211 protein-coding genes, 8 tRNA genes and 3 pseudogenes (2 of these 222 cut by a window edge) are annotated in these 223992 nt (G+C 66.8%); 120 read left to right on the top strand and 102 right to left on the bottom strand.

Annotated features, from left to right (window positions below; translation table 11 throughout):
- Positions 1-1060: the final stretch of a prolyl oligopeptidase family serine peptidase gene (locus DFO63_RS04070; protein WP_119006484.1), read on the top strand. It extends 1403 nt beyond the left edge of the window; only the last 1060 of its 2463 coding nucleotides appear in the window; its start codon lies off the left edge, out of view; its stop codon occupies positions 1058-1060.
- Positions 1061-1259: 199 nt separating this feature from the next.
- Positions 1260-1580, top strand: a complete 321-nt coding sequence (locus tag DFO63_RS04065) for a hypothetical protein (protein WP_049443221.1) — start codon at positions 1260-1262, stop codon at positions 1578-1580.
- Between the two features lie 10 nt (positions 1581-1590).
- Here DFO63_RS04065 and DFO63_RS04060 read toward each other — a convergent pair whose 3' ends face one another.
- A complete protein-coding gene (locus tag DFO63_RS04060; RefSeq protein ID WP_049443317.1) occupies positions 1591-2574 on the bottom strand; it encodes a hypothetical protein in 984 nt (327 codons plus the stop codon).
- Between the two features lie 138 nt (positions 2575-2712).
- On the opposite strand from DFO63_RS04060, the gene DFO63_RS04055 reads away from it, so the two are divergent.
- Together DFO63_RS04055 and DFO63_RS04050 are read left to right on the top strand one after the other, a co-directional pair.
- Positions 2713-3678, top strand: coding sequence for a DUF2268 domain-containing putative Zn-dependent protease (locus tag DFO63_RS04055; protein ID WP_014037711.1), 966 nt, complete (start codon positions 2713-2715; stop codon positions 3676-3678).
- A 49-nt stretch (positions 3679-3727) separates the two neighbouring features.
- The gene (locus DFO63_RS04050) at positions 3728-4510 is read left to right on the top strand and encodes an SGNH/GDSL hydrolase family protein (RefSeq protein WP_119006483.1); all 783 of its coding nucleotides are present in this window, start codon (positions 3728-3730) and stop codon (positions 4508-4510) included.
- Here the strand turns inward: DFO63_RS04050 and DFO63_RS04045 are convergent.
- Complete coding sequence (locus DFO63_RS04045) at positions 4485-5369, bottom strand: LysR substrate-binding domain-containing protein (RefSeq protein WP_049443223.1); 885 nt, start codon at positions 5367-5369, stop codon at positions 4485-4487. The genes DFO63_RS04050 and DFO63_RS04045 overlap by 26 nt on opposite strands.
- Positions 5370-5473: 104 nt before the next feature.
- Between DFO63_RS04045 and DFO63_RS04040 the strand changes: the two genes are divergently transcribed.
- Together DFO63_RS04040 and DFO63_RS04035 are read left to right on the top strand one after the other, a co-directional pair.
- Positions 5474-6604 (top strand): agmatine deiminase family protein, encoded by a 1131-nt coding sequence (locus DFO63_RS04040; RefSeq protein WP_119006482.1) that lies wholly within the window; start codon positions 5474-5476, stop codon positions 6602-6604.
- 67 nt (positions 6605-6671) lie between these two features.
- On the top strand, positions 6672-7394 hold the full coding sequence (locus tag DFO63_RS04035) for a hypothetical protein (RefSeq protein ID WP_259337400.1): 723 nt from the start codon (positions 6672-6674) through the stop codon (positions 7392-7394).
- A 3-nt stretch (positions 7395-7397) separates the two neighbouring features.
- Here the strand turns inward: DFO63_RS04035 and DFO63_RS04030 are convergent, their stop codons facing one another.
- Complete coding sequence (locus DFO63_RS04030; protein WP_012511531.1) at positions 7398-7943, bottom strand: thioesterase family protein; 546 nt, start codon at positions 7941-7943, stop codon at positions 7398-7400.
- A gap of 69 nt (positions 7944-8012) precedes the next feature.
- Between DFO63_RS04030 and DFO63_RS04025 the strand changes: the two genes are divergently transcribed.
- The 4 genes from DFO63_RS04025 (at position 8013) to DFO63_RS04010 (ending at position 10671) form a co-directional block, all read left to right on the top strand.
- Entirely contained in the window at positions 8013-8588 is a 576-nt protein-coding gene (locus DFO63_RS04025; RefSeq protein ID WP_119006481.1) for a TetR/AcrR family transcriptional regulator, read from the top strand.
- 53 nt (positions 8589-8641) lie between these two features.
- Positions 8642-9025, top strand: coding sequence for a nuclear transport factor 2 family protein (locus DFO63_RS04020; protein WP_049443226.1), 384 nt, complete (start codon positions 8642-8644; stop codon positions 9023-9025).
- Positions 9026-9178: 153 nt separating this feature from the next.
- Positions 9179-9958, top strand: coding sequence for a hypothetical protein (locus DFO63_RS04015; RefSeq protein ID WP_101765744.1), 780 nt, complete (start codon positions 9179-9181; stop codon positions 9956-9958).
- A 194-nt stretch (positions 9959-10152) separates the two neighbouring features.
- Entirely contained in the window at positions 10153-10671 is a 519-nt protein-coding gene (locus DFO63_RS04010; RefSeq protein WP_049443319.1) for a hypothetical protein, read from the top strand.
- Positions 10672-10717: 46 nt separating this feature from the next.
- Here the strand turns inward: DFO63_RS04010 and DFO63_RS04005 are convergent, their stop codons facing one another.
- From DFO63_RS04005 to hutI, 8 genes are all read right to left on the bottom strand, one after another.
- Complete coding sequence (locus DFO63_RS04005; protein WP_119006480.1) at positions 10718-12826, bottom strand: TonB-dependent receptor; 2109 nt, start codon at positions 12824-12826, stop codon at positions 10718-10720.
- A gap of 133 nt (positions 12827-12959) precedes the next feature.
- Complete coding sequence (locus DFO63_RS04000) at positions 12960-14396, bottom strand: serine hydrolase domain-containing protein (protein ID WP_119006479.1); 1437 nt, start codon at positions 14394-14396, stop codon at positions 12960-12962.
- Positions 14397-14669: 273 nt separating this feature from the next.
- Positions 14670-15326 (bottom strand): hypothetical protein, encoded by a 657-nt coding sequence (locus DFO63_RS03995; protein WP_147416391.1) that lies wholly within the window; start codon positions 15324-15326, stop codon positions 14670-14672.
- 93 nt (positions 15327-15419) lie between these two features.
- Complete coding sequence (locus tag DFO63_RS03990) at positions 15420-15641, bottom strand: hypothetical protein (protein WP_049443231.1); 222 nt, start codon at positions 15639-15641, stop codon at positions 15420-15422.
- 252 nt (positions 15642-15893) lie between these two features.
- Positions 15894-17561 carry a urocanate hydratase gene (hutU, locus tag DFO63_RS03985; protein ID WP_119006477.1) on the bottom strand — a complete coding sequence of 556 codons (1668 nt, stop codon included), beginning with the start codon at positions 17559-17561 and terminating at the stop codon, positions 15894-15896.
- Complete coding sequence (gene hutG / locus DFO63_RS03980; protein ID WP_119006476.1) at positions 17558-18412, bottom strand: N-formylglutamate deformylase; 855 nt, start codon at positions 18410-18412, stop codon at positions 17558-17560. Before hutG ends, hutU begins: the two co-directional genes overlap by 4 nt.
- Positions 18409-19950, bottom strand: coding sequence for a histidine ammonia-lyase (gene hutH, locus DFO63_RS03975; protein ID WP_119006475.1), 1542 nt, complete (start codon positions 19948-19950; stop codon positions 18409-18411). The genes hutG and hutH overlap by 4 nt, the downstream gene beginning before the upstream one ends.
- Complete coding sequence (hutI, locus tag DFO63_RS03970; RefSeq protein ID WP_119006982.1) at positions 19947-21170, bottom strand: imidazolonepropionase; 1224 nt, start codon at positions 21168-21170, stop codon at positions 19947-19949. Before hutI ends, hutH begins: the two co-directional genes overlap by 4 nt.
- Positions 21171-21237: 67 nt before the next feature.
- Between hutI and DFO63_RS03965 the strand changes: the two genes are divergently transcribed.
- From DFO63_RS03965 to DFO63_RS03950, 4 genes are all read left to right on the top strand, one after another.
- A complete protein-coding gene (locus DFO63_RS03965) occupies positions 21238-22608 on the top strand; it encodes a formimidoylglutamate deiminase (protein ID WP_119006474.1) in 1371 nt (456 codons plus the stop codon).
- A 28-nt stretch (positions 22609-22636) separates the two neighbouring features.
- Positions 22637-23365, top strand: coding sequence for a histidine utilization repressor (hutC, locus tag DFO63_RS03960; RefSeq protein ID WP_049422110.1), 729 nt, complete (start codon positions 22637-22639; stop codon positions 23363-23365).
- Positions 23366-23438: 73 nt separating this feature from the next.
- Positions 23439-23621, top strand: a complete 183-nt coding sequence (locus tag DFO63_RS03955) for a type II toxin-antitoxin system HicA family toxin (RefSeq protein WP_080347459.1) — start codon at positions 23439-23441, stop codon at positions 23619-23621.
- An 8-nt stretch (positions 23622-23629) separates the two neighbouring features.
- Entirely contained in the window at positions 23630-24022 is a 393-nt protein-coding gene (locus DFO63_RS03950; protein ID WP_049443237.1) for a type II toxin-antitoxin system HicB family antitoxin, read from the top strand.
- 181 nt (positions 24023-24203) lie between these two features.
- Here the strand turns inward: DFO63_RS03950 and DFO63_RS03945 are convergent, their stop codons facing one another.
- The 3 genes from DFO63_RS03945 to DFO63_RS03935 form a co-directional block, all read right to left on the bottom strand.
- Entirely contained in the window at positions 24204-25208 is a 1005-nt protein-coding gene (locus tag DFO63_RS03945; protein ID WP_119006473.1) for a restriction endonuclease, read from the bottom strand.
- Between the two features lie 236 nt (positions 25209-25444).
- On the bottom strand, positions 25445-25936 hold the full coding sequence (locus DFO63_RS03940) for a phasin family protein (protein ID WP_014037692.1): 492 nt from the start codon (positions 25934-25936) through the stop codon (positions 25445-25447).
- Positions 25937-26016: 80 nt separating this feature from the next.
- Positions 26017-26292 (bottom strand): polyhydroxyalkanoic acid system family protein, encoded by a 276-nt coding sequence (locus DFO63_RS03935; protein WP_005417302.1) that lies wholly within the window; start codon positions 26290-26292, stop codon positions 26017-26019.
- A 125-nt stretch (positions 26293-26417) separates the two neighbouring features.
- On the opposite strand from DFO63_RS03935, the gene DFO63_RS03930 reads away from it, so the two are divergent.
- The 4 genes from DFO63_RS03930 (at position 26418) to aroA (ending at position 31139) form a co-directional block, all read left to right on the top strand.
- Positions 26418-27224, top strand: coding sequence for an FHA domain-containing protein (locus DFO63_RS03930; protein WP_049443239.1), 807 nt, complete (start codon positions 26418-26420; stop codon positions 27222-27224).
- 194 nt (positions 27225-27418) lie between these two features.
- Positions 27419-28504, top strand: coding sequence for a 3-phosphoserine/phosphohydroxythreonine transaminase (serC, locus tag DFO63_RS03925; RefSeq protein ID WP_049443240.1), 1086 nt, complete (start codon positions 27419-27421; stop codon positions 28502-28504).
- Positions 28505-28555: 51 nt separating this feature from the next.
- Positions 28556-29755: a prephenate dehydratase gene (gene pheA, locus DFO63_RS03920; protein WP_049443241.1), complete on the top strand. Its 1200-nt coding sequence runs from the start codon at positions 28556-28558 to the stop codon at positions 29753-29755.
- A 76-nt stretch (positions 29756-29831) separates the two neighbouring features.
- Positions 29832-31139 carry a 3-phosphoshikimate 1-carboxyvinyltransferase gene (aroA, locus tag DFO63_RS03915; protein ID WP_101765738.1) on the top strand — a complete coding sequence of 436 codons (1308 nt, stop codon included), beginning with the start codon at positions 29832-29834 and terminating at the stop codon, positions 31137-31139.
- A gap of 158 nt (positions 31140-31297) precedes the next feature.
- Here the strand turns inward: aroA and DFO63_RS03910 are convergent, their stop codons facing one another.
- Both DFO63_RS03910 and DFO63_RS03905 read right to left on the bottom strand, forming a co-directional pair.
- A complete protein-coding gene (locus DFO63_RS03910; RefSeq protein ID WP_119006472.1) occupies positions 31298-31870 on the bottom strand; it encodes an energy transducer TonB in 573 nt (190 codons plus the stop codon).
- A gap of 119 nt (positions 31871-31989) precedes the next feature.
- Positions 31990-32628 (bottom strand): energy transducer TonB, encoded by a 639-nt coding sequence (locus tag DFO63_RS03905; protein ID WP_042359252.1) that lies wholly within the window; start codon positions 32626-32628, stop codon positions 31990-31992.
- Positions 32629-32741: 113 nt separating this feature from the next.
- Here DFO63_RS03905 and serS point away from each other — a divergent pair, with 113 nt between their 5' ends.
- Complete coding sequence (gene serS, locus DFO63_RS03900) at positions 32742-34022, top strand: serine--tRNA ligase (protein WP_049443244.1); 1281 nt, start codon at positions 32742-32744, stop codon at positions 34020-34022.
- A 175-nt stretch (positions 34023-34197) separates the two neighbouring features.
- Here serS and DFO63_RS03895 read toward each other — a convergent pair whose 3' ends face one another.
- Both DFO63_RS03895 and DFO63_RS03890 read right to left on the bottom strand, forming a co-directional pair.
- On the bottom strand, positions 34198-34548 hold the full coding sequence (locus DFO63_RS03895) for a ligand-binding protein SH3 (RefSeq protein WP_119006471.1): 351 nt from the start codon (positions 34546-34548) through the stop codon (positions 34198-34200).
- A gap of 136 nt (positions 34549-34684) precedes the next feature.
- Positions 34685-35272 (bottom strand): NAD(P)H-dependent oxidoreductase, encoded by a 588-nt coding sequence (locus DFO63_RS03890; protein WP_100442319.1) that lies wholly within the window; start codon positions 35270-35272, stop codon positions 34685-34687.
- 126 nt (positions 35273-35398) lie between these two features.
- On the opposite strand from DFO63_RS03890, the gene DFO63_RS03885 reads away from it, so the two are divergent.
- Positions 35399-36391 (top strand): LysR family transcriptional regulator, encoded by a 993-nt coding sequence (locus tag DFO63_RS03885; protein ID WP_005410175.1) that lies wholly within the window; start codon positions 35399-35401, stop codon positions 36389-36391.
- 55 nt (positions 36392-36446) lie between these two features.
- Here the strand turns inward: DFO63_RS03885 and DFO63_RS03880 are convergent, their stop codons facing one another.
- Positions 36447-37520 carry a DUF4241 domain-containing protein gene (locus DFO63_RS03880; RefSeq protein ID WP_119006470.1) on the bottom strand — a complete coding sequence of 358 codons (1074 nt, stop codon included), beginning with the start codon at positions 37518-37520 and terminating at the stop codon, positions 36447-36449.
- A gap of 124 nt (positions 37521-37644) precedes the next feature.
- Here DFO63_RS03880 and DFO63_RS03875 point away from each other — a divergent pair.
- Positions 37645-37734 (top strand) — tRNA-Ser (locus DFO63_RS03875).
- A gap of 137 nt (positions 37735-37871) precedes the next feature.
- Here DFO63_RS03875 and DFO63_RS22310 read toward each other — a convergent pair.
- Positions 37872-38302, bottom strand: a pseudogene (locus tag DFO63_RS22310) (IS3 family transposase); the annotation flags it as partial.
- A gap of 194 nt (positions 38303-38496) precedes the next feature.
- Here DFO63_RS22310 and DFO63_RS03870 point away from each other — a divergent pair.
- Positions 38497-39207 (top strand): hypothetical protein, encoded by a 711-nt coding sequence (locus tag DFO63_RS03870; protein ID WP_049444351.1) that lies wholly within the window; start codon positions 38497-38499, stop codon positions 39205-39207.
- Between the two features lie 84 nt (positions 39208-39291).
- Here the strand turns inward: DFO63_RS03870 and DFO63_RS22305 are convergent.
- Together DFO63_RS22305 and DFO63_RS03860 are read right to left on the bottom strand one after the other, a co-directional pair.
- Positions 39292-39468: pseudogene (locus DFO63_RS22305) on the bottom strand (integrase core domain-containing protein); the annotation flags it as partial.
- Positions 39469-39493: 25 nt separating this feature from the next.
- Positions 39494-42244, bottom strand: coding sequence for a UvrD-helicase domain-containing protein (locus tag DFO63_RS03860; protein WP_049444350.1), 2751 nt, complete (start codon positions 42242-42244; stop codon positions 39494-39496).
- Positions 42245-42432: 188 nt separating this feature from the next.
- Between DFO63_RS03860 and DFO63_RS03855 the strand changes: the two genes are divergently transcribed.
- Positions 42433-42642 carry a hypothetical protein gene (locus tag DFO63_RS03855; protein WP_101766421.1) on the top strand — a complete coding sequence of 70 codons (210 nt, stop codon included), beginning with the start codon at positions 42433-42435 and terminating at the stop codon, positions 42640-42642.
- 53 nt (positions 42643-42695) lie between these two features.
- Here DFO63_RS03855 and DFO63_RS03850 read toward each other — a convergent pair whose 3' ends face one another.
- Both DFO63_RS03850 and DFO63_RS03845 read right to left on the bottom strand, forming a co-directional pair.
- Positions 42696-43010 (bottom strand): hypothetical protein, encoded by a 315-nt coding sequence (locus DFO63_RS03850; RefSeq protein WP_246864215.1) that lies wholly within the window; start codon positions 43008-43010, stop codon positions 42696-42698.
- Between the two features lie 174 nt (positions 43011-43184).
- A complete protein-coding gene (locus tag DFO63_RS03845; RefSeq protein ID WP_049444346.1) occupies positions 43185-44174 on the bottom strand; it encodes an MDR family oxidoreductase in 990 nt (329 codons plus the stop codon).
- 101 nt (positions 44175-44275) lie between these two features.
- On the opposite strand from DFO63_RS03845, the gene DFO63_RS03840 reads away from it, so the two are divergent.
- From DFO63_RS03840 to DFO63_RS03820, 5 genes are all read left to right on the top strand, one after another.
- Positions 44276-44623: a helix-turn-helix domain-containing protein gene (locus DFO63_RS03840; protein WP_014037677.1), complete on the top strand. Its 348-nt coding sequence runs from the start codon at positions 44276-44278 to the stop codon at positions 44621-44623.
- A 487-nt stretch (positions 44624-45110) separates the two neighbouring features.
- Positions 45111-45518, top strand: coding sequence for a hypothetical protein (locus DFO63_RS03835; RefSeq protein WP_119006469.1), 408 nt, complete (start codon positions 45111-45113; stop codon positions 45516-45518).
- Between the two features lie 76 nt (positions 45519-45594).
- Positions 45595-46458 (top strand): hypothetical protein, encoded by an 864-nt coding sequence (locus DFO63_RS03830; protein ID WP_119006468.1) that lies wholly within the window; start codon positions 45595-45597, stop codon positions 46456-46458.
- A 24-nt stretch (positions 46459-46482) separates the two neighbouring features.
- Positions 46483-47808 (top strand): XVIPCD domain-containing protein, encoded by a 1326-nt coding sequence (locus DFO63_RS03825; RefSeq protein WP_049444340.1) that lies wholly within the window; start codon positions 46483-46485, stop codon positions 47806-47808.
- Between the two features lie 96 nt (positions 47809-47904).
- Complete coding sequence (locus DFO63_RS03820) at positions 47905-48360, top strand: hypothetical protein (protein ID WP_049444338.1); 456 nt, start codon at positions 47905-47907, stop codon at positions 48358-48360.
- Positions 48361-48489: 129 nt separating this feature from the next.
- Here the strand turns inward: DFO63_RS03820 and DFO63_RS03815 are convergent, their stop codons facing one another.
- The 7 genes from DFO63_RS03815 to DFO63_RS03785 all read right to left on the bottom strand — a co-directional run bounded on the left by DFO63_RS03815 (position 48490) and on the right by DFO63_RS03785 (position 55443).
- Positions 48490-48867 carry an EF-hand domain-containing protein gene (locus DFO63_RS03815; RefSeq protein ID WP_049444336.1) on the bottom strand — a complete coding sequence of 126 codons (378 nt, stop codon included), beginning with the start codon at positions 48865-48867 and terminating at the stop codon, positions 48490-48492.
- Between the two features lie 30 nt (positions 48868-48897).
- Entirely contained in the window at positions 48898-49284 is a 387-nt protein-coding gene (locus DFO63_RS03810) for a hypothetical protein (RefSeq protein ID WP_049444334.1), read from the bottom strand.
- Positions 49285-49375: 91 nt separating this feature from the next.
- A complete protein-coding gene (locus tag DFO63_RS03805) occupies positions 49376-51343 on the bottom strand; it encodes a MacB family efflux pump subunit (RefSeq protein ID WP_049444332.1) in 1968 nt (655 codons plus the stop codon).
- The gene (locus DFO63_RS03800; protein WP_119006467.1) at positions 51343-52542 is read right to left on the bottom strand and encodes an efflux RND transporter periplasmic adaptor subunit; all 1200 of its coding nucleotides are present in this window, start codon (positions 52540-52542) and stop codon (positions 51343-51345) included. Before DFO63_RS03800 ends, DFO63_RS03805 begins: the two co-directional genes overlap by 1 nt.
- 135 nt (positions 52543-52677) lie before the next feature.
- On the bottom strand, positions 52678-53100 hold the full coding sequence (locus tag DFO63_RS03795) for a hypothetical protein (RefSeq protein WP_259337399.1): 423 nt from the start codon (positions 53098-53100) through the stop codon (positions 52678-52680).
- A 319-nt stretch (positions 53101-53419) separates the two neighbouring features.
- Complete coding sequence (locus DFO63_RS03790) at positions 53420-54769, bottom strand: HAMP domain-containing sensor histidine kinase (RefSeq protein ID WP_119006465.1); 1350 nt, start codon at positions 54767-54769, stop codon at positions 53420-53422.
- On the bottom strand, positions 54769-55443 hold the full coding sequence (locus DFO63_RS03785; protein ID WP_049444326.1) for a response regulator transcription factor: 675 nt from the start codon (positions 55441-55443) through the stop codon (positions 54769-54771). Before DFO63_RS03785 ends, DFO63_RS03790 begins: the two co-directional genes overlap by 1 nt.
- 210 nt (positions 55444-55653) lie before the next feature.
- On the opposite strand from DFO63_RS03785, the gene DFO63_RS03780 reads away from it, so the two are divergent.
- Positions 55654-55935 carry a hypothetical protein gene (locus DFO63_RS03780; protein WP_049444324.1) on the top strand — a complete coding sequence of 94 codons (282 nt, stop codon included), beginning with the start codon at positions 55654-55656 and terminating at the stop codon, positions 55933-55935.
- A 54-nt stretch (positions 55936-55989) separates the two neighbouring features.
- On the opposite strand, the gene DFO63_RS03775 is transcribed toward DFO63_RS03780, so the two are convergent.
- Together DFO63_RS03775 and DFO63_RS03770 are read right to left on the bottom strand one after the other, a co-directional pair.
- Complete coding sequence (locus DFO63_RS03775; protein ID WP_119006464.1) at positions 55990-58131, bottom strand: TonB-dependent receptor; 2142 nt, start codon at positions 58129-58131, stop codon at positions 55990-55992.
- A 72-nt stretch (positions 58132-58203) separates the two neighbouring features.
- Complete coding sequence (locus DFO63_RS03770; RefSeq protein ID WP_119006463.1) at positions 58204-58848, bottom strand: TetR/AcrR family transcriptional regulator; 645 nt, start codon at positions 58846-58848, stop codon at positions 58204-58206.
- 82 nt (positions 58849-58930) lie between these two features.
- On the opposite strand from DFO63_RS03770, the gene DFO63_RS03765 reads away from it, so the two are divergent.
- Positions 58931-60460, top strand: coding sequence for an FAD-dependent monooxygenase (locus tag DFO63_RS03765; protein WP_049444318.1), 1530 nt, complete (start codon positions 58931-58933; stop codon positions 60458-60460).
- A gap of 45 nt (positions 60461-60505) precedes the next feature.
- Here the strand turns inward: DFO63_RS03765 and DFO63_RS03760 are convergent, their stop codons facing one another.
- From DFO63_RS03760 to DFO63_RS03745, 4 genes are all read right to left on the bottom strand, one after another.
- Positions 60506-60751, bottom strand: a complete 246-nt coding sequence (locus tag DFO63_RS03760; protein WP_119006462.1) for a hypothetical protein — start codon at positions 60749-60751, stop codon at positions 60506-60508.
- A gap of 124 nt (positions 60752-60875) precedes the next feature.
- Entirely contained in the window at positions 60876-61145 is a 270-nt protein-coding gene (locus DFO63_RS03755; protein WP_119006461.1) for a hypothetical protein, read from the bottom strand.
- A gap of 103 nt (positions 61146-61248) precedes the next feature.
- Entirely contained in the window at positions 61249-61725 is a 477-nt protein-coding gene (locus tag DFO63_RS03750; RefSeq protein ID WP_049444314.1) for a hypothetical protein, read from the bottom strand.
- A gap of 92 nt (positions 61726-61817) precedes the next feature.
- Entirely contained in the window at positions 61818-63056 is a 1239-nt protein-coding gene (locus DFO63_RS03745; protein WP_119006460.1) for an NADH:flavin oxidoreductase/NADH oxidase family protein, read from the bottom strand.
- Between the two features lie 89 nt (positions 63057-63145).
- Between DFO63_RS03745 and DFO63_RS03740 the strand changes: the two genes are divergently transcribed.
- A complete protein-coding gene (locus DFO63_RS03740; protein ID WP_049444310.1) occupies positions 63146-63625 on the top strand; it encodes a MerR family transcriptional regulator in 480 nt (159 codons plus the stop codon).
- An 18-nt stretch (positions 63626-63643) separates the two neighbouring features.
- Here the strand turns inward: DFO63_RS03740 and DFO63_RS03735 are convergent, their stop codons facing one another.
- Positions 63644-64855 carry an MFS transporter gene (locus DFO63_RS03735; protein WP_119006459.1) on the bottom strand — a complete coding sequence of 404 codons (1212 nt, stop codon included), beginning with the start codon at positions 64853-64855 and terminating at the stop codon, positions 63644-63646.
- Positions 64856-65076: 221 nt separating this feature from the next.
- Here DFO63_RS03735 and DFO63_RS03730 point away from each other — a divergent pair, with 221 nt between their 5' ends.
- From DFO63_RS03730 to DFO63_RS03630, 21 genes and pseudogenes are all read left to right on the top strand, one after another.
- On the top strand, positions 65077-65334 hold the full coding sequence (locus DFO63_RS03730; protein WP_049444463.1) for a hypothetical protein: 258 nt from the start codon (positions 65077-65079) through the stop codon (positions 65332-65334).
- Positions 65335-65369: 35 nt separating this feature from the next.
- Positions 65370-67049, top strand: a complete 1680-nt coding sequence (locus DFO63_RS03725) for a type IV secretory system conjugative DNA transfer family protein (RefSeq protein ID WP_101765726.1) — start codon at positions 65370-65372, stop codon at positions 67047-67049.
- A 431-nt stretch (positions 67050-67480) separates the two neighbouring features.
- A complete protein-coding gene (locus tag DFO63_RS03720) occupies positions 67481-67927 on the top strand; it encodes a hypothetical protein (RefSeq protein WP_042358796.1) in 447 nt (148 codons plus the stop codon).
- 89 nt (positions 67928-68016) lie between these two features.
- The gene (locus DFO63_RS03715; protein ID WP_101765725.1) at positions 68017-69063 is read left to right on the top strand and encodes a type IV secretion system protein; all 1047 of its coding nucleotides are present in this window, start codon (positions 68017-68019) and stop codon (positions 69061-69063) included.
- Positions 69060-69839: a TrbG/VirB9 family P-type conjugative transfer protein gene (locus DFO63_RS03710; RefSeq protein ID WP_101765724.1), complete on the top strand. Its 780-nt coding sequence runs from the start codon at positions 69060-69062 to the stop codon at positions 69837-69839. The genes DFO63_RS03715 and DFO63_RS03710 overlap by 4 nt, the downstream gene beginning before the upstream one ends.
- Entirely contained in the window at positions 69836-71089 is a 1254-nt protein-coding gene (locus DFO63_RS03705; RefSeq protein ID WP_101765723.1) for a TrbI/VirB10 family protein, read from the top strand. The genes DFO63_RS03710 and DFO63_RS03705 overlap by 4 nt, the downstream gene beginning before the upstream one ends.
- Before the next feature lie 14 nt (positions 71090-71103).
- Complete coding sequence (virB11, locus tag DFO63_RS03700) at positions 71104-72147, top strand: P-type DNA transfer ATPase VirB11 (protein ID WP_049444303.1); 1044 nt, start codon at positions 71104-71106, stop codon at positions 72145-72147.
- Between the two features lie 15 nt (positions 72148-72162).
- Positions 72163-72627: pseudogene (locus tag DFO63_RS22430) on the top strand (lytic transglycosylase domain-containing protein); the annotation flags it as partial.
- A 580-nt stretch (positions 72628-73207) separates the two neighbouring features.
- The gene (locus DFO63_RS03690) at positions 73208-73615 is read left to right on the top strand and encodes a TrbC/VirB2 family protein (protein ID WP_049444299.1); all 408 of its coding nucleotides are present in this window, start codon (positions 73208-73210) and stop codon (positions 73613-73615) included.
- Positions 73608-73916, top strand: coding sequence for a VirB3 family type IV secretion system protein (locus DFO63_RS03685; protein WP_080347493.1), 309 nt, complete (start codon positions 73608-73610; stop codon positions 73914-73916). The genes DFO63_RS03690 and DFO63_RS03685 overlap by 8 nt, the downstream gene beginning before the upstream one ends.
- An 81-nt stretch (positions 73917-73997) precedes the next feature.
- On the top strand, positions 73998-76445 hold the full coding sequence (locus tag DFO63_RS03680; protein WP_101765721.1) for a VirB4 family type IV secretion/conjugal transfer ATPase: 2448 nt from the start codon (positions 73998-74000) through the stop codon (positions 76443-76445).
- On the top strand, positions 76442-77293 hold the full coding sequence (locus tag DFO63_RS03675) for a hypothetical protein (protein ID WP_101765720.1): 852 nt from the start codon (positions 76442-76444) through the stop codon (positions 77291-77293). Before DFO63_RS03680 ends, DFO63_RS03675 begins: the two co-directional genes overlap by 4 nt.
- Before the next feature lie 61 nt (positions 77294-77354).
- Positions 77355-78500 carry a type IV secretion system protein gene (locus DFO63_RS03670; RefSeq protein ID WP_119006458.1) on the top strand — a complete coding sequence of 382 codons (1146 nt, stop codon included), beginning with the start codon at positions 77355-77357 and terminating at the stop codon, positions 78498-78500.
- A 33-nt stretch (positions 78501-78533) separates the two neighbouring features.
- Positions 78534-79082, top strand: a complete 549-nt coding sequence (locus tag DFO63_RS03665; RefSeq protein WP_223224465.1) for a DUF4189 domain-containing protein — start codon at positions 78534-78536, stop codon at positions 79080-79082.
- A gap of 42 nt (positions 79083-79124) precedes the next feature.
- Complete coding sequence (locus DFO63_RS22300) at positions 79125-79283, top strand: hypothetical protein (protein ID WP_223224464.1); 159 nt, start codon at positions 79125-79127, stop codon at positions 79281-79283.
- Between the two features lie 437 nt (positions 79284-79720).
- Positions 79721-80131: a DUF4189 domain-containing protein gene (locus DFO63_RS22295; protein ID WP_310648402.1), complete on the top strand. Its 411-nt coding sequence runs from the start codon at positions 79721-79723 to the stop codon at positions 80129-80131.
- Between the two features lie 506 nt (positions 80132-80637).
- The gene (locus tag DFO63_RS03650) at positions 80638-81177 is read left to right on the top strand and encodes a DUF4189 domain-containing protein (RefSeq protein WP_119006457.1); all 540 of its coding nucleotides are present in this window, start codon (positions 80638-80640) and stop codon (positions 81175-81177) included.
- 218 nt (positions 81178-81395) lie between these two features.
- Entirely contained in the window at positions 81396-81719 is a 324-nt protein-coding gene (locus DFO63_RS03645; protein WP_101765717.1) for a DUF4189 domain-containing protein, read from the top strand.
- A gap of 360 nt (positions 81720-82079) precedes the next feature.
- A complete protein-coding gene (locus DFO63_RS03640; protein WP_101765716.1) occupies positions 82080-82616 on the top strand; it encodes a hypothetical protein in 537 nt (178 codons plus the stop codon).
- Between the two features lie 57 nt (positions 82617-82673).
- Positions 82674-83681, top strand: a complete 1008-nt coding sequence (locus tag DFO63_RS03635) for an XVIPCD domain-containing protein (RefSeq protein ID WP_101765715.1) — start codon at positions 82674-82676, stop codon at positions 83679-83681.
- A gap of 521 nt (positions 83682-84202) precedes the next feature.
- On the top strand, positions 84203-85048 hold the full coding sequence (locus DFO63_RS03630) for a hypothetical protein (protein WP_233490786.1): 846 nt from the start codon (positions 84203-84205) through the stop codon (positions 85046-85048).
- 54 nt (positions 85049-85102) lie between these two features.
- Here the strand turns inward: DFO63_RS03630 and DFO63_RS03625 are convergent, their stop codons facing one another.
- Genes DFO63_RS03625 through DFO63_RS03615 form a run of 3 tightly spaced genes read right to left on the bottom strand, consistent with a single transcriptional unit; the run spans position 85103 to position 87781 of the window.
- Positions 85103-86431 carry an XVIPCD domain-containing protein gene (locus tag DFO63_RS03625; RefSeq protein ID WP_119006456.1) on the bottom strand — a complete coding sequence of 443 codons (1329 nt, stop codon included), beginning with the start codon at positions 86429-86431 and terminating at the stop codon, positions 85103-85105.
- Positions 86428-87081 carry a hypothetical protein gene (locus tag DFO63_RS03620; RefSeq protein ID WP_119006455.1) on the bottom strand — a complete coding sequence of 218 codons (654 nt, stop codon included), beginning with the start codon at positions 87079-87081 and terminating at the stop codon, positions 86428-86430. The genes DFO63_RS03625 and DFO63_RS03620 overlap by 4 nt, the downstream gene beginning before the upstream one ends.
- A 43-nt stretch (positions 87082-87124) precedes the next feature.
- Positions 87125-87781 (bottom strand): hypothetical protein, encoded by a 657-nt coding sequence (locus DFO63_RS03615; RefSeq protein ID WP_259337397.1) that lies wholly within the window; start codon positions 87779-87781, stop codon positions 87125-87127.
- A 261-nt stretch (positions 87782-88042) separates the two neighbouring features.
- Between DFO63_RS03615 and DFO63_RS03610 the strand changes: the two genes are divergently transcribed.
- Positions 88043-88549 (top strand): N-acetyltransferase, encoded by a 507-nt coding sequence (locus DFO63_RS03610; protein WP_049444279.1) that lies wholly within the window; start codon positions 88043-88045, stop codon positions 88547-88549.
- Positions 88550-88561: 12 nt separating this feature from the next.
- Here DFO63_RS03610 and DFO63_RS03605 read toward each other — a convergent pair whose 3' ends face one another.
- From DFO63_RS03605 to DFO63_RS03595, 3 genes are all read right to left on the bottom strand, one after another.
- Positions 88562-88768, bottom strand: a complete 207-nt coding sequence (locus tag DFO63_RS03605) for a hypothetical protein (RefSeq protein WP_049444278.1) — start codon at positions 88766-88768, stop codon at positions 88562-88564.
- Positions 88769-88825: 57 nt separating this feature from the next.
- On the bottom strand, positions 88826-89263 hold the full coding sequence (locus DFO63_RS03600; protein WP_049444276.1) for an acetyltransferase: 438 nt from the start codon (positions 89261-89263) through the stop codon (positions 88826-88828).
- A 68-nt stretch (positions 89264-89331) separates the two neighbouring features.
- Positions 89332-90099, bottom strand: a complete 768-nt coding sequence (locus DFO63_RS03595; RefSeq protein WP_119006453.1) for an NAD(P)H-dependent oxidoreductase — start codon at positions 90097-90099, stop codon at positions 89332-89334.
- A 78-nt stretch (positions 90100-90177) separates the two neighbouring features.
- On the opposite strand from DFO63_RS03595, the gene DFO63_RS03590 reads away from it, so the two are divergent.
- The 5 genes from DFO63_RS03590 (at position 90178) to DFO63_RS03570 (ending at position 94094) form a co-directional block, all read left to right on the top strand.
- Positions 90178-90537, top strand: coding sequence for a helix-turn-helix domain-containing protein (locus DFO63_RS03590; RefSeq protein ID WP_014037629.1), 360 nt, complete (start codon positions 90178-90180; stop codon positions 90535-90537).
- A 75-nt stretch (positions 90538-90612) separates the two neighbouring features.
- Positions 90613-91137 (top strand): tRNA adenosine(34) deaminase TadA, encoded by a 525-nt coding sequence (gene tadA, locus DFO63_RS03585; protein ID WP_119006452.1) that lies wholly within the window; start codon positions 90613-90615, stop codon positions 91135-91137.
- Between the two features lie 74 nt (positions 91138-91211).
- A complete protein-coding gene (gene orn, locus DFO63_RS03580; RefSeq protein WP_119006451.1) occupies positions 91212-91784 on the top strand; it encodes an oligoribonuclease in 573 nt (190 codons plus the stop codon).
- Between the two features lie 113 nt (positions 91785-91897).
- Positions 91898-92770, top strand: coding sequence for an EcsC family protein (locus DFO63_RS03575; RefSeq protein ID WP_119006450.1), 873 nt, complete (start codon positions 91898-91900; stop codon positions 92768-92770).
- A 208-nt stretch (positions 92771-92978) separates the two neighbouring features.
- Positions 92979-94094 carry an alkene reductase gene (locus tag DFO63_RS03570; protein WP_119006449.1) on the top strand — a complete coding sequence of 372 codons (1116 nt, stop codon included), beginning with the start codon at positions 92979-92981 and terminating at the stop codon, positions 94092-94094.
- A gap of 87 nt (positions 94095-94181) precedes the next feature.
- On the opposite strand, the gene DFO63_RS03565 is transcribed toward DFO63_RS03570, so the two are convergent.
- Together DFO63_RS03565 and ppsA are read right to left on the bottom strand one after the other, a co-directional pair.
- The gene (locus tag DFO63_RS03565; RefSeq protein WP_014037624.1) at positions 94182-95075 is read right to left on the bottom strand and encodes a mechanosensitive ion channel domain-containing protein; all 894 of its coding nucleotides are present in this window, start codon (positions 95073-95075) and stop codon (positions 94182-94184) included.
- A gap of 144 nt (positions 95076-95219) precedes the next feature.
- The gene (gene ppsA, locus DFO63_RS03560; RefSeq protein ID WP_014037623.1) at positions 95220-97598 is read right to left on the bottom strand and encodes a phosphoenolpyruvate synthase; all 2379 of its coding nucleotides are present in this window, start codon (positions 97596-97598) and stop codon (positions 95220-95222) included.
- Between the two features lie 144 nt (positions 97599-97742).
- On the opposite strand from ppsA, the gene DFO63_RS03555 reads away from it, so the two are divergent.
- From DFO63_RS03555 to DFO63_RS03535, 5 genes are all read left to right on the top strand, one after another.
- A complete protein-coding gene (locus DFO63_RS03555; protein WP_014037622.1) occupies positions 97743-98564 on the top strand; it encodes a pyruvate, water dikinase regulatory protein in 822 nt (273 codons plus the stop codon).
- Positions 98565-98712: 148 nt separating this feature from the next.
- Positions 98713-99222, top strand: coding sequence for a DUF1249 domain-containing protein (locus DFO63_RS03550; RefSeq protein ID WP_032956108.1), 510 nt, complete (start codon positions 98713-98715; stop codon positions 99220-99222).
- Between the two features lie 42 nt (positions 99223-99264).
- Complete coding sequence (locus tag DFO63_RS03545; RefSeq protein WP_101765708.1) at positions 99265-99753, top strand: 8-oxo-dGTP diphosphatase; 489 nt, start codon at positions 99265-99267, stop codon at positions 99751-99753.
- A 143-nt stretch (positions 99754-99896) separates the two neighbouring features.
- Complete coding sequence (locus DFO63_RS03540; RefSeq protein WP_101765707.1) at positions 99897-100514, top strand: DUF2239 family protein; 618 nt, start codon at positions 99897-99899, stop codon at positions 100512-100514.
- Positions 100515-100632: 118 nt separating this feature from the next.
- Positions 100633-101994 carry an MATE family efflux transporter gene (locus tag DFO63_RS03535; protein ID WP_119006448.1) on the top strand — a complete coding sequence of 454 codons (1362 nt, stop codon included), beginning with the start codon at positions 100633-100635 and terminating at the stop codon, positions 101992-101994.
- An 84-nt stretch (positions 101995-102078) separates the two neighbouring features.
- Here the strand turns inward: DFO63_RS03535 and DFO63_RS03530 are convergent, their stop codons facing one another.
- Positions 102079-102729: a class I SAM-dependent methyltransferase gene (locus DFO63_RS03530; RefSeq protein WP_119006447.1), complete on the bottom strand. Its 651-nt coding sequence runs from the start codon at positions 102727-102729 to the stop codon at positions 102079-102081.
- A 347-nt stretch (positions 102730-103076) separates the two neighbouring features.
- On the opposite strand from DFO63_RS03530, the gene DFO63_RS03525 reads away from it, so the two are divergent.
- The 15 genes from DFO63_RS03525 to DFO63_RS03455 all read left to right on the top strand — a co-directional run bounded on the left by DFO63_RS03525 (position 103077) and on the right by DFO63_RS03455 (position 121806).
- Positions 103077-103691 carry a CDP-alcohol phosphatidyltransferase family protein gene (locus tag DFO63_RS03525; RefSeq protein ID WP_014037616.1) on the top strand — a complete coding sequence of 205 codons (615 nt, stop codon included), beginning with the start codon at positions 103077-103079 and terminating at the stop codon, positions 103689-103691.
- A 22-nt stretch (positions 103692-103713) separates the two neighbouring features.
- Entirely contained in the window at positions 103714-104793 is a 1080-nt protein-coding gene (gene phaE / locus DFO63_RS03520; protein WP_119006446.1) for a class III poly(R)-hydroxyalkanoic acid synthase subunit PhaE, read from the top strand.
- Positions 104790-105857, top strand: coding sequence for a class III poly(R)-hydroxyalkanoic acid synthase subunit PhaC (locus DFO63_RS03515; RefSeq protein WP_049444248.1), 1068 nt, complete (start codon positions 104790-104792; stop codon positions 105855-105857). The genes phaE and DFO63_RS03515 overlap by 4 nt, the downstream gene beginning before the upstream one ends.
- A gap of 52 nt (positions 105858-105909) precedes the next feature.
- Positions 105910-106284, top strand: coding sequence for a YfeK family protein (locus tag DFO63_RS03510; RefSeq protein ID WP_119006979.1), 375 nt, complete (start codon positions 105910-105912; stop codon positions 106282-106284).
- A 67-nt stretch (positions 106285-106351) separates the two neighbouring features.
- Entirely contained in the window at positions 106352-106555 is a 204-nt protein-coding gene (locus DFO63_RS03505) for a PspC domain-containing protein (RefSeq protein ID WP_014037612.1), read from the top strand.
- Positions 106552-107004, top strand: a complete 453-nt coding sequence (locus tag DFO63_RS03500) for a hypothetical protein (RefSeq protein ID WP_014037611.1) — start codon at positions 106552-106554, stop codon at positions 107002-107004. The genes DFO63_RS03505 and DFO63_RS03500 overlap by 4 nt, the downstream gene beginning before the upstream one ends.
- A 759-nt stretch (positions 107005-107763) precedes the next feature.
- Positions 107764-107979, top strand: coding sequence for a hypothetical protein (locus DFO63_RS03495; RefSeq protein ID WP_006452005.1), 216 nt, complete (start codon positions 107764-107766; stop codon positions 107977-107979).
- 207 nt (positions 107980-108186) lie between these two features.
- On the top strand, positions 108187-110574 hold the full coding sequence (locus DFO63_RS03490; protein WP_119006445.1) for a Tex family protein: 2388 nt from the start codon (positions 108187-108189) through the stop codon (positions 110572-110574).
- A 207-nt stretch (positions 110575-110781) separates the two neighbouring features.
- Complete coding sequence (locus DFO63_RS03485; RefSeq protein WP_119006444.1) at positions 110782-112965, top strand: PAS domain-containing protein; 2184 nt, start codon at positions 110782-110784, stop codon at positions 112963-112965.
- Between the two features lie 95 nt (positions 112966-113060).
- On the top strand, positions 113061-113744 hold the full coding sequence (locus DFO63_RS03480) for a response regulator transcription factor (protein ID WP_014037608.1): 684 nt from the start codon (positions 113061-113063) through the stop codon (positions 113742-113744).
- Positions 113722-115101 (top strand): ATP-binding protein, encoded by a 1380-nt coding sequence (locus DFO63_RS03475; protein ID WP_049444241.1) that lies wholly within the window; start codon positions 113722-113724, stop codon positions 115099-115101. The genes DFO63_RS03480 and DFO63_RS03475 overlap by 23 nt, the downstream gene beginning before the upstream one ends.
- A 631-nt stretch (positions 115102-115732) precedes the next feature.
- The gene (locus DFO63_RS03470) at positions 115733-118951 is read left to right on the top strand and encodes an efflux RND transporter permease subunit (RefSeq protein WP_119006443.1); all 3219 of its coding nucleotides are present in this window, start codon (positions 115733-115735) and stop codon (positions 118949-118951) included.
- Positions 118944-120107, top strand: a complete 1164-nt coding sequence (locus DFO63_RS03465; RefSeq protein WP_119006442.1) for an efflux RND transporter periplasmic adaptor subunit — start codon at positions 118944-118946, stop codon at positions 120105-120107. Before DFO63_RS03470 ends, DFO63_RS03465 begins: the two co-directional genes overlap by 8 nt.
- Entirely contained in the window at positions 120094-121488 is a 1395-nt protein-coding gene (locus DFO63_RS03460; RefSeq protein WP_049443183.1) for an efflux transporter outer membrane subunit, read from the top strand. The genes DFO63_RS03465 and DFO63_RS03460 overlap by 14 nt, the downstream gene beginning before the upstream one ends.
- 78 nt (positions 121489-121566) lie before the next feature.
- Positions 121567-121806, top strand: coding sequence for a hypothetical protein (locus DFO63_RS03455; protein WP_233490784.1), 240 nt, complete (start codon positions 121567-121569; stop codon positions 121804-121806).
- Between the two features lies 1 nt (position 121807).
- Here the strand turns inward: DFO63_RS03455 and DFO63_RS03450 are convergent, their stop codons facing one another.
- Both DFO63_RS03450 and DFO63_RS03445 read right to left on the bottom strand, forming a co-directional pair.
- Positions 121808-122098 (bottom strand): putative quinol monooxygenase, encoded by a 291-nt coding sequence (locus DFO63_RS03450; protein WP_049443167.1) that lies wholly within the window; start codon positions 122096-122098, stop codon positions 121808-121810.
- Positions 122099-122160: 62 nt separating this feature from the next.
- Positions 122161-123249 (bottom strand): DUF5694 domain-containing protein, encoded by a 1089-nt coding sequence (locus tag DFO63_RS03445; protein ID WP_101765697.1) that lies wholly within the window; start codon positions 123247-123249, stop codon positions 122161-122163.
- Between the two features lie 154 nt (positions 123250-123403).
- On the opposite strand from DFO63_RS03445, the gene DFO63_RS03440 reads away from it, so the two are divergent.
- Both DFO63_RS03440 and DFO63_RS03435 read left to right on the top strand, forming a co-directional pair.
- Positions 123404-123949, top strand: a complete 546-nt coding sequence (locus tag DFO63_RS03440) for a GNAT family N-acetyltransferase (protein ID WP_049443169.1) — start codon at positions 123404-123406, stop codon at positions 123947-123949.
- Between the two features lie 254 nt (positions 123950-124203).
- A complete protein-coding gene (locus DFO63_RS03435; RefSeq protein WP_049443170.1) occupies positions 124204-126030 on the top strand; it encodes a methyl-accepting chemotaxis protein in 1827 nt (608 codons plus the stop codon).
- Here the strand turns inward: DFO63_RS03435 and DFO63_RS03430 are convergent.
- From DFO63_RS03430 to DFO63_RS03420, 3 genes are all read right to left on the bottom strand, one after another.
- Positions 126027-127466, bottom strand: coding sequence for a GGDEF domain-containing protein (locus DFO63_RS03430; protein ID WP_049443171.1), 1440 nt, complete (start codon positions 127464-127466; stop codon positions 126027-126029). The two genes, DFO63_RS03435 and DFO63_RS03430, sit on opposite strands and share 4 nt — an antisense overlap.
- A gap of 115 nt (positions 127467-127581) precedes the next feature.
- Entirely contained in the window at positions 127582-128124 is a 543-nt protein-coding gene (locus DFO63_RS03425) for a GNAT family protein (protein WP_119006441.1), read from the bottom strand.
- Positions 128125-128194: 70 nt separating this feature from the next.
- Positions 128195-128280 (bottom strand) — tRNA-Leu (locus DFO63_RS03420).
- 132 nt (positions 128281-128412) lie between these two features.
- Here DFO63_RS03420 and DFO63_RS03415 point away from each other — a divergent pair.
- Positions 128413-128793 carry a response regulator gene (locus DFO63_RS03415; protein ID WP_014037597.1) on the top strand — a complete coding sequence of 127 codons (381 nt, stop codon included), beginning with the start codon at positions 128413-128415 and terminating at the stop codon, positions 128791-128793.
- Positions 128794-128917: 124 nt separating this feature from the next.
- On the opposite strand, the gene DFO63_RS03410 is transcribed toward DFO63_RS03415, so the two are convergent.
- Positions 128918-129874, bottom strand: coding sequence for an SOS response-associated peptidase family protein (locus DFO63_RS03410; RefSeq protein WP_119006440.1), 957 nt, complete (start codon positions 129872-129874; stop codon positions 128918-128920).
- 76 nt (positions 129875-129950) lie between these two features.
- On the opposite strand from DFO63_RS03410, the gene DFO63_RS03405 reads away from it, so the two are divergent.
- Positions 129951-130364, top strand: coding sequence for a GNAT family N-acetyltransferase (locus DFO63_RS03405; protein WP_014037595.1), 414 nt, complete (start codon positions 129951-129953; stop codon positions 130362-130364).
- A 140-nt stretch (positions 130365-130504) separates the two neighbouring features.
- On the opposite strand, the gene DFO63_RS03400 is transcribed toward DFO63_RS03405, so the two are convergent.
- From DFO63_RS03400 to DFO63_RS03370, 7 genes are all read right to left on the bottom strand, one after another.
- Positions 130505-130580 (bottom strand) — tRNA-Glu (locus DFO63_RS03400).
- 47 nt (positions 130581-130627) lie between these two features.
- A tRNA-Ala gene (locus DFO63_RS03395) sits at positions 130628-130703 on the bottom strand.
- Between the two features lie 45 nt (positions 130704-130748).
- Positions 130749-130824: transfer RNA gene (locus DFO63_RS03390), tRNA-Glu, on the bottom strand.
- Positions 130825-130873: 49 nt separating this feature from the next.
- Positions 130874-130949 (bottom strand) — tRNA-Ala (locus tag DFO63_RS03385).
- 184 nt (positions 130950-131133) lie between these two features.
- A tRNA-Glu gene (locus DFO63_RS03380) sits at positions 131134-131209 on the bottom strand.
- Positions 131210-131263: 54 nt separating this feature from the next.
- A tRNA-Ala gene (locus DFO63_RS03375) sits at positions 131264-131339 on the bottom strand.
- A gap of 103 nt (positions 131340-131442) precedes the next feature.
- Entirely contained in the window at positions 131443-131841 is a 399-nt protein-coding gene (locus DFO63_RS03370) for a heavy metal-responsive transcriptional regulator (protein ID WP_049444459.1), read from the bottom strand.
- Positions 131842-132027: 186 nt separating this feature from the next.
- Here DFO63_RS03370 and DFO63_RS03365 point away from each other — a divergent pair, with 186 nt between their 5' ends.
- The 8 genes from DFO63_RS03365 to DFO63_RS03330 all read left to right on the top strand — a co-directional run bounded on the left by DFO63_RS03365 (position 132028) and on the right by DFO63_RS03330 (position 142002).
- Positions 132028-133095, top strand: coding sequence for a helix-turn-helix domain-containing protein (locus tag DFO63_RS03365; protein WP_014037593.1), 1068 nt, complete (start codon positions 132028-132030; stop codon positions 133093-133095).
- 81 nt (positions 133096-133176) lie between these two features.
- Entirely contained in the window at positions 133177-133980 is an 804-nt protein-coding gene (locus tag DFO63_RS03360; RefSeq protein WP_049444458.1) for a redoxin family protein, read from the top strand.
- A 30-nt stretch (positions 133981-134010) separates the two neighbouring features.
- A complete protein-coding gene (gene dsbG, locus DFO63_RS03355) occupies positions 134011-134853 on the top strand; it encodes a thiol:disulfide interchange protein DsbG (protein WP_049444457.1) in 843 nt (280 codons plus the stop codon).
- Positions 134854-135367: 514 nt separating this feature from the next.
- Positions 135368-136798, top strand: coding sequence for a DcaP family trimeric outer membrane transporter (locus tag DFO63_RS03350; protein ID WP_119006439.1), 1431 nt, complete (start codon positions 135368-135370; stop codon positions 136796-136798).
- Positions 136799-136875: 77 nt separating this feature from the next.
- Positions 136876-138228 carry an arginine/agmatine antiporter gene (gene adiC, locus DFO63_RS03345; RefSeq protein WP_014037589.1) on the top strand — a complete coding sequence of 451 codons (1353 nt, stop codon included), beginning with the start codon at positions 136876-136878 and terminating at the stop codon, positions 138226-138228.
- A gap of 20 nt (positions 138229-138248) precedes the next feature.
- Positions 138249-140537 (top strand): Orn/Lys/Arg decarboxylase N-terminal domain-containing protein, encoded by a 2289-nt coding sequence (locus DFO63_RS03340; RefSeq protein WP_101765690.1) that lies wholly within the window; start codon positions 138249-138251, stop codon positions 140535-140537.
- Positions 140538-140565: 28 nt separating this feature from the next.
- Entirely contained in the window at positions 140566-141468 is a 903-nt protein-coding gene (locus tag DFO63_RS03335; protein WP_049444453.1) for a cation diffusion facilitator family transporter, read from the top strand.
- Positions 141469-141567: 99 nt separating this feature from the next.
- Positions 141568-142002, top strand: a complete 435-nt coding sequence (locus tag DFO63_RS03330) for a RidA family protein (RefSeq protein ID WP_014037586.1) — start codon at positions 141568-141570, stop codon at positions 142000-142002.
- Here the strand turns inward: DFO63_RS03330 and DFO63_RS03325 are convergent.
- From DFO63_RS03325 to DFO63_RS03285, 9 genes are all read right to left on the bottom strand, one after another.
- Complete coding sequence (locus DFO63_RS03325; RefSeq protein WP_049444451.1) at positions 141999-142712, bottom strand: energy transducer TonB; 714 nt, start codon at positions 142710-142712, stop codon at positions 141999-142001. The genes DFO63_RS03330 and DFO63_RS03325 overlap by 4 nt on opposite strands.
- Positions 142705-143505 (bottom strand): ChaN family lipoprotein, encoded by an 801-nt coding sequence (locus DFO63_RS03320; RefSeq protein ID WP_049444449.1) that lies wholly within the window; start codon positions 143503-143505, stop codon positions 142705-142707. Before DFO63_RS03320 ends, DFO63_RS03325 begins: the two co-directional genes overlap by 8 nt.
- The gene (locus DFO63_RS03315) at positions 143492-145963 is read right to left on the bottom strand and encodes a TonB-dependent receptor (RefSeq protein WP_119006438.1); all 2472 of its coding nucleotides are present in this window, start codon (positions 145961-145963) and stop codon (positions 143492-143494) included. The genes DFO63_RS03320 and DFO63_RS03315 overlap by 14 nt, the downstream gene beginning before the upstream one ends.
- Positions 145964-146027: 64 nt before the next feature.
- On the bottom strand, positions 146028-146954 hold the full coding sequence (locus tag DFO63_RS03310) for a FecR domain-containing protein (protein ID WP_049444445.1): 927 nt from the start codon (positions 146952-146954) through the stop codon (positions 146028-146030).
- A complete protein-coding gene (locus tag DFO63_RS03305; RefSeq protein WP_049444443.1) occupies positions 146951-147460 on the bottom strand; it encodes a sigma-70 family RNA polymerase sigma factor in 510 nt (169 codons plus the stop codon). Before DFO63_RS03305 ends, DFO63_RS03310 begins: the two co-directional genes overlap by 4 nt.
- Before the next feature lie 122 nt (positions 147461-147582).
- Positions 147583-148089, bottom strand: coding sequence for a hypothetical protein (locus DFO63_RS03300; RefSeq protein ID WP_119006437.1), 507 nt, complete (start codon positions 148087-148089; stop codon positions 147583-147585).
- Between the two features lie 97 nt (positions 148090-148186).
- Entirely contained in the window at positions 148187-148411 is a 225-nt protein-coding gene (locus DFO63_RS03295) for a hypothetical protein (RefSeq protein WP_014037579.1), read from the bottom strand.
- Complete coding sequence (locus DFO63_RS03290; RefSeq protein WP_101765686.1) at positions 148408-149109, bottom strand: glutamine amidotransferase; 702 nt, start codon at positions 149107-149109, stop codon at positions 148408-148410. Before DFO63_RS03290 ends, DFO63_RS03295 begins: the two co-directional genes overlap by 4 nt.
- Complete coding sequence (locus DFO63_RS03285; protein ID WP_101765685.1) at positions 149106-149879, bottom strand: YggS family pyridoxal phosphate-dependent enzyme; 774 nt, start codon at positions 149877-149879, stop codon at positions 149106-149108. Before DFO63_RS03285 ends, DFO63_RS03290 begins: the two co-directional genes overlap by 4 nt.
- A gap of 76 nt (positions 149880-149955) precedes the next feature.
- Here DFO63_RS03285 and ptsJ point away from each other — a divergent pair, with 76 nt between their 5' ends.
- Positions 149956-151242: a transcriptional regulator PtsJ gene (gene ptsJ, locus DFO63_RS03280; RefSeq protein WP_101765684.1), complete on the top strand. Its 1287-nt coding sequence runs from the start codon at positions 149956-149958 to the stop codon at positions 151240-151242.
- Positions 151243-151344: 102 nt separating this feature from the next.
- Here ptsJ and DFO63_RS03275 read toward each other — a convergent pair whose 3' ends face one another.
- The 7 genes from DFO63_RS03275 to DFO63_RS03245 all read right to left on the bottom strand — a co-directional run bounded on the left by DFO63_RS03275 (position 151345) and on the right by DFO63_RS03245 (position 160107).
- Complete coding sequence (locus tag DFO63_RS03275; RefSeq protein WP_049443333.1) at positions 151345-151851, bottom strand: hypothetical protein; 507 nt, start codon at positions 151849-151851, stop codon at positions 151345-151347.
- Positions 151852-151932: 81 nt separating this feature from the next.
- Positions 151933-155043, bottom strand: a complete 3111-nt coding sequence (locus DFO63_RS03270) for an error-prone DNA polymerase (RefSeq protein WP_119006436.1) — start codon at positions 155041-155043, stop codon at positions 151933-151935.
- Positions 155044-155049: 6 nt separating this feature from the next.
- Complete coding sequence (locus DFO63_RS03265; RefSeq protein WP_119006435.1) at positions 155050-156459, bottom strand: DNA polymerase Y family protein; 1410 nt, start codon at positions 156457-156459, stop codon at positions 155050-155052.
- A 9-nt stretch (positions 156460-156468) separates the two neighbouring features.
- A complete protein-coding gene (gene imuA / locus DFO63_RS03260; RefSeq protein ID WP_087922892.1) occupies positions 156469-157083 on the bottom strand; it encodes a translesion DNA synthesis-associated protein ImuA in 615 nt (204 codons plus the stop codon).
- A gap of 287 nt (positions 157084-157370) precedes the next feature.
- The gene (locus DFO63_RS03255; protein ID WP_008266828.1) at positions 157371-158378 is read right to left on the bottom strand and encodes a cyclase family protein; all 1008 of its coding nucleotides are present in this window, start codon (positions 158376-158378) and stop codon (positions 157371-157373) included.
- 35 nt (positions 158379-158413) lie between these two features.
- Positions 158414-159064, bottom strand: a complete 651-nt coding sequence (locus DFO63_RS03250; RefSeq protein ID WP_119006434.1) for a DsbA family protein — start codon at positions 159062-159064, stop codon at positions 158414-158416.
- Between the two features lie 92 nt (positions 159065-159156).
- Complete coding sequence (locus DFO63_RS03245) at positions 159157-160107, bottom strand: LysR family transcriptional regulator (protein WP_182474386.1); 951 nt, start codon at positions 160105-160107, stop codon at positions 159157-159159.
- 131 nt (positions 160108-160238) lie between these two features.
- Here DFO63_RS03245 and DFO63_RS03240 point away from each other — a divergent pair, with 131 nt between their 5' ends.
- Entirely contained in the window at positions 160239-161129 is an 891-nt protein-coding gene (locus tag DFO63_RS03240) for a sterol desaturase family protein (protein WP_119006433.1), read from the top strand.
- Positions 161130-161138: 9 nt separating this feature from the next.
- Here DFO63_RS03240 and DFO63_RS03235 read toward each other — a convergent pair whose 3' ends face one another.
- Together DFO63_RS03235 and DFO63_RS03230 are read right to left on the bottom strand one after the other, a co-directional pair.
- The gene (locus tag DFO63_RS03235) at positions 161139-161843 is read right to left on the bottom strand and encodes an AraC family transcriptional regulator (RefSeq protein WP_119006432.1); all 705 of its coding nucleotides are present in this window, start codon (positions 161841-161843) and stop codon (positions 161139-161141) included.
- A 291-nt stretch (positions 161844-162134) separates the two neighbouring features.
- Positions 162135-162569 carry a glyoxalase/bleomycin resistance/dioxygenase family protein gene (locus tag DFO63_RS03230; RefSeq protein WP_014037567.1) on the bottom strand — a complete coding sequence of 145 codons (435 nt, stop codon included), beginning with the start codon at positions 162567-162569 and terminating at the stop codon, positions 162135-162137.
- Positions 162570-162907: 338 nt separating this feature from the next.
- Here DFO63_RS03230 and DFO63_RS03225 point away from each other — a divergent pair, with 338 nt between their 5' ends.
- On the top strand, positions 162908-165703 hold the full coding sequence (locus DFO63_RS03225; RefSeq protein ID WP_119006431.1) for a glycoside hydrolase family 3 C-terminal domain-containing protein: 2796 nt from the start codon (positions 162908-162910) through the stop codon (positions 165701-165703).
- Positions 165704-165803: 100 nt separating this feature from the next.
- Here the strand turns inward: DFO63_RS03225 and DFO63_RS03220 are convergent, their stop codons facing one another.
- Entirely contained in the window at positions 165804-166700 is an 897-nt protein-coding gene (locus DFO63_RS03220) for a LysR family transcriptional regulator (RefSeq protein ID WP_119006430.1), read from the bottom strand.
- A gap of 105 nt (positions 166701-166805) precedes the next feature.
- Between DFO63_RS03220 and DFO63_RS03215 the strand changes: the two genes are divergently transcribed.
- The 3 genes from DFO63_RS03215 to DFO63_RS03205 all read left to right on the top strand — a co-directional run bounded on the left by DFO63_RS03215 (position 166806) and on the right by DFO63_RS03205 (position 170613).
- Positions 166806-168164 (top strand): MFS transporter, encoded by a 1359-nt coding sequence (locus DFO63_RS03215; protein WP_119006429.1) that lies wholly within the window; start codon positions 166806-166808, stop codon positions 168162-168164.
- The gene (locus tag DFO63_RS03210; RefSeq protein ID WP_119006428.1) at positions 168164-168550 is read left to right on the top strand and encodes a DUF4440 domain-containing protein; all 387 of its coding nucleotides are present in this window, start codon (positions 168164-168166) and stop codon (positions 168548-168550) included. The genes DFO63_RS03215 and DFO63_RS03210 overlap by 1 nt, the downstream gene beginning before the upstream one ends.
- Positions 168551-168702: 152 nt before the next feature.
- A complete protein-coding gene (locus tag DFO63_RS03205) occupies positions 168703-170613 on the top strand; it encodes a CocE/NonD family hydrolase (protein ID WP_119006427.1) in 1911 nt (636 codons plus the stop codon).
- 122 nt (positions 170614-170735) lie between these two features.
- Here the strand turns inward: DFO63_RS03205 and DFO63_RS03200 are convergent, their stop codons facing one another.
- On the bottom strand, positions 170736-171689 hold the full coding sequence (locus tag DFO63_RS03200) for an AraC family transcriptional regulator (RefSeq protein ID WP_119006426.1): 954 nt from the start codon (positions 171687-171689) through the stop codon (positions 170736-170738).
- A 392-nt stretch (positions 171690-172081) separates the two neighbouring features.
- On the opposite strand from DFO63_RS03200, the gene DFO63_RS03195 reads away from it, so the two are divergent.
- From DFO63_RS03195 to DFO63_RS03165, 7 genes are all read left to right on the top strand, one after another.
- Positions 172082-172840 (top strand): SDR family NAD(P)-dependent oxidoreductase, encoded by a 759-nt coding sequence (locus tag DFO63_RS03195; RefSeq protein WP_101766417.1) that lies wholly within the window; start codon positions 172082-172084, stop codon positions 172838-172840.
- Positions 172841-172969: 129 nt separating this feature from the next.
- Complete coding sequence (locus DFO63_RS03190; protein WP_005410036.1) at positions 172970-173422, top strand: MgtC/SapB family protein; 453 nt, start codon at positions 172970-172972, stop codon at positions 173420-173422.
- 223 nt (positions 173423-173645) lie between these two features.
- On the top strand, positions 173646-175304 hold the full coding sequence (gene lldP, locus DFO63_RS03185) for an L-lactate permease (RefSeq protein ID WP_101765676.1): 1659 nt from the start codon (positions 173646-173648) through the stop codon (positions 175302-175304).
- Positions 175305-175357: 53 nt separating this feature from the next.
- On the top strand, positions 175358-176122 hold the full coding sequence (gene lldR, locus DFO63_RS03180; protein WP_012480578.1) for a transcriptional regulator LldR: 765 nt from the start codon (positions 175358-175360) through the stop codon (positions 176120-176122).
- Positions 176123-176126: 4 nt separating this feature from the next.
- A complete protein-coding gene (gene lldD / locus DFO63_RS03175; RefSeq protein WP_010485059.1) occupies positions 176127-177266 on the top strand; it encodes an FMN-dependent L-lactate dehydrogenase LldD in 1140 nt (379 codons plus the stop codon).
- Entirely contained in the window at positions 177263-178969 is a 1707-nt protein-coding gene (dld, locus tag DFO63_RS03170) for a D-lactate dehydrogenase (RefSeq protein ID WP_119006425.1), read from the top strand. The genes lldD and dld overlap by 4 nt, the downstream gene beginning before the upstream one ends.
- A 161-nt stretch (positions 178970-179130) precedes the next feature.
- Complete coding sequence (locus tag DFO63_RS03165; RefSeq protein ID WP_049443346.1) at positions 179131-180015, top strand: hypothetical protein; 885 nt, start codon at positions 179131-179133, stop codon at positions 180013-180015.
- A gap of 46 nt (positions 180016-180061) precedes the next feature.
- On the opposite strand, the gene DFO63_RS03160 is transcribed toward DFO63_RS03165, so the two are convergent.
- Positions 180062-180358 carry a hypothetical protein gene (locus DFO63_RS03160; RefSeq protein WP_014037553.1) on the bottom strand — a complete coding sequence of 99 codons (297 nt, stop codon included), beginning with the start codon at positions 180356-180358 and terminating at the stop codon, positions 180062-180064.
- Positions 180359-180529: 171 nt separating this feature from the next.
- Between DFO63_RS03160 and DFO63_RS03155 the strand changes: the two genes are divergently transcribed.
- Together DFO63_RS03155 and DFO63_RS03150 are read left to right on the top strand one after the other, a co-directional pair.
- On the top strand, positions 180530-181189 hold the full coding sequence (locus tag DFO63_RS03155) for a hypothetical protein (protein WP_049443347.1): 660 nt from the start codon (positions 180530-180532) through the stop codon (positions 181187-181189).
- Positions 181190-181257: 68 nt separating this feature from the next.
- Positions 181258-182037 carry a CDP-diacylglycerol diphosphatase gene (locus DFO63_RS03150; RefSeq protein WP_101765674.1) on the top strand — a complete coding sequence of 260 codons (780 nt, stop codon included), beginning with the start codon at positions 181258-181260 and terminating at the stop codon, positions 182035-182037.
- Here the strand turns inward: DFO63_RS03150 and DFO63_RS03145 are convergent.
- Positions 182034-182633: a GNAT family protein gene (locus tag DFO63_RS03145; protein ID WP_182474385.1), complete on the bottom strand. Its 600-nt coding sequence runs from the start codon at positions 182631-182633 to the stop codon at positions 182034-182036. The genes DFO63_RS03150 and DFO63_RS03145 overlap by 4 nt on opposite strands.
- A gap of 216 nt (positions 182634-182849) precedes the next feature.
- Between DFO63_RS03145 and DFO63_RS03140 the strand changes: the two genes are divergently transcribed.
- Positions 182850-185576, top strand: coding sequence for a TonB-dependent receptor (locus tag DFO63_RS03140; protein ID WP_119006423.1), 2727 nt, complete (start codon positions 182850-182852; stop codon positions 185574-185576).
- Between the two features lie 80 nt (positions 185577-185656).
- On the opposite strand, the gene DFO63_RS03135 is transcribed toward DFO63_RS03140, so the two are convergent.
- Positions 185657-186298, bottom strand: coding sequence for a hypothetical protein (locus tag DFO63_RS03135; protein WP_101765673.1), 642 nt, complete (start codon positions 186296-186298; stop codon positions 185657-185659).
- 185 nt (positions 186299-186483) lie between these two features.
- On the opposite strand from DFO63_RS03135, the gene DFO63_RS03130 reads away from it, so the two are divergent.
- Positions 186484-187644, top strand: a complete 1161-nt coding sequence (locus DFO63_RS03130; protein WP_119006978.1) for an amidohydrolase family protein — start codon at positions 186484-186486, stop codon at positions 187642-187644.
- Positions 187645-187759: 115 nt separating this feature from the next.
- Here the strand turns inward: DFO63_RS03130 and DFO63_RS03125 are convergent, their stop codons facing one another.
- Positions 187760-188197 (bottom strand): DUF3806 domain-containing protein, encoded by a 438-nt coding sequence (locus DFO63_RS03125; RefSeq protein ID WP_014037546.1) that lies wholly within the window; start codon positions 188195-188197, stop codon positions 187760-187762.
- A 137-nt stretch (positions 188198-188334) separates the two neighbouring features.
- Positions 188335-189216, bottom strand: coding sequence for a LysR substrate-binding domain-containing protein (locus DFO63_RS03120; RefSeq protein ID WP_101765672.1), 882 nt, complete (start codon positions 189214-189216; stop codon positions 188335-188337).
- A gap of 122 nt (positions 189217-189338) precedes the next feature.
- Here DFO63_RS03120 and DFO63_RS03115 point away from each other — a divergent pair, with 122 nt between their 5' ends.
- Together DFO63_RS03115 and DFO63_RS03110 are read left to right on the top strand one after the other, a co-directional pair.
- Positions 189339-190040 (top strand): ankyrin repeat domain-containing protein, encoded by a 702-nt coding sequence (locus tag DFO63_RS03115; protein WP_049443350.1) that lies wholly within the window; start codon positions 189339-189341, stop codon positions 190038-190040.
- A gap of 51 nt (positions 190041-190091) precedes the next feature.
- Positions 190092-191549 carry an amidohydrolase family protein gene (locus DFO63_RS03110; protein ID WP_119006422.1) on the top strand — a complete coding sequence of 486 codons (1458 nt, stop codon included), beginning with the start codon at positions 190092-190094 and terminating at the stop codon, positions 191547-191549.
- A 93-nt stretch (positions 191550-191642) separates the two neighbouring features.
- On the opposite strand, the gene DFO63_RS03105 is transcribed toward DFO63_RS03110, so the two are convergent.
- Entirely contained in the window at positions 191643-192572 is a 930-nt protein-coding gene (locus tag DFO63_RS03105; protein ID WP_119006421.1) for a LysR family transcriptional regulator, read from the bottom strand.
- Between the two features lie 93 nt (positions 192573-192665).
- Here DFO63_RS03105 and DFO63_RS03100 point away from each other — a divergent pair, with 93 nt between their 5' ends.
- Positions 192666-193859, top strand: coding sequence for an MFS transporter (locus DFO63_RS03100; RefSeq protein ID WP_101765669.1), 1194 nt, complete (start codon positions 192666-192668; stop codon positions 193857-193859).
- A 614-nt stretch (positions 193860-194473) separates the two neighbouring features.
- On the opposite strand, the gene DFO63_RS03095 is transcribed toward DFO63_RS03100, so the two are convergent.
- Both DFO63_RS03095 and DFO63_RS03090 read right to left on the bottom strand, forming a co-directional pair.
- Positions 194474-195127, bottom strand: coding sequence for a response regulator transcription factor (locus tag DFO63_RS03095; RefSeq protein WP_049443353.1), 654 nt, complete (start codon positions 195125-195127; stop codon positions 194474-194476).
- Positions 195120-198149: a sensor histidine kinase gene (locus DFO63_RS03090; protein ID WP_119006420.1), complete on the bottom strand. Its 3030-nt coding sequence runs from the start codon at positions 198147-198149 to the stop codon at positions 195120-195122. Before DFO63_RS03090 ends, DFO63_RS03095 begins: the two co-directional genes overlap by 8 nt.
- A 96-nt stretch (positions 198150-198245) precedes the next feature.
- Here DFO63_RS03090 and DFO63_RS03085 point away from each other — a divergent pair, with 96 nt between their 5' ends.
- From DFO63_RS03085 to DFO63_RS03055, 7 genes are all read left to right on the top strand, one after another.
- Positions 198246-198578 (top strand): hypothetical protein, encoded by a 333-nt coding sequence (locus DFO63_RS03085; protein WP_049443355.1) that lies wholly within the window; start codon positions 198246-198248, stop codon positions 198576-198578.
- A gap of 77 nt (positions 198579-198655) precedes the next feature.
- A complete protein-coding gene (locus DFO63_RS03080) occupies positions 198656-199072 on the top strand; it encodes an AraC family transcriptional regulator (protein WP_233490782.1) in 417 nt (138 codons plus the stop codon).
- A complete protein-coding gene (locus DFO63_RS03075) occupies positions 199069-199725 on the top strand; it encodes a hydrolase (RefSeq protein ID WP_049422794.1) in 657 nt (218 codons plus the stop codon). Before DFO63_RS03080 ends, DFO63_RS03075 begins: the two co-directional genes overlap by 4 nt.
- A 2-nt stretch (positions 199726-199727) precedes the next feature.
- Positions 199728-200153 carry a DoxX family membrane protein gene (locus DFO63_RS03070; protein WP_101765666.1) on the top strand — a complete coding sequence of 142 codons (426 nt, stop codon included), beginning with the start codon at positions 199728-199730 and terminating at the stop codon, positions 200151-200153.
- Positions 200154-200272: 119 nt separating this feature from the next.
- Positions 200273-202120, top strand: a complete 1848-nt coding sequence (locus DFO63_RS03065) for an amidohydrolase (protein ID WP_182474412.1) — start codon at positions 200273-200275, stop codon at positions 202118-202120.
- A complete protein-coding gene (locus DFO63_RS03060) occupies positions 202099-203382 on the top strand; it encodes an alginate export family protein (protein ID WP_119006418.1) in 1284 nt (427 codons plus the stop codon). The genes DFO63_RS03065 and DFO63_RS03060 overlap by 22 nt, the downstream gene beginning before the upstream one ends.
- The gene (locus tag DFO63_RS03055; protein ID WP_049443360.1) at positions 203376-205025 is read left to right on the top strand and encodes an MFS transporter; all 1650 of its coding nucleotides are present in this window, start codon (positions 203376-203378) and stop codon (positions 205023-205025) included. Before DFO63_RS03060 ends, DFO63_RS03055 begins: the two co-directional genes overlap by 7 nt.
- A 104-nt stretch (positions 205026-205129) precedes the next feature.
- Here the strand turns inward: DFO63_RS03055 and DFO63_RS03050 are convergent, their stop codons facing one another.
- Positions 205130-205954 carry an alpha/beta hydrolase gene (locus tag DFO63_RS03050; RefSeq protein ID WP_119006417.1) on the bottom strand — a complete coding sequence of 275 codons (825 nt, stop codon included), beginning with the start codon at positions 205952-205954 and terminating at the stop codon, positions 205130-205132.
- A gap of 186 nt (positions 205955-206140) precedes the next feature.
- Between DFO63_RS03050 and DFO63_RS03045 the strand changes: the two genes are divergently transcribed.
- On the top strand, positions 206141-206527 hold the full coding sequence (locus DFO63_RS03045) for a hypothetical protein (RefSeq protein ID WP_119006416.1): 387 nt from the start codon (positions 206141-206143) through the stop codon (positions 206525-206527).
- Between the two features lie 75 nt (positions 206528-206602).
- Here DFO63_RS03045 and DFO63_RS03040 read toward each other — a convergent pair whose 3' ends face one another.
- The 13 genes from DFO63_RS03040 to DFO63_RS02980 form a co-directional block, all read right to left on the bottom strand.
- Entirely contained in the window at positions 206603-207307 is a 705-nt protein-coding gene (locus tag DFO63_RS03040) for a DUF2968 domain-containing protein (protein ID WP_049443363.1), read from the bottom strand.
- Between the two features lie 105 nt (positions 207308-207412).
- Positions 207413-209563 carry a TadG family pilus assembly protein gene (locus DFO63_RS03035; protein ID WP_119006415.1) on the bottom strand — a complete coding sequence of 717 codons (2151 nt, stop codon included), beginning with the start codon at positions 209561-209563 and terminating at the stop codon, positions 207413-207415.
- An 8-nt stretch (positions 209564-209571) separates the two neighbouring features.
- Entirely contained in the window at positions 209572-210033 is a 462-nt protein-coding gene (locus DFO63_RS03030) for a DUF3613 domain-containing protein (RefSeq protein WP_101765659.1), read from the bottom strand.
- Positions 210030-210920, bottom strand: a complete 891-nt coding sequence (locus DFO63_RS03025) for a Flp pilus assembly protein TadD (RefSeq protein ID WP_119006414.1) — start codon at positions 210918-210920, stop codon at positions 210030-210032. Before DFO63_RS03025 ends, DFO63_RS03030 begins: the two co-directional genes overlap by 4 nt.
- Entirely contained in the window at positions 210920-211855 is a 936-nt protein-coding gene (locus tag DFO63_RS03020; protein ID WP_101765657.1) for a type II secretion system F family protein, read from the bottom strand. The genes DFO63_RS03025 and DFO63_RS03020 overlap by 1 nt, the downstream gene beginning before the upstream one ends.
- A 28-nt stretch (positions 211856-211883) precedes the next feature.
- On the bottom strand, positions 211884-212840 hold the full coding sequence (locus tag DFO63_RS03015; protein WP_101765656.1) for a type II secretion system F family protein: 957 nt from the start codon (positions 212838-212840) through the stop codon (positions 211884-211886).
- Between the two features lie 2 nt (positions 212841-212842).
- Entirely contained in the window at positions 212843-214192 is a 1350-nt protein-coding gene (locus tag DFO63_RS03010; protein ID WP_101765655.1) for a CpaF family protein, read from the bottom strand.
- Complete coding sequence (locus DFO63_RS03005; RefSeq protein WP_049443370.1) at positions 214177-215433, bottom strand: fimbrial protein; 1257 nt, start codon at positions 215431-215433, stop codon at positions 214177-214179. The genes DFO63_RS03010 and DFO63_RS03005 overlap by 16 nt, the downstream gene beginning before the upstream one ends.
- A gap of 27 nt (positions 215434-215460) precedes the next feature.
- The gene (locus DFO63_RS03000) at positions 215461-216819 is read right to left on the bottom strand and encodes a type II and III secretion system protein family protein (RefSeq protein ID WP_101765653.1); all 1359 of its coding nucleotides are present in this window, start codon (positions 216817-216819) and stop codon (positions 215461-215463) included.
- A gap of 18 nt (positions 216820-216837) precedes the next feature.
- Entirely contained in the window at positions 216838-217872 is a 1035-nt protein-coding gene (cpaB, locus tag DFO63_RS02995; protein ID WP_101765652.1) for a Flp pilus assembly protein CpaB, read from the bottom strand.
- A 25-nt stretch (positions 217873-217897) separates the two neighbouring features.
- Entirely contained in the window at positions 217898-218374 is a 477-nt protein-coding gene (locus DFO63_RS02990; RefSeq protein ID WP_075677890.1) for a TadE/TadG family type IV pilus assembly protein, read from the bottom strand.
- The gene (locus tag DFO63_RS02985; RefSeq protein ID WP_101765651.1) at positions 218371-218916 is read right to left on the bottom strand and encodes a prepilin peptidase; all 546 of its coding nucleotides are present in this window, start codon (positions 218914-218916) and stop codon (positions 218371-218373) included. Before DFO63_RS02985 ends, DFO63_RS02990 begins: the two co-directional genes overlap by 4 nt.
- 89 nt (positions 218917-219005) lie before the next feature.
- Positions 219006-219194 (bottom strand): Flp family type IVb pilin, encoded by a 189-nt coding sequence (locus DFO63_RS02980; protein WP_014037517.1) that lies wholly within the window; start codon positions 219192-219194, stop codon positions 219006-219008.
- Positions 219195-219886: 692 nt separating this feature from the next.
- Between DFO63_RS02980 and DFO63_RS02975 the strand changes: the two genes are divergently transcribed.
- Positions 219887-220867 carry a helix-turn-helix domain-containing protein gene (locus DFO63_RS02975; protein WP_101765650.1) on the top strand — a complete coding sequence of 327 codons (981 nt, stop codon included), beginning with the start codon at positions 219887-219889 and terminating at the stop codon, positions 220865-220867.
- 235 nt (positions 220868-221102) lie between these two features.
- On the top strand, positions 221103-223992 hold the 5' portion of the coding sequence (locus tag DFO63_RS02970) for an ESPR-type extended signal peptide-containing protein (RefSeq protein ID WP_119006413.1). The gene runs 2492 nt beyond the window's last position; the window shows 2890 of its 5382 coding nt (coding positions 1-2890); its start codon is at positions 221103-221105; its stop codon lies off the right edge, out of view.

Here is a 223992-nt window from a genome sequence, read left to right as displayed (position 1 = left end):
GCAGGGCGATCGTCCGTTCCTGGACCGCCTGGACCTGGGCACGCTGAAGAGCGAGCGCCTGTTCCGCAGCAGCGCCGATGCCTACGAACAGTTCCTCGGTTTCAGCAACACGCCGGGCCGCTACCTGACCTGGCACCAGTCGGTGATCGATCCGCCGAACGCCTTCATCCGCCAGCAGGGTGAGGCAGTGGCCGATGCGAAGGCCGGCGAGCCGCAGTTCGCGTCGACCACGACCGCGCTGACCAAGCTGGTCGACCCGACCCCGGAAGTGCGCCAGATCAAGAAGCAGCTGGTGACCTACAAGCGTGCCGACGGCGTGGACCTGTCGTTCACCCTGTACACGCCGCCGGGCTACAAGGAAGGCCAGCGCGTGCCGGCGATCCTGTACGCCTACCCGGCCGACTTCGCCAACGCCGCGCAGGCGGGGCAGGTGTCCGGTTCGCAGCAGACCTTCACTCGCCTGCAGCCGTACCGCCTGATGCTGCTGGCCGGCTACGCGATCATCGACAACGCCTCGTTCCCGATCGTGGGTGACCCGAAGAACGCCTACGACACCTACCTGGAGCAGCTGGAAGCCGACGCCAAGGCGGCAGTGGACAAGGCCGTGGACATGGGCGTGGTTGACCGCAACCGCATCGGCGTGACCGGCCACAGCCATGGCGGCCTGATGACCGCCAACCTGATCGCGCACACGAAGCTGTTCAAGGCCGGTGTGGCGACCAGTGGTTCGTACAACAAGACCTTTACGCCGTTCGGCTTCCAGAACGAGCGTCGCTCGGTGTGGCAGGCGCAGGACGTGTACCTGAAGGCCTCGCCGTTCTTCTATGCCGACAAGATCAAGCTGCCGCTGCTGCTGGTCCACGGGGAGGACGACGCCAACCCGGGCACCGAACCGTTCCAGTCGCGCAAGCTGTACCAGGCGATCCGCGGCAACGGTGGTACCACGCGTCTGGTGATGCTGCCGAACGAGCCGCACTGGTACACCGCGCTGGAATCGAACGAGCAGCTGGTGTCGGAGATGCTGAACTGGTTCGACACCTACGTGAAGAACGCCAAGTAAGGCAACGGGAAGGCCGCCGCAGGGCGGCCTTCCTGCCTCCGGTAGAGCCGAGCCCATGCTTGGCTGCCTGTTCGCATATAAACAGAGGCAAGCGCTCTGCAATCAACTGTGGAGACTCGGTAACGACGTGTTACCGGCACATTCCCGCGTCATGCAAATGGGCTAGGCTGAGGCCGTGTGCTCGTTCCAGGTCGGTGCAATGAAAGCCATCCTCCTTGCTGCAATGCTGTCGTTGGCCCTGGTCTCCACTGCATATTCCCAGCCGTTGCCCACCGAACTGGCACAGTTGGGCATCGTCGCCGGCATGCCCTATGCCAAGGCCAAGCGCCTGCTGGATGCGGCAGGGTGGCAGGCGAGTCCCGCACAGGGCGCCCCCGAGTCACTTGAGGGCTTTCCGGAAGTCGGATGCCAGAAGGGCGGAAAGCAGTGCGCAACGACCTTCGAGAAGGGCGGGCAGCAGATCGCGGTGCGGCTGGGCACTACCCTGGCAGGGCAGCCGTTCGTGCAGGGCGCTGACTGAGCATCCGCCCTCACGCCAGCGGTAGGCGGTCCTGCGCGTGCGACAGGCGATCGTGCAGTTCGCGCACATGCTCCGCCTTGGCATGCACCCGGGAAGTGTCGCCGAAGCTGCGCAGATAGGCACAGGCCGCGAAGCCGGCACTCTTCTTTTCGTACTCGGCAATCCAGGCCAGTCGATCCGGATTGTTGGCCTGTTCGGCTGACCACGCGGCCACCGGCGGCCGGATGCGGTACTTCAGGCCAACGCGCCACGGCTTCGGTGTCAGTCGCGCACGGAAGCAATGCTGCAGCCGGCACATGCGCGCGTACAGGGTGTCGGTGCCCAGTGCCTTGAAGAATGCCTGCAGCTGCTCGTCCTCAGGTGAGAACGTGGCATGCATCGCCAGCACGCGCAGCCCCGCTGGTGTGCGGTAGGCCCGCAGGTGCCAATCGGGATGCTGTTCGCTGAAGGCGTCCACGCGCTTCAGCGCAAGCCCTTCAGCACCACCGGCAGCGGCCAGGCGCTGCTTCCGCCGCATCAGCAGTGCCGCGTTGACCAGCAGCACTGCCGCCACGCCCAGTACCAGGCCCACCAGCCAATGCCAGAGCACTGTGCCGATGATGGCGCCGGCAAGCAGCACGGCCGCAGCGACGATGGCCGGTATCACGCATCCGGCCGGCGGCTGCGCATGGTCGATGTCGGCAAACAGCACGTCGGGGCTGTTGAGGCACAGCGCGCCATAGCTGTTGCGGGTGATGATGACATCGCCGTCGCGCTGCACGATCTGCTCGCGGATCGGTACGCCCTCCACACCGTAGTTGCTGCGCACTTCGCGACGCGGCAGCACCTGCCCGGCGATGATGGCGTTGAGGGCTTCATGGGCACGTGCGTCGGCGTGGGCCTGGGCTTGGGCAGGTCCCTCGTCGGACCAGCCGAAGCGGCGCACGACCACCGGCCGGCCACGGAAACGGGCCTGCAGGCGGGCTTCGGCCCAGTACGCGGGAACGATCATCATCGTGCGGTGCTCCATCATCCATGGCAGGTGCCTGAGTGAGTCTGGCACAGCCTCGAAGGGCCTGCATGTACCCGCTGCGGTGGCCGGGGCGGAGTGGTAGATTGCGCGCTTCGCATGCACTCCACCAAGGACGGAGCGATGTCCAGTTTCCTGCGTTGCCTGCTTGCCCTGGCCTGTGCCGGGGCGGTCGGCGTGGCGTCGGCGGGTACCCCGCCGGGGCCGCAGATCCTCACCACCGATGCCAGCCGCTTCTACGCGCTCTACGACAGTACCGGCGGCAAGCCCAGCGTCGCCCAGTTGGCCGGTTACCTGGCCGAAGGCAGTACGGGCCTGGGTGAATTGGCGAAGGCGCGACGGGTCACGCCCGAGCGTATTGCCGAGGCCATTGCCAGCCAGCCCGAAGTGTATGCGCAGGGCCGCGCTTGCCTTGCGGAGCTGCCGGCGGTGAAGCAGCGCCTGGTGCAGGTGTTCGCCAATCTGCAGGCGATCTACCCGCAGGCCACGTTTCCGCCGGTGACCATCGCGGTCGGCCGTGGCCGGCCGGTCGGGCTGACCTCGAAGAGCGGCGTGATCATCGGCCTGGAAGCGCTGTGCGCAGCCGATTTCATGAATCCCAATGTGCAGGACCGCTTCGTGCACGTGATCGCGCACGAGTACGTGCACATCCAGCAGACCGGCCTGACCGATTTCGAGCCGGGCGACCCGCATGCGACGGTGCTGCGTGTTTCGCTGGGCGAAGGCATTGCCGAGTTCATCGCCGAACTGATTTCCGGCAACGTCGGCAACGGCCGGCACGCCGCCTGGACCCGTGGCCGGGAGGTGCATATCGAAAGCGCCTTCGCGTTGGATGTGGACAGCACCGATCTGTCGCCGTGGCTGTACAACTACAAGCCGGGCTCGCAGGAGCCTTACGACCTGGGCTACTGGGTGGGCTACCGCATCGCCAAGGCCTATTACCTGCAGGCCAGGGACAAGCGCGATGCGGTACGTGCGCTGATCCAGCAGGACAATCCGAAGGCGATCCTCGCCGCCAGCGGCTGGACGCCAGGCATGTGGATGCCGGCAAAGGTGACCGGTGTGGCGGCACGGTCGGCGGCACGCTAGGCGCGGGGCCGCGCGCTAGACTGGCCCCGACATTCCAGGGAGAGACCCCATGCGTTCCTTGTCCGGCGGTGTGGCCGCGGTTGCCCTCGGTATCGCGCTGAGCGCCCATGGGGTGGCCGCCGATGGGCCCGCCATCAACCCGTTGCTGGTGGAACCTGTCGAGCGCCTGCGCCCGGACGAGGTGCGCTTCATGCAGCAGCGCCTGGCCGATTGGCCGGAACTGCAGCGATACCGCGACGCCAACGCACGTCTGCCTGCCGCCGTACCGGGGCAACCGCGCGTGGTGCTCTTCGGTGACTCGATCACCGAAGGTTGGGGCAGGGAGGGCAGTGCGGCGTTCTTTCCCGGCAAGGGTTGGCTCAACCGCGGTATCAGTGGCCAGACCACGGCGCAGATGCTGGTGCGCTTCCCACAGGACGTGCTGGCACTGAAGCCGCAGGTGGTGGTGATCCTGGCCAGCACCAACGACATCGCCGGCAACACCGGCCCGTCCACGCAGGCGATGATCGAAGACAACCTGCACGCGATGGTGGACCTGGCCCGCGCACACGGCATTCGTGTGGTGCTGGCATCGGTGCTGCCGGTCAGCGATTACCCGTGGCTGCCGGGCACGGCACCTGCGCCCAAGGTGCGTGCATTGAACGCGGCATTGAAGCGCTATGCCGATGCGCAGCAGCTGGTCTATCTGGACTACTACACGCCGATGGCCAATGCGGCCGGCGGGCTCGACCCGCAGTTGGCCGACGACGGCGTGCATCCCACGGCGAAGGGCTATGCGGTGATGGCACCGCTGGCCGAGGCGGCGGTCAAGCGCGCGCTGCGGCAGAAGTAGCTCGGGCGGGCAGGTTCGCCAACAGCCACTCACAGAAACTGATCACCAGCGGATCTGCCGCGCTGTCCTCATGCACCAGCCAGCTCCAGCGCGGGCCGCGCACGCGTGCATCATCCAGCGGTTGCAGCAGGCCTTGTTCGCAGGCGCGTGCCGCCAGCAGCTCGCTGACCAGCGCGATACCGAGCCCTTGGCACGCGGCATCCAGCAGCTGCCCGGGCTCGGAGAAGTTCATGCCCTCGCGGCGCTGGCCGACATCGGCGCCGCCCTGCACCTGCCACTGGCTCCAGTCCATTTCGCGCTCGCCATGCAGGGTCAGGCGTTCGTGCACGGGCGTGGCCAGCAGCTTGGGATGGCAGGCCGGAAAGAGGCGGTCGTGCAGCAGCACGCGGTGCTGGCACTGCGCCTGTGAGTCGAGGTCGTCACGTACCGCCACGTCCAGCGTCTGCGTGGTCATGTCCGGCGCTTCCTCGCTGGTCAGCAGCCACAGATCGGCGTCGGGATGCAGCCGATGGAAGCTGGCCAGGCGTGGCACCAGCCAGTGTCGGGCGAAGGCCGGGCTGGTGTTGACGATCAGTTGATTCGGCTTGCGGTACTGATCGAGCCGGCGGATGCCGCTGGACAGCTGCCGCAGCAGTGACTGGGTGGTTTCCAGCAGGTCGATGCCGGCGTCGGTGAGGGTGACGCTGCGGCCTTGCCGGAAGAACAGTGGTTGTTGCAGCGACGCCTCCAGCCCGCGGATCTGCTGGCTGATGGCCGACTGGGTCAGGTGCAGTTCCTCGGCCGCCCGGTGGAAGCTGCCCAGGCGGGCGGCGGCCTCGAAACCACGCAGCGCGTTCAGCGGGGGCCAGTGCTTGAGCATTCTGATAAGGAAAACTGTTCAGTTGATGGCTGAATCTATCGTTTGTTCTTATGGATGGGCAAGCGCAGCATAGCGCCCATCCCACACCGGCCATGGAGCCTGTCATGACCAACCGTCGTCACTTCCTCACCCAACTGGCGGGCGTCGCCGGCCTTGGTGGCCTGGCCGCGCTCGGCCTGGCCGGGCTGCCGGGTCGCGTATCCGCAGCAGGGCCAGGTGCGGGGACTTGGCGCATGCCGGACGAGCACGGCCCGCAGGAGCGCGTGTTTCTGGCCTTCGCCGCGCAGCCGCGGGTGTGGGGCGCGCAGGCCGATGCGGTGAACGCCGCCGTGGCGCGGCTGGCCCGTACCATCGCCCGCCACCAGCCGGTCAGCGTGCTGTGCCGCCCGGCGCAGTTGAAGCAGGCGCAGGACCGCTGCGGCCGCGACAACATCGAGTTCCTCGAGGTGCCGCTGGATGACATCTGGGTGCGCGACTACGGCGGGTGCTTCGTCACCGATGGCCAGGGCGGGCTGGGCCTGGTCGACTTCAACTTCAATGGCTGGGGCGGCAAGCAGAGCGCGCGCAACGATGGCGCGGTGGCACCGTGGCTGGCGCAGGTGACCGGTGCCACGCTGCTGGAAAGCGATCTGGTCGGCGAGGGCGGCGGTATCGAAGTCGACGGCCATGGCACGGCCATCCTTACCGAAAGCTGCTGGGTCAACCGCAATCGCAATCCGGACTGGTCGCGTGCCGATATCGAGGCCGAGCTGAAACACCACCTCGGCCTGCGCAAGGTGATCTGGCTGCCCGGTATCGCCGGCAGGGACATCACCGATGCGCACGTGGACTTCTATGCCCGTTTCGTGCGGCCGGGCGTGGTGATCGCCAACCTGGACAACGATCCGGAGTCCTACGATTACGATCTGACCCGCGAACACCTGCAGATCCTGCGCGGGGCCACCGATGCCGATGGCCGTCGCCTGCAGGTGCACACCCTGCCGCCACCCCTGGACGGGCGCGACAACGTGCATACCCGCGACAACGACGATCTGGCCATGGGCTACATCAACTACCTGCCGATCAACGGCGCCGTGGTCGCGCCGCAGTTCGGTGACGATGCAGCCGACGGCTTCTGCCGTGAACTGCTGGAAGACATGTATCCGGGCCGCGTGATCGAACAGGTGGATATCGATGCGATTGCCGGCGGCGGTGGCGGCATCCATTGCGTGACCAAGAACATACCGAAGGTCTAGTCCGTCACGGTACAGTGGCGCGGAAGCCGGCCACGCAGGGTGGCCGCCAGGGACGATGGAGTGGGTGATGCGGAAGGGAATCCAGGGCTGGCTGCGCCGCGGCGGCGCAACGATGGCAGTGCTGCTGGCCGCCGTGCCGGCGTTCAGTGCGGACACGGCGGCGCCTTCGCCGCTGACGCGTGAACCGGTGGGCGGCGTTTCGTTGGCCGAATGGACCGCCCGGTGGTGGCGGTGGGCCGATGGCCAGGGCGGCGCGCCCTATCTCGACCCGGATGGCCGCGTATGCGATGTGGGCCAGGAAGGCCCGGTCTGGAACCTGGCCGGCACCAACGGCCGTTTCCGGCCACATCGCGAATGCGTGGTGCCGGCTGGCAAATACCTGTTGCTGCCGATCATCAACATGGCGCACTTCCAAGTGGATGAGCGTGTGACCTGCAAGGAGCTGCAGGCCGGGGCAGCGGTCAACAACGATTACCTGATCAGTGCGGTGGTGCTGCTGGACGGCCAGCCACTGGGCGACATGCGCAGGCATCGGGTCCGCAGCGAAGGCTGCTTCCGCATGGATGCCGATGACGAACACTCTCGGCTGGCTGCCGCCGATGGGTATTGGGTGATGCTCAAGCCGTTGCCGCCGGGACGGCATACCCTCAGCGTGGGCGCCAACTACGGCGTACCGGATGGTGGCGCGTACAGCCGCATGCGGCAGTCATTCGAGTACGTGCTGCACGTGGGAGGGCGTACCCAGGTCGTATCGCGCGGACAGCCCACGATGCCGGTGGCGGCTCCCTGAGGCTCAGGCATCGTCCTGCTTCAACGCCGCATCGGCGGCCAGCAGCGCTTCGGCGGCCGCACTGAGCGGCGGCGACGGCGGGGCGACCACGCCGATCGCTTCCATCATCTTCGGCATGCCGAGGAACTGCCGCGCGCGGCGGTCGTAGATGCCGGTGACCAGCAGCGCGCGCGTGGCGATCTTCTGCTCGGCACCGATCAGCACCCGCTGCTCCATGATGCCGCGGGAGCCGACCCAGCCAACCAGCCGCGTCTCCAGGGTGAAGCGCTGGAACGGCTTGAGCTCGCGACGGAACTGGATGGTGCCGGCACCAACGATCGGTGCCCACTTCTCGCGCAGCGCCACCCGGCCCAGGCCCATGCGCAGTATCAGGTCCAGCCGGCCCAGGTCGAAGATGTTCCAGTAGCGGCCGTTGGTCATGTGCAGGTTGCTGTCCAGGTCATTGGGCAGTACCCGGAACTGCAGCCGCGAGACCCCGAACGGGGCCTCCAGCTTCGGCCGGAACAGGCTGCACAGCAGCAGATGGAGCAGGCGGAACCAGAGATTCATGGCTATGACGACTGTTATAGAACGGCCGGTACGCTAATCTATGACGACTGTCTTAGCAAGGAGCCTGCCGTGAGTCGGCGACCCTCTGATGCGCCTCAACGCGTGATGGATGCTGCGGCACAGATGCTGGCGCGCGTGGGCCTCAATGCCACCAGCATCCGTGAAGTGACGAAGCTGGCCGAGGCGCCGCTGGGCTCCACCTACCACCACTTTCCCGGCGGCAAGCAGGAGCTGCTGGCGCGCGCCACTCACATGGCCGGCGACAAGGTGGAGGCGCTGCTGGTGGAGCTGCTGAAGGGTGGGGCGATGCAGGGCCTGCAGCAGTTCCTGGCGCTGTGGCGCGAGCGCCTGCTGCGCACCGGTTTCCGCGCCGGCTGCCCGGTGCTGGCCGCTGCCGTGGAGGAGCCGGTGGAGGCCACGCCCAGTCAAGCCCGCGCGGCGGCCGCCGAGGTGTTCGCGCGCTGGCAGGGCCACCTCGCCTCGGCATTCGTCGCCGAAGGACATGCCCCTGCAGCGGCGGGTGAGCTGGCCAGCCTGGTGATCGCCAGCGTGGAAGGCGCGGTGGCGATGTGCCGCGCGCTGCAGGACATCGCCCCGTTCGATCAGGTGGCCGCGCAGCTGCTGAAGGCTGCCGCGCGGCCTTGATCGGCCGGTGCTGGCAGGCGAGACTCGCCAGCAGCCCACGACTGGATGCCGCCATGGACGAACCGCACCGCCGTCAGTTGATCGAGCACTACCTGCAGGCCTACAACCGCTTCGACATCGACGCCATGCTGGCGGTGCTGGCGCACAACGTGCGCTTCGAGAACCACAGTAATGGCCAGCTGACGATGGTCACCGAAGGCATCGATGCCTTTGGCGAACTGGCACGGCAGTCTGCGCGCCTGTTCCGGGAACGCGAACAGCGCTTGCTGGCGCTGGTGTTCGATGGTGATCGGGCGACGGCGACGATTGGCTGGCGCGGCGTGTTCGCGCAGGATATTCCCGATGGACCGCATGCGGGCACCGAGCTGGAACTGCAGGGCCAGAGCGAGTTCGTGTTCGCTGGTGGCCGCATCGAACGGATCACCGACCGCAGCTGAGGATCGGCCGCTTGGAACCGCCGTCTGGACAGCGGACCTGCCCGCGGTAGAATCCGCCCATCACCGCTTACGCGTGCCCGGCAAGGATGTCCGCATGCAGTATCAGGTTCCCGACGTTCCCGGTCGCCATGCCTCCCGCCCGCTGGCGGCTGCATGAAGCGCTCGCGCCACTTTTCACGCAGCCCGCTGAAATTGCCCGTGAACCGCGGCGGCGAAGTCGTGCGTGCGCGCCGGCACCTGCAGCAGCGTGGTTGGCCACGCCTGCAGATGGCGCTGATCGTCGCCCTGACCGGTGCGGCCGGTTTCCTTGCCTCGTACCTGCTGCGCCTGGCCGGTATCGACGCGATGCTGCTTCGCTACCCGATGGCCGTGCTGCTGGCCTATGGCGTGTTCCTGCTGCTGATGTGGGTCTGGATCCGCTGGCGTTGGGACAACGTGCTGGATGGGCTGTCGCCGGATGTAGGCGGTAGTGGCGCATCGCCGCGCGGTAGTGCCATGGAATCCCCGTGGAGCGGCGCCGGCGGGCGTTCCGGCGGTGGTGGTGCATCGGCGTCGTGGAATGAGTCGGTGCCGGCCGGTGGCGGCGATGCCGGAGAGCTGCCGTTGACCGGGCTGGCCGAAGACGAAGCGGGCCTGCCGTTGCTGGCCATCCTGGGCCTCGTCGCGCTGGTGGCGACCGTCCTGCTGGCCAGCGTGTGGGTGGTGTGGTCGGCGCCGGTGCTGATGGCTGAGCTGCTGGTGGACGCGGCCATCGCCGGAGGCCTGTACCGGCGCATGCAGGGCATGCAGCAGCAAGGGTGGTGGCGGGTATGCGTGTCGCATACGATCTGGCCGCTGCTCGGGCTGCTGCTGTTCTTCGCGATGCTGGGCTGGCTCGCGCAGGAACTCGCGCCAGGTGCGAGCCATCTGCTGCAGGTCATTCAAGCGCTGTAGCTGGGGTGCGTACTTCATATGGCCAGCCCCGGCCCGTTTTCAGCGGCAATGGACAGTGGGCTATGATCGCGGTCGCCCAGGATTCGTGTCCGGGTGGTTTCACCTATCGGGAGCTTGTCGTACTGCATCTGGAACAGGGGCGCTGGATATCCGAACGCCCGCTGGGACACACAACCACTGACGAGGAAGAGCGCATGGATGTCGCTGCACGCAGGAACAGGTCGTTGTTTCGTTGGATCATGGTGACGCTGCTGGCGGTGTTGTTGCCGTTTGCAGCACTGGCGCAGCCCGAAGCCGGGCAGGCCGAGGGCGCCGAAGCCGCCACTGCCGCGGAAGAGGCGCAATGCCGCGCCTGTACCTATGAGCGCATTGGACCCAAGGTCGATATCGGCCTGGTGGCACTGGTGTCGCTGCTGGTGGTCGGCCTGCTGATTGCCGCGTCGCGGGAATGGGGCACCACCTCGCAGCGCTGGACCTGCCGCACGCTGGCCCTGCTGCTGGTGGGCATCGGCGCAGCGTTGCTGTGGTGGGCCGGCAGCATCCTCTACCTGGGTTACAACCCCTGGCAGGAGCAGCTCGCACCCGGCGACGGCTCGCTCGGTGCCACGCTGCTGAGCACGTCGCCGAAGTGGCTGGCGGCACTGGTGCTGATCGGCTTCGCGCCTTCCATCTGGAAGCGCAGCGAGCGCCTTCCTGCCTGGCGCATCGGCTAACCCTGGAACGGCGGCGCCGGATCACGCCCGGCGCCGCCTGCGGCCATCAATCAAAGCGCCAGCGCACACCTGCGTAGACGCCACGACCTTCGCCCGGCGTCGAGCGGGCGACATCCCTGCCGGCATCGTCGTAGCCCGGTGTGACCGTGGCGGCGTAGTGGCGGTTGCCGATGTTGCGCATCTCCGCCCAGGCCTGCCAGCGACCGCCGGGTGCGTCGTAGCCGATGCGGCTGCCGAAGATCACATGGCTGTCGGCCCAGTAGCTGTTGGCGTAGTCGACGGCGATGCGCGAGGCGTATTCGGTATTGAGCGCGGCGTACAGGCCGGACGCGTGATCGAAGCGCAGCTCGGCCTGGTAGGCGTGGCGCGGCAGGCCGGGCAGGCGGTTGCTGCCGAAACGCGCATCGTGGCGATAACGGAAGTCGCTGAAGGTGTACGCCTGGCGCAGCGACAGGCGGCCCGGCGCAGACTGCCACAGCGTGCTGTCCAAGCCGGATTCGATGCCGCGGTGAACGGTGGGGCTGGCGTTGTTCTCGGCGATGAACAGGTTCGGCACCGGCTGCAGTTCGACGCTCAGCAGTTCGTGGTTCACGTGCGCGTAGTAGCCGGTCAGTTCCCAGCGACCCAGCGCCGCGTCACCGCGCGCGCCCAGTTCCAGCGTGGTGGCGGTCTGGTTCTGCATCGGCACCGGCGCGCGCTGGCGGCCGCTGGACGGGCCATTGCCCGGCCCGAAGTACTGGTTCGAGCCCCAGATCATCGACCACGGGTGCGGCGCCTCCACCGAACGGCTGAGGTTGCCGAACCACTGGGTCTGCGCGCTGTGCTGCCAAGTGAAGCCCAGTCGCGGCGCGTAGTCCCAGTCGTGGTCGCGCAGGCGGCCGCCGCTGCTCGGCCAGGTCACCTGCACATCGCGGCGGGTGTTGATCAGTGCCAGCCCGGTCTGCATGCGCAGGCGGTCATTGAAGGCGAGGGTATTGCTGACGTGCAGCGTGCTGTCGGTGCCGTGGTGGCGGAAGTCACGTGTGCGCGTGCCGGCGGCATAGCCGTTGCTGGCAAAACGCAGCGACTCGCGCACATCGGCATCCAGGTCATGGGTGACGCGCAGGCCGACCGCGGTTTCGCTGTCCAGGCCGAACAGGCGGTGCCGGTGGCGGTAGTCCAGCGTGGCGTTGAGGTTGGCGTAGTCCAGCTGCTGGCGGTACAGGCTCTCGTTCAAGTCCATCGGGTACTTGTGATAGACCAGTCCCGCCTGCAGCGAGGAATCCTCATCGATCTGCAGCGTGGTGACGTTGCCCACCCACGTGCTGCCGGGCTGCGGGCGACGTGCATCGATGGCCAGGTTGGCCGGGTTGGCCGCATGCGGGTCGTTGCGGATCTGGTCGCGGGTCAGGCGACCGGGTGTTTCGTGATTGGTTTCGCGGTAACGCACGAAGAAGCGCGTCTGCAGGTCGGGCGTGATCTGCCAGCCGATGTTGGCCATTGCGCCCTTGCCGTCGCCGCGCGCATGGCGCTGATAGCCATCGAACTCGGTATCGGTGTAGGCCAGGAAGTAATCGACATCGCCACTGACGCCGCCCCAGCTGATGCCGCGCTTCTGGTAGCCACGGCTGCCGGCTTCGTAGTGCAGCTGCACGCCCGCCGAATCACGGCCGCTGCGGCTGACGTAGTCGATGGCACCGCCCAGCGCCAGCGCGCCACGCTCGAAACCGTTGGCGCCGCGCAGTACTTCCACGCGGGACAGCCACAGCGGTTCCAGCAGCTCATAGGGCGTACCGCCCGGGCCGGTCAGCGGCAAACCGTCGATCGACACCGCAATACCCGAGGCATGCGCGCCCGGGCCCCGGTTGATGCCCGAGCCACGGATCGAAATCTTGGTGCCCTCATTACCCGGCGACTGCGCGCTGATGCCCGGTTGGTAGGCCAGCACATCGGCACTGCTGGACAAGCGGCTGTCGGCCTTGGCCACGTCGATGACGTTGCTGGCGCCGGGTACGCGCTTCAGCGCCTCGCGCGCCTGGGCGCTGGCATCGGCAGCAGTGACCCGCACCGCATCGAGGGTGGTGGCCTGCGGGGCGGCGTGGGCGGTAGTGGCGAGGCCGAGGGAAACGGCCAGGAACAACAGCGACGGGGTGGGGCGGTACGGCGAGAGCGACATGCGGAAATGCTGTAAACCACGAAAGTGGCGCGCAAGTTAACAGTTCGGCGGCCCCGCGTCACCCACCGCCCGCGTATGGGCTGCCCGCAACATCCATGTAGCGCCGAGCCCATGCTTGGCTCTACAGCAATATCTATGGCGAGGGCTTCGCCAGCGCCTTGGCCTTCGCATACAGCCGATCAGCTGCTTCCTTCTCACCCAGTGCTGCATGGCATTCGGCCAGGCTGTCCCACGCGTTGGCCGAATCCGGATACAGCTCGGTGTTGAGCGCGAACACCTTCACTGCCTTGCGTGCGCCGAGACTTTCGCGGATCGCGTAACCATCGGCATTGATCGCGCGTTCCAGTTCACTGGCAGCAACCCTGTTGCTGTCGCGCAGCCAGCGATGCACTGCTTCGGCCGCGCCAGCGCTGTCATCCAGCGCATAGGCGATCAGCCGCTCGGACAGCACCGCATGCGGAAACTCCTGCGGCGCGGCGACCGCCATCGTGCTCTCCACCAGCGTGCTCGACCACACATTGCGGGCGCTGCCGTTGGTCAGGTACACGAACACCCAGTAGCCGCTGGCCAGGGTGCCCTTGTACGCCAGCCGCGCACGTACACGGGTGCCACCATCGTGGCCGACCTGGGTGTAGCCGTCGCTGCGGGTGGTGTCCCAGCCCGTGGAGAAGAAATTGCTGCCGCCGCCGGCCAGTTTCTGCGGCTGCCAGAGTTTTTCCAGGGTCGCCGTGCGCAGCAGCTTGCCGGTCGCCAGCGCCTGCAGGAAACGGTTCATGTCACCCACGGTGGTCTGCAGGTCGGCGTGGCCCCAGCCGTAGTCCGGCCAGGGGTCTTCATTGGCCGGCTGCAGCTGGCCGTCCTTGCCGATGTAAGGCACCGCTGCGCGCTGCGACGGCACGCTGGCTGCGCCCCATGAGGTGCTGGTCATCTTCAGCGGTTGCAGAATGCGTTCGCGCGCGATGGCCGGGTAGGGCTTGCGGTAGTGCGCTTGCAGCAACGCCGTCAGCACCAGGTAGTTGGCCTGCGTGTACATCACGCGGCTGCCGGTGGCGAACTGCGTCGGCGCCGCCGCAGCCACCTTCAGCGCAGCTGCAAGGTCGGGCGCCACACCGGTGTAGCCCTTGCTCACCCAGCGATTGTCCACCCGGTTGTAGTACTCGCCGATACCCGAGCTGTGGTTGAGGAAATCGCGTACGTGGATCGCCTGCCAAGCAGCCGGAAGGTCCGGAACATAACGGCTGGCCGGCGCGTCAAGATCCACCTTGCCCTGGTCCACCAATTGCATCACCAGCGTGCTGGTCAGCAGCTTGGCCATCGATTGCGCGGCGAAAATGGAATCGACGGTGGCCGGTGCATGGGTGGCCGGATCGCGCTCACCGCTGGCGCCCTGGTAGAGCACCTGGCCATTGTGCGCGACCAGCACCGCTTGGCCGGCGATGCCGTAGCGCTCGCGGTTGGCCTGCAGTTGGGTGTCGAGCTGATTGGAAAGATCGCCGGGGGACTCACGCGCCGAAGCGATCGGAACGGCGAAGAGGGCGCAGAGCAATGCGGCAGCAAGGGTGCGGTACATCGCGGTGATCCATCAGCGGTGATGGCGCATGTTGGTCACGGCTGCAGGTGGGGTCAAGCGGGCCCTGTTCGATGGACCACGCATGCATGAGCAGATGGGCCTCGTGCCGCACGGGATCATGCGGGTATACCCGGATGGAGGGTGTGGCGGCAGTCGAGTGTTGCATGCAGGTCCGCAGCGGCCATGAAAGGCGTGCTGTGCGTGGTTTCCTGTATTTCCTGATGGCGGTGATGCCGGTCGGTGGCCGGCACCCTATCGATGGTGGCGTAGGGCTTACCTGGGGTTCTTGTCCATGAGCCAGCCACGGCCATAGCAGTTACGCATGAACCCGCGGGTCGGACAGCGCTCCTCCAGGGTGTTGCTCAGCAGCTCGATGAGGCGCGGCAACGGGGTCGGGCCAATGAAGTTCATATCGCCGAGCTTGGTAACGGTCCACATCTGGTCCTTGCTGAGCTCTATCGTGCCAAGCAGCGGGCGTTCGCCGTCGCCTGGTCCGGACAGATTCATCACCAGGTAGCTTTGTTTTCTCTCGTCCACCAGTCCGTGGTAAGTCAGCACGTACCGATCGGGGTACTTTTCAATTACGCCTTGCTTCCACTCAGCGAACGCGGCGTAATACTCCTTGTAGCCGATGGGCGCATCAGGCGTGAAGGATTCCATTTTCGCGTCGAAGCCGCGGGTAATGAGTGATGCGAACAGGGCTCGTGCAAGGATGCTGCAACGCTGCCTGAGATCAGGGAAGTAGGGAGTGCGGCGACGCTCATCCGGCGAGGGCAGTGCGCAGGAACCCTCATTGTTCGCATCCAGAATAACGAGCGGGCTGATCCGGGTCTCGTTTGGGATCTTTGTGCTGATCTGGTTTGCTGCGCTCGCAGGCCCGGCGACCGCAATGCAGGCGGCGACAAGTAGCAGACGTTGAAGAACGCTCATTGGAGAGAACATCTCGATGGTGCAGAACGGGATTCAGACGAAGTCCTGGCACTGAGACTCCGTCGCAGGGCGAAGTGGCAATCCGCGATCGATCTACTTGATCTTCACATCCTTGCCCTGGTCCTGCATCAGCTCGGCGAACCTGGCCCAGCTCAGCCGCTTCTTGTTCACCGAATTGCCTGCGGGCACCCATTCGATGTTGCCTTTGCTGATCAGGGCGGTACCGAGCAGCTTTCCATCTTTCCTGACAGCAAGTTCGACGTCCTTGTGCAGGACGAACTTGGTGGCAAGATCCATGGTGATTTCGTGAGCCATACAGTGGATTCCTTTCAGCAGAAGAGTTCATCAGAAAGGAATGAGCCCATATGGGCACTGGACCGAGTAAACAGGCCGGAGGGCAACATTCCTTGTTGACCTCCGGTATCGGCAGGGCAGCGCGCAACTTTAGGTGTGATGCCACCGAAGCTGGCGTAAGCCTCTCTCATGGCATGCGCGCCGGTGAATCGGGGACACTACCGCGCATTGCCCTGATGGCACCGGAATATGTGCGCGCTGGTCGCTGACCTGTCAGCCCAGGATTCCCGGTAGATCCAGCCCCTTTTCCTTCGCGCAATCAATCGCGATCTCATAGCCTGCATCGGCATGGCGCATCACGCCGGTGGCCGGGTCGTTCCACAGCACGCGGCCAATCCGCTTCGCCGCTGCCTCGGTGCCATCGCACACGATCACCATGCCGGCGTGCTGCGAGAAGCCCATGCCGACGCCGCCGCCGTGGTGCAGCGACACCCAGGTCGCGCCGCTGGCGGTGTTGAGCAGGGCGTTCAGCAGCGGCCAGTCGGACACGGCATCGGAACCATCGGCCATTGCCTCGGTCTCGCGGTTCGGCGACGCCACGCTGCCGCTGTCCAGGTGGTCACGGCCGATCACCACCGGTGCCTTCAGTTCACCGTTCGCCACCATTTCATTGAAGGCCAGGCCCAGGCGATCGCGGTCGCCCAGACCGACCCAACAGATGCGTGCCGGCAGGCCCTGGAACTTGATCTTCTCGGCGGCCATGTCCAGCCAGCGGTGCAGGTGCGGGTTGTCCGGAATCAGTTCCTTCACCTTGGCATCGGTCTTGGCGATGTCTTCCGGGTCGCCGCTCAGTGCGGCCCAGCGGAACGGGCCGATGCCGCGGCAGAACAGCGGGCGGATGTAGGCCGGTACGAAACCGGGGAAGTCGAACGCGTTCTCCACGCCTTCTTCCAGTGCCATCTGCCGCAGGTTGTTGCCGTAGTCCACGGTCGGCACGCCCAGCGCGTGGAAGCCGAGCATGGCGCGGATATGGTTGGCCATCGACGCGCGCGCGGCCTTCTCCACTTCCTTCGGTGCACTCACACGCTTCTCGTCCCACTGCTCGACGGTCCAGCCCTGCGGCAGGTAGCCGTTCACCGGATCGTGCGCGGAGGTCTGGTCGGTCAGCAGGTCCGGCTTCACGCCGCGCTTGAGCAGTTCAGCCAACACATCGGCAACGTTGCCGAGCAGGCCCACCGACTTCGGCGTGCCCGCTTTGCACGACTCGTCGATCAGGCGCAGCGCTTCGTCCAGGTTGTCGGTCCAGGTATCCAGGTAGCCGGTGCGCAGGCGCATGTCGATGCTGCTCTTGCGGCACTCGACGGCCAGGCAGGAGGCGCCGGCCATCACGGCGGCCAGCGGCTGCGCGCCGCCCATGCCGCCGAGGCCGCCGGTGAACAGCCACTTCCCGGTCAGGTCGCCACCGAAGTGCTGGCGTCCCATCTCCACGAAGGTCTCGTAGGTGCCCTGCACGATGCCCTGCGCACCGATGTAGATCCAGCTGCCGGCGGTCATCTGGCCATACATGGCCAGGCCCTTCCTATCCAGTTCGTTGAAGTGGTCCCAGTTGGCCCAGCGCGGCACCAGGTTGGAATTGGCGATCAGCACGCGCGGCGCATCGGCATGGGTGCGGAACACGCCCACCGGCTTGCCCGACTGCACCAGCAGGGTCTGGTCGTCGTCCAGGCGCTTGAGCGTCTCGACGATCGCATCGAAGCTTTCCCAGTCGCGCGCGGCGCGGCCGATGCCGCCGTACACCACCAGTTCCTGCGGCCGTTCGGCCACGTCCGGGTGCAGGTTGTTCATCAGCATGCGCAGCGGCGCTTCGGTCAGCCAGCTCTTGGCGTTGAGCGTGGTGCCGGTCGGCGCGGCAATGGTGCGGGGCGGGTCGTTGCGGGTCATGCGGCGCTCCGGTTCGTTGCGAATTCAAGGCAGGCATTGAGCACCTGCGCCAGGGTGTGGCGCAGTGGTGCGGCGTGGTCGGGGTCGAGCGGGGTGGGCCAGCTGTGTTCGTCCACCTGGTCCGGCAGGGGTTCGTGCATGTAGCCGCGGCAGGCCAGTTCCATTTGCAGGCTGTGCACGCCGCCGGCCACGTTGCTGTAGTGGCGGGTGATCCAGCCGCCCTTGAAGCGGCCGTTGCGCACCTGGCTCATGCCACTGATCTTCAGCAGGTTCTCCACCACATCGCTCAACGCGTTGTCGCAGGACGTGTCCGGCGCACCGGAGGGACCGGCGGTGCCCAGGTTGAACTGCGGCAGTTCACCGTCGAACAGGTGCGGAATGTGCGAGCGGATCGAATGCGCGTCGTACACCACGACAGTGCCGAACTTCGCACGCAGGCGCGCGATCTGTGCAGCCAGCGCATCGTGGTAGGGCAGGAAATACGTGTCGCGGCGACGGGCGATTTCCGCGTCATCCGGTTCGCGCCCGGCATGGTACAGCGGCTGGTTGTCGAAGGTGGTCAGCGGGCACAGGCCGGTGGTGTTCTGGCCCGGGTACAGCGACACGCCGCTGGGATCGCGGTTGAGGTCGATCACCGAGCGCGAGATCGCCGAGCGCACCGTGGTCGCGCCCATGCCGCGCACGAAATCGTACAGTTCGTGCACCCACCAGTCGGCGTCGCGACGGGCCAGCCATGGCGAGTGGTAGTCGCCGATCAGGTCGTGCGGCAGCTCGCTGCCGGTATGCGGGAAGCTGACGATCAACGGGGCATCGCCTTCGTGCACCGTCAGCCATTCGGGATGGGTCTTCATGCCTGTGGTTCCACAGTCGGCAACAGATCGGCAAGGCCCTGCGCCAGCGCGCCGCTGCGCACCAGGTTCGTGGCGGTCACCATGTCCGGATGGAAGTAGCGGTCTTCTTCCAGCGTCGGCACCTGCGCGCGCAGGGTGGCGCGCACGGCTTCCAGCGCGGTGCTGGAGCGCAGCGGGGCGTGGAAGTCGCAGCCCTGCGCAGCGGCCAGCAGCTCGATTCCGATCACGTTGGCGGCGTTCTCGGCCATCTGCATCAGGCGGCGCGCACCGTGCGCGGCCATCGACACATGGTCTTCCTGGTTGGCCGAGGTCGGAATCGAATCGACACTGGCCGGGTAGGCGCGCTGCTTGTTTTCCGAGACCAGCGCGGCGGCGGTCACCTGCGGGATCATGAAGCCGGAATTCAGGCCCGGGCGCGGGGTCAGGAACGCCGGCAGGCCGGACAGCGCCGGGTCCACCAGCATCGCCAGGCGGCGCTCGCTGATCGAACCGATCTCGCACACCGCCATCGCCAGCATGTCGGCGGCGAAGGCCACCGGCTCGGCGTGGAAGTTGCCGCCGGACAGTGCTTCGCCGGTATCGGTGAACACCAGCGGATTGTCGGACACGCCGTTGGCTTCGATTTCCAGCGTGGTCGCGGCCTGGCGCAGGATGTCCAGCGCTGCGCCCATCACCTGCGGCTGGCAGCGCAGGCAGTACGGGTCCTGCACGCGCACGTCGTTGTCACGATGCGATTCGCGGATGTCCGAGCCCTGCATCAACGTGCGCAGCGTGGCCGCAGTGGCGATCTGCCCGCGCTGGCCGCGGATGGCATGGATGCGCGGGTCGAACGGGGTATCCGAGCCCTTGGCCGCTTCCACCGACAGCGCACCGGTGACCAGCGCGGCCTGGAACACGGTCTCGATCTCGAACAGGCCCGCCAGCGCATAGGCGGTGGAGAACTGGGTGCCGTTGAGCAGTGCCAGGCCTTCCTTCGCGCCCAGCTCGATCGGTTGCAGGCCGGCACGTCCCAGCGCATCGACCGCCGGCAGGCGCTCGTCACCGATGAAGGCTTCGCCCACGCCCAGCATCACGCTGGCCAGGTGCGAGAGCGGCGCAAGGTCACCCGAGGCACCCACCGAGCCCTGCGCGGGCACCACCGGCAGCACGCCCTTGACCAGCATCGCTTCCAGCAGCAGCAGGGTTTCCTCGCGGATGCCCGAAGCACCCTGCGCCAGGCTGACCAGCTTCAGCGCCATCATCAGGCGCACTACGCTGGCCGGCATCGGCTCGCCCACTCCGGCAGCATGCGAGAGCACGATGTTCCGCTGCAGGGTGGTCAGGTCTTCGCGCTCGATGCGCACGCTGGCCAGCTTGCCGAAGCCGGTGTTGATGCCATAGACCGGCGCGCCCTTGGCGACGATGGCGGCGACGGCCGCCGCACTGGCGCGCACCACCGGCAACGCGGCCGGGTCCAGTGCAAGCGGCGCACCGCGATAGACCTGCCGCCACTGGGCGAGAGTGACATGGCCGGGGCGAAGAACCAGGGTGTTGCTCATGTGTTGCTCCAGGAGGCAGGCAGGTCGGGCTGCCCGCGCACCACGCGCGCGTGCAGCGGGTTGAATCCAATGCGATAGACCAGGTCGGCGGGGGCGTCGATGTCCCAGATCGCCAGGTCGCAGTCCAGGCCCACGGCCAGGCGGCCGATTCGGTCGCCATGGCCCAGTGCGCGCGCCGCTTCACGGGTGAAGCCGGCGATGCACTCGTCCACGGTCAGGCGGAACAGGGTGGCGCCCATGTTCATCGCCAGCAGCGGGCTGGTCAGTGGTGAGGTGCCGGGGTTGCTGTCGGTGGCCAGCGCCAGTGGCACGCCGGCCGCGCGCAGCGCCGCAATCGGCGGCAGAGTGGTATCGCGGGTGAAATAGAAGGCACCGGGCAGCAGCACGGCGACGGTGCCGGCCGCCGCCATCGCGGCAATGCCGGCATCGTCCAGATGTTCGATATGGTCGGCCGACAGTGCACCGAAGCTGGCGGCCAGTTCGGCGCCATGCTGGTTGCTCAGCTGCTCGGCGTGGATCTTCACCGCCAGCCCGTTGGCGCGTGCCGCTTCGAAGACCTGCCGCGCCTGTGCCGGCGAGAACGCGATGTTCTCGCAGAACACGTCCACCGCTTCGGCCAGGCCTTCGGCGGCGATGGCCGGAATCATCACCTCGCACACCTCATCGGTGTACTCCTGTGCTTGGCGGCCCGGTGGAATCGCGTGTGCACCGAGGAAGGTGGTCACCACGTTGACCCGGCATTCCTCGCCCAGCGCACGCGCCACCTGCAGCTGCTTGCGTTCGTCGGGCAGGGTCAGGCCGTAGCCGGACTTGATCTCGAGGGTGGTCACGCCCTCGGCGCGCATCGCCAGCAGGCGCGGCCGGCTTTCACGGGCCAGCTGTTCCGGTGTGGCGGCGCGGGTGGCGCGCACAGTGGAGACGATGCCGCCGCCGGCACGGGCGATCTCGGCATAACTGACGCCCTGCAGGCGCTGCTCGAATTCGTTGGCGCGGTTGCCGGCGTAGACCAGATGGGTGTGGCAGTCGATCAGGCCCGGCGAGATCCAGCGGCCTTCGCCGTCGATGCGGGTGGTCGGTTGCAGGTGGGCATCGCTGCCGGCGGTGCCGACGTGGACGATGCGTCCGTCGGCGCAGGCCAGCACGCCATCGCGGATGACGCCCAGGCCGTCGCCGTCGAGGGTGATCAGGTGGACGTTGGACCAGAGGGTATCGACGTGCATGGCATCCACAACGCGGCTGTGCTTATATGTCTATACAATATAGGCGTCCATTTCGGGTTGTCCAGCCATGTCCGATTCGCGTTCCCCGCACTGTTTCCATGCCGCCCACGCCCTGCTGGCCGACGGCTGGGCCCGCGATGTCCGCCTGCAGGTGCAGGACGGTCGCATCACGGCGATCAGCACGGGGCAGGGCGCGCAGGCGGGCGACACTCGCGTTGGCATCCTGGTGCCGGGCCTGCCCAACCTGCACAGCCATGCCTTCCAGCGCGGCATGGCCGGGCTGACCGAGATCGGCGGCGGCGACGGTGACAGCTTCTGGAGCTGGCGCGAGCTGATGTACCGCTTCCTGGCCCACCTGCGCCCGGACGCGGTGCAGGCCATTGCCGCCCAGGCCTACATGGAAATGCTGGAAAGCGGCTTCACCCGCGTCGGCGAGTTCCATTACCTGCACCACGACGCCGACGGCCGCGCCTATGCCAACCGCGCCGAGATGAGTGCGCGGGTTGCGGCGGCGGCCGACCAGACCGGCATCGGCCTGACCCTGCTGCCGGTGTTCTATGCGCATGCCGATTTCGGCGGGGCGGCGCCAAACCCTGCGCAGCGACGGCTGATCCACGACGTGGACGGCTTCGCGCAGCTGCTGGACGCCGCCAAGCCGTCATTGGCCGCGCTGCCCGATGCGGTGCTCGGCATCGCACCGCACAGCCTGCGTGCGGTCACCGGCGAGGAACTGAGTGCGTTGCTGCCGCTGACCGACGGCCCGGTGCACATCCACATCGCCGAACAGGTGCGCGAAGTGGAGGCCTGCCTGGCCTGGAGCGGCCAGCGCCCGGTGCAGTGGCTGTACAACCATGCGCCGGTGGATGCGCGCTGGTGCCTGGTGCATGCCACCCACATCACCGATGACGAGCGCGCGGCCGTTGTGGCCAGCCGGGCCGTGGCCGGCCTGTGCCCGATCACCGAGGCCAACCTGGGCGACGGCCTGTTCCCGATGCAGGCGTTCGCGCGCGAGGGCGGTCGCTTCGGTGTCGGTTCCGATTCCAATGTGCTGATCGATGCGGCCGAAGAACTGCGCCTGCTTGAGTACGGTCAGCGGCTGACTCTGCGCGGGCGCAATGTGCTGGCCCCGGATGCCACCCGCAGCACCGGCCGTTTCCTGTTCGAAGGTGCATTGCAGGGCGGCGCACAGGCGCTGGGCGTGGCTGCCGGCCTGCAGGTCGGCGCCAGTGCCGACCTGGTCGAGCTGGATGCTTCGCACCCGGCGTTGCAGGCGCGACAGGACGACGCATGGCTTGACAGCTGGGTGTTCGCCGCACGTAATGGCGCGCTGCGATCGGTCTGGCGTCATGGCCGCCAGTGCGTGGCCGACGGCCGCCACCTGCAGCGCGAGGCGATCACCAGCGCCTTCGCTGCCGCCCTGCGCGGCGTGCTGGGCTGATCGCCTCCCGCCATCGAGACCCCATTACGTGAAGGCCAGCAAGTCCGCCACGCTCAACCAGCGTATCCGCAGCGATCTGGAAAGCCGCATCCTCAGCGGAGAGTGGGCGCCGGGGTTCCGTATTCCGTACGAGCACGAGCTGATGGAACAGTACGGCTGCTCGCGGATGACCGTGAACAAGGTGCTGACCGCACTGGCCGAGAGCGGCATGATCGAGCGCCGCCGTCGCGCCGGCTCGTTCGTGGCGCGGCAGCCCCCGCACCTGGAGCAGGTGGCGCTGGAGATTCCCGATATCGCGATGGAAGTCGGCTCACGCGGTCATCAGTACGCGTATCGCCTGCTGCAGCGCGACCTGCGGCTGGCCGATGCCGGCAATGCTGGCGAAGTCGAACTGGCCGGCAGCGAAATGCTGCTGGCGATGCGCTGCCTGCACCTGGCCGACGGTCGCCCGCTGGCACTGGAGCATCGCCTGATCAGCCCGGTGGGCGTGCCCGAGGTGCTGGAGGTCGATTTCAGTACCACCGCGCCGGGCAGCTGGCTGCTGCAGAATGTCTCGTGGACCCGTGCCCAGCACCGCATCAGTGCCTGGGGTGCTGACACCGCCACCGCCAAACTGCTGGACGTGAAGCCCGGCACCGCCTGCCTGGTGATCGAGCGCCTGACCTGGCGCGGTGAGCAACCCATTACCCGCGTGCGCCAGGTGTTCCTCGGCGACGCCTGGGACCTGGTCGCGCGCTTCGCGCCGGGCGCGCGGTAGGGGCCGGTTCGCTCAGCAGGCACTGTCGCCTTGAACTCTGTCGGGGCGTGTGTACGATGTGTATCGTCCCTGCATGAAGAGAAGGGACCTCATCCGGGAACTGGAAGCGGCGGGTTGGACCTGTCGACGGATTCGCGGATCCCATCATGTATTCGTGCACCCGCAGTGCCCTCACATCATCACCGTGACTCATCCAAGGAAGGATCTGGGGAAGGGGCTGCTGCTGGCGTTGCGGAAGCTCGCAGGGCTGACGTAGGAGGTCCCATGCGATATCCAGTCTTGATCGAGGCAGGCGATGAACGCACCGCATGGGGCGTCGTCGTTCCGGATCTGCCGGGGTGCTTCTCGGCGGCCGACACGCTTGATGATGCGCTCAGTGCTGCGGAAGAGGCGGCGCTCGCCTGGATCGACGCGGCCCTGGATGACGGACGCTCGATTCCGACGCCTTCCGCACCCCAGAAAATCGCCGCCGAGGCATCAAAGGGCACCCGCTGGATTCTCGCCTACATCTGCATTGATCCGGCGCTGTTGGACGACACCATCGAGCGGGTCAACATCAGCCTGCCACGCCGGATCCTGGCGAAGCTGGATGCGCAGGCCAGAGCGGCGGGTGAATCGCGTTCAAGCTACATCGCCCATCTGGCTGCATTGGGCTGAGCAGGCGCCATGTAGAGCCGAGCCCATGCTCGGCTGCTGCTCGCGCGTTGCGCGATGAGTCGAGCGTGGCTCGACGCTACAGGGGCATCCACGCGTGGCGTGGATCTACTGAATCCCGGTTGGGATTACGCGATGCGTGCGAACCCCCGGTACACCCACGCCATGCGTGGATGCTGCCTCATCAATACGTAGCGCACTGTCGCCAGCGTACGGGCTCATCCACGCCGGGGCGGGCGTTGAGCTGGATGCGCACGTTGCGCAGGGCGGGGTAGTGCAGCACTTCCTCGCAGACCCGCGGCCACACCGCTTCCAGTTCGCCGGTGCGGTTGATCGCCAGGGTCTGGCGGGTCAGCCAGACGCCGCTGGCGATGCCGGGCTTGCCGGCCAGTGCGCGGGCCAGATCGGCCTGGAAGCGCTCCAGCGTGGCGGCATCCGGGTTGGGATTGCTGCGCGCGTCGGCCGCCGGGGCGACGGCAGTTTCGGGAGCAGGGGCGGCCGCAGGGACGGCTTCGATCGGGGCAGGTTCGGCGGCTGGCGCGGCCGAAGGTGCTGCCACCACCGGCGCCGCAGCAACCGGCGCGGCCTCTTCCACATGCAAGCCCTGCAGGCCCAGGCCGACCAGCAGCCCCAGCGTGACCGAACCCAGTGCGGCGATGGCAGTGCGGCGCAGTGCCTCATGCCGGGCGCTGGCACGCACGCGCGCTTCGATATCGCCGGGCAGGTAGGGCTGCAGCAGCGGCCACAGGCGGGGGCCGTCCAGCACTTCAACGGCCTGCTTTTCGGCGGCGCCACGGCCGTCGCGCTCGATCCGGCCTTCGGTCAGCAGCACGCCGCCCTTGGCGCCGGCCAGGCGCGCGGCCGCACCCAGCTCGTTCACTGCGGCGGTGCCGATGCGGTAGGCCAGGCCGTGCTTGCACGACACCAGCCATTGATTGGGGCCATCGCTGAGCAAGAAGTCGCTGCTCGGCTCGCGGGCATCTTCGGTCGGATCGATCAGCTCACGCAGGCCACGCTGTTCGCGCAGCATGCGCTTGACCAGTACCGAGAATTCGCGCCAGTGCATGCCGGCCAGAGCCTGCAGGCCGAGTTGCATCTCCTTCTGCCGCCGCTTGATCCACCACAGATAGACAACGGCCAGGGAACAGGTAAGCAGGGCCGACAGCAGGGCCAGGATCCAAGGGAGCATGCAGGAGTAGGGCGGAAGGGGCGAAAGCGGAGAACGACAGTGTAAAGGTCGCGGTGCCCGGCTGGGTCAGGATGTTCCTGACAGGAAGCGTGATGGAGCGCGCAGATCGGCGCACGGCGGGCACGAAAAACCCGCCAATCCTGAAGCCGTGAGGGGAGGGAACAAACGGCAGCCGAAGCGATTGGCGGGTTGCTCGCGATTGTCAATCAATTTTTATTGCATTGCAACAATTGGACTCAGGGCACGCTGTCCGGCGATTGATGGCTGCCCGGCGCAGGGGCGTCGGTGCCGGACGCGGCGCGCGTTTCCAGCTTGGCCAGGCGCGCGTGCAGGGCATCGATGCGGGCTTCCAGCGCGGTCACTTCGTCAGCGGTGGGGACATGCAGGCGCTTGAGCACGCCCTGCACCTGGTCATCAAAGGCCTTCTCGACCTTGTTCCAGGTGCCGGAAGCTTTCTCGCGGGCCTCGTCCAGCGACGTTTCGACGTTGTCACGCCAGCCCGGGCCCTGTTCGCCATTGCGCTCACGGCGGCGCGCTTCCCAGGCTTCGCCTTCCTTCACCAGGCCGTCGAAGAAGCGGCTGCCCTCGGCCTGCGCGCGGCCCAGAGCGCCCAGCCCGGCCAGCCAGACCTGCTGTGCCGAATCGCTGAGCTTGCGCGAGAAGCGCTCGGCCTGGTCACCGAAAGAGGCGTCGTCGTTGCGGCGGTCGTCGTTCTCGTAGTGGTTCATCGCACTTCCCGTCGGAGTTGGGCCTGACCCGAGAGTAGCGCGCGTTGGCGTTGCACGGCCGTGACGGCCGCCGCCGGGGTTCAGCCCAGCTTTTCCTTCAGCACGCGCTGGATCTCGCCTTCGACCATGCCCTTCATCGCCGACAGCAGGAACCCCAGCTTGGCGGTCACGCGCACGGCGCCCGGCTGCAGTTCGATCGCACCGTCCACGCCGCTGCCGGAGAAGTTCAGGACGTCGGCGGTCCAGGACGACTTCAGGCCGAAGCGCTCGGACAGCTTGGCAGCGACCTGTTCGATCGCGGCGCGCGCCTGTGCGTCGGGCAGGGCGTGGGCGTGGCGGACATCGATGGTGGACATGCAGGCTCCTGGCGCAGGGCGGGGATGATCAAAGAGGGCGAGCATTGTGCGCATCGCGGGCCGCCGCGCCAAGCACTCATCGCAGGTTCTTCTTCGTTGGCGGCCAACCTGCTAGGCTGCGCCGCGTGCAGAACCTGCTTGTTCACTTCAGTCAACAACAACAGCCCGACCAGCCCCTGCGGCCCGGGGTGCAGCGCATCGTGCGCCAGGCCAACGGCAGCGTGCGGCTCGGCGATGCCGGCAACGGCGCCCTGTTGCTGGCCCAGTTCTGCATGGACGATCGCGGCCTCTGGCTGCAGGTCGGCAATGGCATCCGCGGCATCCACGTCAACGGTCGCCCCGTGCGCCGGATGGCCCTGCTGCGCGCGGGCGACGCGGTGTACGTGGATGGCGTGGAGATGGTGCTGCAGGGCGAAGTCGAGAGCCTGCTGCAGGCGCCTGCGCCGAAGAACGAGGATGGCAGCGACGAGCAGCAACGACTGCTGCGCGGCGTCGGCGGCCTGCACCATGGCCGTAGCTTCACCCTGTCGCGGGCCCGCCTGATCGGCCGCGGCAACGAGGCCGACATCGCCATCGATGACCCGGCCTTCGCCGAACAGCACGCCCGCGTGGAAGTGCACGGCGAGCGCGTGCTGCTGCGCGACCTGGGCAGTGCCGACGGTACCCGGGTCAACGGCGTGGCCGTGCGCCACTGCTGGCTGCAGGCCGGCGACCAGGTGGTGTTCGATGGTCAGCACCGGTTCGTGCTGGAAGTGCCGCATGATCCGCGCCGGCGGCCGCTGCCCGCCGAGGACGACGCCAGCCACGAGGCCGAGCAGGCGCCGGTGCTGCCGACCGCGCCCCGCAGGGTCCGGCGCTGGCCGTGGCTGCTGGTCAGCGCACTGCTGCTGGCCGCGCTGCTCAGCCTGCTGCTCTGGTTCGGCGCGCGCTGACGGCCGCGCGGTGATGGTAGTGCCGGCCGCTGGCCGGCAGCCGCTGCCCTGTATCGCTGAGGTTGCCGGCCAGCGGCCGGCACTCCCCCGTCGTGTCGCCGATGGATTCCAATGAAACCAAATTTCCCTTGCCGCACTAGGCCGCAAGGCTGGTGCACTGCGGCATACTAGGGGTCTTGCCCCACAGGTGTGACATGACGCGCGCGTTCAACTTCAGTGCCGGCCCTGCGACCTTGCCGGAATCGGTCCTGCGCCAGGCGCAGGCGGAAATGCTGGACTGGCACGGTACCGGCGCCTCGATCGTGGAAATGAGCCATCGCGGTGCGGAATTCATGTCCGTGGCCGCCGAGGCCGAGGCCGACCTGCGTCGCCTCCTCGACATCCCCGAAGACTATGCGGTGCTGTTCCTGTCCGGTGGTGCCACCACCCAGCAGGCGCTGATCCCGCTCAACTTCGCCGCCCCCGGCCAGCGCGCCGACTATGTGGTCAGTGGCCACTGGGGCAAGACCGCGGTCAAGCAGGCCGGTGTCTACGTGGACGTCAACATTGCCGCCAGCAGCGAAGCCAATGGCTACCGCGAGCTGCCGGCACGTGCCGACTGGCAGCTGTCACCCGATGCCGCCTACGTGCACATCACCGCCAACGAGACCATCCACGGCGTCGAGTTCCGTGATGTGCCCGACACTGGCAACGTCCCGCTGATCGCCGACTTCAGCTCGTCCATCGCCAGCGAGCCGCTGGACGTGCGCCGCTACGGTGTGATCTATGCCGGCGCGCAGAAGAACCTGGGCCCGGTCGGCATCGCGGTGATGATCATCCGCCGCGACCTGCTCGAGCGTAGTGGCCAGCCACGCGCGGACATCTTCGATTACCGCTCGCATGTCGCCCGCGATTCGATGCTCAACACCCCGCCGACCTGGAACTGGTACCTGGCCGGCCTGGTGTTCAAGTGGATGCTGGCCGAAGGCGGCGTGGCCGAATTCGCCAGGCGCAATGCCGCCAAGGCCGCGCTGGTATACGGCGCCATCGATGGTTCCGGCGGCTTCTACCGCAACGAGGTCGCACACGCGGCCCGTTCGCGGATGAACATCCCGTTCTTCCTGCCCGATGCCGAGCTTGATGCCCGCTTCGTCGCCGAAGCCAAGGCCGCCGGCCTGCTGGCGCTGAAGGGGCACAAGGTGGTCGGGGGCATCCGTGCCTCGCTGTACAACGCCATGCCGCTGGCCGGGGCCGAGGCGCTGGTCGCCTTCATGGCCGATTTCCAGCAGCGTCACGGTTGAGCAATGAACGGCGCGCACCGTCGGGTGCGGGCCCCGCAACAAGGAATTCCGATGGCAAGCAGCAAATCCAGCAAGAAGGCGCCGAAGAAGGCCGAACCGGCCAAGGGCAGCGCGCCCACCAAGGCGAAGGGCAAGGCCAAGGCCGCCTCGAACCCGGCACCCACCCTGGCGCCGCTGGCGCTGGCCGATGTGCGCTCGAAGATCGACCAGATCGACCGCGACATCCAGAGCCTGATCGCCGAGCGCGCGCGTTTCGCCCACCAGGTCGGCAAGGCCAAGGGCAAGCTCGCCGCGGCCGTCGACTACTACCGCCCCGAGCGCGAAGCGCAGGTGCTGCGCATGGTGGTGGACCGCAACGAAGGCCCGCTCAGCGATGAGCTGCTGGTGCACGTCTACCGCGAGATCATGTCGGCCTGCCTGGCCCAGCAGGAACCGCTGAAGATCGGCTACCTCGGCCCGGAAGGCACCTTCAGCCAGCAGGCGGTGCTCAAGCACTTCGGCCGCTCCGCGCTGGGCCTGCCGATGGCCAGCATCGAGGAAGTGTTCCAGGAAGTGGAAGCGGGCAACGCCGATTTCGGCGTGGTGCCGGTGGAGAATTCGGGGCAGGGCACCATCCAGATCACCCTGGACATGTTCCTGACCTCCAACCTGAAGATCTGTGGCGAAGTGGAACTGCGCGTGCAGCAGTACCTGATGTCGCGCAGCGGCCGCATCGAGGACATCGAGCGCATCTACGCGCATCCGCAGTCGTTCATGCAGACCTCGGCATGGCTGCGCGCCAACCTGCCGAAGGCCGAGAAGATTCCGGTCTCGAGCAATGCCGAGGGTGCACGTCGTGCGCGCAACGCCGATGACGCAGCGGCCATCGGCGGCGAGAGCGCCGGCCATGTGTACGGCCTGAAGAAGGTGGTCACCAAGCCGATCCAGAACGATGCCGACAACACCACCCGCTTCCTGGTGGTGGGCCGCAACATCTTCCCGACTTCCGGCCACGACCGCACCTCGGTGCTGGTGTTCATCCATGACAAGCCCGGTGCGCTGTTCGACGTGCTCAGCCCGTTCGCCCGCCACGGCATCAGCATGAACCGCATCGAGTCGCGGCCGTCGCACCACGGCAAGTGGGAATACGGCTTCTTCATCGATCTGGCCGGCCACATCGACGACGCGCCGATGCAGGCCGCGCTGGCAGAACTCGAAGCGCACTCGGCGCAGATCAAGGTGCTGGGCTCCTATCCGGTGGCCGTGCCCTGAGTGCTGCTGTGGCGGCCATGGCCGCCGCTCCCTGATGCATCGCCGGCGCTGCCGGCGTTTACGGAACGATCGAACGATGAGCAACGCGCAACACTGGATCGCCCGCAAGGGCCAGCCGCTGCAGGGCAGCCTGACCATTCCCGGCGACAAGTCGGTCTCTCACCGCTCGGTGATGTTCGCCGCGCTGGCCGATGGCACCTCGCATATCGAAGGCTTCCTGGAAGGCGAAGACACTCGTGCCACCGCGCGCATCTTCAGCCAGTTGGGCGTGCGCATCGAGACCCCCAGCCCGTCGCAGCGCATCGTGCATGGTGTGGGTATGGACGGCCTGAAAGCACCGGATGCACCGCTGGACTGCGGCAATGCCGGTACCGGCATGCGTCTGCTGGCCGGGTTGCTGGCGGGCCAGGCGTTCGACTGCACGCTGATCGGCGACGAGTCGCTGTCCGGCCGCCCGATGCGCCGCGTGACCGGCCCGCTGTCGCAGATGGGCGCGAAGATCGATACGGAGAGCGATGGCACGCCGCCGCTGCACGTGCATGGCGGGCAATCGTTGCACGGCATCGACTTCGCCTCGCCGGTGGCCAGCGCGCAGATCAAGTCGGCGGTGCTGCTGGCCGGCCTGTATGCGCAGGGCGAAACCAGCGTGCTGGAACCGCACCCGACCCGCGATTACACCGAACGCATGTTGTCGGCGTTCGGCGTGGACATCGAATTCTCGCCGGGCAAGGCGCGCCTGCGTGGTGGCCAGCGCCTGCGTGCCACGGATATCGTGGTGCCGGCTGACTTCTCCTCGGCTGCGTTCTATCTGGTGGCCGCCAGCATCATTCCCGGTTCCGAGCTGCGCCTGAAGCAGGTTGGCCTGAACCCGCGCCGCACCGGCCTGCTGCACGCGCTGCGCCTGATGGGGGCGGACATCACCGAAGAGAATCCGGCCGAGCAGGGCGGTGAACCGGTGGCCGATCTGGTGGTGCGCTACGCACCGCTGAAGGGCGCGCGCATTCCGGAAGCACTGGTGCCGGACATGATCGACGAGTTCCCGGCGCTGTTCGTGGCTGCCGCCGCCGCCGAAGGCCAGACCGTGGTGACCGGTGCGGCCGAACTGCGGGTGAAGGAATCCGATCGCCTTGCGGCGATGGCCACCGGCCTGCGTGCGCTGGGCATGCAGGTGGACGAAACCGAAGACGGCGCCACCCTGCACGGCGGCGTCCGCCTGGGCAGCGGCACCATCGAAAGCCACGGTGACCATCGTATCGCCATGGCATTCGCCATCGCCGGCCAGATCAGTGACGGCGAGGTGCGCATCAACGACATCGCCAACGTCGCCACGTCCTTCCCGGACTTCGATGGCCTTGCCCGAAGCGCAGGATTCAACCTGGCCTGAAAGGCCGCGCCCGGCGGATGACGCAACTCGGTAGGTGCCAACCTTGGTTGGCAGGCCCATATCACCCGGTAGGTGCCAACCTTGGTTGGCACGCGTCTCCGCATAAAAGGACGGAGGCCGAAGCCTCCGTCTAAACATCACGAACCCCTCGTCCGCGATCAACGCTGTTCGGTACGGAAATCCACCGGAACCCGCACCACACTGGCCACTGCACGGCCTTCATGCATCGCCGGCTGGAACTTCCAGTTCTGCACGGCGCTCAGCACCGCACGATCCAGGTCACGGCTGCGCTCGCCGCTGCGCGAAACAATCGCGGCATTGGTCACCTGGCCACGGGTATCGACATTCAGGCTGGCGATCACGCTGCCCTGCACGCCGTTGCGCAGCGCTGCAGCGGGGTAGGTCGGCTTGCTGTTGCCTGCCAGCGGGCGCGCCTCGCGATTGCGTACCGCAGGGGCGGCTTTGTGCTGGCTGCTGACCGGTGCGGCCTGGCGGGCAGCGGGCGCCTGCACGTCGGCGACCGGCGCCTGCTCGGGGGCGGGCAGCATGCGCTCGCCGACCGGTGCCGGCGCCACGTCTTCCTGGTTGGAATGACGCAGCCAGAGCAGGGCGGCGGCAAACATCGCCACGATCAGCGCGATCCACATCCAGGGCGACGTGGGCTTGTGCTGTTCGCTGGCTTCCTGCCGCAGTTGCGGCGAATGAAGGTCTTCGTGGGTGGTGGCGGTCATCGCAAACTCCTTCCGTCAATGGACGACGGGGAGAGTGTTGCGCGGGCCAGTGGCGGGAAGTGTCAGCGTTGCGTCAACGCGACCGGCAGGGTTCAGTTTGCCTGCCGGGAAACGTTCAGTTACTGGGTCTTGAAGTCGAACGGCACTTCAATGCTGCCCGGTACGGCCTGGCCGTTGCTCTGTGCCGGGGTGAAGCGCCAGCGGCGCACGGCGTCGGTGGCGGCACGGTCGAGCTCGCGTGATCCGCTGCGCTGGATCACGGTGGCATTGTTCGGGTAGCCGGTGGCATCCACGTCCACGCGCACCACCACGCTGCCGGTCTCGCCGGCGCGCAGCGCGGCGGCCGGGTAAGCCGGCGGCGGCGACTGGCCGGCAATCGGCATCGGCTGGCTGTTGCCGGTGGCGGCCGGTGCAGGGGTCGGCGCGGCCGGGGCCGGTTCAGCGATGGGCGCGGGCGGTGGCGGGGCGGTTTCGACCAGCTTCGGGGCGTCGTCCTCTACCGGGGCCGGCTTGGCGTCGGGCATGTCGCTGGAGCCTGCGGCTGCGGCCAGCGGTTCCGGCAGCGGTTCCACCTGCGCGGTCTCCTGCGGGGTCTGCGCGGCCGGGTCGGCACGGAAGAACTCCTTGTCGCGGCCGGTCAACCAGACCAGCACGAACAGCAGCACGCCCACGCCGAAGGCGATGCCGGCGATCTTCAGGGCGTTGCGCGGGATATGCACAGTGAACGACTTGGCGGACGACGAGCGGGGTGCAGACATGGACCGGACCAGTACGGAATAGCCCGATTCTGCCACGCCAGGAATGAACCGGGCGGCAGAAATCCGTATAACAAGCGATAATCCCATCCCTGATACCCACCACGACACCTGCCATGCTTGATCCAGCCCTGCTCCGCCACCAGCCCGCCGACCTCGCCGAACGCCTGCGCACCAGCCGCGGCTTCGAGCTCGACGTGTCTGCCCTGGAGTCTTTGGAGGCTGATCGCAAGCGCATCCAGGTGCGGACCCAGGAGCTGCAGAGCCTGCGCAACAGCCGTTCCAAGGCCATCGGCCAGGCCAAGGCCAAGGGCGAGGACGTTTCGGCCATCATGGCCGAGGTCGCTGCCTTCGCCGACGAGCTGAAGGCTTCGGAAGTGGCGCTGGACGAGCTGCGCGAGAAGATCGAAGCGATCTCGATGGGCATTCCGAACCTGCCGGCCGAAGACGTGCCGGCCGGTGCCGACGAGAACGACAACGTCGAGCAGGCGCGCTGGGGAACCCCGCGCCAGTTCGATTTCAAGGTGCTCGACCACGTTGAACTGGGCGCCCGCAACGGCTGGCTGGACGGCGAGACCGCGGCCAAGCTGTCCGGTTCGCGCTTCACCGTGCTGCGCGGCCCGATCGCGCGCCTGCACCGCGCCCTGGCCCAGTTCATGGTCGACCTGCACACCGGCGAGCACGGCTACGAGGAAACCAACGTGCCGCTGCTGGTCAACGCAGACTCGCTGCGCGGTACCAGCCAGCTGCCGAAGTTCGAGGACGACCTGTTCAAGACCGCCGTGGGTGATTCCACGCGTTACCTGATCCCGACCTCGGAAGTGCCGCTGACCAACATCGTGCGCGACGAGATCGTTGACGCCGAGCGCCTGCCGCTGCGCATGACCGCCCACTCGATGTGCTTCCGCGCCGAGGCCGGCAGCGGTGGCCGCGACGTGCGCGGCATGATCCGCCAACACCAGTTCGAGAAGGTCGAGCTGGTCTCGATCAGCCGCCCGGAAGACAGCGATGCCGAACACCAGCGCATGACCCGCTGCGCCGAAGTGGTGCTGGAAAAGCTGGGCCTGCCGTACCGCAAGGTGCTGCTGTGCACCGGCGACATGGGCTTCTCGGCCATCAAGACCTACGACCTGGAAGTCTGGCTGCCGTCGCAGGAGACCTACCGCGAGATCTCCTCGTGCTCGAACTGTGGTGACTTCCAGGCCCGCCGCATGCAGGCCCGCTGGCGCAACCCGGCCACCGGCAAGCCGGAGCTGGCGCACACGCTGAACGGCTCGGGCGTGGCCGTTGGCCGCGCGATGATCGCGGTGATGGAGAACTACCAGAACGCCGACGGCAGCATCACCGTGCCGGAGGCCCTGCGCCCGTACATGGGTGGCCTGGAAACCATCGCCTGATTCCCTGATCGGGTGGGTGCCATGCCTGCATGGCACCGCATCCACGCATGGCGTGGATCTACTGGAGGATGTTGCACGCGCCCGGCATGAATTCACCGAAGGGTGTTGCACGGGCCCGGCATGAATTCACCGATGACCCGGTAGATCCACGCCATGCGTGGATGAACCACCGCGATCACTCCACAGCCCGCAGCTTCTCCAACGGCACCCATCCCGGTTTGCCGGTTCCCGGCAAGCACCACGCCCAGCCATTGAGCGTGCGCACCCCGCGCAGCACCTGCCCAGGATCCACATCCAGCTCCCGCGCGCAGTAATCCTCCGTGGCAAACGCGCCCCCCTGCGCATCGCGACCGATCACCGGCGCCGGCACGAAACCGGGCTGCTGCCCCTCGGCTTCGCACAGAAACCAGTCGTCCCAGCCCTCCGGGCCTTCATGGCGTTCGCCCACCACCAGCGCCTGGCCGCGGCGCAGGGTGATCGGATGTGGAAATTCGCTGCGGTGCGCAGCCGTCACGATGTAGTCCATGGCCCCAGCGTAGCGCGCCCACAAAAAAACGGCCCCGCAAAGCGGGGCCGCCAGGGTGGGCCGGGATGGGGGAGGGGATCCCGGCCCGCGTTCAGCGCCCAGACGAGGAGAGAGGGGCGCCGAACGTTGGAACGCGTTACGCCGCGACGGCTTCGGCCACTTCGTGCGACGGGAGTGCCGCAAGCGCGCCGGCAATGGCGTCTTCACGGTGCTGCGGCGAGTAGGCGATGCCTTCGGCGCGCACGAACTCGACTTCGTTGATGCCCATGAAGGCGAACACCTGGCGCAGGAACGGCTCCTGGAAGTCCGCCGGCGAGTCGGTGTAGATGCCGCCGCGGCTGCTGGCGATGATCACCCGCTTGCCACCGGCCAGGCCCACCGGGCCGTTCTCGGTGTACTTGAAGGTGCGGCCGGCCACGGCCACGCGGTCGATCCAGGCCTTCAGCGTGGAAGGGATGCTGAAGTTGTACATCGGTGCGCCGATCACCACGATGTCGGCCTCCAGGAACTGCTGCATCACCTGTTCAGCATCGGTCGCCTCGGCAGCATCGGTCTTGGCCAGCGAGCTGCTGCGCAGATGCGGTACCGGATTGGCGTCAAGATCGCGATAATCGACCTGCAGGCCGTCGATCTGGCCGGTGAAGCGGGCGACCACGGCGGCCGACAGCTGGCGGGACACGGAGTTGTCGCCAAGCACGCTGGCGTCGAGATGCAGAAGCTTCATGGCAGTCACCTATGTTCTGGGAGGAAGGGGCGGGGTGCCCCGCCGACGGAGAGAACGATAGGTTGTTGCAAAGGCGGGATAAAGGTGGTTGAATGCCACGTATTGTTCTAGATATGGAACTCGGGCATGCATGACCTGAATGATCTGTACTACTTCGCGATGGTGGTCGACCACGGCGGATTCGCCGCCGCCGAGCGCGCCTTGGGCATCCCCAAGTCGCGACTGAGCCGCCGCATCAGCCAGCTGGAAACCGACCTGGGCGTGCGCCTGCTGCAGCGCTCCACGCGCCGTTTCGCGGTCACCGATGTCGGCACCAGCGTGCACCGCCATGCGCAGACGATGCTGGCCGAGGCCCAGGCCGCACGCGAAGTGGTGGACCGCCTCAGCGCCGAACCGCGCGGTGTGGTGCGCGCCAGCGTGCCGGTGTCGCTGGCACAGATGCAGCTGCCCAAGCTGCTGCCCAAGTTCCTCGAGCAGTATCCGAAGGTGCGGCTACAGCTGAACATCAGCAACCGCCGCGTGGACATCATCAATGAAGGCTACGACGTGGCCCTGCGCGTGCGTTCGCGCCTGGACGACGACGGCAGCCTGGTGATGCGCAGCTTCGGCCAGGTGCAGGAACTGCTGGTGGCCAGCCCGAAGTACCTGGATCGCGCTGGCCGCCCCAAGGACCCGGAAGAGCTGACCCAGCACGTCACCCTCAGCATCAGCGAAGACGAAGCGCGCCAGCGCTGGGAGCTGCATGGCCCGGAAGGCGAAGTGCGCCGGGTCGACCTGCAGCCGCGCGTGGCCGGCTTCGACTTCCCGCTGCTGCAGAGCATGGTGAAGGACGGCTTCGGCATCACCATGCTGCCGGAAACCGTCTGCGCCGACGCCGTGCGCAACGGCGAGCTGGAAGTGGTGCTGCCGGACTGGTCGCTGCCGCAGGGCGTGTGCCATGCCGTGTTCGCCTCGCGCCGCGGCCTGCTGCCGGCGGTACGCGTGTTCATCGACTTCCTGGCCGAGCACCTGCCGCCGCAGCTGGAGGCCTCGCGCCTGGATTGCGGTGGCGCCTGTGAAAAAGCCAAGGAGCGGATCAAGGCCAGCGCGCTGGGTGCGCTGGCCGTGGATGCCGGCTGAGAGCGCTGAAGGGCAACGCCGGGCCATGCCCGGCGTTGCTGTATTCCGGCGCCGATCAGTTCCGGCCGAACAGCCGGTCCCAGAAACTACGGCGTCGCGGCGCGGCCGGTGGCTGTTCGGCTGCAACGACGGGCACTTCCAGCACCGCCATCAGCTCCGCGCTGCGTGGCTTCTTCAGGAAGCGCGCATAGTCCAGATAGCTGGTCACCTTGCTCATGTGCAGGCGCTCGGGCATCGCCGGCAATGCGCCGCCCTGCAACAGCACACGCAATGCCTGCGGACGGTCCAGGCGGATCGCCTCGAAGAGCGCGGTGCCGCCACAGCCCGGTTCGATCTGGTTGGCGCGCTGCGGCGCATCCACCAGCAGGGCTCGCAGCGCCTCCGCGTCATCGCGCTCCACGGCGGCCACCAGCCGCGCCAGCGCCTCGGCTTCCGCAGCCGGCAGGTTGTCGCGATAGGCCTGGTCGGCAATCTCGCGCTCGTCGCGCCCATCACCGCCCTCGATGCACAGGAAATCGGTGACCAGGGCGACTGGAATGCCGGACGTATCCAGCGCCCAATAGCTGGGATAGACACCGTCGCCCCAGCCGCTGGTGAATACCACCAGGCCGTGCGGCGAGTCCTCGCCCCAGGGGCGGTACTCGGCGCCTTCATCCAGGCCATCGTGGTCGATCAGTGCATCCGACCATTCACTCTCTTCGTCGCCATCAGCCTGTTCGATCAGGGCCAGCAGCGCCTGCTGGGTGTCGGTGTCCATGAAGCAACCGATACCGGCGTCGACCGGATAGCCGATGAAGCTGTCCTCGTCCAGGCCGGTCAGGTCCTGCGTGGTCCAGCGCGCCATCTGCCAGTGCAGCGCGGACGCGGTGAGCAACTGGCGCGGCTTGAACCAGACCACGGCCAGCGCCGGGCGGCCGCTATGCACGATGATCTCGACCGGGTGCCGGCCCAGCGGGGCGGTGTAGTCGGCCAGCGCGGGCGCCTCGGCCTGGACCAGCGGATCGCAGACCACCAGCTGCCCACTGCTGACCGGCAGGTGCCCGGCGAAGGTGCGGTGCAGGGCCACTGCGGCCAGCTGGGTGTCGTCCAGCAGGCAGGTGCGCAGGTTGGCCAGATCGAGATGGGCCATGGCGGCTCCGAGTGCGGTGAAGGCCCCCACCGTGCCGGATGCGGAGGGCAGGAGCAAGGTGGTCTTGGGCAAATGCCCTTCACGTGCGAGAATACGCCGCTGCCCGGGCGACCGGGACCCGATTGGAGAGATGGCCGAGCGGTTTAAGGCACCGGTCTTGAAAACCGGCGAAGGGTTAAACCTTCCGTGGGTTCGAATCCCACTCTCTCCGCCAAGACAATGTCTAAGACGCTGTTTGCAGCGGGTTTTTTGTTCCACGTTGCTCGTTCCATGTTTTCGCCCGCATTCTGTGGATTCGTTGTTTCGGCGCTGAAGCGGTCTATGTCCGCTTTCAGCCATGCCGCACGCGGTCCACTTGGTTGCCGGCTCCGGTGCGAGAACATTGCGCTCAATCAGATCACTCACGCCTGGCGGCGTCACGGCCGCACCTGCACGCCTCCCGCGACGCGGGTGCGAGGCCAGCCGTGCAGGCCGTTGGCTGTCATCAGGCGCGCCATTCGTTGGAGGCTGGCAGTCTAGCCCTCTTCAGCCAGGTCTTCGCACATGCGGCCAGCCCCCAACGTGCCGCGGCTGCCTTCGTGTAGTTCGCGTATCCGTACGAGCGGCGCTCATTGTCGACTTGCCGGGCGCTCGCAGGGTGCTTTACCCCACTCGTAGTAGCGGCTGGCCGATACCCTCACGCAGCGGCCCATCAGTCGAATCGGAAACCCATCGCGGCGTCGTTCGATTACCCGATTGCTCAGGATGCCTCCGTTGCAAAGAACGTTGCCACATCTCGAAAAAATCGCGTTCCGTTTGCTTGCGACACGAATTGATGTCTGGACGGATCTGATCTGGCAAGGAGCTGGAAAAGCCATGGAACTCAAGGACGCGGTATCAAGTTCGCTGCGACCAGGCCGACTACTGCATTTCTGGGTAGAAGTGCGATTGCTTCTCCACTTCGGTAAATAGAGCTGTCATCAGCGAGGAGTTGGGTTTGAATCTGGATCTTTCGAAGTGGTCGCTTCTGGAAAAGTTGAGCGACTTCCCATTTGTGCTCAGGATGAGCGCGTTCGCCTTGGCTTCGGACTTCGCGTCAGCGATGATTTGGCACAAGAGCATTGTTGAGATTTCACTGCGCGAGCTGACGGAGCGCCCCGGTCTTGCCCTCGTTTTGATTGTGGTCTTCGGGCTTGCATTATCTGTCGGTGCAGTGATGGTGCAGATAGTGGTCCAGTTCGGCCTCATTCCTATCGCTCTTGCGATCCAAGAGCGGCTTCCGGTCGACGAGCGGGATGATTCGTCGCCGCCCATGGGATACGTCACGCAATTTCAGGCAATGAAGCACCTCATGGTACATCCGGACCATCAATGGTTAGCCAGACTTGAGGCCTGCTTGGCAAAGCACCGGGAGGAAGAGCGAGCTTGGTTGGTGACGGTGCGAAATAGCATTGCATGCATGGCACTGAGTGCTGCGAGTTGGTGTTGGGCGGACCAATCACTACTCTCAGTGTGGGCTGACCGTTGGATTTGGACTTATCTGGTTGTCCTCTTGCTCCTGGGGACGCCCCTGATGCTATTCATCTGGAGGGGCTTTGACAGCGAGCCACTCATGTACTGGCCTGATCTCTATGACGTCTTGCGAGCGAAGCGAGAGGAAAACACAAGAAAGCCGGCTTTTGTGAGTCGTGCTTCATCACGAAGATAGACCCCGCTCCCAACATCCGACGTTCCCCGCTTTCAGTAGCGGGGTCCTTTGGAGTCCAGATTTCTTCGTAGTGGCTTTGGCCGCCAACTGTTGGGCATAGGCCGCCGGTGTCAGGTCGCCCATGAGCTTCGCCGGTCGCTCCTCGTTGTATTTCCCTCGCCAGATCTCGAGCTCGACGTGGGCATGCAGCAGTTTGGGAAAACTGCGCTCGTTGAGGCATTCGACGTAAGGGCGGCCGCTGAACCTCACGACGTAGACGTTCGCCCTCCGGGACGAATCCGACAAACTAACGACGCCCACCCTTCGGCTTGTTATGGCACAACGGATAACTCGAGCACGACCGGAAAGCCCCGTGCGGCCCATTCCGGTCCACGAACACGCCCACCTTGCACACCGGGCAGCGCTCTTCGTGGATGGCCGCGCCTGAAACCGCGGTCACTTCCACTGCGCCGTCCTTCACCAGCTCATCCAGGAACGGCGAGTGCTTGCCCTGCAGGGTGAACATCGCCACCGACCGTCGCGCACGCGTCAGCGCGACATAGAACAACCGCCGTTCTTCGCTCAGCGGATAGGTATCCCCATCCGGCATGGCCAGCGAAAGCACCGGGTCATCCGCGCGCAGGCTCGGGAAGCTGCGGTTGATCATGCCCGGCAGGATCACGTAGTCCGCCTCGCGCCCCTTCGATCGATGTGTGGTCAGGAACTCGACGTCCATCGTGCTGCCGAAGGCCGCCTTCCAATCCGAAGGCACTGCACCGCGATCCGCGCGATACCGCCCCAGGACAAAGACCGTCACACGCCCGTTGCGGCCCTGTGGAACGGCCCCGGACAGCAGCTTCTGATGCAGCTTGGCGAGGTACTGGCGAACACCATCCTGCACCTCCTCACGCCGGTTCATCTGGAACGCCTGCAGTACTGGACCCGTTGCCGGCGCAGCTGAGCGAACTGCTTTGGCGATCTGCGTGGGGTTGCGGCTGATGAAGCGGCTGGACACATCGCACAGTGCCTGCGGGCAACGGAACGTCTGCTCCAGTTTCAGCACCTGGCCATGGCCCATCCACTCGCGGAATCCGGTCATCACCGAAACGTCGGCACCGGCGAAGCGATTGATCGACTGCCAGTCATCGCCCACCGCGAACAGATGGCGGCCCGGTTGGCTGACCAGCGCTCGGCACAGGCGCGCACGGGCGCGCGATGCGTCCTGGAATTCGTCGGCCATCACCAGTTCGTAGGGTGATTCATAGTGGCCCTGTTCCAGCAGCCCGGCCGCCATGTTGAGCATGTCCTCGAAGTCGATGCTGCGCTCGTCAGCCAGCGCGCTGTCCCAGGCCTGGAAAACCGGCCCGGCGATTTCCAGGAAGCGCCGGTAGCGTTCCTTGAACTGATCCTCGGGCATCTGCCGCAGGCGCGCCGCCATATCGTCCAGCGTCAGGCAGTTGCTCTTGGCATGGGCAATGAAGGTGCGCATCAAGCCGATCAGGTCCGCATCCGGCATCGGCTTGGCGCCCTGATCAGGCAGTTCGCGGTCCGGGTTCGGGTCCAGCTCGACATCAGACGCGCCAAGCCGCTCCGCAAGGTCCTGCAGGGCATGTCCACTGCGCAGGCCAAACGACGTCGTCTCGACCAGGGCGGTGCCACGCGTCACATGCTGCTGGCGCTTCCAGTGCATGCCTTCGCTGTAGTTGGCAAAGTGCTTCGGCGGCTGGCCATCGGCATCCAGCGCAAAGTGCTCGTGATACAGCTGGGCGTCTGGATAGTAGAAGTCCGGACGATACTGGCGGTGGGTATCTGTCGCGGTGTCGAACTCGTAGCGTCGTTCGTAGTCGTACGCCACGCCGTTGTAGAACAGCCAGTCGGCGATGACGCACTCTTCCAGGCTCTTCACCCGCTCACCCTGCAGGGTACGCATGTAGGGCGTGCCATCGCGGTCGTAGCCATCGGCCATCATGTCGGCACCGAACGGCGGAAGGTCGCGCCCGAACACCAGGCGGAACATGTCCCACTGGGTGCGGAAGTGGGTCGAGCGGTCCTTCAGGTCGTCCACCAGTTCGGCCAGCTTGTTGAAGCCCAGCGTCGCGTCGACCGCCCATTCCGGGATATCGGGCTTGCGCCCTGTGGCTTTGGCGATGATGGACAGGCCGAGGGCGTGGAAAGTCCGGGCCTCAACCACGGTATCGCCCATGCCGAGCCGGTCGAAGCATCGCTGTGCGCGCGCTTCCAGCTCCTTGGCGGCGTCCTTGTTGAAGGCGAGCATCACGATCCGTTCGGGTTCGACAAAGCCACGATCGATGGCATAAGCGGCCTTGGCGACCATCGTGGAGGTCTTGCCAGAGCCGGCCGCGGCCACGACCTGCACCCGGTTGTCGAAGCAGATGACGGCACGGGCCTGTTCCTCGGTCAGCGGTTTGCTCTCGACCCGGTCCAGGAAGTCCTTGGCCAGCACCCGCTCACGCGTTGCCATGGTCGCGTTGGCCTCGGCCCAGGTGGCGGGCCAGTCCAACTGCCAGTCGTGCAGGGCATCCAGCGCAGCACGATGGCTGTGCGAATGCAGGTCGCCATGCACGCTTTCATCAAGGAACAGTTGCTCCAGCTCCGCCGGCTGCAGCGGCAGGGAGGAACGTTCGGCCAGCAGCGCCTGCTGCTGTTCGTGGGTGATCCAGCGGCGGCCGGCACGGCCGCGATCGATGAGGGCGTCCGCGGCGCTCAACCACGCCTGGATCTGCGCCAAGATCGTGTCAAACAGAGCCTTGCGCCCGCGTGTGGTGCGCGCAAAGCGCACCTGCTGCAGCGCCGCCGCAAGCCGGGACGCCTGCGCGTTGGCAAGCCCGTCCACCGACAGCCTCAGTGCGCCTTCTGTCTTCAGCTCGACCCGCGACCAGAAAAGCCCTGGAATGACCTGCACGCTGTGATCGTCATCCAAGCGTTGCCGGTATTGCTGACCGGCGACGTTCAGCTCGATGCTTTCGCCATCCAGCCGCAGCCACCAGTGTGGCGAACGAGTCACACGTTGGCCCCAGATCGAGGGGCGCCATTCCATAGACATCCAGGTACTGCCTTGCAAGCGTCAACCGGGCATGTAGAGCCCCTAAGCCCGCATGATAAGGGGCCTTGACGTTGCATGTGGCCTTTCACACGCGGGCGGGGTGAGTGCGGGAGCCGTCCATTGCTGCCCGCTCAATTGCCTGGCGCATGGCATCATGGAGCGTCTGGATCCAGGAGCTGGCCATGGATATCGACTGGGACCGCGTGGGAACCTTGAAGCACATCGGTGGTGGCTACGATATCCGGACGGATCCATTGAGGATCCTGGTGACCACCGCGAAGCAAGGGCACGAGGGCGAAGTTTCCGACATGCTGATCGTGATGGATGATGGCACCGTCATTCCGCCGGATGGGATCCTGCGTTTGGCACGGGCGCCGGGCCGGATCCCTTAGGCGTTCGGAAACCGGCAGCGCCAGCGGCAGTTGCTGAATCAGCAGTTGCTGAATCACTCGTAGGCACGATCCCGCTTTGCAGGGGGGACTTCAACCGCGTCGCCACGCCGGATCAGCTCATCCAGATCCACCGCCGATGCCGCCAGTGCATCCTGTGCGTCGAAATCCCACCTGTTCCTGTAGTCCCGCGCCAGCAGGTCGCAGACCGCTTTTGCGCGCTGGTAGGCATCGTCTTTTCCCTCGGCCTGCTGCAACTCATCGCGATGGATCTGGCACAGCATGAGCTGGTGCGCGTCCTCGGCGCGCTGGCGCTCCCAGTCGATGTCGGGCAGGCCCGAAAGTGCGGCGGCAAGCGCGAATGCGGTCATTGGCATGTCGGGAGTCCAGCGGCGGTGGGAGCCTGAGCGTATGCGACCGGCGATGGCCGAAGACCACTGCCGCGCCGCATGTTTCACGGCAGGTTCACCATTCGCTGCAGCATGGAAGGCGCGTTGCAGCCCTCCATCTACACCCATCCATCGAGCCCCGTTGCGGTCATCCGCTCAGGCATTTACATCCACAACGATGCGGCCGCGCACCTGACCGGGGATGATCTTCTCGTACACGTCCAGCACGTCCGCAAGCCCGATCAATTGCACCGTGCTTTCCAGCTTCTGCGGGTCCAGGTCGGTAGCGAGGCGATCCCATGCGCGCTGGCGAACGTCCTGCGGTGCATTCACCGAATCCACGCCCGCAAGTGTCACGTTGCGCAGGATGAAAGGCAGCACCGAGCCGTGCAGCGCGTCGCTCTGCGCCAGGCCGCACGCGGCCACGGCACCGCGGTACTTGGTCTCGGCGATGGCGTTGACGAGGGTAGGGCCGCCGGCCACATCCACCACGCCGGCCCAGCGTTCGGCGCTCACCGGCCGGTCGCGCGGTTCCGAAAGCTGCGCGCGGTCGATGATTTCGCTTGCACCCAGGTTGTGCAGATACTCAGCATGCTCCGGGCGCCCGGTAGCGGCCACCACGCGATAGCCCAGCTTTGAAAGGATCGCCACTGCGATCGAGCCGACACCGCCGTTGGCGCCGGTCACCAGCACATCGCCCTTGTCGGGCGTCACGCCAGCATGTTCCAGGGCCAGTACGCACAGCATGGCGGTATAGCCAGCGGTGCCGATGGCCATGGCGTCGCGGGTGCTCAGGTTGCCGGGAATCCGGTTGAGCCATTCGCCCCGCACGCGGGCGCGCTGTGCCAGGCCGCCGTGGTGGCCCATGCTCAGGTCCCAGCCATTGAGCACAACGCGGTCGCCTGGCTTGAAGTCGGCCCTGCTGGATTCCAGCACCACGCCTGCCAGATCGATGCCGGGAATGAGCGGGAACGTCCGGATGACCGGACTCCTGCCGGTGAGGGCAAGCGCATCCTTGTAGTTGAGCGTGGAGTACTCGACCTGCACCAGGACATCACCGTCCATCAGGTCGGCCTCATCGAAATCGACCAGTTCGGTCGAAACCTGGTTGTTCGTCTTGCAGGCGAGCAGTGCTTTGAACGTCATGGAGGGGCTCACATTCACCGGATGAGGCCATGCTAGGCTCGCGCCTCTATCGCAACAAGAACGATGATTTTCCGTAGGTACTATGGTTTTCCGGAGTATGCATGCGTAGCAAGCGTTGGGATGGCAAGAGCGGTTGTGCCGTGGAAGTCACGCTGTCGGTGATCGGCGGCGTGTGGAAGCCGATCATTCTTTTTCACCTGATGACGGGCAAGCGGCGTTTCATGGAACTGACGCGGCGGGTGCCCAACGCCACCCAGTCCATGCTGACCAGCCAACTGCGTGAGCTGGAAGCCGACGGCGTGGTGATCCGCCACGTGTACCCGGAAGTGCCGCCGAAGGTGGAATACGAGCTGTCCGAGTTCGGACGCACGCTGGTGCCGGTGCTGCTGGCCATGCGCGAGTGGGGTGAAACCTACCGCGGCTATCAGAGTACCCAGGGCGATAGCTGAAGGCTGAGCGGCGTTGCACATGCCGCATCCCGGTTTTGCGAACGCGCACGGCCACCGACGGGTCTTTGGTGGCGGCAGCACGTGTGTCGTATACGGCGGATAGGGCGCCCGGGCAGTGCACGCTGGCGGGAGTCGTCTGCTGGCGAAGCGCGTCAGCCGATGGACAACTCGACATCCGCTGACGCAACCAACGTAACAGCGCGATCGCTGGGGATTTTCCTGCTTTCCATCGCCGGTTCGGGGCGGTAACCATGGCCGCGCCAAGGCATTCGCCGTGGCCGGGATTGGCGTCCCGAACGTACATGATGCGCGGCGTCACGGTTGCAGCCAGAGTTGCAACCGTGACAATGCATCGTCTGCCAGTTCATGGCGGACGGTGCGTGGGGATCTCTCGATCCGCCGGCTTCTTGCATCATGTATCCGGCACGCCAACCCGCACCGTCCGCCACCTTGCATCTGCAGGTGGCCACATCGTGAGGTTGCCGTCATGCCCGAACGTCTTCCCGAACATCCCCGCCTGCACGCGCTGCTCGGTGCCGCCGTGCGCGATCTTCCTGCTGCCTTGGCCGAAACGCTGGAGGACGCGCTCCGCGAATCCGCCGATCTCGTCACGCCGTCGGCATTCTTTGCACACCTGAAAGGCCACGGCAGGAACCTGCGCGCCGATGGTGAGGCCTGGAGTGAAATGTGCCTGAGCCCCGGCCGTGCCTTCGACATGGCCCTGGCGACCCGCAGCGCGTCGGGCATCACGGCGCTGACCGCGGTACTGCACACCGCGCATGTGGCACGTGAGAACGACGATCCTGCCTGCTGCCCCTCCGCAGCCGTGGTCGAGGGCCTGTTCAACGCCTGCCAGGTGCTGTCGCTGCAGGTCGAACGTTGCCTGGTGCCGTGAAGGGCTGCGATGCGGTTCCTGTTCCGTTGACGTCTGGTTGCCTATAGTGGCGCCGGAACCCTGCAATGGAATGCCCATGCACGTGATGTCTCCCGGCCGTTGCCTGACGCTCGCGCTTGCCGTCGTAGTGAGTGCCGGCGCGTGTGCACGTCCGCCGTCCACCGAACACGAAAGGAATCCCGCCATGTCCGGCGCAATCCAGACCGGCCGCACGATCAACGGTCACACCTATACCGATGCCCCCGTGGACGTGAAGCTGGGGCCGAACACCTTCCGCATTCCGGCCAACTACCTGGACAGCCAGATCGCACCGTGGCCCGGTGAGGGCGTGACGCTGGTCATCGAGTGGCCAGACATGACGCCGACGGCTCCGGGTGCCCGGGCGAATCCTCGTACGAATGATTTCCGCAAGGAGATTGCTGTCCGTATCAACTACATTGATCGCATTCCAATTGAGACTTCGCTTTCAAGGCTTTCCTCAAATGAAGCCATCACGGAGGAAGGCTCTGTGGAAAGGGAGGATCCCAGGGACCGTCTCGATCAACGCGTCGCACAGCCGGAGACCTTGGGCCTGACGCCCTATGCAATCGATGAAGGGAAGATGGTGTTGTACGCGAAGAAGTATGAGGCCCGGTATGGGAAGCCGCCTGTCCGCAATCCGGCATTCGAGCGCGACTGGTATGTTGCACGGGACGGTGCCGGGGGGCTGACAAGCTTCATCAAGTGCGATAGCGCAACGTTCCTGGGGGACGGAGTGCGCCTGACGCATGATGAGGTCATTGATCTGGACGATCCTGTGGCTGCCGGATGCGTTCACTACTTTGTCGATATCTCTGACAGCCTATCCATCTCCCTGCATTACAAGCGAGCTTTCTTGAAGGACTGGAAGCGCATGGAAGATGCTGTTCGCGATGTTCTTGCTGCAGCACGGACACGCTAAACGACGAGGCTCAAGGAGAAAGCAATGAGCGGCCTGACCCAGAAGGACATCAGAATCCTCATCGATTATGCGGATGCCGGTAATCGTGAGCTGTACTGGAACTACCTGTCGCAACTGCCGGGTTCGGACGGCTACGGTACGCTGGCACTAGGTGTGGTACGTAATGACAGTTTGCCTGGACGCGTGGCCAATGCCTACGCGCAAAGCCATGCCAGATCTCAGAATGACGAAGGTTCGCGCTTTCCAAATGCTGAGCTGAGCGAGCGCCAGTGGGAGGCATTCGGCCGGACACTGCTGCGGGAAGATCTGGAGCTTCGACAGGCGTGGATGGGAAACGGACGTGCGGATCTCGCGCTGAATCTGCCTGGTGCTGACGTCATGCTCGCTCATGACCGCGCTTTCGAGCAGCACAGACTGGACCCCAATTGCTGGACTCCTCGAGTGCTCCTGCAAGCCGCCTCGGACAAGAGCGGCCCCGAGAAGCTGGAGCAGATCTGGACCAACATGCTCAACAATGACTACGCCGGGGGCCCGCGCGTAGGCAACACCAGCGTCGATGCCATCAGCCAGATGGGATGGGCGAAGGGCGGGCAGTACCTGACCCGGTTGAGCGTGCTGGAAGCCACCCAGGCACTGGAGGGCCGCTCGGCGGTCGATCCGAACGTCATCGGTGGCAACAGCTACTACGCGATGTACTTCGAAGCGGACAGGAAGTGGGTCAGCGTCAGTGCAGGCGGCGGCCACATGTCGCTGCGCGAGATCACCGATCCCGCCCGTATCGCCGAACTCAACGACGCCCGCGAGGTTCGTCTGGAGCGGCAGGAGAAGCGGACCCAGTTCCACCCGGACGACCCGTACCGGACCATTACCCGCAGCCCGCTTACCGCAGCGGTGGACGCCGTGCCGGATCCCGCACAGGCACCGATCCGTCTGGCCGACATTGGTCCCGGCCATCGTGAGTACGCATTGATGCAGCAGGTGCGCGAAGGCGTGGCCGCGATCGATGCGAGTGCTGGGCGAACCCATGATGAGAACAGCGAGCGCCTCGTGGCGAGCGTCATGGCATTGGCGCGCCGCAACCAGCTCGAACGTGCCGACCATGTGCTGCTGAGCGCGCAGACCGCCGATCACCCGGCCGGCCGCAACGTGTTCGTGGTGCAGGGCGAGTTGAATGATCCGGCGCATCTGCGGGCCTCCATGCCCACGGACCGGGCAGTGCAGACACCAGTCGAGCAGTCACTGCAGGCGCTGCAGGCCGTCGGTGCGGATCGTGAACAGGCACATGCGCAGCGCCATCAGCAGGAAATCGATGTGCAGGCACGCGACACCCCGGCCATGCGCATGGGCTAGGGTCCGGGCTTGCCGTAGCCCCTGCCTCACGCGGTCTTTGCAACTCGGTGCGCGGGCATTGCTAAGTTCGCTTGGCATCCCTCACAGGAACCTGCAATGACCCGGACGTCCCCGCTTGTCCTGCTGGGCCTCTGCCTGGCCCCGGCCCTGGCCTTCGCCCAATCCGACCGGCAGGTGGCCGAAGACATGGTCACCCGCGCCGCCAACGTCTGCCCAGGCCACAGCACCGAGCGCACGGCGCCTACGGTGAAGAAGGTACCGGTGGGCGCGCTGCGCGTCATGCTCGACCGTGGCCTGGTGATGTGCCCGGACCGCCGTCTGGATGCCTCTGCACCCGCAGTGTTCTACGGCCGCGTGGGTGTATTTGGCTGGAATCCGGAGGTGCCAGCGGCTGCGACGGTGGTTGTCGCCAAGATCGACCAGATGACCCGCAAGGATGAGTACCCGGTGGAAACGCTGGTGTGGGATGCCAAGGGCACGGCCCTCTCCCAGCAGACGGTTCCGGCGTTCGAGCCGCGCCCGGGTGCGGCGGTGCTGTACAAGGTGCGTTGAGCGCCGCGCGCTGGCGGGTAGATGCCCACCTTGGTGGGCATCCTGGCCCTCGCGCGCGGTGACGGAGCCGTGCCCACCAGGGGGGGGCACCTGCCAAAGCGATGCGACGTGGCATCCGGTACCGGGGGGCTACTTCGCCGGGGCATCCGCGGTCTGTGCGGCCACCATGGCCTGCTGCATCTCCTTCAGCGACAGATAGCCATCGCCATCAGTATCCAGCCCCGCGAAATACTTCGCGATTTCCGGCACCACTGCGGCTTCCTTCCTGCTGATCTTCCCGTCTTTGTCGGCATCCATTTCCTTGAACGCGGCGTCGATGGAATCTGCCTGCCTGTTGAAGCGTGCTTGCTGGTACTTCGCGTACTCGGCCTTGTCGATGTGGCCATCGCCGTTGCTGTCCATGACGGCGAAGCTGGAGTCGATATAGGCCTGTTTCGGGTCGTCGCTGGCGGCGTGGCCGATCAGCGGTGCGGCGCACAGGGCGATGATGAGTAGCGTCTTGTTCATGCGGTCGGTTCCTTCGGGATGCAGGGCAGGTCAGCGGCAGGGATGGCTGTAGCCATCCGAACCGCGGTAGGTGTCGTTGCGGCGGTCGTAGTTGCCGTAGCGGTTCATGCAGTAGTCGGCGCGCTCGCGGGTCTCGCGCTCGCGCTTGGCCGCGGCGGCGATCACGCCAGCCACCACCGCTGCGCCGACCACGCCCACCACCACGCGCTTGGCCTTGGCATCGTCGCGCCGGTCGCGCTCACGCTCGCGCTCGCGGCGCTCCCAGTCTTCGCGCTGGCGGACCTGGTAGCCCTGGTCCCAGCCGGAGCGGTAACCATCGCGGTACTGTGCGTGAGCCTGGCCCGCGTAGGGCAGCAGCACCAGCAGTTGCAGTGCGGCACCCAGCAGCAACGCTGTACGTCCTGTCTTCTGAAACATCGTTCCGCTCCTGTGCGGCTGTGTCGGTCGTGCCAGTACAGCGCTCGGACATTGCGCGAACCTGTAGTCGTCTGCGCTGGCCGCCTCTCGTTCAGCGCACCAGCGCCTCCACCGGGTCCAGCTGCGCCGCACGGCGCGCCGGCAGGAAACCAAAGCCGATGCCGATCAGGCTGCTGCAGGCGAACGCGGCCAGGATCGAGGTTGTCGAGAACACCAGCGAGAAGCCGATGTCGGCCAGTGCCAGCACTGCCCCCAGCGCCAGCGCCACGCCGATGCCGAGCACGCCACCGAGCAGGCAGACCAGTACCGACTCGATCAGGAACTGCTGCAGGATGTCGCTGCGGCGCGCGCCCACGGCCATGCGCACGCCGATCTCGCGGGTGCGCTCGGTCACCGACACCAGCATGATGTTCATCACCCCGATACCGCCCACCACCAGCGCGATGGCGGCAATGGAACTGATCATCAGCGTCAGGATGCGGGTGGTCTGCTCGATCGACGTGCGGATCTGCGCGTTGTTGCTCATGTAGAAGTCCTGCCGCCCGTGGCGTCGCTCCAGCAGCCGGCGGATGGCGGCCTCCGCGGCCTGCATGCCCACGGTGTCGGACACCCGCACGGTGATGCTGGACACATGGCTCTGCCCCAGCATGCGCGCCATGGCGGTGGTGTAGGGCACCCAGACCTGCAGCAGCGAGGCATCGCCGACGGCGCCGGCTTCCTTCTTCACCACGCCCACCACCCGCACCGGGACATTGCCCAGCAGCAGGGTCTGGCCGATCGGGTCTTCTTGCGCGGCGAAGAACCGTGCACGCGTGTTGGCATCGATCACCACCACCTGCTGGTAGCCGGCGACGGCGGGCTGGCCAAAGAAGCGGCCTTGCCCCAGCTTCAGGCCATGCACGCGGAAGTACTGCTCACTCACGCCCTGCATCTGCACGTTGGCCGAGCGGTTGCCACGCTGCGCAGTGCCGCTGCTGGCGACGCCGGGCGTGGCGCTGTCCACGAACGGTTGCCCGGCCAGCGCCGCGCTGTCGCCGGGCGTCAAGGTCTCGACTTGTGCAGCGTGCACATCGCCGAAGCCGGAGCCCGGATAGACCTCGATGGTGGTGGTGCCCAGCGAAGCGATGTTGGACAGGATGGCCTGGCGCGCGCCGGTACCCAGTGCGACCACCGAGACCACCGACGCAATGCCGATGATGATGCCGAGCATGGTCAGGAAGGTGCGCATGCGGTGCGCGTTCATCGCGCGCAGGGCCATGCGGAAGGCTTCGCTGAAGCGGTCGCGCAGGGCCTGCCAGCCGGTGCCTTCACTGCGCGGCTGCAGGGTGGCTGCGATGCTGCTGGCGAGGCCAGTCGCGGCAGCGGTGGGGCGATCGTCGACGATGCGTCCATCGCGGATCTCGATGATGCGCTGCGCATGCTCGGCCACGGCCATGTCATGGGTGACCAGCACCACCGTATGGCCTTCGGCGTGCAGTTCGCCCAGGATCTTCATCACCTCCTTGCCGGACTGGGTGTCCAGCGCGCCGGTGGGCTCATCGGCGAAGATCACCGCACCGCCGTTCATCAGCGCGCGCGCGATCGACACGCGCTGCTGCTGCCCGCCGGACAGCTCGCCGGGCAGATGCAGCATGCGTTCGCCCAGGCCCAATCGCTGAAGCAGGGCTTGGGCGCGGGCATGGCGCTCGGCGCTGGGTTGGCCGGCGTAGATGGCCGGCACTTCCACGTTGCCCAGCGCGGTCAGGTCGGTCAGCAGGTGGTAGCGCTGGAAGATGAACCCGAAGTGCTCGCGGCGCAGCTCGGCCAGCTCGTCCGGCGACATCTGCGCGGTCTCGCGACCGGCGATCTGATACGCGCCGGACGAGGGCCTGTCCAGGCAGCCCAGAATGTTCATCAGGGTGGATTTGCCCGAGCCGGATTGGCCGACGATGGCCACCAGCTCACCTGCGCGGATATCCAGGTCGATGCCATCGAGCACGACCAGGGTCTGTTCGCCCGCTGCGAATTCGCGACGGATGCCGCGCACGCGCAGCAGCGGCGTGTCCTTCTCTGTGTCCATCATGGCTGTGCGGCGGCTGCGGCTGCGGCGGCGACGGCATCGCCGGTCTGGGCCAGTACCACCTGCTCGCCTTCCTGCAGGCCACTGCGTACTTCCACGTTGATCTGGTCGTCCAGCCCGGTGGTGATGCGTCGCGGGGCAGGGTGGCCATCCGCGCCGCGGACCCGCACGCTGTAGCTGCCGTCGGCGGCACGCGCACCCAGCGCGGCCGAGGGAATGGTCAGCACGCCCCTGGCACGCCCCAGCACGATGCGTACCTGCGCCGTCATGTAGCTGCGCAGGCGGCCATCGGCGTTGTCCACGTCGAACTGGCCGTTGTAGTACATGGCCGTACGGCTGGCGCCCGCCGAAGCGCTGCCGGGCGCGAAGCCGGAGGTGTCTTCGTTGGTGATCGACTCGGGTGCCGGTGCGATGTCGCGCAGCGTGCTGCTGTAACGTCGGTCACTGTCACCCAGGATGGTGAAGAACGCCTCCTGTCCCAGTGCGGTGTGGACCACGTCGGCCTCGGAGATCTCGGCGTAGACGGTCATCACGTCCTGGTTGCCGAGCATCACGATGGTCGGTGCACTCTGTACCGCGTTGACGGTCTGGCCCTGGCGAGCGACCACGGCCAGCACGGTGCCATCGGTGGGCGCGGTGATGCGGGTGTAGCCCAGGTTGGTCTGCGCCACATCCACATCGGTCTGCCGCTGCACCACCTCGCCATCGAGCGCGGCGATCTGTTCACGGGTGGCATCGACCTTGGCCTTGGCCGCATCGTAGTCTGCGCGCGCGACCAGTTGCCTTGAAACCAGCGCCTGCTGGCGTTGCAGGGTCAGCTGGTACTGGCGGAGGTCGGTGGCCAGCGCATCGCGGTTGGCGCGCGCGGTGCGATGTGCCGCCTGCGCACTCAACAACGCGTTGCGCTGGGTGCGCGAATCGATATCGGCAATCGGATCGCCCGCCTTTACCTTGTCCCCCAACTTCACATGCAGGGTTTCGATGCGGCCGGAGACCTGCGCGCCCACGCTCACCAGCCGCGAGGGCTTCAGTGTTCCGGTGGCCTCCACGACCTGTTCGATGTTGCCGCGGGTGACCGGTGCCAGCTGTAGTTGCGGTGGTGGTGCGGGCCGAAGCCAGGCGAAGAGCGCCAACAGGGTGCAGAGGGCTGCGGCCGCAATGATCAGCACGCGGCGGCGGTTGCGCGGTGCGGCGCTCATCGGCACAGCATCCAGGAAAGACAGGGCATCGTGAGTCCTCGCGACAGATGGGAGTGCACGCCGGCAGGGCAGGCGGGGATGGCCGTCGAGTCTCAGTGCGCCAGATTGCGTGAACCTTGCGGAGGTGCGGGCGTTTCAGTAGGCGGCGCCCTGCGTGAGCAGTGCCATCGCGATGAACTGGAGCATGCTGCCGAGCGCCAACTGCACGTGGCGGAGGCGTTGCGCTGCCGTGGGCAGGGTCGAAAGCTGGCACAACGCGCCGACCAGCAGCACGGCGCAGACCGCAACGGGCAGCGTTGCGGTGGCGGCGATGATCGCGATGATCATCAGCGTTGCAGCAAGCATCACGGCGGCCGCATGCGTATCGAGGGACCGCAGCAGCGGGGGAACCGGGCGCGGTGCAGCCCCCCGCCACACTGCCAGCATGTGCAGTGCGGCATGCACGGCGACGAACACCACCACGGCGGTGGCCGTTGCGTGCGCGTGCCGATACGCGGAAGCCACCAGCGCAAGGCCTGGGAGCAGCAGGAACAGCGCGGCGAACAGGCGGATCAGCACGCCTGCCCGCTCGCGTTCGGGAATCATCCGCAGCCAGTGCGGCCAGTGTTCCAGCCCACGCGCGCGGCCTGCATGCGCCCGACAGTTCCACGCTGCGGCGGTCAGGCTGGGCGCATTCCGTGGAGGCGGGGTGGGTGTGGAAGAGGGCGGTGGAGAAGCTCCCTGTGTCACATGCAGGCTTCCTGTCAGATCCGGACGCAGTACCTTCAGCGGTGCTGCTCACCTGGATGCTGGGCAGCGAACATTGCCGCAACCTTGCGCATCAATCGCGATCGCTGTGCGTGGACAGCCGGTAGTCATCCACGGGGAGGGGATGCGCTCAGTTCGCCGGCGCCGACGTGCTGGTGACGCCTGGATGCAGGGGGAACTCGACGCGGATCAGGGCGCCGCCACCGGGCGCATCCAGAATCGTGACGTGGCCGCCGTGGCGGTCGATCACCTGCCGCACCAGGTTCAAGCCCAATCCGGCGCCGGTCTGCCGGGGGCGCAGGCGCTGGAAGGGTTCGAACACGCGTTCGCGCTGGTCGACCGGAATGCCGGGGCCATCGTCTTCCACCTCAAGGCAGCTGCCCTGTACGCGCACGATGATGTGGCGTCCACCGTGCTCGGCGGCATTCAGCACCAGGTTGGACAGCACCCGTTCGATGGCGCCGGACTCGCCCAGCACCGGGAAGTTCGGTTCCACCACCACGGCGACCGTCTTGTCGGACTGGATCAGCAGGGGGGCCAGATCGGCGACGACCCGCTTGGCCACGCGCGCCAGGTTGAGGGAGTCCTTGGGCCCATCGGCTTCCATGCGATGCAGGTCCAGCAGCTGCTCGGCCAGCGTTGCCAGCCGAGCGACTTCCACGGCCAGGCTGCGCGAGGTGGAATCGTCGGTGGCATCGATCTTCACCCGCAGGATGGCGATGGGCGTACGCAACTCGTGGGCGGCGGCGGCAATGAAGCGGCGCTGCCGTTCGTGCCCTTCGTCCAGGCGGTCCAGCGCTTCGTTCACCGCGGTCACCAGGGGGGCGATCTCTACCGGTACGGCGGTCTCTGTCAGGCGGATGCCGCGACGGCTGGCGGAGATGTTGCGGGCTTCCTGTGCGATGCGTTCGACGCCGGCCAGGGCGCGACGCACGATGATCGGGGTCAGGATGATGGTGGCCAGGCCCAGCAGCAGGAAGATCGGCAGGGTGATGATGTGTGCGGCCAGCGCCATCTGCCAGGTCAGCGAATCGGTTTCGCCATGCGCCATGATGGTCAGCTTGCCGGCCGGGCCGCTGTGCTGGCGTATCACCACGGCCAGGCCATCGTTGCGGCCGCGTCCGCGCAGGTCGCCATAGGGAATGCCGTCGAGGGCGCCGACCAGCGATGCGTAGGCGGGCGGAACGTGGCCGAACGTCACATGGTGGCCCTGCTCATCTTCGGCGATGAACCACGCGTCGGGGACGATCTTCAGCAGCTCGGCCAGCTCCGGCGTGTGTTGCACATACAGTTCGCCCTTGCTGTCGCGGTGAACGGCCTCTGCCGCCACCGGGGCGAAGGTCTGGATGGTGTAGTAGCCGCCGCTGTCGACACGCACCAGCACCATCAGCAATGCGAAGAACGCCACCAGCAGTGCGAGCAGCTGGTAGATCAGCGTTTTGACGATCAGCGGGCGCTTCAGTGAGGGACGACGCGCCATTACTTCGTTTCCCGCATCAGATAGCCGACACCACGGATGGCATGGATTTCCACTCCCGCATCGGCGTCGGCCAGCTTGCGCCGCAGGCGTGAGACATGCGAGTCCAGCGTATTGGAATGGATGCCGTCGTCGAAGCCGTACACCGCCATCTCGATGGATTCGCGCAGCACGGTGCGGCCCAGCCGGCGGGCGAGGGCCGCCAACACTCGGATCTCGCGGCGCGGAAGCTCCAGCCGCTGTCCGCCCACGCTGGCCTCGCCCGAGGTGGGGTCGAACAGCAGCCGGCCGATGCTCACCGGCTCCACCTGCATGCCGCTCGGACGGCGCCCGGCCGCGCGGATCCGCGCGAACAGTTCTTCCAGCGCGAAGGGCTTGGCCAGGTAGTCGTCGGCGCCTTCATCCAGGCCGGCGATGCGGTCCGGCAACTGCCCCAGCGCGCTGAGCACGATGATCGGCACTCCGGGATTGCGTCCGCGCAGCACGGGAATGAGCCCCAGACCGTCACCATCGGGCAGGGTGCGGTCCAGCAGCACCAGGTCGTGCGATCCGGAGAGAGCAGCCTCGCGGGCCAGGGCCACGGTGCTGGCCAGATCCACCACGTAGCGCTCGCGCTGCAGGGCAGACTTCAAGGTGGCGGCCAGTTCGGCTTCGTCTTCGATCAGCAGGATGTGCATCGGCGGGAATCGGGCGGGAAGGGAACTCAGGGGGCGTCTGAACGCGCCGGCACCGTATTACAGGAACATTGCGTGAACATGGCGTGCCTTCGAGCCCTGCCGGTGACGCCGCAACACCGCTGCGGCGCGGACCACCCGGCGCAAGGTTCGCGCAATCCGGGCACTCCAGCCTTGGCGCTCGTCCGCTTATCCCCAACCCCTGGAGTGCCCATGAAGTTGTTCGTCCCGCTGTTGTTCGTTGCCGCGCTGAGTGGCTGCACCACCGCCAAGATGACCGTCACCCCCGATGGACGCCGTGGCGTTTCCATCGACTGCAGCGGCTCCAGCTCCTGGAGTGGCTGCTACGAGAAGGCCGGGCAGATGTGCCCAAGCGGCTATGTGGTCTTCAGCAAGGATGGCGACGACGGCAATGCCATCGCCGTGGGCAACAAAAACGGGTTCACCTCCACCCAGATGGCCACCCGCTCGATGCTGGTGTCCTGCTCACACTGACGCGGGCAGGGGAGGTGGGTTGCACCTCCCCTTGGCGCGCTCTGCCGCGCAGCGTCAGAAGCTGTAGGCTGCCTGCACATACACCCGCCGCGGCTCACCCGGGAAATGCCCGTTGCGTTCGATGAAGCCGCTGGCCGCATATACCTTGTCGAACAGGTTCTTGACGTTGGCCTGGAACTGCCACTGCTTCCACGTGGTTTTCCAGCTCATGTCGAACACGGTATAGGCCTTCACCGCCTGCCCATCCAGGCTGACACGCTCGCCGACATGATCGGCGCCGAAGCCGATGGCAGAGTTGATCGATGGCAGGTCGTAGCGCGTCCACAGGCCGAGCTTGTTGCGTGGCGCATTTGCGAAGCGGTCGCCGGAGGCATTGGTGATGCCATTCGGTCCAGCATCCTTCACCCGTGCGTCGTTGTAGGCGTAGGTCAGGTTCACCACCCAGCGCTCGGTGATGTCGGCCAGCAGGTCCAGTTCCATGCCCGTACTGCGTACCAGGCCCAGCGCGGCCAGCTGGTTCACGCCGTTCCGTACTTCACCGGTGGCCTGCACGATGTTGCTTCGGTCGATGCGGTAGGCCGCCATGTTCAAGGTCACGCGGTCGGCCAGCAGGGATTTCATGCCGACTTCCCACTGCCTGCTGCGCTCGGCATCGAACGGTCCACCGGCCGCGGGGTTCTGGTTGGCGGCACTCTGCGGCACGAAACCGCTGGCGACGTTGGCATACAGGTTCAGGCCGTCCCGCACGGTAAAGGTGGTGCCCAGGCGCCAGCTGAGATCGTTGCCGTCCACGCTGCTGCCACCCATGCGGTCCTCATCCTTGAAGCCGTCCCAGCGCAGTCCGGCCAGCACGTGCCAGCGCGTGCCCAGTGCCAGCTCATCCTGCAGATAGCCGCCGTAGCGCTTGCTGCGGGTGGAGGTGCTGCGCCAGGGCAGCGTCGCCAGGTTGTAGTCGTGCCAGGTGCTTGCGCCATAGATCGGGTTGAACAGATCGATGCCGCGCACCGGGCCGGCGCCGCGTGCCAGGTCGGCGCTGTTGGCGGTCTGCGCGGTGAATTCGGCGTCGAGCTGATACACGTCGGCACCGAACAGCACCTTGTGTTCGATACGGCCGGTGTTGATCCGCCATATGGCATTGCCGCTGGCGGTGAAGGCCTCGTTGTCACGGATCTGGTTGCGCAGCTGGCGCGTCATCCACTCGGCCACGCCGTCACGGTCACGATCAATCAGCCCCATCGGCTCGTGGTACATCTGGTGCTCGTTGTTGCTGAACCAGCGCGCGGCAATGTCCACGTCCAGGTTGTCGCGCGGTGCGAAGCGGTACTGCGCCAGCGCCACCCTGGCGCGCATGTCGAGGAAATCACTGGCTTCGTTGTGGTTCCAGCGGCGGTCGGTCAGGAAGCTGCCGGCGTCGTTCACCGGCACGCCGCGCAGGCGGTTGCCGCCCAGGTTCTGGGTGATGTCGGTGAACTGCAGCACCAGTTCGCCGGTCTGGCCAACGTCGAAGGCCAGCGATGCATCGCCGATCACGCTTTCGCTGTCGGCATTCCAGCGCAGGCCCTGCTCGCCGTCGGCATACAGGCCGGCGCGATAGCGAATGCTGCCGGTGGCATTCACGGGGCCGATGCCTTCGATCGATCCGGCGCGGAAGTCCTTGTCGCCCACCTGGAACTCGATGCGGCGTTCGGCGGTGGCCTTGGGTTTGCGTGTCACGTAGTTGATGACACCGCCGGCATCACCACCGCCATACAGCGCACCGGCTGGCCCCTTCAGCACTTCCACGCGTTCGATGTTGAACAGCTGTGGCACCGAGAAGCCTGCATAGGGATCACCGCGCAGACCGTCGTACAGCACGTTCTCCTGGCGGAAACCGCGCAGGGTGACGCCGGCATAGCTGAAGAAACTGATGCCGCTGATGCTGCGGTACAGATCGGTGACCTGGCGCGCAGCCTGGTCGTCGATCAGCTCGCGCGGCACGACCTGGATCGACTGCGGTACCAGTTCCAGCGGGGTATCGGTGCGGGTGCCGACGGCCGCATCGCTGGCGCGGTACAGGGTCTGCGCGCGGCCGCGGACTTCGACCTTGTCCAGATCCTTCGGGGCGTCAGCGGGGGCCTCGGAAGACAGTGCAGGCGGAGCCAGGGAAAGGGACAGCGCCAAGCAGAGCGCGGGCTTCAGAGGGGGAGGAAGGGGCATGAGCGGTCACGGTCGGCTGCAAATGAGAAAGATTACCATTTGTAATACTTCGTGACCTATTCCCCGAATGCGCTATGGACGCAGGCCCGGGTCGGTATAGGGGGTTCCCGCCAAAGCCACCAGCACACCGGTGCCACCCCGCAGGATCAGCTGCAGCATGGCCTCGCGTGGATCGTCGCCCTGCCGCTGGCTGGCCAGCCCTTTCTCATAGGCGGCCACCATCGACGCGAGCAGCATGGCTGCGCCCAGGCGTGCCTCCGCGTCGTGCGCCGGTCGGCCGACGGCGTCTGCCATCAGCTGCGCCAGGTCGTCGGCCAGTTGCGCCTGCAGCCGTCGCGCGTGCGCCACCAGCACAGGGCTGTCGGCCACCGTTGACCAGAAGGCCGCCGCACCGGCATTGATCCGCAGCAGGGGATGGCCGCTGGCGAGCAGCTGCCGTACCAGCGATTGAAACGCGGCCAGCGGGGTCATGCCGCGGCGCGCCGTCATGCCCTCGCGGAGCAGGGTGCGGGCCTCCTCATCGCGGTCGAACACCAGGTCTTCCTTGCTGGCGAAGTAATTGAAGACCGTTTTGCGCGAGACCCCGGCTGCATCGGCGATCTCGGACATGGACACCGACTCGAAGCCACGACGGATGATCAGCTCGGTGGCGACGTCCGAAATGGTCTGTCGGGTCTCGGTCTTGCGCTGCTCGCGGCGGCCCGGTGGCGGGGTCATGGGTGGTTCACTTGTGGAAACGTACACCGAGTGTAACATTGGTGTCGCCAGAGTGCCGACCCGGTGCTCACAGGGAATCCTCATGCTGTACGACGTCGTCATTGCCGGGGCCGGCCCGGTGGGTCTGTTCCTGTCCTGCGAGCTGGCCCAGGCCGGCTGTTCGGTCATGGTGCTGGAGCAGGCAGCATCTCCCGAGACACCGTTGAAGCGCCTGCCCTTTGGCCTGCGCGGCTTGAACGCGCCCACCCTGGAGGCACTGGATCGACGCGGCCTGCTGGACGCGGTGGCCTCGCTCCAGGTGCTGAAGCCGGACAAGGGCGCACCGCCGCCGGGCACCGCCCATTGGCTGGCGCAACCGCGACCGCTGGGCGGTCACTTCGCCGGCATTCCTTTCGCCCTGGACAACGTGGACAGTGCACGCTGGCGCCATCGCCTGCCGACGCCGGTGCCCATCCAGATGGCGGTGGAACTGCAGGCGCTGGAAGCCGTGTTGGTCGAGCGTGCGATCGCACTGGGTGTGCGCATCGAGCGCGGCTGTGCGGTACAGGCGGTCCACCCCGGTGAAATGGAGGTGGCCGTCGAGACTGCGGGAGCAACGGTTCGAGGACGCTGGCTGGTGGGCTGCGACGGCGGCCGCAGCACCGTGCGCAAGCAGTGCGGTTTCAGCTTCGTCGGCACTGCCCCTGAATTCACCGGGCACTCGTTGTTGGTCGAGCTGGACGATCCGACGATGCTGACGCCAGGTCGGCAATACACCGATCAAGGCATGTGCAATTTCAATCCACCGGGCGTGGTGGCACTGGCCGACTTCGACGGTGGCGCGGGCCATCGCACGCCACTCGACCAGGAGGCCGCACAGGCGCTGTTGCGGCGCGTCTCTGGTCGCGACGTAGCGATCACCGCGCTGCAGCTGTCGAGCACCTGGACCGATGGCGCGCGTCAGGCGGAGACCTATCGCATCGGCCGCGTGATGCTGGCCGGGGATGCGGCGCATGTGCACTCGCCGCTGGGCGGCCAGGGACTCAATCTTGGCATCGGCGATGCGATGAATCTTGGCTGGAAACTGGCGGCGGTGGTGCGCGGTACCGCCGATGATGGACTGCTTGACAGCTACACGGCCGAGCGGCACCCGATCGGTGCGAAAGTGCTGGACTGGTCGCGTGCACAGGTTGCGTTGATGCGGCCGGGCGCCGGCTCGCGCGCATTGGCGGCGGTGATCGCCGAACTGGCCGACACCCCTGACGGTGCCACGTATCTGGCCGAGCGGGTCTGGGGCGTTGTGCAGCAGGTGGACCTGGGCGGCATCCATCCACTGGTCGGGCGCAGCACGCCCGACGTCCGGCTGGCCGATGGTCGTCGCGTGGGTGAAGCACTGCGGACGGGGCAGGGCGTGTTGCTGCAGTTCGGCCCGGCCGCTTCCTCGGGTGCCGTCACCGAAGGCTGGCGACGGTGCGTTGCCAGCGTAATGGCGGCCGAAGACAGTCCGTTGGGCCTGGCTGCAATGCTGGTGCGCCCGGATGGCATCGTCGCCTGGGCCTGCAATGCCGGTGACACCGAGGCCGGGCTGCGTGAAGCCCTGCAGCGATGGTTCGGTCCGGCGGCCGCGGGTTGACCCGGGTGACAGCGGCGCAGCCGACGCCGGCTGCGCCGATCCCGGTTACAGATCCTTCTTCTTGCCGCTCAGGTCGATCGGCTTGTCACTGCCCTTGCGCTCGCTCGACCACACTTCCATGCCCTTGTTGCAGCGGCTCTCGCGGGCAGCGACCTCGCGTGGCAGGTCCTTCAGCTGGGGCGACTCCTGGCAGGCCTGATGCATGTTGCTGTCGTCATAGGTGGCGCAGGCGCTGAGCGACGCCAGGGAGATGGCAATGAGAGTGGCGCGGAGTGGGAGCTGCAGGTCCATGGGGTGGTCTCGGGTGATGCCGGGATGGCCATGGAATTCAAATCCGCGACACCGGGCACGCACAATCGGACCAACTGCACTTGTTATTTTGTAACAGTTACGCGATAGTCCGGCCCTTGCCAGATCAGGCAATGCAGATCATCAGTACCGTGCACAGCACCAACATCAGCACGAACACGCGTCGGCTCAGTGCCAGGCAGGCCAGATAGGCTGCGAGCGCCCAGGCCGCCAGCAGCGCGCAGGCTGCCATCCATAGCCCGATGCCCATCATCGAACCGGCTGCCAACGCAGACAAGGCGATGGCCTTGAACAACGCCACGCCCAACACGCTGCCCAGCATGCCGGCCTGCAGGGCGATGGCATCATGGCGGGCAGGTGCGCGGTGGTGGTGCATTGCGGGTCCGGTGCGGGCCGAGAGCGCGGCGTCGGCTGCACTGTGCCGAAATGCACATCCACGAAATGTGTTCATCGCGCGCGAAGACCGCGATGAAGCCCGTTCAGTCGAACTCACCCTCGGCCGATTCCAGACGCTGCCGGTACGCTGCGCGATGCTGGTACAGGCGCTGGCATTCGGCCGACCTGTGGATGCGGCTGCCGGGTTCGTTGGCCACCGAGTCGCACATCCGCGCGATGTGGTTGTTCTCTGCCAGTTCGGTGACGAAGAACACGGCGGTGATGCCGGTGCCAAGCAGCACGACATACAGCAGGCGGCTGAGCCAGCGCGACAGTTTCCGCTCGAAGTGCTGCTGGATGGTCAGGTCGAAGCGGATGATGCTGAGCACGATCCAGACGATGGCGACCAGGAAGCAGAGCGTGGGCAGCAGGCCGCGCCACATTCCTGCTTCGTATACCGACTCGCTGTAATGGACCGCGGCCCCGGCGCCTGCGATGGCGATGGCCAGCGCCCAGTTGCGGCCCAGCGAGAGCAGGTCATCGAGCAGCTTTTCGCGGTTCCTGGTTGGTCCTGCTGCCACGGGGGTTCCTTCTGCCTGTTGCGACCGGCGACGGGCTGCCGCCGATCATGCAGATGGTGGAGCATCGCTTCAGCGATGAGAAGCCTGCCCGCTCAGTATCCGCCTGCGCGTGCACCGATCCAGCGCCGGTAGCGGCGGGTCCGGCATTTTCCGGCGGCCTGTGCCAACAGCAGCGCCCACACCGGTGAGACACCCGGCGCGGTGGGGCGGCGCCGGCTCAGCCGCCCCAGCTGGTACTTCACCGCTGCCATGTGTGCGCTGGCGGCCAACGGCTTGCTGCGCCAGTCGATGGTGCGCAGTGTCGGCACCGGATCGCGTCCCTGCTGCCAGTGTTGCGGCAGATCCGGCTCGATCGCCAGCGCGGTGGCGATGCCGACCATGGCCACACCGCTGTCCCGTACCTGCTCGGCCACGGCGCGACGGCGGATACCGCCGGTGACCATCAGCGGCATCGTCGCCACCGTGGCGATCTCACGCGCGAACTCCAGGAAGTAGGCCTCGCGGGCCAGGCTGCGTTGGTCACGCGCGGCACCGGTCATGGCCGGCGCTTCGTAGCTTCCACCGGACAGCTCGACCAGGTCCAGGCCGAGGGGCGCCAGCATTTCCACCACTTCGCGCGCATCCTCGGGCGAGAAGCCGCCGCGCTGGAAGTCGGCGGAGTTGAGCTTCACGGCCACCACAAACGTGGGTGACACGGTGGCGCGCACGCCCTGCACGATCTCCCGCAGCAGGCGTGCACGGTTGTGCAGGCTGCCACCCCAGCGGTCGTCGCGGCGGTTCGACAGGGGCGACAGGAACTGGCTGAGCAGGTAGCCGTGCGCGGCATGGATCTCCACGCCACTGAACCCGGCGCGCTCGGCCAGCTCGGCGCTGCGGATGAAGCGGGCGATCACCTCTTCGATGTCCGCCTCGGTCATCGCCCGCGGCGGTGCGAACTGCCTGGACAGCGCGCCCATCTCCAGGGCGACGGCTGACGGCGCGAGGGTGGGTTGGCCGAGCGCGGCCGGCATCTGCCGCCCGGGATGGTTGATCTGCATCCACATCTGCGCGCCCCGCGAGCGTACCGTTTCGGCCCAGGCGATGAAGCGGTCAAGGTGGCGATCGTCTTCCAGCACCACCCCGCCGGGACCGGTCATGGCGCGGCCATCGACCATCACGTTACCGGTGATGATCAACCCTGCGCCGCCGTCGGCCCAACGCTGGTACAGCTGCAGCAGCGCATCGGAAGGCGCGTGGTCGGCGTCGGCCATGTTTTCCTCCATCGCCGCCTTGGCGATGCGGTTGCGGATGACGGCACCGGAGGGCAGTGCCAGGGGCGAGAACAGCGACATCGGACAGCTCCAGGACAGGGGAATGGCGCTACGCTAACCTTCAAGTTTGATTGAAGGTCAACAGGCTCCGATGTCGAGGATTCATACAGATGAAGATCGGTGAGCTGGCCCGCCTCACGGGCCTCGCGGCGTCGCGCATCCGCTTCTATGAAGACGCGGGGCTGCTGGTGGTGCAGCGCCAGGCCAATGGCTACCGTGACTACCCGGAACAGGCAGTGCTGCTGCTGGAGCTGATCACGGGCGCGCAGCGTGCAGGCTTCAGCCTGGAAGAGATCCGCGCCCTGCTGCCGCCGGACATGGGCCAGTGGCAGCACGATGCGTTGATCACGATGCTGCAGCAGAAGGTGGCCGACATCGAGGCATTGCAGCTGCGGTTGGCAGAGAGCCGGGCGCACCTGCTGGCCCTGATCGAGGACATCCAGGCACGGCCGGACGGCATCGACTGTGCAGCCAATTCGCGGCGGGTGCTGGACCGCGTGAAGCGCGGCGAGCTGGCGCGGCCGACCCTTGCGGCCGGCGATACCGCGTTGCTGCGTCCGGATCGCCGCCGCCGCTTGGGCAGCGGCTGACGACCCGGCGCGGTTTCTTCAGTGGCTGCCGGCGACGGCAGTCTTGCGCTTCTTGTCCAGCGTCACTGCCACGCACCACAGCAGCAGGCCGCCGATCGCGGTGGCTGCACCGACATAGCCGGTACTGGCCGGGCTGAAGCCGGCGCTGATCGCCATGCCGCCCAGCCACGGGCCGAGCGCATTGGCGGTATTGAACGCGGCGTGGTTGGAGGCCGCTGCCAGCGTCTGCGCTTCACCGGCCACGTCCATCAGGCGGGTCTGCAGCACCGCCGCCAGCGCGCCCATGGTGCCGACGGTGATGATCATCGGGCCGATGGTCCACACCGACTGTGCCGCCAGCGGATACAGCAGCAGCATCACGATCGACCACGGCAGCACCACGGCGGCGGCCTTGAAGTGGAACTTGTCCACCAGCCAGCCGCCGGCGATGTTGCCGATGATCGCGCCGATGCCGAACACGCCCACCGCCAGCGGCATCCACGATTCGGCCACGCCGGTGACCTGCACCAGGGTCGGTGCCAGGTAGGTGAACACACAGAACATGCCGGCGAAGCCGACCGCACCGATCGCCAGCGCCAGCCACACCTGGGTGGTGTTGAAGGCGCGCAGCTCGCGCATCGGCGAGGTACGCACTTCATCCGGGTCCGGCAGCAGGAAGCGCGCGATCATCGCCACGGTGGCGATGGCCAGCACGCTGACCAGAGCAAAGGCGGTGCGCCAGCTCAGCTGCTGGCCCAGCCAGGTGGTCAGCGGGTTGCCGACCAGGATCGCGATCGACAGGCCCAGCAGCACGCGCGACATCGCCTGGCCGCGCTGGCCGGCGGGACTGATCGCCGCAGCCACCAGCATCGCCACGCCGAAGTAGGCGCCATGCGGCAGGCCGGCAACGAAGCGTGCCACCAGCATCGTGCCGTAGTTCGGCGCCAGCGCGCTGGCCAGGTTGCCAATGGCATAGAAGCCCATCAGCGCCAGCAGCAGCTTGCGGCGTGGGAAGCTGGCGCCGACGAAGGCGAGGATCGGGGCGCCGACCACCACGCCGATGGCGTAGGCGCTGATCAGATGGCCGACCTGGGTTTCGGAGATCGACAGGCCGCGGCTGATCTCCAGCATCAGGCCCATGCTGGCGAACTCGCTGGTACCGATGGCGAAGCCACCCAGCGACAGGGCGAGGATGATCAGGGTGCGCTGACGGGGCGTCAGCCGCGCAGCCAGGGAAGAGTTGGGGCTCATGCGGGGGCGCGATGGGGGCGGGGAGCCGGCCATTGTACTGCTGCACCGCAGCAGGGGCAGCCACGCTGGGGGTAAATCAGTGTTTGATCGGTGGTAATGCCGCCTCCGCTGCGGGAGGGGCCGCCGATCCGTGCCGCCGGTGTGCATGCGCAGACGACATGCCAGCGGGCATGATGGGGGGCCAGGGGACTGTGGCGTTGCTCAAACAAGGAGGCGGATCGATGCAGGAGTTCAGGCACGTGCTGGAGTCGCGCGGGCGCTATCAGCTGGTAGCGGTGTCCTACGCGCCGGTGTACGCTCCGGGCGATGTGGTCGGCCATGCGGTCGTCGCCGACGATGGGGATCGTCTGACCGACCTGATATCACTGGCCGAAGCGCGCCAACGCTTGTTGCAACTGGTGCGTGAGGAGGGCGAGGAGCCCGGGCTGGAGAATGAGAACCACCTGCGGAAGAAGGCGTCGCGCTGGCGCCACCGCTAGGCCGTCGCGCCGCGTGCGCATCATGGAGGATTCGGGTGTTGCCCAGTAAGAAGTATCTGCTCATCGCCATCATCACGCTGGCGACCCTGCTGCTTGGTTTCGTGTTTTCCGGTTACCTGACCCTGCTGTTCCTGGGGCTGGACACCCAGCTGTTCACCTGGAACACCTACTACCAGTACGTCCACGCCATCGGCCAGCCGCAGGTTGCGCCCTTCGTGGGCAAGATCAAATGGGCAGGCTACGTGGGCTTCGGCCTGCCCCTGCTGGTGCTGCTGGTGACCGGCCTGGTGCTGCTGATGAAGAAGGACAAGCGCTCGCTGCACGGCGACGCGCGCTTCGCCACCGGTGCCGACCTGGCCAAGCACGGCATGTTCAAGAAGACCGGCCAGAGCATCGTGGTCGGCAGCCATGGCGGCAAGCTGGTGCGCCTCGATGGCCAGCAGTTCGTGATCCTGGCCGCGCCGACCCGCTCGGGCAAGGGCGTGGGCGTGGTCATCCCGAACCTGCTGGAGTACGGCGAATCACTGGTGGTGCTGGACATCAAGCAGGAGAACTTCGACCTGACCAGCGGCTGGCGCGCCAGCCAGGGCCAGGAGATCTACCTGTTCAATCCCTTCGCCGAGGATCGGCGCACGCACCGCTGGAACCCGCTCAGCTACGTCTCCGACGATCCGGCCTTCCGCGTCTCGGACCTGATGAGCATCGCTGCGATGCTGTATCCGGACGGGGCCGAGGACCAGAAATTCTGGGTCAGCCAGGCACGCAACGCGTTCATGGCCTTCACCCTGTACCTGTTCGAGAACTGGGACGACGAGCGCAGCAGTGGCTTCCCGGGCGGCTCGGGCACGCCCACGCTGGGCGCGGTGTACCGGTTGTCCTCTGGTGACGGCACCGAACTGAAGAAGTACCTCAAGACCCTGTCGGAGCGATCGTTCCTCAGTGCCAACGCACGTTCGGCGTTCGCCAACATGCTGTCGCAGGCCGATGAGACCTTCGCCTCGATCCTGGGCACCTTCAAGGAGCCGCTGAACCCCTGGATCAATCCGGTGCTGGACAAGGCCACCAGCTGCAACGACTTCCTGCTGACCGACGTCCGCAAGAAGAAGATGACCATCTATATCGGCATCCAGCCGAACAAGCTGGCCGAGAGCCGGCTGATCATCAACCTGTTCTTCAGCCAGCTGATCAACCTCAACACCAAGGAACTGCCCAAGTCCAACCCGGACCTGAAGTACCAGTGCCTGCTGCTGATGGACGAATTCACCTCGATCGGCAAAGTGGAGATCATCGCCTCGGCGGTGTCCTACATGGCGGGCTATAACATCCGCCTGCTGCCGATCATCCAGAGCATGTCGCAGCTCGATGCCACCTACGGCCGGGAAGTCTCGCGCACGATCATCACCAACCACGCCCTGCAGATCCTGTACGCGCCGCGCGAACAGCAGGATGCCAACGACTACTCGGACATGCTGGGCTACACCACGGTGCGCAAGAAGAACGTCACCCATGCCCGCGAGAAGACCCACAACTTCACCGAGGAACGGCGCGCGCTGATGCTGCCGCAGGAGCTGAAGGCGATGGGGCCGGACATGGAGGTGTTCCTGTACGAGGGCATACCGCATCCGGTGAAGTGCGACAAGATCCGGTACTACAAGGACCGTTACTTCACTTCGAGACTGCTGCCGAAGGTGGACGTTCCGATGCTCAAAGTCTGAATTCACAGATGTAAAAATGTGAACTTCATTCGTATTCAGTAACGTGAATTGGTGAGCTTCGTCAAAAAAATAGCACGGAGAGATAGATTTTCAGGTTTTCCTGACATGGAATTGACGCGTGGTTGTGCGACCCTATGTTTGAGGTCCGGAAATATGTGCCGGGTGTCAAAGTTTCAGCAGTAGGGTGGCCAGGAGTTTGTGCCATGGAAACAAGGATGGTTTCGACGTTGGTAAGGGTGTGCAGGTGCGTGGCGGCTGAAGTCCGTCGCTCGGCCTGCAACCTGGTTGGCAGCCGCAAGGCTGCAGGGGAGCCGGGGCAGGTGTGCTGCAATCCAGCGCGTCTCCCCGTTTCCGGCGTGCGCCATGCAGCGCCGGACGACCAGGGATCCAACGCTCGGAACTGCTTTTTCGTACGTCAAAGTGAAGCCCGTATGAATCAGGCGTTTATCGCAAAAATGTCCATCGCCGCAGTGGCGGCGCTGATGGTGGCAGGTTGTGCCACCAAGTCCGCTCCCGATTTCGGAGGCCGTTGGAAGCCGGTCAACCGCTTTGCTGCGGCAACGACCGAAATCCCGCTGTACTCCAGCTACGTCTACCAGGCCTCGCCGATGGATGGCACGCTCAAAGCCATGCTCGAGCGCTGGGCCAAGGATTCCGGACGCACGCTGGACTACCGCCTCAGCTCGGACTTCACCCTGTTCGGCGCGGTCTCGAACATCGACACCACCAATGCACAGCAGGCCGTGATCGATCTGACCGCAGCCTATGCAGCGCAGGGCATCTCCGTCTCCATCGTTGGCAACCAGATCGTTGTGCAGAGCGCAGGCTCGACGCCGACCGCGTCGGCGCAGGGCGCTGAGTCCAGCAGCGGCACCTGAGTCCACCTCGAAATCATCGAACGTGCCGCTCCCCGCGCCTGTCGCAGGGGTGCCACGCCCATTGATGTTTCAGCAGTACGGAAGAATCCATGTTCCGCAAGAAGGATCCCGGCAATAGTCCCAAGGTCGAGCAGTCGGTCGCCAAGGCGGTCAGCTACGAGATCACCGTGGCCGACATGGCACGCCGCAGCGAGCGACGTGCGTGGTGGGTTGCCACAGGCTCATTGCTGATGTCGCTCGCCCTCGCGGGCGGCTACTACTACATGCTGCCGCTGAAGGAGAAGGTGCCGTTCCTGGTGATGGCCGATGCCTACACCGGCACCGCGACCGTCGCGCGCCTGAGTGGCACCTTCCAGGGCGAGACGATCACCACCAACGAAGCGATCAATCGCAGCAATGTCGCCCAGTACGTGCTCGCGCGCGAATCGTACGACTCGGCGGTGATGGGCCTGCGCGACTGGGAACTGGTGTTCGTGATGTCCACCGATCCGGTGGCGCAGTCCATGCGCGTGCGCTATGCCGGCAACAACCCGCAGAACCCGTTCGTGATGTATGGCCGCGAGCGCGCCATCCGGGTCAAGATCCTCAGCATCACGCCGCTGGGCGCCGAGCCGAACGGCAGCTTCCGCGGCGCTTCGGTGCGCATCCAGCGCAGCCTGCTGGACAAGCGCACTGGCGTCGCCACCTACCTGGACAACCAGCTGGTGACGATGCGCTTCGGCTACAACCAGAACCTGGCGCTGTCCGAACAGGATCGCATCCTCAACCCGCTGGCGTTCCAGGTCACCGAGTACCGCGTCGACAACGACTACTCGCGTGGCGTGCCAGTGCCGGATGACGGCGCCATGCAGGCGCAGGCGCAGCAGGCCGCGCAGCAGGCGCAGGGCGTCTACGATCCGAACAATCCGGCCGCGGCCACGATGATCGATCCGGCTACCGGCCAGCCGGTCGCGGTTCCGGCCAACGGCCAGGTGCCGGGCCAGCCGATGCAGGGTCAGCCCGTACAGGGGCAACCCATGCCGGGTCAGCCGGTGCAGGGGCAAGCAATGCCGGGGCAGGTCATGCCCGGACAGCCGGCCATGAGGCCGGCGCAGAACAATTCCACCGGAACTGCTGATGGAGCAAGCAACCGATGAGTAGTCGAAATATCAGGGGAAGCGCACTGGCGCTGCTGTCGATGTTGTCGTTGCTGTTCTCAGCAGCGGCAATGGCGCAGGCGGTTGACCATTACGAGTACGAGAAGGACCGTATCTATCCGGTTCGCACCGGCCTGGGTCTGACCACCCAGATCGAGTTGAGCCCGAACGAGAAGATCCTCGACTACAGCACCGGCTTCAGCAGCGGCTGGGAACTGACCCGCCGCGAGAACGTGTTCTACATCAAGCCGAAGAACGTCGACGTCGACACCAACATGATGGTGCGCACCGAGACCCATTCCTACATCTTCGAGCTGAAAGTGGTGGCCACCGACTGGCGCCAGCTGGAACAGGCCCGTCGTGCAGGCGTGCAGTACAAGATCGCCTTCGTCTATCCGAACGACACCGTGTTCGGCGTCGCCCAGGAGGCGGTCGAGGAAGAGGCCAAGCCGTTGTTGAGCTCTGAACTGGCCAAGGACCGCCAGTACAACTTCAACTACTCCTATTCGACCAGCAAGGCGAAGAAGATGGGGTGGCTGATCCCGGTCAACGCCTATGACGATGGTCGTTTCACCTACCTGAAACTGCCGAATTCGCCGGAGTACAAGACCGGCATCTTCCCGGCGGTGTTCGGTCGCGAAACGGAATACGGTGAAGACTTCGTGGTCAACACCACGGTTGAAGGCAATACGCTGATCGTGCACGGGACGCACCCGTACCTGGTCATCCGCCACGGCGACTTCGTCGTCGGCCTGCGAAGGAACGTGAAGAAATGAGCCAGCAGAACACTCCCGGAAACGACCCGAACAACGGACGCGACGAGAGCCAGAGCCCGTACGGCGCACAGGGTGCCCCGGACGCGCAGTCGAACCCGTACTTCGGCACGACCCAGGCCGAGCCTGCGCCGGATCTGGATGCGGCCGCACCGCAGCTGCGCTCGGCCGAAGAGCAGCGGCTGAACCGCAAGGCGCTGATGTTCCTCGGTGGCATCGTGCTGCTGCTGGTGGCCATGGGCTTCCTGCTGTTCCGCAAGGGCCAGGAGGGCGATGACGCCGCGCAGAAGGTGCCGGATGTCGCACGTGCCAGCACGCCGACACTGCCGGACGTTGCGCCGCCTCCGCAGGCGCCGCCGACTGCCGCCGAACCGATTCCGATGCTTCCGCCGATGTCGCAGGACGAAGGTCCGAAGCTGGTGCCCATCGCGTCCCGGCCGGAAGCCATGGAACCCCGTGGGCCGACGCTGGTCGAGCGCCGGATGGCCGGCGTGGATGATGCCGCGCTTGCGGCAGGCAATCGCGCGCAACCGCAGCGCAGTGCGATCGACGAGCAGACCCGCCAGGCGCTGCTTGCGAACATGATGCCCAACCAGCAGGGGCAGCAGAAGATCCGCCGTGGGCCGGACGTGGAAGACGTCTCCAGTGCCACCTACATCCAGAGCCCCGATGCGCTGCTGGTGCGTGGCACCTACCTGCGTTGCGTGCTGGAAACCCGCATCATCACCGATCTCGCCGGCTATACCTCGTGCCTGCTGACCGAGCCGGTGTACTCGATCAATGGTCGCAACCTGCTGCTGCCGAAGGGCTCCAAGATCTATGGCGCTTACGGCGGCGGTCCGATGGGCAAGCGCGTGGAAGTGATCTGGGATCGCATCACCACTCCCAATGGCATCGACGTTGCGATGTCCAGCCCGGGCGTGGATCAGCTGGGTGGCGCCGGTCATCCGGGCCAGTACAGCGCGCACTGGGGCAGTCGTATCGCCTCGGCGCTGATGATCAGCCTGATTTCCGATGCCTTCAAGTACGCAGCCGCCGAACACGGTCCGGAGACGACCACCATCGCCAACAACGGCATGACGGTGCAGTCGCCCTATGAGAGTGCTACCGCACGCACGATGGAGCGCCTGGCCAACGAGGCACTCAGCAGCAACCGCCGTCCGCCGACCGTCACCATCAACCAGGGCACGATCGTGAACGTCTACGTTGCCAAGGACGTCGACTTCACCAACGTGCTCCACCCCCGCCGGTAACCCAACGAACGATCATGGACGCCGAAGTGTCACCCCTCGCCCTCGTCTCCAGCGATTTCCTGCGCTATCAGTACGAAGTGCTGGGCATCGCCGAGTACATGACGTCCCCGGAAGTGACGGAAATCTGCATCAATCGTCCCGGTGAGCTGTACCTGGAAACCCGGGCGGGGTGGCAGCGGGTAGACGTGCCGAGCCTGACCTTCGAGCGGGCCCGGCAGTTCTGCACGGCGGTGGTGAACGAGAGCAACACCGGCCAGCGCATCACCGATGCCGATCCGGTCGTGTCGCTCACGTTCCCCACCGGCCAGCGTGCGCAGTTCGTGATTCCGCCCGCATGTGACGCTGGCAAGGTGTCGATCACCATCCGTCTGCCGTCCAAGCACACCAAGTCGCTCAGCCAGTATCACGAAGACGGCTTCTTCAATCAGATCCTGGAAAGCGATGGCAGCATCAGCGAGCAGGATCGCGAACTGCTGGAGCTGCGCCATTCGCGCGAGTACGCCGAGTTCTTCCGGCGTGCGGTGATGTACCGCAAGAACATCGTGGTATCCGGTGCGACCGGTAGCGGCAAGACCACCTTCATGAAAGCGCTGGTCAATCATATCCCGGACAGCGAGCGCCTGGTCACGATCGAGGACGCGCGCGAACTGTTTCTGACCCAACCCAATGTCGTGCACCTGCTGTATTCCAAGGGTGGACAAAGCACCAGCAATGTCAGCGCCAAGAGCTGCATGGAAGCGTGCCTGCGCATGAAGCCCGAACGCATCATCCTGGCAGAGCTGCGAGGTGATGAAGCGTTCTACTTCATCCGCAACTGCGCATCGGGCCACCCGGGTTCGATCACCAGTTGCCACGCGGGCAGCCCGGAGCAGACCTGGGACCAGCTGGCATTGATGGTGAAGGCCTCGACCGAAGGTTCGGGCCTCGAATTCAACGTGATCAAGCGACTGTTGATGATGACCATCGACATCGTCGTGCATATCAAGGCGCATGCCGGTTCGCGCTACATCACCGGCATCGACTTCAATCCTGGGCGTGCCCAGGGGCAGGAGGGCTGAAGGATGCTGCCAGGACTGGAAATGATGGCGTGCCCGGAGATGGCCGTCTCGATGGATGTGATGCAGCACGTCATCAACGTCGAATCGTCGCGCAATCCCTACGCCATCGGCGTGGTCGGCGGCGCACTGGTGCGCCAGCCCAAGGCCTTGGATGAAGCGCTGGCGACGGTGCGCATGCTGGAAGAGAAGGGCTACAACTTCTCCATCGGGCTGGCCCAGGTCAATCGCTACAACCTCGGCAAGTACGGCCTGGATTCCTACGAGAAGGCCTTCCAGCAGTGCCCGAACCTGCAGGCGGGTTCGCGCATTCTCGCCGAGTGCTACAAGCGCTCCGGCGGTGACTGGGGCAAGTCGTTCAGCTGCTACTACTCGGGTAATTTCGAGACCGGCTTCCGTCACGGCTACGTGCAGAAAGTCTATGACTCGATGCGCCGCGGGCAGCAGCTTGCCAGCAATGGTGTTGCGCCGATCGACGTGGTGAGTCGCGGTGAACGCCGCAGCATGAAGGTCGAGCATCATCCGCAGTTGGCATCTCCGGCGCAGGCCCGCATCGTTGCGCAGTCCAATGGTCCGGTGTACGTGCCGTCGGAAGACCCGGCACGCGCGTATGTCGTGTATCCCTCCACCGGTGCGATGGCGCGGGGCAGCCTGCTGAACATCGCCGACCAGGCACTGTCCAAGGTAGTGCTGGGTTCGGTGGACCGGATGATGCAGCCGCAGGCGCAGCCCACCCAAGGGGCCGCCTATCCGCAGCAACAGGCCAGTGGCATGCCGCAGCAACTGCCTCAGCAGGGTGCTGCGCAGGCGATGGCCATGCCGCAGCAGTTGCCAGGCGCTGCCGGCGCCGGCAATGAGGGGCCCGTGATGCTGCGGCCCTGGAGCGAGCGCAACCAGCCTGTCGCCGGTGGCGACAATTCATTCAACGCACCGGTGCAGGCTGCGCCGGCGCAGCAGATTCCCGCAGGGGATGCGGCCTTCGTGTTCTGACGAAGTCGTGGTGCGGCCAGTCCCCCGGCTGGTCGATTCAGTTGTGTTAGTCCATCAACAAGGAAATCAATCCATGAAGCGATCCAATCTCGACCTCGTCCAGGCCCAGCGCACGCTGAAGACCCTGCTGATGGCCACGATCTTCGTTGGCGCACTGTTCGCCCCGCAGGTGTTCGCCACCGGCACCGACTTCGGCGGCACCGACAAGAAGGTCTGCGGTTTCTTCTCCAACATCAACGGCCTGCTGAACATGGCCTCGATCGCCGTGGTGACCATCGCGGTGATCTTCGCCGGCTACCAGATCGCCTTCGCGCACAAGCGCATCGGTGACGTCGCGCCGATCCTGATCGGTGGCGTGCTGATCGGTGCCGCTGGCCAGATCGCGCGCATGCTGCTGGGCGAGGGCAGCGACGGCAAGTGCACCGGCGGCAGCACGACGTACTACCTGATCAACAACGCGATCCAGTACTACAGTGCATAAGAACGTCCTGTTCCGCGGTTGCACGCGTCCAGCGATGTTCCTGGGCGTGCCCTACCTGCCATTTTTCATGGTGGCGGGCGGGCTGTTGCTCCTCAGCGTGTACACGAACTTCTGGTTCCTGCTCACCATTCCGGTGGCGATCTTCATCATGCGGCACATGGCCAAGCGTGACGAAATGATCTTCCGGTTGCTGGGCCTGCGCCTGATGTTCAAGCTGAAGGTGCGCAACGTGCCGGAACACGATGGCATGTGGGTGTTCAACCCCAATCACTACCGCAACAAGCCGGCCCGAATGGATTGAGGTCCGGATCCGGCCTGGCGGGCGTTCTCGCCCGCCAGGTCTCTTGAAACTCCTTGGCAGTACCTCTTTGGAAGCAGTCGTATGTTCAGCCCTGACACCTCCATCAGTGAGTTCATCCCGTTGTCGTCGCATGTCGCTCCGAACGTGGTCAAGACCACGGGCGGCGACTACCTGATGACCTGGCATCTGGAAGGACTGCCGTTCGTCGGCCGTGAGGAGTGGGAGCTCGAGCATCGCCACAACACGTTCAACCGCCTGCTGCAGACCCTGCGCGCACCGGACTTCGTCAACGTCGCTTTCTGGGTGCACGACATCCGTCGCCGCCGCACGCTGAAGGGCAAGAGCAGCTACAAGCAGCGCTTCAACCAGGACGTGTCCGACCAGTACATGGGCATGTTGTCCTCGCAGCGCATCATGCAGAACGAGCTGTACCTGACCATGATCTACCGCCCGGTGGTGGCCGGTAAGCGCTTTGTCGAAAAGTCGGCGAACGTAGACAAGCTGCGCGCCGAGCAGGAACAGGCGGTCGAGAAGCTGATGGAACTGGCCGGCAACGTCGAGGCCGTGATCCGCGACTACGCGCCGTATCGCCTGGGCATGTACGAAGCCAAGAACGGTGTGGTGTTCTCGGAAACGCTGGAGCTGTTCGGCTACCTGATCAATCGCATCGATGAGCCGGTGCCGGTGCTGTCGGCGCCGATCAAGGATTACCTGCCTGTCAGCCGCCACATGTTCTCGGCCAAGACCGGCGATTTTGCGATCAACACCCCCAATGGCGCCAACCATTTTGGCGCCATCCTGAACATCAAGGAGTATGCCGAGGGGACCTACCCGGGCATCCTCAACGGCCTGAAGTACCTGGATTACGAGTACGTCATCACCCATTCGTTCAGCCCGATGGGGCGTCAGGATGCGCTGAAGGTGCTCGACCGCACCAAGGGCATGATGATCTCCTCCGGCGACAAGGCGGTCAGCCAGATCGTCGAGCTGGACCAGGCCATGGATCAGCTGTCGTCGGGCAACTTCGTGCTGGGTGAATACCACTTCATCATGGCGGTCTACGGCGACACGCAGGCCAAGCTTTCGCAGAACGTCGCCTCGACCCGTGCCGAGCTGTCCAACGCCGGTTTTGTGTCGACCAAGGAAGACCTGGCGGTTACCTCGTCCTTCTATTCGCAGCTGCCGGGTAACTGGCGCTACCGCACTCGCCTGGCCAATGTCAGTTCGCTGAACTTCCTGGGCCTGTCGCCGCTGCACAACTTCGCCACCGGCAAGCAGCACAACAATCCGTGGGGCGACTGCGTCACCACGTTGCAGACCACCAACGGCCAGCCGTACTACTTCAATTTCCACGCGACCCATCCGTCGGAAAACTCGCTGGGCGAGAAGGCGATCGCCAACACCATGGTGATCGGCAAGTCCGGTACCGGTAAGACCGCGCTGATCAACTTCCTGCTCAGCCAGGTGCAGAAGTACGAGCCGTCGCCGACCATCTTCTTCTTCGACAAGGATCGCGGCGCGGAGATCTTCGTGCGTGCCTGCGGAGGCAACTACCTGGCCCTGGAGAACGGCGCGCCGACCGGCTTCAACCCGTTCCAGTGCGAGAACAACGAAGCCAACGTGCAGTTCCTGGCCGACCTGATCAAGGTCTTGGCCGGCAAGCGTGAGTACAGCGCCCGCGAGGAAGAAGACATCTATCGCGCGGTGGAAAGCATGCTCGATACGCCGATGCACCTGCGCAGCATGACCAACTTCCAGAAGAGCCTGCCCAACATGGGTGACGATGGCCTCTACGCGCGCATGCGCCGCTGGACCTCGGGCAATTCGCTGGGCTGGGTATTCGATAATCCGATCGATACCGTTGACCTGAGCAAGGCCAACATCATCGGTTTCGACTACACCGACATCATCGACAACCCAGAAGTCCGCGTGCCGGTCATCAACTACCTGCTGCACCGCCTGGAGTCGCTGATCGACGGCCGTCCGCTGATCTACGTGATGGACGAATTCTGGAAGATCCTGGACGGCGAAGGTGGCCTGAAGGAGTTCGCTAAGAACAAGCAGAAGACCATCCGTAAGCAGAATGGTCTGGGCATCTTCGCTACGCAGAGCCCGGAGGATGCGCTGAAGAGCGATATCTCCGCCGCCCTGATCGAACAGACCGCCACGCTGATCCTGCTGCCGAACCCGAACGCCAGCAAGAGCGACTACATGGATGGCCTGAAGCTGACCGAGGCCGAGTTCAATGTGGTTACCGCCTTGGACGAGCGCTCGCGTTGCTTCCTGGTCAAGCAGGGTCATGCGTCCAGTGTCTGCCAGCTCAACCTGCGCGGCATGGACGACATCCTGTCGGTGATCTCGGCGTCGACCGACAACATCGACATCATGCATCGTGTCCTGCAGACCGCCGCCGTGCGTGCACGTGTGACGGTGGATGAGCTGACGCCGGAACAGTGGCTGGAAGATTTCTACAAGAACCGCAAGGGCTCCGGAAAGCCCGCATCCAACAGCAAGGAGGTTGCAGCATGACTGTCGCAACAGACGTGAACGCAGCAAGCCCTTTGAATTCGATGGAGAAGAACATGGAAACCACTGCCCGTACTGCCAAGACGCCGAGTGCAGTCTCCCGGCTCCGTTCCACCGCCATGGCGATTTCCGTCGCCGCATTGCTCAGCTTCCCCGTGAAGGGATACACCATCCCGGTGGTTGAGGTTGGCTTGAATACCTTCAACAGCACGCTGACTGAGGTCCATACGCTTGCCGCTCAGGGGGAAGCCTTGCTCGAGTACAGTACCCAGGCGCAACGGTTTCTGGAAACAACTCAGAACTGGGCGCAGAAGCTGGCGAAGTTCAATCAGATCATCGCCTCGCCACTGATGCCTCAAGGCGTGAAGCTGGAGCCGGTTCCGCTTGAGTGGAATGTCGCCGAGCGCTGCGGCGCCGGCAATATCATGAGCCTGAGCGGTATCCTCACTGCGTTGGACTTGAGCCCGGGTGGGGACATCGTGGCCCAGCAGCGCAACATCTGCGCTGCAATCCAGGTCATGGAGAATCAGAAGTACAACGAGACCGTGGAAGTTGTGCAGAAGACGATGCCCGACATGCGCAGGGTGCTGGACAGGATCAAGGATATCCGTGATCTGTGGAGCGGCGAGGGTGCGATGGCAGAGGCCTCCGCGAATGCAGTCGTTTCTGATGCCTATATGCAGGCAGATTTTGCGACCTGGGAAAAGAAGACTGAAGGGTATGACAAGCAGATTCAGGCGCTGACCAAGATGCAGCAGATTCTTGCGCAGCGCGCATTGAAGGGTACCGGCCAGTCACCTCTCGGTACCGTAGTGAAGGCCGCGGCACTGAAGGCAGCGCTCTCCAACTGATTAGACGCTGCTCCGGTCGAGCTGCAATCACATTCTAGGTGAAGTTATGGATCTTGGGCTGATGGATGGCATCTTGGGGCAAGGCCCCCTGCACATGCTGCAGAATCTGCACGCGTCATCCTCAATTGGGGACTTTGTGTTCTTCCGGCTTATCCTCGATTACCTGCATAAGGAAATCGCGGAGTACGGCGTCAAGCTGCTTGGACGCATGATGGCGTGGGTCGGTGGCATTGCACTGACTCTCATGACGCTCTGGGTGCTGATTCAGGGTTTCCGGATCGCCACCGGTCGCAGCCGCGATTCGATGATGGTGCTCGTGACCAACATGGCCAAGGCTGCGCTGATCGTGTCGGTTGCCACGACCATGGGTATGTTCGGTCGCGAGATGCATGGCTTTCTCATCAATGACGTGAAGAACGAGATCACTTACGTCGTGACCGGGAAGAAGGACTCACCGGAGGATCTGATCGATGAGAACCTGGGGTACATGCAGCTGGCGCTATCCAGCGTTGACGCGCTGGACGTGATGAGTGACGTGACGCTGGACAACGCGAAGACCCGTGCCATGTGGTTCATTGGTATGGGCACGGGTGGTCCGGCAGTCACGGCTGGCTCAATGCTTCTGCTGTACGAGGTCGCGCTGGCGTTGTTCATCGGCCTGGGGCCACTGTTCATCCTGTGCTTGCTGTTTGACCAGACCAAGCAGCTGTTCCAGAAGTGGCTGCTCTACGGCATAGGCACGATGTTCTCCATGGCGGTTCTGGCAGCCATGACCGGCATTGCGATGAAAATGGTGTCCAAGGTTGCGTTCGCCTTTTGGGGAAGCACGTTGACGGGTACGCTGATGGGTGAGAATTTCAGCGAAGGTATGTCGAGCATGGCGCTGCAGCAAGGCGGCATGGGCCTGATCCTGACCACTCTGATCCTGACTGCGCCCCCAATGGCGGCGATGTTCTTCCAGGGAACATTGGGCAGCTTCATGGCATATTCGCAGATAGGCGGTAGTGCGGTGCCGGCATCGCCGGGCCCGAATGGTCAGCCGCCGGGTTCGACGGGCGGGCAGAGCTATAAACCGAGTTCGCCTTCTGTGACGCAAGCTGATGCTGGTGGTGTGGGGCAGGTGGTCAGTCCACGATTGCATGGCGCAGGCGATTCGGTGCCGTCAGCCTCTGGTCTTAGGGGGAATGCGAATTCCGGTGCCGTCTAGCTGGTCCAATGAGAAGGGAGTGAGAACAGTTTTATGAATGGAGCAAAGCAATGGGTGATTCTTCTCTTCTTTCTTCTCGTCTCATTGACCGAAGTTGCGTTCGCTGAAGGCAATTGTCCGCCAGGGTACTACCCAATTGGAGGTCAGGGCGCCCGAGGTTGTGCTCCCATTCCAAGTGGCGCACCGAGTAGCACATCGAGTGGCGGGATTTCCGAATTGCCCGCAAACTCTCCTACTGGGCGATGGACCAAGACATGGGGGGCGATTGCTGAATCGAAAGCAACTCAGGACGCGGGCACCTCTGTCGGTAAGCGATCCAAGGGGGAGGCTTCTCGTGAGGCAATCTCAAAATGCAGATCAGCTGGTGCTGCTGATTGTTCGGTTAGCTTCACGTATCAAAATCAGTGTGTCTCGTGGGTCATTCCAAGGGGGCGTTCTGGCGCGGGCCGTGCTGGGATTGGAGCTGGTCCCACGCCCGAAAGGGCCAAATTCAACGCGCAAGCCATGTGCAAAAATGATCAGCCGGGATATTGCGAAGAGATCTATTCGGACTGCAGTAAGCCGATATTTGATGAATTCTAAGTTGCAGGCTTATGTCGAGCCCTGATATTTCGGTTCATTGATGTGACCGGCATCGCGATGAGGATGGTGTCCAAGGTTGCGTTCGCCTTTTGGGGGAGCACGTTGACGGGTACGCTGATGGGCGAGAATTTCTGCGAAGGTATGTCGGGCATGGCACTGCAGCAAGGCGGCATGGGCTTGATCCTGATCACGCTGATCTGACTGTGCCCCATCGGCGGCGATGTTCTTCTAGGGAACATTGGGCAGCTTCATGGCATATCCGCAGATAGGCGGTAGTACAGTGCCAGCATCGCCGGGCCCGAATGGTCAGCCGCCGGGTTCGACGGGCTGCGGGCAATACAAGCCGAACGCACCGGCGACTCACGAATCTCAATCGATGGGTATAGGCTCTGCAGTCACTCCGAGATTGCAGGGTGCCTTTGACTCTCCGCCACCATCGTCTGGGCTTAGAGGAAATGCGAATGGCAGCGCTGCATAGCGAGTTCGATATGCATGATAAAGATCGAGGTGGCGGGCGATGAAAATTCTTGTATCGCAAGCGATTCTCGCCAGTTCTTTGATCTTGGGCGTAGCGTATCAATCCTTTGCCGAAGGTAATTGCCCTCCTGGTTACTACCCGATTGGGGGGCAAGGGGCACGTGGGTGTGCGCCGATGCCCGGGGCCGCCAGTGGAGGTGGTACCACAGCGGAGATTCAGCTTGCCAGTCCTACTGGCAAGTGGGTGCGAACCTGGGGGGGCGATAGCGTCTTCCAAGAACACTCAAGATGCAGGAGTGTCGACGGGAAAGAGAGTCAAGGAGCAAGAGGCTCTTTCCAAGTGTGCATCGGGAGGCGCGCGTGACTGCAAGGTCGATTTGGCCTACTTCAATCAGTGCGCTTCTTGGGTCGTTCCAAGTGGGCGTTCTGGGGGCGGGCAGTCGGGCGTGGGCGGTGGGCCCACGCCGGAGCGAGCGCTATTTGCGGCCCAGTTAATGTGCAAGAATGATCAGCCAGGAAAATGTGTGGAGTTCTATGCCAGCTGCACGAAACCGATTTTTGAGGAGTTCTAGTTCTCTTCAATAGTTAATTGATAGCCTTGGAGATTGCAACGCCGAATAGCCGCTGGTGGGCGCTATTAGCGATTCGCCTTCTACGAGCGATAGGACGCGAGGGGCGCCACGTGGGGTGCTGTACCGCGTTAGGACTCAAGCGGCAGCGCCGTGTGTGCGTCATCGGGCGACTGGAGTTGCCAGCGTCTTTGGGTTCAATTGGGGGCATTCAGGTCCTCTGATTCGGAGCCAAATTCGTGCGGTGGGTGCTTTTAGTGCTCACATCATGGGTGTCGAATCTCTGCGGCAGGCGCGATTGTAAGTAGTAATTTCCCATTTGGCGGGCGAAGAATCGCCATGGCGGGCTAAGGGGTTTTAATATGTGTTCCAGGGCTCGCTATGCGCTCTGATGGAGCGCAATGTAAAGTGGCCTGCTCCGCTTGTTCTAAGCCGATCTATGAGATGGAGGAAATGTCAATCGCGGTACCGTCTGGCTGGTCCAGTGAGAAGGGAGTGAGAACAGTTTTATGAATGGAGCAAAGCGGTGGGTTATTCTTTTCTTCTTTCTTCTCTTCTTGTTGACCGAAGTTGCGTTCGCTGAAGGCAATTGTCCGCCCGGGTATTACCCTATTGGCGGTCAGGGCGCGCGCGGATGTGCGCCGATTCCGGGAGGTGCCGCTGGAAGCGCTGCCCCCTCTGAGATCCGTCTCGCAACTCCGACTGGCAAATGGACCAAGACCTGGGGGGCAATTGCGGAGTCGAAGAGCACTCAGGATGCCGGGGTTTCAACAGGGTTGCGATCCAAGAATGAGGCTGAGCGCGAAGCAGTTTCAAAGTGTGGGGCTTCAGGTGCCCGAGACTGCACAGTCAGCATGAGCTATTTCAATCAGTGTATTTCCTGGGTCATTCCAAGTGGGCGATCCGGTGCCGGGCGTGCGGGACTTGGGACAGGGGCTACCCCCGAGTTGGCGCATGTCGCGTCGGAAGCAATGTGCCGCAATGATCGCGCAGGACGATGTGAAGTGTTCTATTCGAACTGTACCAAGCCATTGTTTGATGAATTTTGACCAAGGGCGTGCGGCAAGGAATATCAGAGCAATGGCATACCAGGAGACGCGCGCGCCGGTCGAGTCAATGCGTTGCCTGAGTGCCCCAAGCGGTCAGCCGAGCACGAATCTCCCGAGCATGGCAGCGGTCCTGCATCGGCAGTCGCCAGACAGGCTGCGCGCCTGATTGCACGAGTGGCCTCAGCCAGACGCCGCACCGCAAAGAAAAGAACAGTCGCATGGTGGCCAATATCGCCCACTCTTGGAGCGCGATCGCCGCTGGCAGTGCGCCGAAGGGCTCCGCGATCCATTTGGGGTTGAACGAGCGTGATGCACGTGACACCGCGGTCAGTCAGTGCGGAGCAGGTGACTGCAAAGTGGTGGCTGCTGTCACGCTTGGCCAGTGCGCCGCAGTGGTCCGTGCCCGCAGTAGTGGCAGTGACGTTGAGCAGACCTATTCTGCAGTGGCCGGGACACTGCCCGAGGCGGAGGAAAAGGCAGTGGGAGAATGTATCGATGCCGATGCGAAAGCCTGTTCTCTGCTACTCAACAACTGCACGTGAGGCTACAGGCGATTTGGGGGCGTTGCGCCGCCTTCGACCGTCTTGCTTCGTGGATGCAGCCCCGAATTTTGTGACTGGTAGCGCCATTTCAAGCTTTCGATCTTCGACGCAAGCGACCTCCTCGCGCTAAGCTCTCTTGGCGTCAGAAAAATGACGCTTCGGCGCTACCGATTGCAGGAGCTTTCCCGTCCATGAGGACCCTGTCCCCCCGCTCAATGGGTGACGCTTGCCACCGTCGCTGCCACGGTGCTCCCGGAGCTATCATCCGCATCTGCAGGGTGACTGGCGCGACTGGGCAACGCCACTATGCCTGCCTACGACGCGAGCATCGGCGAGACGATATTGAAGGAGTGGGAGGGGATGGAAGACAGGGCTGGCGCACACATGGACGATGCCCTGGCATTTGTTCCGTCCGGTGCGAACCTGCTGGAAGCCGTCAGGGGCGAGCTCAACGGCGATGGCATCGAGTATCAGCTGCTGGTCATCGATCAGCCGACGCCGGAAGGGCTGGTGCCTGGCCAGCACGGACCCAACCGGGTGCTGCTGTTGCTGCGCGGTGACGGGCGCGGGCGCTGGCAGCTGGCTGCGCGCAACGACAAGCTGGTGCCGTGTTCCACCCGAGGTGGCCTGGCCGGCGATCCTTTTGCGTATGCAATGGTCGAGGAAGGCACCTTCAGCGTGATCACCAACGGCGGTAGCCGCGAGCGCTGGAGCAGCACCTACCGGTTCCGCTATGCGCCCGCGGACAAGGCCTGCTGGGTGGACGGGGTGAGATGCAAGGTCGTGGATATCGAGACCGAAGCGACCAATGTCCGTGATTACTCGGTGGCGGAGCTGGGCAGGGTGCGGTTCGAGGACTTCGACCCGTCCAGTGTCGCCGAGGTGTCGCTTCCATGAGCAAAGCTCCAACCGGCGGAAGGGAATCCGCGCTGATGAAGATTCAGGAGTTGCACCGTGTCGCAGGATAGAGAGTCGCAGCTGTTGCGGCAGGCCACGGAGGCCGGCATGACCTCGTCCCGGGAACTGGCCAACTTCATGGCGCAGGCCGGGCACGAGTCCCGTGGCCTGAGCCGGCTCAATGAAAGTTTCAACTTCACCCGGGGTATCTCGCAGATCCCGGTGGAAGCGGCGTGGCGCAATGGCAATGGCGCGCTTGAGAGCGCCCGCCAGGAGGCGCTGCGTGGGCGGCCGGAGAACCTGGCCGAACTGATGTATGGCGGGCGCATGGGCAATGACGCGCCCGGTGACGCACTGAAGTATCACGGACGTGGCTATCTGCCGCTGGTCGGCAAGGAGAATTACGAGCGTGCCGGCAAGGCGCTGGATCTGGACCTGGTGAATCAGCCGGAACTGGCTGCGCAGCCCGAGCACGCAGGCCGTATTGCGGTCTGGCAGTGGCAGACGCGGGTACCCGAGGCGGCGCGCGAGGATGTGCGCGAAGCGACGCGTGCGATCAACGGCGGCCTGAACGGTATCGAGGCCCGCCAGCAGAGATTCGATGTGTGGCAGCAGAAGCTGACGCCTGATGTGATGGCGCGGCTGGAGCGGGGCGAAGTCGGGGCGCCGGCCCAGCAGGCCACCGTGCGCGACATGTCGCAGCCGGGCGAGCCGGGACACGGCCTGTTCCAGGGGGCGCGCCAGCACCTGCAGCAGATGGGACCGCAGAGCGGATTGCGCAGTGGGCAGGAGCTTGACAATGCCGCCGGCGCACTGGCGCTGAGCGCGCAGAAGGCCGGGATGTTGCGCATCGATCACCTCCTGGCCGGCAATGATGGCCGCACGCTGTTTGCGGTGCAGGGCGCGCTGGGCGATCCGGCCATGTTGCGCGCATCGGTCGATCGCGAACAGGCGGCGCAGCAGCCGCTGGCGCAGAGCAGCCAGCAGTTGGCCGCCAGCGTTGCGCAGCAGGACCCGGCGGCTGCGCTTGCCCGCGAGCACGAGCAGCGTTCGCGATCCCTGTAACACCTGACGCCGGCGGGCGGGGTGCCCGCTGGCGATCTACGTACGACGCGTGGCGCCCCCGTGGCGCCGACATGGAAACCCACTTGTAAGGACACCACATGCGAATCGTTCCCTCGAATGCCCGGCACGCCGCTGCCCGCTGCAATGCATCCATGCGCCGCCTGCCGCCGCTCTGGCTGCTGTCACTTGGACTTGCCGCAGCGTCGGCACAGGCTCAGGAGGCGGCGGCACCCGCCGTGGAGACGCCCCTCGCTGCAGAGGCAACCGTTGACGCGCCTGCAGGGGCGGCGCCCGTTGCAGCACCCATGGCGGCCGAAGCTGTGGTCGTGGCACCGGCTCCCGAAGTACCGGTTGCCGTGACACCTCCTGCGACACCTGTGGTGGACGCGCAACCGGCGCCGACTGCGGAACCGGCGCCTGCGCCCGTTCCGCCCGCAGCGGCGGCGCCTGTGGCTGCATCGCCTGCCGTCGTCGAACCAACGGTCCCGGCGGTAGCGCCGGCACCGCCTGCATTGGCCATCGTGCCGTTGCCGCCCGAGCAGGCGACCGAGCGTGCGCTTGGTGCCCGCTGCCCGGTGGATCTGGCCGGGCGCCTGGCGACCCAGGGCGACCTGCTGATCGGCGCCTGCCAGGGCACGATGCCGGCGCATCTGGCTGCGATGCTGGTCGCGCTGCCCCAGCAGGACATCCACCTGCCGCGCAGCTGGCGCGAGCGAGAGGTACAGCAGAAGGCCTGGTTCAAGGCCGTGCCGGGCTACGGCCAGCGCCCGGACTTCATCGTGCGGATGGGTGACATCTGGGTGCGTTCGCTGGAAGGGCGCGACGCCGACAGCACGTTCTATCTGGTGTCAGCGCCGTTCACCTGCAGCGACCGGGTCGCCAACCCCGATGAGTACGGCGCGGAGCCGGTACGTGTGCCAGCGGGTGACTGCCGCGAGGCCTATATGGCCCAGCGCGTGTACCAGGTGCGTGGGGACGCCGCGCCGAGGGATGTGACCGCCGATGCCATGCCGGCCATGCCCCAGGTGACGGAGGCTGAACGTGCGCGCCAGCTGTCGCGCGAGGGCCGGATCAGCCTGGACCACAGCAAGTTGCAGTACGGTCCGGCCATGCGCTGGTTCGTGCAGTACCCCGAGTCGGCGCAGAAGGGCAGTCCGCGTGCCTACAGCGACTGGAACCGCGAGCACATCGCGTTCGTGGTCTGGACCGGTGATCGCTTCGAGCTGCGAGAGAAGGTGGCGCGTGCGCAATGGCCCTGCGATCCGGTGGCACCAGGCGATCGCGCCTGTGGTGGATTCCCGGATTCCGGGCCGGATCTGTTCGTGACCGCCAATGGGTCTGGAGCGATCGCAGCCTCCAGCCCCTGAGGCGCGGTGTCGAGCTGAAGCGGGAGCCGGAATGACCGGCTCCCGTGCTGTCCGTCAGGCCTGCAGGCTGCGAGTCTGATTCTGCTGCTGCTCCAGCTGTTGGTCGCGCTCCAGTTCAAGGCGCTGGCCTGCGGCCTGCTGGTCGATGCGCTGGCTGCTCTGTTCCAGCGGTGTGTTCATTGCTACCGCCGTATCCACCGACACGCGCAGGTGGGCGGGATCACCGCCCTGGCCCTGCACGGCGAAGCTGCGCGAGGCATCGGCATTCATCACCACGTCGTCGATGCGCTTACCGCCTGCCGCGTGCATTTCGGCAGCCAGGCTGCCTGCCAGCTGCGTGCTCATTACGTCCGGCACGCGTCCGACGCGCACGTCCTGCGCGTGCACGCCGCGGATCGCATCGTTGAACAAGGGATTGCCAAGATGGTTGGCATCGTCCATGCGCAGCATGCTGGTGTGATGGCCGTTCTTCTCTGCTTCGCGGCGTGCCGGCTCACCGGGCTGCAGCGGGCCGCGGATATGGTCGTACAGATCGACGGCGCCGCCCGGAATGCCGCGTGCCGCGCGGGTGACACCACGACGCAGTGATTCGACATCGTCGCGGTACTCCTCGATCATCCTGGCGTTGTCTTTTGCCAGCTTCTGCGTTTCCGGATGTTTCAGCACTGAGCCGTCGCCGAGGAAGTTGCCCAGCTTGTGCGCGCCGAACGAGCTTCCCGCCGCGACGAGCGGGCTGTCCGGGATGAGGGCGCGCATCGGGTGATTGCTGAAGCCGTTTGCGGCGAGTGTCTTGATCTCATCCGGCTTGGCATAGATGCGCACCTGGCCGAAGTGCGGCGAGGCCGAGCTGACCGGATCGGAGGCCATGACGTGGTTGATCATGGTGTTGCCGCCTTCCGGGATGCGGTAGCTGAGGCTGACCGCGCCATAGGCGTTGAAGGTCTCGCCCTTGACGTTGAAGTGGTGCGAGGTGATCTGGGCCAGGGCGCCGCCGAGAGAGTGGCCGGTGACGGTGACCTGGGGGGCGGGTACACCGTTCAAGCGCGATTGAAGCGCGACGCCTTCAAGCGTCCTCTGTGTCAAGGCAATCGCGTCGGGCGCCTGCACGTTGGTGCGCGCAACCACCATGCCGCCATCGGTCAGAATCGCATCGCGAGCTATCTGCTCGGTGCCACGATGCGCAATGACGATCTCTTTGCTGTCTACGCGCTGATAGACAGTACCTTGATAGCCGTTGAGACGATTGTTGACATGCTCAAGTATCTTGTACTCATGGCCGTTTAACGTGACCTTCTCTTCCTGGCCGGGTTCACGTCGGCCGACGGCCCGATCCTTGTAGGCGTCATCAGATAACGCGGCGTAATCCTGGGAGGTGATGGTCACGGCGCCACCTCACTTGCGGAGAGGGTGATCGTAAACAGCTTGTCCTGAAGATCAGGGGCGTAATTGCTGCGATCGGGCTCGCCGCTGGCGGGGAAATTCGGAACGCGATCTGCCTTCGGATAGACCAGATCCGGATAGTAGAGCGTATGCGCGCCACCTTCGGTCAGCGGCTTGGCGTCAACGAAGGTGAGGAAGCGGGTCTCTTCTTCAGCGCCCGTTGCCTTCAGCATTGCCCCGGCACCGGTGAACTCCCACTTGCACACGCCACGACCGTAGTAGTCTTCATCCAGCATGCGGTCCACATACAGCGTGCCCCGGTACTCGCCATCGGCGACCTTGCGCAGCTCCACTGGCTCCTGGCTGGTAATGCGAGCAGCCGTACCGGTGGCTGGCTCGATGTGGCCGCACTGGTCTTCGTTGGTGACGTCGTACTGAGCCACGCCCTTGACCAGAGCGAAATCGCCGGGGGCATCCTTCAGGCGCAGCACCAGTTCATAGGCCTTGCGCGGGCTGGGGTTGAGCTTTGCGAGCCCGCGCCCACCCTGGGCGACATCGGCTTCAGCAGCGGCACGTTCCTGGTTCATGGCGGTCTCCGGATGGCAGGCGGTCAACAGAAGCAGAGCAAGGCACGGAATCATCTTGTGGCGCAATGTCGGCCTCCTTGGGGATAGAGGTAAATGTGACACTGGCAGTTCATGGCGCGAGCTTCTGCACAGTGGTGGTGGTCGAGAACAGCGCGTCGCGCAGCTCTTCTTTGTACGCTGACGGATCTTCCTTGCCACTTGCAGGATAGTTGGCAGCAAGTTCGGCGCGAGGATAGGCAGCCTTCGGATAGTAGAGAGTCAATGGCGATTCGGCGTTCATGCGTTCCTTTCTGAAATACGTCAGGAATCGCGTATCCGCCTTGCCGGTCGTGGCGCGCAGCATCGTGCCAACACCCGTCAGCGACCAATGGCAGACGCCACGCCCGTAGTAGTCCTCGTCCTGCATACGGTCGAAGTAGAACGTGCCGCGATACTCGTTCTCGCCGATCTTGCGCAGCGTGACGGGCTCTTGGCTGGTGATGCGGCCCGCAGTGCTTGTCGCGGGTAAGATCCGCCCACAATCTGCGTAGTTGCTGGCGTCATACTGGGCCACGCCCTCAACAATCGCGAACGGGCCCGGTGCGTTCTTCAGTGTCAGCACCAGCTCATAGGCCTGCTTCGGGGCCGGGTTGAGCTTGGCCAGGCCGCGTCCACCCGCGTCGACGTCACGCTCGGCATCGGCGTACGGCGAGCACGCCGCCAACGGGAGGAGGGTGAGCAATGCCAGCAATGGCCGTCCCCTGTGTGCGCGGTGTGCTACACCCATGGCCCGATCCTGCATCGTGCGTCCATGTCCATATATCCTTCCTGGGTGGCAGGTTTCTCGATTATGGAGCGTGCCGGGAGCCCTGTGCCACCCCTCGAGACGGATTTTTGACGCGCCCAGGGCGAGCCGCGCCGGCAGATCGCTTGCCGCACAGGGCATCCCATCGTCGCGTTGGCTCTGCTGCCGGACGCAGGTTCGTAGCTGAATCCGTGACGGAAACCGATCATTCACATGTCCATCACTTCATCAAAGGCGTTCTCCTTGAACTGCACGATCCGCCCCGAAACCCGCGAAGACCACGCGGTCATCCATGCACTCACCGAGGCGGCCTTCCGCGAAGCCCCGCACAGCAGCCACACCGAGCAGTTCATCGTCGACGCGCTGCGTGCACGCGGAGAGCTGAGCATTTCGCTGGTCGCCGAGCGGCAAGGGCAGGTGGTCGGCCACATCGCGCTGTCGCCGGTGACGATCAGCGATGGCAGCACCGGCTGGTTTGGCCTGGGGCCCATCTCGGTGCTGCCCGGATGGCAGGGGCAGGGCATTGGCGCGGCGCTGATGCACGCGGCGCTCGACGCATTGCGTGAGCAGGGTGCGCAGGGCTGTGTCTTGCTGGGGGAGCCCGCGTATTACGGACGGTTCGGGTTCCGCGCCGAGCCGGGCCTGGTGCTGCCGGGTGTTCCGCCAGAGTACTTCCAGGCGCTGTGCCTGCGGCCGCCGATGGCGCAGGGCGAGGTGAGCTATTCCACGGCCTTTGAAGCCACCGCCTGAGCATGCGGGAGGTCAGGGCGCACGCCAGACGGTGGGCTCGGGTTGCGGCTTGGGAATGCGGTAGCCGCCGATGTGTTCAAGCAGTTCATTGGTGCGACGCTGCTCGGCCAACAGCTCGCGCAGCAGATTGCGCACCGCGAAGATCGCGAACGGCACCAGGATCCATACCAGACTGATTCCCAGCGCGAACAGGGTCAGCAGGGCTCTGCCACCGTCCATGCACGGCACTCCTCTCCGAAAGCAGCCACGCTAGCACGTGGCTGCTGCCGATGGATGTCAGGCGTTGTACCGGAGATGGATCAGGGGATACGGACGGCCCTGCGAATCGAGCGGTGAGCGGCCGGTTTCGACGAAGCCCATGCGGACGTAGAAGCCAACGGCCTGCGCGTTCTGTTCGTTGACGTCGGTACTCAGCTGCGGATGCAGGGCGAGTGCGTGCTGCAACAGCTGCCGACCGATACCAGTGCCGCGCACGTCGGGATCGATGAACAGCGCTTCCATGTGTGTGCCGTCGATCAGCATGAAGCCCAAGGGCCGATCCTGCGCATCGACGGCAACGGTCATCGGCGCCTGTGGCAGGAAGGCAGCCACTTCGGCATCGATGGCCTGACGGTCTTCGGCGCTGAGGAAATCGTGGGTGGCGTCGACGGCGCGGCGCCAGAGGTCGACGAGGGCGGTGCCGTCGTCGGCGCGCGAGGGGCGCAGGGTGGTCATGGGTTCACCAAGGTGCTTGACAGGAATGCGCAGTATGAAGTTTTCCGGCGGCGCCTGCAGAAGTGGATTCACCCGGTGTGGCGATGGCGGATGAAGGGGCTGTAGGCTGTGGCCTCTGCGCGCAGCACCACGCCGTCCTCGAAATCTCCGCTGTCGTTGAAAGGCACGGTGGGCCACTGCGGCCATTGCGCGAGTCGTTCGCAGTAGCAATCGGCGGCCGCAGCCAATGCCTCGTCGTGCGCCTGCACGCGCTCCGGTGCCAGCCCGGAACGCACACCATGCACCACATGCGGTTCCATCACGTCGAAGCCGACGTAGCGCAGGCTGTACATCAACGGCCACAGCAACAACCGGGTATCACCCTCGCGGCCGTCGACGGCGCAGGCCCGTGCCGATGAGCCGGTGGTGATGCTCAGCAACGCGCGCTTGCCGCGCATCACGCCGTGCTCGTGGCGCTGGCGGCTGTTGTACATCGGCCCGTAGACCAGCACGCGGTCCAGCCAGCCCTTGAGGATGGCCGGTGCCGCGAACCACCACAGCGGGAACTGCAGGATCAGCAGGTCAGTGGCCTGCAGCAGCTGCAGGTGGCGGCGCACGTCGGTGGGCAGAAGATCATGCTCGGCGCTGTGGCGTTGTTCGCGCTGGGCATCGAAGCGTTCGCGCTGCAGGCGCTGAGGATGGTGGTATGCGGCTTCCAATGGATCGAAGCCTTCCGCATACAGATCGATTGCCTCCACCTGCACACCGTCACGCCGCAGCTGCTCGGCGGCCTGCGCGGCCAGATGGGCGTTGAACGAGCGGGGTTCGGGATGGGCAAGCAGGATCAGGGCGCGCATGGGGCGAGGTGTTGGGGGAGTGTGCGACCATCCTCGCGATGCCGGAGTGCCCCGGCAATTACGCACCTTGAGGTAACCATGGCCTATCCGGGCGATGTCTATGCCGCCGATTGCTCGGCACGCGATGCGCTGGCGCTGATCTCCGGCAAGTGGGTGATGCTGCTGTTGCCAGCGTTGGCGCAGGGCCCGCAACGCAACGGCGCACTGCTGCGGAAGATCGAAGGCATCTCGCAGAAGGTGCTGACGCAGACCCTGCGGCAGCTGGAGCGCAACGGCCTGGTGGAGCGCTGCGATCTGGGGAGCAAGCCGCTGCATGTCGAATACCGGTTGACCGAGGTTGCGCGCAGCCTGGTAGACACCCTGACCGCGCTGGACCGTTGGGCAGAGCACAATTTCCCGGCGCTGGACGCCGCCCGCGAGCGCTTCGACGCGCGTTAGCGGCGCCTGCACGGCCCCGGGCGTACAATGCGGCCCCGGCGGCCATCCTGGCCCTGTAGACACGCGAGAACCGCCATGACCGATGCCCTGGGTGTACCGGTGCACGACGCCGATGAACGCTGGATGCGCCATGCGCTGGCGCTGGCCGAGCGTGCGCAGCGCGAGTTCGACGAGATCCCGGTCGGTGCGGTACTGGTGAGCGCCGATGGCCAGCTGCTGGGCGAGGGCTGGAACCTCAACATCGCCTCGCACGACCCCAGTGCGCATGCCGAGATCGTAGCCATGCGCGCCGGTGGCAGGTTGCTGGCCAACCACCGGTTGCTTGGCAGCACCCTGTACGTGACCCTGGAGCCCTGTGCGATGTGCGCGATGGCGATCGTGCATGCACGCGTCTCGCGCCTGGTCTACGGCGCCAGCGACCCCAAGACCGGGGCCTGCGGCAGCGTGTTCGACCTGCTCGGCGATACCCGCCACAACCACCGCGTCGAGATCCACGGCGGGGTGCTGGCCAAGGAGGCCAGCATGCGCCTGACCAACTATTTCCGTGCCAAGCGTGGCAAGCCGCCGCTGCTGCTGGAAGACCATGCCGGCGAGGCCTGAGGGGCGAACGGGTATGATGGGCGCCTCTTTCCTTCACCGGTAGGCCGCGCGCCTGCCCAGCAACGAGGCGACACATGGCGGACAACGGCGCGGCCAACGAACGACTGATCTGGATCGACCTGGAAATGACCGGGCTGGATACCGACAACGATTCGATCATCGAGATCGCCACCGTGGTCACCGATGCCCAGCTGAACGTATTGGCCGAAGGTCCGGAGTTCGCCATCCACCACCCGCTTGAAACCCTGGAAGCGATGGATGAGTGGAACCGCAACCAGCATCGCCGTTCAGGCCTGTGGCAGCGCGTGGTGGACAGCACCACCACCCTCGGCCAGGCCGAGGCACAGACAGTGAACTTCCTGGCGCAGTGGATTCCGGCCGGCCTGTCGCCGATGTGCGGCAACTCCATCTGCCAGGACCGCCGCTTCCTGCACCGCCAGATGCCGCGCCTGGAGAAGTACTTCCACTACCGTAACCTGGACGTGTCCACGGTGAAGGAACTGGCCAAGCGCTGGGCGCCGAACGTGGCCGCTGGCGTCGGCAAGAACAGCAATCACACCGCGCTGAGCGACGTGCACGATTCGATCGCCGAGCTGCGCCACTACCGCCAGTTCATGGGCGCGCTGTCGGGCCTGCCGACCTCTTGACCGGTAGCGCCGGCCGCTGGCCGGCAATCCCACGGGGGCGGCCCCCTTTCCAGCGGAAAGGGCCCTGACTCCCGCGACGAACCGTTCAACCATCCGGCGCTAAGATCAGCGCCATGAACGAGCCCATCCTGCTTCCCCGCGACATTGCCCACGACGCCCGCGACTGGTCCGACCTGCAGCGGGCGGTGGCCTTGCTTGAAGCGCCGACCCTGACCGCGCGCATGGCCAACCTGGTCGGCACGCCGCTGGAGTTCGCGGTGAAGGCGCTGCCCAAGGCGGTCTCCGGCCGCATCCACGGGGCGGTGCAGGCGGCGCTGTCCAAGTCGGCGCAGGCGGCCCTGTGGAGCATGGACAACTCACCTGGCAAGGGAGCGTCCACCCGCTGGCACAAGCTGGCGGCAGCCACCTCGGGTGCGGTCGGCGGGGCCTTCGGCTTCGCGGCCTTGTTCATCGAGCTGCCGGTGTCGACCACCATCATGATGCGCGCGGTGGCGGACGTGGCCCGCAGCGAGGGTTTCGACCTGTCCGAATTCAGCACCCGCCAGGCCTGCCTGGAGGTGTTCGCGCTGGGCGGCAACTCGCCGCGCGATGATGCCAGCGAGACCGGCTACTACCTGGCCCGCGGCTTCACCACCGACGTGATGCGCCATCTGTCGGCCGAACTGGCCGGGCGCGTGGTGACCGGCCGCGACCTGACCCTGGGCGTGGCGCCGAAGGAAGCTGGCAAGCTGCTGGCGAAGATGGTGGAGAAGGTGGCGGCGCGCTTTGGCGTAGTGGTTACCGAGAAATTCGCCGCGCAGGCGGTGCCGATCGTCGGTGCGGCCGCAGGTGCAACACTGAATACCATGTTCACCGATTACTACCAGGACATGGCGCGCGGCCACTTCATTGTGCGTCGGCTGGAGCTCAAGTACGGGGAAGACGTGGTGCGCAGCTGCTATGACCGCGTGGCACATGGCGCGGTCAAGATTGAGCCGACGCTGTAATCGGTACTGGGGTCAGAGTCCTTTGCGTTGCAATGGGATCCGACCCCGGTTGCGCGCGGGGTCGGATCCCGTTCCGCAGGAAGGGGCTCTGACCCCTGGGCGGCCATCCTTGCCTCGGGGGAACAATTGTTTTGCCGGCGCATGCCTGTTGCATGGCAGTCGGCATCCCCATCCTTTGCGGCACTCCCCCCCGCAAGAGATTGCCGCCATGATGTTCACCCCCCACCGCCTGGGCGCGCTGACGTTGCCCAACCGCATCGTGATGCCGCCGATGACACGCTCGCGTGCAGCGCACGGCAACGTCGCCACCGCGGATATGGCCGCGTATTACGCGCAGCGCGCAAGTGCCGGCCTGATCGTCAGCGAAGGCACCCAGATCAGCCCGCAGGGCCAGGGTTATGCCTGGACCCCGGGCATCCACAGCCCGGAACAGGTGCAGGGCTGGCGCCGGGTGACCGATGCGGTGCACGCCGCTGGCGGCCGCATCTACGCCCAGCTGTGGCATGTGGGCCGGGTCTCGCACGTGGCCCTGCAGCCCGGCGGCGCCGCGCCGGTGTCGTCGTCGGCGCTGCTGGCCGAGGGCGCGAAGGTATTTGTCGACCCCACCGGCGCAGGCCCGGAAGCGGGCGTGGGTGAAATGATCCAGCACTCGATGCCGCGCGCGCTGGCCGAGGACGAGATTCCGGGCATCATCGCCGACTATGCCCAGGCCGCCCGCAATGCACTGGCCGCCGGCTTCGATGGCGTCGAGCTGCACGGGGCCAATGGCTACCTGATCAACCAGTTCATCGACTCGCAGGCCAACCAGCGCAGCGACGGCTATGGCGGCTCGCTGCAGAACCGGCTGCGTTTCCTGCGCGAGGTCGTGGAGGCGGTGACCGCGGTGACGGGCGGTGATCGTGTGGGCGTGCGCCTGGCGCCGCTGACGACGCTGCAGGGCGCGGTGGACGATACGCCGCAGGCTACCTACCTGGCCGCGGCGCACCTGCTGGGTGCGCTGGGCGTGGGCTACCTGCACATCGCCGAAGCCGACTGGGACGATGCACCGCCGATGCCGGTGGCCTTCAAGCAGGCGCTGCGCATGGTCTACCCGGGCACCCTGATCTACGCCGGCAAGTACACCGCCGAGCGCGCCGAGCAGGCACTGGCGGAAGGCTGGGCCGACCTGATCGGCTTCGGTCGCCCGTTCATCGCCAACCCGGACCTGCCGGAGCGCCTGCGTCTGGGTGCGGAATTGAATCCGCCGGATCGGGCGACGTTCTTCGGCGGTGGTGCGGTCGGGTTCACCGATTACGCGACGCTGGAAGAGAGCGTCGCGGCCTGATCCTGGAGGCTGCCGGCCAGCGGCCGGCACTACCGGGGCGCGCGGGGCAGGGTAGTGCCGGCCGCTGGCCGGCATTTCTGTGTCGGATCAGGGCTTGTCGCGCACCAGCGCGTCGGCCTCGACCACGCCGCCATCCTTGCCATGCAGGTACAGGTGCATGTCCTGCTGCGGATACGGGATGTTGATGCCGGCCTTGTCGAAGCCCAGCTTGAGCTGTTCCAGCAGCGTGACCTTGGTACCGAACCAGTCGGCCGACTTCACGTAGCAGCGGATGCCAAGATTGATCGCGTGCGCGCCCAGCTCGTACACCACCACGTCCGGTGCCGGCGTCTGCAACACGCGCGGGTCGGCCTTCATCAGCGCCAGCGCGGTGTCGCGCGCCAGCTGGATGTTGTCTTCATAGCCGATGCCCACCACCAGTTCGACGCGGCGGGTCGGCTCGGCGGTCAGGTTGATGATCGGCGCGGCGGTGATCAACGTGTTCGGAATGGTGGTGTGCTGGTTGTCGGCACCGGTGATGACGGTCTGGAAGATGCGCACTTCGCGCACCGTGCCGGTCTGTCCGGCCACCGTCACCACATCACCGACGCGGAACGGGCGCAGCGTCACCAGCATCACGCCCGAGGCGATGTTGGACAGCGAATCCTTCAGCGCCAGGCCTACCGCCAGGCCGGCGGTGCCAAGTACGGCCAGCAGCGGGGTGATCTGCACGCCCAGCGTGCCGATCGCCAGCACCACCACGATCACCAGCGACGCGGCGTACACCACGTTGCGCAGGAAATTGCCCAGCATCGGGTCCACGCCCATGCGCGCGGTGGCGCGTGGCATCGCGTTGGACAGGCGTCGTGCCACCCACATGCCGACCAGCAGCACCACGATCGCGGCCAGCAATGGCACGCCGTAGGTCTCCAGCAGGCGTTCCCAATCGAGCGAGTGGAACCAGGGCGTTGCGGCGGGAGCGGGTGCGGCGGCGACGATCATGCGGAAATCCTTTGCTGCGGGGGAAGTCTGCGTGGGGCAGGGCGTACGTGGACGCCAGAAACACGAAGCCCCGCAGAGGCGGGGCTTGCGTGCAGCAGCAGTATGGGCGGACGCCGATGAACACGACGTCAGCCCATCATGGCATCAGCCGTTGGCCTTCAGCTTGGCCAGGCGCAGCCAGGTATCGACCACGGTGTCCGGGTTCAGCGACACCGACTCGATGCCTTCCTGCATCAGCCATTCGGCCAGATCCGGATGATCGGACGGGCCCTGGCCGCAGATGCCAACGTACTTGCCCTTGGCACGTGCCGACTTGATCGCCATCGACAGCAGCTTCTTCACTGCCGGGTTACGTTCGTCGAACAGGTGCGCGACGATCGACGAGTCACGGTCCAGGCCCAGGCTGAGCTGGGTCAGGTCGTTGGAGCCGATCGAGAAGCCGTCGAAGATTTCCAGGAACTCATCGGCGAGCAGTGCGTTGGACGGCACTTCGCACATCATGATGATCTTCAGGCCGTTCTCGCCCTGCTTCAGGCCGTTCTGTTCCAGCACCTCGATGACCTTGCGGCCTTCTTCCAGGGTGCGCACGAACGGAATCATGACCCACAGGTTGTCCAGGCCCATTTCGTTGCGCACGCGCAGCACGGCCTTGCACTCCAGCGCGAAGGCGGCCGAGAAGCTCGGGTCGACGTAACGGCTGGCGCCGCGGAAGCCGATCATCGGGTTCTCTTCGTGCGGCTCGTAGTTGCTGCCGCCGATCAGGTTGGCGTACTCGTTGGACTTGAAGTCCGACAGGCGCACGATCACGGCGTTCGGGGCGACCGAGGCGGTGAGGGTGGCGATGCCTTCGGCCAGGCGATCCACGTAGAAGCTGACCGGATCACCATAGCCGGCGATCTTCTCGTCGATCTTCTTCTTCGTCGCTGCGTCCTGGCGGTCGTATTCCAGCAGCGCGTTCGGGTGGATGCCGATGTGGCTGGCGATGATCATTTCCAGGCGGGCCAGGCCAATGCCGGCGTTCGGCAGCTGGCCGAAGTCGAAGGCACGTTCCGGGTTGGCCACGTTCATCATGATCTTCAGCGGTGCCGGCGGCATGTTGCCCAGATCGGTGGTGGTGCGCTCGAAGCCGAGCTTGCCTTCGTAGATGAAGCCGGTATCGCCTTCAGCGCAGCTGACGGTGACCAGCTGGCCATCTTCGATCACCTTGGTGGCGTTGCCCGAACCGACCACGGCCGGCACGCCCAGCTCGCGCGCGATGATCGCGGCGTGGCAGGTACGGCCGCCACGGTTGGTGACGATGGCCGAAGCGCGCTTCATCACCGGCTCCCAATCGGGATCGGTCATGTCGGCGATCAGCACGTCGCCCGGCTGCACGCGGTTCATGTCATCCAGCGTCTTCACCACGCGGGCCACGCCCGAGCCGATCTTGGCACCGACGGCACGACCTTCGGCCAGCACGTTGCCGCCCTTTTCAGTCAGCGCGAAGCGCTCGATCTGGGTGGCATGGCTGCGCGACTTCACCGTTTCCGGGCGGGCCTGCACGATGAACAGCTTGCCGCTGACACCGTCCTTGGCCCACTCGATGTCCATCGGGCGGCCGTAGTGCTTTTCGATGACCAGCGCCTGCTTGGACAGTTCCTGCACGTCCTCGTCGCTGATCGAGAAGGTGTTGCGCAGTTCGACCGGGGTGTCCTCGATCCTGACGCGCTCACCCGGGACATCCGAGTACACCATGCGGATCGCCTTGCTGCCGAGCGAACGGCGCAGGATCGCCGGCTTGCCGGCCTGCAGGGTGGGCTTGTAGACGTAGTACTCGTCCGGGTTGACCGCGCCCTGCACGACCATTTCGCCCAGGCCGAAGGACGAGGTGACGAACACCACGTCGCGGAAGCCGGACTCGGTGTCCAGGGTGAACAGCACGCCGGAGGAACCGACGCCCGAACGCACCATCAGCTGCACGCCGGCGGACAGGAACACGTCCTCATGCTTGAAGCCGTGGTGCACGCGGTAGGCGATGGCGCGGTCGTTGTACAGCGAGGCGAACACTTCCTTGACCTTGTGCACGACGTCGTCGGCACCGGTGACGTTGAGGAAGGTTTCCTGCTGGCCGGCGAAGGAGGCATCCGGCAGATCCTCGGCGGTGGCCGAGGAACGCACGGCCACGGCCACGTCGCCGCCGCCATTGTCGGCGCTCAGCTGGGCGTAGGCGGTGCGGATGTCCTGGTCCAGCTGCGGCTGCAGTGGCGCATCGATCACCCAGGTGCGGATTTCCTTGCCGGCGGCGGTCAGTGCGTTGACGTCCTCGACGTCCAGCGTGGCCAGCTTGTCGAAGATGCGCTTGGACAGATCGTTGTGCGCGATGAAGTCCTTGAAGGCTTCAGCGGTGGTGGCATAACCGCCCGGCACCGAAACGCCCAGACCGGCGAGGTTGCCGATCATCTCGCCCAGCGACGAATTCTTGCCGCCTACGCGGGCCAGATCGGCCAGACGCAGTTCGTGCAACCACAGGATGTTCTCGTTCAAGCGCGATGCTCCGTTTGGCCATCGCCCGAGGCGGGCTGAGTGGCCGCGTCCGTAGGAAGAAGCCGATATGATGCCGGGCAGAGCACCGTCGGCACAAGCTTGTGCTGGCGGCCTTTTTAAGCTTCGTAGGGGGTAAAAGCGCGCATGTCGACCATCCGTCCGGTGTTCTACGTTTCCGATGGAACCGGTATCACCGCTGAAACCATTGGGCATAGCCTGCTTACCCAGTTCTCCGGGTTCAGCTTCATTACCGACCGCATGTCGTTTGTCGACGACCCCGAAAAAGCGCGTGAAGCCTGTGCCCGGATCCAGGCGGCGGGGGAGCGGTACCAGGTCCGGCCGATCGTGGTGAACTCCTGCGTGGACCAGAGCCTGAGCCTGATCCTGGCCGACAGCGGGGCGCTGATGCTGGATGTGTTCGCGCCGTTCATCGAGCCGCTGGAGCGTGAACTGGCCAGTCCGCGCCTGGCGCGGGTCGGCCAGGCCCACGGCATGGTCGATTTCGACACCTACCACCGCCGCATCAACGCGATGAACTTCGCCCTGACCCATGACGATGGGATCGCGGTGAACTACGACGATGCCGACGTGATCCTGGTGGCGGTGTCGCGCGCCGGCAAGACGCCCACCTGCATCTACCTGGCCCTGCATTACGGGGTGCGCGCGGCCAACTACCCGCTGACCGACGAAGACCTGGAAAGTGACCGCCTGCCGCCGCGGCTGCGTGCCTACCGGCGCAAGCTGTTCGGCCTGACCATCGACCCGGATCGTCTGCAGCAGATCCGCCAGGAGCGTCGCCCGAACTCGCGCTACGCCAACCTGGACACCTGCAAGCGCGAGGTGGCCGCGGCCGAGACCATGTTCCGCATGGAGCGGATCCCGACCCTGAGCACCACGCATACCTCGATCGAGGAGATTTCCAGCAAGGTGCTGGCCACGCTGGGTCTGCAGCGCGAGCTGTATTGATCCTCACCTAGTAGAGCCGGCCGCTGGCCGGCTGGCCGATGAACCCTCGGCTGCGATGCAGGGCTGCCGGCCAGCGGCCGGCACTACCCAGGGGTTGGCTTGCACGTGTGCGCCCCCACGTTGAAGCACCAACGTGTAGGATCGACCCATGGCCCAAGCCTCGCCCCGCACCGAACGCATTCCCCGCCTGAGCCGGCTCAGCTGGCTCATGGGCCTGTACGCGGAAAACTACCGCCACCTGGTGCGCCTGTTCGAACCGGCCGGACTGGTGGCGGGCAGCTACATTTCCTCGATCGGCGACGGCCTGGATGTCCGCCTGGACGTGATCGAGTGCCACCGCTACACGGTGGAACTGCGCCTGACCTACGACCTGGCCGACCCGGTCACCGGTGAGCCGGATCCCTCGGCATATGTGCGCCTTTACCGTGACGCGCGCCAGGCCGAGACCACCCACTGCTACGTCGGTCGTCGCTGGCAGGACACCATGGGCCTGTACCCGCCGCCGGCGGAGCTGATCAGCCACCGCATGCGGATGAACACCTTCCTCGGCAAGTGGCTGGAATACCTGGCCGAGCGTGGCCACGGTGTCGCCACCCTGCGCCGCGATCCCGACGGCGCCGGCACGCCCGCCGAGCGCCGCCTGTCGCTGGTGCGCTGATCGGCCATAATCCACGGCTGACCTGCCGCTGGATGCTGCCCCATGCCGTATACCCCGATCGTCGCCACCCTGGGCTATGTGCTGTCGCCCGATCGTCGCCAGGTGTTGATGATCCACCGCAACACCCGTCCCGGTGACCACCACCTGGGCAAGTACAACGGGCTGGGCGGCAAGATCGAAGCGGACGAGGATGTGGCGGCCAGCATGCGCCGCGAGATCGCCGAGGAAGCCGGCATCCTCTGCACCGACATGCACCTGCGCGGCACCATCAGCTGGCCGGGCTTCGGCAAGCACGGCGAGGACTGGCTGGGCTTCGTGTTCGTCATCGATGGATTCGAGGGCACCCCGCACGGCGGCAACCACGAGGGCACGCTGGAGTGGGTGGACCTGGACAAGCTGGACACGCTGCCGATGTGGGAGGGCGACCGCAACTTCCTGCCGCTGGTGTTCGACGCCGACCCGCGCCCGTTCCATGGGGTGATGCCGTACAAGGACGGCCGCATGGTCAGCTGGTCCTACAGTCGTCTGTGACCCGAAGAATCGGGTGGGCGCCAACCTTTCGGGTGGGTGCCAACCTTGGTTGGCACGCTCCCCTGGTTAATTAATACCCGGGCAATATTGACTCCCGTAAATTACCCGGGCAATATTGGCGCGTCACCTCTGATGCCATTGCCATGCCTGCGTCCCGACTTCCTCCCTTCAGCTGTTTCGACGGCCATCGCCTGGTCGCTTCCGGTACCCCTGAAGTGGCTGCGCTGGCGTTGAAACAGCTGCGTGCCGACAACGCCGCCGGTCCGCTGCTGGTATTCGACAACGCCAGCGGCCGAACCCGCGATTTCGACACGCGCGGCAGCGACGCAGAACTGCTGGCGCGGGTGACCGAAGCGTTTCCCGCCGCCATGGAGGCGGAGGCCGATGCCACTGCCGAAGATGCACCCGCAACCCCGCGTGGCCGTGGCCGCCCCAAGCTGGGCGTGGTCGCCCGCGAAGTGACGCTGTTGCCGCGCCATTGGGCGTGGCTGGCCGAACAGCCGGGTGGGGCTTCCGTGGTACTGCGCAGGCTGGTGGAAGCGGCCAGCCGTGCCGGTGCCGACAAGGACCGGCAGCGCCGCCACAGCGAGCGTGCCTATCACTTCCTGCAGGCCATCGCCGGTGACCTGCCGGGCTTCGAGGAGGCCATCCGCGTGCTGTTCGCGCACGACCGCGCGGGCCTGGAAGCGGCGCTGCATTCCTGGCCCGAGGACGTGCGTGACCACGCCCTGCGCCTGGCCTTCGAAGACGCTGACGGCTGAGCCATCGCGCCGTTGCTGAGCGACGGCGTCATCTGATCGCGGGCCGCGGCCCGCTTCCCCTGTGCTTGCTTTGCTGGCGGAAACGCCGGGCAGGGCGGCGCCTTGCCCAGAGAACCCCATGAGCACCCCTGTACATCCGATACCTCCGGCAGCACCCCCGCTTTGGCGCACCTACCTGACGCTGCTGCTGCCGATGTTGCTGACCAATGCGCTGCAGCTGGCCGCAGGCACGCTGGACAACATCTATCTCGGCCACCTGCTTGGCACACAGGCGGTGGCTGCGGCCGCCGCGTTCTTCCCGGTCTTCTTCCTGCTGCTGGCCCTGGTGATGGGCCTGGCCACGGGCGCAATGGTGTTGATCGGCCAGGCCTGGGGCGCGGGTCGCCCGCAGCAGGCACGCGCGGTGGCTGGCAGCGCGGTGGCGCTGATCCTGCTGTTGTCGGTGCTGGTGATGGCCTTGGGCGGCGGTTTCGCGCCACAGCTGCTGGCGGCGCTGGGTACGCCGGCAGCGGTCCTCAGTGAGTCCATTGTCTATGCGCGCGTGCTGCTGCTGGCGGCCCCGGCGTTCTTCCTGCTGTGGCTGGCCACTGCCGTGAGCCGTGCAGTGGGCGATGCGACGTCGCCGCTGCATGCGCTGCTGCTGGCCACGGCGGTCGGTCTGCTGTGCACGCCGCTGCTGATCCTGGGCGGGGCAGGCCTGCCGCAGCTGGGTTCGGCCAGTGCGGCCGTATCCGCGGCGTTCGCGTCGCTGCTGGCCCTGGCCTGGTTGCTGTGGCGCTGGCATCGGGTGCGGCATCCGCTGGCGCCGGGCCGTGACCTGCTGCGCGCCATCCGTTTCGACGGCGCGATCATCCGCGAGATGCTGCGCATCGGCGTGCCGTCTTCGTTGCAGATGCTCAGCCTGGCCATTGCCGAGATCGTGTTGCTGGGCTGGATCAACCGCTACGGCTACACGGCCACGGCCGCCTATGGTGCGGTCAACCAGTTGATGAGCTGGGTGCAGCTGCCGGCGATGTCACTGGGCATTACCGCCACCATCCTCGCGGCGCATGCGATGGGCGCGGGGCGTACGGCGCGGCTGCCCGCCATCGCCCGCGCCGGCGTGCTGCTTGGACTGGCGATGCTGAGCGCGGTGGTGCTGCTGGTGATGGTGCTGGCGCCCTGGCTGACTGGGCTGATCCTGGTGACGACCGAAGCGCGCGAACTGGCCACGCTGCAGTTGCGCACAGTAGCGTGGGGCGTGCTGGCGATGGGAGGCAGCACTGTGCTGGTCGGGGTGATGCGCGGCAGCGGAACGGTTTTGCTGCCCGCGTTGCTGGGCATGGCGGCGGTACTGCTGCTGGAGCTGCCGCTGGCGATGTGGTTGCAGGCGCGGCATGGGCTGGCCGGCGTGTGGTGGGCGTGGCCGCTGGGGTTGCTGGCGATGCTGGTGATGCAGGTGTTCTGTTTCGCGCGTTGGCGTCGGGTGCAGGCTGGGTAGTGCCGGCCTCTGGCCGGCAACCCGGAACGGTCGGGGCAGCCGGCCAGCGGTCGGGGCAGCCGGCCAGCGGCCGGCTCTACCACTTCAGCGCCGCTGTGCCAGCAGCAGGTGGAAGTGCTTTTCGCGGGTCTGGCCGTCATTGCCGCTTGCGGTTTCGCGGTGGCTGCGCCAGGCCGAGACGCGGAAGCCGGATACCCGCAGGGCCAGCTCCACCGCGTCCAGTTCATGCAGCTGGAAATCGGCGGCGAACGGCAGGCTGCGCATGAAGGCCGCATCGCCAAACGCCAGGCACAAGCGGCCGCCCCGGCGCAGCACCCGCGCCAGCTCGTCCAGCACCGGGGCCAGGTTTGGCCAGAAGTACAGGGTATTGACCGCCAGCGCCGCATCCATCGAGGCATCGCTGACTGGCAGGGCATGGGCGTCGCCGAGGCGCATCGTGGCACGGTCGCTCAGCCCGGCGGCGCTCAGGCGCTGATTGCCGGCCTCGACCATGGCAGCGGACAGTTCGATCCCCAGGTACTGGCTGTCCGCGGCCTGCAGAAGCGCGGGCGCGAAGGCGGCGTTGCCGGGACCGATCTCCAGGATGCGTTCGCCTGCCGACACCGCCAGCAGGCCGATCGCCGCGCGGTTGAGCGCGCCGTTGCTGCGATTCATTGAATCGGCCACCGCCAGTGCGGCGTCGCCATGGGGCTGCCGCAGCTGCGCGGCCAGGGAGGAGGCATCCAGCATCGTCATCGTCGTCCGTCGGTGGGTTTCGGACGTGGCGGCGGCGGGCCCGCCGATGACCATAGCGCCGACTCTGCCGCTTGGGAAGTAGGGAAACCCCGCGGAAGGGTGATGAGGAAATGTCCACCGTCGCAGTCGGTGAGATCTGGTTGTCCACAGGGGGTGTGGATTACGCGTGGGCAACTTTGTGGATAAGCCGCGACAGGCGCCACCCCCCTAGGCTGTCAAGATGGGTGGCGAAAAATTCACCGCCGGTGACGACGGGTGAGGGAGCGGTGAAGGAGTGGCCCTGCCAGCGCTGTCGCCAGCGGCGGCGCTCGCGGTAACCTGTGGGCCTTGATGCTCCGTGAGACCCCATGAAACGTCACTTCTCGATGCTGCGCGAATTCCAGCTGGCCGACTGGTTCACCCTGGCCAATGCTTTCTGCGGCACCGGTGCGGTGTTTGCCGCGATGCGCTTCCTGCAGGACGGCGAGCGCGGCTACCTGCTGTTCGGCATGGCGCTGATCCCGCTGGCCTTCATCTTCGACGCCCTCGACGGGCGCATCGCGCGCTGGCGCAAGTCCAGCTCCACCCTCGGCCGCGAACTGGACTCGCTGTCCGACGTGATCTCCTTCGGCGTGGCACCGGCAGCGCTGGCGTATGCCTGCGGCATGCAGGGCGGCTGGGACTGGCTGGTACTGAGCTACTTCGTCTGCTGTGGTGTCAGCCGCCTGGCACGCTACAACGTCACCGCCGAGGCGCTGGCCGGCGACGAGGGCAAGGTCGCGTATTTCGAGGGCACCCCGATCCCGACCAGCCTGCTGCTGGTGATCGTGCTGGCGATCGCCGCCGGTACCGATGCCATCGGCCAGAACATCTGGTTCGGCCAGTGGCAGATCGGCCCGTGGCAGCTGCACCCGATGGTGCTGTTGTTCGCCCTGTCCGGGTCGCTGATGATCAGCAAGACCCTGCGTATCCCCAAGCCATGAGCCAGCCCTGCGGAGGCCTGCGATGACCAGCTCTGCCCACGACACCGGCAGCAGTGATTTCGAAGCCCTGGCCCGGCAGTACTTCGGCGCCTGGGGCGATGCCCTGCGCCATGCGAGCACGCCCGGCGCCCCGGCCGGTGACGATCCCGGCAGCTGGCAGCGGTTGTTCGACTGGTGGGGCCAGCTGCTGCCCGAACAGGCGCACGGCGCGCCGGAAGATGCCATGCGCCGGTTCCGCGAACAGGCGGGCAGCTGGTACGGCACCATGCAGGAAGTCGCCGCCCGGTTTGCCGGCCGCGACGCCAGCAGTGCCGACGTCGCCCAGGCCTGGCGCGAAGCGGTGCAGGGGCAGGGTGACGGCATGCTGCAATGGATGCTGCAGGGCGCGCGTGGCAGCACCCACGCCGGTGCCGCGGTGCCGGAATTCGCCGCCTGGCTGCAGCAGTTCCAGCTGCAGGCCGGCCCGTGGCTGCAGAGCCCGGCGTTCGGGCCTGGCCGCGAGCATCAGGCGCGGTGGCAGGCCCTGCTGCGTGCGCAGGAGGAATACCAGCAGCATTCGCGCGCCTACGTCGATCAGATCAAGCAGGCGCTGGACGAGGCCTTCGCACTGTTCGAGCAGCGGCTGGCCGAGCACGAGCAGCCCGGCAGCCAGCTGACCAGCGCCCGCGCGATGTTCGACCTGTGGATTGAAGTGGCGGAGGAAGCCTACGCCAAGGTCGCCATGTCCGAGCCGTTCCAGCAGGTATACGCCGCGCTGGGCAACGCACAGATGCGGCTGCGCGCCGGCCTGCAGCGCGAGGTGGAACAGATGAGTGAACGGATCGGCCTGCCGACCCGCAGCGAGATGGACGCAGCACACCGCCGCATCGCCGAGTTGGAGCGCAGCCTGCGCCGCCTGCAGGCGCAGGTGGTGGCCATGGCCGGTACGGGCGAGGTCGATCCGGTGGCGCAGCCGGCACCGGCGAAGGTGAAGCCTGCCGCGCGCAAGGCCGCGAAGAAGGCCGCGCCGGCAAAGAAGGCGTCTGCGAAAAAGGTGTCTGCGAAGAAGGCGCCCGCGAAAAAGGCTGCACCTCGCACTTCCACGCGGGCGCGTGACCGATGAAAGGACCGCTGGGCTTCAACGCCGATGACCTGATGCAGGAAACCCTGGCCATGCAGCGCAAGCTGATGGAAGGGCTGAAGCTGCTGCCGCAGGTGGAAGACGTGGACTATGGCGTGACCGCGCGCGAGGAAGTCTGGCGCGACGGCAAGGTGGTGCTGTACCGCTTCGTCGGCGAGCAGGCACCGACCCGGCGCACGCCGCTGCTGATCGTCTACGCGCTGGTCAACCGGCCGTACATGGTCGACCTGCAGGCCGACCGATCGCTGGTGCAGAAGCTGCTGGCGCTGGGCCAGGACGTCTACGTACTGGACTGGGGCTACCCGGATCGCTCGGAGCGCTTCCAGACCCTGGAGGACTACCTGCTGCGCTACATCGATGGCGCCGTGGATGCGCTGCGCGCGCGCAGTGGTGGCCCGGTCGACCTGCTCGGCATCTGCCAGGGCGGCGTGTTCGCGCTGTGTTACGCCGCACTGCGCCGGCAGAAGCTGGGCAAGCTGATCACCATGGTCACCCCGGTTGATTTCCAGACCGCCGACAACATGCTCTCGCACTGGGCGCGGCAGGTGGACGTGGACCTGCTGGTCGACACGCTGGGCAACATCCCGGCCGACCTGATGAATGCCAGTTACCTGATGCTCAAGCCGTTCCGCCTGAACGTGCAGAAGTACGTCGGCCTGCTCGACATCCTCGATGACAAGGCAGCGCTGGAGGATTTCCTGCGCATGGAGAAGTGGATCTTCGATTCACCGGACCTGGCGGGCGAGGCGTTCCGCGACTTCATCAAGCAGTTCTACCAGGGTAACGGGCTGGTGAACGGCACGGTGCGGATCGGCGAGGAAGCGGTGGATCTGTCGCAGGTGACCCTGCCGGTGCTGAACATCTATGCCGAGCAGGACCATCTGGTGCCGCCGGATGCCTCGCGCGCAATGCGTGGACGCCTGGGTACGGACGACTACACCGAATCCAGTTTCCGCGGCGGCCATATCGGCATCTACGTGTCCGGCCGCGCACAGCGCGAAGTGCCGGCCACGATCGATGGCTGGTTGAAGGCGCGCGACGCGTAAAGGCTGCTTCGGTTTTTGTAGCGTCGAGCCATGCTCGACTGCATGGAGAATGATGATGTCGCAAAGGATTTCGCAGCTGCTTGCCACGCTGCTGCTGGCAGCGCCCCTTGCCCAGGCCGCCCCCAGCGCGGATGCGCGAAGAGAAATCGCCCAGCTGATCTCCAGCCTGGACGGCTCCCAATGCCGGTTCCAGCGCAATGGCAGCTGGTACGACGGCAGCGATGCGCGCGCGCACCTGCAGCGCAAGTACGACTACCTGCTGAAGAAGGACATGGTGGACAGCGCCGAGCAGTTCATCGAGCGCGCCGCCAGCCAGAGCAGCATGAGCGGCAAGCCCTATCGCATCCAGTGCCCGGGGCAGCCTGAACAGACGGCAGCGGCCTGGTTCGGTGCACGCCTGCAGGCATTGCGTCACCGCACGCCGTAGACACGGCCCGGGTGTAGAGTCGAGCCATGCTCGACTGGTTCTGCCCGCAAGCCGAGGAGACGCCGCCATGAACACCACGCCCAAGACGCTGTCGCGCTCGCTGAACGACCGCATGATTGCCGGCGTGATGGGCGGAATCGCCCACCGCTTTGGCTGGAACCCCACGCTGGTGCGGATCGTGTTCGTGCTGGTCTCGATCGGCTCGGCGGCTTTCCCCGGCATCCTGGTCTACCTGATCCTGTGGCTGCTGATGCCGAACGAGGCCGATTGAAGACTGCTCCGGAGCCCTGGCCGGTCTGGCTGCGCGCGCTGCAGGTGCTGGGCGCGGCATGGGCGTCCCCCAATTCCCTGCTCGGCCTGATCGGTGGCCTGGCCGGCATGCTCGGCGGCGCGACGCTGCGCTGGAGCGGGCGGGACTGCGCCCTGGTGTTCGACCGCTGGCCGTGGGGGCCGGGCGGGGCGATCACGCTGGGCAATGTGATCCTGCATACCGGCCATGACCTGGGCATTTCCTGCCGCACCTATGCGCACCAGGCCGGGTGGGGCGTGGAGCCGCTGATCCGGCTGGACGACCACGAGCGCGCGCACGTGTACCAGTACATGGTGCTGGGGCCGCTGTACCTGCCGGTATACCTGCTGTGTGGTGGCGTGAGTGCGCGCAACCCGTTCGAGCGCGCGGCGGATCATTTCGCCCGGTTCGGGCGTGGCTGGTGGCCGTAGGTTCCAGCCAACGGCGCAGCCCCTCGTGGCTTGGTCGCGGAATATGTTTCATGTGATTGGGTCGGGCGGGGTGGGTTCGCGGGACACGCCGTAAACCCGTCCCTGGGGGCTCGATGGCGCCATCCATGGCGCCAACGGTCCCGCGAACCCACCCCGCCCGACCCCTGACAGTTTCCGTGCGCGTCCAGCCACGGAGAAGAAAAGGAACAGCAGAAGCGGGTCGCGCGCTGCGCTTGCTCGTGTAGAGCCGAGCCTGCGCTCGGCTTCGCGGACTGGCCTGAAAGCAGCCGAGCGTGGGCTCGACTTTACAAAAAGCGGCCAGCCAGGCTGCCATTGCTTTTGATCTTCTTTTTTCTTCTCCGTGGGTGGCAGGCCACCGAAATCTGTCAGCGGTCGGGAGGGTGGGTAGGCCGGGGTGTCCGCGGCATGGATGCCGCGGCCAAGCCCCCATGGATGGGTTCACGGCGTCCCCGGCCTACCCACCCTCCCGGCCAGCCCACAGGAAACCGGCTTTCCGCGACCAACCAAACCACCCACGAGGGGCTGCGCCGTTGGCGGGAATCCCCTGCGTATTCGTTAGCCGGAAGTTAAAGATCCGTAAGCATTCTGCTGCGATCCCGCAGTCATCTGCATGCAACCGATCGTCATTAGCCTTCGTGACGTTCCAGTCAGGTTCGACGCGGTAAGCTCTCCCTCGATGAGCTCGCAGCATCGCTCATCGAGTGCAGTACGCAGTAGCAATTTGGAGGAATACATCACATGGCAATCGTTCTTTATGTCGGTGGTAGCAAGGATGGCGAGAAGGGCGTGGTGCCCTACGGCTTCAGCAAATCCCGCGCCGACACCGCGCTGGGGCCGGAGTTCTACACGGAGCGGTTCATGGAACTGCAGGGTGTCGGCAAGGTCCGCCTGATGGCCCTGGAAAGCATGCGTGACGACATCGTCATGCAGCGCGCCGCCCGCCACTACCGCTGACCTTCGCAACACGCGGCAGGGCGCGCCCACCATCGTGCGCCCGCGCCGGCATCCCAGCCCAGGGCCAGTCCGAGCCCTCTCTTCGCCAGGATGCCGGCGTCCACTCCGGCCCCGCCGCTGAACCTCGCCCCCTGTCAATGCCTTGTCCGGCTCCGTTGTGGATTGCCAGAATGGGGTCTTCTCGAAACGCGGCACAGACCTGAAGCAATGCACGACGCCAAGAACGCCCAGAGCGCGCTCGCCCAGCAGATCGCCCAGACCATCGCCGACGAGATCGGTGCCCAGTCCGCCCAGGTACGTGCCGCCGTCGGCCTGCTCGACGAGGGCGCCAGCGTTCCGTTCATCGCGCGCTACCGCAAGGAAGTGACCGGGGGCCTGGACGACACCCAGCTGCGCAACCTCGAAGTGCGCCTGACTTACCTGCGCGAACTGGAAGACCGGCGCGCGGCGGTGCTGGCCAGCATCGGCGAGCAGGGCAAGCTCAGCGACGAACTGCGCAACGACATCCTGGCCGCCGATACCAAGAGCCGGCTGGAAGACCTGTACCTGCCGTACAAGCCCAAGCGCCGTACCCGCGCCCAGATCGCCCGCGAGGCCGGCCTGGAGCCGCTGGCCGATGGCCTGCTGGCCGACCCGACGCAGGACCCGCAGGTCTTTGCCGCTGGTTTCGTCGACACCGACAAGGGCGTGGCCGACACCAAGGCCGCGCTGGAAGGCGCCCGCGCGATCCTGATGGAGCGCTGGGGCGAAGATGCCGCGCTGGTTGGCGAGCTGCGCACCTGGCTGGGCGAGACCGGCGTGATCCGCGCCCGCGTGGCCGAGGGCAAGGAAACCGAAGGCGCCAAGTACCGCGATTATTTCGAGCATGCGGAGGCGCTGGCGAAGATTCCATCGCACCGCTTGCTGGCACTGTTCCGTGCGCGCCGCGAGGAGATCCTGTTCCTGGAACTGGACCCGGGCAGCGATGCCGAAGCCGGCCATCAGTACGCCGAAGGACGCGTGGCGCGCAAGGCCGGCATCGCCGATCAGGGCCGTGCCGCCGACCGCTGGCTGCTGGATGCCTGCCGCCTGACCTGGCGCGCCAAGCTGCACACCCATCTGCTGCTGGACCTGTTCAACCAGGCCCGCGAGAAGGCCGAGGCCGAAGCCATTGCGGTGTTCGGCGACAACCTGAAGGACCTGCTGCTGGCCGCACCGGCCGGCCCGAAGACCGTACTCGGGCTGGACCCGGGCATCCGCACCGGCTGCAAGATTGCCGTGGTCGATGCCACCGGCAAGCTGGTCGCCACCGACACCATCTACCCGCATGAGCCGCGTCGCCAGTGGGAGCAGTCGCTGCAGACGATCAAGCAGCTGTGCGCCAAGCACAACGTGGAACTGATCGCGATCGGCAACGGCACCGCCAGCCGCGAAACCGACAAGCTGGCCGGCGAAGCGATCAAGGCTGTCGCCAACCCGAAGCTGCAGAAGGTGGTGGTCAGCGAGGCGGGTGCGTCGGTGTACTCGGCGTCCGAGTTCGCGGCGAAGGAATTCCCGGGGCTGGACGTGTCGCTGCGTGGCGCGGTGTCGATCGCGCGCCGCCTGCAGGATCCGCTGGCCGAACTGGTGAAGATCGAGCCCAAGGCGATCGGGGTCGGCCAGTACCAGCACGACGTGGATCAGTACCGCCTGGCCCGGGCGCTGGATGCGCGCGTGGAGGACTGCGTGAACGCGGTCGGCGTGTACGTGAACACCGCGTCGGCTGCGCTGCTGTCGCGGGTGTCTGGCCTGTCTTCCACCGTGGCCGAGAACATCGTGCGCCATCGTGACGACAACGGCCCGTTCAAGCGTCGCAAGGATCTGCTCAAGGTCGCGCGCCTGGGCGAGAAGACCTTCGAGCAGTGTGCCGGCTTCCTGCGTATCGCCGATGGTGACCAGCCGCTGGACGCCTCGGCGGTACACCCCGAAGCCTATCCGGTGGTTGAGCGCATCGTGGCCAGCACCGCGCGCCCGATCAAGGCGCTGATCGGCGATGGCAGCTTCCTGCGTGGCCTGAAGGCCGAGCAGTTCACCGATGCCACCTTCGGCGTGCCGACCGTGCGCGACATCCTCAAGGAGCTGGAGAAGCCGGGCCGTGACCCGCGCCCGGAGTTCAAGGCGGCGCGCTTCGCCGAGGGCGTGGAGGACATCAAGGACCTGCGCGAGGGCATGGTGCTGGAGGGCGTGGTCAGCAACGTGGCCGCCTTCGGAGCCTTCGTCGATATCGGCGTGCACCAGGACGGCCTGATCCACATCTCGGCGCTCTCCGATACCTTCGTGAAGGACCCGCGCGACGTGGTCAAGGCCGGTGACATCGTCAAGGTGAAGGTGCTGGAGGTGGATGTGGCGCGCAAGCGCATCGCCCTGACCCGGCGCCTGGACGATACCCCGGGCCAGGCCACCAGCCGCCCGGGCCAGCGCGATGAGCGCGGCCAGGGCCAGGGGCCGCGCCGTGACGCTGGCGGCCAGAACCGTGGACCGAACCGCGGCCAGGGCTCTGGTGGCCGTCCTGCCCAGTCTGCGCCGCCGGCCAACAATGCCCTGGCCGAGGCCTTTGCCCGGGCCAAGCGCAGCTGAGGATCGTGCCCCCCGTCACGGTTGATCCGGGGCGGGGGACTTGTCGGTTTTCCCCGTGATTGCGCACACTTGCGCCTGAGGGGGGCGTTTGGCCTCCCCGCTGTCGCTGGGGAGGGCCATGACGCCAGCACGACCCGCCGTCTTCGTCGCAGGCCGCAGCGTTGCGCTGCGGTCGGCGCCTGCCCGTGCCGGCAGGGGACCGGAGTGATGCCGGGCCAGGGCACCCACGGCAATGGACTGCTGGAGCGCCGCCTGCAGGAGTTGGCGGAAGAGCGTCGCCGGCTGGCGATGATCATCGACGGTACCGCTGCGGGAACCTGGGAATGGAACGTGCAGACCGGCGAGATGCGGGTCAATGCGCGCTGGGCCGAGATTGTCGGTTACCGCCTGGATGAGCTGGAACCGATCTGCCAGAAGACGTTCCTGAAGCTGGTCCATCCCGATGACATCGCGCTGTCCGATGCGGCGCTGGATGAGCATTTCGAAGGCCGCACCGACAACTACGCCTGCCTGCTGCGCATGCGCCACAAGAACGGGCAGTGGATCTGGATCCAGGACCGTGGGCGGGTGTTCGAATGGGACGGGCAGGGCAAGCCGTTGTGGATGGCCGGCGCGCATGCCGACGTCACCGAGCTGCAGCAGGCGAGGCAGGACGCGGCCGAGACCCGGCAACGCCTGCAGGCCGTGGTCGATGCGTCCGATGAGGTGGCGGTGATCGCCACCGATACCGATGGCACCATCACCCTGTTCAACACGGGGGCGGAGCACCTGCTGGGCTACAGCGCGGCGGAGGTGGTCGGCCAGCGCCGGCTTGATGCCTTCCACGATCCGGATGAGCTGAAGGCCTGGATGCGACCGCTGGCCGATGCTGATGGCAATCTTCCCGGCGTGTTCGAGGCGCTGAGCGCGCGTGCCGACGGGCAGACCTACTCGCGGCAGTGGACGCTGCTGCGCAAGGATGGCCAGTCACGCCAGGTGCGCCTGTCGATCAGCCGCATGGAGAGTGCCGAGGGCGCGCGCATCGGCTACGTCGGCATGGCCATCGACATCACCGAGATCCTGCAGGCGCGCGCCGAAGCACGACTGTCGGCGGAGAAGTTCGCTGGCGCGTTCACCTCCGCCGCGCTGGGCATGGCCCTGGTCTCGCTGGAGGGGCGCTGGCTGGATGTCAACGACGCGCTGTGCCGGATCCTGGGCTACCCGCGCGAAGAGCTGCTGCAGGTGGATTTCCAGCGTCTGACCCATCCCGATGACCTGCAGACCGACCTGGCCCTGGTGCAGGACCTGCTGGCCGGGCGACGCAGCCACTACCACCTGGAAAAGCGCTATCTCGACCGCGACGGCCGCATCATCTGGGCGCGGCTGTCGGTGTCGCTGGTGCGCAACGAGCACGGCGAACCGCTGCATTTCGTGTCGCAGATCCAGGACATCACCGCCCAGCGCAGCAGCGAGCAGCGCCTGTTCGAGAGCGAACAACGCAGCCGCATCACCCTGGATGCGGTGGCCGACCTGGTGCTCAGCGTCAGCCTTGATGGCCGCATCGACTACGCCAACGCGGCCGCGGTGCGCACCCTGGCCGGAGATGGCGCATTGTCGCTGGCCGGGCACAAGGTGCAGGACGTGCTGGCGCTGACCACCGAGTACGCGCCCGGCTCGGTACTGGATGTGTCGGTGCTGCTGGACCCGGAGAGCAATGCAGTGGACCTGCACGCCGACCTGCTGCTGCGGCTGGGCGCGGCAACGGTGCCGGTGGACCTGACCCGCGCCTGGCTGCGCGATGACGAAGGCCATGTGCGCGGCGCGGTCTGGGTGCTGCGCGACGACACCCAGCAGCGTGCGCGCCAGCGCGAGGCCCGCCACCTGGCCGAGATCGACCCGTTGACCGAGCTGAGCAACCGTCGCGGCTTGGAGGTGCACCTGCAGCAGGCGATCACCCGCGTCGAGCGCACCGGCCAGGCCGCCTCGCTGATGTACATCGATCTGGACCGCTTCAAGCCGGTCAACGACACCTGGGGCCATCTGGCCGGCGATGCCGTGCTGTGGGCGGTGGCCAGCGTGCTGCGCCATGGCGTGCGCGATTCGGACGTGGTGGCGCGGCTGGGCGGTGATGAATTCGCGGTGATCCTGTCCGGTTGTACGCCACGTCGTGCGGCCCGCATCGGCGGTGAACTGCTGCATACGCTGGCCTCCCTGTCCATTCCCTGGGACCAGGACCGGCTGCGGATCGGTGCCAGCATCGGTATCGCGCCGCTGGCCGGCGGCATGAGCGTGGACCAGGCGGTGGCTGCGGCCGATGCCCAGTGCTACCGGGCCAAGGCGATGGGCCGCAACAACGTGCAGGTGCAGGGCGAGCTGTCCGAGCTTCCGGGTGACGACGGCGAACCAGGCTGAACCGGCCCGCACCGCCGGGATGGATGAAGGATGTTTCATTTGCCCGCGCCGGCTGATTTGGCGAGCATGGGCCAGTCTGGACTTCAGCGGTGCCCATGTCGCGCGTATTGACCATCGAGGATGACGCCATCACGGCCCAGGAAATTGTGGCGGAGCTGGGCAGCCATGGCCTGCAGGTGGACTGGGTGGCCGACGGCCGCGAAGGCCTGGTGCGCGCGGCCAGTGGCGACTACGACGCAATCACGCTGGATCGCATGCTGCCCGGGCTGGATGGCCTGGCCATCGTCACCACCCTGCGCCGGATCGGCATCGATACGCCGGTGCTGATGCTCAGTGCGCTGTCGGATGTCGATGAGCGGGTGCGCGGCCTGCGTGCCGGCGGCGATGACTACCTGACCAAGCCGTTCGCCTCCGACGAGATGGCCGCGCGGGTGGAGGTGCTGCTGCGTCGCCGCCAGCGCCCGGCGGGCAACGAGACCCTGCTGTGCGTGGGGGATCTGCAGCTGGACCTGCTGGCGCGTACCGCCCACCGCGGCGGGCGCAGCCTGAGCCTGCTGCCGACCGAGTTCAAGCTGCTGGAATACCTGATGCGCAACGCCGGCCAGGTACTGACCCGGATGATGCTGTTCGAGGAAGTGTGGGGCTATCACTTCGACCCGGGCACCAACCTGATCGACGTGCACATCGGCCGCCTGCGGCGCAAGCTGGACCAGGCCGACGCGCCGTCGCTGATCCGTACCGTGCGTGGCAGCGGCTATGTCCTCAGCGAAACTGTCTGACGGCTGGCGCTCGTCCAGCAGTCGCCTGCTGGGCTTGTACAGCCTGCTGTTCGTGGCCTGGTCGTGCGTGCTGCTGGGGGTGCTGTACTGGAGGGTGTCGCTGTACCTGGACGAGCTGGCACAGTCAGCGGTGCTGCAACGTGCGCACCTGTTTGAGCACTTCACCGGTGATGGCCTGACCGCAGCACTGCGCGAAAACCGCCGCTATGACCTGCATGGCATCGATGCCTACGGGTTGTTCACCCCCGAGGGCCAGCCGATTGCCGGCATGCTGAAGTCGTTGCCGGCGCAGCTGCCGCTCGATGGCAGCGCGCATCCGGTGTCCGGCCTGCCGATTGCCGATGTGAACGCACGTGGCAAGCGCGGCTTCGGCCTGGCGATGCCGACCCGCGACGGCCGCATCCTGGTGCTGGTGCGCTACAGCGGGCCATTGAACGAGGTCAATCACCTGATCCTCGACGCCCTGCTGTGGGGTGTGTCGTTGACCCTGCTGCCGGGGCTGCTTGGCTGGCACCTGCTGCGGCGGCGGCCGCTGCGCCGCATCCAGGCCATCGAGCAGGCCACTGCGCGGATCGTTGCAGGCGACCTGGGCCAGCGCCTGCCGTTGGCCAACCGCCGCGACGAACTGGACATGCTGGCGTCCATCGTCAACGCCATGCTCGACCGCATCGAGCAGTTGATGACCGAGGTCAAAGGGGTATGCGACAACATCGCCCACGATCTGCGCACGCCACTGACGCGCGTGCGTGCGCAGCTGTACCGCATGCGGCAGCAGGTACAGGACGGTGATCCGCAGGCGCTGCCACTGGAGCAGGTGCTGGAAGAAACCGACACACTGATGGTGCGTTTCCGCGCGCTGCTGCGGATCTCCGAGCTGGAGGACCACCAGCGCCGCTCCGGGTTCGACACGCTGGCGCCGGAAGCGTTGCTGCAGGAGATCCACGCGTTCTACGCGCCGCTGGCGGAGGAGAAGGGCCAGTGGCTGCAGCTGGAACTGGCCGCTGGCCTGTCGGGCGTGGTGGGCGACCGCGGCCTGCTGTTCGAGGCGATCGGCAACCTGCTCGACAACGCGATCCGGTTCGCACCGGAGGGCGGCCGCGTACAGCTGTCGGCACAGGTGGAGGAGGGAGCTACCAGCATCGTGGTGGAGGATTCGGGCCCGGGCATACCGCACGCCGAACGCAGCCTGGTGTTCCAGCGTTTCCATCGCGCGGAGGCCAGCAAGGGCGGAGGATTCGGTCTGGGCCTGTCGATCGTGGCAGCCATCGCCGGCCTGCACGGGTTCCGCCTGCAGGTGGCGCAGTCCACGCTGGGCGGCGCCCGCTTCAGCCTGCTGTGCCGACCGCAGCTGCTGTAGAGAGTGTTCTTTTTTTGCAGGGTTTGCAGCCCTGCACCTGCTGCAATCAACGTCAACGTCAAAGGCAGAAGCTGGCATTCCGTGGGGGGGGCGGGGTGGGCCCGGCTGCGGGGGACGCCGTAAATACGTCCATGGGGGCTCGGTCGCCGCATCCATGCGGCTCACGCCCCCGCAACCGGACCCACCCCGCCTTCGACAGTTTTCTGCGATCTGTTGGAACAGCTCGTGGGGTCAGATCCGTTTTCCGGAGGAAAACGGATCTGACCCCGGAATTTCATTCGATATCTGACGGATGTGTCGACCAAGGTCGACACCTACCAACAGCCGCCGGAATCTGTCGAAGGCGGGGAACTGTGGGTTTGCGGGGTGTGAGCGGCATGGATGCCGCGACCAAGCCCCCATGGACGGGTTTACGGCGTCCCCGCAAACCCACAGTGCCCCGCAATCCCACGGAATGCCGCTCTGGCATTTGACGTTGCTCTGGTTTGAAGCAGGTGCAGGGCGCAGCCCTGCAACAAAACCCCTTCATGAAATATGTTTCATCTGCGGCACAGCCTTGTTTTAGCTGGCAACGCGGATACTTGCCGACCTGCGCTGCCCGCGGTGGGCAGTGGCACCGTTGGAGAGCCGCATGCTCGGGTTGGTCAGGACCGCGCTCAACAAGCCTTACACCTTCGTGGTGATGGCCATTTTCATCTGCATCGTCGGTCCGCTCAGCGCGCTGCGCACCCCCACTGACGTGTTTCCCGATATCGGCATCCCGGTTGTCGCCGTGGTCTGGCAGTACACCGGCCTGTCGCCCGATGCGATGGCCGGGCGGGTGATCTCGCCATACGAGCGTGCGCTCAGCACCACCGTCAACGACATCGCGCACATCGAATCGCAGTCGCTGGCCGGCATGGGCGTGGTGAAGGTGTTCTTCCAGCCCGGCGTGGACATCCGCACCGCCAATGCGCAGATCACCGCGATCTCGCAGACCATGGTCAAGCAGATGCCGGCCGGCATGACGCCGCCTCTGATCCTCAACTACAGCGCCTCCACCGTGCCGGTGCTGCAGATGGCGTTCTCCAGCCCGACGCTGGGCGAGTCGCAGATCCGCGACCTTGCGCAGAACACGGTGCGCCCGCCATTGACCTCGATTCCGGGCCTGGCCATTCCCGCCCCCTACGGCGGCAAGCAGCGCCAGATCACCCTCGACCTGGACCCGCAGGCGATGGCCGCCAAGGGCTTGTCGGCCCAGGACGTGGGCAACGCCCTGGCGGCGCAGAACCAGATCACCCCGGTCGGTACCGCCAAGCTGGGCAGCAATGAATTCACCGTGCTGCTCAACAACAGCCCCAACGAGATCGAAGCGCTCAATGACCTGCCGATCCGCACCGTCAATGGTGCGGTGGTCACCATCGGCCAGGTGGCCCACGTGCGCGACGGCTCGCCGCCGCAGACCAACATCGTGCGGGTCAACGGCGGCCATTCGGTGCTGATGGCCGCGTTGAAGAACGGCGATGCATCCACGCTCACGCTCGTCAGCCGCATCCGCGCGATGCTGCCGCAGATCGGGGAGTCGCTGCCGCCGTCGCTGAAGATCTCGTTGCTGGGCGATGCGTCCACCTTCGTGCGCGAATCGATCAGCAGCGTCGCCCGCGAGGGCATCATCGCCGCGCTGCTGACCAGTGTGATGATCCTGGTGTTCCTTGGCAGCTGGCGTTCGACCGTCATCATTGCCGCCTCGATCCCGCTGGCGGTGCTGTCGGCCATCGCGCTGCTGTCGGCCGCCGGGCAGACCCTCAACGTGATGACGCTGGGCGGCCTGGCGCTGGCCGTGGGCATCCTGGTCGACGATGCCACGGTCACCATCGAGAACGTCAACTGGCACCTGGAGCAGGGCAAGGGCGTGCGCGAGGCGATCCTCGATGGCGCCGCGCAGATCGTCGGCCCGGCGTTCGTATCGCTGCTGTGCATCTGCATCGTGTTCGTGCCGATGTTCCTGCTTGATGGCATCGCCGGTTACCTGTTCCGGCCGATGGCGCTGGCGGTCATCTTCGCCATGGGCAGCTCCTTCATACTCTCGCGCACCCTGGTGCCGACCATGGCGCTGTACCTGCTGCGGCCGCATCGCGTGGAAGGCGGGGTTGGGCATCATCCCGAGGACGCGTTCCTCAACCATCATGAAGGTGATCATCCGCGGCCGCGCCGTGCACGCCTGACGGCCACGCTGGTGCGCTGGCAGCAGCGTTTCGAGGCCGGCTTCTCCGCCACCCGAGACCGCTACCACGCACTGCTCGGTCTGGCGCTGGCACATCGCGGCCGCTTCCTGATCGGCTTCATGGCTTGCGTGCTGGTGTCCTTCGCGCTGCTGCCGGCACTGGGCCAGGACTTCTTCCCGGCCACCGAAGCCAGCGCGTTGTCGCTGCACGTACGCCTGCCGCTGGGCACCCGCATCGAGGAAACCGCGGCGGCGTTCGATCGCATCGAATCGCGCATCCGCCAGGAAGTGCCGGCGCATGAGATCGACGCCATCGTCGACAATCTGGGCCTGCCAATGACCGGCATCAACATGGCCTACAGCGCCAGCGGCACCATCGGCCCGCAGGATGGCGACATCCAGGTGTCACTGAAGCCGGGCCACGGCGATGCGGCCGAGTATGCGCGGCGCCTGCGGGAGGTGCTGCCGGCCGCCTTCCCGGGCGTCAGCTTCGCGTTCCTGCCCGCCGATACCAGCAGCCAGATCCTCAACTTCGGTTTGCCGGCACCGCTGGACGTGCGCATCGCCGGGCCGGATGCCGCCGGCAACCGCGCCTACGCCCAGGAGCTGCAGCGTCGCCTGCGCCACGTGCCGGGCCTGGTCGACCTGCGCCTGCAGCAGCCTGATGGCTATCCGACCCTGAAGGTGGATGTTGACCGCCTGCGCGCCAATGGCCTGGGCATCACAGAACGCGATGTCACCAACAGCATGGTGGCGTCGCTGGCCGGCAGCGGCCAGGTTGCTCCGACGTTCTGGCTGAGCCCGAAGAATGGCATTTCCTACAGCGTCGTGGCGGCCACGCCGCAATACCGCATGGACAGCCTGGCCGCGTTGCAGGCGCTGCCGGTGACCGGCAGCAGTGGCACGCCGCAGGTGCTGGGCGGCCTGGCTGACATCCAGCGCGGCGCCAGTTCCGCAGTGGTCACCCACTACAACGTGCAGCCCACGCTGGATCTGTACGCCAGCGTGCAGGATCGGGACCTCGGCGCGGTCGCAGCCGATGTGCAGAAGGTCATCGATGGCATGGCCGGCCAGCGCCCCCGGGGTACCGAGGTCGGCCTGCATGGGCAGATCGATGCGCTGCACGTCGCGTTCACCGGCCTCGGTTACGGCCTGCTGGCGGCGATCGTGCTGATCTACCTGCTGATCGTCATCAATTTCCAGTCCTGGACCGATCCGTTCGTGATCATCACCGCATTGCCGGCGGGCCTGGCCGGCGTAGTCTGGATGCTGTTCCTGACCCACACCACGTTGTCGGTACCCGCGTTGACCGGCGCCATCCTGTGCATGGGCGTGGCCACGGCCAATTCGATCCTGGTGGTCAGCTTCTGCCGCGAGCGCCTGGCCGAGCATGGTGACGCGGCCAAGGCCGCGCTTGAAGCAGGATTCACCCGGTTCCGCCCAGTCTGCATGACAGCGCTGGCGATGATCCTGGGCATGCTGCCGACCGCACTGTCCACTGAACAGAACGCGCCACTCGGCCGCGCAGTGATCGGTGGCCTGCTGCTGGCGACCTGCGCCACGTTGTTGTTCGTTCCGGTGGTGTTCGCATTGGCCCACTCCCGCAAAACCCGTACTGCTCCTGCCGGAGAACCCCTGCATGTCTGAGTCTTCGCTGCCGCAGCGTTCGCTGCGCCGTCCCTTGCTCCTGGCCGCGGCTGTTGCGCTCGTCCTGGTGGCCGGTGGTCTTGCCCTGCGCGCGCAGCAGGCACACGCCGTGGTCGAGTGGACCGAGCGCCAGGCGGTCCCGTCCGTGCAGGTGGTGATCGCTGGCGGGCAGGGCGCTGCAGGAACCATGACCCTGCCGGCACACCTGAGTGCCTGGACCGAGGCGCCGATCCATGCCCGCGTGGGCGGCTACCTGAAATCGTGGAGTGCCGACATCGGCCAGGCGGTCAAGGCCGGCCAGGTGCTGGCGGTGATCGACAGCCCGGAACTGGACCAGCAGATCGCCCAGGCCCACGCCCACCTGCTGCAGGTACAGGCAGACGCAGCGTTGGCCAAGGTCAGCGCCGAGCGCTGGCAGGGCATGCTTGGCAGCCATTCGGTGTCGCGCCAGGAAGCCGACGAGAAGCAGGCGAATGCGGTGGCCGCACAGGCCAGCGTGGAAGCGGCCCAGGCCGACTACGCACGGCTGCAGGAGCTCGGCCGCTACCGTACGTTGCGCGCGCCCTTCGATGGCACCGTTACTTCGCGCCAGACCGACGTCGGCCAGCTGATCCGCGCCGATGACAGCGGCCGCGAGCTGTTCAACATTGCTGACACCCGCCGCTTGCGCCTGATGGTGCCGGTGCCGCAGAACAGCGCGGCCAGCATCCGCTCCGGGCTGCAAGCCACGCTGCAGGTGCCAGGCCAGGAAGGGCGCCATTTCACCGCCACGCTGCATGGGGATTCCAGTGCGATCGATCGCAGCTCGGGCACCCTGCTGGCGCAGTTCGTGGTCGACAACGCCGACGGCGCACTGCTGCCCGGCAGCTATGCGGAAGTGACCCTGCCGCTGCAGGACGGCGGTGCCGGCGTGAGCGTGCCGGCCGAGGTGCTGATCTTCCGTGCCAAGGGTACGCAGGCGGCAGTGGTCGACGCCCAGGACATCGTGCATCTGCGCGACATCCATATCGTCAGTGATCTGGGCAGCACGTTGCGCATTGACCGCGGCTTGAAGGCGGGCGACCGGGTCATTCCCAATCCGCCCGATGCGTTGCGCGAAGGTGACCATGTGCGTGTGGTGGCCGGTGAGCAGGAGCCCGCGCATGCCCGCGGCTGAGCGTGTCGCTGCGCTTGCGCTGGCGACGCTGCTGCTGGGCGGCTGTTCGCTGGCGCCGGCCTACCAGGTGCCGTCGGTGGCGATGCCGGCGACCTACGAGCAGGTCGAGGCGGCGGTGGCCACTGCACCGATGGCACCGGCGTGGTGGCAGGCCTTTGATGACCCGGTGCTGGACCAGCTGCAGCAACAGCTGGAGCAGGCCAATCCGACGCTGGCACTGGCCGTGGCGCACTACGATGCTGCACGCGCCGCTGCGGGCGAAGTGGCATCTGCGCGCGCACCGCAGATCGGCTTCAGCACGGGCCCGGTGCGCCAGCGCCAGTCCGATGACAAGCCGCTGCGCAGCGCGACCCAGCCGGCCATCTATGACAGCAATAGCGCCACGTTTTCGCTGTCGTTCGATCTTGACCTGTGGGGGCGGCTGCGCAACGCGGCGGCCGCCGGCAGGGCGCGCGCCGATGCGAGTGGCGATGACCTGGCCGCCGCGCGGCTGAGCCTGTCGCAGCAGCTGGCCGGGCTCTACCTGCAGCTGAGGGGCGCCGAGGCACAGCAGCTGATCCTGCGCGCGAGCATCGAGGACTACCAGCAGGCGCTGGCGCTGACCGAAGACCGATTCCGTGGCGAGATCGCTTCGGAGCTGGATGTGTCCCGTGCACGGCATCAGCTGGCGAGCGCACAGGCCGATCTGGATGCGCTCGATGCGCGCCACGACCTGCTGCGGCATGCCATTGCCGAGCTGGTCGGTGCCCCCGCCACAGGCTTCGTCGTCGCCACTGCAGGCCTGCCGGCATTGCCGACGGTGCCGGCCGATCTGCCCAGCAACCTGCTGCAGCGACGGCCGGACATCGCTGCCGCCGAGCGGCGGGTATTCGCCGCCAATGCCGGCATCGGTGTGGCGCGCGCCGCGTGGTTCCCGCAGCTCAGCCTGACCGGGTTGCTGGGTGGCCAGACCTCGGGTGGCAGCGCCCTGCTGGATACGGGCAACCGTTATTGGGCACTCGGCCCGTTGGCTGCACTGCCGGTGTTCGATGGCGGCCGCCGCAAGGCTGCCAAGGCCGGGGCCGAGGCCGAATTCGATGCTGCGTCGGCGCAGTACCGGGCCACCGTGCTGGCGGCGATCCGCCAGGTGGAGGACCAGCTGACCCTGCTGCGCCAGCTCGATGCCCAGCGTGGCCACGAGCAGGAGGCCGTGCAGGCCGCGCGGCGTGCGGAGCAGATCGCGCATGACCGCTACACCGGCGGTGCGGTGAGCTATCTGGACGTGGTCAGCGCGCAGACCGATGCCCGCCAGGCGCAACTCGGCCTGCAGGACATCCAGAGCCGGCAGCTGCAGGCGAGTGCGGCGCTGATGGCGGCGCTCGGCGGCGGATGGTCGCAGTAGCGGCGGGAGGCGGTCTCAGCCTGTGAGAGGACGGGGCGGAACAATTGGCGCTCCCCCCGGACGAGAGAGCTGACGATGATGGCCTGGAATCGAAACGCCGTGGCCGCCTATGCGCCGGCCATGGTCGGCTGGTGCCTGGCGCTGGCCAGCTGGTTGCGCCTGGAACAACTGCGTGACGACCTGCATGCGAAGGCGTTGCTGCCGGTGCTGCACGGCGGCGCGGTGACGCTGGTGGTGCTGACGCTGGCCTGCACGTTGGCAGCAAGCGCGGTGCTGTGGCGTGCCCGCCGGCCACCGCGCCGGACCCCCGCCGGATGATCTACAGCGCAGCGGCCTTCATCAGTACGAACCGGCAGGGTGCGCGTTGGTAGGCATTGATCTGCGGCACCAGACGCTGGAAGTGCTCGCTGGCGCAGTGGGCGTCGAGTGCGGCGTGGTCGGGCCATAGCTCGATGAAGACGAGGTGCCCGGGATCCTTCTCGTCGACGAACAGTTCGTAGCTGATGCACAGTGGCTCGCGCTGCGTGCAGGCGACCAGCTCGCGGTACAGCGGAAGGACGGTGGCCAGGGCCTCCGGGTGAATGAAGTCTTCGGCGATCACCTTCAGCATGTCGGCACCTGCAAAGCGGGCCCCGTAGGATAGTGCCGGCGTCGGGCCGGCACTATCCACCGTCAACGCAATACTTCGTCCGCCGAGACCAGCTGCACATCGTGCATCTGGTTGAGGTAGGCCTCGTAGTAGCCCTTGTGCGAGGCACCGACGATGGTCAGCATGCGGCTGCCGGGGTGCTGGCCCAGCACGTCGCGCATGTTGGCGACCATGCGCAGGTTGCGGGTTTCCCAGTAGCCGACATACATCCGGCCGAAGGCCTTGGAGGATGGCTCGACGAGCGTCGCGCCGAAGTCGCTCTGGTACGCGGCCATCGGTGCCGCCGGACTGTTGTAGTCCCGATACAGCGCGATGACGCCGCCGGGCTTGTCCAGGTCGGCCACGAGCCGTTCGTCGGCCTCCCGGCGCGCGCGCGAATGCGCATTGTTCCAGGCACCGGTGATGGCCGCGCTGGCCGCCGCTTCATCCTCAGCGGGCGTGGGGGAATCGGCTGTATGGTCGTCCACCGCCCACAGCCGTTCATGCCCTAGGCGGGCGGCGACTTCGGCGGCGATCAGGTTGGTTTCATTGCGGCGAACCATGCCTTTGTCGAGGATCTCGACCAGGGCGGGGGTCAATCCATCACCGTCTTTGCGCTCGGACGCAGGCAGGCGCAGCCACTGCACCTGCGCCGAGCCGCGTTCGCCCGCTGCCAGGAACAATGCAGCGAGCCGACGACGCTGGGCGGGCGCCGGATCCTTCGGCCAGGTTGCAAGCAGGCGCTCGACCTGGGTGTTCGCGGTGGGTACGTCCAGTCCGGTCGCAGCCTGCGCAGCGGTGGTATCGAAGCAGTAGGTGGCCACGCTCTCTGCATAGCGTGCCGGGTAGCGACGCATGAAATCGCACTGCAGGCCTGACAGGTCTTCGGTGGCGATCAGTTCGGGCTTCCAGGCGACCAGTCGCTGCAGCAACGGTTCAAGCAAGGCGGGCTTGAAGGACTTGGGCAGGCCGGACAAGTGGGTGGTGCCCAGTACCAGCACTTCGTTCGGGCGCCCGGCAGGCGGGCCCTTCAGCTGGTCGGGGTGGAAGCTGGGGCGATAGGTGGCATCGGCAGCGAGGGCGCCGCCGCTGCACAGGCCCAGGATCAGGAAACTGGCCAAGCGTGGGAACATGCGATCTCCGTGTCAGTGAGCGTCCTGCGGTTCGCTGCATGCTGGCCATTTTCATCTGCCACGAGATCTCCCGTTGGTCATGCAAACCTTTTCGGCTTGAACTGCATCGGCGTCCCGGACGAGGCTATGCCCAATGACAGCAACGACGCGCGACATGTCCCCCGACGACTGGACCATCGACAGCCGGCGGCTGCAGCTCCGGCCCTTCACGCCGGAGGACGCCGGCGAGGCGTTTGCCGCGATCACGCCGGGGCTGACCCGCTACATGGCGTTTGATCCCCCTGCGTCGGAGCAGGCTTTCGCCGCTGTCTGGTCGACGTGGTTGCCCACCATCGCCGATGGCACCGACCTTACGTTCGTGATCCGCCGACACGCGGATGGTGCGTTCCTCGGCCTGGCCGGCCTGCATCGCACCGCCGATGCGGAACCCGAACTCGGCATCTGGATCGCCGAGGCGATGCACGGGCATGGCTATGGCCGTGAAGCCGTGGCGGCGGTGCGTGCGCTCGCATCCCGGCGGCTGGACCGGGCCGCATTCTGCTACCCGGTGGCCGAGCAGAACCTGCCCAGCCGGCGCCTGGCGGAATCGCTCGGCGGCATCCCCGTCGCGCGTGAGCAGAATGTGAAGTACACCGCGATTGTCTACCGCATCCCTGCAGCAGCATCTGAAGTTGCGACGGGCGTCGCGGAATCCGGCTAAAGCCACCGATCGCATCGCCGATATTCCCTCTGGATCCCGCTCCAGTCGCCCGCTGCAGGACCCCAGGCTGCCCCCGACGGGCGGCCCGCGCTGTGTGTTCCGCCGCTCCCCCTGCCGATCGCACCCGCACCAGACGTTCTTGCCAGCCGCTCGAGGGGTGCCTGCCGGTACCTGTAGTCCCAAGCAACTGAAGTTGCCGCCGGGCATCCCGCCCGTCGGGTCGCAACCGCTTACCGGACACCGAGGATCAGACAATGCTCATTCCAGGCTTCACGGCAGGCGCGCAGGCGCCGGCCGAGCTGCATACCCGTTGGTCGCCGTGGCGTGCCCTGCTGGGCGCGCTGGCACCCCAGCACCGCACCGGCGTCGAAGCGGCGGCCGATGGCCGTACCGAACTCGAGGCGCAGGTCGCTGCGCTGCACCGGGTCCAGGCGGTCATCGAGTTCGCCCTCGACGGCACCATCCTGCAGGCCAACGACAACTTCCTGCAGGCGATGGGCTACCGGCTGGAGGAGATCCAGGGAAAGCACCATTCCCTGTTCGTCGATCCCGAGCAGGCGCGCAGCGCCGAATACCGTGACTTCTGGGCGCGGCTGGGACGTGGCGAATATGACGCTGGCCAGTACCGGCGTTTCGGCAAGGGCCAGCGCGAGATCTGGATCCAGGCCTCTTACAACCCGGTGCTGGACCGGCAGGGGCGTCCGTACAAGGTGGTCAAGTTCGCCACCGACATCACCGCGCAGAAGCTGCAGGCGGCCGACTCGGCCGGGCAGCTGGCGGCCATCGACAAGTCGCAGGCGGTGATCGAGTTCAGCATGGACGGCCGCATCCTGTCGGCCAACGACAACTTCCTGGCCGCCACCGGCTACAGCCTGGACGACGTGCGTGGCCAGCACCATTCGCTGTTCGTCGAACCCGAGCATCGCGGCAGTGCCGAGTATCGGCAGTTCTGGGAGAAGCTGGGTCGTGGCGAATACGATGCCGGCCAGTACCGGCGCCTCGGCAAGGGCGGGCGCGAGGTCTGGATCCAGGCGTCCTACAACCCGATCCTGGACCTCAACGGAAAGCCGTTCAAGGTCGTCAAGTACGCCACCGACATCACCGCGCAGGTGCATGAAAACCAGGCCATGCAGCGCGCCGTGGCGCAGACCCGTGAAGTGGTGGCGGCCGCCAAGGAGGGCGACCTGACCCGGCGCGTGGCCACCGCCGACAAGAACGGGCCGATCGCCGAGCTGTGCGAAGGCGTGAATTCGCTGGTCGAGGCGATGGCCGCGATCATCGGCCAGATCAAGTTCGCCGCCGACACCATCGCCGTCGGCGCAACCGAGATCGCGCAGGGCAACAGCGATCTGTCGCAGCGCACCGAGCAGCAGGCAGCGTCGCTGGAGGAGACCGCGGTGTCGATGAAGGGCCTGGCCGAGACCGTGCAGCGCACCGCGACCAATGCACGGCAGGCCAGCCAGCTGGCCGGTGGCGCCGCCGACGTCGCCGCGCGCGGTGGCAACGTGGTGCACGAAGTGGTCGAGACCATGGCGGTGATCAACGCGTCCTCGCGGCGCATCGTCGACATCATCGGCGTGATCGACGGCATCGCCTTCCAGACCAACATCCTTGCCTTGAACGCCGCGGTGGAAGCCGCGCGCGCGGGCGAGCACGGGCGTGGCTTCGCCGTGGTCGCCACCGAGATCCGCGAACTGTCGCAGCGCTCGGCCAGTGCCGCCAAGGAGATCAAGCAGCTGATCGATGCGTCGGTGGCCAATGTCGGCGCCGGTACTGCACAGGTTGAGAGCGCCGGCCGCACCATGGACGAGATCGTGGTCAACGTGCGCCGGGTCAGTGACCTGATGTCCGAGATCAGCACGGCCGCACAGCAGCAGAGCGACGACATCCAGCAGATGAACCATGCCGTCGATCTGATCGACCAGGGTACCCAGCAGAACGCCGCGCTGGTCGAGGAAGCCTCGGCCGCGGCGCGCAGCATGGAAGAGCAGTCAGCGCAGCTGCTGCAGACCGTGGCCAGCTTCCGTGTGCAGGGTGGGGTGGGGCACCTGCATGGCGCGACGGTGCTGCGCGCGGTCTAGGCCCGGCGGTCGGAGTGGTGCTCCCCGGCCTCGATGGCCGGGGCAGCATGCACGCAGTTGCGGCCGGCATGCTTGGCCCGGTACAGGGCCTGGTCGGCCCGATCGACCAGGCCTCGTGGGTCGGCCTGCTCATGCGCGGCCTGCCAGGCCACGCCGATGCTGATGGTCACGTGGGCCTCGGCGGCGGGCAGGGCGGCGGCTTCCACGGCGGCGCGCAGGCGCTCGCCCAGGCCCAGGGCGTGGGCGGCGTCGGGCGCGGGCAGGGCGGCGATGAACTCCTCGCCGCCGTAGCGGGCCAGTAGGTCATCACCGCGTTGCAGGCAGCCGTCGAGGATCGCGGCGACCGCCTGCAGGCGGCGATCGCCTTCCGGATGCCCGTAGGTGTCGTTGAGTCGCTTGAAGTGGTCGATGTCGATCATCAGCACCGCCAGCCCCAGGCCCTGGCGACGGGCGCGGCCGTGCGCGCTGCCGAGTGATTCATCGAAGTTGCGCCGGTTGCCCAGCCCGGTCAGCGGATCGCGCCGGGCCAGCAGCGCCAGTTCGTCGCGCTCGCGCTGGATCTGCACCTGGGTCAGCACGCTGCGCAGGGCATAGCCGAGCATGGCGCCGATGAACCCCACGGTGGCCAGGGTCGGCTGCAGGCGTGCCACCAGAAGCGCCACCATCATCAGCAGCAACGGCAGCATCAGCGGCACGCCGGCATCGACGATGCGGCGGAGGTTGCGCGGCACAGCCACCGCCGGTGGGCGATACGTGCTGCCGGCCAGCACCGCCAGCAGCACGAACAGCCCGCTGATCAGCAGGTCGCCCCAGCCACCATCGGGTACCTGCGGCTGCCAGGTATTGATGTAGAACGCCAGCAGGAAGTAGCCCAGCGCGTAGAGGGTCAACGTGCGGAAGAAGTCGCGGCGGTCGGCATTGTCCTCGGCCAGGAAGCGGATCAGCGCGAAGCAGAACACCAGGCTGTTCTGCACGTTGCTCATGGTGTGCAGGCATTGCGTCCACAATGCGGTGTTGAGGTGTGCCATCGCCCGCGTATGCACGAAGTACAGCAACCACAGCAGCGCGATGACCGCCAGGTCCACCGCACGGATGCAGCGGTTGCCGCCGCCCGGGCTGGCGGCCACGTAGGTCAGCGGAATCCGGTAGAACACGTACAGGATCAGCGACGAGGCGGTCATCTGCGCAGGGCTGAGGCCGGCCACATTGCGATACAGCAGGGCCAGCAGGGCCAGAGAGAACAGGCCAACGGCAGCGCCCAGCGTTCGCCATTTGCAGGCCGCGTGGCTGTCGCGCGCGCGTCGCACGCAGGCCAGTGCCGCCAGAAGGGGGGCGGTGATCAGCATCAGGTAGGAGCCAACCGGGTCCTGCGGTCCGATCAAGGCAATGACGAGCGTGTGCGTGACCATGAAAAACAGTGCCGCACGCAACGTCATGCATTCCCCCGCCCCCAGATCCGGCTGGGATCACGATAGGCAGAAGTACGTGAGGCTGGCAAGAAAAGTGTGAGCCAGTTCTATTCGCAACCTTGTTGGTTGTCACATTTGCGTTTCAGCGGGGTGGCACGACGCCGTTGATGTGGGCGTACATCCAGAAGTCGCGGGGCTGTCCCCGCACGTGGCGATAGGCGCGCAGCCGCCCCTCGCGCTGCATGCCGAGGCGTTCCAGCAGGGCGATCGAACGGGCATTGCTGTCCAGAACGGTGGCCTGGATGCGGACCAGCCCACAGGTGCCATGTGCCCAGTCAAGCACGGCTCGCGCTGCATGCGTGGCCAGGCCCTGTCCCTGCCAGCGCGGATCGAGGTCATAGGCGAGTTCGCCGCGGCCATGCCACGGGTCGACGCCGTTCAGGCCAACAGTGCCGATCAGCTGGTCGTCGGCGTCCACCATCGCCCAGCGCTGATCGGATGCATCAGCCAGATAGCGGGTGATCTGCTGCGCCAGCGCCCGTTCGGAAACGTCGCCCCAGCTGGTGTGCTCGATTACGCCTGGCAGCGAGAGGTAGTGGGACCAGGCGGCGGCATCGGACGCCCGCAGAGGGCGCAACCGCGCGGGCAGGGTGTCGGCAAGCGTGGGAGGAGCATGCTCGGGCATCGTCGCCAGTGTCGGTGCACAGGCCCGGGAAATGCAAAAGGCCAGGTCATGGACCTGGCCTTTGATGCAGTGGTGCCGGTGAAAGGACTCGAACCTTCATGGGGTCACCCCCGGCTGATTTTGAGTCAGCTGCGTATACCATTCCGCCACACCGGCAGGCAGCGTGCGAGTGTAACCGAGGTCGGCGGGAGATGCATAGTAGGAGGGCCTATCAGGGCGGTTCCTGTCGGCATTGGCTCCTTGGTAGCTATACTCCCAGCGTGCAATTGCCTCCAGGAGCGGTAGCTGATGACAGTGTTGCAGGACCTGAGGGTACTGGTGGTCGAGAACGACGAAATGAGTGCGGCCCTGCTGCAGATGCAGCTGGTGCATGCCGGTGCGACCGTGGTCGGGCTCGCAGCGAGCGTGTCCGAGGCCCTGCAGCTGCTGGAAAAGAGCGCCCCGGACGTGGCCCTGCTGGATTACCGGCTGGCCCGCAACGAGACCAGTGAGCCGGTGGCCGCAGCGCTTTCGGCACGTGGCATTCCGTTCGTGCTGGCCACCGGGATGCTGGCCGAGCAGCTGCCGGCACCGATGTTGGCCGGTCTGCTGCTGGTCAAGCCGTACCTGTCGGCGGATCTGTCGCGGGCGCTGGCGCGTGCGGTCGGCCGCTCCAGCGCCAAGGCCTGAGCCGTCCACTGCGGACCGGCAGGGGTATGCTGCCGGGGCCTGAATGCTCACGTCTACGATGTGCGGCGGCAACCCCGGATCCAGGAACCCCGCCCAGGCGGGGTTTTTCCATTGCACGTAGCGCTCAGCCTGCTTCCTGGTACACGTAACGGATCTCCTCGCGGTCATCGAGGATGCGGTACTGGCGCGCCAGGTCATCCGTATCGGGATTGAGCCAGGCATCGAGGTGTTCCATGCGGATCGGTACCACGCCGCGGTCATGCCCGGCAGCGGCGACGTCGCTGGGAGGGGCGTCGGTGATCGTGGCAAACGACAGCAGGCGGCCTTCCGGTCCTTCCCATTCCGCCCAGAGGCAGGCCAGCAGCAGGTCGCGGGGCGGATCGGGACGGAATTCGAGCACCACGTCCTGTTCCTTTTCATCGTCACCGAGGGTGCGGCCGGCGATGGCGTGGCGTGGCACGTGCTCGTAGAACGCCTGCACCACCACCACGCCGTGGCGCAGTCCGAACGCACCCCGCCAATAGCCTTCCAGGGTGTCACGCCGCGCATTGTAGGTACCGGGGTACAGCACGTCGTTGCGCGCCGGCGTGTCCGGCAGCCGGCACTGGTAGCGCATCGGCTTGATCACGCGCTGGCCGTTCTCGCTGACCATCACCGGTGCGTAGGTGCCGGGAAAAATGCGGTTGTCGCGCGGCAGCAGCTGTACCCGATGCAGGTCTTCCAATCGGGCGTGCGCTCGCTCGATGCGGTTGCCGGCCACGCGCAGGTCATTGCGTGCCTTCTGCGTGGGCCGGGTGGCCAGCGTGGCATGGGCGATATCGCGTCTTTCGCGCTGCCGGGCCAGTTCGGCCTCCAGTGCCTGCTGCTCCTGCGCATGCCATTGCTGGATCTTCGCCACGATGTCGCGGCCCTGTTCGGTCCGTGCACCGGCGAATCCGTCATCCATCGCCTTCGGGGTCTTCGGCCGCTTCTTGCCCGGATCGTGTGCGTACAGGTCGGCGAACTCCTCCAGCGACAGGATGGCGCCGAACTCGCGTACCAGCTTGGCGTAGTCAGCGCGGATCAGGGCGGAATAGCACATGGGACTCTGGGGACCTGGGTCGCAACGGCTGCGACGTGGATGCGGCAGGATAGCCCGACCCATCTGGAGATGCCGCATGAATGATTCCACCTGCCAGTTCCGCGAAGCCGTGCCCACGGTCGAGGACTACTGCCGGTTGCGTGTGCTCGCAGGCCTCAGTGCCAAGAGCCCGGAAGCGGCCATGCGTGCGCTGCCCAACACCCTGTTCGGCGTGTGCGCCTACCAAGGCGCTGAACTGGTGGCGATGGGGCGTATCGTCGGCGATGGCGGCTGCCACCTGCAGGTCTGTGACATCGCGGTGCTGCCGCGGCTGCAGGGGCAGGGGCTGGGCAAGGAGGTGATGCGGCGCCTGGATGGCTGGATGCAGGCCAACCTGCCGCCATCGGCGTATGTCAGCCTGCTGGCCGATGGCGAGGCGCATCGGTTGTACGCACAGTTTGGTTTCGCGCCCACGGCACCGGCATCGATCGGGATGTATCGGCGGTTCTGAGCCGTGAGTGGGGTGAAGCCATCCACGCATGGCGTGGATCTACCCGGGCCCTGCAGTAGATCCACGCCACGCGTGGATAGGGCTTTCCCAGGAATCGCAGGCAAAGAAAAACCCCGGCCGAAGCCGGGGTTTTCAAGAATTGGCGTCCCCACGGGGATTCGAACCCCGGTCGCCACCGTGAAAGGGTGATGTCCTAGGCCTCTAGACGATGGGGACGCACGAAAACTTCAAGTTGTAGATCCTTCGACGGCCTAATGTCGAAGTGGTGGAGCCAAGCGGGATCGAACCGCTGACCTCCTGCATGCCATGCAGGCGCTCTCCCAGCTGAGCTATGGCCCCATGAAACTCCGGATGATCTGCCGGGAGCAGAGTCCGTTTTGAAACTGGCGTCCCCACGGGGATTCGAACCCCGGTCGCCACCGTGAAAGGGTGATGTCCTAGGCCTCTAGACGATGGGGACGCACGAAAAACTTCAAGTTGTAGAACCTTCGACGGCCTAATGTCGAAAGTGGTGGAGCCAAGCGGGATCGAACCGCTGACCTCCTGCATGCCATGCAGGCGCTCTCCCAGCTGAGCTATGGCCCCGTGTTACCGAGCCGCCTATCATACCTGCGTGTTCACGTTTGTGGAAGTCTTTTTTGAACTTTTTTCGTTCCGGTTCAACCGCAGCCACGAGGGCAGGGGAACCGCAACGCCACAACCTGAATGCCGGTAGGCGGTGAACAAAAAAGACCCGGTTATCGGCCGGGTCCTCGTTGTTCGTGATGAGTGGCGTCCCCACGGGGATTCGAACCCCGGTCGCCACCGTGAAAGGGTGATGTCCTAGGCCTCTAGACGATGGGGACGCAATTCTCATCAATGTTCTTTAGCGACCTTTCGACGGCCTAATGCCGAAAGATTGGTGGAGCCAAGCGGGATCGAACCGCTGACCTCCTGCATGCCATGCAGGCGCTCTCCCAGCTGAGCTATGGCCCCACGTCGCTGAGGAGCGAAATAATAGCCTTGCCCCAGGGGGTTGGCAAGCATTTGTTGCACTTTTCTTCACGCGCGTTGCGAGGTGAATGTCAGTCGCCCGGACTCACGGTGTGTCATCAGTCAGCGCCGCCAGGATCGGGCATTGATCCAGTGTGCCGTGGCCGGGGCAGGCGTCGACCAGCTGCGAAAGCGCGGTGTGCATGCGCTGCAGTTCGGCCATGCGCTGCGCGATGTCGTGCAGTCGGGCCTGCGCCGTGTCGCGCACGCTGCCCATGTCCTGCGAGTGGCGGTCACTGAGTGCCAGCAGTTCGGCGATTTCTTCCAGGCTGAAGCCCAGCGTCTTGGCGCGGCGGATGAAGCGCAGCCTGCGCAGGTCCTGCTCGCCGAAGATGCGGTAACCCCCGGCCGAGCGTGCCGCCGTGGGCAGCAGCTGCTGGCGCTCGTAGTAGCGCACCGTATCGATCGGCACGCCGGCCTGGCGTGCCAGTTGACCAATGTTCATGGCGGATTCCTGCGGATGCTGCCGCTCATTGTGAAGCCTTGAGTCTGGTCCAGGGTCAAGGTCCCGTCGCTGGCGGCGCATTCAGCGCACTTTGCAACTTTCTTCATAGCCCCACCGTCGTGGCAGTTCCTACCCTGCGCCTGAACCGGCCGCTGGATGGCCTGCAACGAACCGAGGAGATGGTCTGTGGAAGGATTCAGGAACGAAGGATTCGTCGAGGTCGCGGTGGTCGAGTACCCGGGAGGTGACCCGTCGGCCGCCTCCGTGCTGACCGAGATGGCACATGTCGCCAACCGGCTTGCCCAGCAGCAGCGCCGTCCGTTCAAGCGTGTCCTGGTGACCCGCTGGATCGTGCCGGCCAGCCAGACCGGCGTGCATCGCATTGCCGGCGCGGAGATGCTCGAGGCGGACATTCCGGCCGTGATCGCCGTGCCTGGCCAGATCAGCCAGGGCGTCTGCCTGCGCGCCGATGAGGTGCTGCTGGATTGGCTGCGCGCGCACTACGACGGTGGCAGTCTGCTGGCGGCGGCCAGCGATGGTGTCAGCATGCTCGCGCGCGCCGGTCTGCTGGCCGGGCGCACGGTCAGTGGCCCGGACCTCGGGCGCCACCCGGGTCTGCAGGGGCAGTCGGCCAGCTGGGTGCCCAGTGAGCGCGCGCTGGTCGATGACGGCGACCTGCTGACGGTGGCCGGTTCCCAGGCCTGGCGCTTCCTCGCCCTGCGCCTGCTGTACCGGCTGCACGGTCAGGGCGTGGCGAGTTCCGTTGCGCAGCAGCTGGGGATCACGGTGCCGGCGGCCATCCAGCAGGATCTCGAGCGCTTCAGTGCCAACTTCGCCCATGGCGATCGCGACGTACTGAAGGCGCAACGCTGGCTGCATACCACCGCTGCGCGCGGCGCCACGCTCGGCGCGATCTGTGAGATTTCCGGGCTGGAGCCGCGGACCCTGCAGCGGCGCTTCCTGAAGGCCACCGGCCTGCGCCCGATCGAGTATTGCCAGCGGTTGCGTATCGCCAAGGCGCAGACGCTGCTGCAGCAGGGCGCGGGTATCGATGAAGTGGCCTGGGGCGTGGGTTACGCCGATCAGAGTGCTTTCCGTCGCCTGTTCCTGCGCATTGTCGGAATGACGCCGGCCAACTATCGCCGGCTGGTCAACAACAAGCGACGCGAGCGGCCGCTGTTGTCATCGGTGGCGGGCAGCCTGCGCGGGTTGCAACCGGTGCCTGGCATGCAGATGCCGCGCAGCGCCGCCTGATGCCTGCGGTGGGCGTCGCGCTTGCAACCTGGACGCGACGCTTTGACCATGCAGGCAACGGATGATGGGACAGGTGGGCTGATGTCGAGTGTTGGGCCGGTGCCGATGCCGGTGGTGTTGATCCTGATGTGCGTGCTGCTGGCCATGGCCGTGGCACACCTGTGGCCGCGTCGGAAGGACGGGATGGCAGTGCCTTCCGCGGCAAGCATGGTCCTGGACATGTTGCTGATCGGCCTGCTGTGCGGGCGCATCAGCTTCGTGGCCTTGAACTTCGCGCTCTATCGTGAGGCCCCCTGGAGCATCCTGCAGATCGCCGATGGTGGGTATCACCTCTCGGTCGTGCTGGCTGCAGGCCTCGCCTGGGGTGTTTGGCGGCTGAGGCTATGGCGCGCCTTGCGTGCCCCGGTGCTGGCGGGGGCGCTGGTGGGCGTGGTGCTGTGGGCGGCGGGCAGCCACCTGTTGGCAGCATGGCAGGAGCTGCGCATGCCGCTGCCGGCGGTGCAGGTGACCGATCTGCAGGGGCGCGTGATCGACCTGCAGCAGTTCCGGGGCAAACCGCTGGTGCTGAATCTCTGGGCCAGCTGGTGTGGGCCCTGCCGGCGCGAGATGCCGGTGCTGGCATCCGCACAGCAGACCCATACTGACGTGCAGTTCGTGTTCCTCAACCAGGGGGAAACGCTGGGCGAAGTAGAAGGTTTCATCGCGTCCGAGCGGCTTCGGCTGGGCAATGTGCTGCTGGACGATACCGCCTCCGCGTCAACCGCACTGGGTGTGCAGGCCTATCCGTCGACGCTGTTTTTCGACGCCGAAGGGCGCCTGCGTGAACTGCACCTTGGCGAACTGACTGTGGCGGGCCTTGAACACAAACTGCGTCGGCTGCGGTAGCCTGCGCGGGCATCTCACTACGGAGTTCCCATGTTGTCGACTTCCCTGCGCATCGCTCCGGCGGTGCTGTTGCTGCCGGTCATGCTGGCATTGGCCGCCTGCAGCCAGGCCCAGACCCCGCCGGGCAAGACGGCCGCAGCACCGGCGGCCAGCGCTCCGGCAACTGCGGCCAAGGGTGACCGCCCCGCAGTGCTGAAAGGCATCGAGAAGCACGGCTTCGAAGTCGTTGCCGAGTTCGATGCACCGGGTGGTCTGCGCGGCTTCGCTGGCGTGGTGGGCGGGCAGCAGCCGGCTGCGGCCTACGTCACCGCCGACGGCAAGCACGTGCTGGTAGGCAGCCTGTTCGACGCCGAAGGCAACGATGTGGCCGCCGAGGCGGTGGAGAAGCTGGTCGCTGCACCGATGTCGGCCAAGATGTGGACCAAGCTGGAAGCCAGTGCCTGGGTGCGTGACGGCAAGGCCGATGCGCCGCGCGTGGTCTACACCTTCAGTGATGCCAACTGCCCGTACTGCCACAAGTTCTGGGAAGCGGCCCGCCCGTGGGTCGACGCGGGCAAGGTCCAGCTGCGCCACATCATGGTTGGCGTGATCCGCGAGGACAGCCCGGCCAAGGCCGCCGCCATCCTGTCCGCGCGTGACCCGAGTGCGGCATTGCTGGAAAACGAACACCAGTTCGACCGTGGTGGCATCAAGGCCCTGCCGAGCATCAGCCGCGAGATCGCCGGCAAGCTCGACGCCAACCAGGTGCTGATGATCGAGATGGGGTTCCAGGGCACGCCGGGCATCCTGTTCCAGGACGCACAGGGCCAGGTGCAGCGTCGCGCGGGCCTGCCGCAGGGCGCCGACCTGCAGACGGTGTTGGGCCCACGCTGATCGCCGCCAACGTCGTGATGTAACCCACAGGCCCGCATGGCAGCATGCGGGCCTGTTGCTTTTCGTCGCTCCTGCAGACGCTGTGGGGCTGCGCAGCAGCTGTTCGTCGTCACGTCTGAATCGTGACTGACATCAAGCATCGCGCCTTGATCCCAATCAAGGTCAAAAACGACAGGCGGATTAGCCTGTGACGCATGGAATACAGCGTCAACGCGCCATGGATGCCGCGCCAGACATGCCCTGAACCGGGGCGGTCGGCACAGCCATTCACGACACTCTCACCCCCCGATTGTTACCCAGACCGCTGCGGTCGCCACCTCTCTGGCAGCGCGGCCTTGATGGGCTCGACACCGGTGCGGGCAGGGCAGTGTCATCGTCCTGTTGCCTGCCGGATGCAGGCTGGCCGGTGTCGTCAACGCAGTATCCGCATTTCCAGCAACGGCAACGCGAGGCCAGGGCGCTGTGCGCCTGTGTCCGGCCAGCGCGTTGCGAGTGTTTGTCCAGGGAGGATGCAATGCGCTTGGCGGTACTGAGTCTGGCCTGTCTGACCGCGCTGGCGATCACGCCAGCGTATGCGCAGCAGGATGGCCAGGAAGATGCGCAGGCGTTGCGCCAGGAAATCGCTGCCATGCGCCAGGCGCTGGAAGGCATGCAGCAGCGCCTGGATCGGCTTGAGCAGCGAGAGGGAGCCGAAGCGGCCACGCCGCAGGTGCCGGCGCCGATGGTCGCGGCCGCCAGCGGCGCCAACCTGCTGCATGCCACCCAGGTGCCGGGCGTGGCGCAGCCGGTGCTGCCGCAGCGCGAATCCGTGGCCGACCCCTCAACGGCGGCCTCGCGTCCCGACAGCGCCGCTGGGCCGACCGACCCGGATCTGAAGGGCTTCTTTGCCATTCCCGGCACCGATACGGTGATCCGCATCGGCGGCTACGCCAAGCTCGATGCGATTGCCGATTCGCGTGCGGCCGGTGACGAGGATCAGTTCATTCCCTCGTCGATGCCGGTGGGTGGCAGTCATCGCGATGTCTCCAACTTCAACATCCACGCCAAGCAGACCCGCTTCAGTTTCGAGGCGCGGCGCCCGACCACGCACGGCAACCTGCGCTTCTACCTGGAGAATGATTTCTTCGGCAGCAGCGATGGCTACGAGTTCCGCCTGCGCCATGCCTATGGCCAGCTCGGCAATACGTATGCCGGCTACGGCTATTCCAGCTTCATGGATCCGGACAGCCTGCCCGACACGTTGGACTTCGCCGGCCCTGGTGGCGCCGGTTACCTGCTGGTGGCCGGCATCCATCACAGCTTTGCGATGGGCAAGGGCAACACCCTGACCGTCGCCGCTGAAGACCCGAAGACAGAGCTTGCCGGCGCCAGCGACGCCCGCGCGGCAGTCAATCGCCTGCCCGATGTGACGGTGACCGCGCGCATGGAGCGCGACTGGGGCCACCTGCAGCTGGGCGCGGTGGCACGCAGCCTGGCCTACGACGGCGATGGCGAGCGCGACCGGCGCATGGCCGGTGGCCTGCAGCTGAGCGGCTCGGCCTCAGTGGGCGAGCGCGACCTGCTGCTGTTCGGCGTACTCGGCGGGCGCGGCCTCAGTCGCTACACCGCCGACCTGACCGGCTCCGGGCTGGATGCGGTGGTCGGTGCCGATGGCCGCCTCGACGCGCTGGACCTGCACGGCGGTTTTGTTGGCTACACCCATTACTGGTCCGAGCTGTGGCGTTCGAACCTGATCTTCGGCCAGCTGACCCTGGAGCGGAATGCCGCACTGGCGGCCGACGCATTCCGGCAGAGCCGCTACGGCGTGTTCAACCTGATCTGGAGCCCGGCGCCTTCGTGGACGATGGGCATGGAGCTGCTGTACGGCCGCCTGGAACAGCAGGGCGGCGCGCGCGGCGACACGGTCCGGGTGCAGGGCAGCCTGCAATACAACTTCATCAAATAGGCGCCAGCGGTCGTATGCCAGCGTAACCCGTCCCCACGCCCGGCTGCACCGGGCTCATGCCAGTACAGGAGATTGTCATGGCAGAAGCAAAGAAAATCGGGGTGGTCGGAGCCACCTTCCTCGTCGCCGGCAACATGATGGGCTCAGGCGTGTTCCTGTTGCCGTCCAGCCTGGCCAAGATCGGTACCGCCTCGATCTGGGGCTGGCTGATCACCACCGCCGGTGCGCTGCTGCTGGCCTTCGTGTTCGCCAAGCTGGGCAAGCTGGCACCCAAGGCGGGCGGTCCCTATGCCTACGCGCGTGACTGGTTCGGGCCGTATATGGGCTTCCAGACCAACACCATCTACTGGTTCGCCAACTGGATCGGCAACGTCGCCATCCCGATCGCGGCGGTGGGCTACTTCAGCTACTTCTTCCCGATCCTGTCCGAGCCGCTGGTGCGCTGCATCGCGGTGCTGGTGCTGGTGTGGGCGCTGAGCTTCGCCAACATGATCGGTCCGGCCTTCGTCAGCCGCGTGCAGACGGTCACCACCAGCTTCGCGCTGGTGCCGATCCTGGGCATCGCGATCTTCGGCTGGTTCTTCTTCGATGCCGACATCTTCAAGGGCGCCTACAACGTGTCGGGTGAATCCAACTTCGGCGCGATTTCCAGCGCTGCGGCGCTCACCCTGTGGGCCTTCATCGGCGTGGAGTCGGCTTCGGTGACCGCCGGCGTGGTGGAAAACCCGGAAAAGAACGTGGCCCGTGCCACGCTGGCCGGTGTGTTCCTGGCCGCCATCGCCTACATCGCCAGCTCCTCGGTGATCATGGGCATGGTGCCGAACTCGGAACTGCAGGTGTCCGATGCGCCGTTCGCACTGGCCGCGGCCAAGGCGGTGGGGGGCTGGGGCGGTGCGCTGGTCAGCCTGTGCGCCTTCATCGGTGCTGCCGGTTCGCTGGGCGGCTGGATCCTGCTGACCGCACAGAGCGCCAAGGCGGCTTCCGATGATGGCCTGTTCCCGAGCATCTTCAGCAAGACCAACAAGGATGACGTGCCGGTCAAGGGCGTGCTGATCGTGGCGGTGCTGATGACCCTGGCGGTGCTGGTCACCTCCACCTCGGAAACCGCGTCGGCGCAGTTCGACGTGATCACGTCGGCGGCGGTGGTGCTGACCCTGTTGCCCTACATCTACTCGTGCGTGGCCTGCTACTTCGTGGTCGAGCGCTCGCACACCCTGGTCCACACCGGTGCGTTCTGGACCCTGACCAGCCTGACCGTCGTGTACTGCCTGTGGGCGATCTACGGCTCGTCGGGAACCATCGTGCAGTACGCCTTCCTGTTCGTGCTGTTCATCACCGTGTTCTATCCCTTCTTCAGCGAGGAGCGCCGCCAGCAGCGGCAGCGCGCCCGCGAGGCATCGGCCATCAGCGCCGGCGCCCAGCGTTCCTGAGTTCGACAAGGAGAATCAACGTGTACTTCAAGTCCCTGGACTATCCGGTCATTGTCATCGACAACGACTACGAGTCGCCGCGCATCGGCGGCATCCTGATCCGCGCCCTGGTGGAAGAACTGCGCAGCAACGACCAGCGCGTGCTGTGCGGCCTGAACCTGGATGATGCCCGCGCCGGTGCCCGCACCTATGTGGCGGCCTCGGCGGTGCTGATCTCGATCGACGGCAGCGAAGAGGTGGATGGCGAGTTCCAGCGCCTGACTGCCTTCCTGCGCGAGCAGAGCGCGCGCCGCGCCAACCTGCCGGTGTTCCTGTACGGCGAGCGCCGCACCATCGAGAAGGTGCCGAGTAAGCTGCTCAAGTACATCCACGGCTTCATCTTCCTGTTTGAAGACACCAAGAGCTTCATCTCGCGGCAGGTGATGCGCGCGGCCGAAGACTACATGAAGAATCTGCTGCCGCCGTTCTTCAAGGCACTGATCCATCATGCGGCCGAGTCGAACTATTCCTGGCACACGCCGGGCCACGCCGGCGGCGTGGCGTTCACCAAGTCGCCGGTCGGCCGTGCATTCCACCAGTTCTACGGCGAGAACACGCTGCGCAGCGATCTGTCGATCTCGGTGCCGGAGCTGGGCTCGCTGCTCGACCACACCGGCCCGATCAAGGATGCCGAGAACGAGGCGGCGCGCAACTTCGGTGCCGACCATACCTTCTTCGTCACAAATGGCACTTCCACCGCCAACAAGATCGTGTGGCATGGCACGGTGGCGCGCGGCGACGTGGTGTTCGTCGATCGCAACTGCCACAAGTCGCTGCTGCACGCGCTGATCATGACCGGTGCAGTGCCGGTGTACTTCACGCCCAGCCGCAACGCGCACGGCATCATCGGCCCGATCAGCCTGGACCAGTTCACGCCGGAGTCGCTGCAGCAGCGCATCGCCGCCAACCCGCTGGCCAGCCAGGCCTACAAGGCCGGTTCCAAGCCACGCATTGCGGTGGTCACCAACTCGACCTACGACGGCCTGTGCTACAACGCCGAGAAGATCGCTGACGAGATCGGCAGCGCGGTCGATTTCCTGCACTTCGACGAAGCGTGGTACGCCTACGCGGCGTTCCATCCGTTCTACGAGAACCACTACGGCATGGCCAAGGGCAAGCCGCGTGAGCAGGATGCGATCATCTTCACTACGCATTCCACCCACAAGCTGCTGGCGGCGTTCTCGCAGGCGTCGATGATCCACGTACGCAATTCTGCGCAGCGCAACCTGGATGCCGAGCGCTTCAACGAGTCGTTCATGATGCATACCTCGACCAGCCCGCACTACGGGGTGATCGCGGCCTGCGACGTGGCCTCGAAGATGATGGAAGGCGATGCCGGCCGTTCGCTGGTGCAGGAAATGCATGACGAGGCCATCGCCTTCCGCCGCGCGATGCTGCATGTCCGCGATGATCTCGGTCGCGATGACTGGTGGTTCAGCGTGTGGCAGCCGACCCAGGTCGAGCGCAGCCTGGACAAGGGCGATACGCCGGCGCCGCTGGTGGCCAAGCGCGAGGAGTGGTACCTGCAGCCGGATGCGCACTGGCATGGCTTCGAGAACCTGGTCGACGACTATGTGCTGATCGACCCGATCAAGGTGACCCTGCTGACGCCGGGCCTGGCGATGGACGGCAGCATGGGCAAGCTGGGCATCCCGGCGGCGGTGCTGAGCAAGTTCCTATGGGGCCGCGGCATCACCGTGGAGAAGACCAACCTGTACTCGGTGCTGTTCCTGTTCTCGATGGGCATCACCAAGGGCAAGTGGAGCACCTTGGTGACCGAGCTGATGGCGTTCAAGGAGCTGTACGACCGCAATGCGCCGCTGAGCCAGGCACTGCCGACCCTGGCTGCCGATTATCCGAATGCCTACGCCGGTTGGGGCCTGCGTGACCTGTGCGACGCGCTGCATGCGTTCAACCAGGAATTCGCCGTGGCCAAGGTGATGCGCGAGATGTACGTGGATCTGCCGACGCCGGTGATGACCCCGGCCGATGCCTACAACCACCTGGTCAAGGGCGAGATCGAGCGGGTCGACATCGAGCAGATCAGTGGCCGCATTGCGGCGACCATGCTGGTGCCGTACCCGCCGGGCATCCCGACCATCATGCCCGGCGAGCGCTTCGGCGACAGCGACGAGCCGATCATCCAGTCGCTGCGCATCGCCCGCGAGCAGAACGCCCGTTTCCCTGGCTTCGAGTCGGACGTGCACGGGCTCATCATCGAGCAGGAGGGGGATGTGGTTTCGTACAAGGTGGAGGTGCTGAAGGCCTGACCCGCAACGGTCGGCCCTTCGGCGAACGATGGATACCGCGCGCGAGCAACGCATCCTGAAGTTCTCGATCGGGGTCACCCTGGCGGTGAGCGCGGTCGGTTTCAGTGGTGGCCTGCTGGTGGGATCGCAGGCCATCCTGTTCGACGGCGTGTACAGCCTGGTCGACGTCGCCCTGACCCTGGTGTCGTTGTCGGTGCTGCGGCTGGTGGCGCGGGAGCAGAGCCCGCGCTTCCAGTACGGCTACTGGCACCTGGAGCCGATGGTCGAGGCGCTGGGCGGTGTGATCCTGTCGCTGGCCTGCGTGTATGCGCTGGCCAACGCCGTGATCGGATTGACCACGGGCGGGCACGAGGTGAAGTTCGGGCCCGCGCTGTGGTGGGCGGCACTGCTGAGTGCCAGCAATCTGGCGATGGCGGCATTCGTCGCACAGCGTGCGCGGCACCTGCGCTCCGCCCTGTTGTGGCTGGACGTGCGCGGCTGGCTGCTGGGCGGATTGATGAGCCTGGCGGTGGTGCTGGCCTTCGTGCTGGCGCTGGTCCTGCACGGCGGTGAGTGGCACCACTGGGTGCCGTACCTGGATTCGATCGTGCTGGCGTTGATCAGCCTGGCAGTGCTGCCGGTGCCGGCGCGCAGCGCGTGGAAGGCCATGCGCGAAGTGCTGCAGGTGGCACCCGATGATCTGGACCGGCGCGTGCAGCAGGTGATGCAGGCGTTCGTGGCCGAGCGTGGCTATGCCGGTTTCACCAGCCACGTGGCGAAGATGGGGCGGATGCGCTTCATCGAGATCCATGTGCTGGCTGACCCGGCCATGCCGCTGGGGTCGGTGGGCGAAGTCGACGCGATGCGCGACGAGATCGCGGTGCGGCTGGATGCGCGGGGCAGTACCTTCTGGTTGACCATCGATTTCACGGCGGATCCGGCGTGGACGTGATCGTTGCGCGTGGCGAATCGATCTGTTGCACGGGCGTTGTTTGACCTCAACTCATGTTCAGGTTGCAGACTCACTCGCATCCCCAACGAGGCATGCGGCATGAACCTGCTGACCACCCCCGACCTCGGCCACGGCCTGCTGGAACTGTTCAATCCTGCGGGGCTTTACGACCCTTCGGCCAATGGCTACTCGCACGTGGCCGTGGTGCGCCTTCCCGCCCGGGTCATCCATATCGCCGGGCAGGGCGGTGAGGATGCCGATGGCCATCTCTCCCCCGGTTTCGAGGAACAGGTCGAGCAGGCGCTGGACAACCTGCAGATTGCATTGGGTTCGGCGCAGGCCAGCCTGGCCGATGTCGCACGGTTGCGCATCCTGGTGGTCGACCACGACGAGGACCGGCTGGGCATCATCGCCCGTCAGGTGCGGCGGCGTTGGCCTAACCGCGCGGCGCCGACCTGCACCCTGATTCCCGTGCCGCGGCTGGCGCTGGACGGCATGCTGTTCGAGATCGAGGCGGAGGCCTACGCCGCCTAGCGCAGGTAGTACTCCACCGGCACCACCAGTTCCTGCGGTGCCTTCATTTCCACGGGAATGGGCGGCAGCGGCTGCGCGCGGCGGAACGTCTGCAGCGCGGCGTCGTCGAGCATCGGTTGGCCACTGGACTGCTCCAACCGCAGCGCCAGCAGGCGTCCCTCGCGATCGATGCTGGCCCTGACCCAGGCGGTCCCCTGCTGCCGGCGCGAGCGCGCGGCGGCGGGGTAGTAGCGGTAACGCTCCAGCCGCGCCATCAGGCGGGCTTCCCACTGGTCGCTGGCGGCGCCGGCCTGGAAGTCCGCCGGTGGTGCGTCGGGAGCGGGCGGCGCGGCCGTGATCGATGCCGGTGCGGGACTTGCATTGGTCACGGCCGCAGGCGGGGCGACCGGCAGGGCTTGCCGGCCAGGGCCACCGCGTTCGCTGGCGGCCACCTCGCCCTCGCGTGCGGCGGTGGGCTTCGGTGGAGGGGGCGACTTCGTTGGTTGCGATGCGCGCGCCTGCTGCGCCTGGCTGGGGGTGTCGGCCTGGCGCTCTTCCACTGGCTGGGGCGGCGTCGCCGGCGCCAGCAGGCGCAGGCTGATGCGCACGTCCTGCTCAGGCGGCGGCAGCAACGGCGGCGTGGCCACCCAATGCATCAACAGCAGCAGGGGCAACAGGTGCAGGCCGATGCTGATGGCGATCGCCTGCCAGTGTTGGCCGCGCTCACTCATCGTCCAGCACCCATAGCAGGTCGGCGTCGGCCGCCTCGACGGTTTCACCCGGCGAGGCCAGTGCGATCACCAGCGCTGGTGTATCCGCTGGCAGGTAGCCCGGCACGCCGGTACCGCGCAGTACATGCCAGCGACCAGCCACCAGCAGCGAGGGCGCGGGTGCTGCGGTCAGCACTTGTGCCATGCGCGTGTCGCGGGCCTGTTGCACGGCCAGCATCCCTTCCAGCATCGGTGCTGCGTCCGCATGCTGGGCCAGCACCACGGCCGACAGGCGTTGCTGGGCAGCGGGCACCGGGAACCGCACTGCATCCGCGGACGCAAGGCGCGCGTTGACCTCGGCGCGCGCGAGATTGCCGCCGAACAAGGGGATGCCGGCAGCGGTGGCGTCCTGCACCAGCCCGCCGTAGGCGGTCCACGGCCATCGTGTATCCCAGCCCAGCAGCTCCTGCAGGCGCGCACCGCCGGCATGGTTGCCATTGGCCAGCCAGCGCTGCACCCGCTGCAGGCGCGGCTGGCGTTCGCTGGCAATCATCTCCAGCACCAGTGCGCCTTGTGGTCGTTGCTGCTGCAGCACGTGCAGCAGCCAGCGCTGGGCGGCGTGGTCTCCGGCCAGGTCGTGGCGTTCGCCCAGCAGCAGTCGCGGGGCGTTCGCTGCGCGCTTCACGAACGCAGCTTCGTCCAGGGTCTGGCCGCTGGCGAGGTCGAGCACCGTGCCGGGCATCGGCTGCGCGCTGGCCATTGCGGCCAGTGCAAGCAGGCATAGCGGCAGCCAGCGACGGCTAGAACGCCACATTGACGCCCATCGAGACGGTGCGGCCACGGCCGTTGCCGCGGTCCAGGATCGGGCTGAAGATGCTGTCGATCGAGGCATTGTTGTCATAGGCCTTGTTCTGCAGGTTTTCGATGTTCAGCCACAGCGTGGTGTTGGGCTGGGGCTTGAAGCTGGCGTAGAAGTCGAGCAGTACACCGGTACCGCCGGTCTTGCGAGTCTGGAAGAAGTCGTAGCCTTCTTCGGTGGGCCCGGAGTATTCGGCGCGCAGGCCGGCCTGCACGCGCTGCTGCCACCAGCGGCCGCCCACGTCCAGCGTCCAGTAGCGGTCGGGCAGGGCGGTGATGTCTTCCAGGTTGACGAATTCGATGGCGGGCGCGCTGGTGTGTGAACGTGTCCAGCTCAGCGTGGCGTGGTAGTGCTCGCTGGCGTAGTGCGCTTCCAGTTCGATACCGCGCATGCGCACCACGCCCGGGTGGTTCATCCAGCGCGTGGTGGTGCTGAAATCGTCCACGTCCAGCGCATCGGTCCAGGCAGTGAGCTGCGGATCGCTGTCGATCGGTACCACGAAGGGCTCCACTTCCGGCGGATGCACGATCAGCAGGTATTGCGGCTTGATGTAGTCGCGGATGCGGTTGTCGAAGCGGGTGACGCGCAGCTGGGCCAGGTCGCCGTCAACCAGCAGCGAGTCGGTGCTGAGGTTGGCGCCGAACTGCAGGTTGCGCGAGCGCTCACGGCGCAGGAACGGGTTGGCGCCCACGCCGTCGGCATCGCTCATGCCTTCCAGCGGGATTTTTTCGAAGAACATCTCCTGCACGCGCGGCGGGCGCGATGTGCGCGAGGCTTCGGTGAACAGCTGCAGCCAGTCGGTGGCCTGCCACGAAACCGCCAGGCTGGGGCTGAGCGCGTGCTGGGTGCGGCGCACGTCGATGCCGCCGCCGTTGATCTCCGCGCACTGGCCGGGGACATCCGAGCACACCGGGACGTGGCCACGGATGCCATAGCGATCCTGGCGCAGGCCTGCGGTCAGCGCGTAGACGTCGTACTGCAGTTCCAGCGTGCTGAACACACTGTCCAGCTGGCTGCGACCCTGGGGGTTGGCGCCGCGCAGGGTCGGAGTGTCGGCCACGTAGATGTCCGACTGGTGCTTGATGCCGGTGTTCCAGCGTGCCTGCAGCGCGCCGATGTCGAAGCGGCTGGTGTTGTCGAGTGTCCAGCTGCTCAGGCTGCTGTGGGTGCGGCGGCCGATGTAGCTGGAGTCCTCCACCGGCGGATAGAACAGCCGGGTCTTGTTGCTGGCGAAGGTCGCACGCAGGTCGATCCACGGCGTGTAGGGCGTGTAGTGGTAGCTGGCACGCTGGTTGCGCGCGGAAATCTGCCACGGGTAGTTGTGGTAGAAGTCGTTTTCGTAACGCATGTGGCTCAGGTCCAGCCGATGCTGGTCACTGGGCTGCAGGCGTGCTTTCAACAGCCAGCTGCTGGGTTGCTGGCTGCCGGGGTCGGCATTGTTCTTCTGCCCGCGTGCCGTGGCGTACTCGCCGCTGCGACTGCTGCTGGCGGCGGCCAGCAGGCCGAACTGGCGGTCACCACCGTCTTCGCTGTGGCGCCACGCGCCGGCGAAGGTGCGGCCATTGCCGTAGCCGTTGTTGCCATGACGGTAGCCCGCGCGCAGGCCCCAGTCACGACCTTCGCCAAGCAGATCGTCGATGTCGAGCGTGCGGAAATTGGCACTGCCGGTCAGCGTGCCGGCGCCATCACCACCGGCGACCGCGCCGCGCTGCACGTCCACGCCGGCCAGCAGGAACGGATCGACATAGGCGAACGGCCCGCCTGAGCCATGGCCCGCGTTGTTGCGGAAGGTCTGGGTGACACCATCGATCATGGTGTTGACCCGGCCGGCGCCGGTCATGCCGCGGATGTTGACCTGCAGGCCAGGCTGGCTGCGCGAATGGAAACTGTGGGTGCCGGGCATCGAACGCAGCAGGCTGTTGCCGTCCTGGCGTTCGGCCATCGCCACGCGCTCGCTGCGGACCGCCGGCGCGAAGCCATCGCGCGTGGCCGGCACATACTGGCTGGCGCCTGCACCGGGAGAATGACCCTGCGCGGTATCGCCCTGCACGCGCAGCGGGCCGGTTCGACGGCTGCCATCGGCGGGTTCGGCCGGCGCCGGTTCCAGGGTGGCGCGGCGTGCGTCGATGAAGCGGGGGCGCAGGCCGCTGCCGGCCAGCAGGCGCGACAGGGCCTGAGCGTCGTCGAACTGTCCGCGCAGCGCTGGCGCCGTCTGGCCGCCCGGCAGTGCCGCACCGATCACCAGGTCGACACCGGTCAACCGGCTGTAGGCGTCCAGTGCGCTGGCCAGCGGTTGTGCAGGAAGATCGAAGTGGCGGGTGGCGGCCTGCGCGTGTGCGCTGGCGGACAACAACGGAAGCGGACTGGCGCAGGCCAGTGACAGGGCGAGGACAAGGGGGCGGTGAAACAGCATCGGGGGCTCCAGGGGCTGACGCAGTGCGTCGTCATCCTGGGTAGACGCAGCGACAGGGCCGATGTCAGGGTGCATCGCGATGTCCCTTGCGTGGTGGCAGCCACACCTGCACGCCCGCGCCCAGGCGGAGCACGCGCACATGCAGCTGCGTGGCCAGCTGGTCACGGCTGCGCGCCGCACCGTCGGCGCTGCCGAGCAGGGTGACCGGCTGCTGGCGCAGGTGTGCGCCGATGATCCAGGTATGGCCGCCATGCCAGCGATCCAGGTCCTGGGTGACTTCGGCCAGGGGCGTGGAGATCCAATGCAGGCGACGTTCGCGCCAGGCCAGCGCACTGTGGCTGGCAGCCTGGCTGACGGTCGCTGCCTGTCCATCGAAGCGCAGCTGCTGCCCTTCGATGGCCTGCTCACTGCGGCTGCCGCTGTCCACGCGGACGCGATGCTCGGTGACGGTGACCACGCTGTCGTTGTCCTGCACGGCAAGGTCGAAGGCCGTGCCGAGCGCAGTGACCGTGCCGTGCGTCGTATGCACCTGGAACGGGTGCTGCACATCGGCGGCTACCTTGAACCAGGCCTGGCCGTGCTGCAGCTGCAGCTGCCGGCGCTGTGCATCGATGCGGACATGGACTTCGCTGCCGGGCGAGAGCAGCACGTGGGAACCATCCGGCAGGACTTCTTCGCGGATCTCGCCTGCCGCGGTGCGCATCACCTGGGCGGCGGGTGGCGCGGCCTGGCGGGTATACAGGCCCAAGGCACAGAGCAGCAGCACGGCAGTGCCGGCGTCGCGCAGGCGCCGGCGCTGCCGCTTGCGCTGGTGCCGCTGCAGGCTGGGCGTCGCGTCACCGGCCTGCCAGAGCGCCTGCAGGTGCTGGTACTGCGCGGCGTGGCGGCAATCGGCGTGGTACCACTGGTTGAAGGCGCGCTCGTCGCGGCCGCCTTCGTGGCCGTCCAGCCACCAACGCGCGGCCTCGCGCGCGATCGCATCCTGGCTCATGCGCCGGGTACCTGCTGCAGCGCCACCAGCGCACGCAGCAGATGGCCGTGCGCGGTCTGCCGGCTGATGCCGAGCTGGCGGCCGATCTCGGCCAGTGCCATCTGCTCCACCCGGGCCAGCAGGAATACCTGGCGCGAGCGCGGTGGCAGCGCGGCGATGATCGCATCGAGATGGCGCAGCTGTTCGGCGTCCAGCAGGTGCTGCTCCGGCAGCGGTGCAGGATCGGCGAGGGCGTGCAGTTGCGCGTCATCCAGCGCTTCCTCACGACGGCGCTGGCGTTGCCGGTAGTGATCAGCGATCAGATTGTGGGCGACGCGGTACAGGTAGGCACGGCCGTTGCTCAGCAGGCCGCTGGCGGCGACCTTGACGACGCGCAGCCAGGTTTCCTGGACGACGTCATCGGCGTCGCAGCGTTGCGGGAGTTTGCGGCGGACATGGGCGTGCAGCGGCCGGTAATGGGCCGCGCACAGCTGCGCGACATCCGTCGGTTCGACAGGCGTGGACACGGGGCGGGCGACAACTGGGAAAGGGAACAGCCCGCGGCGGCAAGGGCAGCGGCTGCACCTTACAGCAAAAGAGAATCATTTGCATCTATAGATGGGCATGGCACACCTGCCCGAACGCGGGATCAGCGCGGGCGATAATCGCAGTGGATCTGCAGGGCTTCGGTGGGGTTGTGGTGCAGTTCGAAGCCGCAGTGCTGCAGGCTGTGCTTCACCCGCACGACCGCTTCGGCATGACGGGCGACGCGACGATCCTGCCAGCGCGGCGGGGTGAACACGCCCAGCGGCAGCAGCCTCAGCCGCTTGCCGTGCAGTACCAGTGAGACATCGATATGACGGCCATCGATATCGTGGCCGTTGGCGCCGAAGATGGCATCGACTTCATCGTGGCGCTGCGGATAGCAGGTGCGGAAGAGGGTGATGCCGAGCCGCCGCACCAGGCGCCGGAAGCCACCGAGGCGGCTGTGGCGGGGCTCGAAGCCCCGGGTGAGCAGCAGGCGCAGTTCGGCAGGCAGCAGCGCCTGTGCGTCGAGCAGGCGTTGCAGCACCTCTGCGTCGATCTGGATATGGCGGGAGGGCCAGCGCGGGGCGATACGCAGTCCGTGGCGGCTGTCGCGGTGCAGGGTCAGCATGCGTGAAGCTTCGCATGCGGGCGAACAGCCGGGGTAGTGCCGGCCGCTGGCCGGCAGATTCGGGTGCCGGCCAGCGGCCGGCACCACCATCGTCGGGTCAGAGGTCGCGGTACTGGATCTGCGACGCCAGTACGCGCAGGCCGTCAGCATTGCTGGACAGGATGCGTTCTTCGCCAACCCCCTTCTGTCGCGTCAACTGGAAGCCCTGGTCGGCAGGCAGCTGCGCGGCGATGGCATCCATGCGCTGCAGCGCATCGGGGCCGCTGCAGTCGAAGTGGCCCCAGCAGGCGCCATTGCGGTGGATCTGCAATCGGTAGTTCATCGCGGCATCTCCGGCAGGCCCTGCAGCCAGTGGTCGAACATCGCGGTGGCCGCCGCCGCCAGCGGTGCACCGTAACGACGCGCCTGGGCGCGAAGATCGTTCGGATCGATGCCGGCCTGCGCCAGCTCCAGGGTGTGGCCGATCAGCCAGCGTTCGAACTGGCGGGCGTCCAGCTCCGGATGGCATTGCAGGGCCAGCGCATGGTGGCCGATGGCGAAGGCCTGGTGGCGGCAGGCCGGCGTGCTGGCCAGGCGTTTGGCACCGGTTGGAAGTTCGAACGCTTCGCCATGCCAATGCAGTACGGGAATGCCTTGCAGGGCCTGCAGCGGTGAACGCTGGCCTTCATCGGTCAGCAGCAACGGTGCAAAGCCGATCTCCTTGCCCCCACTGGCGGCGACGTCGGCACCGAGCGCACGGGCCATCAACTGCGCGCCGAGGCAGATGCCCAGGGTCGGCTGTTGCTGCTGCAGCCGGCGCTGCAGCAAGGCGATGCTGTCGGTGACGAAGGGATAGGTCTCTGTGTCATTGACGCTGATCGGACCGCCCAGCACTACCAGCAGGTCGGCGGTTTCGGCGGAGTCGAGGGCGTCGACACCGGCCTGCAGCACCTGCAGCTGCCAGCCCTGCGCCAGCAGCAACGGTTGCAGGGTGCCGAGGTCTTCAAAGGCGACGTGTTGCAGAACGACCGCGCGCTTCATGCCGGGGCTCCGCTGTTCGGCCAGTAGAAGCTGTCCGGGGTGGCACGGGCACCGAAGATGGCCTGGCCGACGCGGACCACGGTGGCGCCTTCCTCGATGGCCACTTCGAAGTCGCCGGACATGCCCATCGACAGCTGCGACAGGTCGATGCCCGATGGGGCGGTGCGTTGCAACTGGTCGCGCAGCTCGCGCAGGCGCACGAAGCAGGCGCGCACGCGCTCGACCTCCGGGGTGAAGATGGCCAGTGTCATCAGGCCGCGCACGCGCAGCCGGTCGAATGCGGGAAGCTGCTGCACGAAGGCTTCGACGGCTTCCGGTTCCAGCCCGTACTTGCTGGGCTCGGCCGAGGTGTTGACCTGCACGAACACATCCAGCGTGCGATCTTCCAGTTGCAGGCGCTGCTGCAGGGCCTCGGCCACGCGCAGGCTGTCCAGCGCCTGGAACTCGCTGGCGAAGCGCGCCACGTAGCGCGCCTTGTTGGTCTGCAGGTGACCGATCACCGACCAGTACACGCCCAGATCGGCCATCGTCTCGGCCTTGCGTTGCGCCTCCTGCACTTTGTTCTCGCCCAGCTCGTGGCAACCGGCGGCCACCGCCATGCGGATGCGGGCGTCATCGACGGTCTTGCTGACCGGCAGCAGGCGCACGCTGGCCGGGGCACGACCGGCACGGGCGCAGGCCGCGGCGATGCGTTGGCGCACCGTGACCAGGTTGGCGGCGATCTGTTCAACGGACTGGGCGACGGGCCAGTCGGCAGCGGCAAGGGGCATGCGGGCACCTCCAATGCAGGGCGGCCAGGGTGGGATACACTGGCACAGGACAAGAGATATTTTGGCATAGGACAAAATGAAAATCACCGGGCATAGCGCCGAGTCGATCTTCGACAGCATCCGCGAGGGCATCGGCAAGGGCCGTCTGCTGGCTGGCAGCGTGCTGCCGCCGGTGCGTGAGCTGGCCGAGCAACTGGGCGTGAACCGCAATACGGTGGCCGCTGCCTACAAGCGATTGGATGCGGCGGGCCTGGCCAGCACGGCGGGCCGTCGTGGCACGGTGGTGCGCGGATTGCCGCCGACGCTGGCGCGTGAGGGCAGCACGCCGGGGCTGGCGCTGCAGGACCTGGCCGGTGGCAACCCGGATCCGCGCCTGCTGCCGAATCTGCGCCTGGCCCCGGCGGCGCCACGGCTGTATGGCGTGGGCACGGTCGACCCGAGGTTGCAGGCGCTGGCACGCGCCTCGCTGGATGCGGACTGCCCCGAGGGGTACGCGCTGGAGCTGACCCATGGCGCGGTCGATGGCATCGAACGCCTGCTGGCGGCGTGGCTGCTGCCGGGGGATCGCATTGCAGTGGAGGATCCGTGCTTTCTGGGCAGCCTCAATGTGCTCAATGCTGTGGGCCATGCGCCGTTGCCGGTGGCGGTGGACGCGCATGGCATGCAGGTCGAATCGCTGCGGCAGGCACTGGAGGCCGGTGCACGTGCGGTGTTGCTGACCCCGCGCGCGCACAACCCGACCGGGGCCAGCCTGGATGCGAAGCGGGCACGGGCGTTGCGGCAATTGTTGGCGGTGTATCCGCAGGTGGCGGTGCTGATCGACGATCACTACGCGCTGCTTTCGCAGCAGGCCTACCACTCGGTACTGCCGCTGGATGGCCGGCGCTGGGCGCTGCTGCGTTCGCTGTCCAAGCCGCTCGGCCCGGATCTGCGGCTGGCCTGGCTGGCCTGTGATGACGAGACCGCGTCGCGGTTGCGGCTGCGGTTGGCGTCCGGCACGGGCTGGGTCAGTCACCTGCTGCAGGATGCAGCGACCTCGGTGCTGGGGTCGGCAACGCAGCGGGCGAAGATCGCCTCGGCGGGCGAGCGTTACCAGCAGCGGCTGCAGTCGTTGCAGGAACTGCTGCGCGCGCGTGGCCTGCCGACGCCGTTGCCGATGGAGGGGCTGAACCTGTGGCTGCCGTTGCCGGGCGACAGTCATCCGCAGGTGCTGGCGCTGGCCGCGCGCGGATGGCATGTGCGCGCTGGCGAGGTGTTCGCGGTGGCGGCGCCGGGGCATGGCCTGCGCATCACCTGCGCGGCGCTGGGCGCGGCGCAGCTGCGGCAGCTGGCCGATGACCTGGCGGCGGTGTGCGGTCTGTAGCGTCGAGCCATGCTCGACTTTGCTTCGCCTTTGTAGAGCCGAGCCATGCTCGGCTGCTGTTGGTAGAAGCAGTCGAGCATGGCTCGACGCTACAAAAGCAGATCAGGGCGCAGCGTTGGCGCCGGGGCGCACGTAGTAGGACTGGCCGCTGTCATCGACGAACATCAGTTCCGGCTTGCCCTGCCAGGAGGTGAGCATGGCGCCGGTGTTGTTCTGGTGCTTGACCATCAGGCTGGCGCCGCGGTCCGGGTTGGCCACCACCTTGAATACTTCCGTGGTGCCATTGGCATCATCCAGGGTCAGCACGGCTTCACCGCCGCGATCGCTGGTGCCATAGCCCCCGCGTTCGGAGCCATCCGGGCCGAGCAGGATCAGGCCGGACAGGGCGGTGGCGCGCGGCCCCTGGGTACGGCCCCGGCTGAGTGGATCGGGCACCGGCGCGCCGAGGATCACCCGGGGTTGGCCAGTGCCGTCGTGGATGATCAGCCCGCGCGCTTCGATGATGCGCTGTGGCGATTGGCTGCGATGCAGGCTCCAGGCGGTCCAGCCGGAAACCAGCAGGGCGAGTATGGAGACCACCAGCGTGGTCAGCAGCAGTGCGCGGGGCATCGTATCGTCCTTCCCTGGATGCAGCGACGATAGCGGATGCGGGGGACTGATGACCAGTTCGTTGTGTGACGGCGTGTATCGTCAATGGAAATCGCGGCTGTGGCTGCGCAGCCCCTGCAGCAGTTCATCCAGGCAGTGCATGCGTTGCACGATGACATGCTGCACGCCATCGACGCGTTCCAGGCGGCCGTCGATCTGCATCAGCTGGGTGTCGACCAGTACCCGGTGCTGGCGATCGGCCAGGTGCCGCCAGACCACGGCGTTGACCATGCCGGTCTCATCTTCGAGGGTGAGGAAGGTGACGCCGCTGGCGGTCTGCGGGCGCTGGCGCATGCGTACCAGGCCGGCGATGCGCACGCGACGGCCATGGCCATGGCCCGCCAGCTGCGCGGCATCCAGGCAGCCACGGCTGCGCAGTTGCGTGCGCAGGAACGAGACCGGGTGCCGGCCGAGGGTGGTGCCGGTGCTGCGGTAGTCGGCCTGCATGTCTTCCCAGGCGCTGGGCAGGGGCAGTGGAACGCGGGCTTCGGCGGTGGCGCGGGCCTGGTCGAACAGCGGCAGCCGGTTCTCCACGCCGGAGATATCCCAGCGTGCACGATGGCGATGGCCGCTGAGTCCACGCAGTGCACCGGCATCGGCCAGCAGGCCCTGCTGGCGGCGGTCCAGTGAGGTGCGCTGGCACAGGTCGCCGACATCGTCGAACGGGCGACGCGCACGTTCGCGCATGATGGCCTGTACCGCCGCTTCGTTGCAGCCTTCGACCAGGCGCAGGCCGAGCCGGATCGCCGCCGGCCCCTTGCCGAAATCCAGCGTGCAGTCCCAGTCGCTGTGGCGCACGTCCACCGGCAGCACGCCGATGCCATGCCGGCGCGCGTCCTGCAGCAGCTGGTCGGGGCTGTAGAAGCCCAGCGGCTGGCTGTTGATCAGGCTGGCAGTGAACGCGGCGGGATGATGGCACTTCAGCCAGCAGCTGGCATAGGTCAGCAGGGCGAAGCTGGCGGCGTGGCTTTCCGGGAAGCCGTAATCGCCGAAACCCTTGATCTGCTCGAACAGGTGTTCGCCATATTCGCGGTTGAAGCCGTTCTTCAGCATGCCGGACAGCAGCTTTTCGCGGTGCGGCTCCAGGCCTCCACGGCGCTTCCAGGCCGCCATCGAACGGCGCAGGGCATCGGCCTCGCCCGGGGTGTAGCCGGCCGCATCCACTGCCAGCTGCATTACCTGTTCCTGGAACAGCGGCACGCCCAGGGTGCGCGCGAACACGCGCTCCAGCTGCGGCGGGTACAGCGGTTCCTCCAGGTTGTCCAACGCCTGCGGGCCTTGCTCGCGCAGCAGCCGGCGCCGCTCCAGGTAGGGGTGCACCATGTCGCCCTGGATCGGGCCGGGGCGCACGATTGCCACTTCGATCACCAGGTCATAGAAGTTGCGCGGCTGCATGCGCGGCAGCATCGCCATCTGTGCGCGCGACTCGATCTGGAACACGCCGATGGTGTCGGCAGCGCTGATCATGTCGTAGGTGGGGGTGTCTTCGTCGGGGATCGCATCCATGCGCCCGCTGTGCAGGCCATGCTGCTGCAGCATCGCCAGGCACTTGCGGATGGCGGTGAGCATGCCCAGCGCCAGGCAGTCGACCTTCATCAGGCCGGTGGCATCCAGATCGTCCTTGTCCCACTGGATGACGGTGCGGTCGGCCATCGCCGCGTTCTCCACCGGCACCAGGGTCGACAGGGGGTGCTCTGAAATCACGAAACCGCCCGGGTGCTGCGACAGGTGGCGGGGGAAGTCGATCAGCTCGGCGGTCAGCGCCAGCAGCCGCTGCATCAAGGGCGTGTCCGGGTCGAAACCGCGCTCGCGCAGGGTCTCGGGCAGCGGCACGTGGCCACCCCAATGGTCCATCGCCGCGCCCAGTTCGTTGACCTGGTCCATCGGCAGGCCGAGCGCGCGGGCTACGTCGCGGATCGCGCTGCGGCCACGGTAGCTGATCGCCACCGCAGTCAGGGCGGCGCGCTCGCGGCCATAGCGCTTGAATACATACTGCAGCACTTCCTCGCGGCGCTCGTGCTCGAAGTCGATGTCGATATCCGGTGGTTCGTCGCGCTCGGCGGAGATGAAACGCTCGAACAGCAGGTTGCTGCGCGCCGGGTCGATCTCGGTCACGCCCAGCACGAAGCACACCGCCGAGTTGGCCGCCGAGCCACGGCCCTGGCAGAGGATGTCCTGGCTGCGTGCGAAGGCCACGATGTCCTGCACGGTGAGGAAGTAGGAGGCGTAGTTCTTCTGCCTGATCAATGCCAGTTCGTGCTCGATCTGTTTGCGTTGTGCCGGTTCGATGCCGCCTTTCCAGCGCCAGGGGATGCCACGCTCGACCAGCACGCGCAGCCAGCTGTCCGGGTCGTGGCCTTCGGGCACCAGCTCGCGCGGGTAGGTGTACTGCAGCTGCTCCAGGGTGAAGTGGCAGCGCTCGGCGATGCGCAGGGTCTCGGCCAGCAATGCGGGCGGATACAGCTGGGCCAGCGCGGTGCGCGGGCGCAGGTGGCGCTCGCCGTTGGGGAACAGGCGCCAGCCAGCCTCGGCCACGCTGCAGCGGTGACGGATCGCGGTCAGGGTGTCCTGCAGGGCGCGGCGGCGGCGCACGTGCATGTGCACATCGCCGCTGGCCACCAGCGGCAGGCGGTGTCGTTCGCCGAAGGCCTGCAGCTGCTGCAGGCGGCGCGCGTCGTCGTGCTCGTGGTGCAGCTCCACCGCCAGCCACAGCCGATCAGCGAAGCCGGTGCGCAGCAGCTCCAGGTCGGTGGCGGCCGGTTGCCGGTCCAGCCACAGGCACAGCAGGCCGTCGGGCAGGCCGAGCAGGTCCTCGCGCAGGCAGCGGTATTCGCCCTTGGCGGCCCGTCGCCGGCAGGTGGTGATCAACTGGCACAAGCCGGCGTAGGCGGCCTGGTCGGTGCACAGCAGGGCCAGCTTCGGCCCGTCCTCGACCTGGAATTCGGCGCCGACGATCAGTGCCACGCCATGCGTCTTCGCCGCCTGCCAGGCGCGCACGATGCCGGCCAGCGAGCATTCATCGGTGATCGCCAACGCGCGGTAGCCCTGGCCGGCGGCGCGCGCGAACAGTTCTTCGGCGATCGAGGCGCCACGCTGGAAACTGAAGGCCGACAGGCAGTGCAGTTCGGCGTAGCCGGGCAGTTCGTTGTGCATGACGGCTCAGCCGAACCAGCCGTGCAGCATCCACGGCGCATGCGGGTCATTGCGCTCACGGAAGGCCCAGCCGCGCTGGCCGTGCGTGGTTTCCACCACGTAGTAGTCGCGGCGCGCGTCGGCCTGGTCCCACCAGCCTGATTCGATCCGCTCCGGCCCGGCGACGATGCGCAGGCGCGGGTCACGCAGCGGTTGCGGGGTGTCCAGCAGCCAACCGGGGCGCAGTGGCCAGTATGCCGGTGGCTTGGCCGCAGGCTGGGTGCCGCTGGCACGCTCGGGGCGGTGGTCGGCCTGCACGGCCAGCGGTTGCACGGCGTCATCGCCCAGCCGCGCCCGCAGGCGCTCGCGCAGCTGGTTCCAGGGCATCGCCTGCGCCGGCCGGGTGTCGAACAGGTCGCGCGCGGCGGGCACGAACGGTGGCAGCTGTTCGGCCTGCAGGCGCAGTGCGCGGCTGCCAGCGGGCAGGGCGAACGCTTCCATGCGGTTGCGTGCGATCTCGAACAGCAGCGCAGGATCGCGTTCGGGTGCCAGCAGGCCGATGGTCAGCACGCTGGCCGGCAGCAGGTCATGCTCGAAATGCAGGTCGAAGCGCTGTACGCCGCCATCGCGCGAACACAGGAAGGCCGCCAGGTCCAGCAGCAGGCGGCGCAGCGGGAACAGCAGGGCCTGGCTGGATTCGATCTCGTATTCGAATTCGATGCGTGCATCGAAACGGTCCGGTGGCTGGTAGTAGCGCAGTGGCGCGGTGGGCAGGCCGCGCAATGCGTCCAGCTGTTGCAGCACGTCGGGCGCGAAGCGCCGGGCCAGGCTGTCGCGCGGCAGCTCGAGTACCGCACCCAGCGTGCGCAGCCCGGAGCGGCCGAGCACGGTCACTGCGTCGCTGGGCAGGCCGCAGCGCGGCAACGGCAGCTGCGCCAGCGCCGCCGGCAGCTGCTGCGCATCGATGCCAAGGCCATCGTGGACGTTGGCCAGAACGCGCGCGGCATGCGCCGTGGGCGCGGCCACCAGACGGTGGCGGAACCCGAGTTCATGCAGTTCGTTGCGCAGGCGCTTTTCGATCGTCAGCCAGTCACCGAACAGGGCACGGCTGGCGCCGATTTCCAGCACCAGTGCATGCGGGAAATCGAGGCTGACCTGCGAGCTGTAGGCGTAGGCCCAGCTGGCCAGCAGCTGGCGGGTGTGCTGTTCGGCGTTCGGGTCGTAGTCGTGCAGGTGCATGTCCTGCACCAGCACCTGCGCGGCCGACAGCAGCATGCCCGGGCGCAGCCCCGCTGCGCGTGCGGACGGGCTGACCGCACGCAGCACGCGGCGCTGCGCCGGCCCCTGCAGCAACACCAGTGGCCGCTGCGGATCCGGTTGCAGGCGCAGCACGCTGTCCAGCGCCAGCTGCGGCAACAACAGGCAGGCCCAGTGCATGGCGCGGCCTCAGTGGGCGATGGCCAGTGGCAACGGCTGCGCGGGTGGCAGGCCGCCACGGCACTTCAGCACCCGTACCTGGCCGTGGTCGAGCTGCAGGCGCAGGCTGGCCGGGGAAGGATTGCGTGCTGCCTGCGCCTCGCGGAACACGAAGCCCAGGCACTGGCCGCTGTCGGCCGCTACCTGCAGCCGGCGCAGGGCGCGGTCGTCGGCCTGGTGTGGCCAGCACAGCACCGCCGCGCAGGCCGCAGAGCGCAGGCATTGTTCGGCGGCCCACAGCGCCTGTTTCGGCGCGGCGTGGATGATCTGCAGCTGGGCCAGGTCCAGCCCGGCGGCGGCCCAGGCCGGGGCATGCGGGCGATAGGGCGGGGCGACCAGCACGATCGGGCGGTCGCGCTGGCTCAGCTTCGCCAGCGCCGGCCAGACCAGGGCCAGCTCGCCCACGCCGGGCGCTGCCTGCAGTACCTCGCACAGCCCGCTGGCCGGCCAGCCACCGCCGGGCAGGCGTGCATCCAGTGCCGGGTGGCCGCTGGCCAGGTGGTCGCTGGCCGGTCCCTGGCGGGCCGGGCCACGCCACAGCTGGCGGCCGTCCAGCAGCCGGTCGAGGGCGACGACGGCGCCCATCAGCCGGTCCTCCAAGGGAGGCGCCAGGCGGGCTGGAAGCGGCAGGAATGGGCGGAAACGACAGGCATGGCGCGAGTATCGACGGGCCGGTATCAGGGGCTGAGACCGGACATGCTACTCGCCTTGTGAGTAGAATTACTAATGAAATTGACGGGCCGGGTTTCAGGTTGCTGAAGGGGTAAAGCATCCACGCATGGCGTGGATCTACTGGACAGAGCCCCGGTAGATCCACGCCAGGCATGGATGGGAGAACGGTGCCGACCAGGGCCGGCACCCACAGGCCCCGGTTACGGGCGGACCGGCAGCGCGACCGGGCGCAGCGGCGCGGCATCGCCACCGCGGATCTTCAGCGGGCCGCCAATGAAAGCGAACTCGTAGACCTTGTCGCGGGCCAGTTCGTCCAGCGCCACCAGCTCGATGATCGGCGCACCCTGCTGCGCCAGCAGGTAGGTGTGCAGCGGCACGTAGTCGTCGGACACTTCCGAGGGGAAGGTCTCGAAGCTCAGGTTGTCGGCGCCGACGATCATCGCGCCGCTGTCCTCAACCAGGAAGCGCGCCGCGTCCAGGCCCATGCCTGGCGGATTGGCCATGTAGGCCCTGGGCTGCTCGAACAGGCGCATGCGGCCGGTGCGGATCAGCACGATGTCACCCTGCTGCAGCTTCACCTGCTGGCGTGCCAGCGCATCCTTCAGGTCCTGGCGGGTGACGCGGTAGCTGTCCGGCAGCATGTCCACGCCCTTGGCGCCGGCCACGTCGATCAGTACGCCACGCGCGATCAGCGGTGGGAATTTCTCGATGCCGGTGACGTTCCAGCCACGGTCGCCGAGGTGCTTGTCGGCCTCGAAGCCGTTCCAGATCTTTCCGTGGATGCCGAAGTGGTTCAGCGCATCGATGTGGGTGCCGGTGTGGCTGTACATCGAGAACGCGGTGCCGGTGTAGCTGCGGGTGAGGTTCATGGTTTCACCCACGCCCATCGGGTCGTCCATCACCGTGCCGCGCGGGGTGTGGGTCATCCAGAACTGGTAGTGCGGGTCGCCGGCATCCTGCCAGCTGGGCATGCCGACGTAGTACTCGGTGGCCAGGTCATAGGCCTTGCCGCCGCTGACCCGCGACAGGATCGCCGCGCGCGAGGCCTCGGTGATCAGGTTGAGGCGGCCGATCTCGTCCTTCGGCCCCCAGGGGCTGGTGCCGACCTGCTGGCCGGAAGGAACGCGTTCATGCGCCGACACGGTGGTGGAAGCGGCGGTGCCGGCCAGCAGCAGGGCCAGCGCGGTGGCCAGGGTACGTGGGGTCATGGGGAATCTCCTTGCAGGGTGGGGGACGGTGCGGCTCAGGCCGCGACCAGGGGCGCCAGGGCCTGGCGCAGTTGCGGCAGCGGCAGGGTCTGCAGGCGCAGGCCGTTGCCGCCGATCACGGTGGGAATGGAGCGGATGCCGAGGGCAGCGGCTTCGGCACGATCGGCCTGCACGCGCTGGCGGACTGAGTCGCTGCGCATGTGGTCAGCGAAGGCGCCACGTGGATGGCCCAGCGATTCGGCGATATCCAGCAGGACTTCGGCATCGCCGATGTTGCGGTGCTGGTGCAGGTGCGCCCATTGCACCGCGTCGAACATCGCGCCATGGGCGTCATTGCCGCCGATCAGCCCTGCGGTCTGGCAGGCCAGTGCGCCGAGCCAGCCGGACGGATACTCGAAGTCCTGTGCGCGCATGCCTTCGATATCGATGCGCGCGGTGTCTTCATGCGTGGCGCAGTCGGTCCAGTGGCGCAGGATGATCGCCTTGGCGCGCTCCATCGAGCCGAACACCTCGACCATCCGCGCGCGCGAGTCCTGCAGCACGAAGCTGCGGTGGCGCACCTGGATGCCGAGTTCGGCGGAGACCTGCTGCAGGCGCGGGGCCAGTACGAAGCACCAGCCACAGACCACGTCGTGGAAGAAATCGACCACCGGCGCAGCGGTGGCGGGGGAAGGAACGGAAGACATCTGCCTGCCATCGGTGAGAGGGGAGGCGGCAGGTTAGGCAGCGCGACGTGGCCGAAACAGCACGCCGCGGGCAGCTCAGTTTTCGCTGGCGGTTACGAATCCAGGCCGGCGCAGCCGGGCAGCTCGGCGTGCAGGAAATCGATGAAGGCACGCACCTTGGGCTGCAGGTGGCGTGATGTGGGATAGACCGCATGCACGAAGCGCGGCGGATAGCGGTGGTCGGGCAGCACCTGCTGCAGTTCGCCACGGGCCAGCGCCGGTGCCGCCAGGAACGAGGGCAGGGCACCGATGCCCATGCCGGCCACCAGCAGGTCGCGCAGCAGCAGGCTGTTGTTGACGGTGACACGCGCCGGCAGGGTGATCGTTACCTGGCCATCGGGGCCGAGCAGCGGCCAGCTGCCGGGCGAGTCGGACAGGCTGTAGGCCAGCACGCTGTGCGCCTGCAGCTCGTCCACCGCTTGCGGTGCCGGATGCTGCCGCAGGTAGGACGGGGCCGCGCACAGCACCTGCTGCAGCGAGGCCAGCCGGCGCGCCACCAGTCGCGAGTCATCCAGCTCTGCACGCAGCCGCAACGACACGTCGAAACCCTCACCGACCGCATCAAGCAGGCGGTCTTCCATCACCAGGTCCAGCGACAGCTGCGGATGCTGCTGCAGGAAGCGCGGCAGCAGCGGCGACAGCGTGCTCAGCGCGAACGATTGCGGTGCATTCACGCGCAGGCGCCCGGCCACCTCGCCACGCTGCTCGGCGATGCCACGTTCCAATGCGTCCAGCTCGTCGAGCAGGCGGCAGCATTCGCGGTAATAGGCGTGGCCGGTCTCGGTCAGGCTCATGCGCCGCGTGGTCCGCTGCAGCAGCACCACGCCCAGGTGTGTTTCCAGCGTGCGCAACTGCTTGCTCAACCCGGCCGGCGACATGCCCAGGTCTTCGGCGGCGCGGGCCAGCCCGCCGCGTTCGACGATGCGGCGGAAGGCGCGCATCAGGTTGAAGGAATCCATGCCGGCCTCGGGCGCGATGAGGGCGCCATTGTAGATCCACGCCATGCGCGGATGCGGGAAACGCGGTGCCGACCACGATGGACATCCACCAGAGGCGGGCCGTGTTGCGCCGTTTGTTCAAGCCCGCAACCATCCCGCCACGCCAGCATGCAGGCCCCTCACGTTTCGGGTTGCCCATGAAGCACTGGATCCTCCGCCTGTATGCCCCGTTGTTCCTGCTGGGTTTCGTTGTCGCTGCCGTCGTCTGGATCGGCCACTGCCACGGTGACCCGCTATGGTTGCTGGCCTTGCTGGCGATCGCCATCGCGGTCTCGTTCGCCGCCGAGCGCGCGTGGCCCTACGACCCTGTGTTCAACCACGACCACGGCGACAGCCTGCGTGACGCCCTGCATGCACTGGTGAACGAAAGCCTGAACCTGCTGTCGATCGCGGCGGTGCCGCTGCTGGCGGCAATCATTCCATGGCAGGCCTGGCCGCTGCAGTGGCCATTCGCGCTGCAGGTGCTGCTGGCCATCGTCTGCGCCGACCTGGGTATCACTCTGGTGCACTACGCCAGCCATCGCATCGGCTGGCTGTGGCGGCTGCATGCGGTGCATCACAGCGTCACCCGCATGTACGGTTTCAACGGTCTGATGAAACACCCGCTGCACCAGGCGGCCGAAGCCGTCGGTGGCGTGCTGCCGCTGCTGGTGCTGGGCCTGCCGATGCCGGTGGCCGCGGTGCTGGCGTTCGCCATTGCCATCCAGCTGCTGCTGCAGCATTCCAACGTGGACATGCGCCCGGGTGTGCTGGGCCGGGTGATGGCCTGGGCGCCGCTGCACCGCTTCCACCACATGCGTTACGGCACCGCCGGCGACGTCAACTTCGGCCTGTTCCTGACTGTCTGGGATCACCTGCTGGGGACCGCCTTCGATGCGCCCGGCTATCGGCTGCAGCAACGCGACCTCGGCATCGGCAGCCAACCGGACTATCCGCGCGATTATCCGGGGCAGCTGCTGGCGCCGTTCCGCGAACTGCCGCATGGCGAGGTGCCGGCGCTGCCGGACGGGTTGCGCAGGCGCGGATGATCGGCGGTGTCAGGCCGCATGCAGCTGCAGGCCGTGCAGCTGTGCGGCACCGATGCCGAACATGCGGCGCAGGCTGCGTGACAGATGGGCGAGGTCGGCGAATCCGGCCGCGTGCGCGCTGTCGGTCAGGCTGTACCCGCGCAGATGATGTGTGAGCGCGCTGCGCAGCCGTTGCCACAGCACCCAGCCGCGCAGGGTCACCGCCAGATCGGACTGGAAGCGCCGATGCAGTTGGCTGGTCGATAGATGCGCCGCCTCGGCGATATCGGCGGCCGGCACCGGGCCGGGCAGGTGCTGGGCGATACGGGACAGCGCCGCCTGTACGCGGCGGTCCAGCGGTTGCGGCCGGCTCAGCCGTGGCAACCAGTCGTGCAGCGCCAGCGCGTTGCCCGGCAGCGCGTGCAGGTGCTGCTGGATCTGTTCGGGATCGGCGTGCGTCGGCTCCAGGAACACCGTGCAGCCCGCTTCCGGTGCCGACAGGATTGCGTGCGGCTGGAATGACGGCAGCCACAGCCGCTGGCCCTGCTGCTGCACGCCATCGATCTCGACCTGCCAGGGCGCGCCGTCGCTCAGCAGCAGTTGATGGGCGTAGTGCGCGTGCGTATCGCTTTCACCGGCGTGGCCCTGCAGCACGGCTACGTGAGCATCCAGCAGCAGCGTGCCATTCCAGGGCAGGGCGGGGGAGGACATGGAGGGATTGTAGATCCACGCCATGCGTGGATGAATCTAGATCGAAATCGATTAATTCGACGATTGATCGAAGAGCATCCACGCATGGCGTGGATCTACTGCAGATTGCGGCGAATTGTCGAAGGCGGGGTGGGTCCGGTTGCGGGGGCGTGAGCCGCATGGATGCGGCGACCGAGGCTACATGGACGTACTTGCGCCGTCCCCCGCAACCGGACCCACCCCGCCCCCCCACGGATAGCCGCTTTTGCTTTTGAGGTTGCCGGCCAGCGGCCGGCACTACCGCGGGTGCCGGGCGCAGCCCGGCCGTGCGTACCCTCACCGCCCGTGCGGGTCGGGCCGGTGATGTACGTACTCGACCACGGTGCCATCGGGATGCACCGCATTGAACGCCGCCCCGGTCGGGACCACCTGCAGCGGGAAGATGATCTCGGCGCCCGCGGCGACCAGCTTGTCGTGATAAGGCCGAACGTCATCGACCAGCAGCGTCCCCGTGGTCGAGGTGAACGGCGCCAGTGCTTCATCGCACCCTTCGATCAGCAGGAATGCACCGACCATCGCCAGGCGCAGGCCGGCATCGGGAAACGGAAAACCCGCATCGGCCACCACGCCCTGCAGCTGCTCGTAGAAGGCCACGCTGCGCTCCAGTTCGCCAGGCGCAACAAATACCCGGATCAGCACGCGTGGGCTGCGCTGGCTCGAGGTATCACAGCGGTCGCGCCAGAGATGATCGAAGTCGCGGTGAATGTTCATGGGCGGGGTTCAGGGCCGGTGACGCCCCATTATCGGCAGCCCCGTGCGGCCTGCTGATGACTGCCGGTGATGGCCTGATAACCGGCGGCCAGGTTGCCCCTGTGACTTAGGTCCTGTTGACAGGTGTGAACGCCCTCGCACAATCTTCACATGATTGGGTCGCCCTGCGCGGCCCGGGCAGGCAGGTTGTCACGCCGGGAGGAGGGTCCCGCGCGCAGACCGGCCCGTCCTTCGGCCTGCGGGACGTTGCCTGGCAACCCCTGCGCGGCATGAACGCTGCACCCTTCGGCGGCACTTTCCCTGGACCGATTGCCTTGGCAACGGAATTACGCCTGCCGATGAAAACGTTTACAAAGCCGCTTGCACTGTCCCTGGCCCTGTCTGCCGCACTCGCCGCCCCGGCCTGGGCCGATCCTGCGGCCTTCACCGTGTTGACCCTGGAACAGGCGCCGGATGCGGCCGCGATGCCGGCCCTGGCCGCCCAGCTGAAGAGCCTGAAGGTGGACGCGGTGAGCGTGCGCCAGGTGCAGCGCGGCATCGGCCAGGTCGATCCGCTGCAGGTGCTGGCCGATGGCCTGGGCTACGAGTACCGCTTCATTGCGGCGGGCAAGGACGATGGCCAGACCCAGCGCGGCCAGGCTGTGCTGACCCGGTTGCCGATCGCTGCCGAATCCGGTCCGGACCAGCCGGGCCTGAACTACCTGCGCCTGGACGATGGCCGCCACACCGTGGCGGTCTACACCGATGCCGGCGCAGGTGCCGCACAGCTGCCGGCGCTGGTCACGCGCTCGCGGTTGGGCGCACCGGCGGTGCTGCTTGGCGCGGTGGCCGGTGAATCGGCCAAGGCCGCAGGCTTCGACCCGGCGCGTGTGGCGCTGGAAGCGGATGCCAGCTATTTCAGCGACGGCTTCCAGGCCGCCAGCAGTGCACCGTTCAAGGTGGAAGGCAGCACTCTGCGTGCCACGCTGCTGACCCTGGCCTACGCCGCCGACAAGCACGGCGACACGCCGTGGATGGACACCACCCTCAACGCCGATGCGCGCGCTGCGCTGCTGCTGAAGGCGATGACCGAGGATGAGAAGTTCCAGATGCTGCACAGCTACTTCGGGCTGGGCAAGGATGGCGGCCCGCTGCCGGAAGGTGCGGTCGGCTCGGCCGGTTTCGTGCCGGGCGTGGCGCGCCTGGGCATTCCGTCGCAGCAGTCGGCCGATGCCGGCGTCGGCGTGACCAATCCGGGTGGCATCCGCCCGGGCGACTTCGCCACGGCGATGCCGTCGGGCCCGTCCACCGCATCGAGCTGGAACCCGCAGGTTGCCTTTGCCGGGGGCGCGACGATGGGTCGCGAGGCATGGCAGCAGCGCTTCAACATCCTGCTGTCGGGCAGCGTCAACCTGCAGCGCGACCCGCGCAACGGCCGCAATTTCGAGTACGCCGGCGAAGACCCGCTGCTGGCCGGCTCGATGGTCGGCGCGCTGATCCAGGGCGTGCAGAGCCAGCACGTGATCTCCTCGATGAAGCACTTCGCGCTGAACGACATGGAGACCCGTCGCAACTTCCACGACGTACGCATCGGCGAACAGGCCATGCACGAGTCCGACCTGCTGGCCTTCGAGATCGCGCTGGACGCCGGCCGCCCGGGCGTGGCGATGTGCTCGTACAACAAGATCAACGGTACCTACGGCTGCGAGAACGGCTACCTGATGAACCAGGTGCTGAAGCAGGAATGGAAGTTCCCCGGTTTCGTGATGTCCGATTGGGGCGGCGTGCACAGCGGTTCCAAGGCGGCGCTGGCCGGCCTGGACCAGCAGTCGGCCGGTGAAGTGTTCGATGCGGCGGTGTTCTTCGATGAACCGCTGCGCCTGGCCGTGCATGGCGGCGTGGTGCCGCAGGCGCGCCTGAACGACATGGTGGCGCGCATCCTGCGCACGATGTTCCTGCACGGCAACTTCGACAACCCGCCGCAGCACCAGAAGGTCGACGCCGAGGCCGGTTTCGCCGTCGCCCAGCGCACGGTGGAAGAGGGCAGCGTGCTGCTGCGCAATGAAGGCAACCTGCTGCCGTTGGCCGACAGCGTGAAGCGCATCGTCATCATCGGTGGCCATGCCGACAAGGGCGTGATCGGCGGTGGTGGTTCATCGATGGTGGGCGTGACCGCCAAGGGCACCAACGCAGTGCCGGGCGTGCTGCCGACCACTTGGCCGGGCCCGGTGATCTTCCACCCGTCCTCGCCGCTGGAATCGCTGCGTGCGGCGCGTCCGGGTGCAACCTTCGAGTATGTGGACGGCAGCAATGCCGCCGCTGCGGCCAAGGCAGCCGCGCAGGCCGACGTGGCCATCGTGTTCGCCACCCAGTGGGCGGCCGAATCGGTGGACCTGCCGGACATGCAGTTGCCGGACAACCAGGACGCCCTGATCTCGGCGGTGGCCAAGGCCAACCCGAAGACCGTGCTGGTGCTGGAAACCAACGGCCCGGTGCGCACGCCGTGGCTGGCGCAGGTGCCGGCGATGCTGCAGGCCTGGTACCCGGGCATCCGCGGTGGCGAAGGCATTGCCGCGCTGCTGACCGGCCAGGTCAATCCTTCCGGCCGCCTGCCGGTGACCTGGGTGGTGGACGAATCGCAGCTGCCGCGCCCGCACATCGACGGCCTCGGCTTCAAGCCGGCCAAGCCGTTCGGTGATGTGTTCGATTTCGATATCGAAGGCGCCAACGTCGGCTACAAGTGGATGGCGGCCAAGGGCCTGACCCCGACCTTCGCGTTCGGCCATGGCCTGTCCTATACCTCCTTCGCCTATGAAAACCTGAAGGTGAGCGTGGAAGGCTCGCGCCTGGTCGCCAGCGTCGACATCCGCAACACCGGCAAGCGCGCCGGTGCCGACGTCGCCCAGCTGTACCTGAAGTTGCCGGCCGGCAGCACCACGCCGATCCGCCTGATCGGCTATGACAAGGTGAACCTGCAGCCGGGCGAACAGCGCCGCATCCGCATCGAAGCCGAGCCGAAGACCCTGGCCCACTACGATGCGCAGGCCCGCCAGTGGAAGATCGACGGCGGCACCTACCAGGTGCAACTGTCGCGCAACGCCGCCGAACCGCTGCAGACGGTGGATGTGCCGCTGGTGGAGCAGGTGCTGCGCTGATGCCTGAAGACACGGCCCGGCACAGGGCCGTGTCTGAAAAAGGGGACGGAGGGGATTAAGTCGTTTATGCATAAACGACTTAATCCCCTCCGTCCCCTTTTCATGTGGCGAACCACCCGCGCAGGAAATCGATCAGCTGCCGCACCTTCGGTGAGGGCTGCGTGCTGTGCGGGTAGACCGCGTACACGCTCTGCTGCGGGAGGCGGTGCTGGCGCAGCACCGGGCGCAGGCGATCCTGGGCCAGGTCGTCCTCGATCAGCCAGCGTGGCAGCACGGTGACCCCGGCGCCGGCCACGGCGAAGGCGCGCAGGCTGCTGGCGCCGTCCACGCGCACCACTGCACTGCCCGGGTTGGTGGCAAACAGGGCGTCGCTGCCATCCGGTGCCACCACCGGCACGTCGGTCAGGCGCGGGTAGCCGAGGCGGGGCAGGGTGCCCAGCTGCACGGGGTCATCGGCAGCATCGGCAGAGGGCAGGCGTGCCAGCAGGGACGGAGCCGCCACCGCGCACAGTGGGTGCTGTTCCAGTTCGCTGGCGTGCAGGCCCGAATCGGGCAGACGGCCGAGGCGGATCGCCAGGTCGAAGCGTTCGGGAATCAGGTCGGCCGGCGCGGGTGACGTCGACAGGTGCAGCTGCAGAGCCGGATGCCGCGCACGGAAGGCTTCCAGTGCGGGAATCAGGCGCAGCTGTGCGTACTCCGGTGTGGTGGTCAGGCGCAGTACGCCCTGCAGCTGGTGCTGGTCGCGGCGCGCGGCATCGATCGCCGCCTGCGCGGCATCCAGCGCCTGCACGCAGTGCTGCAGGAACTGCTCGCCGGCATCGGTCAGGGCCAGGTGACGGGTACTGCGCAGCAGCAGGGTGACACCCAGCTCCTGCTCCAGCCGCTTCAGGTTGAAGCTGACCACCGCACGGCTCAGGCCCAGACGATCGGCGGCGGCGGTCAGGCTGCCGGCCTCGACCACGGCGCGGAAGATATCGAAGCGATCAAGGCTGACCATAGCGGTCCATTGTCAAAACGGGTTTGACAGTGTTGCAGCTGTCGTCGTGTTTTTCCAACAAGGCCCGGGCGGCATGCTGGCCGCTTCCCCGCTGGAGCGCCGCCGATGCCATCCCCCCGCCTGCGCCATGAGGCGATCTTCCTGCTGGTGTTCGCCCTGGATCTGGTCAACATGTTCATTGCCACGGTGGCCTATCCGGCATTGGCGGCGGAACTGCATGCCGACGTCGCTACCCTGGCCTGGGTCGGCACCGCCTACATGCTGGGCCTGAGCGTGGTGATTCCGCTGGCGCCCTGGCTGGCCGCGCGCTGTGGTGAGCGTCGCCTGCTGCTGGTGGCGTTGCTGCTGTTCGCGGTTGCCGCTGCGCTGGCCGGCGCCGCACCGGATATCGGCTGGCTGCTGGGCTGGCGCCTGCTGCAGGGCTTGGCCGGTGGCCTGCTGATTCCGATGGCACAGGCGGCAGCGTACCGACAGTGCACGCCCGACCAGCGTGGCGCGCTGACCCGCCGCATCCTGCTGGTGGCGCTGCTGGTGCCGGCACTGGCGCCAGCGCTGGGCGGCCTTCTGGTGCAGTGGTTGTCCTGGCGCGGTGTGCTCTGGGCCAGCCTGCCGCTGGCCGTGGTGGCGATTGGGCTGGTGCTGGCGTGGATGCCGGCCGACGGGGCGCGTAGTGCACCACGCCTGCAGGCCTATGCGCTGTCCACCGCGATGCTGGCGCTGGGCGCGCTGCTGCTGGCGCTGACCTGGCTGGGCGAACCCGGCCATCGGGCCGCCGGTGCCGTACTGCTGTTGATCGCATTGCTGTTGGCAGCGGCCCACCTGCGGCATGCACGGCAGCAGGTGCAGCCCCTGCTGCGCTGGTCACTGCTGTCCCATCGGAGCCTGCGCCTGGCGATGCTGGTCTATCTGGCAGTGCCCGGTGTGTTCATCGGCAGCCAGTTGGTCAGCACGCTGCAGTTGCACCAGGCCGGCTACAGTGCCGCGCGCATCGGCGCGTTGATGCTGCCGTGGGCGCTGGCCTCGGCCATTGCGATCACGGCCAGCAGGCGCCTGCTCGCCCGCTTCGGCCCGGCCACGGTACTGCGTACGGGCATGCTTCTGCAGGCCAGCGGCCTGCTACTGATGGCGCTGCTGCCGCAGCCGCACGTCGCCTTGGCCGGACTGCTGTTCGCGCTGATGGGCGCCGGCGGCAGCCTGTGCAGCAGTACCGCGCAGACGCTGGCCTTCCATGGGGTCGAGGGCGAAGCATTGGGCGATGCCAGCGCACTCTGGAACCTCAACCGCCAGCTCAGCTTCTGCCTGGGCACCGCGGCCATCGCGCTGCTGCTGGCATTGGCCATGCAATGGCTGCCGGCCCATGCCACGCGCGTAGCGCTGGGGCTGGCCGCCGTACTGACCCTGCTGCCTCTGGCGCTGTTGCGCCGGCCGCAACAGCTTTCCTTTCCGCAACCCGAGAATGCCTGATGGATACCACCGCAGAACATGAAATCCACCACCTGCACGACAAACTGCAGGCCTGGTTCCGTGCCGACGTCGGCACCGACGCGCTGGAAGACCTGATGGCGCATTTCTGCGCGGACTTCAGCATGGTCGGCATCGCCGGGCGCCGGTTGGATCGGCAGGCTGTGCAGGTGCTGTTCGAGGGCGGCCATGGCGCGCGTCCGGGCCTGCAGATCTGCATCGAAGCCGTGCAGGCGGTGGCGGCGCCGTTGCCGCTGGCGGTGCTGCGCTATCGCGAAGGGCATTCGGTGGGCGAAGGGACGGTTGCCTGGCGGGAATCGTTGGCCGTGCTGCGGCAGGAAGAGGGCCGTTGGCGCTGGCTGGCGCTGCATGAGGTAGCGGCAGCCTGACCGGTCGTGCCGGTCGCCGGCGAGCGCAGCGGCACCGGAGGCACATGTGCCATCAGTCCTGCCTGCATCCACCGCAGAATGCAAAGCCTGCACACACTTCACGGCACGGGGCAGGAGTAGGCTTGAGGCTTTCCTGCCGGGAGGGGTTGTCCATGCGTGTGCGTGCCGTTGCTGTAGCCATCGCCCTTTGCCTGTCCAGCACCGTGCTGGCTGCCGATACCCCGCCGATGACCCCGGACATCAACGGCAAGCCCTTTGTTGCCCCCGATGTCGGCCGCGACTACGACAAGCGCGTGGTGATGGTGCCGATGCGTGATGGCACCAGGCTGTATACGGTGATCGTGGTGCCCAAGGGCGCCCACAACGTGCCGATCCTGCTGACCCGTACGCCCTACGATGCCGCTGGCCGCGCCAACCGCAGTGATTCGCCGCGCATGCGCGACCTGCTGCCGCAGGGCGACGAGGTGTTCGTCGATGGCGGTTACATCCGTGTGTTCCAGGATATCCGTGGCAAGTACGGCTCGGAAGGCGATTACGTGATGACCCGGCCGCTGCGCGGGCCGTTGAACAACACCAAAGTCGACCATTCGACCGACGCCTGGGACACCATCGACTGGCTGGTGAAGAACGTGCCGGAGAGCAACGGCAAGGTCGGCATGCTCGGCTCGTCGTACGAGGGCTTCACCGTGGTGATGGCGCTGACCGACCCGCACCCGGCGCTGAAGGTGGCTGCGCCGCAGAGCCCGATGGTTGATGGCTGGATGGGTGACGACTGGCTCAACTACGGTGCGTTCCGCCAGGTCAATTTCAACTATTTCGCGATGCAGACCGAGAAGCGCGGCAAGGGCACGCCGCTGCCCAGCCTCGGCTACGACGACTACAGCACCTTCCTGCGCATCGGTTCGGCCGGCGACTACGCGCGTTTCACCGGCGTGGACCAGCTGACCTGGTGGAAGAAGCTGGTCGAGCACCCGGCCTATGATGGCTTCTGGCAGGGCCAGGCGCTGGACGCGGTGATGGCGAAGACACCGTTGAAGGTGCCGACCATGTGGCTGCAGGGCCTGTGGGACCAGGAAGACATGTGGGGTGCCAACCACGCCTACCAGGCGATGGAAGGGCGCGACAGCGGCAACAACCGCAACTACCTGGTGATGGGCCCGTGGCGGCACAGCCAGGTGAACTACAGCGGCAGCGAGCTGGGTGCGCTGAAGTTCGATGGCGATACCGCGCTGCAGTTCCGTCGCGATGTGCTCAAGCCGTTCTTCGACCAGTACCTGGTGGACGGTGCGCCGAAGGCGGACACACCGCCGGTGCTGATCTACAACACCGGTGAAAACCACTGGGATCGCCTCAAGGGCTGGCCGCGCAGCTGCGACAAGGGCTGTGCTGCCAGCAGCAAGCCGTTGTACCTGCGTGCCGGCGGCAAGCTGGCATTCCAGGCGCCGGCGGCGGGCGAGGGTGACTTCGAGGAATACGTATCCGACCCGGCCAAGCCGGTGCCGTTCGTGCCGCGCCCGGTCCGCTTCGGCGACCGCGACATGTGGACCACCTGGCTGGTCAAGGACCAGCGTTTCGTTGATGGCCGCCCGGACGTGCTGACCTTCATCACCGAACCGCTGACCGCGCCGTTGCGCATCGGCGGCGCGCCGGTGGTGCACCTGCAGGCCTCGACCAGTGGCACCGACAGCGACTGGGTGGTGAAGCTGATCGACGTGTATCCGGACCAGGAAGCGTCGACGCCGGAGATGGGCGGTTACGAGCTGCCGGTGTCACTGGCGATCTTCCGTGGCCGCTACCGCGAAAGCTTCAGCGATCCGAAGCCGCTGGCTGCCAACGAAGTGCTGCCGTACCGCTTCGACCTGCCCAACGCCAACCACACCTTCCAGAAGGGGCACCGGGTGATGGTGCAGGTGCAGTCCAGCCTGTTCCCGTTGTACGACCGCAACCCGCAGACCTACGTGCCGAATATCTACCTGGCCAAGCCGGGCGATTACCAGAAGGCCACGCAGCGGGTCTGGCACAGTGCGGCGCAGGCCAGCTACATCGATCTGCCGGTGTATTGAGTTTGATGAGGTACGCCGGGTGCGCGATACCCGGCGGCTGCGGTAGTGCCGGCCGCTGGCCGGCAACCGCAATGGCGTGAAAGCGTGTCGACCAAGGTCGACATCTACCAGGGCAGGAGCTGCTACCCCACCTTTGACGGGCCGGTGCGCCAGCGGCTGGGCACCAGGCCGAAGCGTTTACGGAACGCGGCGGCGAAGTTGCTGGGATGGCGGTAGCCACTGGCAGCGGCGGCCTGCTCAACCGTCCATCCGTCTTCGCGCAGGCCCTGTTCGGCATGGCGCATGCGCTGCTCGTGCAGGTAGTCGAATACCGAGCTTCCATACTGCTGGGCAAAGTGGCGGCGCAATGAGCTGGGGCTCATGCAGGCCAGCCGGGCCAGCTCGATCAGGCTGTGTGCATGGCTGGGGTCGTCATGCAGGTAGCTGCGCACCCGTTCCAGGCGCTCACGCTGGCCGGCGCGCAGCGTGCGCACCTGATCGGTCTGCAGATCCTCGGCCTGCAGGCCGAGGGCCAGCAGCTGCAGTGCCACGCCTTCGCGCCACAAGGCGTCGATGCCGTCCTGCCACGGGCTGTCGAACAACTGGCCCAGCACCGGCAGCATGGTGTGGGGAATGGCCCAGTGGCGGCATTCCAGGTGCGTGCCAAGCGCTTTTTCCAGCTGTGGCATCTGGAAGACATCCGCGTCGATGCCACCCGGCACGATCACGCTGACCCCACGCAGGCGCGTTTCGCCGGGGTGTGCGCCGGTCATCTCGATCTGGTCGCGATGGTGGGCGGTCATCGCGGTGCCGGCACGCAGGGTGAAACTTCCGCGTCGCGGGATACGCACGTCGACCTGGCCCTGCAGCATCACGCGGATGGCGAGCCCGGGGCGCTGCTGCGCGGTAGCCACATAGGGGAACCGGTTATGCACGTCGGAGGCGATCAGGCTCATGCCACCGCGCATGAACTGTTCGTTGACTTCGCCGCGGCCGGCCCACTGGTCGTCGCGCAGGTGTTCCGGATCAGCGCGGTAATCGAAGCCATGGCGTTGGCCGAAGCGGCGGTAATCGGCAAAGGTGAAGTATCGGGACATCGCTCGGCACGTACAGGAGGGGGAGGCGCTGGCGGCCATGGGCCCCTGTGCTGCCGCGTAGCGGGCAGCCTGGAAGGCCGGAAAACGCCAGGTTGGAGGGAATGTGTCGAAGAAACTGGAAACGCTTCCCATTGTCGCTGCGAATCATTCGCAGGGGATTTGAATACGGTCAAACCGATTGGTCATTACGGCCAAGTTGAACGGGGCGTCGAACATACGCCAGCGTTTTGGCGCTATATCCGTACTTGATTCCCTACATGAACTTCGGTTGAGGTTTCATTGCTGGAACGATCCGCGGACAGGCTGTTGGTCTGCTCGTCACAGCGGCCGGCGTAGGGTGATGGATTGGCGGCCGCGCGCCGCATCGCTACCCCCACTGATGGAGAATGCAGATGATTGATTACCAGTTGACCGGCAAGACCGCGATCGTGACCGGCGGCGTGTCGGGCATCGGCCTGGCCGTGGCGCAGACGCTGGCCGCATCCGGTGCCCGTATTTCGGTCTGGGACCTGAAGCAGGATGCGGTGGATGCCACCGTGGCGCAGTTGCGCAGCACCGGTGCACAGGCCATTGGCATCGCGCTGGACGTCACCGACGACGTTGCGGTGGAGGCAGCCGTGCAGCGCACGATCAAGGAACTCGACGGCCTGCATGTGGCGGTCAACAACGCCGGTATCGGCGGGCCGGCGGCCAGCAGCGGTGACTATCCGATCGATGGCTGGCAGCGCGTGATCGACGTCAACCTCACCAGTGTGTTCCTGTGCCAGCGTGCGCAGATCCAGGCGATGCGGACGGCCGGCACCGGCGGCAGCATCATCAACATGGCCTCGATCCTGGGCCAGGTCGGCTATGCCGGTTCCACTGCGTACGTCGCGGCCAAGCACGGCGTGGTCGGGCTGACCCAGACCGCCGCCTGGGAGCATGCGGGCGATGGTATCCGTGTCAATGCAGTCGGCCCGGGTTTCATCAGCACGCCGCTGCTGGAGAAGATGGACCCGAAGGTGCGTGCCACGCTGGAAGGGCGGCACGCGCTGAAGCGGCTGGGTACGGCGGAGGAAGTGGCGGCACTGGTGGCCTGGCTGGCCAGTGACGATGCCTCGTTCGCGACCGGCGCGTACTACGCCATCGATGGTGGCTACCTCGCGCAGTGATGCGTTGAACGCAGGGTGCGGTGACGCCGGGCATGGCCCGGCGCTACCAGGTGAACGGACTGTGGCGTGGCCTTCACCTCTGTGCCACGGGTGCCACGCGACGCTCCGGGAAACTCCCGGAGCCTGCCCATGGAACTCACCCAGGATGTCTCGATCCTGCTGCGCGTGGCCGCAGCAATGCTGTTCGGCGGCGTGCTCGGCGTCGAGCGCGAGATGGGCAAGCACGCTGCCGGCCTGCGCACGCACATGCTGATTGCCGGCGCTGCTGCGCTGATTGTTGGACTCGGCGATTCAGTGGCGGAGCATTTCCAGCAGGAGCGTTACCGTGACCTGCTGCAGGTTGACCCGGTACGTCTTATCGAAGCGGTGGTGGCCTGCGTGGGATTCGTGGCCGCCGGCACCATCCTGCGTGGCTCACGCGAGGACCAGGTCAGCGGATTGACCACCGCAAGCTCGCTGATTATGGCGGCGGCCATCGGCATCGCCGTGGGCATCGGCAAATACGTGATTGCAATCGGGGTGAGCGTGCTGTGCGTGCTGGTGCTGGCGGTGATGCGGCGGTTGGAGAAGCGGATTTCGTAAGGAATCTCGAGTTGCCGGCCAGCGGCCGGCACTACCATAGGGATCTATTTGGTCGGACCAATATGGCGCCTAGCCCTATGGTCTAATAGGCGCTTCGCCGGAGTGGCGGTTAAATCCGCTCCACGTGGTTCGATGATTCCGCTTATTGGTAGGACCAATAAATATCGATCACGGCGACCCACCGCCCGCGGTGGAGCACATCCCGCCCCAGTCGAGAGCCTTCATGCAGCCCTGGCAACATCTGTACGACCCCGCCGGCAACCTGTGGTTGTCCAGCCTGATCGCGCTGCTGCCGATCGCGTTCTTCTTCGTCGCCCTGGCCGTGCTGCGCATGAAGGGCTGGCTGGCCGGCACGATCACCGTGGCCATCGCACTCGGCGTGGCCCTGCTGTTCTACCGCATGCCGTTGACCCAGGCGCTGGGCGCGGCCGGGTTCGGCTTCGTCTACGGGCTGTGGCCGATCGCCTGGATCATCATCGGCGCGGTGTTCCTCTACAAAGTCTCGGTCAAGACCGGGCAGTTCGACATCATCCGCGCCTCGATCCTGTCGGTGACCGAAGACCAGCGCCTGCAGATGCTGATGGTCGGCTTCGCCTTCGGTGCCTTCCTCGAAGGTGCGGCCGGCTTCGGCGCGCCGGTGGCGATTACCGCGGCGCTGCTGGTCGGGCTGGGCTTCAAGCCGCTGTATGCCGCCGGCCTGTGCCTGATCGTCAACACCGCGCCGGTGGCGTTCGGGGCGATGGGCATTCCGATCATCGTGGCCGGGCAGGTCACCGGCCTGGACGCGTTCGAGATCGGCCAGATGGCCGGCCGCCAGCTGCCGTTCCTGACCCTCATCGTGCTGTTCTGGATCATGGCGATCATGGATGGCTGGCGCGGCATCAAGGAAACCTGGCCGGCGGTGCTGGTGGCCGGTGGTTCGTTCGCCATCGCCCAGTACCTGACCTCCAATTTCATCGGCCCGGAACTGCCGGACATCACCGCGTCGCTGGCGTCGCTGGTCTGCCTGACTTTGTTCCTGCGCCGCTGGAAGCCGGTACGGATCTTCCGCTTCGACACCGAAACCAGCGCCGAGGCGGCTGCACAGGCACTGGAAGCGCCGCGCTACAGCGTCGGCCAGATCGCCAAGGCGTGGTCGCCGTTCCTGATCCTCACCGCGATGGTCACGCTGTGGAGCATCAAGCCGTTCAAGTCGCTGTTCGCGGCGGGCGGCCCGCTGGAAAGCTGGGTGCTGAAGCTCCCGGTGCCGGGCCTGGACCAGATGGTGCAGAAGATGCCACCGATCGTGGACGCGCCACTCAGCTACGAGGCGGTCTACAAGTTCGACTGGTTCTCGGCCACCGGTACGTCGATCATCCTCGCCGCAGTGATCGCCATCATCGCGCTGCGCATGCCGGCCCGGTCGGCGTTGCAGACCTTCGGTGAGACGGTGCGTGAGCTGCGCATGCCGATCTATTCGATCGGCATGGTGCTGGCCTTCGCCTTCATCGCCAACTACTCGGGCCTGTCGGCAACGCTGGCGCTGGCACTGGCGCACACCGGTGACGCGTTCCCGTTCTTCTCGCCGTTCCTGGGCTGGCTGGGCGTGTTCCTGACCGGCTCGGACACCTCGTCCAACGCGCTGTTCTCGGCGCTGCAGGCCACCACCGCGCAGCAGATCGGCGTAGCCGACGTGCTGCTGGTGGCGGCCAACACCACCGGTGGCGTTACCGGCAAGATGATCTCGCCGCAGTCGATTGCCATTGCCTGCGCCGCGGTCGGCCTGGCCGGCAAGGAATCGGACCTGTTCCGTTTCACGGTCAAGCACAGCCTGATCTTCACCACGATGGTCGGCCTGATCACCCTGGCGCAGGCCTACTGGCTGACCTGGATGATTCCCTGAGCCATGCACGGTCAGCCGACCACCCGCTGCGCGCTTCGGGCCACAATGGCGCCATGAGCACGCAACGCATTTCGGACAAGGTGGCCGCGCAGCTGCGCGGCCTGGTGCAGGAACAGCGGCTTCAGCCGGGTGACCGGTTGCCGGCCGAGCGCACCCTGGCGGTACAGCTGGGGGTCTCGCGCACCGCGCTGCGCGAGGCCATCGCGCAGCTGGCCAGCCAGGGCCTGCTGACCGCACGGGTGGGTGGCGGCACCTACGTGGCCGAACCCGCGGCGCGCGCGCGGCAGGCGCTGGATGAACCGCTGGCGCCGTACCTGCCGCTGTTCCAGGGCGACCCGGAGTACCGCTTCGACGTGCTGGAGATCCGCCACGCGCTGGAAGGTGCCACCGCCTGGCATGCGGCGCTGCGTGCCACCGACGAGGACCGCACGCGCATCGCCCAGGCCTTCCAGACCATGATGGACGCGCACGGCAAGGACGACCCCACCGGCGAAGCCGAGGCCGACGCCGCCTTCCACCTGTCCATCGCCGAGGCCTCGCACAACCTGGTGCTGCTGCAGGTGATGCGCGGCCTGTTCGAACTGCTGCAGACCAACATCTCGCAGAGCCGCGAGAAGCTCTATACCTCGGCGAGGACCTTCTCGCCGCTGTCCGACCAGCACCGCGAGATGATGGACGCGGTGCTGGCCGGCGACCCCGAACGCGCGCGCGCCGCCGCGCATGCCCACCTCGAGTTCGTGCACACCACGCTGCGCACCCTCGATGACAACGAAGCCCGGCGTGCGCGGGCCTCGCGTCTACCTTCCCCACACGGTTGACCCCATGATCATCTCCGCCTCCACCGATTACCGTGCCGCAGCGCAACGCCGGCTGCCGCCGTTCCTGTTCCACTACATCGATGGCGGCGCGTATGCCGAGCACACGCTGAAGCGCAACGTTTCCGACCTGTCCGACATCGCGCTGCGCCAGCGCATCCTGCGCAACATGTCCGACCTGAGCCTGGAAACCGAGCTGTTCGGCGAAAAACTGGCGATGCCGGTGGCGCTGGCACCGGTCGGCCTGACCGGCATGTATGCCCGGCGCGGTGAAGTACAGGCGGCGCGCGCGGCCGACAGCCGCGGCATCCCGTTCACCCTGTCCACCGTATCGGTGTGCCCGATCGAGGAAGTGGCCCCGGCGATCCAGCGGCCGATGTGGTTCCAGCTGTACGTGCTGCGCGATCGTGGCTTCATGCGCAATGCGCTGGAGCGGGCGCAGGCCGCGGGCGTGACCACCCTGGTGTTCACCGTGGACATGCCGGTGCCGGGCGCGCGCTACCGTGACGCGCACTCGGGCATGAGCGGCCCGAACGCCTCGCTGCGCCGCATCGGCCAGGCCATCACCCATCCGCACTGGGCGTGGGACGTGGGCCTGTTCGGCCGCCCGCATGACCTCGGCAACATCTCCACCTACCGTGGCAACCCGACCGGGCTGGAGGATTACATCGGCTGGCTGGGCAGCAACTTCGATCCGTCCATTTCGTGGAAGGACCTGGAGTGGATCCGCGAATTCTGGAAGGGCCCGATGGTGATCAAGGGCATCCTCGACCCGGATGACGCGCGCGATGCGGTCAAGTTCGGCGCCGATGGCATTGTGGTCTCCAACCACGGTGGCCGCCAGCTGGATGGCGTGCTGTCCACCGCGCGTGCATTGCCGGCGATTGCCGATGCGGTGCAGGGCGACCTGAAGATCCTCGCCGATTCCGGCATCCGCACCGGCCTGGACGTGGTGCGCATGCTGGCGCTGGGGGCCGATACCGTGCTGCTGGGCCGTGCCTTCGTCTATGCGCTGGCCGCACAGGGCGAGGCCGGCGTGGCCAACCTGCTGGACCTGATCGCCAAGGAGATGCGCGTGGCGATGACACTGACCGGCGCGCGCCGCATCGCCGACATCGGTCGCGATTCGCTGGTCAGCCTGCCATGAATGGCCACGATGCCGTGCTGGCGCAGTTGCGCGACGCAGTCGGCAGTCGCCACGTACTGACCGGCGACAAGGCCACCCGCCGTTTCCGCCGTGGCTACCGCTTCGGTGAGGGCCCGGTGCTGGCGGTGGTGCGCCCGGGCACGCTGCTGGAGCTGTGGCGTGTGCTGCAGGCGGCGGTGCAGGGCGGCGCGGCTATCATCCTGCAGGCAGCCAACACCGGCCTGACCGGTGGCTCGACCCCGGATGGGAACGACTATGGGCGTCCGATCGTGCTGGTCAGCACGCTGCGCCTGACCGGCATCCAGCTGTTGAACGAAGGCCGGCAGGTGCTGTGCCTGCCCGGCGCGACACTGGACCGGCTGGAACAGACGCTGGCGCCACTGGGCCGTGAACCGCATTCGGTGATCGGCTCGTCCTGCATCGGCGCCTCGGTGCTGGGCGGCATCTGCAACAACTCCGGCGGCGCGCTGGTGCGTCGCGGCCCGGCCTACACCGAGCTGGCACTGTATGCGCAGGTCGATGCGCAGGGCCAGCTGCAGCTGGTCAACCATCTGGGCATCGCGCTGGGCGATACGCCCGAGCAGATCCTGCAGCGCCTGCAGGCGGGTGATTACCGTGCTGCCGACGTGGGTGACGGTGACGGCCGTGCCGCCTCCGATCCGCGCTACGCCGAGGAAGTGCGCCGGGTCGATGCCGATACGCCGGCACGCTTCAACGCCGACCCCAGCCGCCACTTCGAGGCAGCGGGATCTGCCGGCAAGCTGGCAGTGTTCGCGGTGCGCCTGGACACCTTCGAGAAGGAGGCGGCCGAGGTCTTCTATATCGGCAGCAACCGTACCGACAGCCTCACCGCGATCCGGCGCCAGCTGCTGACCGGCTTCGAACGCCTGCCGATTGCCGGCGAATACATCCACCGCGATGCCTATGACATCGGCGAGCGCTACGGCAAGGACAGTTTCCTGCTGATCGATCGCCTCGGCACCGCGCGTGTGCCGGCCGCGTTCGCATTGAAGAGCCGGGTTGACGGCTGGTTCGAGCGGCTGGGCCTGCGCGGGGTGACCGACCGGGTGATGCAGGTGCTGACCGGCCTGCTGCCCTCGCACCTGCCCAAGCGCATGGGCGAGTTCCGCCAGCGCTACGAGCATCATCTGCTGCTGAAGGTCTCCGCGCAGGACGCAGCGGAAACCGAGGCCTGGCTGCGCGGCTTCTTCGCCGACCACGAGGGCGGTTACTTCCACTGCACGGCCGATGAGGGGCGCAAGGCCTTCCTGCATCGCTTCGCCGTGGCGGGTGCGGCGGTGCGCTACCGCGAGGTGCACCGCGACCAGGTGCAGGACATCGTGGCGCTGGACATCGCCCTGCGCCGTGATGACGCCGACTGGTTCGAGCAGTTGCCGGCCGATATCGACGGCCGCCTGCTGCACAAGCTGTACTACGGCCACTTCCTGTGCCACGTGTTCCACCAGGACTACATCGCACGCAAGGGCGAAGACCCGATGGCGATCGAGCATGCGATGTGGGCGCTGCTGGACCAGCGTGGCGCCGAGTATCCGGCCGAGCACAACGTCGGCCACCTGTACCCGGCCAAGCCTGCGTTGGCCGGGTTCTACAAGCAGCTGGACCCGAGCAACACGTTCAACCCCGGTATCGGCCAGACGTCGAAGGCGAAGGGGTGGGGCAGCTGCGATTGCAGTGGGCATTGACGGATACAACGCGGCTTTGCTGTAGAGCCGAGCCTATGCTCGGCTGCTCTTCCCGACAGACAGCAGTCGAGCATGGCTCGACTCTACAAAGGTGAAGTCGAGCGAGCTCGACTCTACCGGGGCAGCGGTTACCATCGAAAGCCCAACCGCAGGAGCCGCCCATGCCCACCCTCGTTGCCCGCACGACCCTGTGCGCTGCATTGCTGGCGACCCCTTTGCTGGTGCTGGCGGAGCCCTCGATCCTGCCGCAGCAGCGTGACGCCGCCGGCAACGTGATGGAGCCATTGGGGCAGGTGCTGGAACCGAGCGGGCAGGGCGAGGCACGCATGCAGTACTGCACCCTCGATCGTGCCTGGTGCGTGCGGGTGCAGCCGGTGGCCGAGGACGGTGACCGTCCAACCTCGCTTGAGGTCTCTGAGAAGGTGGCCGGCGAAAGCAAACCGCATGTCTACCACGTCAGCATCGACGTGCCGCAGGAAAGCGAGCTGTCGCTGTGGCCGTGGATCGTGCGGTTGGCGCCGGGCGTGGGCAGCGATGAAGCAGTCACCGATCCGCAGCAGCGCGCCCGCCAGAACGTGCTGGTGGGCGGTGTCGTCAAATTCAGCGCGATGTACTCGGGCGGTGGTGCCGACGCATCCACGCTGCAGCTGGCGCGCGTGCGACATCTGCAGGAAGACATTCAGGTGGACGACGACGTGCTGACCCTGCCATGGCTGGGCAACGCGATGATCCGCGCCTGTTTCAGCGAGCAGGACATGAAGCAGCGCGCAGGCGCCTGCCACGACGAGTACGGGTTCTCGGCAAGGCTGGCGCTGGATACGGCCGCAGAGGGCATGCCGGTGCTGCGCTACCAGACGGTTGCGACCCGGTTCCCGGCGGGTGTTTCGCGCTTCGAGGATTCGCTGGCCAAGGGCCCGCTGAAGAAGAAGGACCTGCGCACCGAACAGGACCCGGCGTGCAGCTATACGCGACTGTTCCGCTTCAGCGATGGGGTATTCCACCCCGACCAGGCGTTGCCGGACTGCGCCGGCTATACCGAGCCCTGAACTGTAGCGTCGAGCCATGCTCGACCCTACAGAACCTCTGCCGCGCTTATTCGCAGCGGGTGGCGGTGATGATGTTGTCCTTGTCCACGTACACGCGCAGGCGGTCGTGGCGGATGTCCTTGGTTGTGATGGTGTTGGGGCCGATCGGGTTGACCAGGCCGGCACCGCTCTCGCTGGACAGGCGGCGGATGTTGGGTTCATTGGCCGGCTGGCCGATCGCCCAGCCGAGCTGGCTGGCGTCGCAGTGGCCGGTGCCCTTGACCTGCGGGCCCGGGGTGCTGACACAGGCCGACAGCAGCAGGGCAGAGGCCGGCAGCAACAGGGACAGACGGAATGCAGACATGCGAGCGCTCCTGCGCAGGGGAAGATGGCGGGAACGATAGCACCCGGCGCGCGAAAGGCGTCAGCGTCCCGGTCATTGCCGGCACAGCATGGTCATTGCATAGTGGGAGGGATGACTGGCAGCACGCCAGCGGGCAGGCCGGGCCATTCCGGTGCAGGTGCTGGATACGGTATGACGGCAGGCAGTTTCCGCGACAAGCGCAGGGCGATGATGGTACTTGCAGTGTCGGTGCTGGGCGTGGCATTTGCCGCCACCGCGGCCGAGCCAGTGCCGGCCGCAGCCGCGGAAGCGCCGGTGTTCGGTGCCTGGCGCAACCTGCAGACCGAGGCCGGCTACGCGCCGGCCCAGCGCAATCTGGCCTTCGCGATGCTGCCGCAGGCCGCGACCCGTGGCGATCGATTCGCTGTTGTGGACCGTGAGGGCAAGCGCGCGGTGTGCTGCCTGCAGGTGGCCAGCCCGTCGCTGGGCGTGGCCGCGCTGCGCGAGCAGTACCACCTGCCGCAGGCCTGGGTGACCGACCTGAGCAATGGCCGCAGTCCGGCGCGTCCTTACCTGCCGCATGTCTATGCGATGCAGCGGGTAGACGAACTGGCCGACTATGGCTTCGCCGATGTTCCGGGGGCCTACAGCGACCTGGGAGGGCTGCTGATTCCCGAAGGTGCCGCCCTGGAGGCTGATGGCAGCGCCGTGCGCCTGGGCGATGACCGTTACCCCCTGCATTTCCAGCGCCAGCCGCATGCCGATGACGATGGCGCGCTGGACCGCTACACCCTGCAGGTGGGCGAGGGCGTGGCGCCGATCGTGGTTGAAGTGCCGTTCGGCACCTACTGATTGCAGCACTGTACTGGCTAGAATGCAGCGCGGCGCCGTCTGCCGTGCCTGTTCCGTGAGTCGCCGCCGTGTCCCTGCGCCCCCTGCTGCTGTCGCCCCTGCTGCTGTTGTCCGCCTGTGCGAGCGCGCCGCCTCCGCCGCCGGCCCATTCCGATGCGCTGTGGCGCCTGATCGAGCGTGACTGCCAGTCGGCGGAAGGCCCGCGTGGCAGCTGCCTGCGGGTGGAGACCGCGGCCGACCGCCGCGACGTGCTGGTCAAGGATGCGCACGGTGACTACCAGTTCCTGCTGATGCCGCTGGACAAGGTCAGTGGCATCGAGAGCCACGGCCTGTACCAGCGTGGGGCACCCAACTATTTTGCGGCCGCCTGGCAGGCGCGCGGTCGTACCGAACAGGCCCTGGGCCAGCCGTTGCCGCGCAGCGTGGCCAGCCTGGCGCTGAATTCCCCGCACGGCCGCTCGCAGCACCAGTTGCATATCCATGTCGACTGCCTGCGCGCGGATGTGCTGCAGGCCCTGGATGCACAGGCCGGTGCGCTCGGTCCGCGCTGGTCACCGTTGCCGGTGCCGCTGCGCGGGCATCAGTACCAGGCCTATCTGCTGCCCGGTGCGGAACTGACCGCCAATCCGCTCAACCTGCTGGCCTATGGCCTGAGCGGCGTGGGCGATGTGGGCCAGTGGAGCCTGGTGGTGGCCGGACGCGATGACGTGCAGGGCGGCCCCGGCTTCATCCTGCTGGCCACCCGCGTGGACGCCGCCAGCGGCAACGATGCCAGCGGCGAGGAGCTGCAGGACCATGCCTGCACGGTCTTGACCGGTGCCGGTACGGCACTGGAGCGGGTGCGCTAGCCGACCCGCTGCTGGCAGCTGCGCCAGGCCGGCGCGGTCAGCGCCAGCAGCTGGCGGTCATGCCATCCCTCCGCATCCAGATGGTGGTCGCGCAGGATGCCTTCGCGGGTGAAACCGTGCGCCTGCAGTGCTTTGGCGAACGGAGTGGTGCAGCCCGGCGGCAGCAGCACGTAGATGCGGTGCAGGCCGACATCGTCGAACAGGAAGGGACACAACGCCTGCAGGGCAGCCTGCGGGTGGACATGCTGGTGCTGCAGTGACCGCAGCTCGGCACAGCGCGAATGCAGGGACTGCAGGCGGATGTGCAACTGGTCCAGCAGGGCGCCTTGGGTATCGTCGAATACACCGAGCACCAGCTGGTCGTTGTCCTCCTGCAGGCGCGAGCGATGAATATTGGCGAGGAACCGCGCCTCCTCATCGACGCCGGGGGGATGCCGCTGGCCGCGTTGGCGGCGATCGTCGAAGGCGCGCCAGCGCGGCAGGTCGGTGCGCTGGAACGAGCGGAGGGTGACCGGCACGGCCTGCAGTTGCAGCAGGTGGCGGCGCAGGACTGGTCGCAACGGGGTGAGGTGGGTGTCGTGGGTACGGATGATCATCCCGGCACGATGGAAGCGCCGGCCGCGCCAGGCCATGCAATTCATTGCAAAAGTGCGGCCATGCTCTGGACCCGTCTGATTCGGTTCAGGCATAAGCCCATCAGGGCTGGTCATTTCCGTTGAAACCACCCATTCAGGACACTTTCGTTACGGGATCGTTATGTGTCGCACAGGCCACGGCTCCCCGTACCACCCGCCCACTCCTCCAGGAAGCCCATGTCCGCCTCCCACAAGGCGTTGCGCCCGCGTCCGCTGGTGCTCGCGCTGTCGTCCCTGATGCTGGTCTCGCTGCCGGCCTTCGCGCAGGAAAGCGCACCCACCACACTGCAGGAAGTGAAGGTCACCGGCTCGCGCATTCCACGTGCCAGTGTCGAGGGACCCTCGCCGGTGACGGTGATCAGCCGTGAGCAGATCGACGCGCAGGGTTACCGCAACGCCTTCGACGCGCTGAGTGCACTGACCGAGAACACCGGCAACGTGCAGGGCGAGGACTTCGGCAATACGTTCACGCCGGCCGCCAACACCATCAACCTGCGTGGCCTGGGCCCGAACCGCACGCTGGTGCTGGTCAACGGCCGCCGCCAGGCCGACTACCCGCTGGCCTACGAAGGCTCGGTGAACGTGGTCAACCTGGCCAATATTCCCAGCGCCCTGATCGAGCGCATCGAAGTGCTGGCTGCCGGTGCGTCAGCGGTGTACGGCTCCGACGCCATTGCCGGTGTGGTCAACATCATCCTCAAGGACCGCTTCGAGGGCGTGGACGTGAACGTGCGCGCCGGTGGCACCCAGCAGGGCGGCGGTGACAACCAGCGCGTGCAGGTGGTCGGCGGCACGTCCGGCGAGCGCTGGGACGGCCTGTTTGGTTTCGAGTTCGATGTGCGCAAGGCGATCCACGCGCGCCAGCGCGACTTCATGGATTCGCTGGACGATGACCCGGCCGGCAAGGCACCGCAGGCAACGGCGATCGCCTATCGGCGCAACGCGGCCACCGGTCGCAACATCGATCCGGGCGTCACTGGCTGCGACGCAGCGTCGGGCATCTATGGCGGCAGCGTGTTCCGCGCCAACAACCCGCGCCTGGGCGCGTACTGCGGCAGCAACGAGGCGGCCGCCAGCTACTGGACCGTGCAGACCGAGAAGCGCAACCTCAATGGCTACGGCCTGCTGACCTTCCATCTGGACGAGCACACCGACCTGTTCGCCGACCTGGCGGTGGGCAGCGCACGCATCAGCAACAACACCCGCGCCCCGACCTGGACGTCGTCGCGCAACTACTTCTACAACCAGAACACCGGCAACCTGGAGAGCTGGTACCGCCGGTTCGCGCCGGAAGAGATCGGGGGCCTGCCGCGCAACGCCAACCGGTTCCTGGAGAACTCGTGGTCGTTCAACGTGGGCGCGCGCGGCCAGATCGGCGACAGCGGCTGGGACTATGAAGCGGTCTACAGCCGGTCGCGCTACGAGAACCGCACCCGCCGCCCGGTGCTGCTGGCCGGCATCAACGAGTACCTGCTCGGCCCGCAACGGGGCGTGCGCAACGGCGTGGAGGTCTATGCGCCGGATCCGTCGCGCCTGTTCCAGCCGCTGACGCCGGAGGAATACGGCCGCCTGTCCGGCTACCAGGAAAGCCGCAACGCGGCGTGGCTGCAGACCTTCAGCGCCAGCGTCAACGGTCGCCTGTTCGCGCTGCCGGGCGGCGATGCTGCGCTGGCAGCGGTGGTCGAGGCCGGCAGCCAGGGCTACCGCAACCGCCCGGACCCGCGCCTGGGCACCGGCGAGTTCTGGAACACAAGCGCCGGTATCGGTGCCGGCGGTGATCGTGACCGCTATGCGGCCGGCGTGGAGCTGCAGTTGCCGTTGTTGAAATCGCTGACCACCACGCTGGCCGGCCGCTACGACCAGTACCGCGCAGGCGGCGAGCACATCGGCAAGGCGACGTGGAGCTTCGGCGTCGAGTTCCGCCCGATCGAGAGCCTGTTGATCCGTGGCTCGGCTGCGACCAGCTTCCGGGCGCCGGACATGAACTACGTGTTCGCCACCGAGACCCGCGGCTACAACCCGGGCATGACCGACTACTGGCGCTGCCGCACCGCAGGCCAGTCGTATGACAACTGCGACTACAACGGCCTGTCGATCGACTACAGCAACCGTGCCAACGCGCAGCTGCAGCCGGAAACCGCCAAGTCCTATGGTTTCGGCGTGGTCTGGTCGCCGCTGTCCGGACTGGATTTCACTGCCGACTACTACGACATCCGCATCGACAACGAGGTGACCAGCCTCGATACCAGCCGCATCCTGCGCGACGAGGCCGATTGCCGCCTGGGCCGCACGCTGGGCGGCGAGACGCGTGATATCGGCTCGCCGTTGTGCCAGGACGCGCTGTCGCGGGTGATCCGCAATCCGTCCAACGCCACGGTGCAGCCGGACCAGGTAACCCGCGTGCTGATCAACCCGATCAACGCGGCCTCCGAGTCGGTGCGCGGCCTGGACCTGAAGGGCAACTGGCGCTTCGATGCCGGCCGCTACGGGCGCTTCACCACGCGCCTGGCCTACACTGTGGTGCTGGAGCACACGTACCGGCAGTTCTCCGATGACCCGGAGCGTGACATCCGCAACTCGCTGGATGACTACCAGTGGCGCAGCAAGGCCAACGGCAGCATCACCTGGAACCAGGGTGACTGGACCACCACGCTGTATGGCAACCGCTTCGGTTCGCTGCCGAAGACCGATGGCAGTGGCCGCATCGCACCGTACATGACTTACAACGCCAGCGTGTTCCGCCAGTTCGGCGAGAACCTGTCGGTCGGCGTGATCGTCAACAACCTGCGTGACAGCCGCCCGCCGGCGGACAGGAACGGAGGCGGCTGGCCGTTCTATCCGGTCGGCAACTACGATCCCTATGGCCGCCAGTACTGGCTGCAGCTGGACTACCGGTTCCGCTGATCCGGTTGGCAAACAGAAGGCCCGGCAATGCCGGGCCTTCTGCTGTGTCGATATCCGCTGCGATGGCGCGCGCTGGTCGCCTAGGGCAGCGCCTGCTGCAGGTACGACTCGATGACGTAGCTGAAGGGCTGCTGCTGGCGGTCGCGCAGCAGGGCGCGCACTTCCAGGATCACGCCGTGGTCGCCTTCACCGCGCGGGGGCCAGAACGTCTGGTCGGCCAGGGTCTGGCGCTGGAAGCCGAGCGGGCCGACCACGCGGCCGAAGGGTTCGTCACTGCTGTCCAGCACCTGGTTCATGGCTGGGCTGAGATGGCCGGGCAGGTACCAGTTGTCGGCCTCGGAGAGCACGCGGCTGCCACACACCAGCTGCACGCGGCGATAGCGCAGGTCGGTACCGGGTTTCGCGCCCAGTGCCTGCAGCACGTCGGCCGGTGCCGTCTTGTCCTGGCCGTGCACGCGCACCGCGCGCACCCGTGCCTGTTCGGCCAGGCCATGCTCGGCGCACCAGTGTTCCAGGGTGGCGGTCGCGCTCTGTCCGGACAGCACGCGCTGGTGCAGGCGCTCGACCAGCGCCGCCGGGGCGATGCGCTGTTGGCCAGGCGGCGCCTGCAGCGGCGCGGTGGCGGCCGCATCAGTGGCGGACAGGCTGGCGATCGGGGCAGCAGCCAGCAGGGACGCGGCCTGCCAGCGGCGGAGGCGATCGTGGCGGTCGGACGGGCCCATGCGGCATCACAACGGAAACAGGCGCCCATGTTACCCGTTCAGGCGTGTGCACGGCATGGCTGCGACCGGTTGTCGCAGGGGGAATCATCGTTCTGATGAATGTGTGGCATCCAGATATTTCGTTGGCCGATGGCGGTGCCGACGCGCAGGATGGCGGCCATGACTTGGCTTTCCGGGAGTTTCCGATGACGCTTCAGTTCGTCCACGGTGCGGTGGACCGCGCCGGCGCACCGCTGCATTTCCATATCCGTGAGGGGCGCATCCACGGACTCAATGGCGCTGCCGTGCCGGCCGAAGGGGCGGAAAGCGTCGACTTGCAGGGCTATGCCGTCCTCCCGGGCCTGGTTGATGGCCACATTCATCTGGACAAGAGCTTTGTCGGCGACCGCTGGCATCCGCACCAGCCGGTGAACAGCCTGCGCGAGCGGCTGGCGGTGGAAAAGGCCGCCGTGGCGGCCGCCGCGCCGATGGCGGACCGCGCCGAGGCCTTGATCCGCCAATGCAGTGGCTTCGGCACCGTGGCGATGCGCTGTCACGTCGATATCGACGGCAGCACTGGCCTGCGCCACCTCGAGGCCGTACGCGAGGCGGCGCTGCGCTGCGCCGACATCATGCGCATCCAGCTGGTGGCGTTCCCGCAGGCCGGGGTGATGTCCTGCCCGGGCACCGCCGCCGTACTGGAGCAGGCGCTTTCCGCGGGCGTGGAAGTGCTCGGTGGCATCGACCCGACCACGCTCGATGGTGATGCCGAAGGCCAACTGGCGCTGCTGTTCGGTCTGGCAGAACGTTATGGCGTGCAGCTGGACATCCATCTGCACGAGCCCGGTGAGACCGGCCTGGCCCAGCTGCTGCGCATCGCCGCGCGGACGCGGGCCGCCGGGCTGCAGGGGCGCGTTGCGGTCAGCCATGCCTATGCGCTGGGTGAAGTGCCGCTGGCACGCGCGCTGCAGGTGGCCGAGGCGCTGGCGACGGCGGGCGTGGCGATCATGAGCAATGCCCCGGGCGACCATCCGTTCCCGCCGCTGCGCGCACTGCATGATGCCGGCGTGCGCGTGTTCGCCGGCAACGACAACATCCGCGACTGCTGGTGGCCGTACGGCAACGGCGACCTGCTGCAGCGGGCGATGCTGCTGGGCTACCGCTCGGGCTTCTACACCGATGCCGATCTGATGCTGGCGCTGGACATGGTCACCACCCATGCCGCGCAGGTGATCGGGCTGCCGCAATACGGTATTGCCGAAGGCCAGCCGGCGACGTTCGTCGCGGTGCGTGCCGACCACGGTCCGGCGGCCGTGGCTGCAGTGCCGGTGGAACGACGCGTGGTGATGGACGGCCGCTGGCTGTAGATCCACGCCGTGCGTGGATGACTGTGGCCGCGCGGTGGTTCCATCCATGCATGGCGTGGATCCACCCATCACGCCACGCCAGTTCCGGTTGCGCCGAGCCATGCTCGGCGGCTTCTCAGGCGTAATCGTCGGCGCGGGTAGCGACGAACTCTTCCAGCCACGCCAGCAGATGGGCGATGTCGATGACCTCACCCTGTTCGACGCGCTTGAGCAGCAGTGTGCTGGCGCCGATCTGCAGGCTGCTGTCGGCGTAGCGCAGCACCGCGTCGATGCCCCAGGCATCGGTGACCTGCATCCAGGCCAGGCCGGGCACGCGTTGGGCCAGGGTATCGCCGAACGCCACGCCCAGTGCTTCCCAGCCGTCGCAGTCGTCACGATCAATCAGCTCAGCATCGACCACCCGCTGCAGCGTGGTGGCCGCCAGTGGCCATTGCACCGGCAGCGTCGGGAAGCCGGCGGCCACGCGCGCGGCGATCAGCGAGCGCTGGTGCTGCAGGTGCGTCTGCAGGGCGGCGGGCAGGGGGTCGAAGCGGGCGGGGGTTTCGTCGGACATCACAAAGCGCCGTGGAGCACGGAAACAGCGCGCACTATAGGGGGCGACGCGTGATTTCCGTGCGACAGGCGTGATCAGATGTCGATGATCAATGCGCGGATTTCATCCGTATGTGGCGTGGATCTGCAGTGCAGTGCTCAATCCGGTTCGCGCTGTACCTGCCGCCACAGCTCGCTGGCCAGCGCACGCACCGCATCATCGGCATCGGCGCGATGCAGGAGGCCGATCTCGTAGTTGTCGATCACCGGCAGGTCGCGCTCACCATCGATGATGCGGTGATCGCGGGCAACCGCACGGCGCGGCAGCAGGCTGATGCCGATGCCGTCGGCGACCGCACCCTGGATGCCGCTGAGCGAGGAACTGGTGAAGGCAATGCGCCAACGCAGGCCCAGCGCCTCCACGGCGTGGATCATCTCGTCGCGGTACAGCCCGCGGGGTGGGAACGTGACCAGTGGCAACGGGTCCTGCAACAGGCAAGTGCTGCGCAGGCTGTCGATCCAGTGCATCGGCTCGCGGCGGCAGTGCACCGCCTGGCGGCTGTTGCGCCGCTGCTTGACCAGCACAAGATCCAGTTCGCCGTGGTCGAAGCCGTGCGCCAGGTCGCGGCTGAGGCCGCTGCTGATTTCCAGTTTCACCTGTGGGTGGCGGCGGCTGAAAGCGGCCAGCATGCGTGTGGTCTGCGCGTTGACGAAGTCCTCGGGGACACCGATGCGCACCGCGGTTTCCACGGTGGCGCCCGCCAGCGCCTGTGCCATTTCCTCGTTCAGGTCGAGCATGCGCCGCGCGTAACCGAGCAGGGTGTGGCCGGCGTCGGTGGGGTGCACATCGCGGTGCCCGCGCTCGAGCAGGCGATGCCCGGCCAGTTCTTCCAGCCGGCGCACCTTCTGGCTGACCGTGGACTGGGTCGAATGCAGGCGCGTGGCCGCCGTGGTGAAGCTGCCGCAGTCGGCCACCATCACCAGCGCCCGCAGCAGGTCCAGTTCGAACAGGGTTCTATTCGATTTGGCACTGTCTTGCATTTGAACATTTCACTTCTGGATACCGAGGCCGACTTCTACCATGCAGGACAGGGGCCGGCAATGCCCGGCTGTTGCTACCGTCGCCCGGCGTTCCGAGGCGACGGACAGGAGGAAACACCGTCATGCGCTTCCATTGTTCCCCCGCCTGGCCTGCGCAGTTCACGCGCGTGCTGTTGCTGTGCCTGCTGGCCATGGTGACCCCTGCCTGCACGGCCACGTCCAGGGCTGACGCGGATGCGCGCCTGCGGGACGCCGCCAGCCGGGGCGACGCCGATGCGGTGCGGCAGGCGATCGAAGATGGCGCCACGCTGGAGGCGCGCGATGGTCAGGGCCGCACCGCGTTGCTGCTGGCCACGCATGGCAACAAGGTGGATGCCGCGCGCGAGCTGATCGAAGCCGGTGCCGACGTCAATGCCAAGGACGCGCTGCAGGACAGCGCTTATCTGTACGCCGGCGCGCGTGGCCTGGACGAGATCCTGGCGCTGACCCTGGCGCACGGCGCCGATCTGCGCAGCACCAACCGCTATGGCGGCACCGCGCTGATTCCGGCCGCCGAACGCGGCCATGTCGCCACCGTACGTACGCTGCTGCGCGCGGGCGTGGCGGTCGATCATGTCAACCGCCTGCACTGGACCGCGCTGCTGGAAGCGATCCTGCTCGGCGATGGCGGCGCGCGCCACGTGCAGATCGTGCAGCTGCTGCTGGATGCCGGTGCCGACCCGGAGCTGGCCGATGGCGATGGCGTAACGCCGTTGGCCCATGCGCGCCAGCGCGGCTATACCGGAATTGAAACCCTGCTGCGCCAGCACGGCGCGGTGCGCTGAACCCCAACCCCTTCCACCCGCACGCGGGTCGTGCCTACCAGGATGCCGTCCATGTTCCGTTCCCGTCCGCTGTCCCTTGCCATCCTTCTTGCGGTGGCGCCGTTGTCGGCCTCCGCCGCCGAGCGCGCCGACCTGCTGATCCGCAATGCCACCGTGGTCGATGTCGAGCACGCCAGCACGCTGGCCGGGCAGAGCGTGGTGATCCGTGGCGAGGACATCGTCGCCGTCGGTCCGGATGCACAGCTGCGCAGCCAGTGGAGCGCGGCCCGCCAGATCGATGCCAAGGGCAAATACCTGATCCCGGGCCTGTGGGACATGCATGTGCACTTCGGTGGCGGCCCGGCGCTGATCGAAGAGAACAAGGCGCTGTTGCCGCTGTACATCGCGCACGGCATCACCACGGTGCGCGATTGCTCCGGTGATCTTCCCGAACAGGTGCTGCAGTGGCGTGGCGAGATCGCCAAGGGCACGCTGTTTGGCCCGCGCCTGCTCAGCTCGGGCGCGAAGATTGAAGGCATCAAGCCGGTCTGGAAGGGCACGATCGAAGTGGGCAGCGAGGCGAACGCCGACAAGGCAATCGCCCGCCTGCAGCACGACAAGGTCGATTTCGTGAAGATCACCGACAGTACGCTGAAGCCGGAACTGTTCCTGTACTCGGCCAGTGCCGCGCGCAAGGCCGGGTTCAAGGCGTCGGGCCACATCCCGATGGCGCTGACCGTGGAGCAGGCGGTCGATGCCGGCCTGGCCTCGATCGAGCACCTGGACTACGCGTTCAAGGCGGGCAGCAAGGACGAGGGGCAGATTGCCGCCGACTTTGGAGCTGGCCGCATCGACCGTGCCGAAGCCAACCGCCGTCTCGACGCCAGTTTCGACCGTGACACCGCGATGCATGCCTACCGCGATTTCGCAAAGCGCGGCGTATTCGTGACCCCGACCCTCAACGGCGGCCGCATCCTCGACTACCTCGACCAGGATGACCACGCCAACGATCCGTACCTGGCCTACATCGGCCCGGGCCTGCGCGCGACCTACCAGTGGCGCGTCGACCGTGCCGCCAAGGCAACGCCGGCGCAGATCGAAGCGCGCCACGCGCAGTACCACCAGGTGGCGGCGGTGCTGCCGATGCTGCAGGAAGCCGGCGTGACGATCATCGCCGGCACCGATGCGGGCTTCCTCAACTCGTTCAATTTCCCGGGCATTGCCCTGCACCAGGAGCTGCAGCTGTTCGTGAAGGAAGGCCTGAGCGCTCCGCAGGCGCTGTCCGCCGCGACCCGTTCCGGCCCGGCCTGGTTCGGCCAGATGAACCGTTATGGTGGTGTCGCGCAGGGCAAGGCCGCCGATCTGGTGCTGCTGACCGCCAACCCGCTGCAGGACATTGCCGCCACCGAAAAGATCGACAGCGTGATCCTGCGTGGCAACGTGTATGACCGCGCCGCGCTGGACAAGATGCTTGCAGATACCAAGGCCAAGGTCGCGGCGTGGAATGCAGAGGCTGCGAAGGCGCAATGATGGACAGGGTCAGAGCCCTTCCCGGTGGGAAGGGATCCGACCCTGGGGCCTCGAACGGAATCCACGCATGGCGTGGATGATGCGACCGGTGGCCTAGCGCGGTGCCGGCCGCATTCCGTGCAGCTGCGGCAATGCGGCCTTCATCGCTTCGATGAAGGCGCGCAGCCGCGGCGGCTGCTGGCGCGCGGCCGGAAACACCACGTGTACCGGCAGTGCCGGGGCCTGCCAGTCCGGCAACAGCTGTACCAGCCGGCCTTGTGCGAGGTCTTCGGCTACCAGCCAGGCCGAGACCACGGCGGCTCCCAACCCGGCGCGCGCAGCCTGCTGCACCACGAACAGGTTGTCGCTGAGCAGGCGCGGGCTGATCGAAAGGGTATGCGCGCGGCCCTGTGCGTCATGCAGCAGCAGGCGTTCGCGGTAGTAGGTGACCAGTGAGATCCATGGCAGTGCCTGCGCCTGTTCCGGTGTGCTGATCGCGGTGGCCTGCACCAGCGAGGGCGCCGCCACGACGATGCGCGGTACTTCGGCAAGCGGCAGCGCGACCATGCGCGGTTCGTCGACCGGGCCCACGCGCACCGCGCAGTCGATGCCTTCTGCGATGAAGTCCGGGCGCCGATCTTCCAGGATCCACTCCAGGCTCAGCTGCGGGTGCTGAGCGAGGAACGCGAGCATGGTCGGCAGCAGCTGCGCCTGGCCGAAGGCGTGCGGCACCATCACCCGCAGGCGTCCGCGCAGCGTTTCCGGTTCGCCGTGCAGTTCGGCCTGCAGTGACTCCCATTCGTCGACCACGCGTTGCGCATGGCGCTGGCAGCGGAGGCCATCCTCGGTCAGCTGCAGTCCATGGGTGGAGCGCTGCAGCAGACGCAGGCCGAGCTGTCGCTCCAGGGCCTGAAGGCGACGGCTGACTGTCGGCTGGGTAGTGCCCAGCTGCACGGCCGCGGCAGACAGGCTGCCGGCGTCGACGATGCGCAGGAAGGTGCGCAGCAGATCCAGGCGATCTGCGCCGTTGGCGAGGTCATTCATGCGTGCAACGTATGAAGGGTATGTGCGCGAGCCTACTACAGACGCCTGGCGAATACGGGCAGGATACGCCCACTTCCTGCACCGGACTCCCCCATGTCTACCCCCTCGTTGTCTGTCGCCGCCGCACCTGCGACCGCGCCCTCCACCCCGCTGGTGATGGCGATGGCAGCCGGCGCCGGCTTCTCGGTTGCCTCGCTGTACTACAGCCAGCCGATGCTGGGCCTGATCGCCCAGGACCTCGGCGCCGGCGAGCGCGCCGCCGGCCTCGTGCCGACCTTCACCCAGCTGGGGTATGCGGTTGGCATTCTGCTGCTGGCGCCGTTGGGCGACCGGTTCGACCGCCGCAACCTGATCCTGTTGAAGTCCGCGCTGCTGGCGTTGGCGTTGGGTGCTGCAGCGATGGCTGGGCACCTGCCGGGCCTGCTGATGGCCAGCCTGCTGGTCGGGCTGATGGCCACGCTGGCGCAGGACATCGTGCCGGCTGCAGCGGTGCTGGCGCCGGATGCGCAGCGCGGCCAGATCGTCGGCCGGGTGATGACCGGCCTGCTGCTCGGCATCCTGTTGTCACGGGTGGTCAGTGGCGTAGTGGCCGAGGCGTGGGGTTGGCGCACGCAGTTCGTGCTGGCCGCGGTATCAGTGGCGGCGATGGGAGCGGTGATGGCGCGTGCGCTGCCGCGCTTCGCACCGACAAGCACGCTGCGCTATCCGGCGTTGTTGGGTTCGTTGCTGGCGTTGTGGCGCGAGCAGCCGCAGCTGCGCCGTGCGGTGGCCAGCCAGTCGTTGCTGGCGGTGGGCTTCAGCGCGTTCTGGTCGACCCTGGCGCTGATGCTGCATGCACGGTTGGGGCTGGGTAGTGCCGCAGCGGGTGCATTCGGCATCGCCGGTGCCGCCGGCGCATTGGCCGCGCCGTTTGCGGGACGTTTCGCTGATCGCTTGGGCTGCCATGCAGTGGCACGGCTGGCGATCGCGGTGGCGTTGCTGGGCTTCGGCCTGCTGCTGGCCGAAACCTGGTTGCCGGCCGCCGCGCTGCTATCGCTGCTGGTGGTGAGTGCGCTGCTGTTCGACTTCGGCTTCCAGTCGGCGCTGGTGGCGCACCAGACGCTGGTCTACGGACTGGTGCCGCCGGCACGCAGCCGGCTCAATGCGTTGCTGTTCACGGGCATGTTCATCGGCATGGCCGCCGGTGGTGCGCTGGGCAGCCTGGCGCTGGCGCAGTGGGGGTGGCACGGTGTGGCCTGGCTGGCGGTGGTGTGTGCGGGCGGCAGCCTGCTGCTGCGTTTGAAGTAAGGGGGGGCGGCAGGGCTTGTAGCCCTGCACCTGCGGTAGTGCCGCCCGCTGGCCGGCGGCAGCACAAACAGCGGGTTTCCTGTAGGTAGGCGGGGGGGGGGGGGCGGTTGCGGGGGACGCCGTGAATCCGTCCATGGAGGCTCGGTCGCGCCTTGCTCGTGTGCACTGTCCTGCGCACACGGCAAGACCGGGGTTGGGCGTCCTGCCCAACCCGCCCGAGGCATGCCTCGGGCCCATGGCGCTCACGCCCCCGCAACCGGACCCACCCCGCTTTCGACAGTTTGCTGCGGTGTGTTGGAACGGCACTGACCCCAGATGTATTTCGATACCTGACAGCTTTCATCCACGCATGGCGCGGATCTACCGTGTCGACCAAGGTCGACACCTACCAACAGGCATCGGAATCTGTCAGAGGTGGGGCGGTGTCGGAGTGCGGGGTGTCCGCGGCATGGATGCCGCGGCCAAGCCCCCAAGGATGGGTTTACGGCGTCCCCGCAGTCCGACACCGCCCCGCCATCCCACGGAATGCACGCTTCTGCTGTTGCTGTTGAGGTTGCCGGCCAGCGGCCGGCACTACCGCGGGTGCAGGGCTGCAAGCCCTGCCGAACAAGCCCCTAATCGTGACCGCTGTCGTCCAGGCTGATGATCCCGCGCCGTAGCGCCTGGGTGACTGCATGCGTGCGGTCACCCACCCCGAGCTTGTCCATCAGGCTCTTCATGTGCGCCTTCACCGTCTGCTCGGAAATCTGCATGCGCTCGCCGATGCGCTTGTTCGACAGCCCGCTGGCTACATGCCGCAGCACTTCGGTCTCGCGGGGCGACAACCGGTCCTCCACCACGTGTGCAGCGATGCTCGCAGCGACTGCCGGGGGTATCGGTGCGCGCCGGCCACCGGCCACCATGCGGATGGTATCGACCAGCTCATGGCGCAGCATGTCCTTCAGCAGGTAGGCGCTGGCGCCGGCCTGCAGCGCCCGCACCGCGCGTACGTCACCGCGGTAGGTGGTCAGCACGATGATGCGTGCACGCGGATCCATCGCGCGGATCCGCACGATGGCCTCGACGCCATCCAGGCGTGGCATCTGCAGGTCCATCAGCACGACGTCCGGTTGCAGCTGCTGGTAGCGCGCGATGGCTTCCTCGCCATCGGCGGCCTCGCCGAGCAGGCGGAGGTCGGAATGGGCGCCCAGCAGCGCCGCCAGGCCGTCGCGCAGCAGCGGATGGTCGTCGACCACCAGCACGCCGATCGGGGCAGGGGACTCAGTCATGGTGGGTTCTACTCCAGGGCCAGCGCCAACGTGATGGACGGCGGTGATACAGGCGCCGGGCAGGAACCGCCAGCGCGACTTCGGTGCCCAGGCCGGGCCGGGTCCACAGCTGCAGTTCGGCGCCGAGGCGCTGCGCACGCTCACGCATGCCCTGCAGGCCCCAATGGCCATGGCCGGCATTTTCGTCGTCGATGCCGACGCCATCGTCGCGCACGTGCAGCAGGAAACACCGCGTGCCGTAGGACAGCTCCACTTCGATGGCGTTGGCATGGGCATGACGCAACGCGTTGCGGATGGCTTCGCGTCCGATCAGGAACACTTCCTCGGCGGCATCGGCCTGCAGCGCTGGTGTTGCGCCTTCCACGGTCAGGCGCAGCGGATTGGTGCCGTGCCCGGCGTATTCGGCGTGAACATCGGCCAGCGCCGAAGCGAGGTCGCGGCCCGCGAAAGGACCGTCGCGCAGTGCGTTGACCCGCTCGCGACCCTCGGCCAGGTTGCGTTCGGCCAGCTGCATCGCCGATTCCAGCTGGCTGCGCACCATGTCCGGGGTCTGCGGCGACTGGCTGATCGCGTGCAGGCGCAGGATCAGGCCCTGGCTGCCCTGCAGCAGGGTGTCATGCAGGTCGCGGGCAATGCGTTCGCGTTCGCCATGGCGTTCCTGCAGGCGCGCGCGGAACAACGCCGCCAGCTGCCCGCTGCGGATGCGCACCGCCATCGCCAGCAGCGCGAGGATCGCGGCCGCGCACAGCAGCTTGAACCACACGGTCTGCATGAAGGTGGGCGCGATGCGGAAGCTGCGGCTGGCCGGCGCGGTGCTCCAGATGCCGTCCTCATTGGCGGCTTCCACCTCGAACCGGTAATTGCCCGGTGCGAGGTTGGTGTAATACGCGCGGGTGCTGCTGCCGGCATCCTGCCAGCCGTCGTCGACGCTGGACAGGCGATAGCGGTAGCGGTTGCGCTCCGGGCGCGCCAGCGACAGCGCCACGTAATCGATCTGCAATTGGCTGGTGCCGGCCGGAAGGCGCAGGCCATCGCGCAGTGGCTCGTGCTCACTGCCATACAGCACTTCGCCGATGCGCACGCTGGGCGCCATGGTGTTGACGTGCGAGCGGGTGGTGTCCAGCCAGGCCAGGCCCTGGTTGGTGGCCAGCCACAACAGGCCATCGTTGGCCAGTGCGGTGGTGGCGATCGGTCCGCTCTGCAGGGCGATGCCCGGCATGCCATCCACTGCATCGAACAGGCGCGGCGTCACCGGCTGCCCGCTGCGCAGGGCGCGCCGCAGCTGATCGCTCCCCAGCCGGACCAGGCCACGACTGCCATTGAGCCAGAGGTAGCCCTTTGCATCGGCGACCATGCCGGTGATGCCTTCCATGACGCCGGCCATGTCGGTGCTCACCTGGACGAACCGACCATTGCCCAGGCGCACGGCCAACCCGGCCTCGCCAGCAACCAGCAGCAGGTCCTGATGATCGAGTATCGCCGTGATCGGCCCGACCGACAGGCCGTGGTTGGCGTCGAAGGTTTCGATGCGCGTCGCCCCCATGCGGCGCAGCCGGCCATCTGCATAGCCGAGCAGCAGCTGGCCGTTGGCATCCAGTGCCAGCGACGAGCAGGCTTGTTCGGGCAGCCGGCGTTCGCGTTGCCACTGGTCGTGCTGGTAATGCAGCACCCCCCGTTCGCCGGTGCAGACCCAGGCCTGCTCGTCGTCGGGGAACAGCAGGGCATGCAGTGGTTGCCCGGTGAAGGGCGCAGGCAGCGGAATCCGCGTGGTGCGGCCGGCCACGGTGCGTGCAAGGTTGACCCAGTCGAACTGCCAGATCGGGGTGGGTGCCTGGCGCGCGGCGGCCTGCAGCTGCGTGGCACTGCCATCGAGCAGGGTTCGCCTGAGGTCGTAAGGCTTGAGGTCTTCGCCATAGCCGTACACATGCCCATCGCTGGCCCGCACCAGTGAGCGGTAGGGATCACTGGGACCTGCCGCCAGCGTGTGCACGCTGCGCGCGCGGAAGCGGTTGAGGCCGAGATTGGTGCCGACCCAGAGATTGCCTTCGCGATCGACGATGATCGGCACGGCCGAGGTGGCGGTCAGCCCGTGTGGCGAATCGAAGCGCTCCATGCGCACGGCGCGGCCACCATCGAAGGTGACGCGGGCGACACCGCCATGTGGGCTCATCGTTGCCCACAGCGTGCCATCGGCAGTGAACTGCAGGCGCGCAGCCACCAGCTCCGGCAACCGCCGTGCCTCGCGCTCGCTGTCCGGCAGCAGGCCTTGCGCGTTGGCGAGCGGCGACGTACCGCGCACGCGGTCGGCCAGCCACACTTCACCCTGCGGACTTTCGGCCAGCGTCGCCATCTGCGAGACGGCGATGCCGGTGTCCTTGAAGGCTGCCTGGCCGGCCGCGCGCATCCAGACCTTCAGGTCGGCCAGTACCCAGAACCTTCCGCGGCTGTCGTGCAGCAGCCATTGCACGCGGTGTTCCGGCACCCCCATGCCAGTGGGCAGCGGCTGCCAGCGTTGGCCAGTGAACTCGCGTAGTCCACCATTGATCGCGGCCCACAGCCGGCCGTCACGGTCCTGGCTGAAGTGCGGGACCACGCCCACCGGCACGCCCTGGTCGCGGCCGTAGTTGTGCAGCTGGCCGCGCGCGAACTGGCTGATGCCGGCCTGGAAGTAGCCGATCCACAGTGCATCGTCGCGACCCAGCGCAAGGGTGACCATGTTGGTGGACGGGAAATGGCTGCCCGCGGGAGGTGCCTGGCGTTCAAAACGACGACCGTCGAAGCGGTACAGCCCCGAGCCGGTGGCCAGCCACAACAGGCCGTCCCGGTCCTGGGTGATGTCCCAGATATCGCCGGGCGCGCCCTGGCCGACGCGCCAGGCCGTGTGCTCGTAATCGGGCAACCCGCCGCTCACCGGTGGGCGCTGCACGGCAAGGGCGGGCAGGGCGGTCAACAGCAGCAGGCAGGTCAGCAGCGTCCGCAGGCGACGTTGCAACGGGAAGGGGCGGCCACGCATGGCGCGCATTCTGGCAGGTGTGGGGCAGCCCGGGGTGACCCGAACGGGGTAGGCGGCGGGCGCCGCCGTCGGCTATCACGCCGGCATGTCCTCTGGAGCCCGGCCATGCAGCGCCTGTTCGTGATGTTCCCCGACCGCGGTCCGGGCATCGGCCTGCTGTGGCTGCGGCTGTGCCTGGCCGCCGCATTGTGCACGCCGGGTACGCATGCAGGCTGGCTGTCGGCGCTGTGCCTGCTGGCGGTGGCGATGCTCGCGCTGGGCGTATTGACGCCGCTGGCGGTAGTGCCGGCAACACTGGGCCTGTATGCACAGGCACTGCCGTGGCCACTGGTGGTGTTGCCGCTGGCCTTGCTGGCGCTGGGCCCGGGTGCCTATTCACTGGATGCGCGGCTGTTCGGTCGTCGCCGGCTCGGCCATCGACCTCCCCCATTCGGGTAGGTGCCGGCCTCGACCGACGGGGGTAGGGCATCGCCCGGCGCACACGCACCATGGGCCACCCCTTCGCGGCGCCCCACATGGCCACTGTTTCCCCGCCGGCTTCGCCCGCTGCATCGCTGGCCCCGCACCAGGCGGCGGCATTGCAGCGCGCCCTGCGCTACGTCGACGAGCATCTGTCACAACCGTTGCGGGTGACCGAACTGGCGCAGGCCGCCTGTGTCAGCCGCTTCCACCTGGTGCGCCTGTTCCGCACCGGTACCGGCGCCAGCCCATTGCGTTATGTGCGTCGTCGTCGCATCGAGCGCGCGCGGCAACTGCTGCCCGGCGCGCAGCTGCCGATGGCGTGCCTGGCGCAGCAACTGGGCTTCTTCGACCAGAGCCATTTCGTCCGCAGCTTCCGCGCGGAGACCGGCTGCAGCCCCGGCCAGTACCTGGCCGGTGATGCCGCGCTGTTGCTTCCCCCTGATCATGTTTCCAACGGAGTCCAACCATGAGCCTTGCCACCGCCACGCCCGCCCCGGCCCTGCTGTCGCCCACCGACCATGCCCTGGTGCTGATCGACTTCCAGTCGCAGATGGCGTTCGCCACCCACACGATCGACATCTCCGCGCTGCGCAACAACGTGTCGCTGATCAGCAAGGGCGCCAAGGGCTTCAACGTGCCGGTACTGCTGACCACCGTTGCCGAAGCGTCGTTCTCCGGCCCGATGTTCCCGGAACTGCCGGAGATCTTCCCGGGCCAGACGGTGTTCGACCGCACCTCGATGAATACCTGGGAAGATCAGCCGGTGATCGATGAGATCAACCGCATCGGCAAGCGCCGCCTGGTTGTTGCCGGGCTGTGGACCAGCGTCTGCATCGTGGGTCCGGCGCTGTCGGCGCTGGCGCAGGGCTTCGAGGTCTACGTGATCACCGATGCCTGCGGCGATGTCAGCGAAGAAGCCCACGAGCGTGCGATCACCCGCATGGTGCAGGCCGGTGCGGTGCCGATGACCAGCGTGCAGTACCTGCTTGAGCTGCAGCGCGACTGGGCACGGGGTGAGACCTACGAGCTGACCACCGGCATCGCCCGCGACCACGCCGGTGGCTATGGCATCGGCATCCAGTACGCCAAGCGCATGTTCGGCGCGCAGGAAGGCGGGCACTGAGCATGCTGGCTGGCCATGGCCTCGACCTGGCCCTGCTGATGCTGCGCGTGGCGGCAGGAGGCTTCCTGCTGCCGCACGCGCTGGGCAAGCTGTTCGGCTGGTTTGGTGGACCGGGGCTGGGCGGCTTCGCCACCGAGCTGCGTGGCTTCGGCCTGCCAGCGGTGGCTCCGCTGCCGCTGCTGCTGGCCCTGCTGCAGGTGCTGTCCGGGCTGGCCGTGCTGCTGGGCTGGCAGACCCGTGTCGCCGCGCTTGCGGCGGCCGCCTTCATCGGCTTCACCGTACTGTTGGCCCTGCCCAGGGGCTGGTTCTGGATGCGCGGTGGCAGCGAGTACCCGTTGATGTGGACCACGGTACTGCTGGCCCTCGCGCTGACCGGGCCCGGCGCCTGGGCACTGGACGGCCAACGCCTTCCAGGAGACCTCGCATGAGTCACGATCCACTCGATCAGGGCCGCCGCAACGTGGTGCTGGCTGGCAGCGCCGCTGTTGCGCTGGGCCTGGCCGGCCGTGCCGGTGCCGCACTCGATTCCACTTCCAAGGAGCGTCGCATGAGCACGCTGGTCATCCGCAATGCCCGCATCACCACCCTCGACCCTCAGCAGCCGCATGCACAGGCGCTGGCCGTGCAGGACGGGCGCATCGTTGCCGTCGGCAGCGACGAGGAGATCATGCGCGGCTGGGGCAACGAAGCGACCCTGGTCGACGCGCAGGGCCGGCGCCTGCTGCCCGGGCTCAACGACAGCCATACCCATCTGATCCGCGGTGGCCTGAATTACAACCTGGAGCTGCGCTGGGACGGCCTGCGTTCGCTGGCCGACGCGATGGCGATGCTCAAGGCGCAGGTCGACCGTACCCCGGCACCGCAGTGGGTCCGTGTGGTCGGTGGCTTCACTGCCGCGCAGTTCAACGAGAAGCGCCTGCCGACGCTGCAGGAGCTCAACGACATCGCGCCGGACACGCCGGTGTTCCTGCTGCACCTGTACGACCGGGCGCTGCTCAATCGTGCGGCGTTGCGCGCCTGTGGCTACACCAAGGACACGCCGGATCCGCCGGGCGGGCAGATCGTGCGCGATTCGCTGGGCAACCCGACCGGGCTGCTGCTGGCCAAGCCCAATGCGCTGATCCTGTACGCCACGCTGGCCAAGGGCCCGCGCTTGCCGATCGAATACCAGGCCAACTCGACGCGCCACTTCATGCGCGAGCTGAACCGGCTTGGCATCACCTCGGTGATCGACGCCGGCGGTGGCTTCCAGAACTACCCCGAGGACTACCAGGTCATCGAGCAGCTGCATCGCGATGACCAGCTGACGGTGCGCATCGCCTACAACCTGTTCACCCAGAACAAGGGCAAGGAAGTGGATGACTTCCGTGGCTGGAGTGAGATCCTGCAGCCGCGCCAGGGCGATGACCTGCTGCGCCACAACGGTGCCGGCGAGATGCTGGTGTTCTCGGCGGCCGACTTCGAACTGTTCAACGAGCCCCGCCCGGAACTGCCGCCGGAGCTGGAGCCCGAACTGCATGACGTGGTGAAGCTGCTGGTCGAGAAGCGCTGGCCGTTCCGCATACACGCCACCTACGACGAGAGCATCACCCGCATCCTGGATGTGTACGAACAGGTCAACCGCGAGGTGCCGTTCGATGGCCTGCACTGGTTCATCGACCACGCCGAGACCATCACCCCGCGCAACATCGAACGCATCCGTGCGCTGGGTGGCGGTATCGCCGTGCAGCACCGCATGGCCTACCAGGGCGAGGCCTTCGTCGAGCGCTATGGCGTGCAGGCGGCGCGGCACACGCCGCCGGTCAAGCGCATGCTGGCCGAAGGCGTGCCGGTCGGTGCCGGCACCGATGCCACCCGCGTGGCCAGCTACAACCCGTGGGTGGCGTTGTCCTGGCTGGTGACCGGACGCACCGTGGGCGGGCTGGCCCTGTATGGCGATGAGAACCTGCTCGAACGTGAGCAGGCGCTGCGCCTGTGGACCCAGGGCAGCGCCTGGTTCTCCGGCGACGAAGCGGTGAAGGGCACGCTGAAGGCCGGCCAGCTCGCCGACTTCATCCTGCTTTCGGCCGACTTCTTCCGCGTGGATGATGCGCAGATCGCCGACATCACCAGCGTGTTGACCGTGGTTGGCGGCCGCATCGTGCATGCCGACGCCGACTATGCAGGGCTTGCGCCACAGCTGCCGCCGGCGATGCCCAACTGGTCGCCGGTCAACAGGTTTGGTGGCTACCATGTCGGCGGTACCGCCACCGGGTTGGCCGCCGCGCATCACCACCATCACGGTGTGGCCTGCAGCACCCACGGCGCGCACGGCCATGCGGCCCGGCATGCTGCACCCACCGACGACCTGACCGCGTTCTGGGGCGCGATGGGATGCTCGTGTTTCGCGTTCTGAGCCTGGTGCTGCTGGCCGTGCCCTCGCTGGCGCTGGCCTGCGACGGCGGTCACTGCAGTGACGCGGGCGACGGCGAACTGCAATGGGACGCGTCGCTGCGCGTGCGTGGCCTGTACTACGACCCGAGCCGGTTCGGCGTTGGCGGTGGCGAGGATGGCTATGGCCTGCTGCGCGCGCTGGCCTCGGCCACCTATGTGGAAGAGACCTGGCAGGCAAAGCTGCAGCTGGGCGTGCATGCTGAGAATGGCAAAGCCGGCGGCCCGGGCCGCACCGACCGCAGCGCGCTTGATGTGCAGCAGGCGTACTGGCGCTGGCAGCACGGTGGCCTTCATCTGCAGCTGGGCCGGCAGGAAGCCGGCTACGGCAGCTCACGGCTGCTGTCGGTGCGCGATGGACCGAACATCCGCCTGGCGTTCGACGGTGCACGTGCAGGCTGGAAAGGTCGCCTGGGCACGCTTGATCTGATGGCGCTGCGTCCGGTGGAGAACCGGCCGGGCGCCTTCGATGATCGCGGCGAACACGGCGCCCATCTGTGGGGTGCCTATGCCACCACGGCGCGTGGACAGGGCGCGGGACAGTGGGATCTGTACCTGCTGGACTACCGCCGCGACGGCGCGCGCTTCGCCGCAGGCAGCGGTGCCGAACGTCGGCAGACCCTGGGCACGCGCTGGTTCGGCCAGGCCGGTGCACTGGACTGGAACAGCGAGCTGGTGGCGCAGGGCGGTGAACTGCGGACGACCGCCGGCACGCTCGATATCCGCGCCTGGACGCTGGCTACCGATACGGGCTGGCGCTGGACGAACCTGCCGCTGCAGCCGCGGCTGGGGCTGAAGGCCGACGTCGCCAGTGGCGATGGCAACCTGCATGACGGCCGCCTGGGAACCTTCAACGCCCTGTTCCCGAAGTCGGCCTATTTCAGCGAGGCCAGCCTGCTGGCCCCGGCCAACCTGATGGACGTCCAGCCGACCCTGACCCTGCGCCTGCACGACGCGGTGACGACGGAACTGGGCGTACAGATGGCCTGGAAGCATCGTCGCGCGGATGCGGTCTACACCACGCCCGCACCGCTGGTGGCGTTGCCGGGCAGCGCCGGCGGCGCGCGCCGCATCGGTACTCAGTACAAATCCGAAACCCGCTGGCAGGCCAGCGAACACTGGCAATGGCAGCTGCAGCTGGCCTGGGTCGATGCCGGGCCTGCACTGAGGCAGGCCGGTGGCCAGGACACGTTGTTCGCCTCGATCGTTGGAGCATGGCAATGGTGAACGCAACCGCGTCGCAACCCCCCGCACAGGCCGCAGGCGCCTGGTCCCCGCTGAAGATCCAGATGTTCCGCTCGATCTGGCTGGCGATCCTGGCCAGCAACATCGGCACCTGGGTCAATGACGTGGCCGCTGCCTGGGTGATGGCCGAGCGTACCGGCTCACCGTTGATGGTGGCCCTGGTGCAGTCGGCCACCACCGTGCCGATCGTGCTGCTGGCACTGGCCGCCGGAACCCTGGCCGACATCGTCGATCGCCGCAGGTACCTGCTGGCCACCCAGGGCTGGATGCTGCTGGTCGCGGCGGTGATGGCGGCACTGACCGCGATGGACATGCTGACCCCCCAACTGCTGGTGCTGCTGACCTTCTGCATGGGCTGCGGGGCGGCGATGGCGATGCCAGCGCAGGCCGCGATCGTGTCCGAACTGGTGCCGCAGCCGATGCTGGCTTCGGCGGTGGCACTGAACTCGATCGGCATCAACATCGCACGCTCGATCGGCCCGGCCATCGGCGGCGTGATCGTCGCCCAGCTGGGCGCGGTCTGGGCGTTCGGCTTCAACGCCATCACTTTCGCCGCGATGCTGTTCGTGGTGTGGGGCTGGAAGCGCGACCCGAAGCAGTCCAGCCTGCCGCCGGAAGGGTTCGGTGCTGGCCTGAAGGCGGGCCTGCGTTATGCGAGCCGCGCCGGGCGGTTGCAGGCAGTGTTGATCAAGTCGGTCGGCTTCTTCTTCTTTGCCGCAGCGATGAATGCACTGCTGCCGGTGGTGGTACGCGGGCAGATGCATGGCGGGGCGGGGCAGTACGGCATGCTGCTCGGCTGCATCGGCATCGGTGCGGTGGGTGGTGCGTTGCTGCTGCCGAAGCTGCGCGCACAGATGGATCGTGACCTGCTGGTGCTGCTGGCCACCTTGTCGCTGGCCCTGAGCCTGGTCGGCCTGGCGCTGACCCGCAGCTGGTACGTGCTGCCGCTGGTGATGCTGATCAATGGCTTTGCCTGGATCACCGTGCTGTCGTCGCTGCAGATCGCCGCGCAGACCGCGGTGCCGGCATGGGTACGTGCGCGTGCGCTGGCGTTGTACATCATGGTGTTCTCTGCCGGCATGGCCGCCGGCGGGCTGAGCTGGGGCGCGCTGGCACAGCGCACCTCGCCGGAACTGGCCTTGCTGGTGGCTGCCGCGGGTGCGGTGATCGGCGGATTGCTGGTGTGGCGCGTGCGCATCGCTGGTACCGAAGACCTGAACCTGCGCCCGGCGGGGCATTGGCCGGCCCCCGAACTGTCGGTACCGGTATCCAACGATCGCGGCCCGGTGCTGGTGACCATCGAGTACCGCATCGATGACGCTGATCGTGCCGCGTTCCAGGCACAGATGCGCGCACTGGGCACGATCCGTCGCCGCGATGGCGCCGTGGTCTGGGGCGTGGTCGAGGATGTGGCCACCCCGGGCATCCACCTGGAATATTTCGTGACCCCGTCGTGGCTGGAGCACCTGCGCCAGCATGAACGCATCACCGCCGACGACAAGGCGATCCAGGAAGTGCTGCGCGGTCTGCATCGCGGCGAACGTGCACCGGTGGTGCGTCACTTCGTAGGCGGGCACGACCCGCTGCCGAAGACCGGCGTGCCACACCACCACAGCGATATCTGACCCAAAAAAGGGGACGGAGGGGATTAAGTCGTTTGTGCACAAACGACTTAATCCCCTCCGTCCCCTTTTTGTGCGGCGGCGCTGGGTGGCGCCGCCGCAGCACATCACCTGCGTGCGAATGCGAGCAGGTCGGCGTTGAACTGCTCGGCGTGGGTGACGGTCAGGCCGTGCGGGGCACCGGGGTATACCTTCAGTTCGGCATCCTTGATGATCTGCGAGGACAGCTTGGCCGAGGCATCGAACGGAACGATCTGGTCGTCGTCGCCGTGCACGACCAGTGCCGGCACGTCGATCTTCTTCAGGTCTTCGGTGTAGTCCACTTCCGAGAATTCATGCACGCAGTCGTACTGGCCCTTGACGCCACCGAGCATGCCCTGCAGCCAGAACGAATCACGCATGCCCTGGGTGACGGTGTTGCCATCGCGGTTGGCGCCGAAGAACGGGGTGGTCAGGTCCTTGAAGAACTGCGAGCGGTCGCCGCCGGTGCCCTTGCGGATGCCGTCGAAGACCTCCAGCGGGGTACCGGCCGGGTTGGCAGCGGTCTTCAGCATCAGCGGCGGCACGGCGCCGACCAGCACCACCTTGGCCACGCGCGTGCTGCCGTGGCGGCCGATGTAGTGGGCCACTTCGCCGCCGCCGGTGGAATGGCCGACCAGGATCGCGTCCTTCAGGTCCAGCGCCTCGATCACTGCAGCCAGGTCGTCGGCGTAGGTGTCCATGTTGTTGCCGTCCCAGGTCTGGCTGGACCGGCCGTGGCTGCGGCGGTCGTGGGCGATCACGCGGAAGCCGTTCTGGCCCATGAACAGCATCTGCGGGTCCCAGGCATCGGAGGACAGCGGCCAGCCGTGGGCGAACACGATCGGCTGGCCGTTGCCCCAATCCTTGTAGAAGATGCGGGCGCCGTCGGCGACGGTGACGAAGTTGCTCATTGCAGGTTCCTTGGCGGAAGGGAGGGAAGGCATCGGCAGGCTGCCGGTGCCTCCGGCAGTACAGCGCAGGTGCCGGCGATGGACTTGCACCGCTGTGCTGGATTGCAAAGGATGTGACGCATACCGCTCTGGCGGGACCGGAGTCGCGCGCCGAGGATGTCCGCAGCCTGCCTGTGGAATGCCCGGATGCCCGCCACGCGATGGTCCCTGATGGTGTGCCTGCTGTTGCCGATAGCCGCGCCGGCGCAGACCAACGTCTACAAATGCGTGGATGGACCGCATCCGGTCTACCAGCAGACACCCTGCCAGGGCCGTGCGGCGTGGCGCTGGGAGGTCCCGGCGGAGCAGTCATTGTCCCGCGGTGCGGTGGTTCCCGCAGTCGCGCAACCGAAGCCGTCACGTCGCTCGCGGCGTGCCACCCGGGCGCAGGGCGCGTTGATCACGATCAGCACGGATGCGGCGGCCTGCGAGCGTGCGCGCCGGCAGCGCGAGCGGGAGTTGCTCAAGCGCCGACGGCTGGATTTCGTGCAGCGCCGGCAGCTGGATGACGCGGTCTACGGCGCCTGCCAGTGAAGTGAGTTGCTGAAGTGCCGAAAACGACAACGGCGCCCTGGGGCGCCGTTGCGTGAAGTAGCGTAAGTGCAGGTTTCAGCGACCGTCGCTGGCGGCGGCCGGGGCGGGCACGCTGTCCGGCTTGGGCAGGCTCAACTCCGGGTTGCCCTGTTCGGCCTGCAGGATCTGGATGCGGCGCTGCAGGGCATCCAGCTGGCTGTTGGTGCTCTGCACATCGGTGCTGAGGCTGACTGCCTGCTGCTGGGCCTGCTGCAGGGCGGCGCTGACCTGCGCCGACTGCGCCTGCTGCTGCTCCATTTCCTGCTGCAGGGTGCGCAGGCGTTCTTCGTTGTAGGCCACCAGGCGCTCGGTGTAGCGCTTGCCGGCTTCCAGGCGGGTGGTGTCGATGTAGACCTGGGCCAGCTGCTCGGACTGCTGCGCGAAGGTGCGGTAGACACGTTCGGCGTTGTCCACCGCATCGGTCTTGATCACCCGCCAGAAGTTCTTCTCCTGGAACAGGGCGACGTAGTAGGTCAGGGTGTTGGCATTGAACAGCAGGCTGGCGCCGTAGTTGCCGTTGTAGGTGGTGCGCAGCTCGGTCAGCTGGCGCGAATCCATCAACTGCTTGAGTTCGTCCACGGTATTGCGCACCACCGGCGCGCTGCGCGCCGGTTCGGCTGCAGGCTCACGGTCGCCACGTGCGGCCATCGCCGCCGGTGCCACCAGCATCATGGCCACGGCCAGCACTGCCGCGCTGCGCGCGTGCCGGGCGAAGACCGCGCCCCCTGAAGTTTCTCGCATGTCTAGACCATCCACGGATGAGTGTGGGTTGAGATGAAGGTGGTTCCCCGCCGGGAGTCTAGCATGCGCGCGGGCGCCGCCAAGGGCGCCCGTCACGGCTCGATTTCAATAGACCAGCTGTGCGGCGCTGCACTGGATCGACTGCACGTTGACGTCGGTCCGGCCCAGCTCCAGGCCCAGCACGCTGGCCAGCAGGTTGGTCAGCAGGGTGCCGACACTGTTGAGCACCGGCCGCAGTGCGGCCAGGATCGGCTTCAGCAGGGTGCACAGCAGGCCGCTGCAGCTGACGCTGCCGTCGGGGTTGGTGACGCCGCTGCCACCGGCACCATCGAGGAAACCCGCCGGCGCGGTCTGGATGTACGACGCCAGGTTGTTGCGCACGCAGCCGTTGTAGTCGATCAGGTTGCCGAGCAGGCTGTCGCAGCGGTTGATCAGCAGGCCGCCGACCAGCGAGCCGAGCAGGCCATCGAGCAGGCCCAGGCCCTGGCCGGTGACGGTGGTCTTGTAGCCGGTCCACACCGAGCCGTCTTCCCAGCAGGTGGTCAGGCCCAGCAGGCAAGGCTTGGGGACGCCATTCTTCACCGTCCAGTTGCCCAGCGGCGCGAGATTGCGTGCCGGGTCGCCATCGCGCAGCAGCGGGATGACCTGGTCGACGTTGTAGCGCCCGCCAGTGGGGAAGGCCGCCTGCAGGTAGCGGTCGGCCAGCGCCTTGGCCGTGTCGTTGGCGCTCATGCCCTGCTTGGGCGAGCTGAGCATGCCCGACAGCACCCGCAGCAGTTCGTTGACCAGGCTCGACACCGCGTCACCGATCGCGAGCGGATTGATCCGGGTCGAGCCGGTCTCGCCGGCAGCCAGGGTCAGGTTCTGCGTGCTGGTCAGCGCGGGGAGGGTGATCTTGTCATTGATCAGCGGCTGGCCCAGCAGCTTCAACAGCTGCTCGTTCTGCAGCGTGGCGTCGCAGACATTGGCCTTGGAGAAACGCTGCGCGGGGTCGACATTGCCGACGCAGGCACGCAGCACCGATGAATCGACCTGGATGGTGGCCTTGGGTGGGCTGGCGCCGCACTGGATGCCGGTCAGCGTGCCCATGCCGTTGGCCACGTCGACGTGCAGCGGCAGGTGCAGGCGCGTGCCGAGCAGGTTCAGCAGCGGCCCCAGCGCGAACAGGTTGTTGCTGTCCACGTCCACCATCAGCCGAACCTGCGCATTGTAGGCACGGGTGCCGACGCCGCCGATGGCGATCGATGGCGGTTCGACCACGCCGCCCTGGATGTTGATGCCCAGCAGGTCCAGTCCCTTGATCGTCACGCCGTTGCCATCGTTGGCGATGGAGATGGCGGTGTTGATCAGGTTGAGCACGTTGATCTTCGATTCCAGCGCGCTGCCGACGGTGCCGTCGGGTGAGACAACTTCCGCGAACAGGCCACCGCCGCCGGCCTGGCTGCCGAGCACGATGTTGAGCTTGTTGATGTCCAGCTGGGTGGCGACCAGGTCGGACAGGGCGCGCAGCTGCACGCCCACCGTCGAGTCACGGCCGACGACGGTGGCGGTGGCATCGACCAGCTGCGCCAGCGAGATCTTGTTGACCGACAGCAGGCGGTTGAAGTCGGCCACGCTGAGGTTGGCGCTCACCGGGATGTTGAGTGCCTTCAGCAGGCCGGATGGCGTGACGTTGGCCTGCGCCAGGCCGTCATAGGACAGCACCGTGGCATTGGTGACGTCCAGGCCGACCAGGCGCAGGGTCGACAGCAGTACGGAATTGCCATTGGTACGCAGCAGCTGCGAGCCCACTGCGAACACCGCCGTGGGCTCCGAGCGGCGGGCTACCGCCTGCACGCTGACGGTCGGCAGGCTGGTGTTCTGGCCGAAGAAGGGCAGCACGCTGCGCTCGGCGATCACCTGCACGGCATTGCGCGGGTTGCTGGCATCAACGCTGGTGACGAAACGGTTGCTGGTGCCGCGGCTGGCACTCCAGTTGCCGCAGCGGATCTGCAGGGTGCCTGCGAACCTGTTCTGGGCCAGCGCGTTTTGCCGGGCTGCGCTGTTGTCGCTGTTGTCCGCGCTGCACAGCTCCAGCCGCTGTGCGCCGGCCAGTGCGGCCAGGTCGGCTACCTTCTGCGCATCACGCTTGGCCCAGAACAGATAGCCGATCTCGATCAGGCCCAGCATGGCCAGCAGCGCCAGCATGACCAGCATCATCGTGACCGACATGCCGCCGCGTGGGCGACTGAAACTGAACTGGCGTGGGCGTTTCATGGCCGACCTCAGCGTCCGGAGGAAGAGGCGTCCTTGGACCGGGCAACATCGGTCTCAAAGAAGTCCGGGATCTCGTGTTCAAAGCTCTTCAGGTAACGCGCATAGCTCAGCGTGGCCTGGTCACCCAGGATCGGCAGGCGCTGGCCGGCCTGCTGCCCCGACGCCTGCATGCGGAACAGGTTGCGGGTGGCCTCGCCGCTCTGCAGGCGCGCACGCGGTGTTGCCGGTGGTGCAACGTCGGTTGCGGGGATTGCCGGCGGTGCCGCAGCCACCGCTGCGGATGCGGCGGGTGAGGACAGCTCCACGGTGGGAAGCGGCTCGGCCTGCATCGGCGCTGCGGCCGGTGCCGACGGCAAGGGGCCACCGAGCATCTGTCCGGTCAATGGCTGTTGCTGTGCCTGCACGGCACCGGCAGCAAGCAGGCAGGACAGCACGGGCAACAGGCGTCGGGTCAGGCGCATCGCGGTCATGGGGTGCTTCCGGTCGGGTGATCGGTGGTGCTGAAGCGTTCCAGCATCGACGGTGGCAGGCGCTGCGGATCGCGCTCGTCACGTGCTTCGCGGCGTGGTTCGGCTGCCAGCCGGGTGCTGCCCGATGCACGGGCGCCGCGTTCGCTGCTGGCCGTGAGCTCAGGCGCCGGGGCGTTGACGGTGGCAGCGGCCTGCCGCTGCTGCAGGCGCGTGCGGATCTGCTGGGCCTGCTGCTGGATGCTGCGGCGCGTTTCCTCGTTGAGGTTGGCTTGTTCCGACAGGCGCTCTGCCGTGGCCTGATCGCCGCGCAGTACCGCCCACAGTGCGAGATTGGCCGTGGCCTTGGCGTTGCCTGGCGAAAGCTCCAGGGCCTTGGCCAGCGGCTCGCGCGCCTGGTCGAACTGGCCGGCGCGCAGCCGCGCATAGCCCAGGTCGCCAAGGTAGTCGGTGTTCAAGGGCTGCAACTGCGTGGCGCGCGCCAGCGCCTGTTCGCTGCCTGCATCGTCGTCGCGGCGTGCAGCGATCAGGCCCAGGCCATGCGCGGCAGCGGCGGCCTGCGGCCCGCTGGACAGCTCGCGATACAGGGTGGCCGCTGCGTCGGTCTGGCCGATCTCGCGCAGTGCGTCGGCCTGCAGCAGGCGCAGGGCAGGGCGATCACCATAGCGTTGGCGGAAGGCCTCCACGTGGGCCAGCGAGGCATACCAGGCGCCCTGCTGCTGCATGCGTTCGATCAGTTCCAGGTAGGCGTTGCGGCTGTCCTGTGGATCGGGTTCCGGCGGCGCAAGGCTGGGCGCCCGCACGTACTTCGGCGTGGTCGAGGCGCAGCCACTGGCCAGGGCGGCGAGGGCGGTGGCAAGCAGCAGGCAGGAAGTGCGCAGGGCAGGCATCAGGGCGATCCCATCTTGGACATGGTGGTGGCCAGCGCGACCAGCGCTGGACCGGCAAGCACCAGCATCAGTGCCGGCAACAGGGTCAGCATCATCACCACGGTCATCTTCACCGAGAGCTTGCCGACCTTTTCCTTCAACGTGTTGCGGCGCTGTTCGCGCAGGCGGATGCTGAACTGGCGCAGCGGTTCCTGCACTGCGCCGCCGTGTGCATGCACCTGCAGGATCAGCTGCATCAGGCTGGTCAGGTCGTCATCCGCGTAGACCTCGCTCAACCGCCGCAGTGACTGCGCGCGGGTGCGGCCGTGGGTGTAGGCCACGTTCGCTTCCTGCAGTTCGCCGCCCAGTACCGGCAGCGCATCGCGCAGCTTGTCGCCCAGCGTCTGCAGGCTCTGGTCCATGCTGAAGCCCACGCCCTGCAGCAGGCGCAGCAGGTCGATCAGCAGGGGCAGCTCGTTCTCGACCGCGCGGCGCCGGCGCTTGACCCACGACGACAGCACGAACTTGGGCAGCAGCAGCCCGGCTGCCAGCGCACCGATCACCACCATCACCTTGGCCAGCCCGTGCGCGCTGCTGAACGCCAGCGCCAAGGCCAGCACCAGCAGCGCAAGCAGCAGGCGCAGGCCCAGGTAGATGGCCGTGCCCCGGCGCGTATTCCAGCCGGCCAGGTCCAGCAGCAGCTTGTCCTCGTTGGCCAGCAGCGCGGCCTCCAGGCGGCCTCCACTGAGCGAGCGGCCGAAGCGCTCCAGCCAGCCCAGCGAGTCGCGGCGGGTGGCCTCGCTGTCGCGGGTTTCGTCGCGCGGTTGCAGGGCGGTCTTCAGCGTGGCCGAGGTGCGGTGCTCGCGATGGCTGCGCACCCAGCCGGCAATGCCGAGCAGGGCGACACCGGCCGCCAACACCAGCAGTGAGAGAGCGAACCAGGCAGTGGCGCTCATCGGGCACCTCCGTGGCGGCGGCGGGCGGTCATAGCGACTTGGCCAGGCGGTACAGCAGGAACGCTCCGAGCAGTTCCAGGCCCAGTGCGATCAGCAGGATCCTGTGACCGAGCGGGTCATGCAGCACCGGCTGGAAGAACGCCGGGCTGGAGATCGCCATCAGCACCGCACTGGCCGGTGGCAGCAGCCCCAGCACCCAGGCCGACATGCGCGTTTCCGAAGTGGTGGCCGCCAGCTCCTGCTGGGCCTGCTCCAGGTCGCGCATGAAGTCGCCCATGCGCTGCAGGATCTGGTCGGCGCGGCCGCCGATGCGCACGCTCACCCCGATCACCACCGCCAGCACCTTCAGCACGTCCATGCGATATGGCTGCGCGGCCAGGCTCAACGCGCGATCCAGGTCCATGCCGCTGCGCGCATAGCGCACCGTGGTGTCGAGCAGGCCACGCAGTGGTGCGCTGGTCTGCATCGAAGACACCTGGAACGCGGCCTGCAGGCTGTTGCCCAGCGCGGTGAGGCGGACCAGGTTGTCGAGGAAGTCCGGCATCTGGTGCAGCAGCTGCGCACGCAGTTTCGTGATCCGGCGCATCACCCACAGCCAGCAGCCCAGCAGGTACAGCAGCAGGGTCAGCGGAAACATCCAGGCCGTGCCCAGCCGCATCGCCGCCACGACTGCAAGCACGAGGCCGGGCACCAGCAGCATCAGTGGCAGCTTCCAGCCCGGCTGCAGGCCGGCGCGCTGCAGCACGCCGTCCCAGGGCAGTACACGGCTCCCACTGCTGGCGGGGCGGGCGGAATCGTTGGCTGCGGCAACGGCGGGCCCGGCCGGTACCGCACTGGCGGCGCTGCCGCGCGCCAGCTGCTGCTCGGCATGCTGCAACGAGGCCTGGCGCTGCTCGCGGCTGCTGGCGGTGCCCCACAGCCAGACGGCCAGCGCCAGCAGCACCGAGATGATGCTCAACACGCCCAGCAGCAGGCCGGTGCCCATGCTCAGAAGTCCCCGTAGAGTGATTCGCGCAGCTGCTGGCGGAACGGCTCCAGCTTGTGCGAATGCGGATGGAAGCCCAGGCCGATCCAGCGGTCGGTCTCGCGGCCGCTGCCGTCGATCTGTACCTCGTGGCGGAACATCTCCTGGGTGGTGATCAGGTTGTCGCTGACCCCGGTGATTTCGGTGATCGAGACCAGCACCCGGCGCCCGCTGCCCAGCCGCGAGATCTGCACGATGAAATCGATGGCGCTGGCGATCTGCCGGCGCAGGCTGTCCTCGCTGCCCTGGAAGCCAGCAAAGCCGGCCAGCATCTCGATGCGGTACAGGCAGTCGCGCGGCGTGTTGGCGTGGATGGTGGCCATCGATCCGTCGTGGCCGGTGTTCATCGCCTGCAGCATTTCCAGCACTTCTGCGCCACGCACTTCGCCGACCACGATGCGGTCCGGGCGCATGCGCAGGCTGTTGCGCACCAGGTCGCGGATGCTGACCGCGCCCTGGCCCTCGGCGCCGCCGATCCGGCTCTCCAGGCGCACCACGTGCGGATGGTTCAGCGAAAGCTCGGCAGTGTCTTCCACGGTGATGACGCGCTCGTTGGCCGGCACGTAGCTGGCCAGGGCATTGAGCAGCGAGGTCTTGCCCGAGCTGGTGCCGCCGGAGACCAGGATGTTGCAGCGGCCCAGCACCATCGCCTTCAGCAGGGCCTGCATCGGCGCATCGAAGGTGCCCTTGGCGAGCAGCTCGTCGGGGGTGAACGGGTCCTTGCGGAACTTGCGGATGGACACCATCGGTCCGTCCACCGCCAGCGGCGAGATGATCGCGTTGAGGCGGCCGCCGTTGGGCAGCCGCGCGTCGACCATCGGGTTGGAATCATCCAGCCGGCGGCCGAGCGGCGCGAGGATGCGGCGCAGGATGCGCAGCAGGTGGGTGTCATCGGTGAAGCGCTGGGTGGCGCGCCTGAGCTGGCCGCCCTGCGAAACGTGCACGTCCTTGAAGCCGTTGATCAGGATGTCTTCGATGGAGGGGTCGTGGAGCAGGTCGTCGAGCGGACCGAAACCGGTGAGCTCCTTGACCAGGCCCTCGGCGACCACCTGCATCTCTTCCTCGTTGATCGGGATGCGCCACTCCTGGATGAAGCCCACGGTCTGCACCTGCACCCAGCGGGCGATGGTGTCCGGGGCCCAGGAATCGATGTCGATGCGCTCGTCCTCGATGCTGTTGAGCAGGTGCTCATGCGCGGCCGACAGTACCTTCTGGTACTGCTCGGTCTGCGCGAACGGCAGGTGGCCCGGGGTAGTTTCGGGCAGCACCGGGCGGGCAACGGCATGCGGGAACGGGGTTACCTTGTCTTCCATTGCGATCCACCCAGGGCAAGGGAGAGTCTTTCCCGCAGGCCATGCGGCTGGACCGGGCAGGCGGCCGGATCCAGGCGCGACACGAGCGGGGCGAGGGCACGCAGATAGGGGTCGCGCGGGGCATCCTGCAGCAGCAGGTGGCCCTGGCTGGCGGCCAGGCGCACGCGCGGTCGTTCGGGCAGCGTCGCCAGCAGCGGTACTTCGAAGCGGCGCGCGATCTGTTCCGGGCTCATGCCGCTGCTGTCATCGTGGCGGTTGATCACCAGCTGCAGGCGCTTCTCGCGCTCGCGCTGGCCCGCCAGGTGCTTCAGCGCCTGGTCCAGCGAGACCAGCGTGGCGATCGAGGCATCGGTGACCAGCCAGATCTCGTCAGCCTGGTCCAGCAACAAGGGCGGAAGCTGCCGCAGCGGGCAGCCGCCGGCGTCGCACAGCACGCTGGCAAACACGCCGCGCAGGCGTTGCAGCAGCGCGCCAGGATCGGAGGGCGGAACGGCATCGCCGCCACTGGCACGATCCAGCAGCACCAGTCCGGAGTCATGGCGCGCCATGGCCGTGCGGGCGAGGGTGGCATCGATGCGGCTGGCGTTGCGCAGCGCGTCTTCGTAATGGAATCGGCTGTCGAGATTGAGGTACAGCGCGAGGTCACCGGAGGGTTGCGCCAGCTCCATCAGCAGGCCGTCCTGCTGCAGGGCTTCGCCCTGGGCTAGGGCGCGCGCCTGCTGCGCCAGCACCGAAAGATGTGCGGCCAGGGTGCTGGTGCCGACGCCGGCGCGCACGCCCAGCAGCACGATCAGGCGTGCCTTGTGCGCGTGCTGGGCAACCGCTGCCGGGCGCGGAGACAGGGCGCGCCGCAGGGCCGCCTCGATGCCTGCGTCGTCACTGTCCAGGTCCAGTACATCGCGCAGGCCAGCGCGCAGTGCGATCACCACGCCTTCGACCTGGCCGGCGCTGGTGGCCCCCACTGCCACCAGGGGCAGGTCGGGTTGGGTCTGCTGCAGCTGCTGTGCCAGCACGCTTGAGGCAGCCGCATGCTCGGGCCGGAAGTCGAGCAGCACCAGGCTCTGCGGGCCGCGTTGCAGGTCCTGCGCGGAGGTGGGCGCGTTGCTGTCCTGCCAATGCAGGGCGGTGCTCGGCGGCAGCTTGGCGGCCAGCCGGGGCAGCAGTTCGCGATCCATGCCATACAGGACCAGGTTCATCGGGGGTCCTTGCGGATGCAGCGGCTGGGCAGTGGCGTAGGGCATGGGCGTGGTATCGCAGGCATCAGGGAGTCAGCGCGAGAAACCGGGCACCGGGTCCTGGCTGACCGGACCCAGCAGCCAGGAACCCCACTCGGGGAGATGCGGCTTGGCTTCGCGCTCGCCGGGCAGCGGCAGTTCGGTGTTGCGCGCCAGGGGTTGCACCAGGCGCGGGGTGACGATGATCACCAGCTCCTTGTCCTGGCGCTTGTAATCGAAGTTGCGGAAGAACGAACCGATGATCGGCAGGTCGCCCAGCAGCGGAATCTTGCTGACGTTGGAGACGATGTTGGAGCTGACCAGGCCGCCGATGACGAAACTCTCGCCATCGCCCAGCTCGACCGTGGTGTCGGCGCGGCGGGTGGTGATCGAGGGGATCTGCACGTTGTTGAGCATGATGGAATTGCTGTAGTCCAGGTCGCTCGCTTCGGGCGCCACCTTCAGCGCGATGCGGTTCGCCGCCAGCACGGTCGGGGTCACGGTCAGGCCGATGCCGAACGGCTTGTAGGTGATGGTGGTGGTGCCAAGCCCCTGCGGTTCCAGGATCGGCAGCTCGCCGCCGGCCAGGAAACTGGCGCTTTGGCCGGACAGCGCCACCAGTGTCGGCTCGGCCAGCACGCGGGCCATGCCATTGCTCTGCAGCAGTTCGACGTCGGCGTTCCACAGGCCCTTGGTCGAGCCGAACACCAGCCGGAACGCAGAGGAGATCGGCGACACAGCCTCGTTGCTGCTGTTGCCTTCCTTCATGCCGGGCAGCAGGCCGGTGTTGCCCGGCAACCCGGTGCCGGGCCGCGCGAAGCCATAGGCGAAGCCGCCGTTGCGGTTCTGGAAGTTGATGCCGATCTGCTTCATCGCGGTCTTGTTGAACTCGACCACCTTGACCTCGACCTGGACCACCCCGCCGCTGCTGATGGTGGACGTATCGGCAAGCACACCGTCCTTGCCCAGTGCCATCGCCGCCGTGCGTTGTTCCTGCATGTGCGAGAGCACACTGTCGGTGCTTCCCTGCAACAGGCCCTGCTGGTCCTGCTGGGTGAACACCAGATCATTGCCGCCGGTGCTGGCAGCACCCTGTACGGCGCTCTGCACCCGTACCGTCACCCGTTGCGGCTCGGCCTGCTTGCGGTGCCACAGCAGCAGGGTGGTGGTGCCGGGCATCTTGCCCACCAGCAGCGCCTGGCGCTGGCCACGCAGCATCACGATGTCGGCCACGCCGGGGTCGGCGATGGCCACCCGCTCCAGGTCGGCCGGCAGGTTCCAGGGACGCTGCTCACGGGCCTGCAGCACCAGGTCATCGGCGGCCACGCTCGTTGCCGGTGCCAGCAGCACCAGCAGCAGGGCCAGCCAGCGCTGGCGGGGAGAGAGGCGTGGACGGCGGCGACGTTCGGTCATGGATGCGCTCGATGCGGGTCAAAGGGAGCCACGGGGGGCGGAACTGTCGCCACGGATGATCTCGATACCCGACGCGCGCGGGGCGCTGCGACGGGGCGCCGGCGCGCGCGTGGGTGCATCCGCGTTGCTGCGTTGCGGGGCGCTGCCGCGGCCGGCCAGCGCTTCGCCGTCGATACCGGCGAAGGCGTGGTTCTCCGGGCGCTGCAGTGCCAGCTGCTGCTCGGCGTCGAGCCCGCGCAGCGGGTCGATCACACCGCGCGATTGCGGGAACAGCGCCAGGTCCGGCAGGCCGGTGTCGGCGGGATTGCGCAGCGCCAGGAACAGCTTGCCCTGCTGTGCACCCAGCAGCAGCCGGTTGGCGTCGGCCACGGGTACTGCCAGCACCGCGCTGCGCGCGGGTTGCGGGGCTTCATTGCTGCTGTGGCTGCCGCCACTGCCGGTGATGTCGGCCGCGCGCGGGTCGTTGCGGGTGTCGGCCTCGCTACTTGAGGTGGCCTCTGAGGCGACCGGCGCGATGTCCTGCTGGCCATAGCTCAGCACGCGCAGGCGCGACAGCAGCAGGCGCGTCTGCGCGGCTTCGGCGGGGCTGTTGATGCTGGGCTGGGCATTGCGCAGGTTGAGGAAGACGTCGACGAAGTCACCGGGAAGGATGCGGTTGCCGGCACCGACCAGTTCGTCCACGGGCACGGCCAGTGCGCGCTCGCCCGGCCGCAGCTGCAGCGAGAAGCCCTGTGCCAATGCGCTGCTGCTGATCGGGCTGCCTTCGGCGATGTCCTGCACCGGCACCTTGCCGACAACGGCTGCAATGCTGGTGGCGGCACCGGCGACGGGTGAGGTGCGCTGGGCCAGGCGCAGGCCGTTGGCGCTGATCGGCTCGCCCGCAGGCAGGCGTGCCACGGCTTCCACCACCGTGATGGCCTGCGCCTCGTTGTGCGCGATTGGCGCGACCGTGACCGGTGCGGCCGGTTTGCGCCCGATCATGAAAGCGATCAGCGCCAGCAGCACGGCCAGGCCGATCAGGGCGACGGCAGCGATGCGGGTCAACTTGAGCATGGAACCGTCTCCAATGTACCGATCATCAATTGCCGCTGCCGAGATCGAGCTGAGCGACCGCGACGCTGCGGATGGGAGCCTGCATCACCCATTTGTAGAGCGTGGCGGTGCCGGGCAGGAAGGGATAGCTGGCGTAGTCATAGCTGACCGTCACGGTCATGCACTGGGCCGTGGCCAGGCCGGCGCAGGGCGCCTGTGCCGACACCACGATGGCGTTGCTGCCCCCCGCGCTGCAGTCCACGTTCTGCTTGGAAAACTGCAGCAGCCATTGCATCGACGTGCGTGCGGCGACGCAGGCGGCAGTGCGCCGCTCGCCGGCCGTGCCGTAGCGCAGCGAGGCGCGCGCGCCTTCGGCCGAAGCGGTGGCCAGGGTCTGTTGCGCCGCCATGATCATCACCCCGGAGAAGGTGAACAGCAGCAGCGGCAACAGGCCGAGCATCAGCATCAGGGCGAACTCGATGCTGGCGACGCCGCGTTGCAGGCGTGGGCTGCGGATGTTCACGGTGCACCTCCGTAGATGCTGGCCAGCACCCAGCCGATGGCGGCGAGTGCCAGATAGGCTGCATAGGGAATGCCACGTCGTCCCTGGCGGGCGGCCTGCATGTCGCGCAGGGCCGGATGCGCTTGCCACTGCGCGTTGGTGCGATTCACTTGCATCTGCAGGTGGCCGGGCAGCAACACGCCCAGGCGGCGGCCAGCCAGCACCAGCACGGCGTGCAGCCCGGCGGCGAGGCTGGCGACCAGCCAGACCGGCAGCAGCGCCTGCCAGCCCAGCATCAGCCCCAGCACGGCAAAGAACTTCACGTCACCGGCGCCCATCCAGCGCAGGGCATAGAACGGCAGCAGCGCCAACAGGCCAAGCGCCGCGCCGGCAACGTGGGGTAGCCACGGCTGGCGCGGCGCGCTGAACTGGCCGGCGACGATCACCACGGTGGCGATCACGCATGCGGCGATCAGCCAGGCGTTGGGCACCCGACGGGCATACAGATCACTGATCGCGATCCGCAGGCACATGCCGATGGCCAACAATCCCAGCAGTGTCATCGCACACTCCATCGTCCGTCACTGGACGGTCTTCGCCTGGTTCCATGCGCCCCGCCGTCGCGGCCCTGCCGGCCGCGCGCGGTCGCCGCTTAGGTCGTCGAGCCCGACGCCTTGGTGGCCAGTGCGGAGAGGTTCTTGAACAGCGTTTCGAAGAAGCCCTTGATCTGGTCGTTGCCGACCGCGATCAGGATGCCGGCGATGACGGCAGCCAGCAGCCCGTACTCGAGCGCGGTGACGCCGTCTTCTTCCTTCAGGAATTTGCGGATCGATGCGTTCATGACCAATGTCTCCCTCTACCTGTCTGCGGATGCAGTACACCTGCGTTGGGCGGTGGCCCGGCTCCGCCGGGATCGTCCGTGGGCCTCCGCGCGTCCTGGCGGAGGAGGCACGGCGGGATGGACCCGCTGTGCTCAAGCAGGGTGATCGTCTCCAGGCGGGACATTGGCCGCACGGTCGCGACCGCACGGCGCGGGGCCGGTGGTCGAGGCATCCAGTGATGCGTGCGTGGTCATGCTGTCCCCCTGGGTGCGGCCAGATCAGATGGCCGGATCACCGTGATATCGACTTTGCCTGAATGGCGGTTGGCTGCAACTGGAACCTATATGCAAATTCGGCAGAAACTCCGAAAACCTGAAAATTTAAGATTGCTTCTGTGACGAAAATCCGTTCTCAGGCAAAACGATTCATGGTCGTGTAGATAATGTGATTCGCTTTCCTGGGGCATGCGAAAACCGTGCCACTCGTTCCGACATTTTCTTCACCTGTGTATCTATTTTTATCATTTAAGTCTGCGGGTTTACCTTTGCGGATTATTGGGCATACTCGCATTCAAGCTATTGCATTTCCCTGGTCGGTCGCATCGAAGCGGTTGCGGCCGGCACGGCATCGGAAGTGGTTAATGGATCGATGCGCGCCCTGTCAGGCAGTGGGGGCCGCATCGCATGGCGGATCAACGGGGGACAACACTGTCATGGTCGATGGTGGGGTAGGAGACAGCGACGACAGCGGCCTGCGGTCGATAGACCTGGCCACGCTGAGCGGCGTGCTTCGTGTCTGTGATGTCGAACTGCTGCTGCTCGATGGCAATGGGCCACGTGCGGCATTCGCTTCGCGCGTGCACGAGGAAGCCCTGTTCTGCAGCATCAGTTGCGGTTTCCATTGCCGTGGCCGTTTCATGCTGCCACCGGACTGGGCGATGCTGGGATACCTGCACGCCACCGATGAGACGCTGAGCTGGTGCCATGGCGTACCGCTCACGCCGGGCATGGCGTTGACGATCATGCCGGAGGGCATCAGTGAGTTCACCCTGAGCCCGGGCACGCACATGACCCTGATGCTGGTGCCGGTGGCACGGGTGCAGCGCAAGCTGACCGAACTGAGCCTGCGCAGCACGCCTCCCGCTGGCCAGGCACTGTCGCTGTTCAACCTGGCCAGCGAAGCCGCGCCGCTGGCACGCCACTACCAGCAGCTGCATCTGCAGCTGGGGCAGGGTGCAGGCCTGCAGCCGGAAGAAACTGAAACCCTGTTGCACGAGCATGTGCAGGCCCTTCTGGGCGCCGGTGTGGCGGATCGCCCGGGCTGCAGCCGTGCACGGCGCACGCATTATCTGATCGCGCAGCGAGCAGAGAACTTCATGCGGCTCAACCTGCGCCGCAATATCTACATGAATGAGATCTGCGATGCCGCCGGCGTCAGCGAGCGCGGCCTGCGCTATGCGTTCGAAGACCTGTTTGGAACCTCGCCGAACCGCTATCTCTCCATGCTGCGCCTGTGCGCGGCCTGCCGCAGCCTGTCGATGGCAGATTCCAGCCGTCGTTCGGTGAAAGCCATCGCCCTCAGCTGCGGCCTGTGGGACCTTTCGCGCTTCGCCGACAATTACCGCAAGGTATTCGGCGAACTGCCGCGCGATACCCTGATGCGCGCGCCCGCGCAGATCGGCCAGCCGGCCTGAGCCAAGCCCCGCAAGGGTTTCCGCGGCGTTCATGCCGGAATTGCATATCCGCTTGCCGATCATGTTGCCGCTTCTGCATAAACGGCTGCCGATTCCGGCCGTGGATTTGCCGGAATGCGCGATTGCCGTGCCGGATTGAAGTGCGCCGCCACCTTTGCAACCGCTGAAATGTCAGTCACCTGCCTAACGGCAAGTCCACTGACATTCCAGTTGTTCGCCTACGGGGGAAATGCTCATGAACCGCATCTACCGGCGTGTATGGAACCGCCAGCTCAATGCTCTGGTTGTGGCCTCGGAACTGGCCACCGGCGACAGCGGCGGCAGCGCCGCACGCGATCCGCGCGCCTTCCTGCTGATGCCCACCGCCCTGGCCCTGGCACTGCTGTGCGCGCTGGCCAGCGGCCACGCAGGGGCATCGGAAAGCAATCAATCGTTGCGTGACCTGCAAGCGCTTGCGGCGAAGTATGCGCAGCCGATGCCGGTCAAGGTCGACGCCGAAGTGGCCCTGGCTGCCGCTGCACGGCAGGCGCAGAGCAGCCCTGCGATCAGTGCGGACGCTCGCCTGGGCCTGCAGTTGAACACCACGTCGCTGCCGGTGGTGCGTGACGTACTGCCGGCCACCGTGCAGGTGAAGCTGGCAGCGGACACCACGCCGAAGCAGGTGGCCGTGCCGGCGCTGGCGGCCGATGTCCGCGCCACTGTCGGCCTGGGCAACGCTGCGGGCAAGGCAGCACAGGTGGATGCGTCGCTGGCAGCGAATGTTGCGCCCGGCGCGCAGGCGCCGCTGGGTGTCGGCGCCGATGCACGCGCCAAGGCCAAGGTCGGCATCGCCGGCCGCCAGGTCGCTTCGATCGATGCAGGTGCCAAGGCGTTGGCGGGCCTCAGTGGTTCGTCCCTGAAGACCTCTGTCGACGGCAACACCGACGCGCATCTGGCGGTGGCTGGCCATCACATCGAAGGTCAGGGCCAGGCCCGGGCGACAGCTGCGGTCACGTTGCCGGCCAAGGAGGAATTGCCGGGTGACACGCATGATCGCGCCATCAGTGCCGCGTTCGATGCCGGCGCCGCCGGCAAGGTGCGCGTGCAGGCGCCGGACGGCCAGGAAGTGATCGCCGATCGCAACCTGAAGCTGGCCGGACAGGCGACCGTCGCCGCGCAGCACAGCGCGCTGGGCGTTGGCAACCTGGTGGGTGGCGCGGTGGGGGCTGTCGGCGGGACGCTTCACGGTGCTGCGGATGCGGTCGGCAGCACGGTGGGTGGTGCGCTGAAGGGCACCGTCGGAACGGTGGGCGGTGCTGTCGGCGGCGCGCTGAACGGTACTGTCGGAACGGTTGGCGGTGCAGTGAGCGGTGCACTGAACGGCACCGTTGGCACAGTTGGCGGCGCAGTGGGTGGCACGCTCAACAACACGGTCGGCGCAGTCGGTGGCGCACTGAACGGCACCGTCGGAACGGTTGGCGGTGCGGTCGGCGGCACGCTGAACGGTACGGTTGGCCAGGTTGGCAGCGCAGTAGGTGGCGCACTCAACAACACGGTCGGCGCAGTCGGTGGCGCACTGAACGGCACCGTTGGCACCGCTGGCAGCGCAGTAGGGGGCGCGCTCAACAACACGGTCGGCGCAGTCGGCGGAGCACTGAACGGCACCGTCGGAACGGTTGGTGGTGCGGTGGGTGGCACGCTCAACAACACGGTCGGCGCAGTCGGCGGAGCACTGAACGGCACCGTCGGAACGGTTGGGGGTGCAGTAGGTGGCGCGCTCAACAACACGGTCGGCGCAGTCGGCGGAGCACTGAACGGCACCGTTGGCACCGTTGGCGGCGCAGTGGGTGGCACGCTCAACAACACGGTCGGCGCAGTCGGCGGTGCACTGAACGGCACGGTTGGCCAGGTCGGCAGCGCAGTGGGTGGCACGCTCAACAACACCGTCGGCACGGTCGGTGGTGCAGTGGGCGGCATTCTCAACGGCACCACCGGCAGCCCCACCAGCGGCCTGGGCGGTGTGCTGGGTAGCACGCTGGGCAATGTCGGCAGCGCGGTGGGCAACCTGCTCAACGGCAATCTCAATGGCACCATCGGCAATCTGGGCAGCGCCGTGGGTGGCCTGGTCGGTGGCACGCTCAGTGGTCTCGGCCTGACCAAACCCTCTGCGATTCCGCCGACCAGCCCGAAGGCGCCGGCGGCGGCCGACCCGAATGCGGGCCTGATCATCGGTACCGGTGGCCTGGTCGGCAATGTCGGCCAGCTGATCGGGCCGACCACCACCAGCCTGTTCGGTGGCAACGGCTACCTGAGCAACGGCAACCTCAAGCTCAGCAACGCCAACGTGATGCAGACCTATTCAACGGTCAATGTGCTGGGCCTGCCGGTGGTCAACCTGTCGCCGGTCGGCAGCACCCTCAACGGACTGGGCGGCGCTGCCACGGGTGGCAGCTCGCACCTGACCCTGATCGGTGGCGTCACCTCCGACAGCTACATCTACAACATCAACAACGGCAATCCGGGTGGCCTGCTGGGCCTGCTGCTGCCGAAGGATTCCCCGGCCTGGGCGGCCAAATGCCTGGACATCGCGCTGGCCGACATTTCCTGCTGGGCCGTCAACGCGGCCCAGGACTACCAGGTGCTGATGGGCGATGGTGCCTTCGCCAACGGCTCCAAGGAAGTGGTGATCGGTGCCAACGCACGCCATGAACTGCCGAAGGTCGATGCCAACGTCGCCTTCCCCGGCGATGGCGTGAACGATCCGAGCAATCCCACCGGCGTGCCGACGGCCGACTATGCCGCGCGCATGGGTCATTCGGTCGTCGTCGGCGACAGCGCCGTCGGTACCGCCAACGGGCAGACCCTGCTGGGTGCCGAATCCACCTCCAACCAGGCCAACTCGGTCGCGCTGGGCTACCGCTCGGCTGCGCTGCGCGGCGCGCAGGCCAGCTACAGTGCCTATGGCCTCACTGCGCCGCAGGTCTCGGCCGGTGAAGTGTCGGTGGGCACCGCCGGCGGCGGCGAGCGCCAGATCACCAATGTGGCTGCGGGCAGCGTCAACACCGACGCGGTCAACGTGGCGCAGCTGAAGGGTGCGATCAGCCTGATCAACGGCGTGGCGGATGCCGCGGTGACCTACGATCTGG

The sequence above is a fragment of the Stenotrophomonas sp. AG209 genome, assembly GCF_003550055.1.
GTDB lineage: Bacteria > Pseudomonadota > Gammaproteobacteria > Xanthomonadales > Xanthomonadaceae > Stenotrophomonas.
The sequence above is the reverse complement of the archived record's forward strand: the minus strand, read 5'-3'. Positions and strand labels throughout refer to the sequence as shown.

Bases quoted from the DNA above. Each gene is read 5' to 3' on its own strand.
- DFO63_RS03890 (WP_100442319.1), bottom strand. From the start codon at position 35,272: ATGAAGCTTCTGCATCTCGACGCCAGCGTGCTTGGCGACAACTCCGTG.
- DFO63_RS03490 (WP_119006445.1), top strand. From the start codon at position 108,187: ATGCACGACGCCAAGAACGCCCAGAGCGCGCTCGCCCAGCAGATCGCC.
- DFO63_RS03485 (WP_119006444.1), top strand. From the start codon at position 110,782: ATGCCGGGCCAGGGCACCCACGGCAATGGACTGCTGGAGCGCCGCCTG.
- DFO63_RS03270 (WP_119006436.1), bottom strand. From the start codon at position 155,043: ATGCACAACGAACTGCCCGGCTACGCCGAACTGCACTGCCTGTCGGCC.
- DFO63_RS03015 (WP_101765656.1), bottom strand. From the start codon at position 212,840: ATGGGCACCGGCCTGCTGCTGGGCGTGTTGAGCATCATCTCGGTGCTG.
- DFO63_RS03740 (WP_049444310.1), top strand. From the start codon at position 63,146: ATGAAGATCGGTGAGCTGGCCCGCCTCACGGGCCTCGCGGCGTCGCGC.
- DFO63_RS03065 (WP_182474412.1), top strand. From the start codon at position 200,273: ATGAGCACGCTGGTCATCCGCAATGCCCGCATCACCACCCTCGACCCT.
- DFO63_RS03810 (WP_049444334.1), bottom strand. From the start codon at position 49,284: ATGTTTCAGAAGACAGGACGTACAGCGTTGCTGCTGGGTGCCGCACTG.
- DFO63_RS03195 (WP_101766417.1), top strand. From the start codon at position 172,082: ATGATTGATTACCAGTTGACCGGCAAGACCGCGATCGTGACCGGCGGC.
- DFO63_RS03265 (WP_119006435.1), bottom strand. From the start codon at position 156,459: ATGCACTGGGCCTGCCTGTTGTTGCCGCAGCTGGCGCTGGACAGCGTG.
- DFO63_RS03555 (WP_014037622.1), top strand. From the start codon at position 97,743: ATGTCGACCATCCGTCCGGTGTTCTACGTTTCCGATGGAACCGGTATC.
- DFO63_RS03465 (WP_119006442.1), top strand. From the start codon at position 118,944: ATGTCTGAGTCTTCGCTGCCGCAGCGTTCGCTGCGCCGTCCCTTGCTC.
- DFO63_RS03710 (WP_101765724.1), top strand. From the start codon at position 69,060: ATGAGTAGTCGAAATATCAGGGGAAGCGCACTGGCGCTGCTGTCGATG.
- DFO63_RS03815 (WP_049444336.1), bottom strand. From the start codon at position 48,867: ATGAACAAGACGCTACTCATCATCGCCCTGTGCGCCGCACCGCTGATC.
- DFO63_RS03895 (WP_119006471.1), bottom strand. From the start codon at position 34,548: ATGGACTACATCGTGACGGCTGCGCACCGCAGCGAATTTCCACATCCG.
- DFO63_RS03830 (WP_119006468.1), top strand. From the start codon at position 45,595: ATGCACGTGATGTCTCCCGGCCGTTGCCTGACGCTCGCGCTTGCCGTC.
- DFO63_RS04005 (WP_119006480.1), bottom strand. From the start codon at position 12,826: ATGTCGCTCTCGCCGTACCGCCCCACCCCGTCGCTGTTGTTCCTGGCC.
- DFO63_RS03910 (WP_119006472.1), bottom strand. From the start codon at position 31,870: ATGACCGCCACCACCCACGAAGACCTTCATTCGCCGCAACTGCGGCAG.
- DFO63_RS03145 (WP_182474385.1), bottom strand. From the start codon at position 182,633: ATGATCATCCGTACCCACGACACCCACCTCACCCCGTTGCGACCAGTC.
- DFO63_RS03860 (WP_049444350.1), bottom strand. From the start codon at position 42,244: ATGGAATGGCGCCCCTCGATCTGGGGCCAACGTGTGACTCGTTCGCCA.
- DFO63_RS03790 (WP_119006465.1), bottom strand. From the start codon at position 54,769: ATGGCGCGTCGTCCCTCACTGAAGCGCCCGCTGATCGTCAAAACGCTG.
- DFO63_RS03285 (WP_101765685.1), bottom strand. From the start codon at position 149,879: ATGCCCCTTGCCGCTGCCGACTGGCCCGTCGCCCAGTCCGTTGAACAG.
- DFO63_RS03825 (WP_049444340.1), top strand. From the start codon at position 46,483: ATGAGCGGCCTGACCCAGAAGGACATCAGAATCCTCATCGATTATGCG.
- DFO63_RS04050 (WP_119006483.1), top strand. From the start codon at position 3,728: ATGCGTTCCTTGTCCGGCGGTGTGGCCGCGGTTGCCCTCGGTATCGCG.
- DFO63_RS03435 (WP_049443170.1), top strand. From the start codon at position 124,204: ATGCTCATTCCAGGCTTCACGGCAGGCGCGCAGGCGCCGGCCGAGCTG.
- DFO63_RS03445 (WP_101765697.1), bottom strand. From the start codon at position 123,249: ATGTTCCCACGCTTGGCCAGTTTCCTGATCCTGGGCCTGTGCAGCGGC.
- pheA (WP_049443241.1), top strand. From the start codon at position 28,556: ATGGCAAGCAGCAAATCCAGCAAGAAGGCGCCGAAGAAGGCCGAACCG.
- DFO63_RS03495 (WP_006452005.1), top strand. From the start codon at position 107,764: ATGGCAATCGTTCTTTATGTCGGTGGTAGCAAGGATGGCGAGAAGGGC.
- DFO63_RS03205 (WP_119006427.1), top strand. From the start codon at position 168,703: ATGCGTGTGCGTGCCGTTGCTGTAGCCATCGCCCTTTGCCTGTCCAGC.
- DFO63_RS03770 (WP_119006463.1), bottom strand. From the start codon at position 58,848: ATGACCCCGCCACCGGGCCGCCGCGAGCAGCGCAAGACCGAGACCCGA.
- DFO63_RS03090 (WP_119006420.1), bottom strand. From the start codon at position 198,149: ATGCGCGCCATGCGTGGCCGCCCCTTCCCGTTGCAACGTCGCCTGCGG.
- DFO63_RS03730 (WP_049444463.1), top strand. From the start codon at position 65,077: ATGCAGGAGTTCAGGCACGTGCTGGAGTCGCGCGGGCGCTATCAGCTG.
- DFO63_RS03245 (WP_182474386.1), bottom strand. From the start codon at position 160,107: ATGGCGTGGATCTACAATGGCGCCCTCATCGCGCCCGAGGCCGGCATG.
- DFO63_RS03425 (WP_119006441.1), bottom strand. From the start codon at position 128,124: ATGCCCGAGCATGCTCCTCCCACGCTTGCCGACACCCTGCCCGCGCGG.
- DFO63_RS03615 (WP_259337397.1), bottom strand. From the start codon at position 87,781: ATGGGTGTAGCACACCGCGCACACAGGGGACGGCCATTGCTGGCATTG.
- DFO63_RS03535 (WP_119006448.1), top strand. From the start codon at position 100,633: ATGAGCACCCCTGTACATCCGATACCTCCGGCAGCACCCCCGCTTTGG.
- DFO63_RS03115 (WP_049443350.1), top strand. From the start codon at position 189,339: ATGCGCTTCCATTGTTCCCCCGCCTGGCCTGCGCAGTTCACGCGCGTG.
- serC (WP_049443240.1), top strand. From the start codon at position 27,419: ATGACGCGCGCGTTCAACTTCAGTGCCGGCCCTGCGACCTTGCCGGAA.
- DFO63_RS03745 (WP_119006460.1), bottom strand. From the start codon at position 63,056: ATGTCGCTGTTCTCGCCCCTGGCACTGCCCTCCGGTGCCGTCATCCGC.
- DFO63_RS03370 (WP_049444459.1), bottom strand. From the start codon at position 131,841: ATGAACATTGGTCAACTGGCACGCCAGGCCGGCGTGCCGATCGATACG.
- DFO63_RS03410 (WP_119006440.1), bottom strand. From the start codon at position 129,874: ATGTGCTATTCCGCCCTGATCCGCGCTGACTACGCCAAGCTGGTACGC.
- DFO63_RS03430 (WP_049443171.1), bottom strand. From the start codon at position 127,466: ATGACGTTGCGTGCGGCACTGTTTTTCATGGTCACGCACACGCTCGTC.
- DFO63_RS04030 (WP_012511531.1), bottom strand. From the start codon at position 7,943: ATGAATCTCTGGTTCCGCCTGCTCCATCTGCTGCTGTGCAGCCTGTTC.
- DFO63_RS03675 (WP_101765720.1), top strand. From the start codon at position 76,442: ATGACTGTCGCAACAGACGTGAACGCAGCAAGCCCTTTGAATTCGATG.
- DFO63_RS03575 (WP_119006450.1), top strand. From the start codon at position 91,898: ATGAACGAGCCCATCCTGCTTCCCCGCGACATTGCCCACGACGCCCGC.
- DFO63_RS03515 (WP_049444248.1), top strand. From the start codon at position 104,790: ATGAAAGGACCGCTGGGCTTCAACGCCGATGACCTGATGCAGGAAACC.
- DFO63_RS03335 (WP_049444453.1), top strand. From the start codon at position 140,566: ATGGATACCGCGCGCGAGCAACGCATCCTGAAGTTCTCGATCGGGGTC.
- lldP (WP_101765676.1), top strand. From the start codon at position 173,646: ATGCAGCCCTGGCAACATCTGTACGACCCCGCCGGCAACCTGTGGTTG.
- DFO63_RS03190 (WP_005410036.1), top strand. From the start codon at position 172,970: ATGGAACTCACCCAGGATGTCTCGATCCTGCTGCGCGTGGCCGCAGCA.
- DFO63_RS04015 (WP_101765744.1), top strand. From the start codon at position 9,179: ATGAAGCGCTCGCGCCACTTTTCACGCAGCCCGCTGAAATTGCCCGTG.
- DFO63_RS03600 (WP_049444276.1), bottom strand. From the start codon at position 89,263: ATGACCACCCTGCGCCCCTCGCGCGCCGACGACGGCACCGCCCTCGTC.
- DFO63_RS03210 (WP_119006428.1), top strand. From the start codon at position 168,164: ATGGATACCACCGCAGAACATGAAATCCACCACCTGCACGACAAACTG.
- DFO63_RS03735 (WP_119006459.1), bottom strand. From the start codon at position 64,855: ATGAGCCCCAACTCTTCCCTGGCTGCGCGGCTGACGCCCCGTCAGCGC.
- DFO63_RS03640 (WP_101765716.1), top strand. From the start codon at position 82,080: ATGGAAGACAGGGCTGGCGCACACATGGACGATGCCCTGGCATTTGTT.
- imuA (WP_087922892.1), bottom strand. From the start codon at position 157,083: ATGGGCGCCGTCGTCGCCCTCGACCGGCTGCTGGACGGCCGCCAGCTG.
- DFO63_RS03250 (WP_119006434.1), bottom strand. From the start codon at position 159,064: ATGTCTTCCGTTCCTTCCCCCGCCACCGCTGCGCCGGTGGTCGATTTC.
- DFO63_RS03105 (WP_119006421.1), bottom strand. From the start codon at position 192,572: ATGAATGACCTCGCCAACGGCGCAGATCGCCTGGATCTGCTGCGCACC.
- DFO63_RS03855 (WP_101766421.1), top strand. From the start codon at position 42,433: ATGGATATCGACTGGGACCGCGTGGGAACCTTGAAGCACATCGGTGGT.
- DFO63_RS03525 (WP_014037616.1), top strand. From the start codon at position 103,077: ATGAAACGTCACTTCTCGATGCTGCGCGAATTCCAGCTGGCCGACTGG.
- DFO63_RS03605 (WP_049444278.1), bottom strand. From the start codon at position 88,768: ATGGACGGTGGCAGAGCCCTGCTGACCCTGTTCGCGCTGGGAATCAGT.
- DFO63_RS03645 (WP_101765717.1), top strand. From the start codon at position 81,396: ATGGTGGCCAATATCGCCCACTCTTGGAGCGCGATCGCCGCTGGCAGT.
- DFO63_RS03060 (WP_119006418.1), top strand. From the start codon at position 202,099: ATGCTCGTGTTTCGCGTTCTGAGCCTGGTGCTGCTGGCCGTGCCCTCG.
- DFO63_RS03650 (WP_119006457.1), top strand. From the start codon at position 80,638: ATGAATGGAGCAAAGCGGTGGGTTATTCTTTTCTTCTTTCTTCTCTTC.
- DFO63_RS03475 (WP_049444241.1), top strand. From the start codon at position 113,722: ATGTCCTCAGCGAAACTGTCTGACGGCTGGCGCTCGTCCAGCAGTCGC.
- DFO63_RS03565 (WP_014037624.1), bottom strand. From the start codon at position 95,075: ATGATCGTCGCCGCCGCACCCGCTCCCGCCGCAACGCCCTGGTTCCAC.
- DFO63_RS03085 (WP_049443355.1), top strand. From the start codon at position 198,246: ATGCAGCGCCTGTTCGTGATGTTCCCCGACCGCGGTCCGGGCATCGGC.
- DFO63_RS04000 (WP_119006479.1), bottom strand. From the start codon at position 14,396: ATGTACCGCACCCTTGCTGCCGCATTGCTCTGCGCCCTCTTCGCCGTT.
- DFO63_RS03330 (WP_014037586.1), top strand. From the start codon at position 141,568: ATGAACCTGCTGACCACCCCCGACCTCGGCCACGGCCTGCTGGAACTG.
- DFO63_RS03010 (WP_101765655.1), bottom strand. From the start codon at position 214,192: ATGGAAGACAAGGTAACCCCGTTCCCGCATGCCGTTGCCCGCCCGGTG.
- DFO63_RS03325 (WP_049444451.1), bottom strand. From the start codon at position 142,712: ATGAGTGAGCGCGGCCAACACTGGCAGGCGATCGCCATCAGCATCGGC.
- cpaB (WP_101765652.1), bottom strand. From the start codon at position 217,872: ATGCTCAAGTTGACCCGCATCGCTGCCGTCGCCCTGATCGGCCTGGCC.
- DFO63_RS03225 (WP_119006431.1), top strand. From the start codon at position 162,908: ATGAAAACGTTTACAAAGCCGCTTGCACTGTCCCTGGCCCTGTCTGCC.
- DFO63_RS03990 (WP_049443231.1), bottom strand. From the start codon at position 15,641: ATGGCTCACGAAATCACCATGGATCTTGCCACCAAGTTCGTCCTGCAC.
- dsbG (WP_049444457.1), top strand. From the start codon at position 134,011: ATGTTGTCGACTTCCCTGCGCATCGCTCCGGCGGTGCTGTTGCTGCCG.
- DFO63_RS03670 (WP_119006458.1), top strand. From the start codon at position 77,355: ATGGATGGCATCTTGGGGCAAGGCCCCCTGCACATGCTGCAGAATCTG.
- DFO63_RS04055 (WP_014037711.1), top strand. From the start codon at position 2,713: ATGTCCAGTTTCCTGCGTTGCCTGCTTGCCCTGGCCTGTGCCGGGGCG.
- DFO63_RS03995 (WP_147416391.1), bottom strand. From the start codon at position 15,326: ATGAGCGTTCTTCAACGTCTGCTACTTGTCGCCGCCTGCATTGCGGTC.
- DFO63_RS03230 (WP_014037567.1), bottom strand. From the start codon at position 162,569: ATGAACATTCACCGCGACTTCGATCATCTCTGGCGCGACCGCTGTGAT.
- DFO63_RS03800 (WP_119006467.1), bottom strand. From the start codon at position 52,542: ATGAGCGCCGCACCGCGCAACCGCCGCCGCGTGCTGATCATTGCGGCC.
- DFO63_RS04040 (WP_119006482.1), top strand. From the start codon at position 5,474: ATGACCAACCGTCGTCACTTCCTCACCCAACTGGCGGGCGTCGCCGGC.
- DFO63_RS03705 (WP_101765723.1), top strand. From the start codon at position 69,836: ATGAGCCAGCAGAACACTCCCGGAAACGACCCGAACAACGGACGCGAC.
- DFO63_RS03315 (WP_119006438.1), bottom strand. From the start codon at position 145,963: ATGCTGTTTCACCGCCCCCTTGTCCTCGCCCTGTCACTGGCCTGCGCC.
- DFO63_RS03360 (WP_049444458.1), top strand. From the start codon at position 133,177: ATGTCGAGTGTTGGGCCGGTGCCGATGCCGGTGGTGTTGATCCTGATG.
- DFO63_RS03300 (WP_119006437.1), bottom strand. From the start codon at position 148,089: ATGCTGACCCTGCACCGCGACAGCCGCCACGGACTGCGTATCGCCCCG.
- DFO63_RS03760 (WP_119006462.1), bottom strand. From the start codon at position 60,751: ATGGACCTGCAGCTCCCACTCCGCGCCACTCTCATTGCCATCTCCCTG.
- DFO63_RS03075 (WP_049422794.1), top strand. From the start codon at position 199,069: ATGAGCCTTGCCACCGCCACGCCCGCCCCGGCCCTGCTGTCGCCCACC.
- DFO63_RS03030 (WP_101765659.1), bottom strand. From the start codon at position 210,033: ATGACCGCGATGCGCCTGACCCGACGCCTGTTGCCCGTGCTGTCCTGC.
- DFO63_RS03755 (WP_119006461.1), bottom strand. From the start codon at position 61,145: ATGCACCACCACCGCGCACCTGCCCGCCATGATGCCATCGCCCTGCAG.
- dld (WP_119006425.1), top strand. From the start codon at position 177,263: ATGAATGGCCACGATGCCGTGCTGGCGCAGTTGCGCGACGCAGTCGGC.
- DFO63_RS03665 (WP_223224465.1), top strand. From the start codon at position 78,534: ATGAATGGAGCAAAGCAATGGGTGATTCTTCTCTTCTTTCTTCTCGTC.
- DFO63_RS03320 (WP_049444449.1), bottom strand. From the start codon at position 143,505: ATGTGGCGTTCTAGCCGTCGCTGGCTGCCGCTATGCCTGCTTGCACTG.
- DFO63_RS03025 (WP_119006414.1), bottom strand. From the start codon at position 210,920: ATGCCTGCCCTGCGCACTTCCTGCCTGCTGCTTGCCACCGCCCTCGCC.
- DFO63_RS03905 (WP_042359252.1), bottom strand. From the start codon at position 32,628: ATGTCTGCACCCCGCTCGTCGTCCGCCAAGTCGTTCACTGTGCATATC.
- DFO63_RS04045 (WP_049443223.1), bottom strand. From the start codon at position 5,369: ATGCTCAAGCACTGGCCCCCGCTGAACGCGCTGCGTGGTTTCGAGGCC.
- DFO63_RS03460 (WP_049443183.1), top strand. From the start codon at position 120,094: ATGCCCGCGGCTGAGCGTGTCGCTGCGCTTGCGCTGGCGACGCTGCTG.
- DFO63_RS03540 (WP_101765707.1), top strand. From the start codon at position 99,897: ATGCCTGCGTCCCGACTTCCTCCCTTCAGCTGTTTCGACGGCCATCGC.
- DFO63_RS03590 (WP_014037629.1), top strand. From the start codon at position 90,178: ATGGCCTATCCGGGCGATGTCTATGCCGCCGATTGCTCGGCACGCGAT.
- DFO63_RS04060 (WP_049443317.1), bottom strand. From the start codon at position 2,574: ATGATGATCGTTCCCGCGTACTGGGCCGAAGCCCGCCTGCAGGCCCGT.
- serS (WP_049443244.1), top strand. From the start codon at position 32,742: ATGCTTGATCCAGCCCTGCTCCGCCACCAGCCCGCCGACCTCGCCGAA.
- DFO63_RS03095 (WP_049443353.1), bottom strand. From the start codon at position 195,127: ATGACTGAGTCCCCTGCCCCGATCGGCGTGCTGGTGGTCGACGACCAT.
- DFO63_RS03350 (WP_119006439.1), top strand. From the start codon at position 135,368: ATGCGCTTGGCGGTACTGAGTCTGGCCTGTCTGACCGCGCTGGCGATC.
- DFO63_RS03550 (WP_032956108.1), top strand. From the start codon at position 98,713: ATGGCCCAAGCCTCGCCCCGCACCGAACGCATTCCCCGCCTGAGCCGG.
- DFO63_RS03935 (WP_005417302.1), bottom strand. From the start codon at position 26,292: ATGTCCACCATCGATGTCCGCCACGCCCACGCCCTGCCCGACGCACAG.
- adiC (WP_014037589.1), top strand. From the start codon at position 136,876: ATGGCAGAAGCAAAGAAAATCGGGGTGGTCGGAGCCACCTTCCTCGTC.
- DFO63_RS03850 (WP_246864215.1), bottom strand. From the start codon at position 43,010: ATGACCGCATTCGCGCTTGCCGCCGCACTTTCGGGCCTGCCCGACATC.
- DFO63_RS03775 (WP_119006464.1), bottom strand. From the start codon at position 58,131: ATGCCCCTTCCTCCCCCTCTGAAGCCCGCGCTCTGCTTGGCGCTGTCC.
- DFO63_RS03290 (WP_101765686.1), bottom strand. From the start codon at position 149,109: ATGAAGCGCGCGGTCGTTCTGCAACACGTCGCCTTTGAAGACCTCGGC.
- DFO63_RS03785 (WP_049444326.1), bottom strand. From the start codon at position 55,443: ATGCACATCCTGCTGATCGAAGACGAAGCCGAACTGGCCGCCACCTTG.
- DFO63_RS03510 (WP_119006979.1), top strand. From the start codon at position 105,910: ATGATGTCGCAAAGGATTTCGCAGCTGCTTGCCACGCTGCTGCTGGCA.
- DFO63_RS02975 (WP_101765650.1), top strand. From the start codon at position 219,887: ATGGTCGATGGTGGGGTAGGAGACAGCGACGACAGCGGCCTGCGGTCG.
- DFO63_RS03440 (WP_049443169.1), top strand. From the start codon at position 123,404: ATGTCCCCCGACGACTGGACCATCGACAGCCGGCGGCTGCAGCTCCGG.
- DFO63_RS03805 (WP_049444332.1), bottom strand. From the start codon at position 51,343: ATGGACACAGAGAAGGACACGCCGCTGCTGCGCGTGCGCGGCATCCGT.
- tadA (WP_119006452.1), top strand. From the start codon at position 90,613: ATGACCGATGCCCTGGGTGTACCGGTGCACGACGCCGATGAACGCTGG.
- DFO63_RS04010 (WP_049443319.1), top strand. From the start codon at position 10,153: ATGGATGTCGCTGCACGCAGGAACAGGTCGTTGTTTCGTTGGATCATG.
- DFO63_RS02980 (WP_014037517.1), bottom strand. From the start codon at position 219,194: ATGAACGCATCGATCCGCAAATTCCTGAAGGAAGAAGACGGCGTCACC.
- DFO63_RS03835 (WP_119006469.1), top strand. From the start codon at position 45,111: ATGCCCGAACGTCTTCCCGAACATCCCCGCCTGCACGCGCTGCTCGGT.
- DFO63_RS03310 (WP_049444445.1), bottom strand. From the start codon at position 146,954: ATGAGCCAGGATGCGATCGCGCGCGAGGCCGCGCGTTGGTGGCTGGAC.
- DFO63_RS03200 (WP_119006426.1), bottom strand. From the start codon at position 171,689: ATGTCCCGATACTTCACCTTTGCCGATTACCGCCGCTTCGGCCAACGC.
- DFO63_RS03155 (WP_049443347.1), top strand. From the start codon at position 180,530: ATGACGGCAGGCAGTTTCCGCGACAAGCGCAGGGCGATGATGGTACTT.
- DFO63_RS03020 (WP_101765657.1), bottom strand. From the start codon at position 211,855: ATGAGCGCCACTGCCTGGTTCGCTCTCTCACTGCTGGTGTTGGCGGCC.
- lldD (WP_010485059.1), top strand. From the start codon at position 176,127: ATGATCATCTCCGCCTCCACCGATTACCGTGCCGCAGCGCAACGCCGG.
- DFO63_RS03880 (WP_119006470.1), bottom strand. From the start codon at position 37,520: ATGGCCCATCTCGATCTGGCCAACCTGCGCACCTGCCTGCTGGACGAC.
- DFO63_RS03130 (WP_119006978.1), top strand. From the start codon at position 186,484: ATGACGCTTCAGTTCGTCCACGGTGCGGTGGACCGCGCCGGCGCACCG.
- DFO63_RS03135 (WP_101765673.1), bottom strand. From the start codon at position 186,298: ATGGGCCCGTCCGACCGCCACGATCGCCTCCGCCGCTGGCAGGCCGCG.
- DFO63_RS03045 (WP_119006416.1), top strand. From the start codon at position 206,141: ATGCCCGCCACGCGATGGTCCCTGATGGTGTGCCTGCTGTTGCCGATA.
- DFO63_RS03050 (WP_119006417.1), bottom strand. From the start codon at position 205,954: ATGAGCAACTTCGTCACCGTCGCCGACGGCGCCCGCATCTTCTACAAG.
- DFO63_RS03215 (WP_119006429.1), top strand. From the start codon at position 166,806: ATGCCATCCCCCCGCCTGCGCCATGAGGCGATCTTCCTGCTGGTGTTC.
- DFO63_RS03945 (WP_119006473.1), bottom strand. From the start codon at position 25,208: ATGCTCCCTTGGATCCTGGCCCTGCTGTCGGCCCTGCTTACCTGTTCC.
- DFO63_RS03820 (WP_049444338.1), top strand. From the start codon at position 47,905: ATGACCCGGACGTCCCCGCTTGTCCTGCTGGGCCTCTGCCTGGCCCCG.
- DFO63_RS03415 (WP_014037597.1), top strand. From the start codon at position 128,413: ATGACAGTGTTGCAGGACCTGAGGGTACTGGTGGTCGAGAACGACGAA.
- DFO63_RS03040 (WP_049443363.1), bottom strand. From the start codon at position 207,307: ATGCGAGAAACTTCAGGGGGCGCGGTCTTCGCCCGGCACGCGCGCAGC.
- DFO63_RS03035 (WP_119006415.1), bottom strand. From the start codon at position 209,563: ATGAAACGCCCACGCCAGTTCAGTTTCAGTCGCCCACGCGGCGGCATG.
- DFO63_RS03235 (WP_119006432.1), bottom strand. From the start codon at position 161,843: ATGGCGTGGATCTACAATCCCTCCATGTCCTCCCCCGCCCTGCCCTGG.
- DFO63_RS04035 (WP_259337400.1), top strand. From the start codon at position 6,672: ATGCGGAAGGGAATCCAGGGCTGGCTGCGCCGCGGCGGCGCAACGATG.
- DFO63_RS03955 (WP_080347459.1), top strand. From the start codon at position 23,439: ATGAAGAGAAGGGACCTCATCCGGGAACTGGAAGCGGCGGGTTGGACC.
- DFO63_RS03070 (WP_101765666.1), top strand. From the start codon at position 199,728: ATGCTGGCTGGCCATGGCCTCGACCTGGCCCTGCTGATGCTGCGCGTG.
- DFO63_RS03595 (WP_119006453.1), bottom strand. From the start codon at position 90,099: ATGCGCGCCCTGATCCTGCTTGCCCATCCCGAACCCCGCTCGTTCAAC.
- DFO63_RS03120 (WP_101765672.1), bottom strand. From the start codon at position 189,216: ATGCAAGACAGTGCCAAATCGAATAGAACCCTGTTCGAACTGGACCTG.
- DFO63_RS03505 (WP_014037612.1), top strand. From the start codon at position 106,352: ATGAACACCACGCCCAAGACGCTGTCGCGCTCGCTGAACGACCGCATG.
- DFO63_RS03450 (WP_049443167.1), bottom strand. From the start codon at position 122,098: ATGCTGAAGGTGATCGCCGAAGACTTCATTCACCCGGAGGCCCTGGCC.
- DFO63_RS03840 (WP_014037677.1), top strand. From the start codon at position 44,276: ATGCGTAGCAAGCGTTGGGATGGCAAGAGCGGTTGTGCCGTGGAAGTC.
- DFO63_RS03765 (WP_049444318.1), top strand. From the start codon at position 58,931: ATGCTGTACGACGTCGTCATTGCCGGGGCCGGCCCGGTGGGTCTGTTC.
- orn (WP_119006451.1), top strand. From the start codon at position 91,212: ATGGCGGACAACGGCGCGGCCAACGAACGACTGATCTGGATCGACCTG.
- ptsJ (WP_101765684.1), top strand. From the start codon at position 149,956: ATGAAAATCACCGGGCATAGCGCCGAGTCGATCTTCGACAGCATCCGC.
- DFO63_RS03275 (WP_049443333.1), bottom strand. From the start codon at position 151,851: ATGCCCCGCGCACTGCTGCTGACCACGCTGGTGGTCTCCATACTCGCC.
- DFO63_RS03715 (WP_101765725.1), top strand. From the start codon at position 68,017: ATGTTCCGCAAGAAGGATCCCGGCAATAGTCCCAAGGTCGAGCAGTCG.
- DFO63_RS03720 (WP_042358796.1), top strand. From the start codon at position 67,481: ATGAATCAGGCGTTTATCGCAAAAATGTCCATCGCCGCAGTGGCGGCG.
- hutU (WP_119006477.1), bottom strand. From the start codon at position 17,561: ATGACCCGCAACGACCCGCCCCGCACCATTGCCGCGCCGACCGGCACC.
- DFO63_RS04065 (WP_049443221.1), top strand. From the start codon at position 1,260: ATGAAAGCCATCCTCCTTGCTGCAATGCTGTCGTTGGCCCTGGTCTCC.
- phaE (WP_119006446.1), top strand. From the start codon at position 103,714: ATGACCAGCTCTGCCCACGACACCGGCAGCAGTGATTTCGAAGCCCTG.
- DFO63_RS03165 (WP_049443346.1), top strand. From the start codon at position 179,131: ATGCCCACCCTCGTTGCCCGCACGACCCTGTGCGCTGCATTGCTGGCG.
- DFO63_RS03055 (WP_049443360.1), top strand. From the start codon at position 203,376: ATGGTGAACGCAACCGCGTCGCAACCCCCCGCACAGGCCGCAGGCGCC.
- DFO63_RS03780 (WP_049444324.1), top strand. From the start codon at position 55,654: ATGAAGTTGTTCGTCCCGCTGTTGTTCGTTGCCGCGCTGAGTGGCTGC.
- DFO63_RS03940 (WP_014037692.1), bottom strand. From the start codon at position 25,936: ATGAACCACTACGAGAACGACGACCGCCGCAACGACGACGCCTCTTTC.
- DFO63_RS03160 (WP_014037553.1), bottom strand. From the start codon at position 180,358: ATGTCTGCATTCCGTCTGTCCCTGTTGCTGCCGGCCTCTGCCCTGCTG.
- DFO63_RS03690 (WP_049444299.1), top strand. From the start codon at position 73,208: ATGAAGCGATCCAATCTCGACCTCGTCCAGGCCCAGCGCACGCTGAAG.
- DFO63_RS03140 (WP_119006423.1), top strand. From the start codon at position 182,850: ATGTCCGCCTCCCACAAGGCGTTGCGCCCGCGTCCGCTGGTGCTCGCG.
- DFO63_RS03885 (WP_005410175.1), top strand. From the start codon at position 35,399: ATGCATGACCTGAATGATCTGTACTACTTCGCGATGGTGGTCGACCAC.
- lldR (WP_012480578.1), top strand. From the start codon at position 175,358: ATGAGCACGCAACGCATTTCGGACAAGGTGGCCGCGCAGCTGCGCGGC.
- DFO63_RS03240 (WP_119006433.1), top strand. From the start codon at position 160,239: ATGAAGCACTGGATCCTCCGCCTGTATGCCCCGTTGTTCCTGCTGGGT.
- DFO63_RS03255 (WP_008266828.1), bottom strand. From the start codon at position 158,378: ATGACCCCACGTACCCTGGCCACCGCGCTGGCCCTGCTGCTGGCCGGC.
- DFO63_RS03950 (WP_049443237.1), top strand. From the start codon at position 23,630: ATGCGATATCCAGTCTTGATCGAGGCAGGCGATGAACGCACCGCATGG.
- DFO63_RS03965 (WP_119006474.1), top strand. From the start codon at position 21,238: ATGTCCGATTCGCGTTCCCCGCACTGTTTCCATGCCGCCCACGCCCTG.
- hutI (WP_119006982.1), bottom strand. From the start codon at position 21,170: ATGCACGTCGATACCCTCTGGTCCAACGTCCACCTGATCACCCTCGAC.
- DFO63_RS03110 (WP_119006422.1), top strand. From the start codon at position 190,092: ATGTTCCGTTCCCGTCCGCTGTCCCTTGCCATCCTTCTTGCGGTGGCG.
- DFO63_RS03470 (WP_119006443.1), top strand. From the start codon at position 115,733: ATGCTCGGGTTGGTCAGGACCGCGCTCAACAAGCCTTACACCTTCGTG.
- DFO63_RS02985 (WP_101765651.1), bottom strand. From the start codon at position 218,916: ATGACACTGCTGGGATTGTTGGCCATCGGCATGTGCCTGCGGATCGCG.
- virB11 (WP_049444303.1), top strand. From the start codon at position 71,104: ATGGACGCCGAAGTGTCACCCCTCGCCCTCGTCTCCAGCGATTTCCTG.
- DFO63_RS03000 (WP_101765653.1), bottom strand. From the start codon at position 216,819: ATGACCGAACGTCGCCGCCGTCCACGCCTCTCTCCCCGCCAGCGCTGG.
- DFO63_RS03480 (WP_014037608.1), top strand. From the start codon at position 113,061: ATGTCGCGCGTATTGACCATCGAGGATGACGCCATCACGGCCCAGGAA.
- DFO63_RS03455 (WP_233490784.1), top strand. From the start codon at position 121,567: ATGGCCTGGAATCGAAACGCCGTGGCCGCCTATGCGCCGGCCATGGTC.
- aroA (WP_101765738.1), top strand. From the start codon at position 29,832: ATGAGCAACGCGCAACACTGGATCGCCCGCAAGGGCCAGCCGCTGCAG.
- DFO63_RS03545 (WP_101765708.1), top strand. From the start codon at position 99,265: ATGCCGTATACCCCGATCGTCGCCACCCTGGGCTATGTGCTGTCGCCC.
- hutG (WP_119006476.1), bottom strand. From the start codon at position 18,412: ATGAAGACCCATCCCGAATGGCTGACGGTGCACGAAGGCGATGCCCCG.
- DFO63_RS03405 (WP_014037595.1), top strand. From the start codon at position 129,951: ATGAATGATTCCACCTGCCAGTTCCGCGAAGCCGTGCCCACGGTCGAG.
- DFO63_RS03570 (WP_119006449.1), top strand. From the start codon at position 92,979: ATGATGTTCACCCCCCACCGCCTGGGCGCGCTGACGTTGCCCAACCGC.
- DFO63_RS03100 (WP_101765669.1), top strand. From the start codon at position 192,666: ATGTCTACCCCCTCGTTGTCTGTCGCCGCCGCACCTGCGACCGCGCCC.
- DFO63_RS04020 (WP_049443226.1), top strand. From the start codon at position 8,642: ATGGACGAACCGCACCGCCGTCAGTTGATCGAGCACTACCTGCAGGCC.
- DFO63_RS03125 (WP_014037546.1), bottom strand. From the start codon at position 188,197: ATGTCCGACGAAACCCCCGCCCGCTTCGACCCCCTGCCCGCCGCCCTG.
- hutH (WP_119006475.1), bottom strand. From the start codon at position 19,950: ATGAGCAACACCCTGGTTCTTCGCCCCGGCCATGTCACTCTCGCCCAG.
- DFO63_RS03680 (WP_101765721.1), top strand. From the start codon at position 73,998: ATGTTCAGCCCTGACACCTCCATCAGTGAGTTCATCCCGTTGTCGTCG.
- DFO63_RS03295 (WP_014037579.1), bottom strand. From the start codon at position 148,411: ATGAACTACCGATTGCAGATCCACCGCAATGGCGCCTGCTGGGGCCAC.
- DFO63_RS03005 (WP_049443370.1), bottom strand. From the start codon at position 215,433: ATGCCCTACGCCACTGCCCAGCCGCTGCATCCGCAAGGACCCCCGATG.
- DFO63_RS03220 (WP_119006430.1), bottom strand. From the start codon at position 166,700: ATGGTCAGCCTTGATCGCTTCGATATCTTCCGCGCCGTGGTCGAGGCC.
- DFO63_RS03530 (WP_119006447.1), bottom strand. From the start codon at position 102,729: ATGACGATGCTGGATGCCTCCTCCCTGGCCGCGCAGCTGCGGCAGCCC.
- DFO63_RS03845 (WP_049444346.1), bottom strand. From the start codon at position 44,174: ATGACGTTCAAAGCACTGCTCGCCTGCAAGACGAACAACCAGGTTTCG.
- DFO63_RS03080 (WP_233490782.1), top strand. From the start codon at position 198,656: ATGGCCACTGTTTCCCCGCCGGCTTCGCCCGCTGCATCGCTGGCCCCG.